Source organism: Undibacterium sp. KW1, from assembly GCF_009937955.1.
In the GTDB taxonomy this organism is placed as follows: Bacteria; Pseudomonadota; Gammaproteobacteria; order Burkholderiales; family Burkholderiaceae_D; genus Undibacterium.
Genome location: NZ_AP018439.1, coordinates 2,535,966 through 2,766,651 on the forward strand (window position 1 = coordinate 2,535,966; position 230,686 = coordinate 2,766,651).

Annotated in this window: 213 protein-coding genes and 5 pseudogenes (2 of these 218 only partly in view); 124 read left to right on the forward strand and 94 right to left on the reverse strand. The window is 49.3% G+C overall.

Annotation, left to right across the window (positions count from 1 at the left end):
- The 4 genes from UNDKW_RS11430 to UNDKW_RS11445 all read left to right on the forward strand — a co-directional run.
- Nucleotides 1-193: the final stretch of a carboxypeptidase-like regulatory domain-containing protein gene (locus UNDKW_RS11430; RefSeq protein WP_162058781.1), read on the forward strand. The gene continues 6,440 nt to the left of window position 1, outside the view; 193 of the gene's 6,633 nt are visible here — the last part of the coding sequence; the start codon falls outside the window, past its left edge; it ends in the stop codon at nucleotides 191-193.
- A 36-nt stretch (nucleotides 194-229) separates the two neighbouring features.
- A complete protein-coding gene (locus UNDKW_RS11435) occupies nucleotides 230-1,084 on the forward strand; it encodes a choice-of-anchor A family protein (RefSeq protein ID WP_162058782.1) in 855 nt (284 codons plus the stop codon).
- A gap of 112 nt (nucleotides 1,085-1,196) precedes the next feature.
- Nucleotides 1,197-4,514 carry a transglutaminase domain-containing protein gene (locus UNDKW_RS11440; protein WP_162058783.1) on the forward strand — a complete coding sequence of 1,106 codons (3,318 nt, stop codon included), beginning with the start codon at nucleotides 1,197-1,199 and terminating at the stop codon, nucleotides 4,512-4,514.
- A gap of 12 nt (nucleotides 4,515-4,526) precedes the next feature.
- Nucleotides 4,527-5,120, forward strand: coding sequence for a hypothetical protein (locus UNDKW_RS11445; RefSeq protein WP_162058784.1), 594 nt, complete (start codon nucleotides 4,527-4,529; stop codon nucleotides 5,118-5,120).
- A 505-nt stretch (nucleotides 5,121-5,625) separates the two neighbouring features.
- Here UNDKW_RS11445 and UNDKW_RS11450 read toward each other — a convergent pair.
- Nucleotides 5,626-6,585 carry an integrase core domain-containing protein gene (locus UNDKW_RS11450; protein WP_162058785.1) on the reverse strand — a complete coding sequence of 320 codons (960 nt, stop codon included), beginning with the start codon at nucleotides 6,583-6,585 and terminating at the stop codon, nucleotides 5,626-5,628.
- Between the two features lie 375 nt (nucleotides 6,586-6,960).
- Between UNDKW_RS11450 and dksA the strand changes: the two genes are divergently transcribed.
- Both dksA and UNDKW_RS11460 read left to right on the forward strand, forming a co-directional pair.
- Nucleotides 6,961-7,428 carry an RNA polymerase-binding protein DksA gene (gene dksA, locus UNDKW_RS11455; protein WP_162061895.1) on the forward strand — a complete coding sequence of 156 codons (468 nt, stop codon included), beginning with the start codon at nucleotides 6,961-6,963 and terminating at the stop codon, nucleotides 7,426-7,428.
- Nucleotides 7,429-7,525: 97 nt separating this feature from the next.
- Nucleotides 7,526-7,792, forward strand: coding sequence for a GlsB/YeaQ/YmgE family stress response membrane protein (locus UNDKW_RS11460; RefSeq protein WP_162058786.1), 267 nt, complete (start codon nucleotides 7,526-7,528; stop codon nucleotides 7,790-7,792).
- A gap of 91 nt (nucleotides 7,793-7,883) precedes the next feature.
- Here the strand turns inward: UNDKW_RS11460 and UNDKW_RS11465 are convergent, their stop codons facing one another.
- Together UNDKW_RS11465 and UNDKW_RS11470 are read right to left on the reverse strand one after the other, a co-directional pair.
- Entirely contained in the window at nucleotides 7,884-8,603 is a 720-nt protein-coding gene (locus UNDKW_RS11465) for a lipase family protein (RefSeq protein WP_162058787.1), read from the reverse strand.
- An 18-nt stretch (nucleotides 8,604-8,621) separates the two neighbouring features.
- Entirely contained in the window at nucleotides 8,622-8,870 is a 249-nt protein-coding gene (locus tag UNDKW_RS11470; protein WP_162058788.1) for a hypothetical protein, read from the reverse strand.
- Between the two features lie 626 nt (nucleotides 8,871-9,496).
- On the opposite strand from UNDKW_RS11470, the gene UNDKW_RS11475 reads away from it, so the two are divergent.
- Nucleotides 9,497-10,960 (forward strand): patatin-like phospholipase family protein, encoded by a 1,464-nt coding sequence (locus UNDKW_RS11475; RefSeq protein ID WP_162058789.1) that lies wholly within the window; start codon nucleotides 9,497-9,499, stop codon nucleotides 10,958-10,960.
- 85 nt (nucleotides 10,961-11,045) lie between these two features.
- On the opposite strand, the gene UNDKW_RS11480 is transcribed toward UNDKW_RS11475, so the two are convergent.
- Both UNDKW_RS11480 and UNDKW_RS11485 read right to left on the reverse strand, forming a co-directional pair.
- The gene (locus UNDKW_RS11480; RefSeq protein WP_232063347.1) at nucleotides 11,046-11,279 is read right to left on the reverse strand and encodes a hypothetical protein; all 234 of its coding nucleotides are present in this window, start codon (nucleotides 11,277-11,279) and stop codon (nucleotides 11,046-11,048) included.
- Nucleotides 11,280-11,580: 301 nt separating this feature from the next.
- Entirely contained in the window at nucleotides 11,581-11,874 is a 294-nt protein-coding gene (locus tag UNDKW_RS11485; protein ID WP_162058790.1) for a hypothetical protein, read from the reverse strand.
- 221 nt (nucleotides 11,875-12,095) lie between these two features.
- Here UNDKW_RS11485 and UNDKW_RS11490 point away from each other — a divergent pair, with 221 nt between their 5' ends.
- The gene (locus tag UNDKW_RS11490) at nucleotides 12,096-12,416 is read left to right on the forward strand and encodes a helix-turn-helix transcriptional regulator (protein ID WP_162058791.1); all 321 of its coding nucleotides are present in this window, start codon (nucleotides 12,096-12,098) and stop codon (nucleotides 12,414-12,416) included.
- Nucleotides 12,417-12,616: 200 nt separating this feature from the next.
- On the opposite strand, the gene UNDKW_RS11495 is transcribed toward UNDKW_RS11490, so the two are convergent.
- Entirely contained in the window at nucleotides 12,617-13,672 is a 1,056-nt protein-coding gene (locus tag UNDKW_RS11495) for an AraC family transcriptional regulator (protein ID WP_162058792.1), read from the reverse strand.
- Nucleotides 13,673-13,784: 112 nt separating this feature from the next.
- On the opposite strand from UNDKW_RS11495, the gene UNDKW_RS11500 reads away from it, so the two are divergent.
- Genes UNDKW_RS11500 through UNDKW_RS11520 form a run of 5 tightly spaced genes read left to right on the forward strand, consistent with a single transcriptional unit; the run spans nucleotide 13,785 to nucleotide 20,299 of the window.
- On the forward strand, nucleotides 13,785-15,395 hold the full coding sequence (locus UNDKW_RS11500) for an FAD-binding oxidoreductase (RefSeq protein ID WP_162058793.1): 1,611 nt from the start codon (nucleotides 13,785-13,787) through the stop codon (nucleotides 15,393-15,395).
- Nucleotides 15,392-17,014: a glycerol-3-phosphate dehydrogenase/oxidase gene (locus tag UNDKW_RS11505; protein ID WP_162058794.1), complete on the forward strand. Its 1,623-nt coding sequence runs from the start codon at nucleotides 15,392-15,394 to the stop codon at nucleotides 17,012-17,014. The genes UNDKW_RS11500 and UNDKW_RS11505 overlap by 4 nt, the downstream gene beginning before the upstream one ends.
- A gap of 11 nt (nucleotides 17,015-17,025) precedes the next feature.
- Nucleotides 17,026-18,588 carry an FGGY-family carbohydrate kinase gene (locus UNDKW_RS11510; protein WP_162058795.1) on the forward strand — a complete coding sequence of 521 codons (1,563 nt, stop codon included), beginning with the start codon at nucleotides 17,026-17,028 and terminating at the stop codon, nucleotides 18,586-18,588.
- Nucleotides 18,589-18,626: 38 nt separating this feature from the next.
- Nucleotides 18,627-19,331, forward strand: a complete 705-nt coding sequence (locus UNDKW_RS11515; protein ID WP_162058796.1) for an alpha/beta fold hydrolase — start codon at nucleotides 18,627-18,629, stop codon at nucleotides 19,329-19,331.
- A gap of 2 nt (nucleotides 19,332-19,333) precedes the next feature.
- Complete coding sequence (locus UNDKW_RS11520; RefSeq protein WP_370529112.1) at nucleotides 19,334-20,299, forward strand: GyrI-like domain-containing protein; 966 nt, start codon at nucleotides 19,334-19,336, stop codon at nucleotides 20,297-20,299.
- 54 nt (nucleotides 20,300-20,353) lie between these two features.
- Here the strand turns inward: UNDKW_RS11520 and UNDKW_RS11525 are convergent, their stop codons facing one another.
- The 5 genes from UNDKW_RS11525 to UNDKW_RS11545 all read right to left on the reverse strand — a co-directional run bounded on the left by UNDKW_RS11525 (nucleotide 20,354) and on the right by UNDKW_RS11545 (nucleotide 25,649).
- Nucleotides 20,354-20,884 carry a response regulator gene (locus UNDKW_RS11525; protein WP_162058797.1) on the reverse strand — a complete coding sequence of 177 codons (531 nt, stop codon included), beginning with the start codon at nucleotides 20,882-20,884 and terminating at the stop codon, nucleotides 20,354-20,356.
- The gene (locus UNDKW_RS11530; protein ID WP_162058798.1) at nucleotides 20,884-22,197 is read right to left on the reverse strand and encodes an HD domain-containing phosphohydrolase; all 1,314 of its coding nucleotides are present in this window, start codon (nucleotides 22,195-22,197) and stop codon (nucleotides 20,884-20,886) included. Before UNDKW_RS11530 ends, UNDKW_RS11525 begins: the two co-directional genes overlap by 1 nt.
- Nucleotides 22,194-22,445 carry a hypothetical protein gene (locus UNDKW_RS11535; RefSeq protein WP_162058799.1) on the reverse strand — a complete coding sequence of 84 codons (252 nt, stop codon included), beginning with the start codon at nucleotides 22,443-22,445 and terminating at the stop codon, nucleotides 22,194-22,196. The genes UNDKW_RS11530 and UNDKW_RS11535 overlap by 4 nt, the downstream gene beginning before the upstream one ends.
- A gap of 191 nt (nucleotides 22,446-22,636) precedes the next feature.
- A complete protein-coding gene (locus tag UNDKW_RS11540; RefSeq protein WP_162058800.1) occupies nucleotides 22,637-24,262 on the reverse strand; it encodes an EAL domain-containing protein in 1,626 nt (541 codons plus the stop codon).
- 61 nt (nucleotides 24,263-24,323) lie between these two features.
- Complete coding sequence (locus tag UNDKW_RS11545) at nucleotides 24,324-25,649, reverse strand: ATP-binding protein (RefSeq protein ID WP_162058801.1); 1,326 nt, start codon at nucleotides 25,647-25,649, stop codon at nucleotides 24,324-24,326.
- Between the two features lie 858 nt (nucleotides 25,650-26,507).
- On the opposite strand from UNDKW_RS11545, the gene urtA reads away from it, so the two are divergent.
- The 6 genes from urtA (at nucleotide 26,508) to UNDKW_RS11575 (ending at nucleotide 33,049) form a co-directional block, all read left to right on the forward strand.
- Nucleotides 26,508-27,761: an urea ABC transporter substrate-binding protein gene (gene urtA, locus UNDKW_RS11550; RefSeq protein WP_162058802.1), complete on the forward strand. Its 1,254-nt coding sequence runs from the start codon at nucleotides 26,508-26,510 to the stop codon at nucleotides 27,759-27,761.
- A gap of 99 nt (nucleotides 27,762-27,860) precedes the next feature.
- Nucleotides 27,861-29,459 carry an urea ABC transporter permease subunit UrtB gene (gene urtB / locus UNDKW_RS11555; RefSeq protein WP_162058803.1) on the forward strand — a complete coding sequence of 533 codons (1,599 nt, stop codon included), beginning with the start codon at nucleotides 27,861-27,863 and terminating at the stop codon, nucleotides 29,457-29,459.
- 8 nt (nucleotides 29,460-29,467) lie between these two features.
- Nucleotides 29,468-30,577: an urea ABC transporter permease subunit UrtC gene (gene urtC / locus UNDKW_RS11560; RefSeq protein ID WP_162058804.1), complete on the forward strand. Its 1,110-nt coding sequence runs from the start codon at nucleotides 29,468-29,470 to the stop codon at nucleotides 30,575-30,577.
- Nucleotides 30,578-30,588: 11 nt separating this feature from the next.
- Nucleotides 30,589-31,431, forward strand: a complete 843-nt coding sequence (urtD, locus tag UNDKW_RS11565) for an urea ABC transporter ATP-binding protein UrtD (RefSeq protein WP_162061898.1) — start codon at nucleotides 30,589-30,591, stop codon at nucleotides 31,429-31,431.
- Between the two features lie 12 nt (nucleotides 31,432-31,443).
- Nucleotides 31,444-32,142 carry an urea ABC transporter ATP-binding subunit UrtE gene (urtE, locus tag UNDKW_RS11570; RefSeq protein WP_162058805.1) on the forward strand — a complete coding sequence of 233 codons (699 nt, stop codon included), beginning with the start codon at nucleotides 31,444-31,446 and terminating at the stop codon, nucleotides 32,140-32,142.
- A 28-nt stretch (nucleotides 32,143-32,170) separates the two neighbouring features.
- A complete protein-coding gene (locus UNDKW_RS11575) occupies nucleotides 32,171-33,049 on the forward strand; it encodes an urease accessory protein UreD (protein WP_162058806.1) in 879 nt (292 codons plus the stop codon).
- Here the strand turns inward: UNDKW_RS11575 and UNDKW_RS11580 are convergent.
- Nucleotides 32,993-34,057, reverse strand: coding sequence for an NAD(P)H-binding protein (locus UNDKW_RS11580; RefSeq protein ID WP_162058807.1), 1,065 nt, complete (start codon nucleotides 34,055-34,057; stop codon nucleotides 32,993-32,995). The genes UNDKW_RS11575 and UNDKW_RS11580 overlap by 57 nt on opposite strands.
- Nucleotides 34,058-34,154: 97 nt before the next feature.
- Here UNDKW_RS11580 and UNDKW_RS11585 point away from each other — a divergent pair, with 97 nt between their 5' ends.
- Nucleotides 34,155-35,051: a LysR family transcriptional regulator gene (locus UNDKW_RS11585; RefSeq protein WP_162058808.1), complete on the forward strand. Its 897-nt coding sequence runs from the start codon at nucleotides 34,155-34,157 to the stop codon at nucleotides 35,049-35,051.
- A gap of 5 nt (nucleotides 35,052-35,056) precedes the next feature.
- On the opposite strand, the gene UNDKW_RS11590 is transcribed toward UNDKW_RS11585, so the two are convergent.
- The 7 genes from UNDKW_RS11590 to UNDKW_RS11620 form a co-directional block, all read right to left on the reverse strand.
- Nucleotides 35,057-36,001 carry a VTT domain-containing protein gene (locus UNDKW_RS11590; protein WP_162058809.1) on the reverse strand — a complete coding sequence of 315 codons (945 nt, stop codon included), beginning with the start codon at nucleotides 35,999-36,001 and terminating at the stop codon, nucleotides 35,057-35,059.
- A gap of 188 nt (nucleotides 36,002-36,189) precedes the next feature.
- Nucleotides 36,190-37,263 (reverse strand): threonine/serine dehydratase, encoded by a 1,074-nt coding sequence (locus tag UNDKW_RS11595; protein ID WP_162058810.1) that lies wholly within the window; start codon nucleotides 37,261-37,263, stop codon nucleotides 36,190-36,192.
- Nucleotides 37,264-37,613: 350 nt separating this feature from the next.
- Complete coding sequence (locus UNDKW_RS11600) at nucleotides 37,614-37,982, reverse strand: hypothetical protein (protein WP_162058811.1); 369 nt, start codon at nucleotides 37,980-37,982, stop codon at nucleotides 37,614-37,616.
- A gap of 103 nt (nucleotides 37,983-38,085) precedes the next feature.
- On the reverse strand, nucleotides 38,086-39,303 hold the full coding sequence (locus UNDKW_RS11605; protein ID WP_162058812.1) for a hypothetical protein: 1,218 nt from the start codon (nucleotides 39,301-39,303) through the stop codon (nucleotides 38,086-38,088).
- A 66-nt stretch (nucleotides 39,304-39,369) separates the two neighbouring features.
- Nucleotides 39,370-39,876, reverse strand: coding sequence for a hypothetical protein (locus UNDKW_RS11610; protein WP_162058813.1), 507 nt, complete (start codon nucleotides 39,874-39,876; stop codon nucleotides 39,370-39,372).
- A complete protein-coding gene (locus UNDKW_RS31130; RefSeq protein WP_162058814.1) occupies nucleotides 39,873-40,049 on the reverse strand; it encodes a sigma factor-like helix-turn-helix DNA-binding protein in 177 nt (58 codons plus the stop codon). The genes UNDKW_RS11610 and UNDKW_RS31130 overlap by 4 nt, the downstream gene beginning before the upstream one ends.
- Nucleotides 40,046-40,486, reverse strand: coding sequence for an RNA polymerase sigma factor (locus tag UNDKW_RS11620; RefSeq protein WP_162058815.1), 441 nt, complete (start codon nucleotides 40,484-40,486; stop codon nucleotides 40,046-40,048). Before UNDKW_RS11620 ends, UNDKW_RS31130 begins: the two co-directional genes overlap by 4 nt.
- 289 nt (nucleotides 40,487-40,775) lie before the next feature.
- On the opposite strand from UNDKW_RS11620, the gene UNDKW_RS11625 reads away from it, so the two are divergent.
- The 14 genes from UNDKW_RS11625 to UNDKW_RS11690 all read left to right on the forward strand — a co-directional run bounded on the left by UNDKW_RS11625 (nucleotide 40,776) and on the right by UNDKW_RS11690 (nucleotide 52,643).
- Nucleotides 40,776-41,078, forward strand: coding sequence for an urease subunit gamma (locus tag UNDKW_RS11625; protein WP_162058816.1), 303 nt, complete (start codon nucleotides 40,776-40,778; stop codon nucleotides 41,076-41,078).
- Between the two features lie 9 nt (nucleotides 41,079-41,087).
- Nucleotides 41,088-41,393, forward strand: a complete 306-nt coding sequence (locus UNDKW_RS11630) for an urease subunit beta (RefSeq protein ID WP_162058817.1) — start codon at nucleotides 41,088-41,090, stop codon at nucleotides 41,391-41,393.
- Complete coding sequence (ureC, locus tag UNDKW_RS11635) at nucleotides 41,390-43,087, forward strand: urease subunit alpha (protein ID WP_162058818.1); 1,698 nt, start codon at nucleotides 41,390-41,392, stop codon at nucleotides 43,085-43,087. The genes UNDKW_RS11630 and ureC overlap by 4 nt, the downstream gene beginning before the upstream one ends.
- Before the next feature lie 3 nt (nucleotides 43,088-43,090).
- Entirely contained in the window at nucleotides 43,091-43,609 is a 519-nt protein-coding gene (ureE, locus tag UNDKW_RS11640; protein WP_162058819.1) for an urease accessory protein UreE, read from the forward strand.
- A gap of 2 nt (nucleotides 43,610-43,611) precedes the next feature.
- Nucleotides 43,612-44,292 (forward strand): urease accessory protein UreF, encoded by a 681-nt coding sequence (locus UNDKW_RS11645; protein ID WP_162058820.1) that lies wholly within the window; start codon nucleotides 43,612-43,614, stop codon nucleotides 44,290-44,292.
- Nucleotides 44,293-44,316: 24 nt separating this feature from the next.
- On the forward strand, nucleotides 44,317-44,961 hold the full coding sequence (ureG, locus tag UNDKW_RS11650; RefSeq protein ID WP_162058821.1) for an urease accessory protein UreG: 645 nt from the start codon (nucleotides 44,317-44,319) through the stop codon (nucleotides 44,959-44,961).
- 27 nt (nucleotides 44,962-44,988) lie between these two features.
- Entirely contained in the window at nucleotides 44,989-45,591 is a 603-nt protein-coding gene (locus UNDKW_RS11655) for a HupE/UreJ family protein (RefSeq protein ID WP_162058822.1), read from the forward strand.
- 310 nt (nucleotides 45,592-45,901) lie between these two features.
- Complete coding sequence (locus tag UNDKW_RS11660) at nucleotides 45,902-46,798, forward strand: dihydrodipicolinate synthase family protein (protein ID WP_162058823.1); 897 nt, start codon at nucleotides 45,902-45,904, stop codon at nucleotides 46,796-46,798.
- A gap of 41 nt (nucleotides 46,799-46,839) precedes the next feature.
- Nucleotides 46,840-47,967, forward strand: coding sequence for an FAD-binding oxidoreductase (locus UNDKW_RS11665; RefSeq protein ID WP_162058824.1), 1,128 nt, complete (start codon nucleotides 46,840-46,842; stop codon nucleotides 47,965-47,967).
- Nucleotides 47,960-48,244 carry a 2Fe-2S iron-sulfur cluster-binding protein gene (locus tag UNDKW_RS11670; RefSeq protein ID WP_162058825.1) on the forward strand — a complete coding sequence of 95 codons (285 nt, stop codon included), beginning with the start codon at nucleotides 47,960-47,962 and terminating at the stop codon, nucleotides 48,242-48,244. Before UNDKW_RS11665 ends, UNDKW_RS11670 begins: the two co-directional genes overlap by 8 nt.
- Before the next feature lie 2 nt (nucleotides 48,245-48,246).
- A complete protein-coding gene (locus UNDKW_RS11675; protein ID WP_162058826.1) occupies nucleotides 48,247-49,539 on the forward strand; it encodes an FAD/NAD(P)-binding oxidoreductase in 1,293 nt (430 codons plus the stop codon).
- A gap of 38 nt (nucleotides 49,540-49,577) precedes the next feature.
- The gene (locus UNDKW_RS11680; RefSeq protein ID WP_162058827.1) at nucleotides 49,578-51,008 is read left to right on the forward strand and encodes an aldehyde dehydrogenase family protein; all 1,431 of its coding nucleotides are present in this window, start codon (nucleotides 49,578-49,580) and stop codon (nucleotides 51,006-51,008) included.
- A gap of 236 nt (nucleotides 51,009-51,244) precedes the next feature.
- On the forward strand, nucleotides 51,245-51,610 hold the full coding sequence (locus UNDKW_RS11685; RefSeq protein WP_162058828.1) for a hypothetical protein: 366 nt from the start codon (nucleotides 51,245-51,247) through the stop codon (nucleotides 51,608-51,610).
- Between the two features lie 40 nt (nucleotides 51,611-51,650).
- Complete coding sequence (locus tag UNDKW_RS11690) at nucleotides 51,651-52,643, forward strand: hypothetical protein (protein WP_162058829.1); 993 nt, start codon at nucleotides 51,651-51,653, stop codon at nucleotides 52,641-52,643.
- A 15-nt stretch (nucleotides 52,644-52,658) separates the two neighbouring features.
- Here UNDKW_RS11690 and UNDKW_RS11695 read toward each other — a convergent pair whose 3' ends face one another.
- Nucleotides 52,659-53,315, reverse strand: a complete 657-nt coding sequence (locus tag UNDKW_RS11695; RefSeq protein WP_162058830.1) for a TetR/AcrR family transcriptional regulator — start codon at nucleotides 53,313-53,315, stop codon at nucleotides 52,659-52,661.
- 163 nt (nucleotides 53,316-53,478) lie between these two features.
- Between UNDKW_RS11695 and UNDKW_RS11700 the strand changes: the two are divergent.
- Together UNDKW_RS11700 and UNDKW_RS11705 are read left to right on the forward strand one after the other, a co-directional pair.
- Nucleotides 53,479-54,598 (forward strand): annotated as a pseudogene (locus UNDKW_RS11700) (acyl-CoA dehydrogenase family protein).
- 25 nt (nucleotides 54,599-54,623) lie between these two features.
- On the forward strand, nucleotides 54,624-55,775 hold the full coding sequence (locus UNDKW_RS11705) for a CaiB/BaiF CoA-transferase family protein (RefSeq protein ID WP_162058831.1): 1,152 nt from the start codon (nucleotides 54,624-54,626) through the stop codon (nucleotides 55,773-55,775).
- Between the two features lie 24 nt (nucleotides 55,776-55,799).
- Here UNDKW_RS11705 and UNDKW_RS11710 read toward each other — a convergent pair whose 3' ends face one another.
- Entirely contained in the window at nucleotides 55,800-59,696 is a 3,897-nt protein-coding gene (locus tag UNDKW_RS11710; protein WP_162058832.1) for an ATP-binding protein, read from the reverse strand.
- A gap of 253 nt (nucleotides 59,697-59,949) precedes the next feature.
- On the opposite strand from UNDKW_RS11710, the gene UNDKW_RS11715 reads away from it, so the two are divergent.
- The 5 genes from UNDKW_RS11715 (at nucleotide 59,950) to UNDKW_RS11735 (ending at nucleotide 66,209) form a co-directional block, all read left to right on the forward strand.
- Nucleotides 59,950-63,222, forward strand: coding sequence for an amidohydrolase family protein (locus UNDKW_RS11715; protein WP_197893143.1), 3,273 nt, complete (start codon nucleotides 59,950-59,952; stop codon nucleotides 63,220-63,222).
- 255 nt (nucleotides 63,223-63,477) lie between these two features.
- Entirely contained in the window at nucleotides 63,478-64,671 is a 1,194-nt protein-coding gene (locus UNDKW_RS11720) for an amino acid aminotransferase (protein WP_162058833.1), read from the forward strand.
- A 59-nt stretch (nucleotides 64,672-64,730) separates the two neighbouring features.
- The gene (locus tag UNDKW_RS11725; RefSeq protein ID WP_162058834.1) at nucleotides 64,731-65,207 is read left to right on the forward strand and encodes a hypothetical protein; all 477 of its coding nucleotides are present in this window, start codon (nucleotides 64,731-64,733) and stop codon (nucleotides 65,205-65,207) included.
- A 124-nt stretch (nucleotides 65,208-65,331) separates the two neighbouring features.
- A complete protein-coding gene (locus tag UNDKW_RS11730) occupies nucleotides 65,332-65,847 on the forward strand; it encodes a hypothetical protein (protein ID WP_162058835.1) in 516 nt (171 codons plus the stop codon).
- A gap of 14 nt (nucleotides 65,848-65,861) precedes the next feature.
- A complete protein-coding gene (locus UNDKW_RS11735; protein ID WP_162058836.1) occupies nucleotides 65,862-66,209 on the forward strand; it encodes a hypothetical protein in 348 nt (115 codons plus the stop codon).
- Between the two features lie 32 nt (nucleotides 66,210-66,241).
- Here the strand turns inward: UNDKW_RS11735 and UNDKW_RS11740 are convergent, their stop codons facing one another.
- From UNDKW_RS11740 to UNDKW_RS11770, 7 genes are all read right to left on the reverse strand, one after another.
- Nucleotides 66,242-66,799, reverse strand: coding sequence for a redoxin domain-containing protein (locus UNDKW_RS11740; RefSeq protein WP_162061900.1), 558 nt, complete (start codon nucleotides 66,797-66,799; stop codon nucleotides 66,242-66,244).
- A gap of 70 nt (nucleotides 66,800-66,869) precedes the next feature.
- Nucleotides 66,870-67,421 (reverse strand): carboxymuconolactone decarboxylase family protein, encoded by a 552-nt coding sequence (locus UNDKW_RS11745; RefSeq protein WP_162058837.1) that lies wholly within the window; start codon nucleotides 67,419-67,421, stop codon nucleotides 66,870-66,872.
- Between the two features lie 30 nt (nucleotides 67,422-67,451).
- Nucleotides 67,452-68,222 carry a hypothetical protein gene (locus tag UNDKW_RS11750; protein WP_162058838.1) on the reverse strand — a complete coding sequence of 257 codons (771 nt, stop codon included), beginning with the start codon at nucleotides 68,220-68,222 and terminating at the stop codon, nucleotides 67,452-67,454.
- A 203-nt stretch (nucleotides 68,223-68,425) separates the two neighbouring features.
- Nucleotides 68,426-69,085 (reverse strand): MarR family winged helix-turn-helix transcriptional regulator, encoded by a 660-nt coding sequence (locus tag UNDKW_RS11755; RefSeq protein WP_162061901.1) that lies wholly within the window; start codon nucleotides 69,083-69,085, stop codon nucleotides 68,426-68,428.
- Between the two features lie 140 nt (nucleotides 69,086-69,225).
- Nucleotides 69,226-70,071: a glutamate racemase gene (murI, locus tag UNDKW_RS11760; RefSeq protein ID WP_162058839.1), complete on the reverse strand. Its 846-nt coding sequence runs from the start codon at nucleotides 70,069-70,071 to the stop codon at nucleotides 69,226-69,228.
- A gap of 55 nt (nucleotides 70,072-70,126) precedes the next feature.
- Nucleotides 70,127-71,650 carry a fumarate hydratase gene (locus UNDKW_RS11765; protein WP_162058840.1) on the reverse strand — a complete coding sequence of 508 codons (1,524 nt, stop codon included), beginning with the start codon at nucleotides 71,648-71,650 and terminating at the stop codon, nucleotides 70,127-70,129.
- Between the two features lie 54 nt (nucleotides 71,651-71,704).
- Nucleotides 71,705-72,304: a YqhA family protein gene (locus UNDKW_RS11770; RefSeq protein ID WP_162058841.1), complete on the reverse strand. Its 600-nt coding sequence runs from the start codon at nucleotides 72,302-72,304 to the stop codon at nucleotides 71,705-71,707.
- A 301-nt stretch (nucleotides 72,305-72,605) separates the two neighbouring features.
- Between UNDKW_RS11770 and acs the strand changes: the two genes are divergently transcribed.
- On the forward strand, nucleotides 72,606-74,600 hold the full coding sequence (gene acs, locus UNDKW_RS11775; protein WP_162058842.1) for an acetate--CoA ligase: 1,995 nt from the start codon (nucleotides 72,606-72,608) through the stop codon (nucleotides 74,598-74,600).
- 77 nt (nucleotides 74,601-74,677) lie between these two features.
- Here acs and UNDKW_RS11780 read toward each other — a convergent pair whose 3' ends face one another.
- Nucleotides 74,678-75,541, reverse strand: a complete 864-nt coding sequence (locus UNDKW_RS11780; protein ID WP_162058843.1) for a MoxR family ATPase — start codon at nucleotides 75,539-75,541, stop codon at nucleotides 74,678-74,680.
- Between the two features lie 271 nt (nucleotides 75,542-75,812).
- Here UNDKW_RS11780 and UNDKW_RS11785 point away from each other — a divergent pair, with 271 nt between their 5' ends.
- From UNDKW_RS11785 to UNDKW_RS11795, 3 genes are all read left to right on the forward strand, one after another.
- Nucleotides 75,813-76,136 (forward strand): cytochrome c, encoded by a 324-nt coding sequence (locus UNDKW_RS11785; RefSeq protein WP_162058844.1) that lies wholly within the window; start codon nucleotides 75,813-75,815, stop codon nucleotides 76,134-76,136.
- Between the two features lie 15 nt (nucleotides 76,137-76,151).
- Nucleotides 76,152-76,499, forward strand: a complete 348-nt coding sequence (locus UNDKW_RS11790; protein WP_162058845.1) for a cytochrome c — start codon at nucleotides 76,152-76,154, stop codon at nucleotides 76,497-76,499.
- A gap of 180 nt (nucleotides 76,500-76,679) precedes the next feature.
- A complete protein-coding gene (locus tag UNDKW_RS11795; RefSeq protein WP_162058846.1) occupies nucleotides 76,680-76,943 on the forward strand; it encodes a hypothetical protein in 264 nt (87 codons plus the stop codon).
- Between the two features lie 303 nt (nucleotides 76,944-77,246).
- Here UNDKW_RS11795 and UNDKW_RS11800 read toward each other — a convergent pair whose 3' ends face one another.
- Nucleotides 77,247-78,383, reverse strand: a complete 1,137-nt coding sequence (locus UNDKW_RS11800; RefSeq protein ID WP_162058847.1) for a cupin domain-containing protein — start codon at nucleotides 78,381-78,383, stop codon at nucleotides 77,247-77,249.
- A gap of 78 nt (nucleotides 78,384-78,461) precedes the next feature.
- On the opposite strand from UNDKW_RS11800, the gene UNDKW_RS11805 reads away from it, so the two are divergent.
- On the forward strand, nucleotides 78,462-79,013 hold the full coding sequence (locus UNDKW_RS11805; RefSeq protein WP_162058848.1) for a peptidylprolyl isomerase: 552 nt from the start codon (nucleotides 78,462-78,464) through the stop codon (nucleotides 79,011-79,013).
- A 60-nt stretch (nucleotides 79,014-79,073) separates the two neighbouring features.
- On the opposite strand, the gene mutS is transcribed toward UNDKW_RS11805, so the two are convergent.
- Nucleotides 79,074-81,704: a DNA mismatch repair protein MutS gene (gene mutS, locus UNDKW_RS11810; protein ID WP_162058849.1), complete on the reverse strand. Its 2,631-nt coding sequence runs from the start codon at nucleotides 81,702-81,704 to the stop codon at nucleotides 79,074-79,076.
- 258 nt (nucleotides 81,705-81,962) lie between these two features.
- Between mutS and UNDKW_RS11815 the strand changes: the two genes are divergently transcribed.
- Entirely contained in the window at nucleotides 81,963-82,757 is a 795-nt protein-coding gene (locus UNDKW_RS11815) for a hypothetical protein (protein WP_162058850.1), read from the forward strand.
- Between the two features lie 68 nt (nucleotides 82,758-82,825).
- Here the strand turns inward: UNDKW_RS11815 and UNDKW_RS11820 are convergent, their stop codons facing one another.
- Together UNDKW_RS11820 and UNDKW_RS11825 are read right to left on the reverse strand one after the other, a co-directional pair.
- The gene (locus tag UNDKW_RS11820; RefSeq protein WP_162058851.1) at nucleotides 82,826-84,196 is read right to left on the reverse strand and encodes a DEAD/DEAH box helicase; all 1,371 of its coding nucleotides are present in this window, start codon (nucleotides 84,194-84,196) and stop codon (nucleotides 82,826-82,828) included.
- A 90-nt stretch (nucleotides 84,197-84,286) separates the two neighbouring features.
- The gene (locus tag UNDKW_RS11825; RefSeq protein ID WP_174244988.1) at nucleotides 84,287-85,078 is read right to left on the reverse strand and encodes an inositol monophosphatase family protein; all 792 of its coding nucleotides are present in this window, start codon (nucleotides 85,076-85,078) and stop codon (nucleotides 84,287-84,289) included.
- A 200-nt stretch (nucleotides 85,079-85,278) separates the two neighbouring features.
- Between UNDKW_RS11825 and UNDKW_RS11830 the strand changes: the two genes are divergently transcribed.
- The 3 genes from UNDKW_RS11830 to UNDKW_RS11840 all read left to right on the forward strand — a co-directional run bounded on the left by UNDKW_RS11830 (nucleotide 85,279) and on the right by UNDKW_RS11840 (nucleotide 89,118).
- A complete protein-coding gene (locus UNDKW_RS11830) occupies nucleotides 85,279-86,055 on the forward strand; it encodes an RNA methyltransferase (RefSeq protein ID WP_162058852.1) in 777 nt (258 codons plus the stop codon).
- A gap of 496 nt (nucleotides 86,056-86,551) precedes the next feature.
- The gene (locus UNDKW_RS11835) at nucleotides 86,552-88,372 is read left to right on the forward strand and encodes a FimV family protein (RefSeq protein WP_162058853.1); all 1,821 of its coding nucleotides are present in this window, start codon (nucleotides 86,552-86,554) and stop codon (nucleotides 88,370-88,372) included.
- A 98-nt stretch (nucleotides 88,373-88,470) separates the two neighbouring features.
- Complete coding sequence (locus UNDKW_RS11840) at nucleotides 88,471-89,118, forward strand: glutathione S-transferase (protein ID WP_162058854.1); 648 nt, start codon at nucleotides 88,471-88,473, stop codon at nucleotides 89,116-89,118.
- Between the two features lie 46 nt (nucleotides 89,119-89,164).
- Here UNDKW_RS11840 and UNDKW_RS11845 read toward each other — a convergent pair whose 3' ends face one another.
- Nucleotides 89,165-89,965: a PP2C family serine/threonine-protein phosphatase gene (locus tag UNDKW_RS11845; protein ID WP_162058855.1), complete on the reverse strand. Its 801-nt coding sequence runs from the start codon at nucleotides 89,963-89,965 to the stop codon at nucleotides 89,165-89,167.
- An 84-nt stretch (nucleotides 89,966-90,049) separates the two neighbouring features.
- Here UNDKW_RS11845 and UNDKW_RS11850 point away from each other — a divergent pair, with 84 nt between their 5' ends.
- Entirely contained in the window at nucleotides 90,050-90,250 is a 201-nt protein-coding gene (locus UNDKW_RS11850) for a YdcH family protein (RefSeq protein WP_162041241.1), read from the forward strand.
- A 44-nt stretch (nucleotides 90,251-90,294) separates the two neighbouring features.
- Complete coding sequence (locus UNDKW_RS11855; protein WP_162061902.1) at nucleotides 90,295-92,286, forward strand: ATP-dependent DNA helicase; 1,992 nt, start codon at nucleotides 90,295-90,297, stop codon at nucleotides 92,284-92,286.
- A 95-nt stretch (nucleotides 92,287-92,381) separates the two neighbouring features.
- On the opposite strand, the gene UNDKW_RS11860 is transcribed toward UNDKW_RS11855, so the two are convergent.
- The 6 genes from UNDKW_RS11860 to UNDKW_RS11885 all read right to left on the reverse strand — a co-directional run bounded on the left by UNDKW_RS11860 (nucleotide 92,382) and on the right by UNDKW_RS11885 (nucleotide 100,364).
- Nucleotides 92,382-94,445 carry a M13 family metallopeptidase gene (locus tag UNDKW_RS11860; protein WP_232063348.1) on the reverse strand — a complete coding sequence of 688 codons (2,064 nt, stop codon included), beginning with the start codon at nucleotides 94,443-94,445 and terminating at the stop codon, nucleotides 92,382-92,384.
- Between the two features lie 157 nt (nucleotides 94,446-94,602).
- Nucleotides 94,603-95,589: a peptide ABC transporter ATP-binding protein gene (locus tag UNDKW_RS11865; protein ID WP_232063349.1), complete on the reverse strand. Its 987-nt coding sequence runs from the start codon at nucleotides 95,587-95,589 to the stop codon at nucleotides 94,603-94,605.
- Entirely contained in the window at nucleotides 95,589-96,605 is a 1,017-nt protein-coding gene (locus tag UNDKW_RS11870; RefSeq protein ID WP_162058857.1) for an oligopeptide/dipeptide ABC transporter ATP-binding protein, read from the reverse strand. The genes UNDKW_RS11865 and UNDKW_RS11870 overlap by 1 nt, the downstream gene beginning before the upstream one ends.
- 13 nt (nucleotides 96,606-96,618) lie before the next feature.
- A complete protein-coding gene (locus UNDKW_RS11875) occupies nucleotides 96,619-97,554 on the reverse strand; it encodes an ABC transporter permease subunit (RefSeq protein ID WP_162058858.1) in 936 nt (311 codons plus the stop codon).
- 48 nt (nucleotides 97,555-97,602) lie between these two features.
- Entirely contained in the window at nucleotides 97,603-98,607 is a 1,005-nt protein-coding gene (locus UNDKW_RS11880; protein ID WP_162058859.1) for an ABC transporter permease subunit, read from the reverse strand.
- A 137-nt stretch (nucleotides 98,608-98,744) separates the two neighbouring features.
- On the reverse strand, nucleotides 98,745-100,364 hold the full coding sequence (locus UNDKW_RS11885) for an ABC transporter substrate-binding protein (protein WP_162058860.1): 1,620 nt from the start codon (nucleotides 100,362-100,364) through the stop codon (nucleotides 98,745-98,747).
- Nucleotides 100,365-100,716: 352 nt separating this feature from the next.
- On the opposite strand from UNDKW_RS11885, the gene UNDKW_RS11890 reads away from it, so the two are divergent.
- Nucleotides 100,717-101,424 carry an alpha/beta hydrolase gene (locus tag UNDKW_RS11890; RefSeq protein ID WP_162058861.1) on the forward strand — a complete coding sequence of 236 codons (708 nt, stop codon included), beginning with the start codon at nucleotides 100,717-100,719 and terminating at the stop codon, nucleotides 101,422-101,424.
- Nucleotides 101,425-101,446: 22 nt separating this feature from the next.
- On the opposite strand, the gene recJ is transcribed toward UNDKW_RS11890, so the two are convergent.
- On the reverse strand, nucleotides 101,447-103,135 hold the full coding sequence (gene recJ / locus UNDKW_RS11895; protein ID WP_162058862.1) for a single-stranded-DNA-specific exonuclease RecJ: 1,689 nt from the start codon (nucleotides 103,133-103,135) through the stop codon (nucleotides 101,447-101,449).
- A complete protein-coding gene (locus UNDKW_RS11900) occupies nucleotides 103,132-104,046 on the reverse strand; it encodes a hypothetical protein (protein WP_232063350.1) in 915 nt (304 codons plus the stop codon). Before UNDKW_RS11900 ends, recJ begins: the two co-directional genes overlap by 4 nt.
- A gap of 137 nt (nucleotides 104,047-104,183) precedes the next feature.
- On the opposite strand from UNDKW_RS11900, the gene UNDKW_RS11905 reads away from it, so the two are divergent.
- The 5 genes from UNDKW_RS11905 to UNDKW_RS11925 all read left to right on the forward strand — a co-directional run bounded on the left by UNDKW_RS11905 (nucleotide 104,184) and on the right by UNDKW_RS11925 (nucleotide 110,285).
- Nucleotides 104,184-105,440 (forward strand): lipoprotein-releasing ABC transporter permease subunit, encoded by a 1,257-nt coding sequence (locus tag UNDKW_RS11905; protein WP_232063351.1) that lies wholly within the window; start codon nucleotides 104,184-104,186, stop codon nucleotides 105,438-105,440.
- Entirely contained in the window at nucleotides 105,433-106,146 is a 714-nt protein-coding gene (lolD, locus tag UNDKW_RS11910; protein WP_162058864.1) for a lipoprotein-releasing ABC transporter ATP-binding protein LolD, read from the forward strand. Before UNDKW_RS11905 ends, lolD begins: the two co-directional genes overlap by 8 nt.
- 7 nt (nucleotides 106,147-106,153) lie before the next feature.
- Nucleotides 106,154-107,575, forward strand: a complete 1,422-nt coding sequence (locus UNDKW_RS11915) for a hypothetical protein (protein WP_162058865.1) — start codon at nucleotides 106,154-106,156, stop codon at nucleotides 107,573-107,575.
- Nucleotides 107,576-107,577: 2 nt separating this feature from the next.
- Nucleotides 107,578-108,309 carry a polysaccharide deacetylase family protein gene (locus tag UNDKW_RS11920; protein ID WP_162058866.1) on the forward strand — a complete coding sequence of 244 codons (732 nt, stop codon included), beginning with the start codon at nucleotides 107,578-107,580 and terminating at the stop codon, nucleotides 108,307-108,309.
- A gap of 89 nt (nucleotides 108,310-108,398) precedes the next feature.
- A complete protein-coding gene (locus tag UNDKW_RS11925) occupies nucleotides 108,399-110,285 on the forward strand; it encodes an MFS transporter (RefSeq protein ID WP_162058867.1) in 1,887 nt (628 codons plus the stop codon).
- A gap of 116 nt (nucleotides 110,286-110,401) precedes the next feature.
- On the opposite strand, the gene UNDKW_RS11930 is transcribed toward UNDKW_RS11925, so the two are convergent.
- The 12 genes from UNDKW_RS11930 to bla all read right to left on the reverse strand — a co-directional run bounded on the left by UNDKW_RS11930 (nucleotide 110,402) and on the right by bla (nucleotide 121,361).
- Nucleotides 110,402-112,117: a PhoH family protein gene (locus tag UNDKW_RS11930; protein ID WP_162058868.1), complete on the reverse strand. Its 1,716-nt coding sequence runs from the start codon at nucleotides 112,115-112,117 to the stop codon at nucleotides 110,402-110,404.
- A 116-nt stretch (nucleotides 112,118-112,233) separates the two neighbouring features.
- The gene (locus tag UNDKW_RS11935) at nucleotides 112,234-112,716 is read right to left on the reverse strand and encodes a peroxiredoxin (RefSeq protein ID WP_162058869.1); all 483 of its coding nucleotides are present in this window, start codon (nucleotides 112,714-112,716) and stop codon (nucleotides 112,234-112,236) included.
- Between the two features lie 36 nt (nucleotides 112,717-112,752).
- A complete protein-coding gene (locus UNDKW_RS11940) occupies nucleotides 112,753-113,688 on the reverse strand; it encodes a polysaccharide deacetylase family protein (protein WP_162058870.1) in 936 nt (311 codons plus the stop codon).
- A 19-nt stretch (nucleotides 113,689-113,707) separates the two neighbouring features.
- A complete protein-coding gene (locus tag UNDKW_RS11945) occupies nucleotides 113,708-114,748 on the reverse strand; it encodes a bifunctional UDP-4-keto-pentose/UDP-xylose synthase (RefSeq protein ID WP_162041259.1) in 1,041 nt (346 codons plus the stop codon).
- A 57-nt stretch (nucleotides 114,749-114,805) separates the two neighbouring features.
- Nucleotides 114,806-115,735: a formyltransferase gene (locus tag UNDKW_RS11950; protein ID WP_162058871.1), complete on the reverse strand. Its 930-nt coding sequence runs from the start codon at nucleotides 115,733-115,735 to the stop codon at nucleotides 114,806-114,808.
- 10 nt (nucleotides 115,736-115,745) lie between these two features.
- The gene (locus tag UNDKW_RS11955) at nucleotides 115,746-116,711 is read right to left on the reverse strand and encodes a glycosyltransferase (protein WP_162058872.1); all 966 of its coding nucleotides are present in this window, start codon (nucleotides 116,709-116,711) and stop codon (nucleotides 115,746-115,748) included.
- Between the two features lie 19 nt (nucleotides 116,712-116,730).
- A complete protein-coding gene (locus UNDKW_RS11960; RefSeq protein WP_162058873.1) occupies nucleotides 116,731-117,858 on the reverse strand; it encodes a DegT/DnrJ/EryC1/StrS aminotransferase family protein in 1,128 nt (375 codons plus the stop codon).
- A 64-nt stretch (nucleotides 117,859-117,922) separates the two neighbouring features.
- Nucleotides 117,923-118,294, reverse strand: coding sequence for an EamA family transporter (locus UNDKW_RS11965; RefSeq protein WP_162041263.1), 372 nt, complete (start codon nucleotides 118,292-118,294; stop codon nucleotides 117,923-117,925).
- A 6-nt stretch (nucleotides 118,295-118,300) separates the two neighbouring features.
- A complete protein-coding gene (locus UNDKW_RS11970; RefSeq protein WP_370529113.1) occupies nucleotides 118,301-119,773 on the reverse strand; it encodes a glycosyltransferase family 39 protein in 1,473 nt (490 codons plus the stop codon).
- Complete coding sequence (locus tag UNDKW_RS31135; RefSeq protein WP_370529114.1) at nucleotides 119,770-119,991, reverse strand: ArnT family glycosyltransferase; 222 nt, start codon at nucleotides 119,989-119,991, stop codon at nucleotides 119,770-119,772. The genes UNDKW_RS11970 and UNDKW_RS31135 overlap by 4 nt, the downstream gene beginning before the upstream one ends.
- A complete protein-coding gene (locus tag UNDKW_RS11975; RefSeq protein WP_162058874.1) occupies nucleotides 119,988-120,365 on the reverse strand; it encodes an Mth938-like domain-containing protein in 378 nt (125 codons plus the stop codon). The genes UNDKW_RS31135 and UNDKW_RS11975 overlap by 4 nt, the downstream gene beginning before the upstream one ends.
- Before the next feature lie 84 nt (nucleotides 120,366-120,449).
- A complete protein-coding gene (gene bla / locus UNDKW_RS11980; RefSeq protein WP_162058875.1) occupies nucleotides 120,450-121,361 on the reverse strand; it encodes a class A beta-lactamase in 912 nt (303 codons plus the stop codon).
- Nucleotides 121,362-121,724: 363 nt separating this feature from the next.
- Between bla and UNDKW_RS11985 the strand changes: the two genes are divergently transcribed.
- From UNDKW_RS11985 to UNDKW_RS11995, 3 genes are all read left to right on the forward strand, one after another.
- A complete protein-coding gene (locus UNDKW_RS11985; RefSeq protein WP_162058876.1) occupies nucleotides 121,725-122,954 on the forward strand; it encodes a pyridoxal phosphate-dependent aminotransferase in 1,230 nt (409 codons plus the stop codon).
- A gap of 28 nt (nucleotides 122,955-122,982) precedes the next feature.
- Nucleotides 122,983-124,293: a homoserine dehydrogenase gene (locus tag UNDKW_RS11990; RefSeq protein WP_162058877.1), complete on the forward strand. Its 1,311-nt coding sequence runs from the start codon at nucleotides 122,983-122,985 to the stop codon at nucleotides 124,291-124,293.
- An 85-nt stretch (nucleotides 124,294-124,378) separates the two neighbouring features.
- On the forward strand, nucleotides 124,379-125,620 hold the full coding sequence (locus UNDKW_RS11995) for an MFS transporter (RefSeq protein WP_162058878.1): 1,242 nt from the start codon (nucleotides 124,379-124,381) through the stop codon (nucleotides 125,618-125,620).
- Nucleotides 125,621-125,654: 34 nt separating this feature from the next.
- Here the strand turns inward: UNDKW_RS11995 and UNDKW_RS12000 are convergent.
- The 3 genes and pseudogenes from UNDKW_RS12000 to UNDKW_RS12010 form a co-directional block, all read right to left on the reverse strand.
- A pseudogene (locus UNDKW_RS12000) lies at nucleotides 125,655-126,400 on the reverse strand (NRDE family protein).
- Nucleotides 126,391-126,678, reverse strand: coding sequence for a DUF4936 family protein (locus UNDKW_RS12005; protein WP_162058879.1), 288 nt, complete (start codon nucleotides 126,676-126,678; stop codon nucleotides 126,391-126,393). The pseudogene UNDKW_RS12000 and the gene UNDKW_RS12005 overlap by 10 nt, the downstream one beginning before the upstream one ends.
- 29 nt (nucleotides 126,679-126,707) lie before the next feature.
- Complete coding sequence (locus UNDKW_RS12010; RefSeq protein ID WP_162058880.1) at nucleotides 126,708-127,748, reverse strand: folate-binding protein YgfZ; 1,041 nt, start codon at nucleotides 127,746-127,748, stop codon at nucleotides 126,708-126,710.
- Nucleotides 127,749-127,888: 140 nt separating this feature from the next.
- Between UNDKW_RS12010 and mltG the strand changes: the two genes are divergently transcribed.
- The 12 genes and pseudogenes from mltG to UNDKW_RS12070 all read left to right on the forward strand — a co-directional run bounded on the left by mltG (nucleotide 127,889) and on the right by UNDKW_RS12070 (nucleotide 139,585).
- On the forward strand, nucleotides 127,889-128,875 hold the full coding sequence (gene mltG, locus UNDKW_RS12015; protein ID WP_174247585.1) for an endolytic transglycosylase MltG: 987 nt from the start codon (nucleotides 127,889-127,891) through the stop codon (nucleotides 128,873-128,875).
- 38 nt (nucleotides 128,876-128,913) lie between these two features.
- Nucleotides 128,914-129,559, forward strand: a pseudogene (gene tmk, locus UNDKW_RS12020) (dTMP kinase).
- The gene (holB, locus tag UNDKW_RS12025; protein WP_162058881.1) at nucleotides 129,556-130,596 is read left to right on the forward strand and encodes a DNA polymerase III subunit delta'; all 1,041 of its coding nucleotides are present in this window, start codon (nucleotides 129,556-129,558) and stop codon (nucleotides 130,594-130,596) included. The pseudogene tmk and the gene holB overlap by 4 nt, the downstream one beginning before the upstream one ends.
- 24 nt (nucleotides 130,597-130,620) lie before the next feature.
- Nucleotides 130,621-131,010: a PilZ domain-containing protein gene (locus tag UNDKW_RS12030; protein WP_162041274.1), complete on the forward strand. Its 390-nt coding sequence runs from the start codon at nucleotides 130,621-130,623 to the stop codon at nucleotides 131,008-131,010.
- A gap of 5 nt (nucleotides 131,011-131,015) precedes the next feature.
- Nucleotides 131,016-131,519, forward strand: a complete 504-nt coding sequence (locus UNDKW_RS12035) for a GNAT family N-acetyltransferase (RefSeq protein WP_162058882.1) — start codon at nucleotides 131,016-131,018, stop codon at nucleotides 131,517-131,519.
- A 107-nt stretch (nucleotides 131,520-131,626) separates the two neighbouring features.
- Nucleotides 131,627-132,532, forward strand: a complete 906-nt coding sequence (locus UNDKW_RS12040) for a 23S rRNA (adenine(2030)-N(6))-methyltransferase RlmJ (protein ID WP_162041276.1) — start codon at nucleotides 131,627-131,629, stop codon at nucleotides 132,530-132,532.
- Between the two features lie 265 nt (nucleotides 132,533-132,797).
- The gene (locus tag UNDKW_RS12045; protein ID WP_162058883.1) at nucleotides 132,798-134,450 is read left to right on the forward strand and encodes a 3-(methylthio)propionyl-CoA ligase; all 1,653 of its coding nucleotides are present in this window, start codon (nucleotides 132,798-132,800) and stop codon (nucleotides 134,448-134,450) included.
- A 98-nt stretch (nucleotides 134,451-134,548) separates the two neighbouring features.
- Nucleotides 134,549-135,784 carry a branched-chain amino acid ABC transporter substrate-binding protein gene (locus UNDKW_RS12050; RefSeq protein WP_162058884.1) on the forward strand — a complete coding sequence of 412 codons (1,236 nt, stop codon included), beginning with the start codon at nucleotides 134,549-134,551 and terminating at the stop codon, nucleotides 135,782-135,784.
- A 95-nt stretch (nucleotides 135,785-135,879) separates the two neighbouring features.
- On the forward strand, nucleotides 135,880-136,827 hold the full coding sequence (locus UNDKW_RS12055) for a branched-chain amino acid ABC transporter permease (RefSeq protein WP_174244937.1): 948 nt from the start codon (nucleotides 135,880-135,882) through the stop codon (nucleotides 136,825-136,827).
- Between the two features lie 3 nt (nucleotides 136,828-136,830).
- Nucleotides 136,831-138,117 carry a branched-chain amino acid ABC transporter permease gene (locus tag UNDKW_RS12060; protein ID WP_162058885.1) on the forward strand — a complete coding sequence of 429 codons (1,287 nt, stop codon included), beginning with the start codon at nucleotides 136,831-136,833 and terminating at the stop codon, nucleotides 138,115-138,117.
- Complete coding sequence (locus UNDKW_RS12065; protein ID WP_162058886.1) at nucleotides 138,114-138,878, forward strand: ABC transporter ATP-binding protein; 765 nt, start codon at nucleotides 138,114-138,116, stop codon at nucleotides 138,876-138,878. Before UNDKW_RS12060 ends, UNDKW_RS12065 begins: the two co-directional genes overlap by 4 nt.
- Nucleotides 138,875-139,585 (forward strand): ABC transporter ATP-binding protein, encoded by a 711-nt coding sequence (locus UNDKW_RS12070; RefSeq protein WP_162058887.1) that lies wholly within the window; start codon nucleotides 138,875-138,877, stop codon nucleotides 139,583-139,585. The genes UNDKW_RS12065 and UNDKW_RS12070 overlap by 4 nt, the downstream gene beginning before the upstream one ends.
- An 87-nt stretch (nucleotides 139,586-139,672) precedes the next feature.
- Here UNDKW_RS12070 and UNDKW_RS12075 read toward each other — a convergent pair whose 3' ends face one another.
- Together UNDKW_RS12075 and UNDKW_RS12080 are read right to left on the reverse strand one after the other, a co-directional pair.
- A complete protein-coding gene (locus UNDKW_RS12075) occupies nucleotides 139,673-140,713 on the reverse strand; it encodes a GGDEF domain-containing protein (RefSeq protein WP_162058888.1) in 1,041 nt (346 codons plus the stop codon).
- A 269-nt stretch (nucleotides 140,714-140,982) separates the two neighbouring features.
- On the reverse strand, nucleotides 140,983-141,123 hold the full coding sequence (locus UNDKW_RS12080; protein ID WP_162058889.1) for a hypothetical protein: 141 nt from the start codon (nucleotides 141,121-141,123) through the stop codon (nucleotides 140,983-140,985).
- Between the two features lie 321 nt (nucleotides 141,124-141,444).
- Here UNDKW_RS12080 and UNDKW_RS12085 point away from each other — a divergent pair, with 321 nt between their 5' ends.
- Nucleotides 141,445-143,523 (forward strand): 3-hydroxyacyl-CoA dehydrogenase NAD-binding domain-containing protein, encoded by a 2,079-nt coding sequence (locus UNDKW_RS12085; protein WP_162058890.1) that lies wholly within the window; start codon nucleotides 141,445-141,447, stop codon nucleotides 143,521-143,523.
- A 228-nt stretch (nucleotides 143,524-143,751) separates the two neighbouring features.
- Nucleotides 143,752-145,353, forward strand: coding sequence for an ABC-F family ATPase (locus UNDKW_RS12090; protein WP_162041284.1), 1,602 nt, complete (start codon nucleotides 143,752-143,754; stop codon nucleotides 145,351-145,353).
- A 56-nt stretch (nucleotides 145,354-145,409) separates the two neighbouring features.
- Here UNDKW_RS12090 and UNDKW_RS12095 read toward each other — a convergent pair whose 3' ends face one another.
- The 4 genes from UNDKW_RS12095 to UNDKW_RS12110 all read right to left on the reverse strand — a co-directional run bounded on the left by UNDKW_RS12095 (nucleotide 145,410) and on the right by UNDKW_RS12110 (nucleotide 148,534).
- The gene (locus UNDKW_RS12095; protein ID WP_162058891.1) at nucleotides 145,410-145,946 is read right to left on the reverse strand and encodes a hypothetical protein; all 537 of its coding nucleotides are present in this window, start codon (nucleotides 145,944-145,946) and stop codon (nucleotides 145,410-145,412) included.
- Nucleotides 145,947-146,061: 115 nt separating this feature from the next.
- A complete protein-coding gene (locus UNDKW_RS12100; protein WP_162058892.1) occupies nucleotides 146,062-146,325 on the reverse strand; it encodes a hypothetical protein in 264 nt (87 codons plus the stop codon).
- A 5-nt stretch (nucleotides 146,326-146,330) separates the two neighbouring features.
- Nucleotides 146,331-148,220, reverse strand: a complete 1,890-nt coding sequence (locus UNDKW_RS12105) for a ferrous iron transporter B (protein ID WP_232063352.1) — start codon at nucleotides 148,218-148,220, stop codon at nucleotides 146,331-146,333.
- Complete coding sequence (locus UNDKW_RS12110; protein WP_162041287.1) at nucleotides 148,220-148,534, reverse strand: FeoA family protein; 315 nt, start codon at nucleotides 148,532-148,534, stop codon at nucleotides 148,220-148,222. Before UNDKW_RS12110 ends, UNDKW_RS12105 begins: the two co-directional genes overlap by 1 nt.
- Before the next feature lie 265 nt (nucleotides 148,535-148,799).
- Here UNDKW_RS12110 and UNDKW_RS31140 point away from each other — a divergent pair, with 265 nt between their 5' ends.
- The 7 genes from UNDKW_RS31140 (at nucleotide 148,800) to hmpA (ending at nucleotide 154,621) form a co-directional block, all read left to right on the forward strand.
- Complete coding sequence (locus UNDKW_RS31140) at nucleotides 148,800-150,329, forward strand: GNAT family N-acetyltransferase (RefSeq protein WP_370529115.1); 1,530 nt, start codon at nucleotides 148,800-148,802, stop codon at nucleotides 150,327-150,329.
- Nucleotides 150,330-150,415: 86 nt separating this feature from the next.
- A complete protein-coding gene (locus tag UNDKW_RS30405) occupies nucleotides 150,416-150,640 on the forward strand; it encodes a YafY family protein (protein ID WP_232063353.1) in 225 nt (74 codons plus the stop codon).
- Nucleotides 150,613-151,371: a YafY family protein gene (locus UNDKW_RS12125; protein WP_232063354.1), complete on the forward strand. Its 759-nt coding sequence runs from the start codon at nucleotides 150,613-150,615 to the stop codon at nucleotides 151,369-151,371. The genes UNDKW_RS30405 and UNDKW_RS12125 overlap by 28 nt, the downstream gene beginning before the upstream one ends.
- A 135-nt stretch (nucleotides 151,372-151,506) precedes the next feature.
- Nucleotides 151,507-151,764: a hypothetical protein gene (locus tag UNDKW_RS12130; RefSeq protein ID WP_162058894.1), complete on the forward strand. Its 258-nt coding sequence runs from the start codon at nucleotides 151,507-151,509 to the stop codon at nucleotides 151,762-151,764.
- Nucleotides 151,765-152,226: 462 nt separating this feature from the next.
- Nucleotides 152,227-152,460 (forward strand): hypothetical protein, encoded by a 234-nt coding sequence (locus UNDKW_RS12135; protein ID WP_162058895.1) that lies wholly within the window; start codon nucleotides 152,227-152,229, stop codon nucleotides 152,458-152,460.
- A 150-nt stretch (nucleotides 152,461-152,610) separates the two neighbouring features.
- A complete protein-coding gene (locus tag UNDKW_RS12140; RefSeq protein WP_162058896.1) occupies nucleotides 152,611-153,171 on the forward strand; it encodes an HNH endonuclease in 561 nt (186 codons plus the stop codon).
- A 232-nt stretch (nucleotides 153,172-153,403) separates the two neighbouring features.
- Nucleotides 153,404-154,621: an NO-inducible flavohemoprotein gene (hmpA, locus tag UNDKW_RS12145; protein ID WP_162058897.1), complete on the forward strand. Its 1,218-nt coding sequence runs from the start codon at nucleotides 153,404-153,406 to the stop codon at nucleotides 154,619-154,621.
- A gap of 163 nt (nucleotides 154,622-154,784) precedes the next feature.
- On the opposite strand, the gene UNDKW_RS12150 is transcribed toward hmpA, so the two are convergent.
- From UNDKW_RS12150 to mfd, 4 genes are all read right to left on the reverse strand, one after another.
- Nucleotides 154,785-156,044, reverse strand: coding sequence for an acyl-CoA dehydrogenase family protein (locus UNDKW_RS12150; RefSeq protein ID WP_162058898.1), 1,260 nt, complete (start codon nucleotides 156,042-156,044; stop codon nucleotides 154,785-154,787).
- 69 nt (nucleotides 156,045-156,113) lie between these two features.
- On the reverse strand, nucleotides 156,114-157,181 hold the full coding sequence (locus UNDKW_RS12155; RefSeq protein ID WP_162058899.1) for a phosphotransferase family protein: 1,068 nt from the start codon (nucleotides 157,179-157,181) through the stop codon (nucleotides 156,114-156,116).
- A 167-nt stretch (nucleotides 157,182-157,348) separates the two neighbouring features.
- Complete coding sequence (gene serB, locus UNDKW_RS12160) at nucleotides 157,349-158,197, reverse strand: phosphoserine phosphatase SerB (protein WP_162058900.1); 849 nt, start codon at nucleotides 158,195-158,197, stop codon at nucleotides 157,349-157,351.
- Between the two features lie 50 nt (nucleotides 158,198-158,247).
- A complete protein-coding gene (gene mfd, locus UNDKW_RS12165; RefSeq protein WP_162058901.1) occupies nucleotides 158,248-161,679 on the reverse strand; it encodes a transcription-repair coupling factor in 3,432 nt (1,143 codons plus the stop codon).
- Between the two features lie 126 nt (nucleotides 161,680-161,805).
- On the opposite strand from mfd, the gene ispD reads away from it, so the two are divergent.
- From ispD to UNDKW_RS12205, 8 genes are all read left to right on the forward strand, one after another.
- The gene (ispD, locus tag UNDKW_RS12170) at nucleotides 161,806-162,534 is read left to right on the forward strand and encodes a 2-C-methyl-D-erythritol 4-phosphate cytidylyltransferase (RefSeq protein WP_162058902.1); all 729 of its coding nucleotides are present in this window, start codon (nucleotides 161,806-161,808) and stop codon (nucleotides 162,532-162,534) included.
- Between the two features lie 10 nt (nucleotides 162,535-162,544).
- Nucleotides 162,545-163,048, forward strand: a complete 504-nt coding sequence (gene ispF / locus UNDKW_RS12175) for a 2-C-methyl-D-erythritol 2,4-cyclodiphosphate synthase (protein WP_232063355.1) — start codon at nucleotides 162,545-162,547, stop codon at nucleotides 163,046-163,048.
- Nucleotides 163,049-163,099: 51 nt separating this feature from the next.
- Nucleotides 163,100-163,372: a DUF4404 family protein gene (locus UNDKW_RS12180; RefSeq protein WP_162058903.1), complete on the forward strand. Its 273-nt coding sequence runs from the start codon at nucleotides 163,100-163,102 to the stop codon at nucleotides 163,370-163,372.
- 314 nt (nucleotides 163,373-163,686) lie between these two features.
- Entirely contained in the window at nucleotides 163,687-164,166 is a 480-nt protein-coding gene (locus UNDKW_RS12185) for a peptidylprolyl isomerase (RefSeq protein ID WP_110253571.1), read from the forward strand.
- Between the two features lie 128 nt (nucleotides 164,167-164,294).
- The gene (locus UNDKW_RS12190) at nucleotides 164,295-164,573 is read left to right on the forward strand and encodes a DnaJ domain-containing protein (protein WP_110253570.1); all 279 of its coding nucleotides are present in this window, start codon (nucleotides 164,295-164,297) and stop codon (nucleotides 164,571-164,573) included.
- Nucleotides 164,570-165,172: a hypothetical protein gene (locus UNDKW_RS12195; protein WP_162058904.1), complete on the forward strand. Its 603-nt coding sequence runs from the start codon at nucleotides 164,570-164,572 to the stop codon at nucleotides 165,170-165,172. Before UNDKW_RS12190 ends, UNDKW_RS12195 begins: the two co-directional genes overlap by 4 nt.
- 9 nt (nucleotides 165,173-165,181) lie before the next feature.
- The gene (locus UNDKW_RS12200) at nucleotides 165,182-165,952 is read left to right on the forward strand and encodes a hypothetical protein (RefSeq protein ID WP_162058905.1); all 771 of its coding nucleotides are present in this window, start codon (nucleotides 165,182-165,184) and stop codon (nucleotides 165,950-165,952) included.
- Nucleotides 165,953-166,038: 86 nt separating this feature from the next.
- Nucleotides 166,039-167,262, forward strand: coding sequence for a hypothetical protein (locus tag UNDKW_RS12205; protein ID WP_162058906.1), 1,224 nt, complete (start codon nucleotides 166,039-166,041; stop codon nucleotides 167,260-167,262).
- Between the two features lie 115 nt (nucleotides 167,263-167,377).
- On the opposite strand, the gene UNDKW_RS12210 is transcribed toward UNDKW_RS12205, so the two are convergent.
- The 7 genes and pseudogenes from UNDKW_RS12210 to UNDKW_RS12240 form a co-directional block, all read right to left on the reverse strand.
- Nucleotides 167,378-167,971 (reverse strand): hypothetical protein, encoded by a 594-nt coding sequence (locus tag UNDKW_RS12210; protein WP_162058907.1) that lies wholly within the window; start codon nucleotides 167,969-167,971, stop codon nucleotides 167,378-167,380.
- A gap of 24 nt (nucleotides 167,972-167,995) precedes the next feature.
- Nucleotides 167,996-169,375, reverse strand: coding sequence for a peptidylprolyl isomerase (locus UNDKW_RS12215; protein WP_162058908.1), 1,380 nt, complete (start codon nucleotides 169,373-169,375; stop codon nucleotides 167,996-167,998).
- Nucleotides 169,376-169,382: 7 nt separating this feature from the next.
- Nucleotides 169,383-170,405, reverse strand: a complete 1,023-nt coding sequence (locus UNDKW_RS12220) for a phospholipase (RefSeq protein ID WP_162058909.1) — start codon at nucleotides 170,403-170,405, stop codon at nucleotides 169,383-169,385.
- 378 nt (nucleotides 170,406-170,783) lie between these two features.
- Nucleotides 170,784-171,311 (reverse strand): hypothetical protein, encoded by a 528-nt coding sequence (locus tag UNDKW_RS12225; RefSeq protein WP_162058910.1) that lies wholly within the window; start codon nucleotides 171,309-171,311, stop codon nucleotides 170,784-170,786.
- A gap of 50 nt (nucleotides 171,312-171,361) precedes the next feature.
- Nucleotides 171,362-172,522, reverse strand: coding sequence for an iron-containing alcohol dehydrogenase (locus UNDKW_RS12230; RefSeq protein WP_162058911.1), 1,161 nt, complete (start codon nucleotides 172,520-172,522; stop codon nucleotides 171,362-171,364).
- 64 nt (nucleotides 172,523-172,586) lie between these two features.
- The gene (locus UNDKW_RS12235) at nucleotides 172,587-173,339 is read right to left on the reverse strand and encodes an SAM-dependent methyltransferase (RefSeq protein ID WP_162058912.1); all 753 of its coding nucleotides are present in this window, start codon (nucleotides 173,337-173,339) and stop codon (nucleotides 172,587-172,589) included.
- Nucleotides 173,340-173,383: 44 nt separating this feature from the next.
- A pseudogene (locus tag UNDKW_RS12240) lies at nucleotides 173,384-173,994 on the reverse strand (Maf-like protein).
- A gap of 116 nt (nucleotides 173,995-174,110) precedes the next feature.
- Between UNDKW_RS12240 and UNDKW_RS12245 the strand changes: the two are divergent.
- The 16 genes and pseudogenes from UNDKW_RS12245 (at nucleotide 174,111) to UNDKW_RS12320 (ending at nucleotide 187,031) form a co-directional block, all read left to right on the forward strand.
- Nucleotides 174,111-174,635, forward strand: coding sequence for a DUF177 domain-containing protein (locus UNDKW_RS12245; protein WP_174247586.1), 525 nt, complete (start codon nucleotides 174,111-174,113; stop codon nucleotides 174,633-174,635).
- Between the two features lie 124 nt (nucleotides 174,636-174,759).
- The gene (gene rpmF / locus UNDKW_RS12250) at nucleotides 174,760-174,942 is read left to right on the forward strand and encodes a 50S ribosomal protein L32 (RefSeq protein WP_008449924.1); all 183 of its coding nucleotides are present in this window, start codon (nucleotides 174,760-174,762) and stop codon (nucleotides 174,940-174,942) included.
- Nucleotides 174,943-175,197: 255 nt separating this feature from the next.
- A complete protein-coding gene (gene plsX / locus UNDKW_RS12255; protein ID WP_162058913.1) occupies nucleotides 175,198-176,292 on the forward strand; it encodes a phosphate acyltransferase PlsX in 1,095 nt (364 codons plus the stop codon).
- Nucleotides 176,289-177,274 (forward strand): annotated as a pseudogene (locus tag UNDKW_RS12260) (beta-ketoacyl-ACP synthase III). The gene plsX and the pseudogene UNDKW_RS12260 overlap by 4 nt, the downstream one beginning before the upstream one ends.
- A 51-nt stretch (nucleotides 177,275-177,325) precedes the next feature.
- Complete coding sequence (gene fabD / locus UNDKW_RS12265; RefSeq protein WP_162058914.1) at nucleotides 177,326-178,267, forward strand: ACP S-malonyltransferase; 942 nt, start codon at nucleotides 177,326-177,328, stop codon at nucleotides 178,265-178,267.
- On the forward strand, nucleotides 178,264-179,016 hold the full coding sequence (fabG, locus tag UNDKW_RS12270; RefSeq protein ID WP_162058915.1) for a 3-oxoacyl-ACP reductase FabG: 753 nt from the start codon (nucleotides 178,264-178,266) through the stop codon (nucleotides 179,014-179,016). The genes fabD and fabG overlap by 4 nt, the downstream gene beginning before the upstream one ends.
- A gap of 151 nt (nucleotides 179,017-179,167) precedes the next feature.
- Nucleotides 179,168-179,407 carry an acyl carrier protein gene (acpP, locus tag UNDKW_RS12275; protein WP_110253556.1) on the forward strand — a complete coding sequence of 80 codons (240 nt, stop codon included), beginning with the start codon at nucleotides 179,168-179,170 and terminating at the stop codon, nucleotides 179,405-179,407.
- Nucleotides 179,408-179,439: 32 nt separating this feature from the next.
- Nucleotides 179,440-180,681, forward strand: coding sequence for a beta-ketoacyl-ACP synthase II (gene fabF, locus UNDKW_RS12280; protein ID WP_162041314.1), 1,242 nt, complete (start codon nucleotides 179,440-179,442; stop codon nucleotides 180,679-180,681).
- Between the two features lie 60 nt (nucleotides 180,682-180,741).
- The gene (locus UNDKW_RS12285) at nucleotides 180,742-181,230 is read left to right on the forward strand and encodes a protein YgfX (protein WP_162058916.1); all 489 of its coding nucleotides are present in this window, start codon (nucleotides 180,742-180,744) and stop codon (nucleotides 181,228-181,230) included.
- A gap of 135 nt (nucleotides 181,231-181,365) precedes the next feature.
- The gene (gene rpoE, locus UNDKW_RS12290) at nucleotides 181,366-181,968 is read left to right on the forward strand and encodes an RNA polymerase sigma factor RpoE (RefSeq protein ID WP_162041316.1); all 603 of its coding nucleotides are present in this window, start codon (nucleotides 181,366-181,368) and stop codon (nucleotides 181,966-181,968) included.
- Nucleotides 181,969-182,043: 75 nt separating this feature from the next.
- Nucleotides 182,044-182,712, forward strand: coding sequence for a sigma-E factor negative regulatory protein (locus tag UNDKW_RS12295; protein ID WP_162058917.1), 669 nt, complete (start codon nucleotides 182,044-182,046; stop codon nucleotides 182,710-182,712).
- 2 nt (nucleotides 182,713-182,714) lie between these two features.
- Nucleotides 182,715-183,731 carry a MucB/RseB C-terminal domain-containing protein gene (locus UNDKW_RS12300; RefSeq protein ID WP_162058918.1) on the forward strand — a complete coding sequence of 339 codons (1,017 nt, stop codon included), beginning with the start codon at nucleotides 182,715-182,717 and terminating at the stop codon, nucleotides 183,729-183,731.
- 12 nt (nucleotides 183,732-183,743) lie between these two features.
- Complete coding sequence (locus UNDKW_RS12305) at nucleotides 183,744-185,225, forward strand: DegQ family serine endoprotease (RefSeq protein ID WP_162058919.1); 1,482 nt, start codon at nucleotides 183,744-183,746, stop codon at nucleotides 185,223-185,225.
- Between the two features lie 143 nt (nucleotides 185,226-185,368).
- Nucleotides 185,369-185,620 (forward strand): glutaredoxin family protein, encoded by a 252-nt coding sequence (locus tag UNDKW_RS12310; protein WP_162058920.1) that lies wholly within the window; start codon nucleotides 185,369-185,371, stop codon nucleotides 185,618-185,620.
- Nucleotides 185,613-186,218, forward strand: coding sequence for a ribonuclease HII (gene rnhB / locus UNDKW_RS12315; protein WP_162058921.1), 606 nt, complete (start codon nucleotides 185,613-185,615; stop codon nucleotides 186,216-186,218). The genes UNDKW_RS12310 and rnhB overlap by 8 nt, the downstream gene beginning before the upstream one ends.
- Nucleotides 186,219-187,031: an RNA methyltransferase gene (locus UNDKW_RS12320; RefSeq protein ID WP_162058922.1), complete on the forward strand. Its 813-nt coding sequence runs from the start codon at nucleotides 186,219-186,221 to the stop codon at nucleotides 187,029-187,031.
- Between the two features lie 83 nt (nucleotides 187,032-187,114).
- Here UNDKW_RS12320 and UNDKW_RS12325 read toward each other — a convergent pair whose 3' ends face one another.
- Nucleotides 187,115-187,963 carry a pyruvate, water dikinase regulatory protein gene (locus tag UNDKW_RS12325; RefSeq protein ID WP_162058923.1) on the reverse strand — a complete coding sequence of 283 codons (849 nt, stop codon included), beginning with the start codon at nucleotides 187,961-187,963 and terminating at the stop codon, nucleotides 187,115-187,117.
- Nucleotides 187,964-188,195: 232 nt separating this feature from the next.
- Between UNDKW_RS12325 and ppsA the strand changes: the two genes are divergently transcribed.
- The 4 genes from ppsA (at nucleotide 188,196) to UNDKW_RS12345 (ending at nucleotide 194,465) form a co-directional block, all read left to right on the forward strand.
- The gene (gene ppsA, locus UNDKW_RS12330) at nucleotides 188,196-190,613 is read left to right on the forward strand and encodes a phosphoenolpyruvate synthase (RefSeq protein WP_162058924.1); all 2,418 of its coding nucleotides are present in this window, start codon (nucleotides 188,196-188,198) and stop codon (nucleotides 190,611-190,613) included.
- A 344-nt stretch (nucleotides 190,614-190,957) separates the two neighbouring features.
- Nucleotides 190,958-191,371 carry an NfeD family protein gene (locus UNDKW_RS12335; RefSeq protein WP_370529116.1) on the forward strand — a complete coding sequence of 138 codons (414 nt, stop codon included), beginning with the start codon at nucleotides 190,958-190,960 and terminating at the stop codon, nucleotides 191,369-191,371.
- Between the two features lie 59 nt (nucleotides 191,372-191,430).
- Entirely contained in the window at nucleotides 191,431-192,381 is a 951-nt protein-coding gene (locus tag UNDKW_RS12340) for an SPFH domain-containing protein (protein WP_162058925.1), read from the forward strand.
- A 140-nt stretch (nucleotides 192,382-192,521) separates the two neighbouring features.
- Complete coding sequence (locus UNDKW_RS12345; protein ID WP_162058926.1) at nucleotides 192,522-194,465, forward strand: SPFH domain-containing protein; 1,944 nt, start codon at nucleotides 192,522-192,524, stop codon at nucleotides 194,463-194,465.
- A gap of 25 nt (nucleotides 194,466-194,490) precedes the next feature.
- Here the strand turns inward: UNDKW_RS12345 and UNDKW_RS12350 are convergent, their stop codons facing one another.
- From UNDKW_RS12350 to UNDKW_RS12375, 6 genes are read right to left on the reverse strand one after another with little or no spacing between them, the layout of a single operon-like run.
- Nucleotides 194,491-195,069, reverse strand: coding sequence for a hypothetical protein (locus tag UNDKW_RS12350; RefSeq protein WP_162058927.1), 579 nt, complete (start codon nucleotides 195,067-195,069; stop codon nucleotides 194,491-194,493).
- Nucleotides 195,057-195,380 carry a putative DNA-binding domain-containing protein gene (locus UNDKW_RS12355; protein ID WP_162058928.1) on the reverse strand — a complete coding sequence of 108 codons (324 nt, stop codon included), beginning with the start codon at nucleotides 195,378-195,380 and terminating at the stop codon, nucleotides 195,057-195,059. Before UNDKW_RS12355 ends, UNDKW_RS12350 begins: the two co-directional genes overlap by 13 nt.
- Nucleotides 195,377-196,291, reverse strand: coding sequence for a DUF692 domain-containing protein (locus UNDKW_RS12360; RefSeq protein WP_162061909.1), 915 nt, complete (start codon nucleotides 196,289-196,291; stop codon nucleotides 195,377-195,379). Before UNDKW_RS12360 ends, UNDKW_RS12355 begins: the two co-directional genes overlap by 4 nt.
- 32 nt (nucleotides 196,292-196,323) lie before the next feature.
- A complete protein-coding gene (locus tag UNDKW_RS12365) occupies nucleotides 196,324-197,103 on the reverse strand; it encodes a hypothetical protein (protein WP_162058929.1) in 780 nt (259 codons plus the stop codon).
- Nucleotides 197,096-198,010 carry a ferritin-like domain-containing protein gene (locus tag UNDKW_RS12370; protein ID WP_162061910.1) on the reverse strand — a complete coding sequence of 305 codons (915 nt, stop codon included), beginning with the start codon at nucleotides 198,008-198,010 and terminating at the stop codon, nucleotides 197,096-197,098. The genes UNDKW_RS12365 and UNDKW_RS12370 overlap by 8 nt, the downstream gene beginning before the upstream one ends.
- Entirely contained in the window at nucleotides 198,011-198,277 is a 267-nt protein-coding gene (locus UNDKW_RS12375) for a hypothetical protein (protein ID WP_162058930.1), read from the reverse strand.
- Nucleotides 198,278-198,450: 173 nt separating this feature from the next.
- Here UNDKW_RS12375 and UNDKW_RS12380 point away from each other — a divergent pair, with 173 nt between their 5' ends.
- The 3 genes from UNDKW_RS12380 to UNDKW_RS12390 all read left to right on the forward strand — a co-directional run bounded on the left by UNDKW_RS12380 (nucleotide 198,451) and on the right by UNDKW_RS12390 (nucleotide 202,441).
- Nucleotides 198,451-199,143, forward strand: coding sequence for a DNA alkylation repair protein (locus UNDKW_RS12380; protein ID WP_162058931.1), 693 nt, complete (start codon nucleotides 198,451-198,453; stop codon nucleotides 199,141-199,143).
- A gap of 112 nt (nucleotides 199,144-199,255) precedes the next feature.
- Nucleotides 199,256-201,925, forward strand: coding sequence for a polysaccharide deacetylase family protein (locus UNDKW_RS12385; protein WP_162058932.1), 2,670 nt, complete (start codon nucleotides 199,256-199,258; stop codon nucleotides 201,923-201,925).
- A 45-nt stretch (nucleotides 201,926-201,970) separates the two neighbouring features.
- Complete coding sequence (locus UNDKW_RS12390; RefSeq protein ID WP_162058933.1) at nucleotides 201,971-202,441, forward strand: DUF1870 family protein; 471 nt, start codon at nucleotides 201,971-201,973, stop codon at nucleotides 202,439-202,441.
- Nucleotides 202,442-202,495: 54 nt separating this feature from the next.
- On the opposite strand, the gene UNDKW_RS12395 is transcribed toward UNDKW_RS12390, so the two are convergent.
- From UNDKW_RS12395 to UNDKW_RS12405, 3 genes are all read right to left on the reverse strand, one after another.
- Nucleotides 202,496-203,611: an NADH:flavin oxidoreductase/NADH oxidase gene (locus UNDKW_RS12395; protein WP_162058934.1), complete on the reverse strand. Its 1,116-nt coding sequence runs from the start codon at nucleotides 203,609-203,611 to the stop codon at nucleotides 202,496-202,498.
- 87 nt (nucleotides 203,612-203,698) lie between these two features.
- A complete protein-coding gene (locus tag UNDKW_RS12400) occupies nucleotides 203,699-203,923 on the reverse strand; it encodes a DUF6500 family protein (RefSeq protein WP_162058935.1) in 225 nt (74 codons plus the stop codon).
- Nucleotides 203,923-204,474, reverse strand: a complete 552-nt coding sequence (locus UNDKW_RS12405) for an NUDIX hydrolase (protein ID WP_162058936.1) — start codon at nucleotides 204,472-204,474, stop codon at nucleotides 203,923-203,925. Before UNDKW_RS12405 ends, UNDKW_RS12400 begins: the two co-directional genes overlap by 1 nt.
- A 220-nt stretch (nucleotides 204,475-204,694) precedes the next feature.
- Between UNDKW_RS12405 and UNDKW_RS12410 the strand changes: the two genes are divergently transcribed.
- Nucleotides 204,695-205,501, forward strand: a complete 807-nt coding sequence (locus UNDKW_RS12410; RefSeq protein ID WP_162058937.1) for a zinc-dependent peptidase — start codon at nucleotides 204,695-204,697, stop codon at nucleotides 205,499-205,501.
- A 44-nt stretch (nucleotides 205,502-205,545) separates the two neighbouring features.
- Here UNDKW_RS12410 and UNDKW_RS12415 read toward each other — a convergent pair whose 3' ends face one another.
- The 7 genes from UNDKW_RS12415 to dapC form a co-directional block, all read right to left on the reverse strand.
- Nucleotides 205,546-207,531, reverse strand: coding sequence for an ATP-binding cassette domain-containing protein (locus UNDKW_RS12415; protein ID WP_162058938.1), 1,986 nt, complete (start codon nucleotides 207,529-207,531; stop codon nucleotides 205,546-205,548).
- Nucleotides 207,532-207,639: 108 nt separating this feature from the next.
- Nucleotides 207,640-208,542: a 50S ribosomal protein L3 N(5)-glutamine methyltransferase gene (prmB, locus tag UNDKW_RS12420; protein ID WP_162058939.1), complete on the reverse strand. Its 903-nt coding sequence runs from the start codon at nucleotides 208,540-208,542 to the stop codon at nucleotides 207,640-207,642.
- Nucleotides 208,543-208,581: 39 nt separating this feature from the next.
- Nucleotides 208,582-209,709 carry a succinyl-diaminopimelate desuccinylase gene (gene dapE, locus UNDKW_RS12425; RefSeq protein ID WP_162058940.1) on the reverse strand — a complete coding sequence of 376 codons (1,128 nt, stop codon included), beginning with the start codon at nucleotides 209,707-209,709 and terminating at the stop codon, nucleotides 208,582-208,584.
- Between the two features lie 2 nt (nucleotides 209,710-209,711).
- Nucleotides 209,712-210,083: an ArsC family reductase gene (locus UNDKW_RS12430; RefSeq protein ID WP_162058941.1), complete on the reverse strand. Its 372-nt coding sequence runs from the start codon at nucleotides 210,081-210,083 to the stop codon at nucleotides 209,712-209,714.
- 6 nt (nucleotides 210,084-210,089) lie between these two features.
- Entirely contained in the window at nucleotides 210,090-211,232 is a 1,143-nt protein-coding gene (locus tag UNDKW_RS12435) for a PilT/PilU family type 4a pilus ATPase (protein WP_232063357.1), read from the reverse strand.
- A gap of 66 nt (nucleotides 211,233-211,298) precedes the next feature.
- Nucleotides 211,299-212,126 (reverse strand): 2,3,4,5-tetrahydropyridine-2,6-dicarboxylate N-succinyltransferase, encoded by an 828-nt coding sequence (gene dapD, locus UNDKW_RS12440; RefSeq protein WP_162041341.1) that lies wholly within the window; start codon nucleotides 212,124-212,126, stop codon nucleotides 211,299-211,301.
- Nucleotides 212,127-212,208: 82 nt separating this feature from the next.
- Nucleotides 212,209-213,441, reverse strand: coding sequence for a succinyldiaminopimelate transaminase (gene dapC / locus UNDKW_RS12445; RefSeq protein WP_162058942.1), 1,233 nt, complete (start codon nucleotides 213,439-213,441; stop codon nucleotides 212,209-212,211).
- A 334-nt stretch (nucleotides 213,442-213,775) separates the two neighbouring features.
- Between dapC and smc the strand changes: the two genes are divergently transcribed.
- The 5 genes from smc to def all read left to right on the forward strand — a co-directional run bounded on the left by smc (nucleotide 213,776) and on the right by def (nucleotide 221,936).
- Nucleotides 213,776-217,300 (forward strand): chromosome segregation protein SMC, encoded by a 3,525-nt coding sequence (gene smc, locus UNDKW_RS12450; protein ID WP_162058943.1) that lies wholly within the window; start codon nucleotides 213,776-213,778, stop codon nucleotides 217,298-217,300.
- Nucleotides 217,297-218,379, forward strand: coding sequence for a cell division protein ZipA C-terminal FtsZ-binding domain-containing protein (locus UNDKW_RS12455; protein ID WP_162058944.1), 1,083 nt, complete (start codon nucleotides 217,297-217,299; stop codon nucleotides 218,377-218,379). The genes smc and UNDKW_RS12455 overlap by 4 nt, the downstream gene beginning before the upstream one ends.
- A gap of 12 nt (nucleotides 218,380-218,391) precedes the next feature.
- Nucleotides 218,392-220,449 carry an NAD-dependent DNA ligase LigA gene (gene ligA / locus UNDKW_RS12460; RefSeq protein ID WP_162058945.1) on the forward strand — a complete coding sequence of 686 codons (2,058 nt, stop codon included), beginning with the start codon at nucleotides 218,392-218,394 and terminating at the stop codon, nucleotides 220,447-220,449.
- Nucleotide 220,450: 1 nt separating this feature from the next.
- Nucleotides 220,451-221,329, forward strand: a complete 879-nt coding sequence (gene galU / locus UNDKW_RS12465; protein WP_162041346.1) for a UTP--glucose-1-phosphate uridylyltransferase GalU — start codon at nucleotides 220,451-220,453, stop codon at nucleotides 221,327-221,329.
- A gap of 73 nt (nucleotides 221,330-221,402) precedes the next feature.
- Nucleotides 221,403-221,936, forward strand: a complete 534-nt coding sequence (gene def, locus UNDKW_RS12470; protein ID WP_162058946.1) for a peptide deformylase — start codon at nucleotides 221,403-221,405, stop codon at nucleotides 221,934-221,936.
- Between the two features lie 69 nt (nucleotides 221,937-222,005).
- Here def and UNDKW_RS12475 read toward each other — a convergent pair whose 3' ends face one another.
- From UNDKW_RS12475 to map, 3 genes are all read right to left on the reverse strand, one after another.
- Nucleotides 222,006-222,752, reverse strand: a complete 747-nt coding sequence (locus UNDKW_RS12475; RefSeq protein WP_162058947.1) for a pseudouridine synthase — start codon at nucleotides 222,750-222,752, stop codon at nucleotides 222,006-222,008.
- An 87-nt stretch (nucleotides 222,753-222,839) separates the two neighbouring features.
- A complete protein-coding gene (locus tag UNDKW_RS12480) occupies nucleotides 222,840-225,392 on the reverse strand; it encodes a [protein-PII] uridylyltransferase (protein WP_162058948.1) in 2,553 nt (850 codons plus the stop codon).
- Nucleotides 225,393-225,419: 27 nt separating this feature from the next.
- A complete protein-coding gene (gene map, locus UNDKW_RS12485) occupies nucleotides 225,420-226,229 on the reverse strand; it encodes a type I methionyl aminopeptidase (RefSeq protein WP_162058949.1) in 810 nt (269 codons plus the stop codon).
- A gap of 395 nt (nucleotides 226,230-226,624) precedes the next feature.
- Between map and rpsB the strand changes: the two genes are divergently transcribed.
- From rpsB to UNDKW_RS12510, 5 genes are all read left to right on the forward strand, one after another.
- Nucleotides 226,625-227,371, forward strand: coding sequence for a 30S ribosomal protein S2 (rpsB, locus tag UNDKW_RS12490; RefSeq protein ID WP_110253518.1), 747 nt, complete (start codon nucleotides 226,625-226,627; stop codon nucleotides 227,369-227,371).
- 137 nt (nucleotides 227,372-227,508) lie between these two features.
- Entirely contained in the window at nucleotides 227,509-228,390 is an 882-nt protein-coding gene (gene tsf / locus UNDKW_RS12495; RefSeq protein WP_162041351.1) for a translation elongation factor Ts, read from the forward strand.
- 257 nt (nucleotides 228,391-228,647) lie between these two features.
- Nucleotides 228,648-229,364 (forward strand): UMP kinase, encoded by a 717-nt coding sequence (pyrH, locus tag UNDKW_RS12500; protein WP_162041352.1) that lies wholly within the window; start codon nucleotides 228,648-228,650, stop codon nucleotides 229,362-229,364.
- An 85-nt stretch (nucleotides 229,365-229,449) separates the two neighbouring features.
- On the forward strand, nucleotides 229,450-230,010 hold the full coding sequence (gene frr, locus UNDKW_RS12505; protein WP_110253515.1) for a ribosome recycling factor: 561 nt from the start codon (nucleotides 229,450-229,452) through the stop codon (nucleotides 230,008-230,010).
- Between the two features lie 35 nt (nucleotides 230,011-230,045).
- Nucleotides 230,046-230,686, forward strand: partial view of an isoprenyl transferase gene (locus UNDKW_RS12510; RefSeq protein ID WP_162058950.1) — the 5' portion only. 139 nt of this gene lie beyond the right edge of the window; 641 of the gene's 780 nt are visible here — the first part of the coding sequence; its start codon is at nucleotides 230,046-230,048; the stop codon falls past the right edge of the window.

Genomic DNA, 230,686 nt, shown 5'->3' on the forward strand with positions numbered 1-230,686 from the left:
TGCACAACGTACCGCCATTATTGATTTGCTCAACCAGGTCAATACTGCCATGAGCAGCAACAGCATGGACAAAGCCCTGCGCTTGCTGATCACCGTACAGGCCAAGCTCAAAAACATAGAAACCGGCGTCGGCCCGGCCAGCAAATCGCTGGCCAACTTGATTGCGGTGGTTGAACGGCAAATGGCGCGTTAAGCGCAACGATGCACAAAACAGAATAATTGAATGATCATGAAACTAAATTTAAAACGTTCTTTAAACATCGGCGCTCGCTTGCTGATAGGGTTGATCTTGTCGCCCGCCTTAAGCCAGGCACAACAGATTGATCTGGGTGTGGCCGGACAATATTCAGCCTTTGTCTTTGGCAATGTCAGCAACATCACCAACGTCGATGGCCGCCTCGCAGTGGGCGGCATACTCAATACGCCGGGTGGCACGGTCGGTGGCAGCGTCAACTACAACGACACCAACCCCGTCATGGTAGTTGCCGGTAACCTGACTTCTTATGGTGGCAGCCTCGGTAATAACAAAAACAATGCTTACGCCGTGTATGCAGGCACGCTGGGTTCCAAGGCCGCGACTTATCTTGATTTCCGCAAAGTGGCCTTTAGCCCCATCGACTTCGAGGCCGAACGCACTTACCTGAGTGTCTTGTCGCAGCAGATACGCAGCATGCCAGCAACGGGTACCGTCAGCCAGCTCTATGCCAAGGTCACCCTGACAGGCAGCAACCGCGATGTAGAAATCTTTAACGTGACGGCAGACCATGTCGCCAGCACCCATGACTTTGCATTGGCGAACATCAAACAAAGTGCCTACATCATCCTGAATGTGGCAAGTAATGCCCAACGCACCCTCAAGTTTGGCATCACCATGACAGAACTGATTAACCGTAACAGCAAAGTGCTCGTCAATATGTACGATACCGAATTACTCAATCTGAATAATTCCGGTTTCTTCGGTAGCGTCCTGGCTCCCTATGCCTGCATCAAGAATTCGGGCGGTAAAGTTGAAGGCACTGTCATTGCAGCCAGTTGGGATACCAATCTGGCTGTCGGGTCAACTCTGTTTGTGCCGACCAATTAAGACTGCAGGCTTTAAGCAAAAACAAGACCGTCTCAACAGACAGTCTCAGAAAATATCAAGCACTAAAAAAGCGACCTGGTTCGCCTGAATGACCCATTAAGAAGAGCACACTATGTTCCGCAACATCACTGTACAACGCGCCATCTCTAGCCTGGTTTTAGTCACCTTCAGCAGCCTGACGCTCTATCCATGTACTGTATCAGCCCAGACACGCGCTGCGGCCGAGCGAAAAAGCAGCTTGCTCAAAGTGGGGCAGGTTACTCCTCTAGCCAGAGCTGCAACATTGCCGCTCTTGGCAAGCAGCACCAGTGCAGCCACCAAACCAACAAATTCAGAAGAGCGCCTGAGCCAGCTACTCAATCAAATCCAGGATGACGTCAAAGCTACCTCATCTACCGCAACAACGACCAGCAATACACCCGCCAAAGCGGGCCTGCTCGCGTTAGCCGCCACGACCAACAGCAATACCACATTGCTCAACCAGCGCGTCAGCAGCATACGCAGTGCCAACACCCAAATCAACGCGATATACAGCGACATAGACCAAAGCTTCAAAGATACTGAACAACGTCTCAAAGATGCGAAGCTACCCGCAGAAATATTGACACGCCATCGCAAGGCCGTTGCCGACTACCAAAGCCGCCAGACGGAATTCAACCAGATCATGGACAGAGTAGTCCAGGCCGATGACAAAGGGCAGACCAGTAACCGCCAGACAGCCTTGGCTGACCTCAGCGGCTTCATGGACAAATACCCCAATGCCAAGCCGCATCAATATACTGACCCTAACAAACTGCCGTTTCGCAGCCCCAGCAACAACGTCAGAAAACCGAATGAAAGCAAGGCCCAATACCAGGCTAACCTGTTCAAGCCAAAAACTGAGAAACTCATGCCCGCTGGCCCGCCAGTGAATGCGCAAGGCTCAGCACAGCCATCTTTACCCGCAATCCCGACTGCACAAGACATCGCAGAGACAGAAGATGTGCAACTGACGCCTGCCATCAAGGCACAGGCTGCCGCCTTGAACAACAACCCTGTGCAAATCTATAACTGGGTCAGGAACAACATCAGCTTCATCCCCAGCTACGGCAGCATACAAGGCAGTGAACTGACATTACAAAACAAACGTGGTAATGCCTTTGATACAGCCAGTTTGCTGATCGCTCTGTACAGGTCAGCAGGCATACCTGCGCGCTATGTGTACGGCACCATTGACGTACCAGCAGACAAGGTCATGAACTGGGTAGGTGGTGTCACCAAGATAGAAGCTGCACAGAGTTTATTGGGGCAGGGCGGTATTCCTAATACTGGACTGATCAATGGCGGCACGATCGCAGCGATCCGTATGGAGCATGTGTGGGTTGAGGCCTTTGTGGACTACTCACCTAGCCGGGGTGCGATCAATAAAAACCCGAGTACCTGGGTGCCGATGGATGCGAGCTTTAAGCAGTATGAGTTTACGCCACAAGTTGATTTGTTAAAGACCGTAAAATTCGATCCAGTTGCTTTTAAGCAGACATTCCAGAAAACGGCAGTAGTTGACGCTAACGGAAGCAGGTTCTCTGGAGGAGATAGCAGTGCTATTGCAAATGAAATAGAAGAATTTCAAAGCAAGGTAACAGCATGGAGGCAATCTGTTGGGGATGTTGAAGCATTGGATAAATTGCAGGGCAAGAAGACAATCAGGTCAATTTCTTCACCCATTTTGTATGGGGCGTTGCCTTACAAGATTGTAGTGCAGGCAAGTGAGTTCCAAAATTTACCTGCAAACTTAAGGTGGGGAATTACCCTCGAGTATTTTGCAGGTGAAAACGATGGTTTGCAAAGCGCAGTATTCTCGAAATCGATTTCATTGCCTCAGCTTGGAAATAAAAAACTCGGTTTGACATTCGATGCAGCAACCAATGCTGATGCAGCATTACTCCAGAGTTTGCGAGCAGAAAATGCTGCGAGTCTGCCAGCCTACCTTGTAAGCGGAATACCTAAATTAACCCTAGATGGCGCATCCATTGCTTCTGGCCAGGCTGTTCAATTTGGTACTAGGCAAACCGTAGTATTGACGATGACAGATCCAATTGGTGCTCATGGTCAAGCTATAAATTATGAAATCACAACTGGTGATGAGACCGTATTTGCAATCAATTCATCTGGAGTTTCTCAGGCCATGTTGGATGACAGATTAGCCAAATTTGCTTCAAATAATGCATCTGAAAATTTGCAGACAGTCAGTTTGATGTTTTGGTATTTGCATGACACGAATGATCAAATTATCGCAGCGACGCAAAAGGTCACTGCTTTCAGATTGCCTTCTGTAGGCGCATTTGGTTCACCGCTTACAACAAGTTATTTTTTTGGGATCCCGCGATCGGCAGCATATAAAGGTCGATATGCCGATGTTAAAAGAGTTTTGATTGCTGCTACAACAAACGATGGAAAAGTCCCAGTCTCTTTCATGGCGCAAAGTGGACTACAAGGCTCAGATTTTGAGGGGCTTGCATTTGATGCTACCTTCAATCGGCCTGTTGGTTCAGGTGGCTCAGCAACACGTTTAATCAACCGTGCAAGAGAGAGTGGTTTAGCCATTCTAAGGATTACATCGAATAATCAGGCTGATTTGCAAGCATTGGCAATACCTGCAGAAGTAAAAGCGGATATTCAAAATGCAATCGCAACAGGAAAAGAAGCAATCGTCCCAGAGGGTGTGATGAGCGGTAGTTGGCACGGGATTGGATACATCTTGACTGACCCTACTACAGGTGCTGGTGCATACATGATCAATGGAGGCTATAACGGAGGTGTAGATGAGCCTGGCTGTGATGACGATGGAACAGCGACTGCCCCAGTAACCACACCGGTTGCTGAACCGCATTATGGTATTTATATGCTTATCGCATTTGCAGCCATTGCCATTTTAGCAGCGCCATTTGTTGTTGGAGCAGCTGTTGAAGTGGCAATAGGTCGAGCACTTTTTGGTGTAACAATGCTAGTTGTTGCAAGCGTTTCAAATTCAGCACCTCCTCCAAATATTCAACTTACACCAGGTGGAACTAAAGTCTGGGAAAGCACCTTTGGTCGGATATATGGAAAATTACCAAGCGGTATGCCTGAAACTAGTTATCCTGGTTATGGTCTCTCACGTGAGCTAGACAATTTTACTTGTACAACAAATCTACTTGATAAATTAAGAGAAATACAAACAAGAGCCTGTGAAAAGCCAAGCAAATGTAAAGGAAATGAGTGTAATGTGAGTGTTCTTCAAGGGAACGTTGCAAATGGAAATGAATGTATTCAAGCGCGGATTGATGTCATGCAGCAGTGTTTTAAAGGCGGAAATAAATCACACTGGGATGAAGTGATAACAAGGATAAATAGTTTGGCGAATTGTGCAGATTGCATCGCTAATATATCTGCTCGGCAATGTATAAAATAAATAGGGGCAAATATGAATTTTAATAAATCCCTTCGTATCACAAGTTATTTTGAGGAAGCCGTATATGAGATTTTTCCAATGCAGCCAATTCCTGTTATTCCTGAAAATACGGAATCGGATTTTAAAGCTCAAGCATGGGTTTTGTTGAATGGCAGGACATGGAGTGAAGTAATTGGGTTGCGTTTATATGATGGTGGGTTAAACCTTCATTTCATTGCTTGGTTAAGGGATTTACCCTTAGATGTCGTCAGATATTACTTGCCAAGCCACTTAATTGTGGCTTCAATATTGATTTACTATAATGTTGAATCGAATCATCCAATTGATTTGGTTGAGGCTTTGATTTTGCCACCATCCAAGGACGAAAAATTACTTGCTGACATGGATTCTGAGCTTTCACTTGTTTCTCGTTTGGAATATGAATGGGAAAGTCGATTGGATTTATACAAAATCATGAATCCAAAAGAGCGCGCCTGTATCGCTTATTTTCTTGATATTTATGGAGAATATAAAGAATCGGAATTTACACCGCCTGGCTTTGAGCTTTTCAAGAAAAATACTGAATACTGGAGAAATTCGTCATTGCCTTGTTCAGTATTTGATTAAGGAATCTCTGATTAAGTAAACGCAACCCGATTCAGAAACGTTAATAGAAGCATGTTCCACCGTCAATCATTAAAGCCATGAGACAGACTACATTTGCCCAAGGAAGCTTTGCACAAAGAAGGGGTCACCCATTAGCCCCCGGTAGTCAAGTAGCCGAACAACATACTCGCAACACACCGCGATAATATTTACTGCGCCACCACACGCTTGTTTCAAAATGCCGTCGTGCCTTTTTGCCCTGTTCAGTGTTCAGTTAAACAAAATCCCTTCGTGCCCTGTTCAGTGTTCAGTTAAACCAAGTCCTTTCGCCAGATCAGCATTTTTTGCAAAATCTGGCAAAGGTTTTGATTCAGTTGAACACTGAACTGATCATTTTTTGCTCATCGCGAGTAGTAAAAATTGTTCACCTGATTAAAATACAGGCAAATTATTTACTTGAGACGAGCACCACCCTGAACACCTAAAAATGTTCAAGATCGACAGCTATTTTGTTTTATTGGGGTGGCTAACGCTGTAAATAGTAACCGGTCAGCAAACCATCCCAAGCACTAAAATACTGAACGGCTTTTGGTGCTGACCTGTAAGGATTTACACCGTTCCACACCTCCGCAGGTGTATACCCATGCAAATGTTGATGCGGCCTGACTAAGTTATACCAGGTAGTAAAATCGCCCAGCAAACAATCGAGCATCAAGCCATTAAGAGGAGTAATCAAATTCAACTTCTCTTTAAGCGTTAAAAAGAAACGCTCAATCCTCCCGTTTTGCCACGGCTTGCCAGGTTCACTGAATTCCTGACGAATACCCAGTTCCTTCAAAGCCCGCCTAAATTTTTTACTGCGAAACACTGAAGCATTGTCCGTGCGGATAATTGCAGGCTGACCAAATAACTGTATTGCTTCTTTGATGCATTCCAGTATCGTTGCTGACGTCGCCAGCTCCAGACGCCGTAACAATAAGTTCATCCGAGTGCCATGATCCACAATACCCAGGATAAAATGGCTCACGCCATCTGCTGTCACTTTACCCGTACCATCGATACACCACCGCAAATTCGCAGGACTAGGTTCCGGAAAACGATTCCGTGTTTCCTTACGTATCACCGCCATCTCTGAACGGTATTTCTGTACCCAGTTATACACCGTCCCCAGACTGATCGTCATGCCCTTGTGTGCATAGAGCCGGTTAAACTCCATCATGATCTGCCGATAGCTTTTGCGCTCTGCAAATCTCTCCAACACAAATTGCAGAGCCCAGCGTGGTTTGGGACTGCCAGTCCGCCTTCTGTGCTTCTTCGCATAAAACTGCTTCGCTGGCGGGAGGAGGGCAGAAGCATATTCCTGCCTGTGCCAGTTGAAGCTGTAAAACCAGCACTGAACATGTTTTAGAAAATCTGAAATCCGGTTTAAAAGTACATCCAGAATCCGGTAATCAATCACCCCAAAATATGCAATCGCTATCAACATAAAACAAATAATACTTCTTAAAAATGGTCAGCGACTCAGCCTGAAATAACAGAGCTTTATCCATATTGCATTTCTCTACCAATCCATAAACCTGTCACGCAAGCTCTATTGATTCTTCCTGGCGCAATGTAGTCTATGTATCCATGAAAAACGACTTTGGGCCCAGCGTAGGAACTCGCTGACAAGTTTTGTGGCCTTGGTCTTGTAGATGTGGCGTGCATTGATTGGTATCTTGCCTTAGGTTTTAAATATTTCTTCAGCAGCAAAGAAAAAACCAATGCAGTGGATCTGCTGGTTTGTTGCGATGTTCTTTTGGGAAATATTTAAATGGACAATCGACTCACTACTTGATTCAGGAGTATCACGATGACTACCATGCAAAGCAATACTGCATCTAAAAAAACGGCGATCAAATCCCGTGCACTTGGTTCAAAGCCGAGGCTGACAGAAGAAAAAATTCTGCGCATGGGGGAGATGGATTATATGAATGATGCTCAACTGGCGTTTTTTAAATCTCGCTTGCAGGAAATTGAATCAACCCTGGTTCAGAATGCCAATGAGACTACGGCCCATCTGCAGGAAAACGACATCATTGCAGACCCTTTTGACCGTGCCACGATAGAAGAAGAGCATGCGCTGGAGTTGCGTGCGCGTGACCGTGAGAACAAGTTGCTCAGGAAGGTGAGGGCTGCCTTGGTGCGCATAGAGGAAGGGGATTATGGCTGGTGCGAAGACTCTGGCGAGCCTATCGGCATAGAGCGTTTGTTGGCACGACCTACCGCAACGTTGTCGCTGGAGGCACAGCAACGTCATGAGCAAAGGCAAAAATTATTTGGTCACTGATTTTTCAAGGTGATAGTCCACTGGAACGCATCTCATCTTATTTATGAAATGAGTTCTAGATAGCAGGACAGGGATCGCTAAGCAATACGGAGGGCATATGGATTTGATTTTTTGGATTTTTGTCGGTGGCATAGTCGGATGGATCATTTTGATGACCTCTACGGGTGACCACCAGAATATTTATCTGAATGTGCTGGTTGGCATAGCGGGTAGTTTGATCATAGGCTGCCTGATGCCCTCGTATTTGAGTATTGATGCACCCAACGATGGAGGTTTTGATTTTCAGGCCCTGGGCAGTCTCATCGTTGGCGCAATGGCGATACTGAGCATTGCCAGCCTTTTTATGTCGCGGGATACGCGCTAGGGCGGGCATCGTCACGGGATTTATTTATGAAAACAAGCCCTTGCTGGACAAGGGCTTGTTTGTTTTTGTTGATCCGGTGTGTACCGTTTGTTCAGGAAATCGTGCAACTGACTGGTGGCAAGCCGAAGAAGGATAAATAATTCCCCTGTTCATGCTGGGCGGCGACCTGGTCAAACCATTGTTCTATCAGAGGCTTGCTGGTATCCACCGGGTGAAGTGATTTTGAGGTATTCAGCGCGACACTGCCGCTTGCCTGATTGGTCTGGGTGTAATACGAGCCGTAACCAAATTCGGCAGTGTCGATCGCAATTGCGATGAGGTCAATTGCTTCCTTGAGTGTGACGGTGACGTTGTCGTAGGTGGTTTCTATGCTGCTGGCTTCCGGTGCAGGTGAATACAGCAGCCCTCCAGAACTCAAATCGTCCGATGCCATGGGGACAAGGTCTATCTCATTATAGTAGCGCCATGAATTGGGGAAGCTTTTGTCATAGGCGTCTGCAAATGCCTGGTTGCCAGCGGTGGGGGCGGCAAAGGTCAGTATGGGAAGAAGTGCGGGAGGCGTTATTTTGTTTTGCTGGAATTGATACAGCAGCCAGGGGGCAAAAACCGTCGTCAGGTTACCGCCCAGGCTGTGCCCAACCACGCCGATGGAGATGTCACTGCCGATAGCATTTGCGGCAAGGTACTGGTATATCGTTTGGCCAGACGCATTGACCAACTGTGTCAGGTCATTCAGGCCATCTGACGAGCCCTGCGAGATCATAGGATTTGCGTCGCTGGCTGGATAAGTCCAGGCAGTTTGTTCAAACACATTCAAATCCTGATAAAATCAATTGTCAAAAGCCTGCCAGCTAAAGTTGAGCAGAGAGCCGCGTATGCCCACCACGTATTGCGAGCTGCCATTGTAGGCAACGAAGGCAATATTGCCGTTGATATCGTTTTGCGCCACCCAGACGGCACTCCAGCCATTGTTCATGTTCTTTAGCGTTGAAGCCGGATCGGGGCAATACGCTACTGCAGCCAGCGTCATTGCTAATCCTGGATTGGGGTCGGATGCATTGCCTATCGATGTACTCATGGTATTTTCCTGGTAGATGTGGGTTGACATGCGTGCAGATTTGTCCGGGATGTGCCAATGCGTGTGTCGGGCAAATCAGTTTTTAAATTCCGATTTGACAATGTAGTTGATGGTGGTTAAAAAGACAAGTTCATTTTATGAATACCTGGCCAGTTGCGCAGATACAGCACCGGTTTTTTGCCGCAACTTGCTAGGAGGGGCGGGGCAGCTTCGTAGCGTCTTTGTGAGATATTCTGGAACCTGTGCAATAATTAATAGTCTATCAAGTTTGCATTTGAGTTCTGGCCGTCAATTTCTTTCTGTTGACTGTGGAATTCAAGGTTTCAAGGGAATCATGGAGTTTGAATTGTTGAATATTTCCCCGATAAAAAATGCCATTATTGGCTCTTCGATCTGGGCGACGATGCTTTTATCAGGCTGTGCTTCTTTGCACCTGGATGAAAGAAATCCACATATAAATGTCAAGGCTGTTGGTGGTGACACCAGTGTTCCACGGGCGCATTACGCGTCCAGGCTAGGATGTGCAACAAGTACTGTGGCTGAGAGCGATCCTTGTCCTCATCCCATGTTTGTGGGGTAGCGATTTCTGGTGGTGGATTGCGGGCGGCAAATTTTGGCCTGGGGTGATGTCGCAGTTGCGCCATTTTGGTTTGTTTGATGAGGTCACGGCGTTGTCATCAGTCTCTGGCGGTTCACTTGCGGCTGCGGCTGTGAGCTTGAAGCCATTGACCAGTGAGGCGGATTTTGATGTGATGGCGTCCCAATTACGCAGGGACTATTTGTCATCATGGGTATACCGTTCGGCTAACCCTATCAATTTTGTACCTACGCTGACATCCGGTAAAAATGCCACCCGTATCCTGGCAGATGTGTTTGATACGGGGATATACAAAGGTGCGGTGTATGGCGATTTGGGTGAACGTAAGCCGGGCAAGCCCTCGCTGTATATCAACAGCTCGCATGCACACCGTTTTGTCGGTGCCGACAGCTTGACGACCAGGGGGCTTAATTCTTCAGATGCGAGCTTGCAGGGTTTTACTTTTACAGATGCTGCATTCAAGGAAATTGGTTCAGATTTAAATCAGTTGCGCCTGGCAGACGCAGTGGCAGCATCTGCTGCCTATCCGGGCTTGTTCGTGCCTCTGGCATTAAAAAACTTTAACGCTGACAGTGATATTTATCATCAGGCCAGCCCGAAATTTTTGCATTTATATGATGCGGGTTCGTCTGATAATCTGGGCGTCGATGCCTTGATCCGTGCCTATTCAGAAATTTTGGTGGGCACTCAGGATTTGTCATGCCTGCTGATACTGGTAGATGCGCACGTCAATGACAGGGGAGACTTGAGCGGTTCATTGGCAGATACCAGGAGCAGTATGATAGATTATGTCATCAGCCCGTCTATCTATCGCGCTTTCGATTCCTTGCTTGAGCAACGCAGGGAATGGCAACTGGAGATGCTGGGCGTGCCGTTGGCGTCTGATCAGTCATTCAGGTTCAATCCTAACGTCAATATCCCTTTAAAGAATTATGCATTTTCTGGAAAAGGGAATTCGGTAGGACGTGGGCGTCATTTCGCTGTGGACGAATCTCCCGCCCTGACGCCGGGTCGCTCCATCAATCATGCAAATTGCGCGGTTTGGCATATAGGTCTGGATCGTTTGCTTGAGCTGACCAAGAAGGGAAATCCGCGCAAGCGCAATGCATTTTTTCAGCAAGCTGCGGCGGATGAATACAGGGATGATTCCTATCGGGATAACCAGCTCATCAGACTTGACCGCTTTGTCAATTCCATACAAACGAATTACAAGCTTGCCTTGAACGGGCCCGGGCGTTGCGATGAGATCCCGATACAAAATTCTCTTTTTGAAGCGGCAAGGGTGTTGATGACTACGGATACTGACTCCAGCACCAAGCTGGTGACATGGCTGAAAGAAAATCATCGCGGAAACCTGTCGCAGAACATCAGTGATTTGCTGGCTTCGAAAGCGATGCAGGACCAAAAGGAGCTGGTCCAGGTGCCACGTTATTTAGTGCAAGAACCAAATTCTTCACATCCTTTGGCGTCCTGGATCAATTGTATGAAGTAAGTCGTGCCAATAAAAAGACCTGAGCGAGCTCAGGTCTTTGCATTTGCTGGTGTCATATTGATAGTGGCATTGATATGTTTTTGTATCATGCCGCGATCTTGTGGTCGGCCCAGTGATAATCTATTGCCGCACTTGGCACGCCGACAGAATTGGTATTTTCTGAAGACATGCTGATGTGGCGTATATATTCTCCTGCGGCCTGTCTTTGTCTCAGATTGTCAGCAAATTTGAGGGCGGCAATCATGTCGCCGGTATCAAATTCCCTGCAGTGAGACATCTTAATTTGCTTGTGGATTTCTATCCAGAATACTGCAAACATGTTTACCTCCCTTCCTTAGAAATAACGTCAGGCTGGCGGGGTTTTCCCTTTAAGCCCGGGCTTGTCCTTGCGATTCAGGTAAGCAAGGAAAAGCTTGATTAAATGAATATTGTTACTTGCGGGCCTGTGATCAGTACCGGTGTTTCCGTGGCCAGACTGCTAACTACTGGCCACGACCGCTTGCGCGGGTTTTACTGCTGGGTCTGTGTTTTTTTGATAAAAACAGCAGATGATTAAACAAAAAGCCCGGAGCTTTTAAGGGCATCCGGGCTTTTCAGCTTTAAGTAGGGCAGAGCGGGTTTTAATTTGCTCCTGCTACCTGAAGGGCTGGCCTTCGGATGCGGTGATACGGGTTAGGGTTAAACGTAAAATTAACTGACTTGAACTGCTCGCTGTGGGTACTCACATGTTTGGCGATGGTGCGAATAATGCTGTTGCTATCATCGCGTTTGGACGTAGTGCCAGACGCCGCCAGAGTTGTTCGTGCATCACGATAATTCAGTCCCGCCACTGCCTTGGCCGACAATGCTGACAGCAAGCCTTGTGCGGTTAAGCACATGTCTTGTTGCAGTTGTGGGAGCCAGGTAGATTTCACGTATCGTTCCTAAAAAAAATGTTTAACAAGTCTTGCTGAATTCGATGAATTGATCTTGCCACAGCTTTTGGAAAAAATCCAGCATGGCGTGGAGAAAATTGAATGTTTCATGTTGTTTTTATGCGGTGACCGCAAAAATTGCCTATATCCTGTATCATCGCAGCCGTTGATTGAGGTTCAATCACGCTTATGACAAACCCAGTAACAATACTCTTTTCCCCATGTCCGGACACAAAATAAAAGCCGAGCTCAGAATCCGTGAGTTGATGGTTGAGCACAAGATTCGTTCGGTTTCTGCCTTGCACCGCCTGCTGATAGCAAGGCGGGTGACCGTCTCGCATTCCCAATTATTACGTATCGTCGATAACAAGGCAGAACACTGGAAAGTGGAGTTCATTGAAGCTTTTGCCGAGCTTTTTAATTGCTCGGTACAAGACTTGTTCCGATTTGAAAAACTCGCCACCATTGAGGCTTCTGCTGATGCGGCTGCGCAGGATAAAGACTCAGGTGTCAGCGCTGAAAATAAAAGTGCAGGGGTTTGATGTAGCACAAAAGACGATTCATGCAGCCGTCATAATTTTGCGCTATAGTATGTCCAGCTGCTGTACATACAACCGATATGTATGACGGTAGTGAGGTGCGCTTGGTTTGCGTTCAAGCAGACAAGCCACCGTCCAGAATTCAAAAAATGCGGGAGTCGTGTAAGCGGCTTCCGTTTTTTTATTTTCAGCTTACTCCAGATTTATTTCCGGCGCTGGTGTTTTTCTCTGTACGCGCCTGGGCTCACTCCCGTCCATTCCTTGAAGGCATGATTGAAGGCGCTTTGCTCCTGGTAGCCCAGCAGGAAGGCGATATCAGCCAGGCTGAAACCTGTTTGCTGCAAATAATCGATGGCCATGTCTTTCCGGGTTCGATCCAGAATTTGCTGGAAGCTGATGCCTGCTTCGCTCAATTTACGCTGTAGCGTGCGCTGGCTCAGCAATAGTTCTTGCGCGATCAGCGGCAATCTGGCCTGGTCTTGTGCGAGATTATTGCTGATAGCTGCCCTGACCTGGGCAACGATGCCACCATCCTGCTGTGCCTGCTGTTTTTGTTTGAGCAATAGTTCGGCATGATGTTGCAAGACCGGGTACATGCTGACATCGGCATTGGGCACAGGCCAGCCAAGCAGGGCTGTGGGAAAACGTGCGCAATTGATGATGGCCTCAAAGTGTACTTCCTGGCCAAACAGACGATGATGCTCGCTCAAATCATCTGGAGCCGCATGCCTGAAATACACCGGTGCATCAGGCAGTATAGTGCCGGCGAACCAGTTGCCAAACACGCGTATGCCGGCAAATACACTTTCTACCAGGTGCCTGCTGGCCTGCGGATAGTGGCTATGCCACTGATATTCGGTCATCGCATCATCGACGACCAGTGCCGAGCGGCCAAGGTCATGCGCCAGACCTTCATAGCGCATGGTTTGCTGGAAGGCTTGTTCAAAGTCCTTGCAGCTCATCAGTATCATGCCATACACATTGTAGGTGCCAAGCTTGACCCTCTCGCCTACATGCAAGCCAAAGTGCGGATCTATGCTCAGTTCTGCGCCAGCATCAAGCAGGCGTATATAGTCTGCAGCAGCTATGCTTTCCTGCCATCTGCTCAGGGCATCTTCAGCCATGCCAGCCATGGTCGCCAGTGTTCGCAAATTCAAACTACGTTCGTTCACCAGTTCAAGCAAAGGTTGCAGGTAGGCAGCAGCAACCCGTCCATTGGTATGGTGGCCAGCGATTGCTCCTGTATGTGAATTTGGCATATTAAAACAAGAACCCTGTCATGAAAGCGCAATACCTGAAGGTGACACTTGATTAAGCTACAAGTTAATTATTGAGTATACCAAGCTCGGGCTTAATTCAGGGATAGAAAAAATGCGACGTTGGAATGGTTGGGGGGATGACAGTATTCATTATGCGATCAATGCAGATGCCCTGAGTTTTTTGCAGGCACGCATAGGGCATGGCGTGCCGCAGACAGATGCAGAACTGGATCAGGTATGCCAGCAAGTGCCAGAAAGCCGTTTGCCACCACATCCACTGACAGATACAGACGCGCTTGGGCGTGTCAGGCATACTCTGGGACAAAGCCTGCCAGACTGGCTCAAAATGCGCTTTGGCAAGATCAGCCATTTCCCTGATGGTGTGGCTTACCCAGAAAGTGCTGCGGATGTGCGCAGCTTGCTGGATTACGCCATATTACACAACATCGCCTTGATACCTTATGGCGGCGGCACCAGCGTGGTTGGGCATCTGGCCATCACAGAGAATATGCAGCCGGTCTTGTCTGTCGATATGTCACGCATGTCGCAATTGCTGAATCTGGACAAGGAAGCGCAACTGGCGACCTTTGGTGCAGGTGTCTTTGGTCCTGATCTGGAAGCGCAATTGCGTGCCCATGGCTATACGCTGGGGCATTTTCCGCAGTCTTTTGAATATTCAACGCTGGGCGGCTGGGTGGTTACCCGTTCATCTGGTCAGCAGTCGTTACGCTATGGGCGTATAGAACAATTACTGGCAGGTGCCAGGGTGGAGACCCCTGCGGGGAGGCTGGATATCCAGACCTTTCCTGCATCCGCTGCCGGGCTGGATTTGCGGGAAATGTTGATGGGATCAGAAGGGCGCATGGGCATATTGACGGAAGTGACCGTACGCATTACGCCTTTACCTGCATGTGAAGAATTTCACGCGGTGTTCTTTCCTGACTGGGATACAGCACAAACTGCTGTGAGGACTATCGCCCAGGGCAAGCTCGGTTTATCGATGTTGCGGCTGTCAAATGCCACTGAAACCCTGACCAGCCTGACACTGGCAGGCCACAAGAAGTTGATAGGCTTGCTGGAATCTTATTTGCGCCTGCGTGGCTGTGATGAGGGTAAATGCGTTTTGCTCATCGGTGCTAGCGGCGAAAAATCTCAGGTGCGCCATGCCATCAAATCTGCATTGAAGATGACAAGCCAGCATCAAGGCGTGCATGTAGGTAAAACCATGGGTAAAAAATGGAAGCAGGGGCGTTTCAGGAATGTGTATCTGCGTAATAGCGCCTGGCAGCAGGGTTATGCGATAGATACCGTAGAGACAGCCTGCGACTGGCCCAAAGTGAAAACTATGATGCTGAGCATGGAGCAGGCGGGTCGTGATGCCATGGCAACAGAAAATGAACAAGTGCATGCTTATACGCATTTGTCCCATTTATATGCTCAGGGTGCCAGCGTGTACTCGACTTTTGTGTATCGCCTGACTGGCGATTATGAACAAGACCTTGCGCGCTGGCGCAGGCTTAAATCTGCAGTCTCTGCCGCTATCGTTGACAATGGCGGCACCATAAGCCACCAGCATGGCGTGGGCAGTGACCATGCTCCTTATCTGGAAGCTGAAAAAGGCAGTCTGGGAATATCTGGGCTGCGTCATCTGTTCAAACACTTCGACCCGCAGGGCATCATGAATCCTGGCAAGTTATTGCCTGCAGAAGACGTAAAGCAATGAAAATAGCCAAATCACGTGCCGACTTACTCAGGACGATTGCCAACCAAGAGCAAGACTGGGACATCATCGTCATTGGTGGTGGGATTACTGGTGCAGGTATATTGCTGGAAGCTGCACGACGCGGCTTAAGGGTTTTGCTGGTCGAGCAAAAAGACTTCGCCTGGGGTACATCCAGCCGCTCCTCCAAACTGGTGCATGGTGGTTTGCGCTACATTAAAGAAGGCAAGTTCTTCCTGACACGGGATTCTGTACGTGAAAGGCAGGGACTGATGCAAGCTGCGGCAGGTCTGGTTGAGCCACAGAGTTTTGCATTTGCTGACTATCAGGGACGGAAGCCTGGGCGCTGGATGTTTGCGCTCGGTTTGGTCATCTATGATTTTCTGGCTGGTTTGCGTGGCAAACATTATTTCTCGGCGCAAGACTTCCAGATGCTGGCACCGCATATACCTGCGGCTGATTTAAAAGGCGGCTCTTGCTATCTGGATGCCAAGACTGATGATGCCCGTCTGGTGCTCAGGGTCTTGCAGGAGGCGCGTGCTGCCGGAGCTATCGCCTTGAACTATCTTGCAGTAAAAAGTGTCATGTATGACAACGGGCATGCCACTGGCGTGGTTTTGCAAGATGCATTGAGCATGCAGGAATACCAGATCAACGCCAAAGTCACCATCAATGCAACTGGCGCTTGGGCTGACGACCTGCGTCAGCAGCAAGGGGCAAGTGCAAGATTGCGCCCTCTGCGCGGCAGCCATTTGCTAATACCTGCCTGGCGCTTGCCGGTGGCGCAGGCAGTAAGTTTGATGCACCCGCGTGATGGCCGGCCAGTCTTTGTTTATCCCTGGGAAGGTGTCAGCCTGGTGGGGACGACAGATGTGGATCACAGCGATGATGTGCAGCAAGAAACTGCCATCACCGCACATGAAGTCGCTTATTTGATGGAAGCGATGGACTTCCAGTTCCCGCAATTGCAACTGAAGCTGGATGACATTATCGCCAGCTATGCAGGTATCCGACCTGTGATTGATACCGGCAAGGCCGACCCATCGAAGGAAGGGCGTGATCATGCCATCTGGCTGGAAAAAGGCTTATTGACAGTCACAGGCGGCAAGTTGACGACTTTCAGGCTGATTGCGCAAGATGCGCTAAAGCACATTGCTCATTTATTTCCTGGCCATCAGTCTGATCAAAAGGTGAGCAATTTATTTGCCCGCCCATCAGATTTAGCTAATGAAAAACAATTAAACCATACACAAAAATCACGGTTGCAAGGCCATTATGGTCAATCCGCTGCTGAGATTGTACAAATTGCTCAAGATGGTGAACTGGATTTCATACCAGGGACACTGACCATGTGGGTGGAATTGCGCTGGGCAGCGCGGCATGAAGCGGTAGAGCACTTGCAAGACCTGATGTTGCGCAGAACTAGGCTGGGTTTATTGGTACGCCAGGGTGGCCTGGCATTGTTGCCGCGCATCAGGGCAATTTGTCAGCCTGAACTAAAGTGGAATGACGAGCGATGGGAAAATGAACAGTCTGCCTATCTGCAACTGTGGAACAAGTATTATGCTTTGCCAGACAAGAGTAGTATCCCTGAATGGCGAAATCTGCGGCAGTCTATATAAAATAAAAAATCATGTCCAAGCAATATATTCTTTCCATAGACAACGGCACCCAAAGCGTCAGGGCTATCCTGTTTGATTTGCGGGGCAATATTGTCGCCAAATCCCAGGTGCATCTCGAAGCTTATTTTTCAGATCAACCTGGCTGGGCAGAACATCATCCTGAAGATTATTGGCAGGCAGTATGTACAGCCTGCCAGCGTCTGTGGAATGAACATGGCATTTCTCCATCGACGGTACAAGGTGTTGCCGTGACCACCCAGCGCGGCACCATGATCAACCTGGACAAGCAAGGCCAGCCTTTGCGACCCGCGATTACCTGGTTGGATCAAAGGCGTACCGACATAGTCCCACCGGTTAACCCCTTGTGGATGACGGCCTTCAAGCTGGCGGGCGTTGCCAGCACTATTAATTTCTTTCGCGGTGAGGCCGAAGCCAACTGGATCAAGGCGCATCAACCAGACATCTGGGACAAGACGGATAAATACCTGATGTTGTCCGGTTACCTGAATTATCGCCTGTGCGGCAATTTCATTGATTCCATAGGTTCGCAAGTCGGTTATTTGCCATTTGATTATAAAGGCTTGAAATGGGCTGGGAAATTGGACTGGAAATGGCAAGCATTGGCGGTAAAGGCCGAAAGCTTGCCTGAGCTGGTGCCACCCGGTACAGTCATGGGACACATCAACCACGCGGCTGAGGCAGCAACCGGCATACTGGCTGGCACACCTTTACTGGCTGCAGCGGCGGACAAGGCATGTGAAGTGATAGGAGCTGGCTGCCAGCAACCTAATATCGGCTGCCTCAGTTATGGCACGACTGCGACCATCAATACCACCAGCAAGAAATACCTGGAAGTGACACCATTCATACCACCTTATCCAGCAGCAATCCCCGGTTCTTACAGTACCGAGGTGCAGATATTCCGTGGTTACTGGATGGTGAACTGGTTCAAGGAACAATTTGGTCATCATGAAAAACTGCAAGCGGCAGAGCAGGGCGTTTTGCCAGAGGCCTTATTTGATGAGCTGGTGAATGCTGTGCCGCCGGGTTCCATGGGACTGATGCTGCAACCCTACTGGACGCCCGGTATCAAAGTGCCGGGTGCAGAAGCCAAGGGCGCCATCATCGGGTTTGGCGATGTGCATACTCGTGCACACATGTACCGCGCTATCCTTGAGGGACTGGCTTATGCCTTGCGAGAAGGCAAAGAGCGTATAGAAAAGCGTAGCGGTGTGGCGATCACTGAATTGCGAATCTCAGGCGGCGGCTCTCAGAGCGACGCTGCCATGCAATTGACGGCAGATATCTTTGCCTTGCCGACATCGCGCCCGCATATCTATGAAACCTCAGGTTTGGGTGCTGCTATCGATGTAGCGGTAGGCTTGGGCCTGCATCCCAGTTTTGACGTCGCGATCAAGGAGATGACGCGCATAGGCAAAACCTTTGAACCTATCGCCCATCATCACCAGATCTACAATGAGCTGTATCACCGGGTTTATCAAAAGATGTATGCCCGTTTGCAGCCTTTGTATAAAGAGATACAGCAAATCACCGGATATCCGAAAATGCATTGACGTAACTTGATAGTGCTCGGCCTGCTATCATTATTCGCATGACGACAATAGTACTCTTGCCTGGCATGGATGGTACAGGCACACTCTATGAGCCTTTGCATAAGGCATTGAATGGTAGATGTAAACTACTGGTATTGACATATCCGCCAGATCAAGCGCTGGGCTACGCAGAACTGGAGATCTTGGTTCAGACGCAACTACCGCAGGATGAAGATTATATTTTGCTGGGCGAATCGTTCTCAGGCCCGATTGCCATTTCCATCGCTGCCACAAAGCCAGTGCGGCTGAAGGCCTTGATACTTTGTGTGACTTTTGCATGTAATCCTTATCCCTGGATGGCAGGTTTCAGATTTGTGCTGCCTTATTTACCGACCAGACTGGCACCGTTGCGGGTCCTCAGCCATATGTTACTGGGGCGATTTTCCAGCAAAGAATTGTGCATGCAGTTGGCAGATGCTTTGGCAGGTGTCAGGCCCGCCAGTTTAAAGGCCCGTTTGCATTCGGTGTTGAGTTGCGATGTCAGAGAAAAACTCCAGGGCATCAAAGTGCCTGTACTCTATCTACAAGCCAACAGGGACAGACTGATACCAGTCTCTGCCCATGCAGATATCAAAACGCAATTGCATGAAATGGAAATATGCCGATACGATGCACCTCATTTTTTATTGCAGACGAAAGCGGATGCAGTTGCCAAAGATGTTCAGCAGTTGATGTCGAAAGTCGAAGTTGATAGGGAGAGTTAGTGTTGAGTAATTATGATAAAGTTGAATATGCCAGGCGCCTGAACCGTGTTCTTGACTATGTAGACCAGCATTTGGATACGTCGTTGGAATTGGATAAATTGGCTGAAGTGGCACATTTTTCACGTTTTCATTTTCATCGTATATTTGCTGCCTGGATGGGTGAAACACTGGGAGATTATGCGCGGCGGCGACGTCTGGAAACCGCAGCCTGGCGTTTATCCTGCGATCGACAAGCATCGGTACTGGACATTGCGCTCGCATGCGGTTTCGCTTCTGGCGAAGCGTTTGCCCGCGCATTCAAGCTCCGGTTTGACTGCACCCCAAGCCAATGGCGGGCTGGTAGCGATGAGCGCAGATTGGCTCAGGTGCGGGCAGGTTATGAAAACCGTGCAAGACATGACAGCAATCTGAGTCAGGTACTCAGCAATTCTGATCAGGTAAACGTGAACGGTATTTGCGAAGATAGTGGCTCTTATCAGCCACGTCGAAAGTATCTTATGGAAGTAAATATTGTTCAATTGCCGGCAGTACGCGTTGCTTACCAACGTTATATAGGCCCGTATGGCCCAGGCGTTACTGAGTTCTGGCGCAGTAAAGTTACGCCATGGATGCAAGTCCATGGCTTACAAGATCAAGTCTGTTATGGAATAGGGTATGACGATCCCAGCGTCACGGTTGCGGACAAATGTCGTTATGATGCATGCGTCACTATCACTGAGGGCTTCGCGCCAGGTGCTCATGCAAATGTCAAAACATTGCCAGGCGGTGCTTATGCTGTTGCCCAATTCAATGGGCCAGTGACGGCTGTGAATGATGCATGGATGGAGTTGATGCGCGAATACTTGCCAGCCAGCGGCATGCAATGTGATGACAGGCCCTGTTTTGAGCAGTTTTCGGCAAATTCTGCTTTGGATCCTCAGACAGGAATATTTTCTTGTCTGTTATGCATACCTGTCAAGGCGCTATAAAAAATCCTGCAATAAAAGTGACATACTCACTTGTGATGACTGATTCAGCTTGAGTTAATCAAGCAATACCGAGCCATCGGGGCCCCATTTCACTTTGGTGATCCCTGGCTCGGTTTCTTCCAGCCGTTTCATCTCATGTTCCTGTGGCGTTATCATGCCACGTTGCAGGCGCAATTCATCTGCCAGTTTTTGGTCTTCCATGATTTGCTGACGACGCGCTGCTGCCAGTTGTATGGTTTCCAGCAATTCTTCCTGGTTCCAGGGTTTAGCGATGTAGCGAAACACCTCGGCATCATTGATGGCACCCAGTATGGTCTTGAATTCGGCAGATGCGCTCAGCATCAGGCGTATTGCATGGGGCTGCATTTCCTTGGCAATGGACAAGAACTGTATGCCGTTCATGCCAGGCATATGGTAGTCAGAGATGATAAAGTCGAAAGCTGTATTACTCAGGCGATTGATCGCTTCCTGAGGAGAATTAAGCAATTCCATTGTCATTTCCATCTCTTTTGCGACGCTTTTCAGGCTCCTTTGCAGTGCCAGCAGAACATTTGGTTCGTCATCGAGCAATAATATCCTGTACATTATTTTCTCCTGTTGCTGTGTACACGTATGACTAGTTTGGAGCCTGCGGGGTGCTCGAACAATCGCAATTTGTCGATGACGTGCTGGTCCAGTACGTAATCGGTAGGCAGAAGCAGCATACCTTCTTTGGAAATCACATCAGCAGAAAGTATCATTCCTGGCTGTATTTGCGCTGTTGATATTTCTTGATCGTCAATCTCGTCAGTCTTGTTGCTAATAATTTGCTTGAAAGCTGCAACAACTTTTTCATCATAACGATTTCCGGCACCGCGAATAATTAATGCCTGCGCATCTTCCGCGTGCATTCTTTTTTGAAGCAAGCTGCCATTCTGTAGATTGTCATAATCGCTTGATAGCGACAAAATACGTGCGCCTATTGGGATATTTTCTCCTTCCAGGCCGTCAGGAAAGCCTCTGCCATCAAATCGTTCATGCTGCGCACGTATAATCTTTGAACTACCTTGCAAGTCTTGGAGTGGCATCAATAATTGCTCTGCACGTAGGGTATGTTTATGAAATTGTCCTAGCTGCTCACCATTCATTTGACTGACAGGGGTTGCCAATAACTCATCTGAAAAACCGATCTTGCCAATATCCGCTAATAGGGATGCGACAAAAATTTCTTGAGTCTCCTTAGAATCAAGGTTGAGTTTTTTTGCAATTTTTCTTGATAAATCGGCTACCCGCCTCGAGTGTCCAACAAGTTTGCCACCGCGCATTTCTATAACATTAGAAAAAACTTTGATAGACGTGAGAAAGTTGGTCTTCAATTTGTCGTTGACGCTTAAAAGCGACGCATGAGCCTTCCTAAGATCTATGGTTCGCTCATCTACCTTGATTTCCAGACTGGCATTAAGGGATTTAAGTTCTTCGTTTTGGCGCAGAGTTAGTGCTTCTAGCCTTTTTTTCTCTGCTTCTAATGCCTTGCGCTCCAGCGCTTGTTTAACTACTAGAACAATATCATTATCGTTCCAAGGTTTTGTTATATAACGAAAGATTTCTCCTCTGTTGATGGCATCTATGGTGGACTGCATGTCAGCATAACCAGTTAGTAACAATCGTATAGTGTCTGGCCAACGCGCTCTTACGTGTGCCAAAAATACTGCACCATCCATGACTGGCATACGCATATCGGAAATAGCCAGATCTACTGCTTCCTTTTCAAGTAAGTCTAAGGCTTCTTGACCGCTATTGGCCAATAGTATTTTATAAGGGTAGGGTCTGAACAAGCGACGTAGTGCAGAAAGAATATTTGGCTCATCATCGACAAAGAGAAGAACCGACGGTGCGTCAGAGCATATGCCATCGCTCATTGTATGCCTCCTTGCAATATGACTTTACTGTTGACATACCTGAAGAGGTGCGGGGTTCGGCCTAGTTGAAATGATCCAGTTTCGCGTTTGAAAATGAGTTCCTCGGCCTGCTTTTGAAGTATCCCAGAGGAAAGTGAACGACCCTCCCCGGCATCTCTATCTTTCGTTTTAATAGCAGAAAACGGATAAAAAATGCGATTTTTATCTACTTTAGGAATCTCGACTTCATCAATTCTAATGTTTGACATGATGTGTTATTTTCCCTGAATAGTGTGAATCCGTAGACGCAACATCTCTCAAAAAGGAGAGTTTTTTCTTCTATTGCAACAGCCTCTAATTCTGCCAATATGTTATATGTGCTTCAAAGTTACGTAACCGTCGATGCCTATTCTCAATCGTTGGGGGCAAAGTCTTGGTAATTGATCTCTTCTTTTTGGAGTCAATGACATTTTCTGTCGTCAATTAACATGACGATCTTCCCACTTGGTTGACTTCTCCTCCCCATATTCTTCCATTGGGCCTTAAATGATTTTTGGTATACATAAACAGGGAACCACAAGCCTTCTGTGTGCTCCTTGATTCCGCTGTCCACTCCTGGAATCAGGTGTTCAATTTGGCAGCCTAATTCAATTTTTGATTCAGGTAGAACCTCTTCGGCAGTGTTGTTGAGGAAGACCACCATATTTTCATCATCTACTGCAATAATTGGGAATGGCACATATTGCAACACCTCACGAACAATGCTTAAGCTCATTTCATTTATTGTGATCTGCCTTTGTTTTTGCCTGACAATCTCAGATAACCGACGATTGGCGGCAATCAGTTCCTGATTCTTTGTCTTTATTTGCAGATTAAGAGACTGATTTTCATCAGCCATTTCTTTGTACTGAAAAGCTTCTGCAATATGGGCGCGTATTAATTCGTCATCCCAAGGCTTCGTTAAAAATTTGTAGATGGCACCCTCATTAATGGCATCCGTGATGTATTGCAATTCGGTATATCCAGATAAAACCATGCGGATAGTATTGGGATAGAGTTCTTTCGCATTACGCAAAAACTCGACACCGGTCATCGAGGGCATGCGCTGATCAGAGATAATAACGTCGACAGCAATATTTTTCAGAATTTCTAGTCCTTCGCTTCCGCTTCCCGCCGTCAGTATTTGATATCCATCACGGCGTAAAAGTCGCTTCAACGAGCTCAGTATATTTGGCTCATCGTCGACAAGCAGTAAGGTGCGATCTGGCCTTGCAATGCGCAATAAATGTTTCTCCAGTGCGGGACAATTGTTCAGTAAGGCTGTCATCTGCGTAAAGGAGAGAGGTGGAGAAAAAAAGTAGCCTTGTATCTGGTCGCACATATTTTCACTCAGAAACTTACATTGGGCCTCGGTCTCAACGCCTTCCGCTATTACTTTTAATCCCATACTATGCGCCATTGCGATAATGGCTTTGGAAATTGAAATGTCGTCAGAGTTATCTGGCAAATCGCGAACGAAGGATTGATCTATCTTTACAAAGTCAAATGGAAAATGTTTCAGATAGCTGAGTGCCGAATATCCTGTGCCAAAGTCATCGAGTGAAAGTCTATAACCTTGCTGTTTAAAATTATCTAGTAGCTGTTTCATGCCAGAGTCGTGATCAATCAGTATTCCTTCTGTAATCTCGATCGAAATTTGTTCAGGTCTTACCTGCATGGTTTGTAAAATAGAGGACATTCGACCAATAAAGTCAGGGTCCTGCAACTGTATAGGGGAGATATTGATTGCTACGCATGGTGTAACGAGATTGGCTTCGGACCAGCTAATAATGTCCAGACATGCTTGTCTAATTACCCAGTCACCCAGTTGAATGATAAGTTCATTCTTTTCCGCCACAGGGATGAATAAGGAAGGAGAAACTGCACCCCATTTGGCATGATTCCAGCGAAGTAACGCTTCCATTCCTACAAGTAAGCCGGTTTGCAAATCAGCCTTTGGCTGATAGTGCAGTTGTAATTGATTCGTGTTGATAGCTAATTGCAGTTCGTTCGCGATATCAATCTGGTTGACTGTTGCCGTATCCATTTGATTTGATCTCACTCTGTGCTTACGCTGCCTTATAGCACTGCGTCAGGCATTGAAGCGGTTAATGCGCCATATTATTTTCCTGACGCAAAGGGAGCCACACCGTGAAGCATGTGCCTTTTCCTGGAACACTATTGACATCAATCTTACCCCCATGTTTTTTTATGATTCCGTATGAGAGTGAAAGGCCCAAGCCTGTACCACTTCCTATTGGCTTGGTAGTAAAAAATGGTTCAAATATGCGATTAAGATTTTCGGGTGATATACCGCTTCCAGTATCGAGTACTTTGATCCATATCAGGTCTTTTTCGCAACCTGTACTGACCTTGATAATCCCTTTCTCTTTAATCGCATGAGAGGCGTTAACCAGTAAATTCATAATGACCTGATTGACCTGTGAAATGATGCACTTTACAGGTGGTAATTGTCCATACTCTTTGACGACATTCGCTTTATATTTGATTTCGTTCTTGACTATATTCAAGGTACTGTCTATGCCATGATGAATGTCTGCCTCCTGCCAATCTGTTTCGCCAACGTGGGAGAAATCTTTTAATGACTGAACAATATCCTTGACACGCTTGAGTCCATCCATCGATTCTTGTACAAGATCTTGTATATCGTCTTTTAAAAAATCAAGATCAGCCCTTTCTCTGATTTCGTTCATCTTGCAGTGTGCCTGGCTCTCGCTTAAAGATTGGGGAATTAAGTCTTCATACCCACCAATAACTTCAAGCAATTTCTCTACGTAGTTATGCAGGCTCCCAATATTCGAATTGATAAATCCTATAGGGTTATTGATCTCGTGTGCTATTCCAGCCGCGAGCTGGCCAACGGAGGCCATTTTTTCTGATTGCAACAATTGCTCGTGCGCTTCTTGCAATTTTTTGATGAGTAATTGTTGCTCTTGCCCTTTTTTGAACAAGGTTTCTTCCATCTCTTTGCGTTTTGTGATGTCGGTTAAAGATCCGATCACTTCCACCGGATTGCCATCCTCATCGCGAATTAACCTGAGCATGTCATGCATCCAAACATATTGTCCAGCACGACTCATGAAACGGTATTCGTAAACGCGCTCACCTTCAGTAAATAGTTTTGCAATACTTGAGAAGATTTGGGGTACATCTGCTGGATGAATGTGATTGAACCAGAAATTTGGATCGGCTAGCATTTCTTCAGGGTGATAGCCGAGAACATTGAGTGCGTTGTTACTGACGAAAGTCATTTTAAAATCTCCAGTAGGGACACTACTGTAGATAATGGCAGGCGTGTTATCGATCAAATATTGCAATCTGGCAACATCAGAAACACCTTTGACTGTCTCGGGAACCTTGTCGCTCGCCTCGGCTGACGGCGAAGCGCTGAATTCATCAAATTGATTGATCATGATTACCACACCTGAAGAATGTTAATGGAATCAATTTCTATTGCCCTACGTCTAAATAGTAGAACAATCGTTTGATAAATGCGAAGTTTGGAGTTGCGTATGTTGCACTGAAAAAAGTAATTGTGCGTTCTAAAAAACAATGTTTATCAGAGTGGTATAAAACGCCATAATGGCGATAAGTCCTAGCGGTCAAGAAAATATTCAATAAAATCAAACGCTTATAAGTTTATTTTTTCGTCTCGAATTCCAGGTTCCAGATTTGTAGAAGCCTGTGTCGAATTTTCCGTGTGGAAATAAATTTTGTTAACAATCATTAAGGCTACACAAAAACGCTGAAAAATTATGCTTTTGCACGGTTTGGGTGCGTTTGTGCACTTAAAAATGAAGTTTCCCGCGCATTTCTAATGAGCGGAAATTGTTTGCGCACTTAAATATTATGATCGGTCACCATATGCGCCCATCGAAAATGTCGAATCAAGAATGAATCACTGCTATTTCCAATGAATGAGTGAGTTGCTTATGCTTCTGCGCGAATATCAGTCGAGATCTAACGTCGTGGCTAAAATGCAATCTTGCTTGCATAGTTTCAGTTGTCGATACTAGGTATTTGGGTGAGGGATAGTCCCAATTTTGCTATTCCTACATTGCGTCTGAGTATTGCATTTATGTCCTTTCTGGACGGAATTCTGAATGAAATGTTTCAAATTTTTTTGGTCTAAATTTACTAAATATCTTTGAACAACTCAATGGCCTATCAGCCAATAACTAGTGTAATTCGTTGGTTGGCACGTTATCTGCTAACAGTGGTGAGAAACTTGCTTTATTTGTTCCATGACCTCACCACTATCAGGAGAAAACATGTCACGTCGTACTGTTTTGAAAGCAACTGCTGTCGCCGCAATGACCCTGGCCGCTTCTGGCTGGCTTACACAGGCGCAAGCCGCCGATACTATCAAGGTCGGCATTCTGCATTCCCTGTCTGGCACTATGGCAATCTCGGAGACATCTCTCAAAGATGTGGCCCTGATGACGATAGATGAAATCAATGCCAAGGGCGGTGTCATGGGTAAAAAGCTGGAAGCGGTGATCGTTGATCCAGCCTCCAACTGGCCGCTGTTTGCTGAGAAGGCCCGCCAACTGATATCGCAAGACAAAGTATCCGTCGTGTTTGGTTGCTGGACTTCGGTATCACGTAAATCCGTCCTGCCCGTTTTCAAGGAACTCAATAGCCTGCTGTTTTACCCGGTGCAGTATGAAGGTGAAGAGCTTGAGAAAAACGTTTTTTACACAGGTGCCGCACCTAACCAGCAAGCTATTCCTGCGACTGAATACCTGATGTCGAAAGAGGGAGGCGGTGCCAAGCGTTTTGTCTTGCTGGGTACTGACTATGTGTATCCACGCACCACCAACAAAATCCTGCGCGCCTTCTTGCATAGTAAGGGAGTCAAGGATACTGACATCGATGAAGTGTATACCCCATTCGGCCACTCTGATTACCAGACCATCGTTGCCAATATCAAGAAATTTGCTGCGGGTGGTAAGACAGCAGTTATCTCCACCATCAATGGTGACTCCAATGTCCCATTCTATAAAGAACTCGGTAACGCTGGCCTGAAGGCTACGGATGTACCTGTCGTCGCATTCTCTGTCGGTGAAGAAGAATTGCGCGGTGTAGATACCAAGCCATTGGTGGGGCATCTGGCCGCCTGGAATTACTTCCAGTCTGTAAAAAATCCGGTGAATACCGAATTCATCAAAAAATGGAAAGACTATGCAGTCGCCAAAAAACTGCCTAATGCAGCAACAGTGGTGACCAATGATCCTATGGAAGCGACTTATGTAGGCATGTATATGTGGAAGCAGGCTGTTGAAAAAGCCAAATCTACAGATACCGACAAAGTCATTGCTGCCATGGGCGGGCAGACTTTCAAGGCACCTTCCGGTTTTGAATTGACGATGGATAAAACCAATCATCACCTGCACAAGCCAGTCATGATAGGTGAGATCAAGGCTGATGGTCAGTTCAGCGTCGTCTATAAAACCAAGACACCTATCCGTGCGCAACCATGGAGCCCTTACATTCCGGGTAATGAAGGTAAACAAAAACTGTAATTCAAGGACTGATATTTAAAGAGTGATGCAGACACTCAGGACTTCTATCACGACGTCCTGAGTGCTGCTCCGGATTTCCCATCCCTGACCTGGTTGCCTATGATATTTCGTAAAATCTGCGCGAGCATAGTCTTGTTCGTGTTCAGTCTGACAGCGCATGCGGCTATCGATGGCAGGCTCTTGCAGGCGCTGGCAGGTGATGATCCTGACGCGCGTATTACTGCTGTCAATTCCATCGCGGCCATGGGCAATGAAGAGGCTGTGGAAGTATTGACTGCGCTCAAAAATGAGCAATTGTTTGCCAGGGGCGTAGCTGTTTACCTGGTCGATGGTGAACAGGCAAAAGACCTTAGCACAGGGAAAATGCAAAAGCTGCCGGATGATGCCGAGGCAATCACCATCAATAACCGACTGCGTGCTGCGCTCGACAGCGCGCTGTCAGGCCTGAGATTATTTTCAGCAGACAAAAATACCCGCCTTGTCGCTGCAACTGCGCTGGAAAAAGAAGCAACGCCAGAACAATTGCCCTTGCTGAACAAAGCCTATCTGAAAGAAAACGATAGCGAAATCAAATCCCGTCTGCAAATGCTGATTGCCACCGCTAATTTGCAGGCCAGTGATCCGGTAGTGCGCAAGGCTGCCATCAAGGCATTGCTGGATAGCCCCAATCCCAATTTAAAACCTGTGCTGCAAAAAATGCTGGCACAAAATCCCGATGGTAGTTACAACGAAGCCGACGCCAGCATACGCCTCGAGGCTGCCAATACCCTGAATGCTATCGATGGCCGCCTGGCGCGCATGGAATTTGTCGGCAATCTGTTTTATGGCGTCTCGCTGGGTAGTGTGCTATTGCTGGCTGCTCTGGGTCTGGCAATCACCTTTGGCCTGATGGGCATCATCAATATGGCGCATGGCGAATTGCTGATGATAGGCGCTTACACTACCTATGTCTGCCAGATGTTGTTCCGCAAATTCATGCCTGGCGCTGTAGATGCTTATTTGTTGCTGGCTCTGCCCGCGGCTTTCCTGGTTTCTGCCGCCGTTGGTATTTTGCTGGAAAGAACGGTCATACGCTGGTTATATGGCCGCCCGTTGGAAACTTTGTTATGCACCTGGGGTATCAGCCTGATACTGATGCAGGCGGTGCGTTCGATTTTTGGCGCGCAAAATGTCGAAGTTGCCAATCCTTCGTGGATGTCGGGCGGTATCACGGTGCTGGGTTCATTGGTGCTGTCCTATAACCGCATCATCATTATTTTCTTTGCGCTGTTTGTCGTGCTGGTAGTCTGGCTGATCCTGAACAGGACACGCCTGGGTCTGTTCGTGCGTGCCGTGACACAGAATCGCCGCATGGCTGATTGCGTAGGTGTCGCAACCGGCAAGATAGACATGCTGACTTTTGGTCTTGGTTCGGGCATTGCAGGTCTGGGTGGTGTGGCCTTGTCGCAGTTAGGTAATGTTGGCCCTGACCTGGGACAAAACTATATCGTCGATTCCTTCATGGTCGTGGTGTTGGGCGGGGTAGGGCAGTTGGCTGGCACTGTGATTGCGGCTTTTGGCCTGGGCGAAGTGAATAAATTCCTGGAGCCGGTGGCTGGTGCTGTCATGGCCAAGATCGTCATCCTGGTATTTATCATCATTTTCATACAACGCAGACCGCAAGGCTTGTTTGCGCTCAAAGGCAGGAGTGTGGAATGAGTGCGACTATGACTACAACTACAGCGTTTGCAACTGCAAAGGGGCTGTTTTCCAAGCCTGCATGGACAGGCATATTGGTGTGTGCTGTGATCGCAGTATTGCTGCCTATCCTTAACCTGAGTTTCCCCGCTGGCCATGCCCTGCATATTTCCAGCTACACGATAGCCCTGGTTGGCAAGTTCATGTGCTATGCCCTGGCTGCGCTGGCACTTGATCTGGTATGGGGTTATACCGGGATTTTGTCTCTGGGGCATGGCGTATTTTTTGCGCTGGGCGCCTATGCACATGGCATGTATCTGATGCGTGCGATTGGCCGTGATGGTGTCTATCAAAGCAATCTGCCAGACTTCATGGTTTTCCTGGATTGGAAAACCTATCCCTGGTACTGGGCCATGACCGACAGCTTTTGGTATTGCATGGCGCTGGTGATACTGGTGCCTGGTGTGCTGGCCTTTATTTTTGGTTTTTTTGCTTTTCGCTCACGCATCAAGGGTGTGTATTTCTCCATCATCACCCAGGCGATGACATTTGCCTTCATGCTGCTGTTCTTCCGTAATAACACCGGCTTTGGCGGTAATAATGGCTTTACTGACTTCAAGCGTATTCTGGGTTTTACCATCACTGCTCCTGGTACCAAGGCCGCGCTGTACCTTATCACCTTGGTGATTTTGCTGTCGGCTTTGTTCCTGTGCCGCTGGATAGTCACTTCCAAGTTGGGGCGCGTGCTGCAAGCTGTGCGTGATTCAGAATCGCGACTGATGTTCATCGGCTACAACCCCTTGTGGTTCAAGCTGTTTGTCTGGACCTTGTCCGCCATAATTTGCGGTATTGCCGGTGCCCTGTATGTGCCACAGGTGGGCATCATCAACCCCTCTGAAATGTCGCCAGCCAATTCCATAGAAATGGTGATCTGGGCCGCAGTTGGCGGGCGCGGTACTTTGCTCGGGCCTATTATTGGTGCCTTTACCGTGAATGGCCTGAAGAGCTGGTTCACTGCCGCTTTCCCGGATTTGTGGCTGTATGCCCTGGGTTTGCTGTTCATACTGGTGACCTTGTTCATGCAACAGGGTGTCCTGGGTCTGGTGAGTAAATTCAAAAAACAGCGGGAGCCAGCATGACCTCTTACATGATGAGTGGCGTCTTGCGACCAGGGCAGCAATACGAGAGTGCTACTGGTGACCAGGGTGTGTCTTATGGCCGTATCAAACAGGAAGGAGTGGATACCACCCACGGCGCTATCCTTTATCTGGAAGACATCGTCGTTTCCTTTGACGGTTTCAAGGCCATTAATAATCTGAACCTGGATATATCGGTGGGGGAACTACGTTGCATTATCGGCCCCAATGGCGCGGGTAAAACTACGATGATGGATGTGATCACCGGTAAAACCCGACCCACATCCGGCACCGCATTCTTCGGGCAGACCATGGACCTGACGCGCATGAGCGAAGTCGATATCGCCTATGCTGGCATAGGCCGCAAGTTCCAACGCCCGACAGTGTTTGAGCAGCACAGCGTATTTGAGAATCTTGAACTGGCCATGAAAATGGACAAGCGCGTCAAGACCACCCTGTTTGCCCGCTTGAACAGTGAACAAAAAGACAAGATAGCCGCCATCCTGCAATTGATACGCCTGAATGGGCAAGAACAAAGGCAGGCTGGCTTGTTATCGCATGGCCAAAAGCAGTGGCTGGAGATAGGCATGCTGCTGATACAGGAACCGCAATTGATTTTGCTCGATGAGCCAGTGGCTGGCATGTCAGATGCAGAGACTGCACGCACTGCTGAATTACTCAATGAACTGCGTGGCAAACATTCCATCATGGTGGTCGAACACGATATGGGTTTCGTCACTGAAATTGCGCAGCAGGGCAAAGTCACGGTATTGCATGAGGGATCTGTACTTGCCGAAGGCACAATGGCGCAGGTGCAAGCCGATGAACGCGTGATTGAAGTCTATCTGGGACGTTAATGAAAGCCAAGCATGCTTGAAGTCAAACAACTACATCAGCATTATGGATCCAGCCACACCTTGCGTGGTATTTCACTGTCACTCAAAAAAGGCGAGTGTATGGCTTTGCTGGGCCGTAATGGCGTCGGCAAGACCAGCTTGCTGAAATGCCTGATGGGTGTTTTGCCAGTTACCGAAGGTACGGTCAGCTTTGAGGGCCGCGACATCAACAAACTCTCGCCGCATGACAGAGCCAGGGCAGGGATCGCTTATGTGCCACAAGGGCGTGAGATTTTTGCCCGTCTTACCGTAGAAGAAAACCTGCTCATGGGCATGGCCAGCCTGCCTGCACGCAAGGCTGGCAAAATCAAGGATGAGGTATATCAGCTTTTTCCGGTATTGAAAGAAATGCTGCACAGGCGTGGCGGTGATTTATCTGGCGGCCAGCAGCAACAGCTCGCCATTGCCCGCGCCTTGCTGGCAGAACCCAAGCTCATCATCCTCGATGAACCTACTGAAGGCATACAACCGTCCATTATCAAGGATATAGGCCGCGTCATCCGCCTGCTGCGTGAGCGAGGCGACATAGGCATCTTGCTATGCGAGCAGTATTTCGATTTCGCCCGTGAACTGGCAGATCATTTTGTCGTGCTGTCGCGCGGTGAAGTGGTGGCCTATGGCGGCCAAGAATTGATGGATGGGGATGACGTCAAGCGGCATCTGGCGGTATAGTGCAGTCTTTACCTATCGCTAGCTGAATATGGATGTCTGCAGTCCGGCATTACCCCCAAGCGCTACAAAATCACACTGGCAAGCCAGCCTGCAACTGGGCTTTAGCAAGGATGGCGATGTCACGCGCCTGACGGAACGTAAGCACAATGGCCCCCTGCGTGTACAAAAGCCTTTGTATCCTGAAGGGGATGAGGTTTGCCATGCCATCATCATTCATCCCCCAGGTGGAGTAGTCGGTGGCGACCAGTTAAAGATAGATGTGAAGCTGGCGGCTGACACGCATGCACTGGTGACGACACCAGGTGCGGCGAAATGGTATCGCAGTAATGGATATGTATCAGCACAACATATCAATCTCAAACTCGATGCAGGTGCCAGGCTGGAATGGCTGCCGCAAGAAACCATTTTTTTTGACGATGCTTGTGTCGATTTGCACCAGACCATACACCTTGCCGCAGATGCTAGATTGATTGCGGCTGATATTTTTTGCTTTGGCCGCACTGCCTCTAGCGAAACCTATAACAGTGGCCGGATCAAACAGCATTGCAGCATCTATCGTGAAGATAAGATGATCTGGCATGAACAGGGCAGTTTGCAAGGTGGCAGCCCTGCCATGCAAAGTCCGCTGGGTTTGAATGGCAAATCAGTGTCGGCGATGGTGCTGGCTTCAGGTGCCATGCTGTCTGGCGATCAATTGCAGGCATTGCGTGAACAAACATCGGCCTTTTTGTCTGACCGTGAAGCGGACGCCTTGCGTGGCGTCACGCAAATGAAGTCTGTCATTGTCGCGCGCTACCTGGGCAACTCCAGTGAAGTTGCCCGGCTTTGGATGCAGTTGGTGTGGCAGCATTTACGCCCTGTCGTGATTGGGCGTGATGCCAAAATTCCGCGCATCTGGAACACCTGATTCGTAACCTGCGTTACGTTTGATGCAGCCCAGGCCTGCCAGGCTGGAACGAACAGCCACATCCAGAGGTGTACGTGGTTCTTCACCCAAAAAGTCTACCAAAGCCTGGTTCGACATTTTGACTTCAGTGCGCCACAGGTAACGCATTTCCAACATTTCCTTCAAAGTTTGCTTGAAAGGTGACAGCAGAGTGAACACAGGCCATGGGAACCAGCTAGCCTTCAATGCAGGCTGTGCAGTCACGCGACCAATTGAGGCAACCATTTGCTTACCATCATGATCCCAATGGCCTTCCATATGGAAGCGGGCAAAATTACCCAGTTCATTTTCACGTTCCAGCAGACGCACCATGGTTTCTGCTACATCCGGTAAGTAAGCCCATTGATGGCCAACGCCAGCACTGCCAGGGTAACGCACTACACTCACTGGCTGGCCTGGTGTTACCAGCCCTTGTGAAAACCAGTTGTTGGCTGCCTTGGGACCAAAGAAATCACCAGCCCTGACGATGAGAGATTTGACGCCTTTGCTGGCAGCCAGACGCAGACGGTGTTCCATCTCTACCCGGATTTTACCTTTCTTGGTGATAGGGAACTGTGACGCATTTTCTGCAATCAGCGGGAAGGCATCCGGACCAAAATTATATACAGTACCTGGCAGCAGTATGCGTGCGCCGCTGGCCTGGGCTGCTGCGACCGTGTTGTCTATCATGGGCAGCACGAGTTTTTCCCAGTCACGATAGCCAGGCGGGTTGACAGCGTGGACGATGACAGACTTTCCTGCTGCAGCTTGCACCACGTCATCCTGCACCATGACATCACCTTTCATCCAGATATGGGCTGCTGTTTTATCTTTCACCTGATCAGGATTGCGATGCAAGGTAGTGACCTGCCAGCCGCGTTGCATCAGCAAGCGTGCCACTTCACCACCTACGCCGCCAGTTGCGCCCAATACCAGGGCTTGCTTATTGATTTGTGCATTTACTTTATTGCTGAATGTTTGCTGATTCATTTTGTTATTCCTTAATGTTTGGTTGATGTAGCCATTGTGTATCTTTGCCAGGCTATATACAATTCTCTAAAACTGCATAGGTGATATACATTTCTGTATGGATGACAAAAATATTCACTGGGACTACTACCGCACTGCGCTGGCAGTGCTGGAAGAAGGTTCGTTATCAGGCGCTGCCCGTGCGCTGGGTTTGACGCAGCCGACAGTAGGGCGGCATATCGAGGCACTGGAACAGGCCTTGGGTACGAGTCTGTTTGTCCGCAATCAGTCCGGCCTGTCGCCTACCATTGCCGCGCTGGCTATGAAACCTTATGCAGAAAGCTTGCGGGCCACCGAAAGCGCCTTGTTGCGCAGTGTCTCTGCGGAAGCAAATGAGGTAAGGGGTAAAGTGCGCATTACCGCATCAGAAGTCATGGGGGTAGAGATATTGCCGGGTATGCTGGCAGGTTTGCGGCAAAATTGTCCGGAGTTGAGCATCGAACTACAAATATCCAACCACACCCAGGATTTGCTTAAACGCGATGCGGACATTGCCATTCGCATGACTGAGCCTTTGCAAGATGCATTGATCGCGCGCCGCACGGGCAATGTAACGCTAGGATTCTTCGCACATGTCGATTATCTGTCACGCCACGGCGTACCATCCGACATGTCGGCGTTGAAACAGCATAGCGTGATCGGCTTTGACCGCGAATTTCCCTATATCAGGGCTTTGCAAAAACGTTACCCGCAGTTGCAAGGTGCTGACTTTGCCTTAGGTGCCGATAGTGATCTGGTGCAGTTTGCTGCCATACGTAAAGGCTATGGAATAGGAATTTGTCAGGTCGGGCTCGCTCAGCAGCATTCCTATCTGCAGCGTGTATTGGCTGATGAACTCCAAATCGATTTGCCTGTCTGGGTAGTCATGCATGAAGACTTGCGGTCCAGCCAGCGATACCGGACTACCTTTGATCATTTGGTTAAAGAACTACAAGCCTTGCTACAACAGGTGTGAAGTGCTCAAGTTTTGATCAACAAGTGTGGGTGTACGGTGGATAATTCCTGCCAAGCATCAAAACCGCCCGCAAAAGGCCGGACATCTTTAAACCCCAATTGCCTGAGGGTGTGAGCTGCATGCACGGCACCAGCATCGCCAGGACAGGCACATATCGTGATGATCATTTCATGCTGCGGCCAATGTTGGGCCGCATTGCCAACTTGCTTCACCTCGCTGACCATGGCATGGGGTATGGTACCTGTTTCTGCAATCAGTGCCGGGCTGCGCAAGTCGATAATATGGGGCAGGGCGCTGGTCCTCAGTGTGTCTGACATCTCAGTTGCACTGAAATGAGGAATGGACGCGAGCTTTTCAAAGCGTTTCTTTTGCCAGAATTTCCAGGCCAGCCAGCTCAATACCAGGGCAATGAAGATAGCCGCAATACGTATACCCTGCGCCGACAAAAACACCAGGCCTGCTTCAATTTGCGCCTGCAAGGCAAAGCCCGCCAACAGGGCCAGTCCAGCCCATAAAGCAGCACCTGCGGCAGAAGCCAACATAAAAGAAGTACGTGGCATACCCAAAGCACCAGCTACCGGCGGTGCCACGGTAGAAAAGCCGGGGATGAATTTACCCACGACCAGCGACCATACGCCCCAGCGCAGGAAACGTGCTTCGGTCTGGTTCACGCAAGACCCAGGGTTAATCGACATCTTGCATAAAAACTTCAGTACGCTATAGCCAAATTTCTTGCCTGCCTGATACCAGATCAGGTCGGCAATCAGCGAAGCGGCTACTGCTGCCATCAACAAAACAAGCAATTGCCCGGACTGTGTGGCCTGGCTGGCATTGAACATCATGGTCGGTACTGCTGGCACAGGCAAGCCCAGTTGCTGCAACAGGACATTGACAAACACCATCAAACTATCGTTTTGGCGAAAAAAATCTGCCAGCCAGCCTTGTTGCATATGTAATTCCGTTAGTAATCATGAGTAATCATGCAGTGAACAGGCATGGAACGGTAAAAGTAAAATCCGTATATGTTTATGCCTGATTTAACCCCTATTGTAGGGCATTGCAAGGCTTTGCATATCATACGTGTGAAGCCTGTTGCAAACTGAGCAGTTACTTTCCAACTGTAGTCCAGATTCTCAGATCAGGCAGCCAGCCCATGCGCTGACGATACTGCCCTGGCAAGTAATTCAGCATATCTGGCAGGATCGACATTGGAGCCACAAACGATCACAGCGACCCGTTTGCCAGCAAGTCTTTGGCGCAAGGGGCCAAACAAGCCTGCCGTGGCAACCGCGGCAGCAGGTTCAGCCACCAGCTTGACGTCGTGATACAAGTCCGACATGGCTGTACAGATTTCATCGTCACTGACCCTGACAATCTCGTCCACAAAGCGCTGGCATACCCTGAAACTATATTCCATCGCATAAGGCGCGCACAGGCTGTCGGCTATGCTGTCGACTTCCTTTAACTTCTCTGGCTGACCAGACTGGAAACTGCGGTACATGGCATCTGCGCCATAGGGTTCAACTCCATAGACGGCACAATGCGGTGCCAGTTGTTTGACGGCAGAAGCAATGCCGCCACATAGACCACCACCACCGATAGGCACGATCACGGCATCCAGTTGCACCACTTGCTGCATCAACTCCAAACCTACGGTTGCTGTACCCAATGCGGTCAGTGGTCCATCATAAGGGTGTATCATGGTGCGCTGCTCTTCTTCAACGATGCGTTGTCCAAGTGCGAATGCCTTATGCATATCTGCTTCCAGTTTTACTTCTGCTCCATCCTGTCGGCAGGCCTTGATGCGGGTAGGGCTGGCATGACGTGGCAACACCACTTTGCAAGACACTCCCGCCAGCTTGGCCGCATAAGCAACCGCCATTGCATGATTGCCTGCACTGACAGCTACCACACCACGCTCTCGCGCAGCTTCATCCAGCGCAGAAATGCAATTCAAAGCGCCTCGCAATTTGAATGTACCGGTTTTTTGAAACAGCTCCAGCTTCAGCCAGACCTCGGTATCTGGTTCCAGCTTGTCCAGCGCAGACCCGGTTTGCCAATGCCAGACAGGGGTATGTAAAACCTGTTGCGACAACTCGGCTGCAGTCTTGCGGATATCTGCCAGCGAAGGATAAGGAAAACCTGCACTCAATAAGGTGGACGATAAGGACGCAGGGGAGTGCACAGGTCTGTCTGTGGCGACATGGGACATAAAAACTCCAGAATAAAAATCAGCAGAAAAAATCAAAGAAGGCTTGGGCGCAATAGTTACAACAATAGCGCTCAGGACATCAGAATAGGATGAGCTGAAGGGCCGCCAGGCACCGGCATACGCCGTAGCTTAACGACCCCGGATAATTCGAATAATGGAAATGTCGCAGATGGAGGCAGCAGGCAGCGCAATCGCGTGCACGACAGCAGATGCGGCATTAATTGCGCATAAGTTCGTGTTCAGCAGGGGACGGGTAATTGCGTGCATGGGAAAACTGTAACCGATCTTGCTAGCGATGGCAAGAGGGTATTTTTACAAATTCATCTCGCAAGGATTTGCAAGACGACGATTCACAGAGGTATCCAATTTAAAATTTCATCGTCAGCATCAGTTCTGATAACTGCGTTCATGGCCTTAGCGACGCCAATAATTTTAATTCGAACTTCATTCAATGGGTCCTCGAAGTTCTCTTGATATTTGGTGATTAGCTTTCCTCTATTGTGTCGGAAAAAAGGAAGCCACCTGTCCTTGACCAGAATTTCAACTTCTCCATCGCCAGCAAAAACACTTATTTTTGATGCATTTATTGGATTGACTCCGATGTGCGCCTCAGTTCGGAATCTAAGGTCTGCTTGTGTTGCAACGAACTGCAACCATTCTTCGATGGAGATCGGTGCTGTCAATCTATCCCGTCTTTCGATAATTAGCTCTATGCTCATATTTTCTGTCTGTTGGTTTTATATATATAAGCAAATGTGATCTGACGATGCCAGAATTTAACTTCGGTCATCGTCAAATTATATGAAAAACCAATTATTCAATTCAAGGTTTCTTTTCCTCACGCCTCTCAACAACAATTTTTGGTGTTGCAGGCATCTCTTTCACAGTATAGCCCTCTGGTACCGCAAATAAATTCGCCGGCGGTTCAGTGCGTTTCAAATTATTCAGCTTGTAATTCCATTCACCTGTACGTGGGTCCGTCTGTTTTGCGTAGACGGTCATTTGCAGTTCTGGTGAATACCAGCTTTCTGAGCTGACGGTAATCGGGTTTTTATTGCCGACTTCGCCAGCCGGGATCTGGTAGGAGCGCATTTTGCCTTCTGCGCGTACCCCATCAATGTCACGGCTACCCAGGTCTTTGGTATTGCCTTTTGCTGTCCAGCGATTATCCAGGAATGCCATGGACATGGGACTCAAGGCCATGAGACTGGTGAAATTGCCTGATGTTGTGCTCAGGCTGGTATGCAGGGCAGGCATGTCGCTGGCGTTACCTGCACGGATGACCCTGACCTGGACTTCTTCGCGCACGTCTTTGCTGCCTTCTGCCTTGTCGCCGCTGGTTTTGCGTTCTATACGTTTGACGATGACTTCGTCACCGTTGCGCTGGGTTTCTACGCTGACTGTTTTGCCTTCCTGTTTCAGCTTGTCCAGCTTTTCTTTGGCGGCATCAAGCTTCTCTCTGGCACTCGCCATTTTTTCATCCAGGTCTTTACCCATATGCATTTTTGTTGCCGTCTTTTTTTCTGGCATGAGTATGTAGCGCAGGTTTTCAACCGGATCAACGATGACGATGTGCTGGACATTGCCCTTGCTGTCGCGGATCTCTTGACGGGTGCGGCCAGCTGCATCCCTGTAGTTCAAGCTAGTGGTTTTGTTGCTGATCTGGTTGCCATCAGCCAGGGTCTGGGTTTTTTCTGTGACGATTTCTGCGCTGTACGGCGCATTTTTTATTGGCCGGATACTGTGCATGCCTTGCATGCTGACAAATGCCTGGCTCATGGCGTCGGAGACTATCCTGCTGAGGTTTTTTGTATCGGGTATGTCTGCCAGTGCCAGCAGAGGTGGCACGGGTGGCATAGGTGAGATCGCGGGCATGGGTGGAATGGGCGGCAGCGGTGGAATCGCAGGCACTTGTATGATTTCCACGTGGCGACGCACAGGTTTTTCTTCGGCTGGATTTGCAGTGTCACTGTCTGTATTGGCATGTGCCATTGCCCAGGCAGAGCTTAACAATATGAAGAGTGGCAGTTTGGTTTTCATGATGCGTCCTTTTCTGTGTGTCAATTTTGTTTTTCGATGCTGCTTAGTTATTGAGTAGCTAATTGCTTATTTCAGGAGTCGCATGGCTAATGGCTCGCCATCTGCAGCGACCAGCATTTGCGCTTGCACCATGTCACCGGCTATTTCTGGCGAGACTGGCATACCCAGGCTGGCGAGCCAGGCTGCCGGGACTTCTGCTTCCAGCAAGCTTGGCGTTTCATTATTCAGGCGCTCCAGCGGTACCAGAGCGACGAAAGGGGGAAGCTCTGTACCTGAAACAGTGGTGCTATCCGGCGTCAATGGATGCTGCGATGCAGGGAACAAGACCGTCAGCATGACCAGGCCAAAGCTGCCACTCAGCGTCAGCAAACCTGCCAGCCACGGACGCAAGCGTCTGCGGCGTGCCTGCTTTTTCTCCTTGGCCTGTTGCTTGGCGAAAGCTTGCAATAAAGTCTGCTCAATCGCCGCTGGCGTATCCAGCTCCTGCAAATCTTTGCGCAAGAGGCTGAACTGCTGGTCCAGCAAGGCATCTGCATTGCTGGCATCCTGTGGGGTATTCATAGGGTCTTTCATCTCTGTGTTCCGGTTTTTGCTGCTGCATCGGGTCGCCAGCCCAGTCTTTCGCTGTACTGTAATATCGCGGCCCGCGCCCGTGACAGGCGTGAGCGAACTGTTCCTATGTCAATGTCGCAAATCACGGCTATCTCTGCGTATGACAGTTCCTGCAATTCATACAAAATAATCACGTCACGATAATGGGGCGCAGTACCGCGACGGCTTGTCGCACATGCTCAGTCATTTGCTGGTGGAAGATGACGTCCGCCGGTTCTGTTGTTTCACTCATCAAGACTTCTTCTCCATCTTCTTCACCAAATTCCTTGCCAAACGCTGGCAGAGGCTGGTGGCGGCGTTCTGCCTGGTCTTGTTTCAACAATAAATTCCTGGCTACACCAAACAAAAAATTCTGCAAGCTGCCCAAGCCTGCGTCATAACGGTAAGACTTGCTCAGCAAACCCATGAAAACATCCTGCACCACATCAGCCGCCAGCGCGCTCTGGCCACATCGCATCAGGGCGTAGCGATAAATAGACCCTTGATGGCGCTGGTACAGACGTTGAAATGCGGCAACATCACCGTCGCGCATTTGTGTCAGCAAGCTGGAATCTGTCTCTTGGTTATCCACGTTTATTTGTAGGTTGTTTTAAGGTATTACCTTGAGATGCTTTGAAAGTTCCTATTATTTTCGCGCTATCTGCATTTATATGAAATGCACTAACTTGGTGAATTTGCGCCTTTGTTTGGTGCGTATTCCGGTAATTCAGGCTATTTGCCCTTGGTTCAAAACTTGCTGTGTTGCTTTTTATAATGTTTTTAGAGGACTGGCCTGTCGCCTTAGTGGACTTGCTTGTTATTTTGCAAATGTCGATAAATAATAAGTTTGGTGATAGCACAGACAATAAGCGAAAGAAGATATGGATCTGACACCCAGAGAAAAAGATAAGTTGCTGATATTCACCGCCGCCCTGTTGGCAGAAAGACGCAAGGCGCGTGGCCTGAAGCTGAATTATCCTGAAGCAGTTGCCCTGATCACCGCAGCCATCATGGAAGGCGCGCGCGATGGCAAGACGGTGGCTGAACTGATGTCGGAAGGCACGCAAATACTCAGCCGTGCCGATGTCATGGAGGGCGTGCCGGAAATGATACCGGACATACAGGTTGAAGCAACTTTCCCGGATGGTAGCAAGCTGGTTACCGTCCATCACCCCATTCCTTAGGAGAAAACCATGATACCAGGCGAAACCCTGATAGAAGATGGGGATATCGAATTGAACGTGGGCCGCCCCGTGGTCAGCATTACTGTGGCCAATAGCGGTGACAGGCCGATACAGGTGGGCTCACATTTTCATTTTTATGAAACTAATCCGTCCTTGCAATTTGACCGCCAACAGGCGTATGGCATGCGGCTCAACATTGCTGCTGGCACTGCCATCCGTTTTGAGCCGGGGCAGCAACGCAGCATAGAACTGGTGGCCCTGGCGGGTGACCGGAAAGTATATGGCTTTAGCGGTAAAGTCATGGGGGCGCTATGAAAATTACACGTCATGCCTATGCTGAAATGTTTGGGCCAACTACGGGTGACCGCATCCGACTGGCAGATACCAATCTATTCATAGAAATCGAGAAAGACTTTGCCATTTATGGTGAAGAGGTAAAGTTTGGCGGTGGCAAGGTGATACGCGATGGCATGGGCCAGTCGCAAAGACCACATGCAGAAGTCATGGATACTGTCATCACCAATGCCGTCATCATTGATCACTGGGGTATCGTCAAAGCAGACATTGGCATTAAAAATGGTTTGATTGCCTGTATAGGCAAGGCAGGTAACCCAGACATACAGTCTGGCGTTGACATGGCCATTGGTGGCGCGACCGAGATCATTGCAGGTGAAGGCAAGATTGTGACCGCTGGTGGCATCGATTCACATATCCATTTTATTTGTCCGCAGCAGATTGAAGAAGCGTTGATGAGCGGCGTCACCACCATGCTGGGTGGCGGCACTGGCCCGGCAACCGGGACGGCAGCCACCACTTGTACACCTGGCCCCTGGCATTTGCATTCGATGTTGATGGCGGCAGATGCGTTTCCCATGAACCTGGGTTTCATGGGCAAGGGCAATGTCAGCCTGCCTTTACCGCTGGAAGAGCAGGTAAGGGCCGGTGCCATCGGCCTGAAACTGCATGAGGACTGGGGCACGACGCCGCAAGCCATCGACAATTGCCTGACTGTGGCAGACGCTATGGATGTGCAGGTTGCCATCCACAGTGATACGCTGAATGAAGGCGGCTTCCTGGAGCACACCCTGGCCGCATTCAAGGACAGGACTATCCACACCTTCCATACCGAAGGTGCTGGCGGTGGCCATGCGCCAGATATTATTGCGGCAGTGGGTGAGGCGAATGTACTGCCATCATCCACCAATCCTACCCGTCCTTACACCGTCAATACCCTGGATGAGCATCTCGACATGCTTATGGTCTGTCATCACCTGGACCCGGCTATTGCCGAAGACATCGCCTTTGCCGAATCACGCATACGACGCGAAACCATAGCGGCTGAAGATATTTTGCATGATATCGGTGCCATCTCCATGATGTCGTCCGATTCCCAGGCCATGGGCCGTGTCGGCGAAGTCATCATGCGTACCTGGCAAACGGCAGACAAGATGAAGCAACAGCGCGGCTCGCTGGCGGAAGACAATGCGCGTAACGACAACTTCCGTGTCAAACGTTATATCGCCAAATACACCATCAACCCGGCGCTGACTCATGGCATTGCCCATGCTGTCGGTTCACTCGAAGTGGGCAAGATTGCCGATATCGTCTTGTGGAAGCCAGCATTCTTTGGCGTGAAACCATCGATGATTATCAAGGGTGGCATGATCGCCGCTGCCCAGATGGGTGACCCGAATGCATCGATACCAACACCACAGCCTGTGCATTACCGCATGATGTTTGGTGCCTTTGGTGGCGGGCTGAAAAAGTCGTTCACCTTTGTATCGCAGGCGGGGCTGGATGCGGGGCTGGCAGAACAACTGAAGCTGAACAAGACCCTGATTGCCGTCAAGAACACGCGCCATATCCGCAAAAAGGACATGATACACAATAGCCTGACACCAAAAATGGAAGTCGATTCAGAAACCTATGAAGTCCGTGCCAATGGTGAATTGCTGGTGTGTGAACCGGCAAAAATCCTGCCTATGGCCCAACGTTATTTCTTATTTTAAACAATGCTGACATTACAAACAAAAATCGAGACTGCCGACAGCATCGCCGGGCAACTGGTCTTGCCGTATGAATTACGTGAAAAAAGCCGCCTGCGCGCCACGCTTGTCAGTGGTGAAGATGTGGCCGTGTTTACCGTGCGCGGCACGGTCATGCGCCATGGTGACCTGATGCTGGGTAATGATGGCCGCGTGATAGAAGTCGTTGCGGCTGCTGAACCAACCTACAAAGTGGAATGTGATACCGCCTTTAATTTATTGCGCTGTGCCTTTCATCTGGGTAACCGGCATACTCAGGCACAGGTCGGCGATGGTTTCTTGCGCATACGCAAAGACCCCGTGTTGAAGGAAATGTTGCAGGGGCTAGGGGCAGTCGTCACCGAAGAACAGGCCAGTTTTGAGCCGGAATCAGGCGCTTATGGTGGTGGACATCATCATGACGGTGATGAAGGACATCCGCATAATCCACTGGCACCAATACCTTTGCGCCAGCGCATACACCGTCCTTCAGACAGCAAGGCTTGAGCATGCAGTCTGCAGCCTTACTCCATCTCTTGCAACTGGCCAGCCCATCTTTGCCTATTGGTGCCTATAGCTATTCGCAAGGGATGGAAGCGGCGATAGAAAAGGACCTGGTACGCAACGAAGCCACAGCAAAGGAATGGATCATCAATTGCCTGCACGAAGTGGTGGCGCGTTTTGAAGCTCCAGTTCTATGGCGTTTGTTGCAGGCTTTTGAGGGCAGGGACTTGGCTGCAGTATCCCACTGGACAGGTTTGTTCATTGCTGCCAGGGACACTGCAGAATTTAGGGCAGAGAGCATACAGATGGGTTATTCGCTGGGCAAGCTGGTGAATGACTTGAAGATTGCAGATGCTGAGCTACTGGCGATATTGCTGGCACAGCATGAATTACCTTTGCCCACGGCCATGGCAGCCGCAGCAGTTGCATTGCAGGTGCCGCCAGAATCGGTCTTGCTGGGCATGCTGTTTTCATGGACAGAAAACCAGGTGTTGGTGGGCGTGAAATCCATCCCCCTGGGCCAGGTTTCAGGACAACGTTTGCTGTTATCGCTGCGACCCGAGCTGGAAAAAGCAGCGAGGCTGGCGCAAGAACTGGAAGATGACCAGTTATCGAACTGGGCACCAGGCTTGTCTTTGCTGTCCATGCAGCATGAGGTGCAGTACAGCCGTCTGTACAGATCATAAAAATTAAAAACAGGAAACGAAAAGATGAACACCCAAAATTTAAGCTCGCCAGAACCAAATCCCTTACGCGTAGGCATAGGTGGCCCGGTTGGCTCCGGTAAAACGGCACTCTGTGAAATGCTGTGCAAAAGCATGCGTGATCATTATGAAATGGCCGTCATCACCAATGACATCTACACCAAGGAAGACATGGAAATCCTTTTGCGTGCCGATGCCTTGCCCGCAGAACGTTTGATGGGGGTGGAAACAGGTGGCTGTCCGCACACCGCCATACGCGAAGATGCCTCCATCAACCTGGAAGCGATAGCCCGCATGAGTGCAGACTTTCCTGACCTTGATTTGATTTTGGTAGAGTCTGGCGGTGACAACCTGGCGGCGACCTTCAGTCCCGAGCTGTCAGACCTGACCATCTACGTCATCGATGTTGCCGGTGGCGAGAAAATCCCGCGCAAGGGTGGGCCTGGCATTACACGCTCTGATCTGCTGATCATCAATAAAACCGACCTGGCTCCGCATGTGGGGGCCAATCTCGACATCATGGCGCAAGACGCCAAGCGTATGCGTGGCGAACGCCCCTTTGTATTTACTAATCTGCGTACTGGTGACGGGCTGGAAGCAGTAGTCAGTTTCATTCGCCAGCAAGGCATGCTGGATGAAGTCAACAACTAATTTTCAATCTGGAATCTGGAGATCAATATGAAACTTAATAAATTGCGCTGCCTGTGTACGGTCGCGGCACTTGGTAGTGCCATGATTTCATTACCAGCCTTGGCGCATGACAGTGTGCTGCATTCCATGAATGCTTTGCAGGATGGTTTTTTCCATCCCTTCACCGGACTTGACCATTTGCTGGCCATGCTGGCAATAGGCATCTGGGCGGCGCAACAAAAACATGCGCGTGCCTTGTTGATACCAGCCAGTTTTCCCTTGATGATGGTCTTTGGCGGCGCATTGGCTCTTGCAGGCATAGTCTTGCCGGGCGTGGAGCATGGTATCGCCGCCTCAGTGCTTATCCTTGGTTTGTTGATCAGTTTTGCGGTCAAGCTGCCTGTTAGTGTGGGAGTGGCTGTGGTGTCTGTATTTGCCATGGCGCATGGCTATGCACATGGGCAAGAGATGCCAGCGAATGAATCTGCAGTATTGTATGGTGCCGGTTTTGTGCTGGCGACAGCACTGATTCATGCTGCTGGCTGGTTTGCCAGCAATGCGGCTCAAAAGATGCTGACCAGTACATTGCCACGGTATGCAGGAGTGATGATCACTTTGGCAGGTGCTTTTTTCCTTTCAGCAGTTGCTTGATATTTAATAATGGTTAATTAAATTTTATCTGCCATGCAAGGAGAGACGTTTCTCCTTGCTGGCTCCGGTTTCCCCTTGTCGCACAGTAATAATCGACTGTGCCGATTTCGTCTTTCAAAATGCATACAAACATCAAGACTAGGCCTCTTTGCAGGCTTACACTTTGTCATGCTCAATCTGGCAACGCGTGAAATAAGTTTGCAAAAGGCTTATATTTACTGTGATCGATTTCTTCGCGATTTGTCAGCATCAGGTTCTTTGATTGATTTTCAAAAATTGACCGGTTTGATCCGGAGACAAGGCAAATATCATGTGGCAAGGCGTCATTCCCGCAGTTACGACAAAATTCAACCAGGACGATACGCTGGACTTCAAGGAAATGGAACGCTGCTTCCGTTATTTGATGGATGCCGGTTGCGATGGCCTGATCGCTTGCGGCTCTCTGGGTGAAGGCCCTTTGTTATCCCATGCCGAGCGTATCGATGTGCTGAAATTGACGAAAGAAGTGACAGGCAACAAGCCTGCCATCCTGACTGTCGCCGAGGCGGCAACACGGGACGCCTGTGCCTTGGCTGAAAAAGCCGCCAAAGCTGGTGCCGATGGCTTGATGGTTGTGCCTAGCACCATCTATCACACTAATCATCGTGAGACGGTAGCAACCCTGCGCAGCATAGCCGCTGCCGGTGATTTGCCCATCATGATTTACTCCAACCGTCTGGCTTATCGCGTTGATGTGACGACAGACATGCTGGAAGAACTGGCTGATGATGCCCGTTTTGTGGCAGTAAAAGAATCTTCTGATGATATCCGCCGCACTACGGAAATCATCAACCGCCTGGGGCGCCGTTATGACTTGTTCACTGGCGTAGATAATCTGGCTTTTGAAGCCTTGACTGCTGGTGCAACTGGCTGGGTAGCTGGCTTGGTGGTAGCTTTCCCGCATGAGACGGTGGCCATTTACCGCCTCATCAAGGCTGGCCGTTATAACGAAGCCCTGGATATTTATCGCTGGTTCCGTCCTTTGCTGGACCTGGATGTTTCTACTTATCTGGTACAGAACATCAAACTGGTAGAAGCATTGGTCATCGATTCGAATGACCGCGTGCGTGCACCGCGCCTGCCACTGGAAGGTGCTTTGCGTACCCGTGTAGAACAAGTGGTCAGCGCTTCTCTTGCCAATCGTCCGGTTTTGCCAACGTTGAACTGATAGTTTGTTTTAGTGAATGTGATGGCGCAGGAAGCATACCTATGAAGACAACAGTGTGTGTCATTGGTGCTGGCATAGTCGGCACCTCCTGCGCCTTAAAAATGCAGGAAGAGGGCTATCAGGTCAATTTGATTGATGCTGCATCCCCAGGTTGCGGAGTCACCGCTATAGGTATGGGGCATCTGGTTGCTCTGGATGAAAGCGAGCAGGAGCTGGACTTGTGTCTGCTTTCTTTGCGCATGTGGAAAGACTTCTTTACTGAATTTCCTGGTATAGGAGAAGTCAGCCAGTGTGGCACCTTATGGGTGGCAGAGAACGAAGACCAGCTTTCTGAGGCGCATCATCGCGCGCAAGCAATGAATGCGAGGCTATGGCGTGCTGAAACGCTGACTGGCGAACAGGTACAAAAACTGGAACCGGCATTGCGACCTGGCCTTGCCGGTGGTGTCAGGGTATTTGGCGATAGCGTGGTCTATCCACCCAAACTGGCGCATTTCATGGCTCAGCTTCTGGTCAAGCGCGGTGGTAATCTGATCTTGGGCAAACGTGTTGCACAGCTAACAGCAAACCAGTTGGTTTTTGCTGATGGCAGCAAACTTGATGCCGATATCATCATCGTCGCTGCTGGCCTCGAAGTAGCCAAGCTCTTGCCTGAAATTGCCGTGTTTGGCCGCAAAGGCCATCTTGCTATTACTGACCGCTATCCCGGTCGTCTTTCACATCAGATTGTCAGCATGAATTATGGACAAGCCGCAGTCTCTGCTGATGCACTGGCCGTGGCTGCCAATGTACAACCACGTAGTAACGGACAATGGCTGATTGGTTCTTGCAGGCAGGATGGGCAGACAGATAATAGCCTGGATTCCAAGGCGCTCGGGGCGGTCTTGCAGTCCGCCATGACCTTATTACCTTGCCTGGCCGACATGCAAATCATACGTGCCTGGGCAGGCATGCGTCCGGCATCACCCGATGGTCATCCCATTATCGGGCCTCATCCGGGGTTGGCTGGTGTGTGGCTGGCAGCAGGGCATGAAGGCCTGGGTGTGACGATGGCCATGGCGACAGCAAAAATGCTGGCAGACCAGATTGCCGGGCGAGCAGGAGAAATAGATTATCAGCATTATTCACCTGAACGTTTTTTCCCTGTGCAGGAGTTGAAATATGCGTGAGCAAGGCCCAGGCCCAGAAAAAATTGCAAAAATCTGGATTAATGGCTCTCCGTTTGAGGCGACGACGGACATGAGTGTAGCTGCGGCCCTGATGCGGCATGACAATATGCAGACGCGCCAGTCGGTTTCTGGCCAGCCGCGTTTTGCCGTTTGTGGCATGGGCGTATGCCAGGAATGTAGGGTGCGCATTAATGGTCACCCACATAAGCTGGCTTGCCAGGAATACTGTCGCTCAGGCATGGTGATCAATACCGAAACCACCGGTCTGGGAGTGTGACGATGGTGTCGGCGATTTCACCGTTTTCGACGGAAATTCTTATCATAGGTGCCGGTCCTGCGGGCCTGGCAGCGGCACTGGCCGCAGCTGAATTGTCATCCACCGTCACTGTGATCGATGAAAATCCCGCGCCTGGCGGGCAAATCTGGCGCGGTAGTCCAAGAACATGGCGCGACCGGCGGGCACATGAGCTTTGGCAGGCTCTGGCAAATTGCCTGAATGTACGCATGATGTATGGCGTGCGCATTGTTGCTGCTATTTCTGACAAGGAGTTTTTGCTGGAGACAGCAGATGGTGCGCAGAAATTAAGCTGGAATAAGTTGATTATCTGTAGCGGAGCCCGTGAGTTGCTCTTGCCTTTCCCTGGCTGGACTTTGCCCGGCGTCACTGGTGCAGGTGGCTTGCAAGCCTTGATCAAGGGCGGCATGCCAGTGGAAGGCAAGCGTATAGCCGTTGCCGGTAGCGGGCCCTTGTTGCTGGCAGTAGCGGAGACAGTCATACGTGCTGGCGGTCAGGTCGTCAGTATCATAGAAACAAAAAGCAGTAAAAATTTACGTCAATTTTTCTGGGCCTTGCTCAAATCGCATCGCGGCAAGCTGCTACAGTCACTGAAACTGTTCTGGCAGCTTAAGCGCGTACGCTACCGACATGATGCCAGGGTAGTCAAGGCGCATGGTGAGCAGCACTTGCTGGGTATCAGCGTACAACATGGTGACAAGAAAATTGACCTGAGCTGCGATTTACTTGCCTGTGGATTTGGTTTATTACCCAATCTTGAAATTGGCACCTTGTTGGGATGTCAGATCAGGGATGGCAGTATCGTTGTTGATACCAATCAGGCGAGTACACGTGCCGATGTCTGGGTGGCAGGAGAAGCTTGCGGCATAGGTGGTGTTGACAAGGCTTTGGCAGAAGGGCACATTGCCGGTATGGCTGCGATTGGGCAGGTGGCTGAACAAGATGATATGACGCGCCGCGCCCATGCCAGGCAATTTGCTGATTTGCTCAAGCAGAGTTTTGCCACAGATGACAGTCTGCGCAAGTTATGCAAGTCAGATACTTTGGTGTGCCGCTGCGAGGACGTCAGTGCCAGGCAATTGCGTGAACATGACGACTGGCGCACAGCAAAGCTGATGACCAGGGCAGGTATGGGGGCATGTCAGGGGCGTATTTGTGGTGCAGCCTGCCAGTTCATGTTTGGTTGGGAGGCGCCGGGGCTGAGACAACCGGTTTTCCCGACAAAAACATCAACTCTTGCCGCTCTGGGTGGTACGGCGGGGAATGTTGAAGAATAAGGTTGAACAACAAGATTGAAAAACAAGGAAAAATAAAAATGAAACAACTGTATATCAATGGTAGCTGGCATGACGGTGCGAACGTAACTGTCACACACAGTCCCTCTGATTTGAGTGAGGTGGTTGGCGAATACGCCAGTGCGGGTAATGAGCAGGTAGAACTGGCAATTGCTGCTGCGCGCGATGCCGCAGAAGGCTGGCGCAATTCTGGTGTGCAGCAAAGGGCAGATGCGCTTGACAAGATAGGCACAGAAATCAATGAACGCAAAGCCGAACTCGGTAGCCTGCTGGCACGGGAAGAAGGCAAGACCCTGCCAGAGGCCATAGGTGAAGTAGGGCGTGCCGCCGCCATTTTCAAATTCTTTGCCCAGGAAGCCTTGCGCATACGCGGCGACAAACTGGCGTCGGTGCGCCCGGGTGTGGACGTTGATGTCACCCGCGAACCGGTAGGCGTGGTCGGTATCATCGCACCCTGGAATTTCCCTATCGCAATTCCAGCCTGGAAAGTCGCACCTGCGCTGGCTTATGGCAACACCGTGATCCTGAAACCGGCAGAGCTGGTGCCAGGCTGCTCATGGGCCATGGCAGAAATCATCAGCCGTTCTGGTTTGCCAGCAGGCGTATTCAATCTCTTGTCTGGCCCTGGCCGTATTGTTGGTGAAGCCTTGAGCAAAGACAGCAGGGTAGATGCCATCAGCTTTACCGGTTCAGTCGGTACTGGCAGCAGGGTGCTGGCAGCTTGCGCCGCACGCCGCGCCAAGGTGCAACTGGAAATGGGTGGCAAGAACCCGCTGGTGATTTTGGCAGATGCTGACCTGGATGTGGCAGTCAATGCAGCAATTCAGGGCTCCTATTTTTCTACTGGCCAGCGTTGCACGGCATCTTCGCGCCTGATTGTTGAAGAGAAAATCTACCCGGCATTTGTGGCCGCGATGATCGATAAATTGAAGAGCCTGAAAGTAGGGCACGCCTTGCAGGCAGGCATAGATATAGGCCCGGTAGTCGACAAGTCTCAACTGGACCAGGACTTGCGCTATATACAGATAGCCAAAGATGAAGGCGCCAAACCGGTCTTTGGTGGTGAGCGCCTGTCTCGTGATACCGATGGTTATTTCCTGAACCCGGCCCTGTTTGTTGATTGCGATCCTGCCATGCAGCATGCGAGGGAAGAGATTTTTGGCCCGGTAGCGTCCGTCATTCCCGCAAAAAATTATGAGCACGCACTGCAATTGGCAAATGATACTGAATTTGGCCTGACAGCTGGTATTTGCACGACATCATTGAAATACGCGACTCACTTCAAGCGCCATGCCCGTGCAGGCATGGTCATGGTCAACCTGCCTACGGCCGGGGTCGATTACCATGTCCCATTTGGCGGCAGCAAGGCATCTAGCTATGGTGCCCGTGAACAGGGTAGTGCTGCTGTGGAATTCTTTACTACGATGAAGACCAGCTATATCGGTAGCTGATCTTGTAGTCGCTCTATAGCAGGCAAAAAAGCAGCTAACGGCTGCTTTTTTGCTTTTAGCGCCTGTTTTTGTCTGTTTTTGTCGCATTCCTCCTTCCTTATCACTGTTCAAGCCGTGATTTGCGCATTCTGTCGCAAGCCCATGGAAGCCCCTGATGTTCTTTTATAAGATGCTTACATCGAATCACAGAACACAAGAAATCATCAAATTTACAATTGAGCTAAAGGGAGCCCATCATGACATCTAATACCACCTCAAATATTACATCCAACAAGCGCATCGCCATCATCCTCTTGTCCATCCTGGTTTTTGCCATGATAGTCATGTCATTCTTTCACGGCATGGATGTGCAGATGGACGGTGACGACATTGATGGCGTAGGTGGATTTTTTGGTGTCTTGTTCGGTTGCGGTATTGCTGTAGTGGCGGTGGTGTTTGCCCTTGGCCTGACTGGCATGGTACTAGCGGGCGTGGCAATATTGTTATGCGTGATCTTTGCTGTAGTACTGAGTTCGCTGGCGCTGGCAATGTTGCCTTTGCTTTTCCCTGTATTACTGGTAGTGGGGTTGGTTGCTCTGTTCTCTCGCCGCAAAACTACTTGAACCTGATTTTGGATATATGCATAGTTTGTGGAGTCGATAAATGTACATGCTTGACACTGTCAGCACCGTCAAGCCAGGCAAATACAGGAAGTGGCTTGCTTCCTTTTTGCTTTTGAGCCTGGCCTTGTTCCTCTCAGCCTGCGCAACTGGCTACAAGCTCTCGCCTGCGCAAGTGGAGTTGTCGGGCGACGGTGGAGATGTGAATATACTGTGGAGTGCCATACCGCGCCCGGCACCTTTGCCGCCACTGGATCATGCAGCCTTGCTTTTGCCAGTGCATTTTGGTGGCAGCGAGGAAAAAATATTCTATATGCAGTTTGATCTGGGGCATCCTTCCACCGTCTTTTATTCCCATAAATGGAAGGCGATTGCCGAGAAATATCAATTTGTAAATTCTGGTGACAAGCTGGCCGCTGTTAATTTCAAACTTGGGGACATGCAAGTGCTAGCCAAAGATGTTTCCATCATGCAGCGCGAAGGAACAGGTGTTGACTGGAGCAAGGACAGCGTAGAAGTAATCGGCACCATAGGTTCAGATTTGATTGACGGCAGGGTAGTGGTGCTGGACTTCAAAAAAGATATAGTGCAATTCGCCCGTGAACGCAAAGGCTTGCATTTGGCAAGCAGCAAATTCCAGCCTTTCAGTTTTTCTGGCCGCAGGATAGTCATGCCTGTTACTTTTGATGGTGAAGAGAAAACGGTGATGTATGACAGCGGTTCCAGCGCTTTTTCCTGGCTAAGCAATGAAAAAACTTTCCAGCGACTGGCAAAGCAGGATGCCAGACCTGTGGTTTATCCTATTCGTTCATGGGACAAGGTATTAACTGCACATACGGTAGAAACCAGTGCAGAGGCAACAGTAGCAGGCATCAAGTTGCCTGTGAAAGAGATCAGTTACATCCAGGATATGGGTTTCTTGCAAGAACTGGCAATCAGCAGCCTGGGTGCAGGTGGGATGGTTGGGAATAAGCTTTTCCTGGGCAAAAAGCTCATTATTGATACCCGCAAGCTGGAGATTGCCCTGGAAGAATAAGCCTCGTGCTGCCTGTCATTTAGATTTGGTGCGCAAGATGAATTGCAGCGCCTGTTCTGTCAGTTCATCTATGCTGATGCCTGAACCGCGTCTATACCATTGCGCTGTCCAGTTCAGCGTGCCAAACATCAACAACTTGTCTATGCGCGTTGGCATGGCCCAATCCCCTGACGCATGCAGGTCCAGGATGACTTTTTCCCATGCAGCTTCATACCTGTCTTTGAGGGCAATGATACGTGTGCGTGCGGGTTTGTCGAGTGCTCGCCATTCATACAACAGTACCGCAATAAAATCATGCTCTGGGGCCAGCAAGGTATTCAGATGGACTTTGACCAGGTGTTGAAAGGCCAGTCGCGGTGGCAAATCTGCCAAAGCCAGCTTCTCTATTTCTTCCAGTGATTTTTTCATGCCTTGTTCCATCACTGCGACCAGGATGTCCTGCTTGGTCTTGAAGTGATAAAACCAGCTGCCTGACTGTATCCCTACCGCCGCAGCGATGTCGCGCACGGTGGTATTGTCATAACCCTTTTTCCTGAATAGTTGTGCTGATTTCCTGATCAAATCCTGGCGTATGCTCTCCGATTCGTCCAGCACTGGGCGGCCGCGTTTCTTTGCAATTTGTGTACCTGGCAATGCCCTCCCTGCCGTGTCTGTGGTAATTTCTTTAGGCATTGCTATTGGGGATAGTCTTCTAAAAAATAGGATGGCGTGCTTTTCTGATAGCTCTTGATGGTAACCTGAAACAAAGCTGCTATCAATCAGAGCAATAAAAATCAGGCACAAACGCCTGAGTTCATTACATAGGAGACACAGTATGCAAATCAAACCACGCTGGATGACACCTGAGCTGGAGACTTTTCGCGATGCTGTGTCGCTTTGTCGATGCTGAAGTCACTCCGCATCAGGAACATTGGAAAAAACAGCAACATGTAGACCGCGATGTCTGGGACAAGGGCGGTGCCATGGGCATCTTGCTGGCTGACATACCTGAAGAATATGGTGGTTCTGGCGGCAGCTTTGCCCATCAATCCATTGTGTTTGAAGAACTGACTTATGCGGGTGACATGGCCTTTGGTATCCATGTACATGCCATCGTTGCGCACTATATCTTGAACCAGGGGACAGAAGAGCAGAAACTAAAGTATCTGCCCAAACTGGCCTCAGGTGAAATGATCGCTGCCATCGCCATGTCTGAGCCAGGTGCCGGGTCTGACCTCAAAGGCATACGGACCATCGCCAGACGCGATGGCGACAGCTATGTCATCAACGGTTCCAAAACTTTTATCTCCAATGGTTATATGGCCGACCTGGTAGTGGTCGTCACCAAGACCGATCCTGAAGCTGGTGCCAAGGGCGTGTCACTGATCATGGTGGAAACCAAAGACTGCCCAGGTTACCGGGTGGGGCGCATATTGGAAAAGATAGGGCAAAAGGGCCAGGATACTTGCGAGCTGTTCTTTGATGATGTGCGCGTGCCGCTGGACAGGGTACTCGGTGGCGTCGAAGGCAAGGGTTTTACCCAGTTGATGACTGAACTGCCTTATGAGCGTACGATACTGGGCGTATCCGGCGTCGCTGCGATAGAGCGCGCATTGGATCTGACTATCACGCGTACTCGTGAACGCAAGGCCTTTGGTCAGGCCCTGATAGAAATGCAAAATACCCGCTTTGTACTGGCGGAGATCAAGACCGAGGCAACGATAGCCCGTACCTTCATCGACCGCTGTATAGTCGATATGATGGAAGGGCGCATGGATACCGAGCTCGCATCAATGGCCAAATACTGGATATCTGATTTGCAGTGTAAGGTCATCGACCAATGCCTGCAGTTATTTGGCGGTTATGGTTATATGCTGGAATACCCAATAGCGCAAATGTACGTCGATGCACGGGTACAGCGCATCTATGGCGGCGCCAATGAAATCATGAAAGAAATCATTTCTCGTAATTTATAAACCAGAAAAAAGCGGAGAGCGAAACATGGCTGGACCTTTACAGGGTATACGTGTCATAGAAATGGTGGGCCTGGGGCCATGCCCTTTTGCCGCCATGATGCTGGCTGACATGGGGGCAGAAGTCATACGCATAGACCGCAAGCTGGCTCCGGGTGCGAATAATCCTTTTCCCATGCTGGGCACCAAATATGATGTCATGGCCAGAGGCCGTCGCTCGCTGGCGCTAGACTTGAAACAGGCAGAAGCGAAAGCCGTCTTGCTGGATCTCGTAGCGAGTGCTGATATCCTGCTGGAAGGCTTCCGCCCTGGCGTTATGGAAAGACTGGGCCTGGGGCCGGACGTCTGCCAGCAACGCAATCCACGTCTGGTATATGGACGTATAACCGGCTGGGGCCAGGATGGTCCGCTGGCACAGGCGGCGGGGCATGACCTGAATTACATCGCCCTCAGCGGCATGTTGCATGCGATGGGGCGGGCAGATACGCCACCAGCACCACCTTTGAACCTGGTTGGCGATTTTGGTGGCGGTGCCATGATGCTGGCTTTTGGTGTGGTCTGTGCTGCGTTGGAGGCACGTAGTTCTGGCAAAGGGCAGGTGGTGGATGCGGCCATGGTTGATGGTTCGGCCTTGTTGGGCGCGATGATTTACGGTTTCCGTGCCTTTGGTGCCTGGTCAGACCAGCGCGGAGCGAATATGCTGGATGGTGGTGCGCATTTTTATGACACTTACGCCTGCGCTGACGGCAAATTCATTTCCATAGGCGCGATAGAGCCGCAGTTTTATGCCTTGTTGCTGGAGCGTGCCGGCATTACCGATACCGCTTTCAATGCGCAAATGAATAGCCGCAAATGGACAGAGTTGAAAGAAAAATGTGCGGTGTTGTTCAAGACCAAAACTCGCCAGCAATGGTGTGACTTGATGGAAGGGACGGATATCTGTTTTGCCCCGGTACTGGATATGGCAGAAGCCCCCAAGCATCCACATAATCAGGCCAGGGCTAATTTTACTGATATCGAAGGCATATTGCAGCCAGCACCTGCGCCACGATTCAGCAGGACCGCGCCAGAAGTCAGCAGACCGCCGGCAGCACCTGGCCAGCATAGTGCTGAGATTTTGCATGACTGGGGAATCAGCGCAGACCGCATATCCAGCCTGAAAGAAAATCAGGTGATTTAAATTCGTGTTTGCTGTCTATTTTATTTATTGCTGTTCTATCAGTTTTGCCGCTGACTCAAATTCAAACTGATGCATATAATGCCTGAGTTGTATCATGGCATCCGGGTTGAATTGAGTAGCAATTGCGGTTTCGTTTTCTTCAAACAGGCTCTGCGCATCAGCGTCTGATGCAGCCAGCAAGCTCCGCAGCTCTGTCACGATGTTTTTTGCCTCGGCTTCGTCGACGATGATTTCTTCGTGCTGGGGCAAAATTCCTGGTAATACCGTTTTTAACTCATCCAGTACTGCATTAAGTGACTGAGTAAGTGGCTCCAGGGTTTCCAGGATGAATTCCCTGTCTTCTTCTTTGCTTAGCTTGTATTCCAGTTCGGCCGCTATTTTTTGCAGTTTTGTGGCACCTATGCTACCAGCAAGACCCTTTAGGGTATGACTTAACCTCTCTGCATTACCATACTCCCCAATTTGTATGAGTCTGTTCAATTCATGTAAGGTATCAGCCTGACTTTGTTCAAACCGGTGCAGCATGTTGATATAAAACTCATGACGCCCACCCATGTAATGCAGGCCCAGGCTGGTGTCGAGCTCGTTGAATTGAGGGAATCCGGCATCCTCATCATCAAACACGGTGCTGGTGATGAGGCTGCCGGGTACCGGTAGTTCATGTTCGGTATCCATCCAGTGCGAGACTATGCTGAACAAAGCATCCGGTTGTATAGGCTTGGTCAGATAATCCTGCATGCCTTCACGCATGCAGCGCTCGCGAATGTCACCCACTGCATGCGCAGTCAGGGCGATGATGGGCGTGTCATCCAGACGGGCATCTAATCTGATTTTTGCAGCAGCTTCATGACCATCCATGATAGGCATTTGCAAATCCATGAATATCATGGCGTAATATCCAGGCTCATTTGCCATGATCAGGCGCACTGCCTCTTCACCATTGTCGGCAACGTCAGCAGTAATTCCTATCATGCTCAGCAGCTCTATGGCAATTTGCTGATTGACTGGATTATCTTCAGCCAGCAAGACCCGACGGCCAGCATGGTTTTGTATTGCAAAATTACTGTTATGACTATGGTGTGATTCTGCATGTGTGTCAGATGCAGTATGCAGGGTAAAATCTATTTCCAGTGGTAAGGTAAAACTGAATGTAGAACCTTGGTTCTCTTGACTACTGACTTCAATCTGCCCACCCATCAGTTCCACCAGGCGGCGTGAGATGGATAATCCCAGGCCGGTTCCCCCATATTTACGGGTTGTCGAACCATCTGCCTGGGTAAAGGGCTGGAACAGGCTTTGCTGCTGCGCCACAGACATTCCTATGCCGGTATCCCGTACCGAGAATGTCAGGTCCGTCGTTGCAGATGTGGTTGGCGGTCGGCTGACACTGAGTTCAATTTCTCCGCCTGCAGGGGTGAATTTGACGGCATTATTGACTAGGTTGGTCAACACCTGCCCCAATCGCAGCGGGTCTCCACGCAGGTGTGCAGGTACTTCTTCAGCGATGCTGACGATATAGGCTATCTGTTTTTCTATGGCTTTCTGGCTGGTCAGGGTGGATACACTATTGAGCACATCCTTGATGGAAAATGGAATTTTTTCCACATCCAGCATGCCCGCTTCTATCTTGGAAAAATCCAGTATGTCATTGATGATGCCCAGCAGCGATTCGCCAGCATGATGGATCTTGCTGACGTAGTCATATTGTTTGGGTGTTAGCCTGGTTTGCAGGGCAAGGTGGGCCAGGCCTATGACCGCGTTCATGGGCGTGCGGATTTCATGGCTCATATTGGCCAGAAATTCACTCTTTAATCTCGTAGCATCTTCAGCCTTCCTGCGCGCCTGTCTCTCTGTCATGCTGGCAGATTCCAGCTGTTGCTGGGTCAGGCGCAGTTCGCGATAGGCGTTGGCATTGTCAAGTGCAATCGCGCCGTAAGAGCACAGCGTGCGAAAAATCAGGCACTCCCTCTCGCCATAAGCATATTCGCGCGGTGTCTGTATGCTCATGACACCGAGGATACGGTCACCGATGCTGAGTGGGGCAAACAACAGGCTCAGGGTTTCCAGTGTATCTGGTACGACAGGGAAATCATTATCCGGCCGTAATTCCAGCTTGATTTCACGTCGTTCGCGAACACAACGAGCACTCGAGGCACGTTCATCTGTCAACGCGACTTCATGGTAGGGGTGGGGCAGGTTTTCTTCTACGCCAAATGCCTGGGTCAGCATTTGTCCATCTGGTGACAGCATGTAAATGATGAAGGTGGTCGCATCCAGCAAATCCTTGAGATGGAAGTGGATTGCTTCAAAAACTGCTTCGGGCTCCAGGTTGGAGGTGATTTGCTGACCTATCCTGCCCAGACGTTCCAGCGTAGCACCGGCTTCCTGTAAGGTAGCTGCCCGGCGTGCTTCGGATACGGCAACCAGCCTGTGCTGTTCAGCCTCGGCACGTATCAATTCTGTTTCATGTCTTACCTGGGCCATGGCTGTGCGGTTATTTGCCTGCTTCTTGCTCTCACGCTGTTCTGCTGCAACGGCTTTTCGCGCATACAACAAGGCTTTATTGCTGTCACCTACATCGGCCCAGGCATCACTGAGGGCCATCAGTAATTCTGTACTGGCTTGCCAGCCTTCGGTCAGTTCACCTGTCTGCAGGGATTCTTCCAGGTAGTGGATGATGGCATTGGGAGCATCCATTTTCTCCGGCATGGTGATGATATGCCGCGCATGTATTTCGGCCAGCGTCTGGTTCAGGTTGACGCCAAGGGCGGTGAACTGGTGCTGGTGTATCAGGGATCTGGCTTCGTCTATGGCTGCCAGGGCAGCATCGGCCTGGCCTGATACTGACAATGCCCGCGCATAGCGTATCAAGGCCTGAGGCAAGTCGTCCATGGAATGAGCTGCGCGGAACAGCGCAATTGCTTCACCGAAGGCCGCGATTGCCCCGGCGGTTTTTCCCTGCATCAGCAGACATTCCGCTAGTTCCGCATGAACGATGGCCTTGTTGATACCACCTGGCGTCCTGGAAAAACCATTCAGCGCCTCTTCCAGGGTTTTCTGGCTGCGTTCATACTGGCCCAACTGTCGCAGCAGGCTGCCAAGATGGGACATGGCATAGCCTATCAGGGCTGGCCATTCCGTTTCATGTGCGCGCTCGGCAGCCCAGTCAAAGACACCGGCAGCACCTTCGAGGTCACCCACAGTTTGCATGGATTCACCAGAATTACCTGCCGAAATGATGGCCAGCCTGATCAAGCCTGCCTGGCGGGCCAGTTCACTCGACTGTAGATAATACACAGATGCCCGCGCAGGTTCCCGCCTGCCTTGAATGACTCCTGACGCTGCTGTCAAATGGGCAGCAACGGCTGGGTGCTCACGATGTTGGTATTGCTTGTCAAACGCCATGTGCCTGACCGAGGCAGCGAGTGGATCATAAAATGCCAGCTCATAGATGACCCAGGACTCTGCAATGGCGAGCCTGAGTTTGTCATTTGCCCTGGTGTACCAGCCCATCGCTGCTGCGCATGCCCGTGCTTCTCTGGCAGGGTCTCCTTGCTCCAGCGCCAGCAGGGCTTCGGTCAGACTGGCGTCCCCCAGGCCTGTATTGTCATTCAAGTCAGTGAAGACCGTGACAGCTTCACTGAACAGGAGTTCGGCATTTTTTTTGTCGCAGAATAAGGCAGCGATTTCTGCACGTATCAGGCAGAGGCGGGCATGGAACTGTCTTCTCAGGGTTTCCGGGGCATCGAGGTCTGCAAGATCGGCCAAAACCGACATCGCCAGTGTATTGGCCTGCTGGCTATTCCTTTGCCTTAAATACCAGGCCAGTGTCAATTGACTGATGAATTTATCCAGCCCCTGTGCTGAAGTCAGCCTGTTGGCAAGCTGGTTTACTTCTTCGTCAGTAGCAAATAGATTCATGGTCGCAAGCGAAATAGAATTGCTCAAATCATACCTTATGCGAGTCTGCTTGGCGGATTAAGAGTCCCACTGTGTTGCAATCTTCACAGATATGCATGCAGAACAGGTTTGTACCAGGAACTTTTCAAGCCCGGATTCATCTGATCCCACTGATTGATATTCTATTGATATATTATCGCCTGCATCTTGAGACGCTATAGTCCAGAATCGATCAATAATTGAAATTTAAATAATAATCAAAGAGGGGAAATCTATGCGTGTGTCAAAACTGTTGCCTCTGGCCTGGGCTGTCGTACTGTGTTTGCCAGCATTGGCGGCAGAGCCAGTCACCAAGCCGGATATAGAAAAAAAGAAATGGGATGTCAATCATCCACCCGGCGAAAGCAAAACAGTCAATATTGACACCCGCACCGGCACGTGGATGAGCGTGGATGTCAGCCCCGACGGCAAACAACTGGTGTTTGATTTGCTCGGCGACTTATATACGCTACCCATTGCCGGTGGTGAAGCCAAGGCTCTGACACACTCTATCGCCTGGGAAATGCAGGCGCGCTTTTCGCCAGATGGCAAACAGATCGCCTATATGTCTGATGCGGGTGGTGGTGACAATGTCTGGGTCATGAATGTCGATGGCAGCAACGCACATGCAGTCAGCAAAGAGGATTTTCGGTTATTGAATAATCCTGTCTGGCACCCGAATGGCCAGTACATTGCCGCACGCAAGCACTATACCGGCACCCGTTCACTGGGTTCTGGTGAAATCTGGCTGTATCATCAGAGCGGTGGCACAGGCGTGCAATTGAATGAAAAACCCAACTGGCAAAAAGACCTGGGTGAACCGGCATTTTCACCTGATGGCTGCTATGTCTATTATTCGCAAGACACAACACCAGGTACGTCCTTTGAATACAATAAAAATTCTAACGGCCAGATTTATCAGATTTTCCGCCGTGACCTGCAAGATGGCAAGGTCAAAGCGCTCGTCAGCGGCCCTGGCGGAGCAGTGCGCCCCGTACCTTCTCCAGACGGCAAATACCTGGCTTTCGTGCGCCGCATCCGCAATCAGTCTGCCTTGTTCCTGAAAAATTTGCAGACAGGCGAGGAAACAGCAGCTTGGCCAGAGCTGGAACGTGACATGCAAGAAGCCTGGGCCATACAAGGTGTATATCCAGCCTTTGCCTGGATGCCGGGTAGCAAGGAGATTGTAGTCTGGGCCAAGGGTAAACTCTGGCGTCTAGACCCATTCAGCCACAAGGCAGTCGAAATTCCTTTTCATGTGAAAGATACCCGGGAAGTGCGCAGTGCCTTGCGCTTCCCGCAAGAAGTTGCGCCTGATCAGTTCGATGTGCATCAATTGCGCTGGGTGAATGTCGCGCCGCAGGGGGATAAAGTTGTTTACTCGGCGCTGGGACATATCTATGTCAAGGACCTGCCAAATGGCACACCACGCCGCTTGACTACGCAAAGCACGCATTTTGAATTCTTCCCCAGCTTTTCGCGTGACGGAAAGTCGGTCGTATTCAGTAGCTGGAATGATGAAAAGCTCGGTGCAGTCAGAACGGTTGAGCTTGCCAGCGGCAAGGAAACCATAGTGACCAAGGCCCCGGGTAAATATCTGCAGGCGCGTTTTTCACCTGATGGCAAACAAGTTGCTTACGTCAAAGCCAAGGGTGGCTACCTGACTACGCCCTGGCATGGCATGGAAACGGGCGTGTTCCTGGCGAATACAGACGGTAAATCCGAACCTCGCCTGTTGACGGAGGAGGGTGGTTCACCGCAATTTGGCAAAGATGGGCAGGCAGTGTATGTCACACGCACACAATATACTGGTGAAGTCGATTGGACTACTTCACTGGTACGCGTGCCTCTGGATGGCAAACCTGAACAGCCAGTCGCAAAAAGTGAATTTGCCGGTGAATTTGCGATTTCGCCAGATGGTGAATGGCTGGCTTTCGGCGAGCGTTACCATGCTTATGTAACGCCGTTCCCTCTGGCTGGCAAGGCGGTCACCATAGGGCAGAAAATGGATGCACTGCCCGTCAAGCAACTGGACGTGAATGCCGGTCAATACCTGCACTGGTCTGGCGACAGCAAGCGTATCAATTTCTCACTCGGCGATGAATTATTCAGCCGTGAATTGAAAGATGCTTTTGCTTTCGTGCCGGGCGCACCTGCCGAGTTGCCTAAGCCAGCAGAGCAGGGGCAAAAGATAGGCTTCCGCCAGACGTCTGACAAACCGAGTGGTTACACAGTCATATCCGGCGCCAGAATCGTCACCATGAAAGGCGAAGAAGTCATAGAAGATGGCCGTATCGTCGTCAAGGATAATCGCATCGTCAGTGTCGGTAAATCTGTTGATGTCGCCATACCCGCAGGCGCAACCCAGATCGATGCTAAGGGCAAAACCATCTTGCCGGGCCTGGTTGATGTGCACTGGCATGGCAGCATGGGTGAGAGCGGTATTATCCCGCAGCAAAGCTGGGTCAATTATGCTTCGCTTGCTTTTGGTGTGACGACCATCCATGATCCATCGAACGATACTGGCGAAATATTCACGCAAAGTGAATTGCAAAGAGCCGGACAAGTACTGGGGCCACGTATTTACTCTACCGGCACTATCCTCTATGGTGCCAAGGGCAATTTCGCCGCCATCGTCAATAATCTCGATGACGCCATGACACATTTGAAGCGTCTCAAAGCAGCGGGCGCGATTTCAGTCAAGAGCTACAACCAGCCAAGACGTGAGCAACGCCAGCAAGTGCTGGAGGCTGCCCGCCTGACGCAAATGATGGTTGTGCCTGAAGGAGGTTCGCTGTTCCAGACCAATATGAGCATGGTAGTTGATGGTCACACTGGTGTTGAACATGCCTTGCCAGTTGAAAAAGTCTATGACGACGTCAAACAACTGTGGTCGCAGACGCAGGTAGGCTATACCCCGACGCTGGGAGTTGCCTACGGTGGCCTCGATGGCGAGCACTACTGGTATGCCCATACCGATGTCTGGAAACATCCTCTGCTGAGTAAATATGTTCCGCGTTCAGTACTGGAGCCACGTAGCGTCAGGCGTGAGACTGCACCGGAAGAAGACTTCAATGTCATCAAGGTGGCGCAGACTGCAACCGCCTTGCAACGTGCCGGTGTTCCCGTCAATCTGGGAGCACATGGTCAGCGTGAAGGCCTCGCAGCACACTGGGAATTATGGACCCTGGTCAAAGGCGGTATGACACCGATGGAGGCCATACGCAGCGGTACCATCAATGGCGCACGTTATCTGGGCATGGATAAGGACATAGGCTCTCTGGAAGTCGGCAAGCTGGCAGACTTAATGATTATTGATGGCGATGTCCTCAAAGACATACAGCAATCAGACAAACTCAGCCATGTCATGCTGAATGGACGTTTGTATGAATCTGCTACCTTGAATGAAGTTGGTAAAAACAAAAAAGCACGCAAGCCGTTCTTTTTTGAGGGTAAGAGTGCTGGCGAAATGCCCATAGAAGCCGATGGACATGCGCACGGTCACTGATATTGATAAAAATCACTGACCTCATCAGGAATGAAGAATGCAGCTATTGAAAAATAGCTGCATTTTTTATGTCTTTCGTCAGGCAAACATACAGTTTGATCTGGCTATTCAAACAGCCTGTATCCTAAGTTGCTGGTGGCATGTGTCACAATAGAGGCTTGACGCATTAGTCTGGTGCATTTTATATTGCTTTAATGATATTAAATTGCCGGCTTTGCAGCCTTGATTCTATGTCCAACCATCTGGAGTTCTATCATGTTTCAGCACGTCGAAGCCTATCCTGGCGATCCTATCTTGTCTTTGAACGAGGCCTTTGGTAAAGACCCTCGCACCAACAAGATCAATTTGTCTATCGGTATTTATTTTGACGATGCTGGCAAGATTCCCATGCTGCCATCTGTGCGTGCAGCAGAACACAAGGTCGTGGCAGATGCTGGTGCCCGTCCTTATCTGCCTATGGAAGGTGCAGCAAATTTCCGCACGGCTGTGCAGGAACTTTTGTTTGGCGCAGACAGCGCAGCAGTCAAAGCTGGCCGTGTCGTGACCATACAGGCTGTCGGTTCCAGTGGTGGCCTCAAGGTGGGCGGTGATTTCATCAAACGTTATTTCCCGACATCGATCATGCTGGTCAGCGATCCTACCTGGGATAATCACAAAGCTGTGTTCGAAGGTTGCGGTCTGACTGTCAAAACCTATCCTTACTATGATGCAGCAACTGGTGGCTTGCGTTTTGATGCCATGATAGAAGCATTGAAAGCCGCAGAAAAGAAAAGCATCGTCCTGCTGCATGCCTGCTGCCACAACCCTACAGGTGTGGATCTGACGCAAGAGCAGTGGCAACAACTGGTGCCGGTATTGAAAGAGCGTGAACTGATTGCTTTCCTTGATCTGGCTTACCAGGGTTATGGCGATGGTATCGTAGAAGATGCCTATGCCGTGCGTTTGCTGGCTGACCGGGGCTTGAGCTTCTTCGTTGCGAATTCCTTCTCCAAGAGCATGAGCCTGTATGGCGAACGTTGCGGTGCCCTGAGTGTCGTTTGCCCGGATGCGGCACAGGCAGTCAATGTACTGGGTCAGATGAAGGCAACGATACGACGCAACTATTCCAACCCACCGCTGCATGGCGGCCAGTTGGTTGCCCGTGTATTGAGCGACCCTGAGCTGCGTCCTATGTGGGAAGCAGAAGTTGTCGCTATGCGTGACCGTATCCAGCTCATGCGCCGTAAATTGCATGATGTGCTGAGTGCGAAATTGCCAGGCCGTGACTTTAGTTACTTCCTGACGCAGCGCGGCATGTTCAGCTACACAGGTTTGACTGCTGAGCAATGTGATCGCCTGAAAGAAGAGTTCGGTGTTTATCTGGTCCGTTCTGGCCGTATGTGTATTGCGGGTTTGAATACTGGCAATGTTGAAGCGACTGCGAATGCAATCGCGGCTGTTTTAGGCTGATTGTCATTGTCCCTGTCCGCACGTCTTGCGGGCAGGGACTTTCATCGTTGTGGCTTTATATGAAAAATACTTACCTGTTGTCTTTACTGGTGTTTTTGACCGCAAATGCTTCTTCTGCTGAGCTGGTTTATAAAACCTATGTGAATGGTCGATATGGTTTTTCGATAGATTATCCAGACTACCTTATCCCGCAAGGTGAAGCTGCCAATGGTGACGGCCAGGTGTTTTTATCCAAAGATGGTGAGGCTGAGTTGCGTGTTTATGCCAGGGCCTGCATAGAGGAATGGGATACGACTCCGGCAGAATTCCTTAAAAAGGCAGAAACAGAAAAAGTGAAAGAAGGCAGGGTCATTTCTTATCGCGCCAAAGGAAAAGGTTTTGCCGTTGTCTCTGGCACCAAGGGCAAGCAGATTTATTACGATAAATTACTGACGACTGGTAACTGGTGTACTTTCTTCCAATGGAATTACGCCGTCAGTAACAAAGAAAAATATGATGAGGCAACCAGACTCATCGCCAACTCTTTCAAGCCCTGATCTTTCTATCCTGAAATAAAAAAATCATCAAAAAAATATCAAAAAAGATAATTCTTGCGATGATAAATTCAACTCAAAATGTTAATATGGCATTTCTGTCATTTTCATTCCATGCGGAGTAGTCATGAAGCCAGCTGTGCAATTATTGTGGTGGATGCGTGTATACCTGCTGGGGCTTTGTATTGCTCTCTCAGGGTGCGCGACCCAACTTGCACCCGCTTATGACAAAACGGTGGTTGATGGTTTGGCCGCCGTCAATACTGACACCATGATTTTGCTCGCCAGCGTGTCTAACGGCAGCGATAAAAACAGCTTCTCCTCCCGCGTTGATAATTACAATTCACTGATTGGACGGCTGGACGCACTGAGTTTGCAGGCTGGTGCCCGGCCCATGCCAAAAAACAAGGTGACCGATACCATTAATCAATTACTTGATAAACGTGGCAGCCCAGCCATGTCTGGTGACGACAGCACACCGCCTAGCGCGTATGCCATCAAAAAAGTATCAGAAACCTTGAGTAAAATGCGTGATGTTGACCGTCTGCAAGGCGTGACTGCTTATGAGGCGCAGGCTTTCAAGGGGCAGGCCGTGATCTATCTCGATCAGGCAATTACGTATGAAAATTTCTTGCAGCGTTAATTTGGGGAATAAATATGGCACTTGATCTTGATCAACTCGTCGCTGACATGCAGGCCGCAGCTTCTGGTGTTTTACAGGCTGATGTAACAACCTTGCGCGGATTTACGCAACAACAATTAAAAGCCATAGCACAACAGGCTGGGCTGGTCAGTACCGGCATATTGACCAAGCAGATTACGCCTGAAACCCAGCAGTTTTTCCTGGATGGGCTGGAGGATATGGCCTTAAGCTTCGCTAAAACCTTACGGGGTTTGCTGATGGTCACCATAGAAAAAGTCTGGAATGCAGTTGTAGGCGTACTCTGGTCTGCAATTTCCAAGGCGACCAATCTGGTATTGTCTGTACCGGTCATGAATTCTTGAAGCTTACTTGGCATATTCCGAAGCCGATTTTTTTAAGACAAACTGCACGAGTCTTCATTGCATCCCACGGCCTGCTTGGGTTTGCCTTGATTCGCGCTGACAAGCTCTTCTGTAGCATCTGTCTCTGCCACCAACTGACCCAGCATACTGCCTAATTTGAGATCATCAATGTGACCAAAGTGGTGAAATCTGATGCGCCCCTGCCGGTCTATGAGCAAGATGCTTGGCGTGCCGCGCAAGCCATATTTCTGCATGCTCAAAGGTATTCCACTGAAAGGATCTGACATGTCGATGGCAATCGGGAAGCGCAATCGGTATTCATGGATAAAGGCCTTTAAGGCTTCTTTACCCATCGCATTGTGATGCTCAAATACTGTGTGCAATCCTATAACAGCAAGTTCTTGCTGCGAAAATGCATTCCTTACCGCACTTGCCTGTGGCAAGCCATGTGTGACACAGGCGGGGCATAGCATTTGAAAACTATGCAGGAGTACAACCTTGCCGCGTAAAGACTGCAGGCTGATAGCAGTATCCGTGTTAAGCCAATCCGATGTGATAAGTTCAGCTGCTATGCTATTGATCATAGACATTTTTATTCTTTCCGTTTTATTTGAATTTATCTGAGCAAGGTGCGGAGTTATCCGCACCTTTAAAAACTGATTAATTTTTGCTGGCTGCGTTCAGCTTGACTTTGGGAAAATCAACCGGTACGTCCAGCGCCACATTGATATAGTTGGTGTACAGATTGAGAGCGACGTGCGCCATAATTTCAACGATATGTTCATCGTTATAACCATTTGACCGTAAAGCTTCCACATCGTCTCTATTGATTTGGGCTCGCTTGCTGACTACCTTCAGTGCAAATTTCAGTACGGCGTCGGTTTTCGCGTCATGTGAATTGCCTGACTGGGCTGCCGCCATTTCTGCGGCACTGGCACCTGCTTTTTGTCCCAATACGGTATGTGCTGCCAGGCAGTATTCGCACTGATTCTGATTTGCTATGGCAACTGCAATTTGCTCTCCCAGTTTTGCCGGGATGACGCCATTGCCCAGGGCCGCAAACGCAGACCACATGCTATTAAGGGCTGCAGTAGAGTTGGCGACAGCGCGGAACATATTTGGCGTAGCACCAAAGGCAGTATTGATGTCATTCAAAATGGCATGACGAGTACCAGAAGTTTCTTTGAGATTGATGAGTTGAATATGAGACATGGTGATTCCTTTTGGGTTTGCGATGTTGGCTTACTGATTGAATTTACCTGGCAGGCTGAGATTGCCTGAGGCGACTTTGAAAACATTGCTGACGCAAAGTAGTGGTGCATGGACGCTGGCATTGACGCGCAGAGCAGTGGTAACACCATCAAAGCCAGCAGACTGAATGCTGGCTATATCATCAAAAGGCACGCGTACTTCCAGCGTTTTGCCTTTGAATATAGGGTTCCAGCCCGGGCTGTCTATGAGTATTGGCAAGCCCGGCCAGGTTTTGGGCAGGCGGGGTTTGCTACCCTCAGGAATATCAACAACTTTCAGCGCATCTTTGCCGCAAGCCTGATCGGGCTGCAAGACTACCCAGTGTGAGTGCCAGACATTGCCATCATTGTTGGGATTGCCATCGCCGTTTTCATCAAACAGCGGGGTGTCATCAAAGTCAGGGTGAGAAGTTACGGCAAAAGCCAGGATGCCACTTTTAGGCTCGAAACCTACTATGGATGGATCCAGAGTGGTTGGCCAAACATAAGAGAAAACAGAGCTGCCCGCGAGCTTGCCTGATTTAGAAGGCTTGGTTTTGCCAGCCTTGCCGGAGACGGCAATATGAAAAATTGCCACATTGCCTTCAGTCGTAATCTTGGTATGGAAAATATCAAAGTCAGGTTTGATTTTGCTGCTGGCTTCAGTTTGTATGCCACCCTGATGTGCGTGATCATGAGCCGCGGCCCAGTGCGTTGTACTGGCGATGGTCAGGTTGAGACCTAAACCAAGACTGAGGCAGAGTTTTTTGTATCTGTGTTCCATGTTTATCTTTCAAATGTCATGTGACGGTTCTGTTTATCGACACGCATTGCCAGGCTAATTTCTGACGCGCGTACTGCTCACATCCGATGCAAGAACCACAGCATCAAATATTATAAATAGGAGTCCTAATTTATTGGGTCAAAAAATAGGCGATCTGCCTTGGTTAACTCATTTTCAGCTATTCCATTCTTGCTTATCCATTTTTATTTCATTTCTATTTTCTTCCAGTTATTGCGAATGATGTTGTTTGCTGTTTGTTGATGTTCAGGACAATCCAGGCGCAATTGCTCTTTGCGTAAAGGTGCATCCACCAGGGCACAATGGTGGGGGGCGAGCACATCTTCGTGTCTGTCCGGCATGAAGTGTGCACAAGTGACACAGGCGCGGATGTCTGGAAAATGTTCGGCTTGCTGCAATTTGCCTATCAGGTTTAACAGACTGGTAAAAGTTTGCTCTTGTGCTGCCAGTGATAATTGCGCTATGGCCTCGCTGGCAAAACCGGTTGCACTAGCTATTTTTTTTACCAGCGCATGACCATCGGTAGTAAGCTTCAGGGCTATAGCACGACCATCGTCTGGCGCGCGGGCTTTTTCTACCAGACCTTTGGCAGTCAATGAACTCACTGAGTCGCTGGCACTGGCCGTGCTGACGCCCAATTGCTCGGCTATCCATGATAGCCTGACAGCATCTTTGCGCGCCGCAAGCATGTCTATGATGTCGACTTGGGTAGGGTTCAAACCTTCAGACGTGGCAAACTGCCAAGTGCCCGAGCGCAATACTCCGGCAATTCTGGCAATCGCATCCAGTATGCGTTCACTGGTTGCTGGCGTTTCGTCCCAAGGATGGCTGGCTGTCTTTTTCATTTGAGTATTATGGCGCAATAAAATGGACATGTAAAGGAGTCCTAATTAAATTGTTTGTGCTTGGCTTTATTGTGGATTTACCTGCTTCTATGATTGGGTTTTATTAGTGCAGTCGAAGCCGGATGCATCTGGTGCTGAAATCAGGTACTGAAGGTGGAAACACTTAACTGATCTTCTGGTATGTTAATCCACTGGGTGCAAGCGTGTTTCAGCTTTTCTGGGCTTCCATTGGTGTAAGCGTTAATGTGGGGAATATCGCTGCTGGTATTTGTCAAATCACGCTCAGTTAGCAAACGCTGTATTTGGGATGCAACGGCTTTTCCAGTATCAATGAGTGTGATGGGTACGCTGTCAGGAATATACGCAGACGTGAGTTCCTGTATGAGTCTGGCTACAAAGGGATAATGGGTGCAACCGAGGACCAGGGTATCGACTTTTGCATCAAGCAAAGGGTTCAGATATTTTTCCAGCAAAAGCCGGGTTCGATCTGCATTTGCTTCGCCTTTCTCTATTTGATCGACCAGGCCTACGCAAGCTTGGGGGATGAATTCCACTCCTGTCTCTGCACTTAACTTTGTGTTCAAGTGCTGATATTTTTCGCTTTGTATGGTGGACAGAGTAGCCAGTACGCCGACTTTTTTTGTCTTGCTGAGCAGACTGGCCGGTTTTAAACCGGGCTCCATGCCAACAATGATGAGGTCTGGGTAATGCAATCGCAGATGCTTGATGGCCGCAGCAGTAGCTGTATTGCAGGCAACTACCAATGCCTTGATTTTCTTGCTCAGCAAAAAATCTGTGACGGCGATGCTACGCTTCAGAATTTCTGCACTGGTCTTGTCACCATAGGGTGCAAAACTTGAATCTGCCACATACAGCAATGCTTCATGTGGCAGGGTCTGGCGTATGTGCTGCAATACTGACAAGCCACCAAGGCCAGAATCAAATACTCCAATCGGAGCAGAGCGTGCAAATTCCTCTGATGCCATAAGGAGTATTTATTCTTGCTTCAGCCAGTAATAGTCAGTGATAGTCGGGGTGCGATCAGGATGCGCTGACAGGGATGATGCCTATCTTCGCTTGCCATTCTTTCGGGCCGGTATTGTGTACGGATGTGCCGCTGGAATCAACCGCAACCGTGACTGGCATATCGACGACATCAAATTCATAGATCGCTTCCATGCCCAGGTCAGCAAAACCAACTACCGTAGCTGATTTGATCGCCTTGGAAACCAGGTAAGCCGCACCGCCAACAGCCATCAAATAAGCTGACTGGTGTTTGCGTATGGATTCGATGGCGACCGGGCCGCGTTCTGCCTTGCCTATCATTGAGATCAGGCCGGTTTTTTCCAACATCATGTCGGTAAATTTATCCATACGGGTGGCAGTAGTCGGGCCAGCCGGGCCAACTGCTTCATCACGTACGGGATCAACCGGGCCTACGTAGTAAATCACGCGGTTGGTGAAATCGACAGGCAATGACTCGCCCTTGGCCAGCATGTCCTGAATACGCTTGTGGGCTGCATCGCGGCCAGTCAGCATTTTACCGTTCAGAAGCAAGGTCTGGCCTGGTTTCCAGGAAGCGACTTCTTCTTTTGTCAGAGTATTCAGATCGACGCGCTTGGATTTTTCTGTATCAGGTGCCCAGCTTACATCTGGCCAGTCAGACAGTTTTGGTGGTTCTATATAGCTGGGACCAGAACCATCGAGTACAAAATGCGCATGACGTGTCGCCGCGCAGTTAGGGATCATGGCAACCGGCTTGGATGCCGCATGGGTAGGGTACATATTGATCTTGACGTCGAGTACTGTCGTCAAGCCACCCAGGCCTTGTGCGCCTATGCCCAGTGCATTGATCTTGTCGCACAGTTCTATACGCAATTCCTCAGTCTTGTTTTGTGGGCCGCGTTGCTTGAGCTCATACATGTCGATGTCATCCATCAAGGATTCTTTCGCCATCAGCATGGCTTTTTCTGCAGTGCCACCTATGCCTATACCGAGCATCCCTGGTGGGCACCAGCCTGCACCCATGGTAGGCACGGTTTTCATGACCCAGTCAATCAGGGAATCAGAAGGGTTCAGCATGACGAATTTGGTTTTATTCTCAGAACCGCCGCCCTTGGCAGCGACTTTGACATCTACTGTATCGCCAGGAACCAGCTCCATATGTACTACGGCAGGCGTATTGTCCTTGGTGTTTTTGCGTTCAAAGTGCGGGTCAGCAACGATGGAGGCGCGCAGTTTATTGTTGGGGTCGTTATAACCACGACGCACACCTTCATTGACTGCATCAATGATGGAACCGCTGAAACCTTCAAAGCGCACGCTCATGCCGATTTTCAGGAATACATTCACGATACCTGTGTCCTGGCAGATAGGACGGCGGCCTTCCGCGCACATGCGCGAGTTGGTCAGGATTTGTGCAATCGCATCTTTTGCTGCCGGGCTTTGCTCGGCTTCATAGGCGCGAGCCAGATGGGCGATATAGTCGGCTGGATGATAGTAACTGATGTATTGCAGCGCTGCGGCTACGGATTCGATCAGATCGTCTTGCTTGATGACTGTCATGATTTGGCTCTTGGCTAGGTAATAAAACTAAGTAGTAAAAATTAAATGGTGAAGTTAATGATCGTTGCTGGCTTGGGCAGTCTTGGTCATGATTTGATCGCAATAGGCAATGGCTAGAGCGGACATCAAAAATACGATATGAATACAAGTCTGCGCAATGATGGCAGGTGGTTCGTAGTTAGCTGCGTTGATGAAGGTCTTTAGCAAGTGTATCGATGAAATGCCGATGATCGCCATGGCCAGTTTAACCTTCAGCACAGAGGCATTGACATGAGATAACCATTCAGGTTGGTCCGGGTGCCCATCGAGCCCCAGGCGTGAGACAAAGGTTTCATAGCCGCCTATGATAACCATGATGAGCAGGTTAGAAATCATGACCACGTCTATCAGGCCCAGCACAACCAGCATGATGGTCGTTTCAGTCAGTTTTGTCGGTCTGACGCTGCCAGTAGAAACAGCATCAATGATGTGTTTTAGCGCAGTTTCATTGCCCATTGCAGCCCCGATCAAATCCACAAGTTCAACCCAGAAGTGGAATACATAAACGCATTGCGCAAGTATTAATCCGAGATAAAGTGGTAGCTGCAGCCAGCGGCTAAAGAATATCAGGCTGGCAAGGGGGGATAGTTTGGCTGGAGAAACTGGTTTGGTCATGTCGGCAATCGGTGGTGGAAAGGGCAGTTTTTAACGCAAGCCCGTATTTTACATGTGCACGGCCTGCTCGTGTAGCGCGGCAGATATAGCTATTTCAATATCAGGTATGTAGTGGAGATGTAATGGTATCTTTGTGGTATCATTTTTCAAAAGTGCAAGCGTAAGGCTTGAGTAAGTCTCCAAGTTTAAGGTTTGCCCTGTGTTTAAGGATGATAATTATTGCCACGATCTGGTGCAATGCCAGCTTGGGGTAAAGCTGTAGTGAAGATTTTAATCTAACGATAACAAGCTGGAGATAACAATGTCTGACATCAACGCTGCGCAAGCTGAAACTAAAACAGAATCCCGCGTTTTTTACCCACCTGCCGCATTTGTTGCCAATGCAGCTATCCCAAGCATGGAAGCGTACAACGCCCTATGCAAAGAAGCTGAGCAAGATTATGAGGGCTTCTGGGCACGTCTGGCACGCGAAAATTTGCACTGGCATAAAGATTTCAATACCGTGCTGGATGAATCCACAGCACCCTTGTACAAATGGTTTGAAGATGGTTTGCTGAATGTGTCTTACAACTGTCTGGATGTGAATCTGCAAAAGGGTAATGGCGATAAAGTAGCGCTGATTTTTGAGGCGGATAGTGGTGAAGTCACCAAAGTGACGTACAAGGAGCTGCATTCAAAAGTCTGCCAGTTTGCCAATGGCCTGAAGTCTCTGGGTATCAGCAAGGGTGACCGTGTTGTGATCTACATGCCCATGTCTGTTGAGGGCGTGGTTGCCATGCAAGCCTGTGCACGCATAGGTGCAACACACTCTGTGGTGTTTGGTGGCTTTTCGGCAAAATCTTTGCAAGAGCGCATTGTGGATGTGGGGGCCGTCGCTGTTATCACGGCTGATGAACAAGTCCGTGGTGGCAAGCATTTGCCTTTAAAAGCGATTGTGGATGAAGCGCTCGCTCTGGGTGATTGCGAGAAAGTGAAAAACGTTGTCATCTACAAACGCACTGGTGGAAACATCAATGTTGCGGAAGGACGTGATGTATGGATGCATGAACTGGTAGTCGCCCAGGCGGCAGTGTGTGAGCCTGAATGGGTCAGCGCAGAACATCCTCTTTTCATACTGTATACGTCAGGCTCTACCGGTAAACCAAAAGGTGTGCAGCATTCATCGGGTGGTTATTTGTTGTGGGCTATCCTGACAATGAAATGGACCTTCGATGTCAAGCCCTCAGATGTGTTCTGGTGTACTGCTGATATAGGCTGGGTAACAGGTCACACCTATATTACCTATGGCCCGCTGGCAGCAGGCGCCACTGAAATCGTGTTTGAAGGCGTACCTACTTTCCCCAATGCCGGGCGTTTCTGGAGCATGATAGAAAAACACAAGGCCACCATTTTCTATACTGCGCCAACAGCGATACGTTCGCTGATCAAGGCTGCGGATGCTGACGCCAATATTCATCCCAATAAATTTGATTTATCATCCTTGCGCTTGCTGGGCTCTGTCGGCGAGCCTATCAACCCCGAAGCCTGGATGTGGTACTACAATAATATAGGTCGCACCAATTGCCCGATTGTTGATACCTTCTGGCAGACAGAAACAGGTGGTCATATGATAACGCCTTTGCCAGGTGCCACGCCTATGGTACCGGGTTCCTGTACTTTGCCTTTGCCAGGCATCATGTCTGCTATTGTTGATGAGACAGGCCATGATTTACCGAACGGGCAGGGTGGTATCCTGGTTGTCAAGCGTCCATGGCCGTCAATGATACGCACGATCTGGGGCGATCCTGAGCGCTTCAAGAAAAGCTATTTCCCGGAAGAGTTCGGTGGCAAAGTCTATCTGGCTGGTGACGGTGCGATACGCAATAAAGATACCGGTTATTTCACTATCACTGGCCGCATTGATGATGTGCTGAATGTATCCGGTCACCGCATGGGCACCATGGAAATCGAATCTGCCCTGGTGGCGAACCCACTGGTGGCTGAAGCTGCTGTAGTAGGCAAGCCTGATGAAACAACAGGGGAGGCGATTTGCGCCTTCGTGGTATTGAAGCGTGCACGCCCAACTGGTGATGAAGCCAAGCAAATTGCGACCGAATTGCGCAACTGGGTAGCGAAAGAAATTGGCCCTATCGCCAAGCCCAAGGAAATCCGCTTTGGTGATAATTTGCCCAAGACACGTTCTGGCAAGATTATGCGTCGCTTGCTGCGGGTATTGGCAAAAGGTGAAGAGATCACCCAGGATATTTCTACACTGGAAAATCCAGCTATTCTGGAGCAACTGAAGCAAGCGCAATAAGCAAGCAGCAAATGCATTAGTTGAGGAGTAAAAAAAATGGCGCTGCAGTGCTGCGCCATTTTTGTCATTGCATCTTGTTAGCGATTGGTGCGTGACATGTATACCAGGCGCTCAAACAAATGCACGTCCTGTTCATTTTTCAGCAAGGCACCATGCAGGGGAGGGACGATGGCTTTATTGTCCTTGCTGCGCATGGCTTCTGCGGGTATATCTTCAGCCAGTAAGAGCTTCAACCAGTCTATGAACTCTGAAGTGGAAGGTTTTTTCTTGAGGCCGGCAACGTCGCGGATTTCATAAAAGGTTTGCAGTGCCTGCGCCAGCAAGTCTGACTTTAATTTGGGGAAGTGGACATCGACGATCTTTTGCATCGTTTCCTTGTCAGGGAATTTGATGTAATGGAAGAAGCAGCGGCGCAAGAAGGCGTCTGGTAGTTCTTTTTCATTGTTGGACGTAATGATGACCAGCGGGCGATGCTTGGCGCGCACCATCTCACGGGTTTCATAGACATAAAACTCCATACGGTCCAGCTCACGCAACAAGTCATTCGGGAATTCTATATCGGCTTTATCGATTTCATCGATAAGCAAAACTACAGGCTCGTCAGCAGTAAAAGCCTGCCACAGTACGCCTTTGATGATGTAGTTGTGGATGTCCTTGACGCGTTCGTCACCTAGTTGGGAATCACGCAGGCGTGAGACCGCATCGTATTCATACAAACCCTGCTGCGCCTTGGTAGTGGATTTGATATGCCACTGCATCAGGGGCATGTTCAGGGCAGCAGCGACTTCTTCGGCGAGCATGGTCTTCCCTGTGCCTGGTTCACCCTTGATCAATAGTGGGCGTTGCAGACTCAGGGCGGCATTGACTGCCAGTTTCAAATCATCGGTAGCGACATAATTGTCGGCACCGTCAAAGCGTAAAGTAGTTGGCGCTTGTGTCATGGATATAAACTCGACGTGTAGGGTTGCTTGAGAGTGTAAAGAGTATAAGCGAGAATTTGCACTCTTGTGAACGGCTGTTCTTTTTTCTGTGCAGGCAACGCAGAAAGGCAATAATTTTTTTGCCTGGAGTTGCGTAAGTGCAGCTTTTTTACCCTTTGGAGAGGCGTGTGTACTAGGTTTTTTACGCAAATTTGATTGTAATCAGCTAAAATGCTGAGTTATATCAAAACACTGAATTTATTGATCTGCCTGCTAATTAATAATCGCTAATATGAAAAAATTGTTTGCACTCCTCGCTATAGCGAGCCTCGCTCAAGCTGCTACTGCGGCAGATCCGGTTGGCAATCCTAAAGATGCTGCTGATAAAAAAATCGCGATGTGTATTGGTTGCCATGGTATTCCTGGCTACAAAGCGAGCTTCCCTGAGGTGTATCAGGTGCCTATGATAGGCGGACAATCCGCCAAATACATAGAGAGTGCTTTGAAAGCCTATCAAAAAGGCGATCGCAAGCATCCATCCATGCGCGGTATTGCTGGCAGCCTGACTGAACAGGACATCGCAGATCTGGCGGCATATTACTCTCAACAAAAATAAGAATAGGACAGGATCATGAAGAAAACTCTGTTGATGGCAACTTTGTTGTCCACCTTGTCTTTCGCAGCTTATGCGGGTGGCAATATAGAAGCTGGTAAAGAAGCGGCAAAAAAATTCAATTGCGCTTCTTGCCATGGCGACAATTACTCAAAGCCTATCGATCCAAGCTATCCTAAGTTAGCTGGTCAGCACGCTGATTACATTGCCCAGGCTTTGCACGCTTATCAGCGTGGAGGTGATGCAGCAAATGGCCGTTCCAATCCAACCATGGCTACACAGGCCAAGGCATTGTCAAATCAGGATATACAAAATATCGCCGCGTACCTGCATAGCTTGCCAAGCGAGCTGGTGTTGAAGAAATAAGTTCTTGCAAATGCAGTTTTTTGCTTGATACAAAAAAAGCCACGATGATTCGTGGCTTTTTTTGTATCTTTGCGCTTTAGGACGCCTGCTTCTTTGTCATGGCTGTTTGCCTATTTCAAGACGAAAAAAACCGGCTTAAAGCCGGTTTTTCTTAAGTAATTAAAAATTACTTGGAAGCAGATGCAGAAGCTGCTGCTGGAGCGGAAGCTGCTGCAGATGCTGCAGGAGCTGCGCCAGATGCTGCAGCTGCGTCAGATGCTGCTGCTGGAGCTGGAGCTGCTGCTGGGGCTTCTGCTGGAGCAGATGCTGGTGCAGGAGCTGCTGCAGATGCGGATGCTGCTGGAGCGGATGCTTCAGGAGCTTTTTTCTCGCCGCAAGCAGCCAGAGTCAATGCCAACAGGGAAACGAGCAAGAGTGATTTTTTCATGTTTGTACTTTCAATAAATAGATCAAAAAAGAAGATCAAAACTTTGCGATGAATAATTACCGGTAATTATCGCTCTATAGGTTAATTCGCGAGCTTCTCGCCAAAACGACATTCGGCCCCTACGAAAGTTTCCTAACCCGGAATTATAATGATTTTTCCATTAATGGAATAGGCATAGATGCATTTTTGCACTCAAATCAATCATTATTTCTAGACAAGACGCTATTTTTAGTAGGAAATTTCAGGTTTTCCATGAAAATAAACTACTTTTCGGAAGAAAATTTTCTTTCATATTTCAAAATAATGACGCGTTGCAGCAATCATTGACGTAGATCCAGCCAGCCGTCTTCATACCAAAGGCAGAAAGTTTCTATCGCATCTGCGGAAATATTCGCCAGATCTGCGCCATCCAGCTCTCTTTGATTTGCCAATTTGCTCAGGCAAATCTTGTCTTCCTTGCCAACCGCGAATGATTCGCCATTGATGAAAATATGTTTTCCTTTATATAACATCAGCGACTTGCGTGACAGCTTCAGGCCATTTTTCAGGGCTGACTGATGGAAACGTTTAGGCGTCAGTGGTTTTTCCGGTCCAGTGAAGAAAACACTGGGTTTGGGTTCGGTCAGGTGCTCACCCAGGAAAATGAGTACGTCATCGTCAGTAAATTGAATCTTGGCAATTTCTTCAGCAACCTGTTCCAGCATTTCATTGCTGATTTCTGCCGGTTTGGTGCTGACTTTCAAATCAGGGTCTGCATATCTTCCTGGCAAGTCTATCGAGTCAGACATGAAGTGCAGGAAGGACTCCCCCAGTTCCTGGTAAGACGGCGCACGGAAGCCAATGGAGTAAGTCATGCATTCACCGATGGCGATGCCATCATGCGCATATTTTGGCGGTAGATACAGCATGTCGCCCGGCTCAAGCACGAATTCCTGCTCAGCCTTGAAGTTGCGCAAAATCTTGAGAGGCATGCCATCAATCAGCGTCAGGTCTTTTTGCGCGCCGATGCGCCATTTGCGTTGACCATGCGCCTGTAGCAGGAATACATCATAAGAATCAAAATGCGGTCCAACACCGCCGCCATCTGCCGCAAAGCTGATCATCAGGTCATCAAGACGGCTGTCAGGGATGAAGCGGAATTGCCTGAGCAGGGAATCAGCCTTGTCATCATGCAAATTAACGCCTTGTACCAACAGCGTCCAGTCTTTCTTTTCCTTGACAGGTATGTCGGCTTGCGGGCCAGACTTCATTTCCCAGTGTTTGTTGAAGAAGCTGATGAGCCTGGACTCAACATCGTCACGGCCAGCCATGTCAAACAGGTCAGCTTTTGGGATCAGAGGCTGAAAGTCAGGGATAGCCTGGCGTATCAGCAAGGGCTTCTTGTGCCAGTATTCGCTGAGAAACTCTTCTGCTGTAATGCCGCCCAGCAGGGGCAGGGGGATGGTATTTTTTTTCATGCCCGCATTATAGGCTGAGGCAAAGGACTCGACTAGACGGGTATAATCTCAGGGCAAATAAATTTTTAAGGAATTGCTATGAAGATAGGCAAAAATTCAGTTGTTACTGCAGTCTATACCTTGAAAGACGCACAAGACAATCTGATAGAAGAAGGTCAGGAGCCTATGGTTTACCTGCATGGCGGGTATGACAATGTGTTTCCCAAGATAGAAGAAGCCCTGGAAGGCAAGGAAAAGGGCTTCAGCACCATTATCCAGTTAAACCCTGAAGATGCCTTTGGTGACTATGATGCCGCCCTGGTGAAAGTGGAACCGCGTGATCGCTTTCCTTCACCATTGGAAGTTGGCATGCAGTTTGAAGGCATGCCGGAAGAGTCGGATGATGCTGCCGATGAAGACAATGCCCATATTTTTACCGTCACGGATATCGCGGATGATAAGGTCGTACTGGATGGCAATCACCCGCTGGCAGGCATAGCCTTGCGCTTTAGTTTGACGGTAGAAGACGTGCGTGCTGCTTCTGAAGAAGAAGTCGCTCACGGTCACGTGCATGGCGCTCATGGCCATCATCATGACGATGATGAGGATGATGGTGCAGGCGACGAATATCGTAGTCACCAGTTGCACTGACAAGTAGCCATAAAAAATGCCGTTGACTTCAACGGCATTTTTTAGCTGGATATGTTTTGGTCAGGCCTTGTTTGCCAGGCTCTTCAATTCATACAAGGCTGCCAGTGCCTCCCTTGGGGTCATACTATCCGGGTCCATGGTGTCAAGAGTCTCCATCAGCTCAGTATTAACGGGTGCTGACTCCACAACTTCCACTTCAGGTGCGCCAGCCGAGGAAGAGAATAAATCAAACTGAGGCGTTGATTGCAGCGACTGAGCTTCCAGATCAGCCAGATGCTTGCGTGCAGAGCGGATAACTGGCTGAGGTATGCCCGCCAGTTGCGCCACCTGCAAGCCATAGCTTTGTGAGGCAGGGCCAGCCTGTACAGCATGCAGGAAAACGATGTTTTCCTTATGCTCAACCGCAGATAAATGCACATTTTCTGCCGATGGGTGCACTTCAGGCAATTGCGTCAGCTCAAAATAATGCGTGGCAAACAAGGTATAGCTCTTGGATACCTGTATCAGATGCTTGGCAATTGCCCAGGCCAAAGCCAAGCCGTCAAATGTCGATGTACCGCGACCCACTTCGTCCATCAATACCAGAGAATGGTCAGTAGCACCATTCAGGATGGCTGCTGATTCTGTCATTTCCACCATGAAGGTAGAGCGGCCACCTGCCAGGTCATCCGCTGCGCCTATGCGAGTGAAAATGCGGTCTATCGGACCTATCGTCACTTCGGCGGCAGGCACATAACTGCCAACGTAGGCTAGCAGGGTGATCAGGGCAACCTGACGCATAAAGGTCGATTTACCACCCATGTTAGGGCCGGTGATCAACAATAATTTACGCTCGGCAGAAAAATCACAATCATTGGCGATAAAGCGTTCTATCTGGTTTTCAACTACAGGATGGCGACCCTGGACGATATGCAGGTTAGGTTCATCCACCAATTGCGGTGCGCACCAGTTATTCTTGGTCGCATGCTCGGCCAAGCTGACCAGAGTGTCGAGTTGGGCAATCGCATTTGCCACTCTTTGCAACAAAGGCACTTGCGGCACCAGATCTTGTAGCAGACGCTCATACAACATCTTTTCACGTACCAGGGCACGTTCTTGTGCCGATAATGCCTTGTCTTCAAAGGCTTTCAATTCTGGTGTGATGTAGCGCTCAGCATTTTTCAGGGTCTGGCGACGGCGGTAATTATCCGGCACTTTATCGCTTTGTCCGTTCGTGACTTCAATATAAAAGCCATGCACACGGTTATATTCAACACGCAGATTGGCAATGCCTGTGCGTTCACGTTCAGACACTTCGAGGTCTATCAGGAATTGCCCGGCATTCTCTGACAGTGCACGCAATTCATCGAGCTCTGCATCAAAGCCGGTGGCTATCACGCCACCATCGCGTACCATGGTGGCGGGTTGCAGCATCAAGCCACGTTCCAGCAGGTCCAAGCATTCTGTCGGTGTGTCCAGATCAGACAAAACCTTGGTCAGCAAACTGGTTTGGTTATCGGCGATACACAAGCTCACATAATTGCGCAGGCCGGGCAGGTTTTGCAGGCCATCTCGCAGTGCAGATAAATCACGTGGTCGCGCAGATTGCAGGGCTATGCGTGTGGTGATGCGCTCTATGTCGGGGATAGCCTTTAAAGTGGTAGCCAGGCCATCAGTGGAGTCTGCCTGTATCAGTGCCTTGATGGCGTCATGACGTGCCCTGGCGACGGCTTGATCGCGCCGTGCATGGTGTAACCAGTGACGCAGCAGACGCGAGCCCATGGCGGTGCGGCAATGATCAAGCAAGGAAAACAGGGTGGGCGATTCTTGGCCACGCAAGGTCTCTGTCAACTCCAGATTGCGACGTGTCGCGGTATCCAGCCCTATGAATTCATGCTCGCTCTCAACATTGAGCGTATTGACATGCTTCAGGCCACGGCCTTGCGTGCTTTCCGCATAGCGCAGCAATGCACCAGCGGCGCCCAGTGCCGCACTCAGGTTCTCTACCCCAAAACCGGTCAATGAGGCAGTGCCCAATTGATCCTGCAAGGCTTTTTGCCCTTGCTTGACATCGAAATGCCAGTCAGGCAATTCAGAGAATTTGCCCGGGAGTTGAGCATAATGCTCATCCAGCAATAGCGTGCCAGCAGACAGCAATACTTCGGCTGGGCTGATGCGTTCCAGTTCTTGTTGTAGCCGTTGTGGCAGGGATTTTTCGTCAGTCGATACTTCCATCAACTTCAAGGCACCACTGGCTAGCGACAACCATGCCAGGCCTATGCTGACGGTCTTTCTTTGTTGCAGCATGCACAGCGACAGTAGCGGGCGGTCAGATTTTTCTGGCAGCAAATCAGTGTCAGTCAGTGTGCCCGGGGTGATTACGCGCATGACTTTGCGCTCTACCGGCCCCTTGCTGGTCGCCGGATCACCTATCTGTTCGCAGATTGCCGCTGATTCACCTATCTTGACCAGCTTGGCCAGATAAGGCTCCAGGGAATGGAAGGGCACGCCCGCCATCTTGATCGGTTCGCCGCCAGAACTGCCGCGCTGGGTCAGGGTGATGCCCAGCAAACGCGAAACTTTTTCGGCATCGCCAAAAAACAGTTCATAAAAATCGCCCATCCGGTAAAACACAAGGGTTTCTGGATAGTCTGCCTTGATGCGGAGATATTGCTGCATCATGGGGGTGTGTTGTGTTTCTTTTGCGGTCATAAGACTTTGATTTTATTCGTTTTGTTTTCTTGTTTTCGCCTGCTGAAGCACTGGAATTTATACCCAGTCAGTTCAAATTTGGTGCGCACCATATCATAGACGATTGCCTTGGTCTACGGTTGCCTAGCTTTATTGTGAATATCAATAACTTATAGGCTGCAGAATTGTCAGGTAAAAGCAAAAACTATCCAGGATATTGTTAAAATCAAAAATCTGATTGTAGCAATATCCTTTTTTGTGTCGAAAGGGCGCTGACCGATGACAAATGAATTTATGTATGGACAAAGCACTGCCCTGATCGTTTTCCTTCTTCTTGCCTGTATGCTGATTGCCACCGAGCTTGCATATAGAAATGGCCTGCGCAAACAAATGGTAGCAAATGATGCGGCCAAATCACAGATCAATACCCTGCAGGCTTCTATGCTGGGCTTGCTCGCCTTATTGTTGAGTTTTGCTTTTTCTCTGGCGCTGCAAAGGTTTGATGAGCGCAATCAATCGGTAGTCAATGAAGCGAATGCAATTGGCACCACGTATTTGCGCACCCAGCTGCTACCCTTGAGCGTGCGCGAGCATACGCAGACCATGTTGAAGCAGTATATAGACCTAAGAGTAGAAGAAGGGCAGGTCAGTCTCGCAGATGTGGAAAAACGTGATGTCTTAATAAAAAAAACCAGCCAAATCTCGGATCAGTTGTGGGCGCTCGCCATGAAGTCTGTCGAGTTGGATAAGAGTGCTGTGACCACTGGCATGTTTGTACAGTCGTTGAATGATACTATCGATGCATTTGGTAAAAGGGATGCTGGCTTGCAAAGGCATGTGCCTGAGACAGTTGTGTTGCTCTTGTTGATCACCATCATCATGACAGCTGCGACCATAGGTTATGCTTCTGGCCTGACTGGGCAAAGGGCGGTCTTTGCAACTTTGGCTTTGCAGATTTTGATCAGTATGGCGGTATTTTTAACCATAGACCTGGATCGCCCACGACGTGGTTTTATACAAGTGAGTCAGTTGAGCATGCTGAATTTACAGCAGTCAGTACATGCAAAGCAGTAATTGAATTTGTATAAAGCACAAAGGGCCAAAAAATTGCCCTTTGTGCTTTTAATCCTGCCAGCTAAGGATCAGCCGTTACCACGGCTACCAGACCTGCGTGGAGCGGACTGCTTTACCGTCGGTCTTGGGCCTGCTGGGCGAGGTTTGGCTGCCTGTGGCGCAGATGCCTTACCTGGTGTGCGGGCTGGCTGTCCGCGGCCGTTACCTGCAGGACGTTGACCTCTGCCACCTCCGCCACCACCACGATGATCAAAGCTGCGCAATTGTATAGGTTCAGCCTTGGCATGCGGGTCAGGAATGAAACCATCAATGATTTCTTGTGGTATCTGACGCTTGATGAGTTTTTCTATGTCTGCAAGCAGCTTGAATTCATCGACGCAAACCAGAGATACGGCCTCGCCAGTCGCACCGGCGCGACCAGTGCGGCCTATGCGATGCACATAATCTTCTGGCACATTCGGCAAATCGTAATTGACGACGTGAGGCAACTGGTCAATGTCAATACCACGTGCCGCGATGTCAGTCGCTACCAGTACGGTCAGACTGCCATCCTTGAATTCGGCCAGAGCCTTGGTGCGCGCAGACTGACTCTTGTTGCCGTGGATGGCCATGGCGGCAATGCCATCTTTGCCCAATTGCTCTACCAGCTTGTTGGCACCATGTTTGGTGCGGGTGAACACCAGCACTTGTGACCATTGATGGGTCTTGATCAGGTGTGCCAGCATCGGGTGTTTTTTATCGCGATCAACCGGGTGCACTTTTTGTGCTATGACTTCAACCGTGGAATTGCGACGCGCGACTTCTATCATCGCCGGGTTGTCCAGCAAGCGGTCTGCCAGTGCCTTGATGTCGTCGGAGAAAGTGGCAGAGAACAGCAAATTCTGCCGCTTGGCAGGCAAGATCGCCAATACTTTTTTGATGTCATGGATAAAGCCCATGTCCAGCATGCGGTCTGCTTCATCCAATACCAGGATTTCTATATGGCGCAGGTCTATCGTGCCTTGCTGGTGATGATCAAGCAGGCGGCCTGGCGTTGCCACCAATATGTCGACCCCTTGCTTTAACAGTTTGATTTGCGGGTTAATGCCAACGCCACCAAAAATCACGCCGGAATTCAGTGGTACATATTTGCCGTAGGTATTGACGCTTTCTTCTACCTGAGCTGCCAGTTCGCGCGTAGGTGTCAGTACCAGGGCGCGGATAGGGCGTCTGCTGGTTTTGTCTTTTGGAGCATTGGCTGAGGTAGACAGGCGCTGCAAGATAGGCAGGGTAAAACCCGCTGTTTTGCCAGTACCGGTTTGCGCGCCAGCCAGCAAGTCGCCGCCTTTGATGACAGCAGGAATTGCCTGCTGTTGTATCGGGGTTGGAGAGGTATAGCCTTGTTCGCTGACTGCGCGGACAATGTTCTCGGATAAGCCGAGTTCGTTGAATGATGCCATGTGGTTTTACTGTGTTTCTTTATGACCGGACTGGTTTTCATCAGTCCAGAGAGAGGGGCGTCCCGCCAAATGCCAGCGGGACGTGAGAAATTACTTTTTAGCTGAAAACGCTTGCAATGCATTGACCATCTGGGCAAATACTTTCGGTGTTCCAGCTAATACATCACCTTTGTGCAGATAGTCGGAATCACCAGAGAAGTTGCCGACGATACCGCCAGCTTCGGTGATGATGAGTGAGCCTGCCGCGATATCCCAGGGGGCCAGGCCTTTTTCAAAGAAGCCATCAAGACGGCCGGTTGCGACATAAGCGAGGTCAAGCGCGGCAGAACCTGGTCTTCTCAGACCCTGGCATTTGCTGGTCATGACTTTGAACATGGCCAGGTACTCATCCAGGCCCGACAAGTCGCGGGATGGGAAGCCTGTACCTATCAATGCATCAGCCAGTTTGTCGCAACGGGTAACGCGGATACGTTTATCGTTGAGGAAAGCGCCGGCACCTTTGCTGGCCGTGAACATTTCATTGCGCGTAGGGTCGTAAATAACGGCTTGTGTAATCACGCCGCGTTGTTGAAGCGCGATAGAAACGCAATATTGTGGGAAGCCGTGGATGAAGTTGGTCGTGCCATCGAGTGGATCAATGATCCAGACATTATCATTTTCGTCGTGCAAATTAGCGGATGCACCTGATTCTTCAGCCAGGATGGCATGGTCAGGGTAGGCAGAAGTCAGCACCTCAATGATGGCAGCTTCAGCAGCCTGATCGACTTCAGTCACGAAATCATTGAATTGTTTCTCTGTGACCTGGACACGATCGAGGTCAAAAGATGCGCGATTGATAATAGTCGCGCCACGACGAGCGGCTTTAACTGCCGTATTCAGCATTGGGTGCATAAGGTTTCCGATAAAATGGCAGCATGCAAACGACTATCCCTCAAAAAAGAGTAAGGATGTCATTAAGATGCTAGACAAAAATGATAAAGAGCGTGCGTAATTCTTGTCCGACTGCCATCCGTCTGATCAATAAGACGCACAACAAGACGCACAACCGAATAAAAAATTAACGCGGGATACCGCTATTTTAAATGAACTTGCCCAAAACTGACACATCTCTTTTTCAACGCCTGTGCTTTATCCTGGTTGAAACCAGTCATCCGGGTAATATAGGTTCGGCCGCGAGAGCCATTAAAACCATGGGGTTTAACGAGTTGATCCTGGTAAAGCCACGCTTTGCCGATGCTCTGCAGCATACGGAAGCGATAGCCCTTGCCAGCGGTGCGCAAGACATATTGGACAGTGCCCGTATCGTCGAACATATCGATGAAGCCCTGGATGGATGTGAATATGTGGCCGCCGTCAGTGCCAGATTGCGGGAGTTTTCCCCGCCTATCCTTAGTCCAAGAATATTCGCTGAATCCATGGTGCAAAGTCAGCACGCTAAAATAGGGCTGATATTTGGTAACGAGCGATTTGGTTTGCCTAACGAGATCGTCATGAATTGCCATGCACTGATCAATATTCCCGCCAATCCGGCCTATTCTTCATTGAATCTGGCGCAGGCAATACAACTGCTATCTTATGAATGCCGCATGGCTGCTGATACCGGTGTGCCAGTTGCCGGTAATGTCGGTTTTCAGGGGCAATTGGCAACCGTGAATGAAATAGATGGAATGTATACGCATCTGGAGCAGGCACTTGTCGCGATAGAGTTTTTGAACCCGGATAAGCCCAAGAAGCTGATGCCCCGCCTGAAACGCATGTTGTCACGTACGCAATTGGAAGTTGAAGAGGTGAATATCTTGCGTGGAATTGCAAATAAAATATTGGATGTCAGCAAAAAACAGGCAATGCCTGAAAAATAATAAAATTTCTGCTTTAATACTTTAATTAATAAGATGCAAAGCAAGCTGGGATAAGACATAAATAATTTCGATTTTTATTTTTTGTGTCTTTTTGGCAAATTAAATTGTACATTCCATCATCAATATTACAATGATGTTGACTCGTAGTTTTCCTTCAAATGTATCGAAAATACATTAAGAGTTTGATGTATGCTGAGGGAAACAGCAGGAGGTATTGTTGTTGCAATTGATAAATATGTTGAAATCAACAAACATTGTTACCTTTGTTTGCGTTTTACATTTGGTAACGACTTCAAGGATTGTTATAAAGCCAGTAAGATTGCAGTTAATATACATTCAGGAATAACAATTGATTTTCTGAAGTAATTACTTTCATTCTGAGGTCATTATTATTTTTGTTCCATTTCGCCGATCAACGTCATATCTGCTTTGCCTTGGTGCCCTGGCATTCGGCGCAACAGGCAATGCGTATGCACTGGGGTTTAGCAATCTGACTGTGCAGTCAGCACTGGGGCAGCAATTGCGGGCTCAGTTGGAGTTGACGGGAAATGATGCGGCAGAAATCGATCAGTCCTGCTTCAAGGCAAAAGTCGAGAGTCCAGATGGTTACGCCATCGCATCAGTGAATGTCACTTTGGTGCAAAAGGGAGGCGCACGTTTCCTGACTCTGGTAACCAGAAGCACCATCGCCGAGCCCGCAGTCAAGATACTGGTGAACATGGGTTGCGAAATTCAGTTGCATAGAGAATTTCTGATCCTGTTAGACCCACCTCTGTCTGCGCCAACTTTGACAGCACCTACTGTTAGTTCTACCAGAGGGACAGCAAGTCCTGCACCAGCTTTAATTGGTAAAGATATCGCTGGCAAAGACATCGCGACAAGCGATCAAACTCCTCAGGTAAAAATCAGGCCACGCACCAGGAAAGACAAGCCCGCCAGTGAGTTGACAGAAATTGTCGCTAATCCGGGTAATGCATCTGCAACAAAAAAAAAGCCTGCCAAATCGACTGACAAACCAATCAGCAAGCCCAGAGATACTCTGAAACTATCGGATGACTTGCCGGTGCTGGAACAAACGCAAGGTTTGCGTCTCAGTGATAGCTTGTCTATCGGCACACCGCAGTCCAATATTGAAGAGTTGCGCGCAGCGCAGGCACAGCTTGCTGCAATGTTGCGGGATGAAAAACCAGCGCAGCCTGCGGTTGATAAACTCAAGAATGAGCAACAGAAAATTCTGAGTCTGCAACAAGAGGCGCAGCAACTCAAGCGCCAGAGCCAACTGGATAAGGCAGCCCTGGAAGAGGCCCGTGAAAACAGTTTTTCACGCAACTGGGTGATGGGTCTGAGCGTATTCATCGCTGCAGGCTTGGCCATCATTGCTTTGCTCCTGCTCTACGTCAGTCGCATGCGTAAGAGATTGCATGAGAGTTGGTGGCAGCAAAAAGAACCTGCTTCTGAGCCTGAATCCAAAAAAAATATAGAAGAAATTGTTGATAGTATCCAGGCTTCTTATGGACCTACAACGACCAGTTCACTGTATCAGGTTCATGATGACGACGAGCCTGGCTCCAGTCGCCCGGTAACAAAGCCATCCAGAAAAGTTGCGGCAGATAGCAGTCTTGGCAAGCTCGATACCCCTTCCATATTCAGTAAAGCCTATGTCCCGACGCTGGAGGACAGTAATAGCAGTACCTTTAATTTCTTTTCTACCAAAGGCCAGTCGGTCAAGGTAGAAGAAATTTCTGACGTGACTCAGGAAGCTGAATTCTGGATTTCTGTCAACGACCCGCAAAGGGCGATTGAAATTCTTGAACCCCTGGCTGACGTTGATCACCCCGAGTCGCCCGTGCCGTGGCTATACCTGATCGATTTATACAGGGTCACTGCGAATAAAGAAAAATACGAAACGCTAAGAGACAAGTTCATTGTATTTTTTAATGCAAATGTCCCTGAATTTGAAGTCGATCCGGCGACCTTGCCTAGCAGACATCTTGATGACTTTGAGCACTTGATGAACCGCATCTGCACTATGTGGAATTCAAATGACATTTTGCCTTTCCTTGAAAGTCTTCTGGTTGATGACAGGGATGGTAAGCGCATGGGGTTCGAATTGCCGGTTTATCGCGATATCCTGTTGTTGATCTCGGTTGCAAATGAGCTTGAGAAGTCGAATTCTTTTGGTGCACCTGAAAGAAATCGCGCCTGGGCAAATGTGCCAGGTTTGCCGCCAGACGAGCCTTTCAGTCAGGAGCAGCAAGCGGAGCCAGAGTCGAATGTCATCGATTTTGAGCTGATAGACTTCCCAAAAGAAAAATAACACCTGGTGATCCGGGTAAGTCCGAATGTAGCAGGCCAGTTTCTACTGGCATGACTGCAAATTTTTGTTGTGCAAATAAAAATAAAGAATGGAGATATATGATCAAGCTTTGCGGTTTTGCAGTCAGTAATTATTACAATAAAGTTAAATTGGCGCTTTTGGAGAAAGCTATTCCCTTTGAGGAGCAATTAGTCTGGACTGGAAAAGCGCCTGAATTATTGCAGCATTCACCTTTAGGAAAAATTCCCTATATAGAAACTGAGCACGGCTCGCTGTTTGAATCTCAAGTGATCGTTGAATACCTGGAAAATCGCTTTCCTGATCATCCCCTGATGCCAGCAGACCCGTTCGCAGCCGCTAAATTACGCGAATTGATTACCTTTATTGAGCTGCACATGGAGTTGCCTGCGCGCGAGCTTTATGCCGAAGCTTTTTTCGGAGGCAAGGTCACTGATGAGGTCAAGGCAAAAGTAGAAAAGCAACTGAGCCGCAATATCCCCGCATTTGCAACACTGGCAAAGTTTGACCCATTTGTCGGTGGTAAGGAGTTTACATTGGCCGATTGCGCTGCCGTTGTGCATTTTCCACTGATATCCATGGCGACCAAGATTGTTTATGGCAAGGATTTTCTGGCGGAGTTGCCTACGCGCGACTATGTGAAGTTTATTTCAGAGCGGCCAACCATGCAAAAGATCAATGCTGATCGCAAGGCAAATCAGGAATTGATGGCAAACAAGGGTAAATGAATTTGATGGCGCTACAGAGCTAATTTGTAGCGCCATCAGCGCAAATCTAGACTGCTCTGCGCATTTTTTGTACTGTATATGTCTTGGCTTGTGCGGGTGGCTCTACCAGTTTGACAATCGCAAAGGTGCAATTGTCACCGCGGCCACTCGCCCTGTCCCTGGCTTTTCTGATCAGGAACTCTGAAGCCTGACGAGGGCTATTGGCCGCAACAGCTGCTGATAGCTCATGATCTTCAAAATAATGCCAGAGGCCATCTGAGCACAACAAGAAGCTGTCATGCGCCTTTAAAGGCGTATGCTCACCAAAGGTGATATAGGGGGCTGCGGTGCTTGAGCCAAGTACATTTACCAGGATATTTGATAGCCTGTGGGTCTTGGCTTCTTCTGAGGTAATCTTGCCTTCATCCACCAATTTTTCTACATAAGAGTGATCTTTGGTTTTTTCGGCATAATTCGGACCGTCGAACCGATACAGACGGGAATCGCCGACATAGGCCCAGATAGCTTCTTGCTGCGGGGTAATTACCAGTGCGACTACCGTGCTATGTGGTTCTTTTTCTGATGAAACACCAGACAATTTAATGACAGTGTGTGCTTCATTGACGATATTTTCTAAAAGACTGCGGACATCATTTCCTGGGTAAAATTCATCAAATAATTGTTTTGCCGTGCGCACGACCTGCTCAGCGGCAAGTGCGCCACCGCTTTTGCCGCCCATGCCATCGGCAACCACGGCCATGACATAACCTGGCGCATGTGGTGCCGCAAAAAGTGCAGTGCGGTCTTGTTGTTCCTGCCTGTCGCCGATATGTTGTCCGGTTCCAGCTTCGATCTTATATTGGCTCATACGTCTTGGTAGATTAAACTAACGGGATAAACCCAAAAATGGTCTTTCCTTAATTAAACTTTATTTTACTGCAACCAGAAGACTATGAGCCACCCTGAACAAATACAACAACGCATTATCGAGCTCGAGGTTGAACATAGAGACCTGGATGTGGTAATCGAGACCCTGATTAAAGATCCCTCTCATGATGAGTTACAACTGCGGCGCCTTAAAAAACGCAAATTGCAGCTGAAAGACCATATTACATTACTAAGAATGCAATTGACACCTGATGTCCCTGCATAATTATCCACTTTTCCTTAGCTTTATAGTTAGTTTCTGATTGCCTCATTTTGACTGAACCACTCGCCACACCGAATGCAAACGGCATTCACGATACAGAAGTAGAACATATTTTTGGCTTGACCGGACCATTAAGTGCGTCTATTAATGGTTATCGCCCGCGCCAAGCGCAGACAGAGATGGCAAAAGCCATCGCCGACGCCATTGCAGGGCAAAAAACCTTGTTGGCAGAGGCGGGGACCGGAACCGGGAAAACTTATGCATACCTGACTCCGGCATTATTGTGGGGTGGCAAGGTTATTGTCTCTACGGGGACAAAAAACCTGCAGGATCAGTTATTTTTACGAGATATTCCTACGATACGCAAAGTGTTGAAGGCACCAGTATCGGTTGCCTTGCTGAAGGGCAGGGCAAACTATCTATGTCATTACCATCTTGAGAGAACTATACAAAATGGCCGTTTGAGCTCGCGTGAAGATGTTGGTTATCTGCGTGACATAAGCCGTTTCATTAAAACCACAATGACGGGGGACAAGGCTGAACTGGCCCGGGTGCCGGAAAATGCCTCGGTCTGGAGTCTGGTGACCTCGACCAAAGATACCTGCATGGGATCAGAGTGCCAGTATTATCAGGACTGCTTCGTCATGAAGGCGCGCAAAGAGGCGCAACAGGCGGATGTGGTCGTGGTGAATCATCATCTGTTCTTTGCCGACGTGGCCTTGAAAGATACTGGAATTGCAGAGCTATTACCCTCTGCCAATACAGTCATCTTCGATGAGGCACATCAATTGCCGGAAACTGCCACCCTGTTTTTTGGCGATACCGTCTCAACTTCGCAAGTGCTGGAGCTTTGCCGCGATGTACAGGCAGAAGGTTTGTCGCATGCCCGCGATGGAGCAGAGTGGTCCAAGCTGGTTGCCCCAGTTGAGAGGGCTGCACGCGATTTACGTCTGGCCTTCCCGCAAGATATCGTGCGCTATTCCATAGACCAGATTGCGCCATCCAGCCCTTTCTTTGAAGCCCTGGAAGCCTTGAAATCCAGTATGGATGCCATGATTGCCGTGTTGGAGAAGCAGGCCGAGCGTGCGGAGACACTTGAGCAGTGCCGTGCACGCGCCATTACTTTGGCTGAGCAATATGAAAAATGGAATGCCGCAGATGACGGTAAATCAGGTGATTATGTATTGTGGGTAGAAGCGTTCTCTACTTCCTTGCAATTGCATCGCACCCCTTTGTCAATCGCCCCGATTTTTAACAAGCAGCGCGAAGGAGTACCTCGTGCCTGGATATTTACGTCCGCTACCATGGCAGTCAAGAATGACTTTAGCCATTATGTGTCGCAAATGGGGCTGTGGGACCAACCGGCGTGCACCTGGCCCAGTCCTTTTAATTACCAGGAGCAGGGTTATTTGTATGTGCCTAACGGCATGCCACAGCCCAATTCCTTTGGCTACATGGATGCAGTCATTGATGCTGCGTTACCAGTCATAGAAGCGGCTGGTGGCAAGACTTTCCTGCTATGTACTACCTTGAAAGCAGTGAAGTACAGCGCAGAACGTTTGCGCGAAGAATTCCAGAAGCGCGGCCTGGATTTTCCTTTGTTTGTACATGGCGATGCTGGCAGAACCGAATTACTTGACCGCTTCAGGGCCGCAGGCAATGGCGTGCTGATAGGTAGTCAAAGTTTCTGGGAGGGAGTAGATGTACGTGGCGATGCCTTGTCCCTGGTGATTATCGATAAGCTGCCTTTCGCGCCACCTGATGATCCGGTATTGTCCGCCCGCATCGCTGCGATGGAGAAAAAGGGCTTGAACGGTTTTGTTCATCATCAATTACCAGAAGCGATTATCAATTTAAAGCAGGGCGCCGGTCGCCTGATTCGGGATGAAGGTGATAAAGGCGTATTGATGATTTGTGATCCACGTCTGATCTCAAAACCCTATGGCAAACGTATCTGGCAAAGCTTGCCGAGTTTCGCGCGCACCAGGGAGCTGGCAGATGTACAGGCTTTTTTCAAGAAGATCAACAGTCCCGCGTAAACTGCAATGCTAGGGAAAACTAAATAGCCTGTAATAACCAAATGAAAAAGCAGCGCTGAAAACAGCGCTGCTTTTCTGCTCAGTTACTGTCTGGATTACCAGATACTGACACGCTCAGCAGGTGCCAGGAACATCTTGTCACCTTCCTTGAGTTTGTAGGCATCATAGAAACCCTGCATGTTGCGCAGGCTGCCATTTGCGCGGATTTCTCCCGGGGAGTGTGGATCTGTTTTCAAGCGCGCAATCATGGTTGCTTCACGCATCTTCCCGCGCCACACCTGTGCAAAACCCATGAAGAAACGCTGATCGCCAGTCAGGCCACCAATGACTGGTGCTGGTTTGCCACCCAGTGACAGTTTGTAGGCTTTGTAGGCAATTGCCAGGCCGGAATTGTCTGCAATATTTTCACCCAAAGTCAACTCGCCGTTGACGTTGTAACCGGGGATAGGACTGAAGGCACCATACTGCTTGACTAGGACAGCGGTTTTGGCCGCGAACTTGTCATGATCTTCTTTGGTCCACCAGTCACGCAAATTGCCAACGCCGTCATATTGCGCACCCTGATCATCAAAGCCATGGCTGATTTCATGACCAATGACGGCACCTATGCCACCATAGTTGACTGCATCGTCAGCTTTGGCATTGAAGAATGGCGGTTGCAGTATCGCCGCCGGGAAGACGATCTCATTGAGTTCAGGATTGTAATAGGCATTGACAGTTTGTGGTGTCATACCCCATTCGTCACGATCTACTGGTTTGCCAAGCTTATTCAATTCAAATTGTGCGGCATACATGCGGGCGTTGCGCAAGTTGCCGACTGCATCGCCTTTAGTAATGTTTAAGCCAGAATAGTCGCGCCATTTGTTTGGATAGCCAATCTTGGGCGTGAAAGTAGCCAGTTTTGCCTGTGCTTCTTTCTTGGTTTCTGGACTCATCCAGTCCAGCGTGTCTATACTTTGTTTATAGGCCAGCAGCAAATTGCCAACCAGCTTCTCCATTCTTGCTTTGCTTTCAGCTGGAAAATGCTTGGCTACATAAAGTTTTCCCAAGCTTTCGCCGAGTGCGGAATCCGCCAGTCGCACGCCACGTTTCCAGCGCGGCTCCTGTTTTGGAACGCCAGCCAGGACGGTGGAGTTAAACGCAAAACTTTCGTCGCTGAATTTTGCTGGAAGTTGAGCCGCAGCAGAACGCAGGATATGCCATTTGAAATAGACTTTGAGATTGTCCAGGGCCGTATCTTGCAAAACCTTGTTCAGGCCAGTCAGGTAGCTAGGCTGGCTGACGATGATGTAATCTACCTTGCCTTTGACGCCCATTTCTGCAAGATAAGCATTCCAGTCGTAGCCTGGTGTCAAGGCATCGAGCTTGTTGATCTCAATTTTATTGTAGGCCTTGACAGGGTCACGCAATTCAACCTTGGTCCATTGTATTTTTGCGAGCTCTGTTTCCAGGGTCAGTATGTCTGCAGCATGTTTGCCAGCCTCTTTGTCACCAGCGAGCGTCAGCATTTTTTCTATATGCGCCTGGTATTTGATACGGAAATCTTTTAATTTCGCATCGTCATTATTGAGGTAATAGTCACGATCAGGTAAACCCAATCCAGCCTGGGCTATGTCAAAAACATATTTGGTGGAATCCTTGTTGTCCTGATGAATCTGAAAATCATATGGCGCGCCTATGCTGGCTCGGTTTAGCCATGCCATCAAACCGGGGATCTGTTTTTTGTCGGTCATGCCATCTACTTTTGCAAATTCAGCTTGCAAAGGTTTCAGACCCAGGGATTCAATGTGTGCCGTATCCATGTAACTGGCATACATATCCGCAATTTTTTGCGCGTCTGTGCCAGGCTTATTTTTGGCTTTGGACAAAGCTTCGATGAGTGAATGCAAATGCGGGATAGTCGCTTCGCGTAAGTCCATGAAAGCACCCGCAGAGGACCTGTCTGAAGGAATTTCGGTATTTTTTAACCAATGACCGTTAACATGGCGAAAAAAATCATCCTGGGCACGCACTGCGGCATCATTATGCTTGGATTCTATGCCTGACAACAGAACTGGTGTCGCTGAAGCCGCTTTTGCTGGTTCTGCAGCAGTTGCGAGCTGACTGCCAACTGTGCCGGCGATCATCAGCGCGATAGCGCTAAGTACATGTGCTTTCACTTTGGGGTCTCCTGAGAGTGAAGGTAGGAATAAAAATATGACAGTCTTTTAGGCTGTCTTTGGTAATTATTGCAAAATAAATAAATCGTTTGCAACAATTCCTCGTCTGCTTAAGACTGCAAGAGTTTAACGAAGTTCGCGAGATTTAATAAAAGTTTCAGGTAATTTCTTCCACTCTGTGGCAGGCGACCAAGGTGTTGTCAAACGGACGCAGTACTGGGATTTCTTGACGGCATCTTTCATTGGCGTGTGGACAGCGATTATTAAAGGCACATCCGGGTGGTGGCGCCAGCGGGGACGGCAATTCGCCATCCAGCATCATCTTCTGCTGGCGTTGCGCGGGGTCAATACGAGGTGTTGATGCAAGCAATGCCCGGGTATAAGGGTGCAGAGGGCGTTTGAATATGTTTTGCTTGTCGCCATGCTCAACGGTTTTCCCAAGATACATGACCAGCACATCGTCAGCAATATGCTCAACCACTGACAGATTGTGGGAGATGAACAGATAGGCGACACCATTCTGCTGTTGTAAATCCATTAACAAGTTCAGGACCTGTGCCTGTATGGACACGTCGAGGGCAGAGACTGGCTCATCGGCGACGATGACTTCAGGATCGAGCATCAGTGCCCGGGCGATAGCGATCCGCTGCCTCTGTCCACCCGAAAACATATGGGGATAACGCCCATAATGTTCAGGCCGCAAACCTACTTTTGCCATCATGGCACGCGCTTTTTCTTCACGCTCGGCAGATGGCAGGTGAGTGTTGATGATCAAGGGTTCTTCCAGCATGGCCCCGACTTTTTTGCGCGGGTTCAGGCTGGCATAAGGATTCTGGAACACCATCTGCACCAGCGGGCGCACTTGCTTGAGTGTGAGCTTGTCAGCGTGGGCAATATTCTTTCCGCCCATCCACAACTCGCCGCTGCTAGGCGTTTCTATCATGGTGACCTGGCGGGCGAGGGTAGATTTGCCACAACCTGATTCGCCCACCACCGCCAGGGTTTTGCCAGCAGTCAGCTGGAATGAGACGCCATCCAGTGCTTTTGCCAGCGCTTTGGGTTTGAGAAAACCTTGCGACACAGCGTAATGCTTGGCCAGGTTCTTTGCTTCCAGTAAAACAGGGGTAGTCGTGGTATTTTGCATCATGCTGCCTGATCAATTTGTGGTGCTTGCCATCCATTACCCGGCACACCTTGCGCATCCAGAGGGAAATGGCAACGCACCCGGGCATTTGCCTGTCCTTGTAATTGTGGTCTATCAGTTTGGCAGCGCTCTGTCGCATAACTGCATCGCGGTGAGAGCAGGCAGCCTGTTGGCCTGTCATACAAACCTGGTACTACACCCGGTATGGTTTGCAGGCGTGCTTTACCCAGATTATGTTCGGGCAGGGCTGCCAGCAGAGCCTGGGTGTAAGGGTGTTTGGGGGCATCGAATATTTCTGGCACGGTACCAGTTTCCAGAACCTGGCCTGCATACATGACCACAACGCGTTTCGCAGTCTGGGCAACGACGGCCAGATCATGGGTGATGAGCATCAGGGCCATGCCACGTTCACGCTGCAATTGCAGTAATAATTCTAGCATTTGCGCTTGTACAGTAACGTCCAGCGCAGTGGTAGGTTCATCCGCTATCAGCAGGCGTGGGTTGCAGGCAATGGCGATAGCCACCATGACGCGCTGGCTCATGCCGCCCGATAGTTGGTGGGGATAGGCGTTCATGCGCCTTTCCGGGTCAGGGATATCAACCTGCTTCAATAAAGCCAGCGCCTTGGCGCGCAAGTCCTTTTCCTTGCCGCCCTGATGCAGACGCAAGGTTTCCATCAACTGAAAAGCCACGGTGTAGCAAGGATTCAGGCTGGTCATGGGGTCCTGGAAGATCATGGCAATATCCTTGCCAAGCAATTGCCGTCTTTCCTTGTCCTTCATCTTCAGCAGATCGCGGCCATCAAATTCCATCTGGTCTGCCCGCACACGTCCAGGGAAATCGATCAGCCCCATCAAGGCCAGTGAGGTGACACTCTTGCCTGAGCCTGATTCACCGACGATGCCAACCACTTCACCTTGTTCTATGAACAGATCAAGACCATCAACTGCCTTGAATGGCTGAGCTTCCGAGCCAAATTCAACGCGTAAATTTTTAATATCCAATAATGGTTTCATGTTGAATCTTTGCTCAGCGTTTTAACTTGGGATCCAGTGCATCGCGCAAGCCATCACCCATGAGGTTAAAGGCTAGTACGGAAATCAGAATAGCCAGACCAGGGAAGGTGACCACCCACCAGGCACTTTGTATAAATTCCATGGCACTGGCCAGCATAGAGCCCCATTCTGGTGTTGGCGGCTGCGCGCCAAGACCCAGGAAGCCTAGTGCTGCCGCATCCAGTATCGCCGTGGAAAATCCCAGCGTAGCCTGCACAATGATAGGAGCCGCGCAGTTGGGCAGCACGCAATTAAACATCAAACGCAAGTTGCCCGCTCCAGCTATGCGTGAGGCATTGACATAATCCTTGTTCAGCTCACCACTGACTGCTGCACGCGTTAACCTGGCATACGAAGGCATGAGGACGATGGCAATGGCATACATGGCATTCATCAGGCCGGGGCCGAGTATCGCGACGACTGCGATTGCCAGCAACAGACTGGGCAGGGCTTGCAGGATATCCATGAAGCGCACAATGATCGTTTCCAGCATGCGAGCAAAGCGCCCGGTCCAGCTACGTGAAAAACCGGCGATCAGACCCAGGGTCACACCCACGCCCATGGACAGGGTGACAGAGACCAGGCCTATAAACAGCGACAAGCGTGAGCCATGAATGAGGCGGGACAAGATATCGCGACCAACCGGATCAGTGCCAAGTATGAATTTACTACTGCCCGTTGCTGTCCATGCGGGCGGCACCAATGTGGATTCGCGAAACTGTTCTATGGCGGAATGTGGTGCTATCCATTCCGCGAACAGGGCGCATAAACTCATTATGCCAACCAGCACGAGGCCGATGACGGCACCGCGGTTTTGCTTGAAGTAATGCCAGAACTCAATCAAGGGATGTGGTGGCGACAAGCTTGCGGTAGCAGCTACGGTATTTGCAGGTAAATTGGTATTGCTCATAATTCTGCGATCAAGTCTTTTAAACGATGAGTGAAATTGGACATCACATTAATGGCGTATGCGCGGATTGATCACGCCATACAACACATCGACAATCAGGTTGACGGTGATGACGATGGTGGCGATCAGTAATATCCCACCCTGCACGGTCGGGTAATCACGCCTTTGTATCGCTTCGATCAACCACTTGCCTATACCTGGCCAGGAGAAGATGGTTTCAGTCAAAATGGCACCAGCCAGCAAGGTGCCGACTTGCATGCCGATGACCGTAATGACAGGGATAAGTGCATTACGCAAGGCATGCACCCAGACTACCCGCATCCATGACATGCCTTTGGCACGAGCAGTACGCACATAATCTTCCTTGAGTACTTCCAGCATGGCAGAGCGGGTCATGCGGGCAATCACGGCAAGTGGAATTGTGCCAAGTGCAATCGCCGGCAAGATCAGATGCATGACGGCTGATTTGAAAGCACCTTCTTCACCTGACAGCAGGCTATCGATCAGCATCAGGCCAGTCACATGCGGCAGGTCAAACAGAATATCGATACGGCCAGACACTGGCGTCCAGCCCAGGGTCACAGAAAACATCAGGATGAGCAAAAGCGCCCACCAGAAGATAGGCATGGAATAACCAGTCAGGGATGCTCCCATGACAGAGTAATCAAGAAAGCTATTGCGCTTCAGGGCGGCCAATATGCCCGCTGGCAATCCAAGCACAACCGCAAAAATAATCGCGCATAGCGATAATTCCAGCGTTGCCGGGAACAGGGTAAAAAATTCTTTGCTGACCAGTTCCTGGGTGATGATGGAACGACCCAGATCGCCTTGCAGAACTTTGCCCAGATAAGAAAAATACTGCTGGTACAAAGGTTGATCCAACCCATACAAATGCATGAGACTGGCATAGCGTTCTGCATCCATGCCGCGCTCACCTGTCATGGCTTCGACGACATTGCCGGGTATCAGATGTATCAAAGAAAAAACCAGCAGCGTGATGCCAAGGAAAGTAGGGATGACTACACCCAGGCGTCGGAGAATAAAACCCAGCATCGAAAAACCTTTTTTTAAGACAAGCCTACAAACAGCATCATAAAGACTGAAAAAGCAGCAAGCAGATACAACGATGGCACCAAATTGCAATTGTTCAGCAAAATTGGTGCCACGTGTTGTTCACCAGTAAGCAGTACTTATTTATCCAAATCTACTTTTTTAAAGTAATGATGGGCAGTTGAATCCATCTTGAAGCCAATTACATTTTTGCGTACCGGTGTATAACGCAAAGAATGTGCCAGCAGCAATAAAGGCGCTTCTTCCCTGACTATTTCTTGCGCTTTTTCGTAAAGCTTGGCCCTTTCAGACTGCTTAGGTGTCAATTTGGCTTTCTGGATCAGTTCTTCATAATCCTTATTGCACCATCTTGGAATATTGCCGCCACCTTTGACAGCTTCGCATCCCAAAATTGGCTCAAAGAAATTATCCGGGTCGCCATTGTCGCCGGACCAGCCAAACATCATGGCATGTTGCTCGCCAGTCTTGCTGCGCTTTTTATACTCTGTCCATTCGTAAGTTGTCAGCTTGGTTTTGACGCCAATTTTTGCCCAGTCTGCCTGTATCAACTCAGCCATACGTTTGCCGTCCGGGTTGTAGGGGCGGGATACAGGCAAATACCAGAGTTCAACTTCCAGGCCATTTGCATAACCAGCTTTTGCCAGCAAATCTTTTGCCTGGGCGATGTCGTAAGGATATTCCTTTATCTTATCGTTATACGACCACATCGTAGGCGGGATAACGTTTTTGGCGATTTGACCCGTACCCGCATAGACGGATTTCAATATCGATGCACGATCTACAGCCAGATTCAAAGCCTGGCGCACCAGCTTGTTATCGAAGGGTTTTTTCTCGACGTTGAAGCCGACGTAACCAATATTCAAACCTTGTTGTGACAACAGTTTGATATTTGGGTCGCTCTTCATCAATTCCACATCTGCCGGTTTTGGCAAGGCCATGACATGGCATTCGCCTGCTTTGAGTTTGGCGTAACGCACCGACGCATCCGGCGTGATTGCGTAAATCAGATTATCGATTTTCGGACGTCCATCCCAATAACCATCATGTGCCTTGTAGCGGATGATGGCATCTTTTTGATAGGAGACGAACTGGAAGGCACCTGTGCCTATGATTTCCTTATCGATCAGTTCTGGTGTTCCTGCTGCCTTCATTTTCTGCGCATATTCAGCTGAATGAACAGACATGAAATCCATCGTCAGCGTGGCGAGAAAAGGCGCTTCCTGACGCTTGAGTTTAAAACGTACGGTCAGGTCATCGACTTTTTCGAGTTTATCAACTATTTTGTTAATACCCAGATCCTGGAAGTAGGCATAGGTTTGACCTGGCGTGTTCTTATGGAAGGGATGATTTTCATCTGCCATGCGATAGAAGCTGAAAAGTATATCGTCGGCATTGAGGTCGCGGCTGGGTTTGAACTTGGCATTGCTGTGGAACTTGACACCTTTGCGCAGCTTGAAGGTATAGGTCAGTCCATCTGCAGAAATATCCCAGGATTCTGCCAGTGCAGGAGTGATATTGGTGGTGCCGGTTTCCATTTCCACCAAACGGTTATACATGGGCACTGAGCCAGCATCCGCCGTGGTGCCTGTGGTAAAGAACTGGGGATTAAAACCTTCTGGACTACCTTCAGAGCAAAAAACCAAAGTCTTGGCGGCCATTGCCGCGCCTGCATGCAAACCTGCAAAAGCGCCAATCACAACCAACGTGCCAGTCTTCAATAACCAATTACCTTTTTTCATCCAGACTCTCCACAGTGAATAAATACCAGTAAAAACGACAAAACGATTGTGCCATAGCAGACCCGCACAGATTTTTGTATTGTGCAGTAATTCGATAAGATTTGTATTTTTTTGTTACAAGGCCGAAGAAAATTTTGAAAACAAAATCGACAAATCACATAGCCACCATGGAATGCAATCTCTTACAAAGAAGATTTGCTCAGTGTTGCAAATATGATGCATAGTAGAGAATAAATTTTTTCACTTTTTTTGCGCGGAACCAAAAGATTGCTTGTGCCGTCAAAATCGATATGCGTTTCAGGTATAAGCAATTTACAAAAACAATGCACTTCACTATTCATCTCAGCGGTTCATGCATACTGACTTAGAAAAAATCAACTGGTCGGATGACATAATCCCCGATGTTATCGCAGAGTTTCCGGCAGGGTCTGGTCCGTTTCCTGCAGTGATATTGGCACCAGGTCTGCGCTATGACATGCACCGGCCAGTCATGGCACAAGTAGCCCATCACTTGCTGTTGCAAGGTTTTGCTGTATTCAGATTCAACTGGTCTTTTTATACTTCTGACGCGGCCCGTGGACAGCCTTTAGCAGATTTAATACCGGAGTTGCAGGACATGACATCAGTGTTGCGCCTGGCAACCAATGATGGGCGCATACAACAGCAGAATATTTCGATCGCAGGGAAATCTTTTGGCTCCATAGTCGCCTGGCGCTTTTTTCAGCAACAGCCTGCTGTGAAAAGCTGTGTGCTATTGACGCCCTTATGTGTGGCAGACAAATCTGGAGGGGATGAACTCAGCCTGGTGAAACAGAATTATCCCTGCGCTGAGCTAGAAAAAAGGCCAGTTCTTATGCTGGCCGGGAATGCAGATCCTTATTGCGAACTCGATACTCTGCGGGAGTTTGCCGGGCCCATGGCAGCACGATTCAAAATTGTCGTGCTGGAAGGTAATCACAGTATGGAGATACCTGATGAAGATACGACGGTGGCTACCAGCAAACTGGAGCGCAACCTGGCTTTGCTAGCCTGCCACATCCAGGGTTTCTTGCTTCAGTAAATTGAGTGCCACCAATACGGCGTTAATCTATGTGCTCCACCATTAACTGTACTCTGGTGACACCATTGTATTCATTGGCATCGAGCCTGAAGGCAACGTGGACGTTTTCAGGCAGGGTGTCGGTATGGCCAAACCAGATTGCATCATAGCGCAGCTTGTTTTTCTCCAGCACCAGTTTTAAATGGCGCTCTTTTAATATTCTCTGCGATATCAGTTTAAAGTCATCGCAAAATATGGGGGGAGGGAAACCTTGCCCCCATACTTGCGTATCCAGCAGGCGGATAAAGTCTGTCGTGTAATAGGCCTCTTCCAGTGGGCCATCAGTTTCTACCACCCGCTCAAGCTGGTGTGCCTGTAACCAGCTTTTTCCTACGGCTTCAAAAGCCTGCTGGAATGTCGGGAAGTCTTCAGACCGCAAGGTCAGACCTGCTGCCATTGCATGACCACCAAATTTTTGTATCAGGCTGGGTGCGTGCTTGGATACCAGATCAAGCGCATCACGCAAATGAAAGCCTGGTATGGAACGACCCGAACCTTTGATCAATCCCTCGCCTCCAGGTGCAAAGGTAATCGTGGGGCGATAAAACTTGTCTTTCAGGCGCGAGGCGACGATACCAATGACACCCTGATGCCAGCCTTCATCAAACACGGTAATGGTATTGCTATCTTGTGGCTGGAAGTCATCCAGGTGAAGCAGCGCCACATCCTGCATTTCACGTTCTATGTCTTTGCGGTCAGCATTGATGCTGTTTAATTCCTGCGCGATTTGCCAGGCGCGGCCTTCGTCATCCGTGGTCAGGCATTCTATGCCCAGGGCCATGTCAGCCAGACGACCAGCAGCGTTGAGTCTGGGGCCAAGAGCGAAGCCAAGATCAAAAGGGCTGGCATTGTGTGGTTCGCGACCAGCTACGCGGAATAGTGCAGCTATGCCCGCACACATCCGGCCAGCGCGCATGCGCTTCAGGCCTTGCGCCACCAGGATGCGGTTATTGGCATCCAGTTTAACCACGTCAGCAACCGTACCTAGCGCAACCAGATCCAGTAAAGTATCAAGCTTGGGTTGATTTTGCTGGTCGAACACGCCGCGCTGGCGTAGTTCTGCCCGCAAAGCCAGCAAGACATAAAACATGACGCCTACACCGGCCAGGTTCTTGCTGGGAAAGCCGCATTCAGGCTGATTTGGATTGACGATGACAGCAGCATCCGGCAAATGATCACCAGGCAAATGGTGATCGGTGACGACCACGGCTATGCCCTGGGCATTGGCCGCTGCCACACCATCCACACTGGCAATGCCGTTATCGACAGTGACGATGACGTCTGGCGACTTTTCTTTTTGTGTTAGCGCAACGATTTCTGGTGTCAGGCCATAACCATATTCAAAACGATTCGGGACGATGTAATCGACATTTGCCCCCAGCATGCGCAGGCCGCGCAAGCCTACCGCACAGGCAGTCGCACCATCGCAGTCGTAATCGGCGACGATGACGAGTTTTTTGTTTTGTGCAATTGCGTCGGCTAAAAACTTTGCAGCCTGGTCTATGTGCAAGAGCCCGGCAGGCGGCAACATGGCATTCAATTCTGTGCTGAGTTCTTTTTCACCTGTTGCACCGCGTGATGCGTATAGACGTGCCAGTACAGGGTGCAAGCCATTCTGGCGCAACATTTCAGATTCACGGAAAGGGCAGGGGCGTACTGTAATGCGTGTCATGAAATCGAAAATAAATGATGTAATGAGGGTTTGACCCAAAATTTACGCAAGGACCAGGGCGTCAGGTCAAAGCTGGCGATCTTGTGCGCATCGCTGAAATTGAGTTTCAGGCTGGTGATTTGCTTATTCCGCAGACCTGCTACCAGAGGGGAAAACCAGTTTTTATCCAGTTCGTGCATATTGTCCAGCCATAGAGCCCAGTCGCTATTGATGGCAGCTTCGCATAGATTGTTGAGCAATACTGGTACTTGTCCCTGCGACTGAGACAGATGCTGGGCGTACTCCTTAGCGGTACTGACTTGCTTTAGCGCTGGATCAAGATTCTGCGCACCGCCGGATATCCAAACAGAATTGATGACTTTGGCACCGCGCATTTCACGCTGAGCATTGATGTCATGGGTGAACCACTGCATCTGTATTTCATTTTGCAGTTTGCGCCAGGGACGCTCAAACTCGCCTTTTGGCATCCATATATCAATATTGTGACCGCAAGCGGCATCTACTGTGGCCGTTAGCAGACCTGCCCATTCATCAGCACGTAAAAACCAGGTTTGTGCATCGCCAAACAAGATTTGCAAGCCCATTTCTTCGCAACTTGCTTTAGCCATTTCAAATAATGGACGGGATTCGGTTTCGCTGATATTTAGTTGCCGCTGATCTGTCAGTACCAGATGATCACGGGCAATATGGATGTGGACAGGCTGCAAGACGTACCAGTTTCCGGCTTCAGGCCTCAGGCCATATGCTTGCATGCGGTTCCAGGCTATCGCCGGACTATTTGCTTTATCTGCGGGAGGAAATTGGCCTGCAAGCCAGTATTCATAGCTGAGTGCGCGCGAGAAATCGTCTGTCGTCTGCGTCCGGGCACTGCCTGCGCAAGCGATTAGCCTGGCTAAACCAGGGGTGTGCATTTCTTTTAACAGGTCTTTGGCAAGGCTTGCTGGCGGAATCCCGAAGGGGATTATCAATTCTAAATGGTTCATAGTGCTGTATTGTATGGCAAACGTGTGGCAAACTGCTGGCTGCCTTCACAACAAGTGTAAATGCAGTGAAAAATCTCTCTTTTGAATGGCTGGTTGGCTTGCGGTATACGCGTGCTGGCCGGCGTAGTGGTCGTAATGGTTTTATTTCCTTTATCTCGCTAATCTCGATGGCAGGTATCGGGCTGGGCGTGGCAGCCATGATTGTTGTCATTTCAGTCATGAACGGGTTCCAGAAAGAAGTACGGGACCGCATGTTGTCCGTACTGGCCCACGTCGAAGTCTTTGATGCCAGCGGTGCCTTGCCTGACTGGCGTTCAACAGCGCTGGAAGTGCAAAAAAATCCTGCTGTCACGGGAACCGCTCCCTATGTCGATGGTCAGGCCATGATCATCCGTGAAGATGTCATGCGCGGCGTTATTATCAGAGGCATCTTGCCTGAAGAAGAACCCAAGGTCTCGGATGTCGCTAGCAAAATCAAGTATGGCAAATGGGCAGACCTCAAGCCTGGCGAATTCAATATCGTACTGGGATCTGCACTGGCCAACAGTTTGCGGGTACGCATAGGCGAAAAAATTACCCTGGCTGCGCCCGAGGGGCAGATGACGCCTGCGGGCGTTGTTCCTCGCCTGAAAGCCTTTAATGTCGTCGGCATATTTGAGGCTGGGCACTACGAATATGATTCTGGCATGGCATTCATGCACATAGAAGATGCGCAAAAATTCTTCCGCCTTAATTCGCCATCCGGCCTGCGTCTGCGCATCAAGGAGATGCTCAAGGCACCACAGGTAGCGCTGGAGTTGTCGCGCACTTTGTCAGGCGATTTGCTGATCCGTGATTGGTCACAACAGAACAAGGTGTATTTCGCTGCCGTAAAAGCAGAAAAAACCATGATGTTTATCATCCTGACCCTGATCATCGCCGTGGCTGCGTTTAACCTGGTTTCTACTCTGGTCATGACGGTCACAGACAAGCAGGCTGATATTGCCATCTTGCGCACCCTGGGGGCGGCACCTTCATCGATCATGAAAATATTCGTGATACAAGGCACCATCGTTGGTTGCCTCGGTACGCTGTCTGGTGTGGGGCTTGGCCTGCTGATCTCTCTTAATATTGACGTCATCGTGCCTTTCATAGAAAGCATATTGGGTATACAACTGCTGTCCAAAGAAGTGTATGTCATCAGTAAACTGCCATCGGATGTGCAGTTGTTTGACGTGCTGACTATTGGTAGTGTCGCTTTAATTCTGGCCATGCTGGCCACTATCTATCCTAGCTGGCGTGCTTCGCGCGTGAAACCTGCGGAGGCATTGCGTTATGAATGATCAAGTATTGAATCAAGAAAAGAATAAACAAGAAATGATTTTATCCTGCAGCGGCCTGGGTAAGACGTTTTCGCAAGGGCTGGAATCTGTCAATGTCCTGAATGAAATCAATCTGAGCATCTACAAGGGTGAGCGAATCGCCATCGTCGGTGCATCTGGTTGCGGCAAATCTACTTTATTGCATTTGCTGGGCGGACTTGATACCCCAAGCAAAGGAACGGTTACCTTGCAGGGCAAGGATTTTGCCAGTCTGAATGAGACCGCGCGCGGAGAGTTGCGCAATCATGCGCTGGGCTTTGTCTATCAGTTTCACCATCTGTTGCCTGAGTTTTCTGCGCTGGACAATGTGGCCATGCCTCTTATCATCCGTCGCATGGCAAGAAGTGAAGCGCAAAAAGTAGCACAGGCAATTTTGGAAAAAGTGGGCCTTGGTCATAGACTCAAGCACGTTCCTGGTGAATTGTCTGGCGGTGAAAGACAGCGTGTGGCTTTGGCGCGCGCTCTGGTAACCCAGCCTGCCTGCGTGTTGGCAGATGAGCCTACAGGTAACCTCGACGGTAGTACAGCACAACAGGTGTTTGCCTTGATGCTGGAATTATCGCAAACTCTGGGTACGGCATTTGTGATTGTTACCCATGATGCGGAGTTGGCCGGTCGCTGTGACCGTGTTTTCCGTTTGACTGAACGCGGCTTGCAACAACAATAGAAATGGCATGCGAAAAACCAGCAAAATGAATTTCAGGAGACGTGATCCTGCGTTTTCCATAGCTCATTTTTCTACCGGACCAGGTGGCTGGGTCATGCTTGGTCTGTTATCTGTGCTCGCATTACCTACATCGGCTGTGTATGCGGCAGATACAGTAGAGCTGGTGTTGCAACTGGAAACTTCGCTGACCAGCGACAGTAATCCGTTTCGCTTTTACGAGCAGACAGCCAAGCCCACACAGCCTGATCAAGGTGACCAGGGGCAAGGTGAGCAGTCAGGTCAGCCTGGCGTTGCCGACGACAAAAAGTTTCGTAATCGCGATAGCATAACCGGCACCGATGTGCGGGCTGGCGCCATCATCACCATTCTATCGGACCGTACCCGCCTGATACTGACTGGCTCGCTAGGTAACCGGCATTATAAAAACTATAAAGAACTCGATCACCACCTGACTGCAGGCGATGCCACGCTCCAATGGGCAGCAGGACAGATTATTAATGGCCAAATCACTGCGGGTAAAGAAGACAGATTATTTCAATACATCAATGGCAGTCTCACAGATAAAGATATCTCGCACCAAAAACGTGCTTCTGCCAATGTTAATTTTAAACTGACTGATGAATGGTCCTTGAATGCCAGTCTGGACAGGGCTGGCCTGAATTATGATTTGCCCCTGAATCAGCTATATAACTTTGACGAGCGTGGCAGGCAATTGAGTGGGCGCTACTACTCTCCAACCGGATCAAGTGTTGAAATCGGGACACGTTTGTCGGAAACGAATTTCCCGGACCGTAATGAGCAGGATATTGCCGACCTGGATAAGGCATATAAAGAGTCAGAGGTCTTTCTCGATGCTGAATGGCGTTACAGCAGCAAGTCTGTTACCAGTGCGCATCTGGGGGTGATCAAACGCAAGTACGATGTGCTGACAGAACGCGACACCAATTTGTCGAATATTTTATTGCGTGGTACCTATCATTATTCACCAAAACTGCGCCTGGATTTGCAGTTGTGGGACCGGCCTTTTACCATTGTTGACCGCACTGTCGTCTATGTGCTGAGCAAGGCATTACGCTTTGATGCACAGTGGAAGTATTCAGACAAATCGCAGATGAATTTCTCTACGCTTTTTCAAAATAGCGACAATGTTTTGGTGCCACGCCTGGCGACACTGGCCGATGGCACATCGCGCAAGGAGAAATTGATACGCGTCGGTTTGGGTGGGGCTTATGAGTTTGAGAGGGGTTTCCGTATGGTGCTGGACAGTTTTTATGAAAAAGTCCAGCGTGAATCTGATGGTGTTAATCTGAAGCAGGCCGTGATTAAACTGGGTCTGGAATATACCTATGAAAATTTGCCGGGGAGTAATTCGCGTATGGGTTTGAAACGCTACCAGCATTCCCTTAGCGCCTCGGATAGTTTGCGCTGATCATGGGGCTGACACAAAAATTAAGCCGCTTCGCGGCGCGCCACGCAGCAAATCGCTGGTTGCCACTCAATAAGGGTAGGGGGGTGGTCAGTTTCAGTTTTGATGATGTACCAGCCAGTGCCTGCCATCAGGGTGCCATGTTGCTGGAGTTATACCAGGCACGCGGTACTTTCTATATATGTGGCAGCCTGACTGATGGTGTCGAGCAAAATCAGCCTTGTCATAGCGTCGAGGACTTGCAGCGTTTGTTGCAAAATGAGCATGAAATTGGTTGTCACACCTACTCGCACACCAATTGCGCCAATGCTACTTCCGATTTTTTAGTAGCTGACTGGGAACGCAATCAGGCTTTTTTTAAGCAGAACAATATCGCTAATCACGGTTTTGCTTTTCCTTTTGGTGCCTATGACCTGAGTAGCAAACTGGCAGCAACCAAACGCTTCTCATATAACCGCATTACCGGTGGTGGCACGCAGACTGGGCGTGCCGACTTGTCAGCATTGCGTGCGCAGGCCCTGTACTCAGCCAACAACAATCAGGATGAGATTGGTGCTTTGATCAAACACACTGCCTCAACAGGTGGCTGGTTGATCTTATACAGCCATGAAGTCAGTGAAACACCGGGGCCATGGGGGACAACACCCGCTTTGTTGGAGAGTGCCTTGCAGACAGCAGCACAAGAAAGTTGCCAGATATTACCAGTGCAAAAAGCAATTGATTTTTTTCTTTCCTGACGGTGCACATGGTTTTTACTCAATTCAGACTTGGGTAAGTTACAATTCTTGCGGTTTTAATCTTAATTTTCAGGTAGCAGACAACATCCATGAGCCAACATAGCCAGTTTACCTTGCTGTCACAGCGTCGTTTTGCCCCTTTCTTCTGGACGCAATTTCTTGGCGCATTCAATGACAATGTATTCAAGACGGCCTTGCTGACCATACTGACCTATGACGCATTGTCCTGGACGAATATGGATGTCGGCTTGCTGAATAACCTGATACCAGGCTTATTCATTTTACCCTTCGTGCTGTTCTCAGCAACCTCAGGTCAACTGGCCGACAAGTTTGAAAAAGGTCGTATGGCCCGCAATGTCAAGTTGCTCGAAATCGGCATCATGCTGGTTGCTGCAGTTGGCTGGCAAACACATAATTTATGGCTTTTGATTGCCGCTGTTTGCGGCATGGGCATACATTCCACCTTGTTTGGTCCTGTCAAATATGCCTACTTGCCCCAGCATCTGAAGACAGATGAGCTGGTAGGAGGCAATGGTCTGATAGAAATGGGTACCTTTGTCGGTATCTTGCTTGGTGAAATTTTGGGCGCCATGCTGGTCGTACACAAGCCATGGGGTACTGAGTTGGTAGCAGGGGGCGCGATAGTTGTTGCTATCGTGGGTTACCTGACTGCATTGCGTATCCCTGATTCGCCAGCCCCTGCGCCAGAATTGAAAATCAACTGGAACCCGGCGACTGAAACCATCAGGAACATCAGCTTTAGCAAACAGAACCGTCCTGTATTTTTATCCTTGCTGGGTAATTCCTGGTTCTGGTTCTATGGTGCCATCGTATTGGCACAATTCCCTTTGTATGCCAAAAATTACCTGCATGGCGACCATAGCGTCTTCGTGCTTTTGCTGACTATATTCTCTTTCGGTATAGGTGCTGGTTCTTTGTTATGTGAAAAACTGTCTGGTCATAAGGTGGAAATTGGTCTGGTGCCGTTTGGTGCCATAGGTTTGTCGGTATTTGGTTTTGATTTGTATTTATCCAGTCTGAGCTATACCAATGTGGCAACTGTTGGCGCAATGGATTTCATCAAGCAGGCTGGCAGTTTGCACATTCTGTTCGATATCACGATGATAGGTATTTTTGGCGGCTTATACATCGTGCCTTTGTTTGCCTTGATACAGACACGCTGCGATCCAAAGCATTTGTCACGCACAATAGCAGGCATGAACATCCTGAACGCTCTGTTCATGGTGGTAGCCTCCTTGTCGGCAGTAGCCATGCTGGAAAAAGGCTTCACGATACCGCAAATCTTCATGGCAACAGCCATCCTGAATGCCATCGTGGCGATCTATATCTTCAGCCTGGTGCCAGAATTCCTGATGCGCTTTATTGCCTGGCTGTTGATACACACTATCTACAAGGTCAAATCTATCAACACTGAGCGGATACCCGATGAAGGTGCGGGCATCCTCGTCTGTAATCATGTCAGCTACATGGATGCCATCGTCATCATGGCATCAAGCCCGAGGCCGGTACGCTTTGTCATGGATCACCGGATATTTAAAATACCTTTCCTGTCCTGGGTATTCCGTACTGCCAAGGCCATCCCGATTGCACCGGCTAAAGAAGACCCGTGGTTGATGGAGAAATCATTTATTGACGTAGCCCAGGCTTTGCATGAAGGTGATCTGGTCTGCATTTTCCCGGAGGGTAAATTGACCGCCACAGGTGAACTGAATGAATTCAAAGGCGGGATTATGAAAATACTGGAACGTAGCCCCGTTCCGGTTTATCCACTGGCTTTGCGTGGGCTATGGGGCAGTGTATTTTCAAGGGATAAAAGCAATTCATTCGGACGCGCATTCCGTCGCGGACCATTTTCCAAACTGGAACTGGTCGTGGGCGACGTTATGCAGCCTCAGGATGTGACGCCACAAACGCTACAGGAAAAAGTCAGCGAGTTGCGTGGTGAGTGGAAATAATATTCGGATGTCAGCTTGCTCTCTATTCTGATTCAAGCTGATTAAGATGAAAAAAGGCGCATTCAATATTGAATGCGCCTTTTTTATTTGTTGCGTTTTTTACTGCGCGAGTTCGATCACAAAATCTCGCTCGCGTGATCTGCCAGACGTGAACGTTCACCGCGAGCCAGTGTTACATGGCCGCTATGCGCCCAGCCTTTGAATCTGTCTACAACATAAGTCAGACCGCTGGAGCCTTCAGTCAGGTAAGGCGTATCGATCTGGGCAATATTACCCAGGCAGATGATCTTGGTGCCGGGGCCCGCGCGTGTTACCAAGGTCTTGACCTGTTTGGGTGTCAAGTTCTGCGCTTCGTCGATGATGAGGAATTTATTGACGAAAGTACGGCCACGCATGAAGTTCAGGGACTTGATCTTGATCTTCGAACGTATCAAATCCTGAGTGGCGGCACGACCCCAGTCACCGGCATCATTATCAGACTTGTTGAGCACTTCCAGATTGTCGTCAAAAGCGCCCATCCATGGCGACATTTTTTCTTCCTCTGTACCTGGCAGGAAACCTATGTCTTCACCTACAGGCACAGTAACGCGCGTGACGATGATTTCATTATAGGTTTTGGTTTCCAGCACTTGTGCCAGACCTGCAGCCAAAGCGAGCAAGGTCTTGCCTGTACCAGCCTGACCCAGCAGGGTAACGAAATCGCATTCCGGGTCCATCAAGAGATTCAATGCAAAGTTTTGCTCGCGGTTGCGTGAGGTGATGCCCCAGACACTATGCTTGACATGGCCATAGTCACGCAAGGTTTGCAGTACCGCAGTCTTGCCATTGATCTGCCTGACCTGGCCATAGAAAGATGCTTCACCATTCTTGGGCTCCAGATACACAAACTGATTCACCAGCAGGGATGGGATGACAGGGCCGGTAATGCGGTAAAAAGTTGTGCTCAGGCCATTGCGGTTTTCTTGCCAGGTTTCTATACCCTTGCCATGCTTGTTCCAGAAGTCATCAGGCAACTGCACGATGCCGGAATACAGCAGATCAGAATCTTCCAATACATGGTCATTGAAGTAATCTTCGGCAGGCAAGCCCATGGCGCGCGCCTTGATACGCATGTTGATGTCTTTTGACACCAGTACCACAGGGCGGCCCGGCATTTCTGTTTCCAGCGCACGGACTACACCAAGTATCTGGTTATCTGCCTTACCTTTAGGCAGACCAACCGGCAAGTCGGCGCTTTGCAGCTTGGTCTGGAAGTACAGATGACCCTTGGCATCCTTGTTGCCCAGCTTGGACAGCAAGATGCCTTTTTCTATATCGTGATGATCGATATCACCTACCAGGGCATCCAGCGAGCGTGATACCTGACGTGCATTGCGGGCGACCTCGGACATGCCTTTTTTATGATCATCCAATTCTTCCAGCGTGATCATAGGCAGGTAGACATCATGCTCTTCAAAACGGAATAGCGATGATGGATCATGCATCAGGACGTTGGTGTCCAGTACAAACAATTTGGTCGTGCCAGATTTATCCGCAGCACGGCTGGTACCTGACTTGACCCGGCTGTCATGGGTTTTGGCCTTGCTGGCAGCAACGACAGGCAAGCTTTTGGCGATGGCTGCCGGTACCGGTTTCCCTGCAACAGGTTTGCTCACAACAGCGGGAACCGTTGCGATTTTCTTTCTTTGTGGTGCCGGGGCGACATCAATAGCTTTGATTTTCTCTGGCGTTGCGGATTTTATTGTTTTGGCTGGTTTGCCTTTTTCTGCCTTCGGAAAATCCTTGGGTGAAAGCAGTGCTGCTGGTTTGGTCGGCATTTTTGGCAATGGCATGAAAACCTCAATCAAAAAGTGAGAGCTGAAAAGTTAAAAGCCGCTGAGGACATACCAACATTGCTGCTGGCACTGTCTTTCGCGGCTTTTATCAAGAGTAATTCTGGAGAGTTCAATTAAGTTTGGGCGCTCACAAATTCGAGTACTTCATCTACGTGTCCTGCTACTTTGACTCCACGCCATTCTTTCACTAATTTACCGTTGCCGTCAATCACAAATGTGCTGCGCTCGATGCCACGTACCTGTTTGCCATACATGTTCTTCATTTTCATCACGTTGAACAACAGACACAGGGTTTCATCAGGATCAGAAATCAACTCGAAAGGCAGACCTAACTTGCTCTTAAAGCCTTCGTGAGAGCGCAGACTGTCACGGCTGATACCAAAAACGACAGCATTGGCTAGCTGAAATTGTGGGTGGAGATCACGGAAGGCGATACTTTCCGTAGTACAGCCTGGGGTGTTGTCTTTTGGGTAAAAATAAATAATGATATTTTTACCAATGTAGTTACTTAATTTAAACGCTTTGTCGCCAGTCATTGCGGCGGAAAATTCAGGTACCTGGCATTGCAGTGCAGAAGGGGTCTCAGCCACTTTCATCTCCTTGGTTAGGGGTGGAGAAATGTTGCTGACTGACTAGATCAGGGCGACCAGCTCTCCGGAACGGCCTGGCAAGCCCGCCCATGATAATGGACGTGTCGGTAAATCCTCATTTTTGATGGATTCATAATAATCCGCCATGGAAATGCAACGATAACCTTGCTTGTGCCAGCCTGTCAGCAATTCCTCGAATATGGGGGCGAGTTTCTGTCCTTCAAGCTCTGCATGTAAGGTAAATACATGATCTTTTGGAATTGCTGTCAGTCCCAGTATATTCGCAGCGATATTTGACTCGCTAATGACATTGCCTGCAATGTCGCGTCCCAGCAACTCGTCGAGAGTAGGCAGGGTAGTTGGCATCTGTATACAGGACATAACATTGGCACCCACTTGCAGGCGGTAAGGGCCAGCCTTCGGATCGCTGAGACCGCCATCTTCATTGAGCATGGCGCGTCCGTCAGATGCGTATTGCATGCCGAACTGGTCAAGCTGGGCAAAAGCGTGATCATTCATTTGCCAGCCAGCCGCACCATGGGTTTTTGGTGTTGCGCCGAAAATCTGCTGGAAGCGTTGGTGAGCTTGCAGCATCTGCTTGCGCGTCCAATCCAGGTCCCGCACCCGCACATTATCTTGCCAGACTACGTGATCCCAGGTATGTATGCCACACTCAAAACCAGCATCACGTACTGCCTGCATTTCGGTCGTGCAACTACCTATATCCGGGGCAGGCAGGAACACGCCATACATCAGGGTCTTGAAACCGTAGTGTTCAAGAACCGAGGTGCGTGACACTTTTTGGAAAAAACCAGGGCGGAATGCCCTGCGCAAGGCCCAGCCAGTGTGGTCCTTGCCCAAGGAAAACAGGAAAGTTGCGCCTGCATTATGCTTCTTGAGAATGCGCACCAGATTAGGTACGCCTTCTTTAGTGCCGCGATAGGTATCGACGTCGATCTTGAGAACGATGGTAGGCATGTAATCCAGTATTAGTCCATCAATCCATCAAGGCGCGTGCTTCAGCTACCTGACTGCGATAAGCATCAAAAATATTACGCATGGTGTCTGGCATGGTGGTCACTGGCTTCCAGCCCAGTTCTTCACAAGTGTTGGTGATTTTTGGAACGCGGTTTTGCACGTCCTGATAACCTTTGCCATAGTAGGCTGCAGAAGTGGTTTCTGTCAGCTCTACTTTTTTGGCTGTCTCAGCATACTCTGGATATTCAGCAGCCAGATCCAGCATCATGTGTGCCAGCTCGCGGATGGAGAAATTATTGGATGGATTACCGATGTTATAGATCTTGCCGCTGGCTACGCCGTTTTTGTTATCAATAATACGCATCAAGGCGTCGATACCGTCGTCGATATAGGTGAATGCACGTTTCTGCGCGCCGCCATCGACCAGGGAAATATTTTCACCACGAACGATATGGCCAAAGAATTGCGTCACGACGCGTGAGCTGCCTTCTTTTGGTGTGTGGATGTTGTCCAGGCCAGCGCCGATCCAGTTAAATGGACGGAACAGGGTGAAGTTCAGGCCTTCCATACCATAACCCCAGATCACGCGGTCCATCAACTGCTTGGCGCAAGAATAAATCCAGCGTGGTTTATTGATAGGGCCGCAAATCAGTTCAGATTCTTCTGGATCAAACTCTTCATCATGGCACATGCCATACACTTCAGAAGTGGATGGGAATACCAGGTGCTTGCCGTATTTTGCAGCAGAACGGACGATAGGCAGATTGGCTTCAAAATCGAGCTCAAATACGCGCAAAGGTTGTTTTACGTATGTGGAAGGTGTAGCGATCGCCACCAGGGGCAGGATGACATCGCACTTCTTGACATGGTATTCCACCCATTCTTTATTGATGGTGATGTCGCCTTCAAAGAAATGCATGCGCGGGTGATTGAGCAAGTCGCCCAGACGCTCGGTTTGCATGTCCATGCCATACACTTCCCAGTCTGTGGTTTCGAGGATGCGCTTGGACAAATGGTGACCGATAAAACCGTTCACGCCAAGTATGAGGACTTTTTTCATAATGAATTCTTTTTAAAGTAAATGTTGATTGCTAGTTCAGATGTGCAAAACAAAGGCTTATGCTGCTTGCTTTAACAGGGCCGCCAATTCCTGCGCGCCCACGATTTTGCCATCCATTAACAATTCAATAATATGCAGTGCCCGGCCATCGCCGCACACGCCAAGGACGTTATTATCTACTACATGTAAGCCTGTCGGCAAATTTGCCGCGTTGCCTTTGAATAAACGTGCTTTTCCGATAATAAATCGATGGCCAGCCTGATCGGTAAATGCACCAGGATAGGGAGGGGCAACGGCCCTGTGCAGGTTATATACCTGTTGCGCAGTCTGTTCCCAGTTGATGCGGCCATCTTCAGGTTTGCGGCCGCCAAAGTAACTGCCGGCGGACAAATCATTAGGCAAACGCCTGGCTGTGCCTGCGATCAAGTTGGGCAGCGCAGTCCACAGACATTGTTCTGCTGCCACCGTCAACTTACCAAACACCTCATAGGCTGTGTCATCCGGCAAAATAGGTGCAGCTACCTGGGCCAGGATTTCACCAGCATCCGGCTTCAGGGCCATTTCGTGCAGGGTGGCGCCAGTTTCAGTTTCGCCATGCAAGACTGCCCAGTTAACTGGCACGCGGCCACGGTATTTAGGCAGCAAAGAACCATGCAGGTTGTAAGCACCGCGTTTGGCCAAAGCCAGCACATCCAGCGGCAACATGTGGCGATAATAAAAGCTGAAAATGAAATCTGGCGCTATGGCTGCTACCCACTCTTTCAATTCAGCTGATTTTGGGTCATCAGGTGTGATGCAGGTTATGCCTTGCTCACGGCAAAGATCGGCCACTGATTCAAACCAGATGGTTTCTGCCGGGTTATCAGTGTGGCTAACAACCAGTTTGACGTCTATACCGCGTGCCAGCAAAGTCTTGATGCAACGCACGCCTACGCTGTGATAGGCAAAAACCACCGCTGTTGCAGGGGAGGATGCTGATGTTGTCATCTCTGCTTTCTTAATTAACTTCAGGCAAATCCGGGGTGGATTGTTCCAAGATGGTCTGCACTACATAGCGCGGACGGCCACGCACCTGCTGGTAAATCCGGCCTACGTACTCACCGAGCAAACCTATGCCAAACAGGATCACACCCATCAGGAAGAAGGCGATCGCAAATAGCGTGAACAGACCTTCTGCTTCAGCGCCCAGCACAAAGCGGCGTATCAGCAACAGCAATACCAGGCCGCCAGACAAGACCGACAGCACCATGCCCAGCATGGAGAACCATTGCAGGGGCATGATGGAGAAGCCCGTCATCAAATCGAAATTCAGGCGTATCAGACTGTAAATCGAATACTTTGATTCACCGGCAGAACGTTCTTCGTGCTCAACGATGATTTCTGTGGGCTTGCGCGCAAAGGTATAAGCCAGGGCAGGGACGAAGGTATTCACTTCACTGCATTGATTAATCAGATTAATCACATTGCGGCCATAGGCGCGTAACATGTTGCCCTGGTCCGTGATTTTGATGCGCGTGATTTTTTCACGGAAGCGGTTCATCGCCTTGGACGCATAAGTACGCCAGGCAGAATCCTGGCGCTTGCGGCGTATGGAACCCACGTAATCATAGCCTTCACGCATTTTATCGACGAGGGCACCGATTTCTTCTGGTGGATTTTGCAAATCCGCATCCAAGGTGACGACGATTTCACCGCGTGTAGCTTCAAATCCAGCCAGAATAGCCATGTGCTGGCCATAATTGCCATTGAACAGCACGACACGCGTAACATCCGGGCGCAGGCGATACTGGTCAGCCAGCAAGGCAGGCGTGTTATCGCGGCTGCCATCGTTGACAAAGACTATTTCATAGCTGACACCGCGCGCGGCCAGCGTGTCAAGCGCAGGGTACAGGCGTTCAAACAGCTTGGCCAGGCCAGCTTCTTCGTTGTAGACGGGTATGACAACAGAGAGTTCGGGTTTCATTGGTATTGTTCTGCCGATTTCAGAGAAGGCAGGATTTTACCGCAGACACGACTCTTTCGACATCTTCTGTGTTCATGGCTGGGAATAATGGCAAAGTAACAATCTGCTTACCTATGCGTTCTGCAATCGGGAACATGCCATCGGTAAAACCGCGCTCGCGGTACATGCTGAACAAATGGATCGCGCGATAGTGATAACCCAGGCCAATTTGCTGGTCCAGCATTTGCTGCATGAAAGCTGCACGATTGACGCTTTCTGGCAAGACCAGGTGGAACATGTGCCAATTACTGTTTTCAAAGTCGGCAACGGGTAACTCTGCCCCTGTCTTTTGTTCAAAGTCAGCACCAAAGTTGGTGAAATAATGCTTTGCCAGGGCCGCGCGTTTGGCATTGAACTCTGCCAGATGCTTCATTTGCCCCAGACCTATGGCAGCGGCAATGTCGGTCATATTGTATTTGCCACCGAGTACATCAACGTCTATGCCGTCCAGACCACTGCGCGTTACACCTTGCAGTCTGTATTTTTCTGCCAGGCGCACTTCTTCTGCATTGTTCAACACCAGGCAACCACCTTCACCAGTCATGATGTTTTTATTGACCTGGAAGCTGAATGAGGCAAAGTCACCGAAAGAGCCTATGCGTTTGCCTTTCCAGCTGGAACCTATGGCTTGCGCTGCATCTTCTATGACACGCAATTTGTATTTGTCGGCGATGGTGTAAAGCTTGTCCATGTCGCAAGGCAGGCCGCACATGTGCACGGGGATAATCGCCTTCGTACGTGGTGTTATGGCAGCTTCAACTTTGTCGAGATCAATATTATGTGTTTTTGGATCAATGTCAGCAAACACCGGCGTCGCACCAGTTTCTATGATGACATTGGCGGTTGCCACCCATGAATTTGGTGTCGTGATGACTTCATCTCCTGCGCCTATGCCAGCGATACGCAGGGCAATTTCCATGGTGCAGGTGCCAGAATTGAAAGTCCGCACAGGGCGGCCACCAAAATATTCAGACAATTGCGCTTCTAAAGCTTGCACTTTGGGACCACTGGTCAGCCAGCCAGAACGCAAGACTTCCGTGACGGCAGCGATCGTCTCTTCATCGATAGTCGGTTTGGTGAATGGCAGGAATTTGGATGTGTCACTCATGGTGAACCTTTCAATAAAACAAAGCTATTCTTCTGGAATATGAGGGGCGTGCCAATGAAGCAATTCAACTTTTTACCAGCAAGGCCACGCCAATGATAATGACACCAATTGCCAGCATCCTTTGCATGGACATGACTTCACCCAGGAAATACCATGCACCGATGGCATTGACGATATAGCCCAAGGACAGCAAGGGATAGGCAATGCTGACATCAACACGCGACAAACCGATGATCCAGACCACGACAGAAATGACGTAGCAGGTCAGACCACCAATGATGGGTAACTGCGTTGCCAGTTGCAAGCCCGTCGAGAACCAGTTCTCGGCTGTCAGATGAATCGCGCCAACTGCGTTGGTGCCTTTCTTAAGCAAAAGCTGGGCGACAGCATTGAGCATGATGCCGGTGAAGATAAAGCCAAAGGTATTGATATTCATAATAATTTATTTGTTTTTATTGACCAGATTGGCGACGATGACCCGGCGTGGGTCCTTGGCGATTACGCGCATGGGGAAATCGGTTTTTTTCAGGTCTTCATAAATATCATTGCGCAGGATGGCAACTGCAGCTTTGCCCTTGTCCTGATGCATCTGCCATTGTTTGACGAAGTCTTCACGCTTGGGTATCCATAATTCAGGTTGATGCTCAAGACCAAACTGCATTTCATCGGGGAACTCAACCAGTGTTGTGGTGCGCTCCAGATAAAACGGCAAGGCCTGTTCATAGCGACCAACTGCATAGAAAGGTGTAGTTGGTGAGATTAGTTCCGTTTTGATTGCAGGTATGTATTCGCTGCCCGCAATATATTTTCCCCATGGATTATGTCCCAGAAAACCTATCTGGCCTACCAGATAACCGCTTGCAGCGAGGCAAATAATTGCCCAGTCTTTTCCTGTCGTGCCTTTACGTGCCAGTAGCCATGTAAGTGCCCCGCCGATGATCGCCAACACGGCTACGCAAATTATCCAGGGTTTGTATGCAATCGCCAAGGCTTGGTCGAATGCGTCTGCTTCATGTAATTTGCCCAGATAGATTGTGAGGCCGACCGCGATAGCTATGCCAAATATAATGAACAGAATGCCCGCTATTTTCACTGGGCGATTATCTGATTTCTCCAGATGGCAAGCGATAAGAAGGGCGAGCGCGGGGAAGATGGGCAGGATGTAGCCAGGCAATTTTGAGCCTGAAATACTAAAAAAGAAAAACAGGAAGGCTGCCCAAATGAGCAGCATTTTTTGCGGTTGAAAACCCGGTGTTTTATCTTTGACTCCAGACCATAAGCCTTGAAGTAAAACACCTATCCAGGGCACGATACCGACGATGAGCAAAGGAATGAAGTAATGCCATGGGCCACCACGCTTATGTACAGTACTGGTAAAACGCTGAAAATGTTCGTGGATAAAGAAAAAATGTGGATGCTCAGGGTTTTTTATCGCGATCAAGATAAACCAGGGCGCCGTGATAGCAAAAAACAGGATTAAACCCTTGCCCATATGCAGGCGTTTCCATAAGCCCCAGTCACACGTCACCAGGGTGTAAATAACCAATACACCTCCCGGCAATACAAATCCGATCAAGCCTTTCGACATCGTCGCCAGCGCCATGCCGGCCCAGCAAACCAGCATGGCATTGCGCTCCGTCTTGCTATTGGCACCAGCCATTTGCGCGACCAGCAAGCCACACAGAGCCAGAGTCATCATGCCAGACAGGCCCATGTCCAGTGAGTTGACATGGCCCATGCCCGCCCACCAGAAACTTGAACCGAGTACCAGAGCGGCAACGATGCCAACGCGCCGGCTGAATATCTTGTTGCCGGTATAAGCCACAGCGGCAACACCAAGCAAGCCATTCAGGCCAGTCCATAAACGAGCCTGCCAGTCGCCCAGACCGAAGATGGCAAAGGTCAGGGCATTCATCCAGTTTTGCAGGGGGGCTTTTCAAAATACTTGATACCGTTCAGGCGCAGGGTAATCCAGTCTCCTGATGCCAGCATTTCACGTGCCATTTCTGCATAACGGCCTTCATCGGTTGGAACCAACGTCCTGGCGCCCAGCATGTAAAACCAGACCAGCAAGAAGGCGATCGTCAATGCCCACAGCGTGCGTGGAGAGTCAAAAGGGGAGGTCTGTTTCATGCAGCTTCCATAATCAGTGCCAGCGCAACCTTACGGCCCTCGGCCATTAGAATATTATAGGTGCGGCAGGCAGCTTGATTGTCCATGCATTCAACGCCTATACGTTTGGCAGCCAGTGCAGCCGTCAGCTTGGGATGAGCAAAGCGCTGTTTATTGCCTGTGCCTAAAATGACAACATCGGGAATAGTGGCTTCAATTTGCGCAAAATCTTCAGCGCTCAACTGCTCGAAACCGGTGGCCGACCATTGCTGCGGCTTGGTCTCTGGCAACACGATCAGGCTGTAAGTGTAAGTAATTGCATTAATTTCTACACTGTCTTTTTCATAAGCAGTGATGGTCTGGTATTGCTGCGTAGGAGTAGAGTGCAACTTCATCGATATAGCTCAAGGTTAAGACTGTAAAGTGGCGCATTGTAACGTTTTTTGTACGCTGTCATGGGGCATTCAATTGCTGCGGGTCTATTTTTTTGACCATGCATCCCAGCCAACGCGGGTAATTTTGGCGATCGTTAAATCACGGGATGCATGGGGAGCCTTGCTATCCGTCAAAAATACAGCTACTGCCATGTGGTGACCATTTGGCAAGGTAACAATGCCTACATCATTATGCGCAGCAGTCAGACTGCCATGCGTAGGCGAGCTACCAGCTTTGTGAACTACGGCTGTGCCCGCAGGCAGTAAAGCCTTGATGCGGGCAGCATTGGGATTCGGGGAGGCGTTTGACGTGGATTTCAGGTCGACTTCAGTGTCTGTCATCCATTTCAGTAATAATTCACGGCTTTTGGGACTCAGGGCTTTGCCTTCCTGAACAGTTTGCAGCAATTTAATCATGGCTTTGGGGGTAGCTGTATTGCGGTATTGCATATTCCAGGATTTTGCCAGGTCCTTTTCTGTGTCCAGAACTTTGATATCTTTTATGTCGAGTTGCGCAAGATATTGCATGACAGCAGGTGGCCCGCCGAGCAAGCGTAGCAAAGCATCACTGGCAGTTCCATCGTTATCGACGATGGCATGGTGCATTAATTCCTTGGCGGTAATTTTGAAATTGCCCTCAGGGTGCTCATCACGCAATGCGCTGGGTAAGTCCGCAGGGATCAAATCTTCTTTGTTGATAGTGACTTTTTGATCCAGCTTCAGCTTGTTTTTATCGACTGCGGCCAATGCTGCCATGACGATAGGCAGCTTGCTGACACCTTGCATGGGGGCAGCCGTGTCAGGCAATATCCACAAACTCTGCCCCGTTTCCAGTACCAAAAGGCTGGCTCCCAGTCTGCCGCCACTGTCCATGGCAATGGATTCGATCACATTCTGTGCAAAAGCAGCATTCACGCTGACCATACTGAACAATAGGGATAAGAGCAGTTTTTTCATGTTGGTTTTTACTGAATTAAGTACACAGTCTATATATGTGTACTTGGGGCCGATACTCAATATTCAATATGTGATGCTCAGACCGACAAGTTTGGTTTTTGTTCTGACCGATATGTTTGTTCGGGCCAATTAGGTTGCAAAACCATCATTTACGATACATGATGCGACTCTATCGACGTAAATCTCTTCTGGAATTCAGCTTTTGCTAAGTTCTGATTGATAAAATTCGGCGCATTGTGCAGAATGGAACGTTTGGCAGTGCAGCATTTCTGTATTGCAGCTTATCATGCGCTTGCATTCAATTTCAGCTCAGCTTGGAAGCTGGATGCAGCCAACTCATGAATATTATCAAGGATTGTTGCGGTGCGCCCCATACAAAAATCACAAAAACTGGCAGACGTTTGTTATGACATCCGTGGTCCTGTCATGGAAAAAGCCAAGCAGATGGAGGATGAAGGTCACAAGATCATCAAGCTCAACATCGGTAATTTGGCAGTCTTCAATTTTGATCCGCCCGATGAAATCGTGCAGGATATGATACGCAATATGCAAAATGCCGCCGGTTATACCGACTCCAAAGGCATGTTTGCACCGCGCAAAGCCATCATGCATTACACCCAGGAAAAACATATCCGTGGTGTGACCATAGAAGATATTTATATCGGTAATGGCGCTTCTGAACTGATCGTCATGGGCATGAATGCCTTGCTCAACAGTGGTGATGAAGTATTGGTGCCAGCGCCTGATTATCCTTTGTGGACGGCAGCTGTCAGCCTGTCTGGCGGCAAGCCTGTGCATTATGTCTGCGATGAAAGTGCTAACTGGATGCCGGATATCGACGATATCAAGAGCAAGATCACGCCAAACACCAAGGCCATTGTCGTCATTAATCCAAATAACCCTACCGGTGCCTTGTACCCGGTTGAGGTCTTGCAGCAGATAGTTGAGGTGGCATGCCAACACCAGCTCATCGTTTTTGCGGATGAAATTTACGACAAGACTTTGTATGATGGCGAAGAGCATACCTCCATTGCCTCGCTGGCCGATGATGTGCTGTTCCTGACGCTGAACGGGCTTTCCAAGAATTACCGTTCTTGTGGATATCGCGCTGGCTGGATGGTCGTGTCAGGTGAAAAACGCCATGCCAAGGATTATATTGAAGGCTTGAATATGTTAGCCTCCATGCGTTTGTGTGCAAATGCACCGGGCCAGTTTGCCATTCAGACTGCGCTTGGCGGCTACCAGAGCATCAATGACCTGGTAGGGCCGGGAGGGCGATTGTTAAAGCAGCGCGATCTGGCGCACAAGCTGTTGACGGCAATTCCTGGTGTGACTTGCGTCAAACCCAAGGCTGCGCTGTATATGTTTCCCAAACTGGACCCCGTGATGTATCCCATCAAGGATGACCAGGAGTTTATCCATGAACTGCTGACCGAGCAGCGCGTGTTATTGGTACAGGGAACGGGATTTAACTGGATTAATCCCGACCATTTCCGTGTGGTGTTCTTGCCCAATACGGATGATTTGACTGATGCTTTTGGACGTATTGCCAGTTTTCTGGAAACATACCGAAAGCGTCACGGCACCAATTAATTAATTTAATTTACTGTTTAGAAAACTTATGAAACCCATCAAAGTAGGCCTGTTAGGCATAGGCACCGTCGGCTCCGGCACTTTCAACGTTTTGAAGCGCAATCAATTAGAGATTACGCGTCGCGCAGGTCGCTCGATTGAGATTGCCATGGTGGCGGACTTGAACGTTGAACGGGCACGTGAGTTGACCAATGGTGAATGTGAAGTTGTCAATGATGCCAATCTGGTGGTCAGCAATCCTGATATCGATATCGTCATCGAATTGATAGGTGGCTATGGCATTGCCAAGGACCTGGTCATGAAAGCCATCGCCAATGGCAAGCATGTTGTTACCGCCAATAAGGCTTTGCTGGCAACACATGGTAATGAAATCTTCAAGGCGGCAGAAGAAAAAGGCGTGATGGTTGCTTTTGAGGCAGCGGTTGCTGGTGGCATCCCTATCATCAAGGCTTTGCGTGAAGGTTTGACGGCCAATCGCATACAGTGGATTGCTGGCATCATCAATGGTACGACCAATTTCATCTTGTCTGAAATGCGTGACAAGGGTCTGGACTTCGCCGCTGTGCTAAAACAGGCGCAAGAACTGGGCTATGCAGAAGCAGACCCTACTTTCGATATCGAAGGCGTCGATGCTGCACACAAAGCGACCATCATGGCATCCATTGCCTATGGCATTCCCATGCAGTTTGATAAAGCCCACGTCGAAGGCATCACCAAGCTGCAAGCCAGCGATATCCGCTATGCAGAAGAACTGGGTTATCGCATCAAATTGCTGGGTATCAGCAAACGCACTGAAGACGGTATAGAGCTGCGCGTGCATCCAACCCTGATCCCAGAAAAACGCCTGATCGCCAACGTGGAAGGTGCCATGAATGCGGTTCTGGTGCACGGTGATGCTGTGGGGGCTACGCTTTACTATGGCAAGGGTGCAGGCTCTGAACCTACTGCTTCTGCCGTGATTGCCGATCTTGTTGATATCACGCGCCTGGCAACGGCTGATCCTGAGCATCGTGTGCCATACCTCGCTTTCCAGTCTAATTCCCTCAGTGATTTGCCAGTCTTGCCTATGGCTGAAATTGTCACCAGCTACTATCTGCGCATGCATGTAGCAGACAAGCCTGGTGTTCTGGCGGATGTCACGCGCATCCTGGCAGATTTGACGATCTCTATCGATGCCATGTTGCAAAAAGAACCGGCAGAAGGCGAGACGCAGACAGATATCATCATCCTGACGCATCAGACCAAGGAAAAAAATATCGTTGCGGCCATAGAAAAAATCGAAAAACTCGATTCCGTCTTTGGAGCAGTGACGAAGCTGCGCCTGGAAGAACTAAGCTAAATCATCATGCTTCAAACGAAAAAGCGCGGTCATGGAATAATGATCGCGCTTTTTTATTTTTTAAAGACAGCACGAACAGGATGATATGCAACGTCTCTCACTCTCGCAATTGCTGTCCTATGCCATGTTTGGCTTCCCACTGGCGATGGTGGCATTACCCATCTATGTCTATGTACCGCAGTTTTATGCAGACCGCCTGGGCATGTCTTTGTCTGCGATAGGCACAGCACTATTGCTGACCCGTATCATGGATGCCTTCATTGATCCTTTTATTGGTGCGGTGATAGACCGCAGGCCGCATAGCCGTAGTTACGCGCCGTATATCGCTCTGGCATTGCCATTATTGATTGCTGGCTTCATTGGTCTGTTTCACCCTCCTCAGTTATCAGGCAATCCTGCTTTTCTCTGGTTCTTTGGCACGCTGGTGGTTGTGTATGCAGGGTTCAGCCTGGCGAGTATTGCTTACCAGAGTTGGGGTGCGGCCCTGACGCAAGAGCCCGGGCAGAGAGTAAAACTGACCAGTGTACGTGAGGCATGTGGCTTGGCAGGTGTGATCTCAACAGCCATCATTATCCAGTTTGGCAATGTTACGATCTTGTCTGGCATGCTGAGTTTGAGTCTGCTGATAACAGCATCGTTGCTGATACGCCATACACCGCGAAAGTCCGGGGTGGCAGGTGTGGCTCATGTACCGCTATCTTTGCGTCATCTATTCGCCAACCGCAGTTTCCGGGCCTTGTTCCTAGTCTTTGTTGTCAATGGCATTGCCGTCGCAATACCAGCAACCTTGTTCCTGTTTTTTACCAAAGACCGTTTGCATCTGGCGCATTTGTCCGGGGTGCTATTGCTGATGTATTTTCTGGCGGCTGCTTTATCCATGCCTTTATGGACTCGCCTGGCACAAAGGAAAGGTGAAGTCAAAGCATGGTTGTTAGCAATGCTTTTGTCTGTACTCAGTTTTGTTGGCGTACTTGCATTGGGTGTTGGTGATGCGTGGGCTTTTTCCGTGATTTGTATTTTTTCAGGTATGAGCCTGGGAGCAGACCTCGCTTTGCCACCAGCCTTGCTGGCAGGAGTCATTCATGCAGCAGGACATAGTGACAAGAACGAAGCCAGTTATTTTGGCGTTTGGAACTGGGCCAGCAAGATGAATCTGGCGTTGGCCGCAGGTCTGGCATTGCCAGCGCTGGAGTATCTGGGCTATGTACCTGGAATTGCCAGCGAGAGTGGCATGCAGGCATTGACATTGGCTTACGCCGCTTTACCTTGCCTATTAAAGTTGCTGGCGGCTGCCTTGCTGTGGAAAGCCAGGCTGGAAAAAGTATAAGACTACAAATTGTGGGCTGACTACCCACACTTACTTAACGCAATAACTTTTCATTGAATTCTGACGGATAGTCTTTATGGACTTTGACTACCGTAGAAACCCGGGTGCCATAATTCGGCGAGACTATGCAGGGCGATGACAGCAAACGTTCCATTTCAAATGAAACGCCAGTGTCAGGCAAGCGGCAATCGGGGCAGGGGTGGTGTTGGCCAGTACTTCAAAATAAGCATCCACTGGCGCACGCTGGCATATCATGCTGGCAAATTCTGCCTTGGTTCTGACAACTTTTGGCCATGGCGTATCCAGTGATGCATTCGAAATACCATAAATACCCGGAGGCAGGGGCTGTCCGTTGCGCACATCATCCTGATTGCGATTCGAAAACCAGATCAGGTCTTCCTTGTCGCCGATCAGTAAATTGAAGCCGTTATAGTCAGCAACAGTGTCGCGAATACTGGCGATATACCCTTGCGCACTCAAATCACCCTTGAGGTAATTCGCAACCAATTCTCCGCGCGATCGGGCATCTTCACGCTTTTCAGAAGGTGCACGAATATTGGTAATGGCGGCAAATTTGCTGGTCAGGCTATCTGCGCCATCGATCGTAGTCATGCCCAACCACGTGCCGCCAGATTGCAGGTCACGCCCGCCGTATATGTTGGGGTAGTCTTGCCACCAATCAGCCGCAGCGGCCGGCCGGTCATAAAATTCGTCGCGGTTACCTGCGAACACGATAGGTGTGCAGGGTATCAGTTTCCAGGCAAAGACGATCAGGCACATAAGTCTACATCCAAAAAATATTCCATATGTCGCTCACCAGACTGTAATTGCTTCAATCCAGTTTGCGCGTAAGCCAACTCAAGCCGCTGTTCAAAATCGGACGTGACCTGATGATAAATTTCCATCCAGGTATGCATGCCATCCTGTTCTGTCGGGCGTCTCTGCAAGCCTGGGCTTTGCTGATAGGCCTGGCGCATCAGATTTTGCAACAGCCGTTCCTGCTGCAGTACTTCTGCTTCTTTGCTAGCGCTGGCTTTAAAATAGATATAGCAATTCATATGCCTGCTTTTGATTCTTTATTGCGCGATTATTGGGTAATATCTGTAATCTCGTACGGCAGCGCCTGCAGTTCTATCGTTGCGCCAGTTGCCGAGCCTAGGGTGAGCTGACCGCTCTCCTGATCGGCTAGCTTCATTTCTATCAAGGCCAGGGAACTGCCTTCCTGATGTTGTTCTGCATTAACGATCATGCCGCAAGGCTGGCTGACATCATCGCTATGAAATACTTCGGTTCCTGCTACTACATCTGTCGCATGCACCAAGGCTATTGCCATGCGGCGTTTGAGCTTGCCCAGATATTGGCTGCGAGCGACTATCTCCTGCCCTGGGTAACAGCCTTTTTTAAAGTTCACACCACCGATAAGTTCAAAATTGATCATCTGCGGGACAAACTTCTCTTGTGTGCTGGCGATGACGATGGCAATGCCAGCCTGAATCTCAGTCACGCGCCAGGCGCTGGTGTTTACCGCACGCAATTGGGTGCTTAATTTTGGCCACGCTTGCTTTGCAATCTCTACAGGTGCTATCCATTGATAACGCGGTGCATTGTTGGCGTCAGCAACGCGTAGCAAGCTGCCATACTCATTACTCAGCTTTTGGTCGGGTCTGGCTGGTAATTCAGGAAACCATTCTTGCAGTGCCGCCGGGGCAGCAGCACCGCCCAGCCCGAGAACGACGTATTCGGCATTGATATCGTGCAATTTGGCTTTTGCCCGTAAAACAAACATTTGCAAGCGTTTTTGTACAGTAGCTTGTATGCTTTTTGATAGCTGCAAGAAAATATCCTGGCCATCTTTCCAATATATAAAGCTGGCCAGCATGCGCCCTTTGGGGGTGCAGTAAGCAGCACGTCGCAGCTCGGCAGCACTCAGATGCTCTACATCATTGCTTAATTGATTATGCAAAAATGACGGGGCATCTTCACCGCTAACCCTGATCATGCCAAGGTCGGTTAAAGCGGCTATAAATCCTGTTTGCAGGGCATCTGACTGCCAATGTGGGGCAAAACCGGTTGTATTCAGATCTTCCACAGTGGCACCCTGGCTGGATAAAAAGTCTTCCCATGTCATATTGTTATACTCACTCTTCTTTGCTGATTCGCTTATTGTCAGCGCTGGCTTTACAATACCGCCTGCACCTGTTCAGGCGAATTATAGTAGCGTCTGTAAAATCTCGTCAGAACTCCCTCAATTTTGATTAAGCTGCCTACATGGGTTTCATAAAAAAACTATTTGTATTATTGATCCTGCTCGCGCTGACCGCAGGTGGCGGCTTCTATTACTGGATGCAGCAAGCCATTTTTACAGAGGGCGAGGTCAAGGAGTTCACCATCAAGCCAGGCAGTAGCGTGCGTGCGTCCGCCCGTCAGGTGTATGAAGCTGGCGTTCCCATTCAACCCTTGATGTTTGAAGCGCTGGCACGAGTGATGGGTAAGGAAAATCGCCTGAAAGCTGGTTCTTTCGAAATCGAGGCAGGTAAAACGCCAGTGGACTTGCTGAACAAGATCGTCAATGGCGATTTTTCCATGGCCAGCTTGGCGGTCATAGAAGGCTGGACATTCCAGCAAATGCGCAAACTGGTAGATGCGCATCCTGCCATCAAACATGAAACCCAGGGTTTGAGTGAAGCCGAGCTGATGCGCAAGATCACGCCTGATTTTCCGCAAGCTGAAGGCTTGTTTTTTCCTGATACCTATCGGTTTGCCAAGGGTAGTACAGACGTGCAGCTGTATCAGCAGGCGCATAGCCAATTATTGAAAAAACTTGATGAGGCCTGGAAAAAGCGGGTTGATGGCTTGCCTTACAAGAATCGCTACGAAGCCCTGATCATGGCTTCCATCATAGAAAAAGAGACCGGGCAAAAATCAGAACGCCCCATGATAGCCTCGGTTTTTGTGAATCGCTTGCGTACTGGCATGTTACTGCAAACCGATCCTACTGTCATTTATGGCATGGGCGAGCGCTATCAGGGCAAGATATATAAGCGTGACTTGTTGACTGATACCCCCTATAACACTTATACCCGGGTTGGTCTGCCACCCACACCGATTGCCTTGCCAGGCATGGAATCCATTTCTGCAGCTTTGGACCCTGCGCATAGTGATGCTTTATACTTCGTGGCGCGTGGAAATGGTACCAGTCAGTTTTCCGATAACCTGAATGACCATAATCGCGCAGTGAACAAGTACCAACGTTGATTGCGTCAAGGTGCATTAATAGAACATAGAATTAAATAATGAAGCACTCAGGAAAATTTATCAGTTTTGAGGGCATAGACGGTGCGGGTAAGTCCACCCATATCGCCTATGTGGCAGAGCGTTTGCAAAACAAGCTGCAAGCCGAAGATGTAAAAGTGATTTGCAGTCGTGAGCCCGGGGGACACCACTAGGTGAGACCTTGCGCGAATTGCTATTAAAGCAAAAAATGCATCTGGAGACAGAAGCCTTGCTGATGTTTGCTGTCAGGCGCGAACACATTGCCCAGGTCATAGAGCCAGCTTTGGCGCGCGGCGACTGGGTCATTTCTGACCGTTTCACTGATGCCAGCTTTGCCTATCAGGGGGCGGCAGGAATTTGTCACTGGATAAACTCAATGCCCTTGAACAATGGGTACACCCTGATTTACAGCCAGACCTGACTCTATTGTTCGACGTTCCTCTGGAAGTGGCGCGTGCACGCCTTGATGCAACCCGTGATCTGGATAAATTTGAACAGGAAAAAGCAGATTTTTTTGCTGCCACCCGCAATGAATATCTGCGCCGCGCCAAAGAGTTTCCTCAACGTTTCAGGATTATCGACTCCACGCAAAGCATAGAGATCATACGTTCGCAACTGGATATATTGATTGACGAGTTACTGGGCTCTGCTCAGCAAACAAGATGACGCAACATCCCCTATATAGCTGGCAAGAAGATGCCTGGCAGCAGATACAGGCTTTGGGACAACGCTTGCCCCATGCCTTTTTATTGCATGGGCCGCAAGGGATAGGTAAAACTGTGTTTGCCGAGCATCTGGCGCAGTCACTGCTTTGCGAAAACCCATGGCAGGGTGGGCACGCCTGCCAGCAATGTGGTTCTTGTGGCTGGTTTGCTCAATACAGCCATCCCGACTATCGCCGCGTCAGGCCAGAACTGCTGGACGAAGAAGATGCGCCAGCTGGTGAAGAGGCTGAAGCTCCTGCCAAAACCAGCAAGGCCAGCAAAGCGCCTTCCAAGGAAATCGTCATTAATCAAATCCGCGCGTTGTCGGATTTCATGAATATTTCTACCCACCGTAGCGGCCGGCGCGTCATCGTTCTGTATCCTGCCGAGGCGCTGAATGTGCCTGCGGCAAACGCTTTGTTGAAATCCCTGGAAGAACCCAATGCCAATACGGTATTCATTCTGGTCTCAAACAGCATAGACAGGTTGCTGCCAACCATCTTGTCGCGTTGTCACAAGTTTGGACTTGGCTTGCCGGATGCTGGTATTGCGCTGGAATGGCTGCATAAGCAGGGCATCAAGGATGCCGATGTCTGGTTGGCTCAACAGGGCGGAGCGCCTTTGGCAGCATTCGACATGGCACATTCAGACTTGCGTGCTGATCTGGATGAATTTATACGGTTTTTGAGTAAACCTGGTACTGAGTTGAGCCTTAAAACTGCCGACAAGATGCAGAAAATGGAAATGCCAGTCGTCGTCGGCTGGCTACAACGTTGGCTCTACGATATATTTTCCTATAAACAAAGCGGCAGAATCCGGTATCATCCTCGCTATGAGCAGGAGTTGAAGTCGTTGTCCATGCAGGTTGATGAGCCAGCCTTGCAACAATTCATTAAGAATTGCAATGAAAGACAGGCGATTGCCAGTCACCCTTTGTCGGCCAAATTATTTTTGGAAGATATGCTGCTTGAATATTCCGCATTATTCGGCACTATTTGATTAAAGAATTGCGAAAGCCAGAACATGTCAGATTTACCAGCAGATCCCGGTGCTCCGCTTAATATGCCTTCACCGAATCGTCCTTCGGTGTTGTCGCTGGCGATTAAAGAAAAAGCTGCTTTGTTTGCAGCCTATATGCCATTTTTAAAAAATGGCGGCATTTTCGTGCCTACCAATAAGACTTATCGCTTGGGTGAAGAGATTTACCTGATTTTGACTTTGTTGGATGACCCTAATAAATATCCTATCGCCGGCAAGGTTGCCTGGATTACACCTGCCGGTGCAGGCAATAACAAGTCACAGGGTATAGGCGTGCATTTTCCGGAAGATGAAAGTGGTAACCGCATACGCTTGCGTGTAGAAGAATTGCTAGGTGCGGCAGTACGTTCTTCCCGGGCTACTCATACAATTTAATGACGATGGCCGCAGAATTTACTCATAGACTGGCGCAGTTTGAAGATTTGCCGCAAATTGTTGCCATTTACAATTCCACAGTTGCTTCGCGCGTGGTTACCGCCGATACAGAGCCAATTACGGTAGAGTCGCGTCATGCATGGTTTCATGAGCACAAGCCTGAATCTCGTCCACTCTGGGTCTCTGAACAGAATGGTCAAATCATAGGCTGGTTATCATTCTCAAATTTTTATGGCAGGCCTGCTTATTCCGGCACTGCTGAATTATCCATCTACTTGCATGAGGTTGCACGTGGTCAGGGTCTGGGGCGTTATTTCCTGACGCAGGCTATTGCGCATGCCCCTGAAATCAAGGTTCACACTCTGCTGGGCTTCATTTTTGGTCACAATGTGCCTAGTTTGAAGTTATTTGCTGCATTTGACTTTGCAACCTGGGCAAATATGCCAAAGGTGGCAACGCTGGACGGCATAGAGCGCGATTTGATCATACTCGGCAAACGGGTAGGCTAAGCTAGCTGGCTAAATTAGCTGGCCCGCCACGACCTGTCACCGCTTGCTACCATTTTCGGGCGACTTGCCAGCGGCAGGTTGCCTATTCATTCTTGAAAGATTTTATTATGCTGAGCTACCGCCACGGCTTTCATGCCGGTAATCATGCCGACGTCCTGAAGCACTTTGTCTTGATTCAATTGTTGGAATATCTGGGGCAAAAAGACACTGCCTACACTTATATAGACACGCACTCCGGTGCTGGCCTGTACGCCCTTGACAGCGGTTATGCCAGTAAAAATGCTGAATTTGAGACTGGCATTGCTCCCTTGTGGGACAAAAAAGACATGCCCGAAGCTTTGGCATCGTATATGGATTTGATCAGAGGGCTTAATCCCAGTGGAAAGTTGCGCTATTACCCAGGATCACCCTATTGCGCCAATATAGTCATGCGCGAGCAAGACCGACTGCGCCTGTTTGAGTTGCACCCTAGCGAAATCAAGATACTCAGTGAAAATTTCCGCAAACTTGATGCCCATGCGGCTGAGCAGGGTAAGCGCCAGACGGTCAGAGGCAAGCGTGTGATTATCTCGGCTGGCGATGGCTTTGAAAGTCTGAAGGCATTGCTGCCACCACCTTCACGACGCGGCATGGTGTTGATAGATCCGCCGTATGAAGTCAAGGATGATTACCGACGCGTCAAGGTATCTCTGGAGGATGGCTTGAAACGTTTCCCTACCGGTACCTTTGCTGTTTGGTATCCGGTACTGCAACGCCAGGAGTCCCGTTCTTTGCCAGAAAAACTTAAACGACTGCAAGCGAATAGCTGGCTGAATGTTACCTTGTCCATCAGCGGCCCAACGCCAGATGGTTTTGGCTTGCATAGTAGCGGCATGTTCATCCTTAATCCGCCATGGACTTTGCTGGCTACTCTAAAAGAAGTCATGCCCTATCTGGTCAAGATATTGGGAAAAGATGCAAAAGCAGGTTTTGTGCTGGAGTCGGGGGAAGGTGGCCCACCAGGCAAGCGTTAAGAAGGCGGTAGGCTAGAGGTGTCGGACTCTTTTTTCGACACAAAGTAAATTTGTTGAATGGTGCGATGCGGGAGAGCTTATCTCCCGCATTTTTGTTTGTGGAGGTGCTAAAACGGAAAGGATGAAAAGAGACTACTTTGTGCATTGCAGAAAAAATACTGATTGACGGATTAGTACGGTCGTACAAAAATCGGTAAAGAATAATATTCAGCAATTTGCGCGATTGCCAAAGTAATCAATAACGCTGCACATTTCAGGAGAACAAATGTCGTCTTATGTGAAGAGTCCCTTGATGGGGCAAATGATGAGCAAGCCCATGCTTATTTCCAGCCTCATTGAACATGCTGACCGTTATTTTGGAAAGAATGAAATAGTTTCCCGCCGGGTAGAAGGGGACATCCATCGCTATAACTACAGCGAATGCCATAAACGTTCAAAAAAACTCGCGAATGCTTTTGCCAAACTGGGCGTTAAAATCGGTGACCGTATTGCCACGCTGGCCTGGAATGGCTATCGTCATCTGGAGGCTTACTATGCTGTCTCAGGTTCGGGCGCTGTTCTTCACACCATTAATCCCAGGTTGCATCCAGAGCAAATCGCCTATATAGCCAATCATGCAGAAGATCAGTACTTGCTGTTTGATATGACCTTCCTGCCTATCGTGCAGGCAATTGCTGCGCATTGCCCTGGTATCAAAGGCTATATCATGATGTGTGACCGGGATAAATTGCCTGCAGATGGCAAAATTCCGAATCTGATGGCCTATGAAGATTTAATCGAAGCCAATAGTGACGATTTTGTCTGGCCACTCTTCGACGAAAATTCTGCTTCCAGTCTGTGTTATACCTCAGGTACGACAGGCAACCCTAAAGGGGCTCTGTATTCTCATCGTTCAACCATCCTTCATTCTTATGGCTCATCCTTGCCAGATGGCTTGAACGTATCGGCACGCGATTCTGTTTTGCCGGTAGTACCGATGTTCCATGTAAATGCATGGGGCCTGCCTTATTCTGCACCATTGAACGGTGCCAAACTGGTTTTCCCGGGCCCGCATCTGGACGGCAAATCTCTCTATGAATTGTTTGAGCAGGAAAAAGTCACTTTCTCTGCAGGAGTACCTACCGTCTGGCTGGGTCTACTGACTTATGTGGCACAAAATAATCTGAAGTTTTCGACTTTCAAACGCACAGTGATTGGTGGTTCTGCCTGCCCGCCAGCCATGATGAAGACCTTGCGTCATACCTATGGTGTAGAGGTAGTCCATGCCTGGGGCATGACAGAAATGTCACCGCTTGGCACTGCTGGTACCTTGATGACCAAACATGCTGACCTGGCCGAAGAAGACAAGCAAGCGATACTCCAGAAACAAGGCCATGTCCTGTATGGCGTAGATATGAAGATCGTTGATGACGCTGGCCAGGAATTGCCATGGGACGGCAAAACCTATGGCAACCTGCTGGTCAAAGGCCCCTGGATTATCAATAGCTATTACAAGAATGAAGGCGGTGATGTTCTTGAAGATGGCTGGTTCCCGACTGGTGACGTGGCTACCATCGATGATGATGGTTATATGCAGATTACTGACCGCAGCAAGGATGTGGTCAAATCGGGTGGCGAGTGGATAGGTACGATAGACCTGGAAAATGTAGCGGTCTCACACCCGGCAATCCTGCAAGCGGCCTGTATCGGTGTATTCCATCCCAAATGGGATGAGCGCCCATTGCTGCTGGCGGTCAAGAAGCCTGGTGCGGAAGTCACTAAAGAGGAATTACTGCAATTTTTTGACGGAAAAGTTGCGAAATGGTGGCTGCCTGATGACGTGGTTTTCATAGAAAGCCTGCCATTAGGCGCAACAGGGAAAATTTTGAAAAATAAACTGAGGGAGCAATTCAAGGAATATAAACTACCAACTGCATAAGAAGTGCAGAACCTGACTATGTATAGTTCAGGTTCTGGAAGTAGCGATAAAACGAAAAAAATCTAGATTCCAACAATGAGAATACCGGAGAGAGACAAATGAAATTTCCTTTACGTGCCAGCCTTGCTGCAGTCGCTTTAACCTTCGCCGTACCCGCAGTGATGGCTGATACCATCAAGATCGCCTACATCGATCCACTGTCAGGTGCTTTTGCGCCAGTTGGGCAAAATATTCTGAACTCCTATCAATACATTGCTGATAAAGCCAATGCTGAAAAATGGGCGGGGGAACATAAATTTGAAGTTGTCGGTTTTGATAATAAGGGTAGTCCACAAGAGTCACTGAATGTATTGAAAACAGTCATTGATAAAGGTTTTCGCTATATCACACAGGGCAATGGCTCGGCGGTAGGCCTGGCTTTGCAGGATGCCGTCAACAAGCATAATGAGCGCAATCCCGGTAAGGAAATTGTTTATCTGAACCATGCTGCTGTTGATCCTGACATGACCAATAGCAAATGTAGCTTCTGGCATTTCCGTTTTGATTCCAACTCGGACATGAAAATGGAAGCGCTGACAACCTTCATGGCTGCTGATAAAAACATCAAGAAGGTATATATCATTGGCCAGAACTACTCGTTTGGACATCAGGTTACCCGCGCTGCCAAAGAGTACCTGGCACGCAAACGCCCAGATATACAAATTGTTGGCGATGATCTGCATCCTATTGGCCAGGTCAAGGATTTCTCTCCCTATGTGGCAAAAATCAAGGCTTCCGGCGCGGACACCGTTATTACCGGCAACTGGGGTGCCGACCTGGCCTTGCTGATCAAGTCCGCAAAGGATGCTGACCTGAAATCCAATTTCTACACCTACTACGCATCAACAACGGGTGTGCCTACGGCGATGGGTGCGGCGGGTATGGACAGGGTCAAGTATGTCGGTTACTGGAATGCGAATAACGAAACCTTTGCAGGTAAAGACATCGTTGAAGGGTTCAAGACCAAGTACAAGGATGATTACTATTCCATGGCGACTTATTCTGTCCTGGCTGCCATGGGGCAGGCTGTCAAGCAGGCCAAATCTGTTGATCCAGTCAAAGTTGCATTCGCACTGGAAGGCTTGAACTTCAAGAGCCTGAACGGTGACGCGAACATGCGTAAGGTTGATCACCAGATACAACAGCCATTGTACATAGCAACCTGGGTTAAAACCAATGGCAAGGATGTTAAATTTGACCAGGAAAATACCGGCATGGGTTGGAAAACCAATCAAAAGATCGATGCATTTGTCGCGTCACAGCCATCTTCTTGCCAGATGAAACGACCAGGCTAGTCCTTTAAAAAAAAGAGAGTCGCTTCATGCGCACTCTCTTTTTTTTCCTATAAATAGTACGATCGTTCAAGAATTTTCTGAAAAGGATCTTGGCTGTGGAATTCACACTGATCACTTTGCTGAACGGTGTCAGTTACGGATTGCTGTTGTTCATGCTTTCATCCGGACTGACGCTGATCTTCAGCATGATGGGCGTACTCAATTTCGCCCACGCCAGTTTTTACATGTTGGGCGCCTACTTTGCCTATACCATCAGTATCAAAATCGGCTTTTGGCCAGCTTTGTTTTTGGCTCCGTTATTGGTTGGTTTGCTAGGTGCAATGGTAGAGCGATATGGCCTGCGTTCCGTGCATAAATACGGGCATATCCCCGAATTACTATTTACCTTCGGGCTGTCTTATGTGATTGTCGAACTGGTGCAACTGATTTGGGGCAGATCTACTGTTCCTTATCCCATCCCTGCGTCTCTGGATGGCCCCTTGTTTACCCTTTACACGACGACATTCCCCATCTATCGCGGTTTCATGATGCTGGTTGCGCTGGTAATGCTGGCTTCGATTTACCTGTTGCTGACACGTACCCGCATAGGTCTGGTGATACAGGCTGCTCTCACTCATCCTGATACTGTGGAAGCGCTGGGACATAATGTCCCGCGCGTTTTCATGCTGGTATTTGGCGGCGGTTGCGCATTGGCCGGGCTTGCCGGCGTTGTGGGCGGTAATGCCTTTGTCACCGAGCCAGGAATGGCAGCGACTTTGGGAAGCATAATTTTCGTCGTCGTCGTGGTTGGCGGTATGGGGTCGCTGGCAGGTGCTTTTGTGGCATCGCTGCTGATAGGGGTATTGCAGACATTTGCCGTAGCGCTGGATTACTCCTTCGTCTCCGTGTTCGCAAAACTGGGCATGATCATCAGTGCCACAGCGCCTGGCTATGCCTTGCTGAGTCTGACGATTGCACAGGTAGCACCTATCTTGCCTTATCTCTTGTTGGTACTCATCCTGATTTTCAGGCCCAGAGGTTTACTCGGCACTCGTGAAGGATAAAAGATGAGCAAAGCTTTAGTATTCAAACCTATCAATCTGGCACGCTGGATTATCTGGGGCAGCTTTGCCATGCTGCTTATTCTGGCACCGATGATATTCAGTAGCGGTGGATCATTATCTCTGCTCTCGCAAATCGGTACACTGATGATCTTCGGCCTTTCTTACAATATGCTGTTGGGGCAGGGCGGTATGCTGTCATTTGGTCACGCGGTTTATTCTGGCCTGGGAGCTTTCTTCGCCATCCATGCGATGAATATGATCACTGCTGGCAGCCTGGTTTTCCCGGTCACCCTGATTCCTTTGATTGGTGGCGTTGCAGGCATGTTTTTTGGGGTGTTGTTTGGCTACGTTACGACCAAGAAGTCTGGTACGACTTTCTCCATGATTACTTTGGGTATGGTGGAGCTGGTGTTTGCCTGTTCCCTGATGTTCCCCAGTTTCTTTGGTGGCGAGGGTGGGATCTCGACCAATCGCGTCATAGGCCAGTCCTTCCTTGGTATTACTTACGGTCCGCAAATCCAGGTGTATTACCTGATTGCCATGTGGTTGTTTATCAGTACCGTAGGCATGTATGCGTTTACACAAACGCCTTTGGGGCGCATTGTCAATGCGGTTCGCGATAATCCTGAACGCGTTGAGTTCATAGGCTACGATACCCAATGGGTGCGTTACCTGACATTGATATTGTCAGCTTTTTTTGCAGGTATTGCTGGCGGCTTGTCTGCCATCAATTTTGAAATCGTCACTGCAGAAAATGTCAGCGCCATACGTTCAGGTGCTGTGTTGCTGTTCACTTTCATTGGTGGCGTGGGCTTCTTCTTTGGCCCAATGATAGGGGCAATCATAGGGGTGTTCCTGACCGTGATGCTGTCAGACCTGACCAAGGCATGGCAGTTGTACCTGGGTGTTTTCTTCATCCTCATCGTCATGTATGCGCCTGGCGGCATGGCCAGCATCATCATGATGAATTTGCGCGTGGCGAAGTTTGGCATGTTCAAGCGGGTATGGCCTAGTATGTGGAAACTGGTGCTGGCAGCGGCAGCGACCACGGCTGGAACCATTCTGGCAGTGGAAATGCTGTATCAACGCACACTGGAGGCCAGCCAGAGTGCTGTCATAGAGATGTTTGGCGTTTCCATTGACACGGCCAGTAGCGTTTCCTGGGGAGTGACAGCTGTCGTTATCGCCCTGGGTATTTTTGCCTGCGCGAAGTTGAAGAATGGTTTTGCCGAACATTGGGGCGAAGTCAATACTGAAATTGAAGAGCAAATGCGGAGGGCGCAAGCATGACAGGCTTTTCGCTTGAATTAAAAGACGTACGAAAATCCTTTGGCAGTGCGGAAATCATCAAGGGTGCCAATTTGCAGGTGCCAAAAGGCGAACGATTTGCCATTATCGGCCCTAATGGTGCAGGCAAATCCACGCTGTTTAATTTGATTTCTGGCCGCTTTCCTATTACTTCCGGAGATATCCTGCTCAATGGCGAGAGCATCACGCAATTGAAACCGTATGAAATCAACCGCCGTGGCCTGTCACGCAGTTTTCAGATTACGAATATTTTTCACCGTCTGTCCGTATATGAAAACCTGCGCTGCGCAGTATTGTGGTCATTGGGATATAAATACTCATTCTGGCACAGGCTGAATGGATTGAAGGATGCACATGAAAGGGCAGAAGCAGTATTGGAACAGATAGGCCTGAAACGCAGGCGTAATGTCACGGCCGGTTTGCTAACCTATGCAGAGCAGCGTGCGCTGGAAATTGGTATCACCATCGCTGGCGGTGCTGACGTGATTTTGCTCGATGAACCTACTGCCGGCATGAGCAGGTCAGAATCTGATGCAGCAGTTGAGCTCATACGCAAGGTCACGGTCGGCAAATCCCTGTTGATGGTGGAGCATGACATGAGCGTGGTCTTCGGCCTGGCCGATAAAATTGCCGTGGTCGTCTATGGTGAAGTCATTGCCTGCGACACGCCTGCCAATATCCGCAATAATCAAAAAGTCAAAGACGCCTATCTGGGTGGTCATGCGCCGGTGGAGGTTGAATGAGCTTACTGACGATAAAAAATCTGAATGCATACTATGGCAAGAGCCACGTCCTGCATGGTGTTGATATGCAGGTCAATGCGGGTGAAATTGTCAGCCTGTTGGGGCGCAATGGCGTAGGGCGCTCGACTACCGTCAAGGCAACCATGGGACAGGTCGATGCGACTGGTTCCATCTTGTTCAAGGGCGAGGAAATCATCGGTCTGAAAGCCTTCCAGATTGCCCATAAAGGCCTGGGCTATGTACCTGAAAACCGTGATATTTTTCCTGGTCTGACGGTGGAACAAAATCTGATGCTGGGTGAAAAATCTGGTCGCCCCAAGGGAAGCAAGCCGCGCTGGAGTATGGAAGACATGTATCAGATGTTTCCGCGTCTGCGTGAGCGCAGGAATACCCAGGCAGGGGTGATGTCCGGCGGTGAGCAGCAAATGCTGACGCTATGCCGCACCTTGATGGGTGATCCTGACCTGATCATGATTGATGAACCCACAGAAGGATTGGCACCAAAGATTGTTGAACTGGTAGCCGAATACTTGAAGGAGCTGAAAAATCGCGGTATCTCCGTTTTATTGGTAGAACAAAAATTGGCAATTGCGCTGGAAATTTCACAGCGCGTATATGTCATGGGACATGGCAGCATTGTGTTTGAAGGCACACCTGCAGATTTGCGTGCCAACGACAATATCCGTAAAGAATGGCTGGAGGTGTAAAAGCTTCCTGCCTCATGCTGATAAATGCTTGGGTACTTGCGTGCTTCTGCCTATGGTATGTCTTGATCAGTTTCTAACCTGGTTGCCTCAATTAGGTTGGAACCTGATCATTTTATTTTTTATATCATCAAGATCGTCCGTTTCTACTCGATTGCGCCCATTTTCCTTGGCGCGGTAGAGTGCTTTATCTGCGATTAACAATAGTGCTTCAATATCAGGCACGGCTTGGTGGATTAGGCTGATTCCTATGCTGACAGTGACCTTGATTTGCTGGTCATCACCAATGGCTATCGGAGTACTGGCAAGTTTGCTACGTATCCGCTCGGCTATCATTTCAGCATCCTTGCGGCTGCAGCCGGGCAATATGGCCGCAAATTCTTCACCACCGATACGACCCAGTGTATCGACTTCACGCAAGCCAGCGCTGGCTATGCGCGCAAACGCCACCAGCACACGGTCACCACCAGCATGGCCATACGTATCATTGACATCCTTGAATTTGTCGATGTCCAGCATCAGTACTGCTACCGGGCGCCTTTGTTCAGCCAAGGCGCACAATTTGCTGGAAGCCCGCTCATTAAATGCCCGCCGGTTCAAGAGGCTGGTCAGTTGGTCGTGCTCTGCAATGTACTTGAGTTGACGCAAGAGTTCTTCGCGCGCTGCCATGACGCAGGCTACAGTCAGTGGCGCCATTGTCAGCAAGCTTACTCCTGTGCGTATTGACAGCAGCATGGGGCGTGAATTCATGTTGACGATGGAGATGGGCAGGTAGCCCATGGACATGGAAATCAATACCCAGCCGCTGTAAAACAAGGTCAGTACGCTAGTGATGAAAATGTCATAGCTGAGTGCGCACCACAGTAAAGCAGGGATAGAGAAAACCGGGGCACCCGGGCCGCCTATGATGATGCCCAACACAAAGGACGCCAGAAGGGCGCAGACAGGTAGAATCTTGCCAGGCTGGATGCTGTAAGTCTTGAAAGCACGGCGACGGTTTAATCTGAATCCTGATAAATCTGGCAAGCTGAGCATGACAGGTAAAATTGCCATCAAATTGACCAATTCATTCACGAACCAGAATGCCCGGCCTTTGAGCGGGCCAGCATTTGACAGGCTAGTATCAGTCATGGTGCCAAAGACACCGGCCGCCGCGGCGGCGCAAGAAGCTACAAGCGCAAGATAAAAGACAGAAAGCGGGTGTTTTAAGCGTCTATGTTCTTCATCCAGCCATGAAAAGAGCAGTACGCCAGTGATGACGCAAACCAGATTTCCGCCAGTTAACAATAAACTGAATGACCAATTGTTGCCCATCATTTCGAAGGTTGCTATGTACGCCGATATCGCGGCTAGCCATCCGCAGGACTTGTTTAGCGATGGGAAGTGTACAAGCAGGCCTATTATGATGGCATTGGCTGGCCATAGTGCCGCAAGATGTCCCAAGGGGCGGCTGAGTATCCCAGTACACATGCAGCAAACACGATGAGGCCAGTGACGGCTGCTGCTTTGATTTGTTCAGTCCAGGTTGGAATAGGATGCATTATTAACTCCAAGACTCCGGTGCCCGTTGGCTTTACAAGGTATAAGCTGCTTCTTATCTCATCATAGTTTGAATCCGGCTTGCGCGACCAGATTTTCCAATGTGGGCATGCTTAATAGACTAAAGTACTGTTGCGGACAGTCGGTGCTGCATGCACTTTTTTTGGGGCTCAAGATTATTTTCTACCCATCAGCACAGGAACTAAAATAAAATAATACGCTCGTACTATTTTGCGGTATAGTAAGCAAAAATAAGCTTACACCAGATTTTTAAAAGCACTGAACTGGCAAATCCAAGCAGTATTTCACCTATAGGAAGAGACATGAGCGCCGAATATCAAGTGAATGGCAATATTGCCGTAATTACCCTGAACAATCCACCTGTGAATGGCCTGGGCCATGCCACCCGCACAGCAGCGGTGAACGGCATGAAACAAGCCTTGAATGATGATGCTATCAAAGCCATCGTCATCACTGGTGCCGGTAAGGCATTCTCCGGCGGTGCGGATATCAAGGAATTCAATTCTCCCAAAGCTTCTGCTGAGCCCAGCCTGCATACGCTGATCAATGTGGTGGAAGGATCTGACAAACCGGTCATCGCTGCCATTCACACAGTGTGCATGGGTGGTGGCCTGGAGCTGGCGCTGGGTTGTAATTACCGCGTCGCATCCAAAGGTGCGCAAATTGCCTTGCCTGAAGTTAAATTGGGTATCTTGCCGGGTGCTGGCGGCACGCAACGTCTGCCGCGCGTGCTGGGCCTGGAAATGGCATTAAACATGATCGTCTCGGGCACACCCGTACCCTCTGAAAAACTGGCCAAGACAGCGATCTTCAATGAAGTTGTGGAAGGCGATGTACTGGAAGCTGCACTTGCATTCGCTGCAAAAGTTGCTGATGTACGCCCATTACCAAGAGTACGTGATATCAAGATTGATTATCCGAACTATGAAGCCTATCTGCAATTCTCACGTAATACAGTACGCGCCATGGCCGGCCCTTTCCCAGCACCTTTGAAATGCGTGGAAGCAGTCGCAGCCGCAGTCACCAGGAAATTTGATGATGGCATCAAGTTTGAGCGTGAATTGTTTGTCGATCTGGTACAAACCACAGAATCCAAAGCCTTGCGCCATGCCTTCTTCGGAGAGCGTGCTGCCAGCAAATTGCCGGATGTGCCAGATGACACGCCAACTCGCCCCATTAAATCGGTTGCTGTTATCGGTGCCGGCACCATGGGTGGTGGTATTGCGATGAACTTTGCCAATGCGGGCATCCCTGTACAAATTCTGGAAATGAAACAGGAAGCACTGGACAAAGGTCTGGCGACTATCCGCAAGAATTATGAAAACACACTTAAAAAAGGCAAGCTGTCTCAGGAGAAGTTTGACCAGCGTGTGGGCTTGATCACAGGCACTTTGTCGTATGAAGATATTGCTCAGGCAGATATCGTCATTGAAGCCGTGTTTGAAGACATGGGCGTCAAGGAACAAGTCTTCAAAAAGCTTGATGAAGTCATGAAGCAGGGCGCCATTCTGGCATCGAATACCTCTACGCTGGATGTCGATAAGATTGCTGACTTCACCAAGCGGCCTGAAGATGTCATCGGCACCCATTTTTTCAGTCCTGCAAACGTCATGAAGTTGCTGGAAATCGTGCGCGGTAAAAAAACTGCCAAGGACGTGCTGGCAACGGTGTTGGGCCTGTCCAAGAAAATCAAGAAAACCGGTGTGGTATCTGGCGTCTGCGATGGTTTCATTGGCAACCGCATGATAGAGCAATACAGCCGTCAGGCAGGCTTCTTGCTGGAAGAAGGTTGCACACCTGAGCAGGTTGATAAAGCGGTAGAAAAAATGGGTTTTGCCATGGGGCCATTCCGTATGGGTGATCTGGCTGGCAACGACATCGGCTGGTATATCCGCAAACGCCGTTACGTAGAAAAACCACAAATCACTTATTCCAAAACAGCAGATTTGCTGTGCGAGTTGGGCCGCTTCGGGCAAAAGACCGGTGCAGGCTGGTATGACTATAAACCGGGTGACCGCAAAGCTTATCCGTCTTCCATTGTGAATGACATGATCATTCAGCACTCTGCTGACCTGGGTATTACACGCCGCAAGATTTCTGATCAGGAAATTGTCGAGCGCCTGATATTTGCTCTCGTCAATGAGGCAGCGTACATCCTGGAAGAGGGGATCGCGACACGCGCATCGGATATCGATATGGTGTATCTGACTGGCTATGGCTTCCCATTGCATACTGGCGGACCTATGTTCTATGCAGATACCGTGGGCTTGCCTAATGTAGTCATGGCCATGGAGAAATATGCGAAAGGCCGCCATGGCGATGCCTGGAAGCCGGCACCTTTGTTGGCAAAACTGGCTGCAGAAGGAAAAACTTTCAATTAAACAAAGTTAATTGAAATTAATAAGTGGCTTGCCTGAGGAATTAGCCTTCAGGCAAGCCATTTCCTATTGGTAAAGAAGTAATCTCGTCTGCAAAAAACTGGCGGGCTACCAATATCCACCTCCCAGATCCCATAATTTCTCTATAAATCATGGGCTTGTCTGGAAGTCACCAAAAGCACAATGCTATAATGTGCGGTTAATTCCCATCTTTATTGCAAAAGGTTTTCTGTGCTTTCTACCGCTAATATCACCATGCAGTTCGGCCCCAAGCCGCTGTTTGAAAATATCTCTGTCAAATTTGGCGAAGGTAACCGCTATGGCCTGATCGGTGCCAATGGCTGCGGCAAATCCACTTTCATGAAGATTCTCGGTGGCGACCTTGAGCAATCTTCAGGTACAGTCATGCTGGATCAGAATGAGCGCCTCGGTAAATTGCGCCAGGATCAGTTTGCCTTTGAAGATATGCGCGTACTGGATGTGGTCATGATGGGCCACACAGAAATGTGGGCAGCCATGTCGGAGCGGGACGCGATTTACGCGAATCCTGAAGCAACTGACGACGACTACATGAAAGCAGCTGATCTGGAGGCCAAGTTTGCTGAATATGATGGTTATACCGCAGAAGCACGTGCTGGTGAATTATTGTTGGGCGTTGGTATACCAACTGATCAGCATCAGGGCGTCATGAGTGCCGTTGCACCAGGCTGGAAACTGCGCGTCTTGCTGGCGCAGGCCCTGTTTTCCAACCCAGATATTTTGCTGCTTGATGAGCCAACCAATAACCTGGACATCAATACCATCCGCTGGCTGGAAGACATTCTGAATGAACGTAATTCCACCATGATCATTATTTCCCATGATCGCCATTTCCTGAATCAGGTATGTACACACATGGCGGATATGGATTATGGTACCCTCAAAGTGTATCCGGGCAATTACGACGACTATATGCTGGCATCGTCACAGGCGCGTGCACAGCAAATGGCGAACAATGCCAAGGCCAAGGAAAAGGTCGCAGAGCTGCAAGATTTTGTCCGTCGCTTTTCTGCGAATAAATCCAAAGCGCGCCAGGCAACTTCACGTGCCAAACAGATTGATAAGATCAAGATTGAAGAATTCAAACCATCAAGCCGCCAGAATCCTTTCGTGCGTTTTGATGGCGAGAAAAAATTGCACCGTCTTGCAGTGGAAGTGCAATCCCTGAGCAAAGCTTACGACAAGACCTTGTTCAAAAATATTGACCTGATGGTTGAGGCAGGCGAAAGAATCGCGATCATCGGTGCCAACGGCATTGGTAAAACGACTTTGCTGCGATGCATAGGTGGTGGCGATATCACTGGTTTGAATGCGGATTATGGCACTGTCAAATGGGCAGAAAACGCCAATGTCGGTTATATGCCGCAAGATCCTACCGAAGAATTTGCATCTGATAAAAACCTGACTGACTGGATAGGTCAATGGACGCAAGAGGGTGATGATGACCAGGCAGTTCGCTCCATTCTGGGTCGTTTGCTGTTCGGTGGTGATGATGTCAAAAAATCGGTCAAGGTATTGTCCGGTGGTGAAAAAGGCCGCATGATGTATGGCAAGCTGATGCTGGGTCGCCACAATGTCCTGTTGCTGGATGAGCCTACTAATCACATGGATATGGAATCTATCGAGTCACTGAATATCGCGCTTGAAAAATATGCTGGCACCCTGATTTTCGTTTCACATGACCGCGAGTTTGTTTCTTCTTTGGCGACACGTGTTCTGGAAATCAAGGAAAATGAAATCATCGACTTCCAGGGCAGTTATGAAGAGTACCTGAGCAGTCAGGGTATCGAGTAAAAGCAAAAAGCCAGGTTCACCTGGCTTTTTTATGGCCCTGATATCTGCTTATCGGCTCAGGGCTTTCCTAGCAACAAATCAAGTCTGTCACTCAGGCTGCGCGCCATTTCTGGTCCTTTGGCTTTTTGAACTGCTTCGATATAGGCCTGTCTTAGTGCGCGGAAATCGTCAATGTTTGCTGCACGTTCCACCTTGAGTTGCAACCCATAACCGCGCAAGCCTATGGCACTTTTAATGGTCTCATTGTAGAAGTTATATAGCGCCTGGAATCGCTCTGCATCTGTCATCGCAAGCGTTGCAGAACTATCGGCAACCGGAGACGTTGCTGCTGCAGTTGAGTGTGGTGGTGATTCTGCGGTGCCATCAGCAGACTCTGCTTGCTGTCCAATTTCAACAATGAACTCTTGCTCCAGAAGTTCTTGCAGGTTTTGTTCTGTCAAACCCAGTGCAGACACCTTTTTCATGATGTCTGCGGCGCTTTGTTTGCCGTCTATCATGACCAGTAAGGTGCGCAATCTGGATGCCAGTTGATGCTTCCTGGTTGTAATTTCTTCCCGGCCTTTTTCGGTCTTGTCGTAGATGCTTGCGTTCATATCCAGCTACGGCCTTTGCTTGTCTCAATATGTCAGAAATTATTCCTGCTTTTTTTGAGGATACATCAATTCAGCCGGACTGCCAATGAAATGAGGGTAAATACCGCTCCTATCTTTAGTTCGGTAGCTTGCGAACCAATTTGACAGTTTTTAATTCGGAGGAGCTGGTACATGTGTCGTTTGTTGAGGACGAACAACTGCTGCAACCTGTGCCGCATCCTGCGGTTTGTTCGACTGCTTTAGTCAACCGTGGGGCGAGGGCAGGAAAGTGGCGGGCACAAGTTGTCCTGATTTTTTCTCTGGCGGCTGCTGGCATCCATTTTAATAGCAGATAAGCAGCAGCTATAGCCAGCAATAAAGCGGCGATCAGGTTTTGCATAGGCCTTATCTCCCCAGAAAAAAGCTGGAAATATGGTAGGTCAGGAAAGACGCGCAATAGGCCAGACCAAATAAGTAAGCTGCCATGATGACCGGGTAGCGCAAGGTATTGGTCTCACGTTTGACCACACTCAAGGTCGCCACGCATTGTGGAGCAAAAACATACCAGGCCAGCAGGGACAAGGCCGTTGGGACGCTCCAGGAATGCGCTATCAATGGCTCCAGCGAGCGGCTCAGTTCTTCGCCTGATTGTGAGAGTGCATATACTGTACCCAAAGCCGCTACGGCAACTTCACGCGCTGCCAGTCCTGGTACCAGGGCAATGCAGATTTGCCAGTTAAAACCAATCGGCGCAAATATCACTTCCAGTGCACGGCCCAGGTAACCGGCAATGCTGTAATAAATTGGCGGCTGGGTTGCATTTTCTGGTGCGCCAGGAAAGCTGCTGAGGAACCACAATAAGATCATTAAAGACAGGATGATGGTGCCAACACGGGTCGTGAAAATCTTGATTCTTTCCCATAAGCCGAGGAGCAGGTTGCGGACGTTTGGCCATCGATAATCGGGCAATTCCAGCATCAGGGCCTGTTGATGTACTTCGCTACCCCATTTCTTCTTGAAGAAATAAGCCACCAGCATGGCAGATACTATGCCGCCGAGATACAGAAGAAATAATACCAGCCCCTGCAAATTCAACATGCCCAGAACGGTTTGGTCAGGAATGAAGGCGGCGATGATGAGCGCATACACAGGTAAGCGTGCGGAACAGGTCATCAGCGGGGCGATCATGATGGTCACCAGCCTGTCGCGCGGATTTTGTATGGTCCTGGTTGCCATGATGCCTGGAATCGCACAGGCAAAGCTGGACAGCAAGGGAATGAAGGCGCGTCCAGACAATCCAACTTTACCCATGATCCTGTCAAGCAGGAATGCTGCGCGTGGCAGATAGCCAGAGTCTTCCAGGACCAGGATAAAGAAAAACAGGATGACAATTTGCGGCAAAAATACCAGCACACTGCCAGCGCCTCCTATTACGCCTTTCACCAGCAAGCCTTGCAAGATGCCGGGCGCCAATGCTGATTCGACAGCCGTCCCGGTGGCATCGATAGTCGATTTGATCAAGTCCATCGGTGCCTGGGCCCAGGCAAACACTGCCTGGAATACCAAAAACATCAGGGTGGCGAAAATGACAGGGCCAACAGCAGGATGCAAAATCCAGCTATCGAGCCGATAACTCAGGCTGGCGGCACGGTCGCTGGCAGCATCGGCATCCTGGGTGACACAGGATGCCAGAACGGCATTGGCTTGTTGCTGCAAACTTTCCGGACTTTGTGCAGAAAGTGTGTGCGGCGTAATATTGCCTTTTGGTTGCAGGGTTTGCGCGAGCGTTTCCAGTTCAGTCAGCAACGCATCGACCCCTTTGGGATCAACTGCAATAGTCTCTACGACAGGGATATTCAGTGCTTGGCTTAATGCAGCGATGTCGATATGGATATGGCGTTTTTTTGCGATATCCATCATATTGACTGCGAGTATCAGTGGCTGACCAAGCGCCAGTAATTCAAAAACTACGCGCAAGCCACGCTTCAAATTGGTGGCATCAACCACACATACCACTGCATCCGGCATGGTTTCGTTTGTGTGTTGGCCGGTGACCACTTCCTGGGTGATTTTTTCATCAGGAGTGATGGCGTGCAGACTGTAAGTGCCAGGCAGATCCAAAACCTGCCACTGGCGCCCTGTTTCCGAGCGGAATTTTCCTTCTTTCCGTTCTATGGTCACGCCTGCATAGTTTGCTACTTTTTGTCGAGCACCTGTCAATCGATTGAAGAGTGCAGTTTTTCCGCAGTTAGGGTTACCGACAAGAGCGATGAGCGGAGAAAACAATTCGTTCACTATGTTCCTACTTTTTCTGAATGACTAACACCGAGATTGGTAACGCCTATGAGAGCTGCTTCAAAATTTCGCAACGCAAAGGTCGATTGGCCTATCCTGACGGCCAGTGGTTCTCCACCAAAATATCCTTTGTGTAATATTTTTACAGGCTCACCTTTGACAAAGCCTAATTCTTTCAGGCGACGGGTAATATTGAACAGGCTATCGTCTTTTGCATCGCCTTGCTCCTGCACATCGACAACGACGCCAGAATCGCCGACTTTCATCAGGTTCAATGTAGTAGAAACTGCTTGCTGTAATGGCGAACCGCTCATCGCTATTTTCCCGTGACCAAAAAATGCAACTCTAAATGATAATGAGAATATATATCAATACCAGTTATGTTTCAATCGTCATACAGCCTGTGAGCGTTCAGCTTTGCGTTTCCTCATGCGTAAAGTGAATTATTTTTCTTTATGTAACAAATCTGCAAATATATCCGCCCATTACTTTATTTTTCAGGCAAGCCTTCATATAAATTCTTGCGCAATTACCATCCCAGGAATATAGTTGCATTGTACAACTATAAGTGAGTGGGTAATGGAAGCTTCAATATCTTCGCTAACTGTTCAGGGAATTCGCGACGCATCGCGCAGGCTGGTTCGTGAATTGGGTTTCATGAAGCCCACTTTGGCTGGCACTATGCTTCCTGCGTCCGCTGTGCATGCATTAATTGAAATAGGGGACCACGGTGTCCATAGCGCGACTGCATTGTGCGAAATACTGGGTCTGGAAAAATCCAGCGTCAGCCGCATGGTTAGAAAACTTATAGAAGGTGGCGAACTGGCAGAGACTGGCAATTTGAAAGATGGCCGGGAAAAACAGCTTATATTAAGCCCGAAAGGCAGGCAGACCCTGCTTGCGATTAACCAGTTTGCCAGTTTACAGGTTGGCAAAGCTCTTGAACGTATTCCGGTTTCGGCGCATGGCAAAGTACAGACAGGTTTGAACATGTATGCAGAAGCGCTGGCGTCTGCGCGTAAAGGTGACTCAGCCGCTACCGCACATGATACCTACATCCAGTCAGGTTATCACCCTGGCATACTTGGCCGTGTAGTTGAAATGCACGCTCGTTACTATGCACGCTATGCTGGTTTCGGGCATTTTTTTGAGGCCAAAGTTGCCAGCGGCATAGCTGAATTTGCAGGGCGTCTGCAAAATCCAGGCAATCAACTATGGTTTGCAATCCGCGACAATATTATCCTTGGCAGCATCGCGATTGATGCCGAAGACCTGGGTGGCGATATTGCCCATCTTCGCTGGTTTATTGTTGATGACGAATTGCGTGGCAGTGGCATAGGGAGGCGCTTGCTTGCTGAAGCTATTTCTTTTTGTGACCGACAACAATTCAGCGAAATACATCTATGGACTTTTAAAGGGTTGAACGCGGCGCGGCGCTTGTATGAAGAAGCTGGGTTTGTATTGCTTGAAGAATTCAGGGGGCAGCAATGGGGGAAGAAGTCCTGGAACAAAAATTCTCCCGCCCACATCCTGCTATTCTCTGAGCCCAGGTATTGGTATGAAACAGGCGCTACTGGTGGCGAGTCTGCAAACTTATTCTGCCCTTTGAAAATTCATGATCCAATTGGTTTCCCAACTGATGCCGCCGTCCACAGAGAATGCCTGCTCCCAGCGTGGCTGATCGGGAGCGGGCATGCTCCAGATAAAACGCACACGTATCGGTTTTCCCGTAAAAGTATCGTCAGCATAAAACTTACCCGCGCCATTCTCAAAACGTCCCTGCATGGGAGTATCCAGATGCGTGGGGTAGCGACCATCCAGCCACCAGATGGACCAGATGCCTTTTTCTATATCGAACGAACGCAGAGTTGCTGCACGATATGTGCAGCCCGGCATGTCAAGCACATTGTCATCCATATTGCCAGCCCCTCCAAGGATAGCGATGACGGACGTGCTCCCATTAAACTCCAGCCACTCATCACAACTGGCAAGCCGCTCCTTGAGGCGGCGATGCCTTACCTGCCAGTTACCTATAAAAAAATCAAAATCCCTGGCTCCGTCTGCGACGCTGACAGTATTTATTGTTGTGTTCATGTGTTCTCCTTTTGATGATCACACTCCGGGCGAAGTGACAGAACGAAGGATAAAGTGTATATAGGACATAAGTTATCCTATTTAAAATATAAACTAGCCACATGTCTCAAAATTATCAGCCAACCACACGTGTTCTGGCCTTGCTGGAACTCTTGCAAAATCATGGGCAAGTCAGCGGAGCAGAACTGTCGCAGATGCTGGAGATAGACCGGCGCAGTTTACGTCGCTATATTGTGACCCTGGAGGAAATGGGCATACCCATCATGACTTCACGCGGACGCTTTGGGGTTATTCCATCATGCCGGGTTTTAAATTGCCACCCATGATGTTCAATGAAGAAGAGGGCTTTGCCATTTCCATTGCCTTGACTGCGGCGCGACAATTGAAATTGCTGGATGTCGCGCCATCCATAGAAAGTGCTCAGTCCAAACTGCAAAGAATTTTGCCAGACCAACTCAGGCAAAGACTGCGGGCGGCGGATACCGCAATAGAACTTAATCTCCAGCCTGCGACCATGCCGGCAGACAAGGAGGTATTGGCAAAAATAAGCCACGCAGTCGCGCACAAGCAAAGCATCAATTTGCAGTACAGGAGTGTCAGCGATATGGTAAGTGAGCGTAAGCTTGACGCCTATGGTCTGGCTTTTCATGCCACGCACTGGTATGTCGTCGGTTTTTGCCATTTACGGCAGGACATACGCAGCTTCAGACTAGACAGGGTGATGCGGGCCGAATTACTGAGCCAACAATTCACTTCTCCTCCTGATTTCAGCGTGATCAGTTATTTGCGCAGCGCTGTGGCGAGTATTCCTCGTGCCTATAGCGTAGAACTCCTGCTCAAAACAGATATGCAGTATGCACGCAGATATCTGTCAGATGCAATTGCCGTTCTCGAGCAAACGACCGGAGGGGTATTGCTATACAACCAGTCAGAGGATTTAAGCTGGTTTGCCAGGCAACTGGCGGCCTTGCCTTTCGATTTTGAAGTACGCAAACCAGCGCAGTTACAGGATGAGCTCAGGAAGGTGGCTGAGCGGCTGTTGAAAAATTGCTCATAAAACCTGTTTGAAATGCCACATTCAATTTAAATTCTTCTTTAAACGAAGAAATTATTCTTTAAATGGCTTGTTTGTTGAGCTAAACTGTGACAAGATGGCATGGTAAAAATAAAAATATTTGGAAATTGGCAAGAAATGTACACCCAGATTAATCATCAGTCGCTGAATCAGACCAACGCTGGTTACATGGCGCGGGCTGTAAGCCATTTGCGCATGTGGATACGCATTGGTGGAGGTACGGTTTCAGCTAATGACTTGACGACAGAGGAAGTCGCTGCGCAGCTGCCTGTTGGCAAGCCTGCCACAACCACAGATTTTTGCGCACAGGATGGCGGCTGGGAGCTGGCGCTGCGCAGGACTATCATGATGGACATTCGGGGGAGCAATCCTTGAAATCAGGGCAGCAGACAAGCTGCTTGCTGAATCAAAAGCTGAAAAGCCCGGTTGCCCTTAAAGCTCCGGGCTTTTTGCCTTTAATGGTTTTTAGAGATATTGCTTTGAGAAGCGAACCTTAAAAGCCGAGTAGTAGAACCCGCCGTTTGGCGGTCGTGCCGGGAAACGCCGGATAACACGGGATTCTTTAACAATTCGGGAAGATGTATCGAGAGGCCTTGCCACTGTGTGTTCAAAGCATGCAGCAGGGAAGGGATGTGCTGTGAATATCATGTGGTATTCACAGCATGTTAAAAGTGACCTGAGTCAGGTGATGCAGGTTACTTTTAACATGCTGCTGCACTTCATTTTGCGATGAAGCCTATACTTCGAGACATGGATAACTCTTCGTTAGAGAAAACTACCCATGCCGGAATACAGCAGCACTTTGTCATCCTATAAAAACAAGAAAAATAGAAAATTATGTTTATGATTTATTGGTCCATTTGCGTAGATGGAAAAGAGCTGGCATGCTCGCAGGAGTTTGGTGGTGAAAGTATGGCGGATGCATTGCGATTCACTGAGTCCTTGCGGGCAGAGCGGCGGCAGGGGGCAGCAATCCGCCATATCACCATGTCATGTGAAAATCCTGATTCCGTTGGTTATGCAGGTGTTGCTGACGCAGGACCTGAATACTCCTGGAAAAAGCGTCGTTAAATGCATTTGAAAGTTAATTCGGCTGAAATTTGATCATCATGCCTTACAGCATCAGCAAATCGTGGCTACAATGAAAGAGCATGTCGTTGGTGAACACCTATCAATCCGTCTTCTCAAATTGGAAAAACATCCCAAACAAACAGGTGATGTATGCAACAAATATTGGTTTTGGATATAGCAGGAGTACCCTATGACTGGATAAGTCAGAATGATGCTGCGACTCAGTACGCCGCAAAAAAAGTGGCATGGGATATTGGTGATCAGGTCATCATGCTGCGCGGTGGTTATAACAAGGATGGCGTGCAATCAAAGATCTTCATCAAGCCCATCATTTCAATACGTAATAGTGAACGCATGTCCAGGAACAGCCGTCACCAGATACCTTTGGGAGATGGAAATCGCCTGCTGTATGCAAGAGACAGACATATTTGTGCCTATTGTGGTGAGACTTTTCCTTATCAGGAATTGTCACGCGATCACATTCTGCCAACTTCTCGTGGTGGAAAAGATGTCTGGGAAAATTGCGTAACCGCCTGCAAGGAATGCAATCACGCCAAAGGTAACAAGTTCGTGCATGACTTCAAACCTTTGATTTATGTGCCGTATGCACCTTGCCGTTTCGAGCATTTCATCCTGAGCGGCAGGAATGTGATTGCTGATCAGCTGGAATATCTTTCAGCGAAATTACCCAAGCACAGTCGTCTGTTGTAGCGCGTGGGGGGGGGCATGAGTCCTTAATGTATGTCAGTGGATTCATGCCTGTTTAAATCCAGGATTTAATTCAAGGCGCATATTTGTCAATGCAATTTATAAAATGTATTTACAATACATGTTATGCCGAGTATGATGGCTGCACATTAACTTTGAATTTCACCGCTTGTTTAAAGTCTTCATTTTAATATAGCTTTAAACATGTATTTATAATGCACTTATATAATTGAATATGTTAAACATTAATACAAGAAATCTAGTAAAAGCCACGGTACCGGTATTGAAAGAACATGGAGTCGCCTTGACCCGCCATTTTTATGCGCGCATGTTTTCACATAACCCAGAATTGAAACCTGTCTTTAATCAGGGTAACCAGCAATCTGGCAGCCAGCAACAAGCTTTGGCAATGGCTGTATTGGCGTATGCCGAACACATTGATGACCCTTCGGTCCTGATGCCGGTTTTGACCCTGGTAGCCAACAAGCACGTTAGCGTTGGCATCAGGGCAGAGCATTATCCTGTTGTTGGCTTGCATCTATTGGCATCGATCAAAGAGGTATTGGGAGGCGCTGCCAATGATGAGTTATTGGCGGCCTGGGCCGCAGCTTATGGGCAACTGGCAGATATATTGATTGCGCAAGAGACCGCCATCTATACAAAAGCGGCAATGACCCCAGGTGGGTGGACAGGATGGCGTGGCTTCATCGTCAGCAAAAAAGTAGTGGAAAGTGAAGAAATAACGTCCTTCTATCTGCAACCTGCCGATGGTGGATCGGTGCCTGATTACAAGCCTGGTCAATACATCTCAGTCAAAGTATTTGTGCCTGAATTGGGCATGATGCAACCACGTCAATACAGCCTTTCATGTGCGCCTGGTCAAGCCTATTTGCGTATATCCGTCAAACGCGAGGCTGCAATGGCGACCAAACCTGCAGGCCTGGTTTCCAATGTATTGCACAGGGATTGTCATGAAGGTGCATTAATTGATGTGGCGCCACCTATGGGGGATTATGTCTTGCATGAGGACAGGGATACACCCGTGGTTCTGATCAGTGCCGGTGTAGGTGTAACCCCCAAACTTGCCATGCTGGAGCATTTACTCAAACAAAACACCAAGCGCAAAATACGTTTCGTGCATGCTTGCAGGCATGGTGGAGTGCATGCATTCAAACAACAAGTTCGCGAATTGAACGAGCAATACGAACAAATCAAATCATTGACATATTACGAGGCGCCGCGTGCAGAGGATCTGCAGTCCATAGATTATGATCAGCAAGGGCGACTGGATCTGCAGACTGTGGCGAGTGATTTTATTTTACCTGAAGCTGATTATTACATTTGTGGACCGCGTCCGTTCATGCAGGAACAAATCGCCAGTTTGCAGAGTCTGGGCATTGCATCTGCACGTATTCATAAAGAGGCTTTTGTGAGTGGCGGATTCGCACACTGATGAGCCACCGCAATGTCAGGCTTTGTGTGATTTGAAGCCTATGGTATTGCCTTGCTGTAGCTCTTGTATTAATGTGATTTTTCAGATCAAATAAAATCAGGTGAGGGTACAGTGCGCAACTCATGTTGCCAACGAATTGCGCACTGACTCAATCTGAATTTACTCAGGAACGTGTAATCGGCAATCCCATATCTTCAGTCAGGCTGATATGTTTGGCCAACTCCAGTTTGGCAATCGCATTTCTGTGCACTTCATCCGGGCCATCTGCCAGGCGTAAAGTACGGTTGCCAGCCCATTGCGCCGCCAGCGGGAAATCGCCAGAAACACCACCAGCACCATGGGCTTGTATTGCCCAATCCAGCACCTGCTGGGTGACATTCGGTGCCAATACCTTGATCATGGCGATTTCTGCCTGTGCATGTTTGTTACCGACGGTATCCATCATGTACGCCGCTTTCAAGGTTAGCAGACGTGCCGTGTCAATTTGTATGCGCGATTCGGCAATGCGTTCACGCCAGATGCTTTGTTCTGAAATTTTCTTGCCAAAGGCAGTGCGGCTGTTCAGGCGTTTGCACATCAATTCCAGTGCTCGTTCTGCGACACCTATGGCGCGCATGCAGTGATGGATGCGGCCAGGGCCAAGACGGCCCTGTGCGATTTCAAAACCACGGCCTTCGCCCAAAAGAATATTCGATGCGGGCACACGCACGTTTTCAAACAGGATTTCGCAATGGCCATGTGGTGCATCGTCGTAACCAAAAACGGGAAGAGGGCGGACTACCGTAATGCCCGGAGTTTTGGCATCTACCAGTATCATCGATTGTTGTGAGTGGCGCGCAGCGTTGAAATCGGTCTTGCCCATCAATATATACACGGCACAACGCGGATCACCTGCGCCAGATATCCACCACTTATGACCATTGATGACATAGTCATCACCGTCGCGGTCGATACGGGTTTCGATGTTGGTGGCATCTGATGAGGCAACCCCAGGTTCGGTCATCGCAAAGGCAGAGCGGATTTCACCACGCAAGAGTGGCTCCAGCCATTGCTTTTTGTGCTCTTCGCTGCCATAGCGCTCTATGGTTTCCATATTGCCAGTGTCAGGAGCCGAGCAGTTGAACACTTCTGGTGCCCAGCTTACGCGGCCCATGATTTCGCACAGCGGGGCGTAATCCAGATTTGACAAGCCTTCTGGCGCACGTACCGATTTTGGCAAGAATAAATTCCACAAACCTTGTGCACGTGCTTTGGGTTTTAAATCTTCAATGATTTGGGTGGCGATCCAGCGATTACCTTTTTCCAGGCCATTGCGGTCAATTTCTTCTTTATAGGCTTTTTCATTGGGATAGATATGTTCATCCATGAAACGCAAGAGCCTGGCTTGCAAGTCTTTACAGCGATCTGAGTATTCGAATTCCATGTTGTCTCCAATAATATTGCCGTTTTGCGCTGCTTTGGAACTGAGAGTATGTGCTGCCTGAATGGGTGACTATTTTTTAGCGTAGCTCCAGCCTAGTTCAGCCATGGGGCGTGCCGCTTCGCCTGATTTCTTGGCTTGCGCACTGGATGCCGTGCCATCGACATAACGTTTCATGATGCCTTGCAAAATACCTGCCATGCGGAACAGGTTGTAGGCCAGGTAGAAATTGAAATCTTCCTGGCGTATGGTTTTACCTGTGCGTTCGCAATATTTGGCAATGTATTCTTGCTCATTGGGGATGCCCAATGCCTTGTGATCAAGACCAGCGATGCCACGGAACTGGCCTGGGGTTACATGCCAGCTCATGCAGTGGTAAGAGAAGTCAGCCAGTGGATGACCGAGTGTTGACAGTTCCCAATCCAGTATCGCCATGATGCGTGGCTCGGTCGGGTGGAACATCATATTGTCGAGACGGTAATCACCGTGCACGATACTGGTGTCATCACCGGGCGGAATATTGTGCGGCAACCATTCAATAAGATTATCCATGGCTTCGATTTTTTCAGTTTCGGAAGCACGGTACTGCTTGGTCCAACGGTCTATCTGGCGGGCAAAATAATTGCCAGGCTTGCCATAGTCGGCCAAACCAATAGCGGCATAGTCGATGGTGTGCAACTGTGCGATGACGCGATTCATTTCGTCGTAGATTTCACCGCGCTGGGCTGGCGTCATGCCGGGCAGTGACTGATCCCACAACACGCGGCCATCGACAAATTCCATGACGTAGAAGGCGCGGCCTATGACATCTTCATCGGTACATAATGCATATTGGCGTGCTGCCGGAAAACCCGCCTTGTTCAAGGCATTCATGACCTTGAATTCACGTTCTATGGCATGGGCAGAAGGCAGCAATTTTGCGACTGGGCCAGGTTTGGCACGCAAGACGTAACGTTGATCACCTGCACTGAGTTTGAAAGTAGGGTTGGACTGCCCGCCCTTGAATTGTTCCACGACCAGCTTGTCTGCCAGCGCAGCGTCGAAACCTTCCACATGCTGACGCATATAGTCTGCCAGTGCCGCCACATCAAATTTCTGACGCTCGGCCACCGGCATGGTGCCCATGAATTCTTCAAACATCGGTGTCTCCCAATTGTTTCAGTTTTTGTATGATCTTACTCCTGGCACAGGTGGATGTGCTGGATGAGCTGAAACTATTCTAACCCAAATAATAGAACGTTCGTACTATTATTTGGGTTGTGAGGAAACCTGTTTGTATTATTGCCTGTTTTTGATTCAGGACCTGTCTACAGCAAATTCAATACTCCATCCAGGCCCACAAAATTCAACGCCACATCGGCCTGTGCACGCACCACAGGCTTGGCCCTGAATGCGACTGACAAGCCAGAAATTTTCATCATCTTCAAATCATTTGCGCCGTCACCCATGACAATAGCTTGGCTGGTTGAAATGCCCATGTCAGCACAGACACGTTCCACGGTTTTTTGTTTTTCGTCAGCATCAACGATGGTGCCTATGACTTTGCCAGTCAGTTTGCCATTCTCGATTTCGAGTACATTGGAGTGGGTATAGTCCAGATTCAGGCGGGACTTCATGCGGTCGGTGAAGAAAGTAAAACCACCGGATACCAGCAAGGTCTTGAGGCCAGCTTGCTGTATGGTCTTCAGCATTTGGTCTGCGCCCAGGGATAATTGCAGGCGTTCGTCATATACGCGTTGCAGGGCGCTGGCGTCCAGGCCTTTTAGCAGGGCGACGCGACGAATCAGACTTTCCTGGAATTCCAGCTCGCCACGCATGGCAGCTTCGGTGATTTCTGCCACTTGCGGTTTTAAACCCTGCATGTCGGCGATTTCATCGATGCACTCTATGGTGATCAGGGTTGAATCCATGTCCATGGCGACCAGCTTGAAATCTGCCATGGCAAGTTGCTGATCCAGAGCCGTGATATCCAGTTGAGCAGCAAAGCAGCTTTCACGTATCGCACTCAAGATATGTTCATCATATTCTGCATCATCAAGACGCACTGCCTGGGCATTCAATTGCACCAGTTTTGTCCTGGTCTGGCTGACGATATCCTTGATGAGTGCGGTGTTATTGCTGAGCGTGTTGTTCAAGCCTTGTATGGTCAAATGCATAGTAGTCTCTTTTTATTCACTTATTTTATTCACTTATTTTATTTAACTAATTAGTGCAGTGCCTTGATGGTGGCCTTGATCTGGGCTACGCGGCTGGCGAGGTCGGGCATGGCGGCAGTGATGCGCAGTTTGTCCTGACCATTGAGCTTGATGTTTTTGTTTTTTTGCACCAGTTCTATGATGCGCATGCCATCTATTGGCGGTTTGGGTTCAAACTGCAGGGTCGCAGCTTCGCTATGCGCATCAATCTTGATGATGCCCAGCGGCTTGGCGGCAACGCGCAGTCTGTGTGTTTCCAGCAGCGATTTTACAGGTTCTGGCAGTTTGCCAAAGCGGTCTATCATTTCTTCCTGCATGTCATCTATGCCATTGGCGCTACTGCAATTCGCCAGGCGCTTGTAGATGGACAGGCGCTCATGCACGTCACCACAGAATTCATTTGGCAGCAGAGCAGGGATGTGCAGGTTGATTTCTGTCGTCGTCGACAATGGTGCAGCCAGATCGGGTTCTTTGCCATTCTTCAGTGAGCGTACTGCTTCACTGAGCATGTCGGAATACATCTGGAAGCCTATCTCATGCATTTCGCCAGACTGGTTATCACCCAGCACTTCACCAGCACCGCGAATTTCCAGGTCATGCATGGCCAGGTAAAAGCCGCTACCCAGTTCTTCCATCTGCTGGATAGCTTCCAGACGACGATTTGCCTGCTTGGTCAGGCTTTGTACATCATGCACCAGCAAGTAGGCATAGGCCTGGTGATGCGAGCGACCGACGCGGCCACGCAATTGATGTAACTGTGCCAGGCCAAATTTATCGGCTCTGTGCATGATGATGGTATTGGCGGTTGGTACGTCGATGCCGGTTTCGATAATCGTGGTACACAGCAAAATATTATGGCGTTGGGCCACAAAGTCACGCATGACTTTTTCCAGGTCACGCTCATGCATTTGGCCATGTGCCACGACGACACGTGCCTCTGGCAGCAGGGCTTCCAGCATGGCCTTGCGGTTTTCAATAGTTTCCACTTCATTGTGCAGGAAATACACCTGACCACCACGCTTCAGTTCACGCAAGCAGGCTTCGCGGATGACAGAATCATCTTCGCCGCGTACAAATGTCTTGATTGCCAAACGCTTTTGCGGTGCAGTCGCGATGACAGAAAAGTCACGCAAGCCTTCCAGTGCCATGCCCAGGGTACGTGGTATCGGTGTTGCTGTCAGCGTCAATACATCGACCTCTGCACGCAAGGCCTTCAAGGCTTCTTTCTGGCGTACACCAAAGCGGTGTTCTTCATCAATAATCACCAGGCCAAGGCGCGAGAATTTGACGTCATCAGACAGTAATTTATGCGTGCCTATGACGATATCAACAGTGCCGTCGCCCATGCCTTTCATGGCGGTGCTGATTTCCTTGCCAGAACGGAAGCGTGATAGTTCAGCAATCTTCACCGGCCAGGCGGCAAAGCGGTCAGCAAAAGTCTGGGCATGTTGCTCTGCCAGCAGGGTGGTGGGCGCCAGGATGGCAACTTGCTTGCCACCCATGACTGCTACAAAGGCGGCACGCAGGGCGACCTCTGTCTTGCCAAAGCCAACGTCGCCGCAAATCAGCCTGTCCATGGGCTTGCCTGAGGTCATGTCTCCAATCACGGCGGTGATGGCGGCGGCCTGGTCTGGCGTTTCATCAAAGCCAAAGCTGTCTGCAAAGGCTTCGTAGTCACGCGCAGAATATTCAAAGGCATGACCCTGGCGCGCGGCGCGACGGGCATACAGGTTCAACAGCTCGGCGGCAGTATCGCGAATTTGTTGCGCGGCTTTTTTCTTGGCTTTTTCCCATTGGCCTGAACCCAGGCTGTGCAAAGGTGCATCATCTGGCGAAGCACCGGAGTAACGTGAAATAACATGCAATTGCGATACCGGTACATACAGCTTGGTATCTTTGGCATATTCCAGATGTAGAAATTCGGTTTCACCTTCGCCCAGATCCATGCTGATCAGGCCCATGTAGCGGCCTATGCCATGGTTGCTGTGCACGACGGGATCACCAATTTTGAGCTCTGACAGATCGCGCACCATGTGCTCGACCTGCGTAACAGCTTCCTGTTTTTTACGGCCTATGCGCTTGCCACTACCGGCATAAAGCTCGGCTTCGGTAATGAAGGCTAGTCCATCTGCCAGCACAAAGCCAGCGTGCAGAGGCGCAACCCCCAGCATCAGCTTGGCCTCTGCCGTGGCAAAGTCGGTATAACCTTCGCACAGGCTCAGGCGGATATCGTATTCAGTGAAATATTGCTGCAGGGTTTCGCGCCGGCCCAGCGTTTCGGCGCAAATCATGACGCGTTTATCTGTTTGCAGCAAGAAGGAGCGCAAGTTCGTCAGCGGGTCATCAGCGCGGCGATTGACGGCAATATCTGGTAGGAAACTCGATATTTCTGAGGCAGCAGCGGCTTTATCTGTAGCCGCAATAGTCCAGCGCGCGAGCGGTTTCATCGCCGCAAAGAAGTCTTCGTCGCGTAAAAATACGGTTTCTGGCGCCAGCACCGGGCGTTCGCGGTCAGACTTTAAAAACTGATAGCGTGATCTTGTATCGTTCCAAAAGCGTCGGATAGCATCATCGATATCGCCTATCAAGGCAAAATGCGGTCCTTCTGGCAGATAATCAAACAGGGTAGCGGTTTGTTCAAAGAACAGCGGCAGATAATATTCTATACCGGCTGAGGGTATGCCATTGCCTATGTCTTTATAGATGCTGGAACGCGAAGGATCACCCTCAAAAGTTTCGCGCCAGCGGCTACGGAAGGCCGCACGGGCTGGTTCATCCATAGGGAATTCACGCCCTGGCAGCAACCGTACTTCTGGCACAGGGTAGAGCGAACGCTGGGTATCAGCATCAAAGGTGCGTATGGTTTCTATGGTGTCGCCAAACAGGTCCAGACGATAAGGCAGGGCCGAACCCATGGGGAACAAGTCTATCAAACCACCGCGCACAGAATATTCGCCTGGAGACATAACCTGGTTGACATGACTATAACCTGCCAGTGTCAGCTGGGTTTTTAGCTTCGCCTCGTCAAGACGGTCACCTTTTTTAAAAAAGAAGGTGTAGGCTGCGAGGAAAGAGGGCGGCGCCATGCGTAGCAAAGCCGTAGTTGCCGGTGCCAGCAAGACATCGCAATTGCCATTCTGGATTTCATGCAAGCTGGCCAGGCGTTCAGACACCAGGTCTTGGTGCGGTGAAAAGGCGTCGTAAGGCAGGGTTTCCCAGTCTGGCAACAAATGGCAGCGCAGTTCTGCATTAAACCAGGGGATTTCATCCAGCAGACGCTGGGCATCTCCCGGGTTGGCGACAAAGATGGTCAGCATGCGCTTGTCAGCCTTGAGCGCCGTCGCTGCTTGCGCCAGGGCATAAGCATCGGAAGAACCATGCAAATTGGGGAGTGCCAGTTTATGGCCGGGTTTTGCTAAGGATTTGCTGAAATCAAATGACATTGCGGCTATACATGTGGGATGCCGTAAAAGCTGCTTACGGAACAAGATACGCGGTTAAAATGAGCGCCTAATTATAAACGAAGGGGCTCTTTCTTATCGGGGCAACCTCAAGAGCTTGTGATATTCATGGAAAAACAATTGCAAGAACATCATTTTGACGCTGAAAAGGTGGCAAATACGCCTCGCTATGTTGCGCTGATTCCTGCTGCGGGCGTGGGTTCGCGTATGGGGGCAACTACACCTAAGCAATATATGCGTATAGGTAGTAAATCAGTTTTGCAGCACACTGTCGATGCCTTCCTCAAGTTTTCCAAAATACAGCACACCTATGTCGTCGTCAGCCCGGATGATGCTTATGTTGATGAATATCTGCATAAGGCAGAAAACCTGAGCGTCTTGCGCTGTGGTGGTACCAGTCGCCGTGATACGGTCAGAAATGGCTTGAGCGAGCTAGCCAGTACTTTGGGTAATGCTGACTGGGTACTTGTGCACGATGCCGCCAGACCGGGTTTGACATCTGGCCTGCTGCAGCATTTAATTGATAGTGTTGCTGACGATACAGTCGGCGGCCTGCTGGCACAGCCTGTGGTTGATACCGTCAAACGGGTGGAAGACGGCAAAGTACAAACCATACCTCGTGATGGCTTGTGGTTGGCGCAAACCCCGCAAATGTTCCGTTTTCAGCTATTGTGCGACGCCCTGGATGCGGCGGATCAGGTCACAGATGAAGCCAGTGCCATTGAAGCTGCTGGTCATATCCCCATACTGGTTGAAGGTCATGTGAGAAACATGAAGCTAACTTTGCCCAGCGACATGGCATTAATCGCCCAGTATTTGAATAGCCCGCAAGAATAGAGGAAGCTTGATGCAAAATAAGATGTTACCGTTCAGAATAGGTCAAGGTTATGACTGTCATGCACTGGTGCCCGGGCGCAAAATGATTATTGGTGGGGTGACTATCCCGCACACCACAGGTTTGCTTGGGCATTCAGATGCGGATGTGTTATTGCATGCTATTACCGATGCGCTGTTTGGTTCAGTGGCTCTGGGTGATATAGGCAGGCACTTTCCGGATACCGATACCCGTTTTGCCGGTGCCGATTCGCGTGTTTTATTGCGTGAGGCTGTCAAACGTATTCATGCCGCAGGTTATGAGGTGGGCAATCTGGATGCCACCATCATTGCCCAGGCACCGAAGATGGCACCGCATATTGCAGGCATGGTTGCAAATATTGCAGAGGATATGCAGGTTGATATCGGCCAGGTCAATGTCAAGGCAAAAACCAATGAGCGTCTTGGTTACCTGGGTAGGGAAGAGGGTATAGCAGCCGAAGCAGTGGTACTGGTGTTTCCGCGAGTCAGCAACTAAACTGCAAGTAAGCTGCAAAAAGCTAAGAATGTTCCATCAAGGAGATAAGATATGAAACAAGAACAATTGAAACATTTGCTGGGCCTGTTGCATCAAGAACTGGCAAGTACTGAAGCGGTTGATGATGAATTGAAGTCCTTGCTGGAGAAATTGAATGAGGATATCCAACATGTCCTGGCGACTACGCAGAGTCATGATGACCCTGTGTTCGCGGCCTTGAGTGAACGCTCGCAGGCACTGTCCGCAAAATTTGCCGCACAGCACCCCAAGCTGGAACCAGCTTTGCGTGAACTGGGTACCATGCTTGAAAAAATTGGTGTTTGAGAGGCCTTCATCAATCCCGTTTCGCTTTTAAAACCGCCGCTGGCGGTTTTTTATTGCCTAATAGCAAATAAGATTGCGCGATAACCACGCGAAGCCAAACACTTAGCGTCTCCTGGAGAAAAAGTATCTCGAACGGAAGAGATAAAAGAACAAAGATCGCAAACGCAAACAATAGGGAGTAGCTCTGCTACAATACGCGGTTAGCCTATTGAAATGGGTGCTTATAGGCTATATATGGCTAGTTATCTGGGCCACTTATGGGTCTCTCATTTCAATCTTGTCGCAATAATGCGCAATTACTCTATTTATTTGTCATGCAAATCACACAAAATACCGCTGTCACTTTGAATTACACTATGTTCAGTGCTGAGGGCGAGGTTATAGACCAGAATCAGCAGCCCATCGTTTATTTGCATGGTGGATATGATAATATTTTGCCAGCAGTTGAAGCCGCGCTGGACGGCAAAGCCGTTGGCGACAAAGTCTCTGTAACTTTGGCGCCAGAAGAAGGCTTTGGCGAATTTGATCCAGAATTTGTGCGTGAAGAAGATATTAGCGCTTTCCCTCCTGATATCGAAGTTGGCATGATGTTTGAAACACGTGAGCCAGAAACTGGAGAAACCATGCAGTTCCGCGTTACTGCCATCGATGCAGGCGTGGTCACTGTCGATGGTAACCATCCCCTTGCTGGCATGACCATACGTTTCGATGCAGAGGTTCTGGAAGTTCGTGAAGCCACTGATGAAGAAGTTGTGCACGGTCACGTGCATGGTGAGCACGGTCATCACCATTAAGATGCATGCACAGGAATAGCTGAATTCTGGCTTGTTCCTGCAAAGGGAAATCATGTACATGGTTTCCCTTGTTCTTCGCTGCTGATCTGCAGTGTCAATTCAAGTCCAAGTGCAAGCCAAGGGTGTGTATGAAAGACTATTATTTTATTCTCGGTATTGCCACCAATGCGAGTCTGGCAGACGTCAAGAAGGCGTTTCGTCAAAAGGCTGCAGAGTTTCATCCAGACAGAAATGATTCTGAACTGGCGCCGGAAAAATTCCATGCGGTCAAAGAAGCTTACGATATTTTGTCGGATGAGGCGGCACGTACTGCCTATGATGAAAATCGCAGGCGCAATTTGCTGGACTCTCCTATCGAGACAGCGACTGAAATCTGGAAAAACTATTTATCAGGAGTATTGCAGTGAAATTGTCACGTTTTTTTGAAGATATTATTCCGCTCTATAAAGCTGAATTGGAGGATTTGAAATCCGATTCCGAGGGTAAAAACGTGCTCAAGGCCAGGTTGCGTGAAAAGGCTGAACAATTGCCCATGTTGCTGCCCATGATGGCCAGCAACCCTGAAATGTTGGCAGTGGCTTTCCATCAGGGCTTCATCTTCATGAATCCATTGACGATGGAATCATTGATTACCAAAGAAGCGGGCAAATTCCCATCCTGGAAAACTCTGTCTGCAGCAGTCAAGCTGGAACCTTGGGCTGAACCACTGAGCCGCATCGTCCTGAAAGACCCTGACGGCGAAGCTTTCCTGGTGACGGCGGCAGCACTGGAATATCTGAACCGTAGCAATACTACGCGTAAAGCTGGTGCCAGCGATGCTGCTGGTGCTGACGATGATGAGGATAAAGAAGCCAATGAGGAAAATGAAGGGCTGAAAGAACATGGCGATCTTGATGGCCAATATGGTAGGCATGGTCGCGATGACGGTGATGATGGTGATGATTATGATCTGGGCGAAGCCGGTGCAGACTGGTTGGCTGAGCAAGGTTTTGACCGTAAAGAATAAGGAGTACAGATGAATTATCCTGCATTAATCGAAGCCCAAAGCCTGGTCAAGGCGGGTGACATCGCCGGTGCTGAACATGCACTGGCCAATCTGGCCGAAACCGAAGGCGACAAAGCACTTGTCGCTGCCCTAGATGAATTCCCTGCCAAGGATTTGTTGGCGATTATCCGCGAATACGATGCATCGAAAGAGTCTTTGGTGAACTTGCTGGTCACGCCTGAACAATTTGCCCAGGCAGTGGTGCTGGAACGTCGCTATGGCGACCAGACCCATGAGCAATTGCGTGGCATGGTCAATTCCGTCATTTTCCGCGAAGGTGCTGACCCGGCAGAATTTTTGTATGAAATCGCCGAAGTGGAGGGCGGCTATGACGCTCTCGTCGATTACCTGCTCGACAGGGCGCAAATGGTAGAGCATTTTTACCGCTACGCGACTTTCGACTTGTATGAATACGGTGACGACAACAAAACCCAGGCACGTGATGATGATTTACTCAATTTGACGCGTGACACCGAGAGTCTGGCATCGCCTTTGGACATGGCAAATCTGGAAGATCATGACTGGATGCAGGTGACTTACATCCTGCGTTATGAATTGCCAGAAATCTTTCGCGAAGTGTTGATGAAATTGCGTGCGCGTTACAAAGCTTACCAAGCGAGCCTGGCGCAAGACGAATTATTGGAAGGCGGCGAGGGCGGCACTGAAGAAGAGCAGGAAGAACGCCCTAAAAACAATGATGATGGCGACGACAAGGATGATGACGAAGAGTCGGCATTGTAATTGTTGATGTTATTTTGATGCACGTGGCAGGCAGGATTTTTTCTGCCTGCCTTTCATTTCCATAGCCTGCTTCTATTCTGGTATTTATGCCTGAAAATACTTTTGAAATTGCCCTGCTTGATAATCGCCCCTATTTTGAATCGGCGCTGCGTTATGGCGTGCAAAAGGCGATTATTTCCACCACCAAGATTGCTGCGATTGAGGCAGAAGCCCCAAAAGGCATGGTGCAGATAGCGGATACTTTTGGCAGTAAATACCTGCGTCCTGAAATTGAAGCGGCACGCAAACGTATCGTCAACCTGGCTAGTTTGTATCTGATCGAGACCACAAAGGGTGACCTTGAGCTGGCTGCCAAGATGATACGCGATAACACCTTTCTGACTTTGTCACGCGGCGGATCAAGCTTGTTGAAAACCTTGTTCGCCATGCCGGAATATGCCTTATTGGGCCACGAGGCCAAGGGCAAGGTAGAAGATTTTCTGGAAGCTTGGTCACTCAAGGAAAAGCCGATTGAATACAGGAACACGCTCGAACACCGGCAAATGAATGCGCTGGAAATCGAGGCTGGCTACTGGTTTGGTGAAGAGCTGGGTTTATCTGCCAGTTATCTGAAAGAAGAAGATGTCGAGGCTGTCTCCGTAGTCCGCACTGCCTTGTTGTTGCAAATGTTTGGCAGGCCTGATGCGACACTGCAAAACCAGATAGAGTTCGCTAGCCTGATCGATGCTATTCGCACATTTACTGCGGCGAAGTTGAAGAAAGCTCAGTCAGCCATTGATCTGGCTGATATCCCTGAGAAATTTCATTCCATCGTCGAGCGCATAATGGGTGAGATCAAATCCCATGATTTGCCGCGTCTGCAGGATAAATCAGCATCTCTCGACAGGCTGGTATTTGAGCTCAAGGACCGCTACTATTTGCGCGACCATGAAGTCGAAGATACTTCTGAATACGATGCCCTGGTGTCCAAGGAGTGGACCAAACTGACCAAGGGTAAAACCGATATTGATTCACTCATTACCCTGTTCGTTTGCATTACTGGTGAAATACCACCTAAAACGACTTTACCAGAAAAGACCGCAAAAAGCCTGGTGAAGAAATTCCGTGATCAGGGCTTTAATCCTCAGCTGGCAACAGACTGGATTAAAACAGCAGCACCTCACGAAAAGCAGGAAGGTTTGCTGGAAGACTGGAATAATTTCGTCGAAGAAGCAGGTAATTATTTAATGGATGACTGGGATACCAATTACACCGGGGCCATGCGTTTCCTCGATGCGAATTGTCATATTCAAAAAACAGTCAAGAAATAAATCCCAACGCCGGATTGAGTTCTTGTTGCAATTTAATTCGGCATGCTTATGTGTCATTTCGGGCCCGACAAGACACCGTATCAAGTCGATATCTTTCGATTTGAATTTAAATACTTCATTTCTGACCGTCCTTTGCAGTTGCAGTATTTTGCAGCTCCGGGTGCTCGGCAAGCATTTGACCTTGCATGGCCGTGATGCGGCGTAGTTTTTCTTCGCCCTTGGCAATTTCTGCGGCAGGAATGCCCATATCGCGCGCCCGGACTATCGCTTCACGCAGGCGTGGTATTTCTTCATTCGCGGCTTTCACATAGGCAGCATACAGGCGGCTATTTTGTCTGGCTTCATATTGCTGGTAAGCCTTGGTATCAGCAAGTTCGGCCGCCGTGGGTGTTTCCTGCATCGCATCCTCATGCTGGATGGGCGGCGTGCGCGGATCGCCATCGCGGGTGGCTACCAGGCTCTGGGCCGCAGAAAGCTCGGGCCCAGTAGGTAGTAGTGGAACAAATTTTCTCTCCTCTATCGATTCAGGAAATGGTGGCGGCCAGGAAGATGTCCGCATCTGCTCAGGTTTGCCGGTTGAGGTGGTGCTTAATGTGGAAACTGCTTCTGGGTGACTGGCTTGGCCATCTTCAGCTTGTGGCCAAAGTTGCCAGATCATCAGTGTTGCAGTTGCAAGGATGGTCATTGCAATGAGTATGCCTTTGTTCATAAGTACATTACCTCACAATTTCAATTAATTTGTCAGTACGGTTTTATTAACGTCAATTCTTGCGTTTTTACGTAATTGCGTTTGCAGATCAGTCAGCTGACGAATCGCTTTTTCCTGCGCCAGTGCCCGGCTGGCTTGATAACGTACTTCTTCTGAGCTTGGGTCCTGGTAGCCTTCGTTGCGTTGTTCCACGAGCACGATTTCCCAATGGGCTTTCTCATCAGGTGCAACGGCGGCGCGAATAGGGGCGGACACTTTGCCTGGCTCCTGCATGTAAGCCAATTGCTCCAGCCAGGACAATTGCCCGTTGTGTGCAATCATGCCCATGTCACCGCCTTGCCGGGCATCCGCTGCAGTGGAAAATTGCTGTGCCAGACTGGCAAAATTGCTGCCCTGGCGCGCCAGTTCGGCAACCTGCCTTGCCTGTACTTCATTGTCGAGGCGGATATGGCGTGATCTGACAGAAACAATGCGTTTAAATTCTTCCTTGTGGTTACGGAAATAAACTGACACTTCTTTTGGTTTTACCTCGGCAGCGAGCTGGTTTAAAAGTCGGCTCTCTGAATCGGTATCAGCGCCTATGCCATGCAGACTCTTGATGGCTCTGACTGAATTTTGCTCTTCAACTGCCTGCCGCAAATCCTTGAGTGCCGCTTCGCCAAAACGCAGGCGCGCCCAGTCAAGCACATACCGGTTGGCCAGATAAAGCTGGGCTTGCTGGCGTATGAAGTCACGGTTGCGGTTAAAAAACTCTACTCGCCCTTGCACATTCTGGCGGCGGAACACGTCATAAAGGCTGATGCTGGTAGCGGCTGCAAAGTTGCAGCGCAGGACGGTCACTTGTGCGGCGGCAGCCTGTTGGGCTGTGCCCAGGGTGTAATCGAGTATCACTCTATTCCTAGTGCCGAAAACAGTGTTCAGTTCATCTTCTCCCAGCTTGCCCTGCTCCTGAATCAGTGCATCTAGCTTGCCGCCCGGAAGCTTGCTGATCGAAGCTTCCAGATCCTTGCGATAAACGGTGCGCAAATAACCGCTTAACTGATTATCCAGCACCACATCAGGTTCAAAGGCTACCCGCCGTGACGCTTGCAGTTCTTCATCAGAAAACTGGCTACGCATTTTGTCAGTGAGCAGACGATTATTGATGATGTTATCAAGGATGTCAGTGCTTCTGGTTTTGGGTTTCTCCAATTGCGCCATCTGGGTAAGCACGTCCAGTGTCAGCCTGTAAACCGGTGCGCCATTGAGATGTGCGGCCAGCTCTGGTTGCAGTGCTACTTGATTCAGTTTCGTTGCCGGGGCAATATCTACCGCCACGGCGGCAGATATTGTCAGGCACAGTACAGACAGGCAACAGCCTGTAATACGTATACTCCATTGCAGGCTATGACCTGGTCTGTACATGTTAACCTCAACTATTGAGACGGTTGGCAGCGCGGTTCAATACATGAACCATCATGGCAATGGCGTGCGGCACTACCAGGCGACCAACGCGGGCGCGGTCATTCTGGTCGGTGGAGGAGAGTACGATGCCACCGTTTTGGTATGAATATGTGCCACCCTGTGTCAGCAACTGACGTATGTCGGTCGCATTTGCAGCCAGGGGAGTGAAGTCAGCCATTGCTGCGGCAACCAGAGCTGGGTCATTCAGTTGTTGGCTATCGTAATAGCTGCTGACCCATTGCTCCCAGCCTGAATGATTGCGAGCTGATGTAGTCCAGGTGTGATGAGGTTGCAGCAAGTCGGTGGAATGCATGACAAACCCCAGACTTTGCAGGCTGGGGCTGCTCAAAAATTGCTGAAACCAGTATTGCGCCAGGTTGTCTATGGGCTGGAATGGGATTTTTTCAAAATCAGCATACTGACTGGGTGTGGAGTAGCCGCCCAGACGGTAATGCGCTTCGGTGACGCCGTAAGTGTTGTACTTGCTATTGTCGCCAAACCAGCCCTTCATGCCGCCAGGGCCATCATCAAGATAATCGCCGACCAGCCAGGACGCTGCCAGATTATCCACATCGCCAGCGACAGTGAGTTTGGCATAGTTATAGCCACCAAATGGATTGCCATGCACATCAGGGCCAGCGGTATGGTTTTGGAAATGCCAGTAAGAAGTATATTTGACGATACTTTGTGCTGCGCCCCAGATGGGTGCCAACTGGCAATCGCCGGTCACGGCACCGCAAATATAAGTATCCGCAAAATCATCAACATCATAGGCACCCTGGCCCATGGCCGTGGCGAACTGATCCACGGTAATACCTGCCCGCGCCAAGCCACTAGCCAGTGCTTTGTAGTTGGTTTTGTCGGGATTGTTTTTCATGAAGTTGACGGCATCAATAGCGATACGGCGATGAGTCTCTTGCAAGAAAGCATGTGCAGGGGTAAGGCAACAGAGCAGGGCAGTGACGGCAGCCAGTTTGAAAACGGATTTCATGGAACGTCCTTCAGGTTTGATTTGTAAAAAGGAGCGAAACTGAGACCGCTGAAATACATGTAGCCACCACTCCTATTCCCTGCAGAGCGAAAATTGGAGTGGTGGCAGGCATGTGCAACTAATGGAAATTAAATAATTTCAGCGCATTGACTTTTTAACATGGTAACAAAACAAAGTCTTAGCACTTTTTCTAGAATGTGACTTCTAGTCTGGAGTAATCAATATGTCACTTTTTTGTGCGTAGATATGTAAACCTCTTCTCTTCGCACGTGTAGGAATATCGTAAGTGACGGGTTGGGCAAGCGGGCTCGGACTTGGATTGGGCACTATGAGGCGAGATGAGGATGTGGTTAATACACATCGTAACTGGCGCAAATGTTATTTGCTTAATTCTCTTTCAAACTCTTTCAATTTATATAGCAGGCGAGCCCGGTTTTTTGTCAGTAGTGCCGCTTTTGGAATTCTGTTGACAAATCTTGCCAAATCGGGATTGCCTAAAAGCATGCGTCTGAGTTGGACTTTATCGCCGCCGATTCGTGCGCGGAGTGCAGACAACAGATCCTGGCTCCATGCCCAGACCATGCCGCCTGGTACCGTAACCTGAATATAGGCTGCTTGTGGCCAATGGATTAAATTGGTGATGTATCCACAATTGGTGCAGGCGCCGCGCCCCTTTATCGCGCCGCAGATATCGCCTTTGAGTAAGGTGTAACCTCCCGATTGCTCGTCGAAGACCATGCCCAGAATTTCATTTGGCCTGAACGAGATATGGTGTTCGCAGCGATTGCACCGGGCAATAATCATGTGCGGCCTTTTATAGGCGTGGTAAAGTCTTTCAACCGGAGAGTGGAAGCGTCGGGAGCCGCGGACGCGAAAGTTTGTCAGGTTCATATTGTTGATGGGCATTGCTCACACTGCATTACGCAGGGGCGTGAGCAATGCCATTTAGAGGGATATTACAGACTCAGTTCTAGAACCTGGCGGCTGATATCCAAAGTCACATCACGCTTTTCACCCAGACTGACCATGCGATGGGTTTCCAGTGCAGACAGAATAGGTGCAATATCGTCGCGGCCGAGTTGATAGTCGCTGAGGCGGGTTTTGACACCCATTTGCTCAAAGTAATCCTGCATTCGGCTGATGGCCGTTTCTATGCGGCTGTCTTCGTCTCCATCGCGCAATCCCCAGACGCGTTCGGTAAATTGCAGCAGCTTTGCCCGTTTACCTTCCTTGCGCACGCGCAGCATGCTAGGCAGCACGATGGCCAGGGTTTGAGCGTGATCAATGTTATGCAAGGCGGTCAGTTCGTGACCTATCATATGCGTGGCCCAGTCTTGCGGCACGCCGGTCGAGATCAGGCCATTAAGGGCCATGGTGGCGCACCACATCAGATTGGCGCGCACATCGTAATCTTCTGGATTCGCCAGGGCCTTCGGGCCTTCTTCTATCAGTGTCAGCAACAGGCCTTCAGCAAACCGGTCTTGCACTGGCGAATTCACCGGGTAGGTCAGGTACTGTTCCATTATGTGGACAAAGGCATCAACGGCACCATTGCCTATCTGGCGCACTGGCAAAGTGTAAGTTTTAGTCGGGTCCAGTACCGAGAATTGCGGGAAGCAATGACGGCTGGAGAAAGCCATTTTTGCCTTGATGGATTTACGGGTGACAACGCCGCCGTTATTCATTTCGGAGCCAGTGGCAGGCAAAGTCAGTACGCTGCCAAATGGCATGGCCTTGGTCACGTTATTGCCACGTTTTTCCATGATGATCCAGGGGTCATCACCCTCAAACAAGGCTGCAGCAGCGATGAATTTGGTGCCATCGATGACAGAACCGCCGCCAACTGCAAGCAAAAAGTCTATCTTGTTTTGCTTGATAAGTTCAACAGCCTTCATCAGGGTTTCATAGCTGGGATTTGGTTCTATGCCAGTAAATTCTGTCACTTGGCGTGTGCCAAGTGCAGCGATGACTTCATCATAGACGCCATTTTGTTTGATGCTGCCACCACCATACAGCATCAACACATGAGCTTCAGCCGGGATGGCTTTATTCAGGTCGGCTATGCGTCCTTTGCCAAACAGGATTTGTGTGGGGTTATAAAAATCAAAATTCAGCATGTGCATTCCTCCAGAAAAAAGACATCTTAGCGCAAATAGAAAAAATTGACCGGTCGTGCACTTTTTAATTGCTCAAGAATAAAAAAACTGTCGGTTTTTTATGAAAATCAGGACCTTGCTGCTTGTTTAAACTGCTTTTCCATTCAGCCGCGGTTTTTGTTTGCAGTGATTCTGTGTTCAGGCTCAAATCTGTTGCGACGCATATCAGGGTGCCTGGATTACAGTGATTGCTCAATGCTTCCAGCATGGCAGCATTGCGGTAAGGAGTTTCTATGAGTAGCTGTGTCTGCTTCTCTTTTTTTGATCTTTCTTCGAGTTCTTTAATGCGCTTTGCACGCGGCGCGGCATCTGTCGGCAAATAGCCATGAAAGGCAAAGCTCTGGCCGTTCAGTCCACTGCCCATCAAAGCCAGCAGTAGCGAGGAGGGACCAACCAGTGGGCGCACCTTGATATTGCGCTGATGAGCGAGCCTGACCAGGTTAGCGCCAGGATCAGCAACGGCAGGCACACCAGCTTCAGATATCAAGCCCACATCATGACCTTGTAGTAGGGGTTGTAACAGGCCTTCCAGTGCTTGCGCAGGGGTGTTGATATTCAACTCGCTGATCTGGATTTCCTGCATGGCTTTTTGAAGAGGGTGTGCCTGTGACAGGTATTTCAGATAAGCGCGCGTGGTTTTGGCATTTTCAGCGACAAAATGACTGAGTTCGGCCGTCATTTTTTGTACGGTGTCAGGGATGATGCCGGCAAGTAAATTAACTTGCTGATCTTCGTTCAGACCCAGGGTATTGGGGATTAGATAGAGCGTGCCTGTCATGGAGTTTTAATTTTTTATTTATTGCGATGAATGAAGTGATCAATTCAAAGATTGAAGAAGCTCAGACCAGTATTGCGCAACATGCTGGTCAGGGCAATAAGCGGCAGGCCAGTCAGCGCTGTCGGGTCATCACTATTGATGCTTTCTATGATGGCGATACCCAGGCCCTCATTCTTGGCGCTGCCTGCGCAATCATAAGGTTGTTCTATGCGTAAGTAGGCCTCGAGTTCAACATCGCTTAAGTCCCTGAACCTGACCATCGTGCAGACATCCCGAATTTGTAGGGGAAAGGCTGCCTGTTGACGGTTGTCCAGGACGCACAAGGCGGTATGAAATGCTACATCCCGCCCGCGCATGAGCTGTAACTGCGCTAAAGCGGCTTCATGATTGCCGGGCTTGCCAATTTGCAGGCCATCCAGTGTTGCGACCTGGTCTGAACCTATAATAATGGCCTCTGGCTGACTTTTGGCTATCACCTCAGCCTTTTGTTGCGCCAATCGCAGGGCTGTTTGCTCGGGCTTTCTCCGGCCGCAGGGCTTTCGTCGAGTTCAGGTGCTATACTTTCGAAATCGAATTGCAGTCTGGATAACAATTCACGGCGGTAAACAGAGCTGGATGCCAGTATCAGCCTGGCGGCTTGTATTTTTCTTTGCATTGTGAAAACATTTCCCATGATTTTCATCGTCATGGCATGAAAAAATCACGCCAATTCTTTGACTACTTAGGTGTAATCCTGTTATTATCGCAGGTTTTCTGGGTTCAAATAATCCTATGCAAGTATTTGTGATTGACGCTTTCACGTTCTCCCGGCTCGAAGAGCAGCGTTCGGGAAGCATTTTAGTCGCAGATTTGCCTCGCCTGTCAGAAGAAAGTGCAAACACCGAAGGTGCCTTGAACTGGTCTCTGCAAGGTGGTAAAGGCAAGCTGGGTCATGCACAGTTGGAGTTATCTGTGAATGGCACGGTACAGTTGATGTGTCAGCGCTGTTTGACGCCGTTTGCATTTGATATTGACTCTGAATCCATATTGATACTCGCCAAAAACGAAGAAAATGCTGATGAAATTGAAGCATTGCTCGAAGATGACGAGGTCGATGTTGTAGTGGGTAGTAAAACATTCAATGTCATGGAGTTGATAGAGGATGAGGTGCTACTGGCAATACCCCAATCGCCCAAACATGCAGTATGCCCGGATTTACCGTTGGCTTCAGCAGATACTACTGCAGCGATTGACGCGGAAGTCGGCAAAAAAGAATCACCTTTTGCCGTGCTGAAGAAAATTAATGGGCGTACCTAGTGGCATTATTCTGAAAAAACACTCAGGTCGAAGTATTGTTAGGGATTCTTGGTTGGCGATGTTCGCATTCTTCAACCAGGCGTGTTAAATTTTAGAAACATTTTTTGAAGTATTAGGAGTTATCATGGCAGTTCAACAAAACAAAAAGTCCCCATCCAAGCGTGGCATGCACCGTTCCCACGATTTCCTGGTTGCACCACAACTGGGTATCGAGCCAACAACTGGTGAAACACATCTGCGTCACCACATCAGCCCTAACGGCTTTTACCGTGGTCGTAAAGTATTGAAAACCAAGAACGACGAGTAATCCCTGTTCCTGGTGAAAAAGCGGCGTGACGAGTCCCTGACTTGCCGCCGCTTTTTTGCGTTAACTTTCCTGTGCTTTCTTGAGTAGAGCATACTTGCAGAATTAGACAGGCGTCTAATTTGCTTTTTGGTTGAATTGTTGGTGGTGAGTCTTTGGATTTTTGAGATAATCCTGCTTTTGCAAGAATTAATTCGGGGTGATGTCTGTCCCGGTTTGATACACTAGCTGTTTCGGATTGAAGTTTCGTATCACTACATGACAATTAAAATTTCCATAGACTGCATGGGCGGAGATCATGGCCCTGCGGTTACAGTGGCAGCAGCAGTTGCTTTTGCCAATCGCGAACCTGATGTCGAATTTCTCCTGGTGGGTTCTGAGCCCGTTATACAGGCCGAGCTGAAAAAGCTTCATGCCAGTGGGCATGCACGTTTGAAAATTATCAATGCCACAGAAGTGGTGGAGATGGATGATCCGATAGAGGTTGCCTTGCGCCGCAAGAAAGATTCCTCCATGCGTGTCGCCATCAGTCAGGTCAAAGAAGGGGCTGCGCAAGCTTGCGTTTCTGCCGGTAATACCGGGGCATTGATGGCCGTTTCCCGTTACGTGTTGAAAACCATGTCGGGCGTTGACCGCCCGGCAATTTGCAGCATTTTACCGAACCAAAAAAATCTTCCCACCTACATGCTTGACCTGGGGGCAAATGTCGATTGCGAACCTTTGCATCTGCACCAGTTTGCCATCATGGGTTCGGCCCTGGTATCTGCCCTGGAAGGTAAAGATAAACCGAGCATAGGCCTGTTGAATGTTGGGGAGGAAGATATCAAGGGCAATGATGTCGTCAAGAAAACGGCGCAATTATTGCGTGCAGATCATGAGCGCGGCCTGTTGAATTTTTATGGCAATGTCGAAGGTAATGACATTTTTGAAGGCACGACCGATATTGTCGTCTGCGACGGTTTTGTCGGCAATGTCACCCTGAAGGCGGCTGAGGGGATGGGGCGCTTTGTGAAGATCACCCTGACGGCTGCCTTCAAGAGTAATCCACTGAATATTCTGGGAGCCATCTTTGCGCGCGGCGCCTTGAAATCCATTTCGCGCACGATGAATCCATCCAACTACAATGGCGGCAGTTTGCTGGGCTTGCGTGGCCTGGTATTTAAGAGCCACGGTAGCGCAGACAAGTATAGTTATGAGTGGGCAATACAGCGCGCATTCGATGCTGCGAAAAATGATGTATTGTCACGCATTGCGACTTCAATGGCGAAACTGATGCCAATGGCAGATGCTGACGCAGTTGCTGAGGTAGTCGCTCCGGACAACAATGAACTCTTGGTACAGAAAACTGCATGACTTTCTATAGCAAAATTAAAGGGACTGGCAGTTATTTGCCCCCCAAAAAGTAAGCAATCAGGAATTAACGGATCAACTGGCGGCGAAGGGAATCGAAACCTCGGACGAATGGATATTTTCCCGCAGTGGGATTTCTTTCCGTCACTATGCTGAGCCTTCTGTTGCAACCAGTGATATGGCAGTGGAAGCTGCAAAGCGTGCGCTTGATGCTGCAAAGATGCAAGCCAACGATATTGACCTGATCGTGTTGGCTACTTCGACCCCTGATTTTCTCGGCGGCTTCCCTAGTACTGCATGCGTAGTGCAAAACAAGCTAGGTATCACGAATGGCGGCGCGGCTGTTGATGTGCAGGCGGTATGTAGTGGCTTCATGTATGCCATGTCTATCGCTGATAGCATGATCAAGGCGGGCAACCATAAAAATGTGCTGGTGATCGGTGCTGAGGTATTTTCCCGTATCCTGAATTTTGAAGATCGCACTACCTGTGTACTGTTTGGTGATGGCGCTGGTGCGATCATCATGTCCCGCTCAGAAGAGCCGGGGGTGCTCGCCACCAAATTGCATGCTGATGGCAGCTATGCCAATATTTTATGTGTGCCAGGCAATGTGCAGAGTGGTGTAGTTGAGGGTAGCGCATTTTTGTATATGGATGGTCAGGCTGTCTTCAAACTGGCGGTTAATTTGCTGGAAAAAGTCGCCAATGAAGCACTGGAAATCGCAGGCATGACGACAGACCAGATCGACTGGCTGATTCCGCACCAGGCGAACATACGCATCATGCAAAGCACCGCAAAAAAAATGCGCATGCCTATGGATAGGGTGGTGGTCACGGTTGATCAGCATGGTAATACCTCTGCCGCGTCGATACCGCTGGCACTGGATCTGGCGGTGCGTGATGGCCGGGTCAAGCCTGGTCATACAGTGATGCTGGAAGGTGTAGGTGGTGGTTTTACCTGGGGCGCGGCCATCGTAAAGATGTGAGTGTTCCCGAACGAGAGTTGGGCAATCAATAATAAACATTAGAGATAAGAAATGACGCAATTTGCATTTGTATTCCCAGGGCAGGGTTCGCAAGCGATAGGCATGTTGAATGGCTTTGCTGATAATCCTGTCGTGCAACAAACCGTTGCTGAAGCATCTGATGCACTGCAACTGGATTTGGGCAAGATGATTAATGAGGGTCCAAAAGAAGCGCTGGATCTGACCACTAATACCCAGCCTGTCATGTTGACAGCAGCCGTAGCTTGCTACCGTGCCTGGATCGCCGCAGGTGGAGCAGCGCCCAGGCTGGTGGCCGGGCATAGTCTGGGCGAGTATTCGGCGTTAGTCGCTGCCGGTGTTATCGCGTTCAGGGATGCGGTACCTATGGTGCGTTTCCGTGCGCAAGCCATGCAAGATGCTGTACCGGTGGGGCAGGGCGGCATGGCCGCTATTCTTGGCTTGTCGGATGAGGAGGTGCTGGCAGCTTGTGCAGAGGCAGTGGTTGCCATGCCAGGGGAAGTGGTTGAGGCCGTCAATTTTAATGCGCCAGCGCAAGTTGTCATTGCTGGCAGTAAAGCCGGTGTGGATCGCGCTTGTGAAATTGCCAAGGCAAAAGGGGCCAAGCGTGCCTTGCCTTTGTCGGTGTCTGCGCCGTTTCACTCATCCTTGCTCAAGCCTGCATCGGATAAGTTGAGTGAGTATCTGGCTGGCATTCCGTTTTCTGCACCGGCAATCCCATTGATTAATAATGTTGATGTTGCAATCGTGAATGATGTTGCAGCCATCAAGGATGCCTTGGTCAGGCAGGCGGCGCGTCCGGTGCGTTGGGTGGAAACTATTAACAAGATGCATGCTGATGGCATTAGCCATGTGATTGAGTGCGGTCCAGGCAAGGTCTTGACCGGCCTGACCAAGCGCATTCAGGGCGAATTGACAGGTGATACTGTATTTGATCAGGCAAGTTTGGAAAAAGTATTGGAACTCTTGAAATGACACAACAATTGGAAAATCAGGTGGCATTGGTCACTGGAGCATCCCGTGGTATTGGTAAGGCAATTGCCATTGGCCTTGCCAAGGCTGGCGCCAAAGTCATAGGTACGGCAACGACAGAATCAGGTGCCGCGGCAATTACCGCTTATCTGGAAGAATTGGCTCCAGGTGCTGGTAAGGGTGTTGCGTTCAATGTCAATGACGTAGAGCGCGCAAATGGCTTGGTAGATGAAATCCAGAAGGAATTTGGCAGCCTCTCCATCCTGGTTAATAACGCTGGCATTACCCAGGATCAATTGGCCATGCGCATGAAGGAAGAGGAGTGGGATAGTGTTATCTCTACCAACCTGACTTCTGTTGCGCGTTTGTCGCGTGCTGTATTGCGCGGCATGATGAAGGCCAAACATGGCCGTATCATCAATATTACCTCGGTGGTGGGCTCTTCTGGCAATCCTGGGCAAATGAACTATGCTGCTGCCAAAGCAGGAGTGGCTGGTATGAGTCGCGCTCTGGCAAGAGAAATCGGCAGCCGCAATATTACCGTTAACTGTATTGCTCCCGGCTTTATCGATACTGACATGACCCGGGCTTTGAATGACGACCAGAAAGCGGCAATTTTGCAGCAAATTCCACTCGCCAAACTCGGCCGGCCGGAAGATATTGCCGCAGCAACAGTGTTTTTGGCATCGCCAGATGCAGGTTATATCACTGGCACGACATTGCATGTGAATGGTGGGATGTACCTCGCCTAATCATTTTGTTGATTTTTATAGGCAACTTCGACGAAAATAGCAGGAGTTGTTGCCGAGGATCAGAGGCTTGCTTTTTTTGCTCACAAACCTGCTAAAATGCGCGCACTTTCTGTAGGCCCTTATTTTTTTGATTTTTTCACTGGAGACACACATGTCCGATATCGAACAACGCGTTAAGAAAATCGTCGCTGAACAACTGGGCGTCGCTGAAGCTGACATCAAAATCGAATCTTCTTTCGTAGATGATTTGGGTGCAGACTCTTTGGACACAGTTGAGCTGGTGATGGCACTCGAAGACGAATTCGAAATGGAAATCCCTGACGAACAAGCAGAGAAAATCACTACTGTTCAGCAAGCGATTGACTACGCTAAAGCCCATTTGAAGGCTTAATAGTCAAACTTTTTCAAATCCAGGAGAAACGCTTGAGTCGTTCGCTTAAACGTCGAGTCGTTGTAACCGGGCTCGGTTGTATTTCGCCAGTTGGCAATACCGTTGCAGATGCCTGGAGTGCCATCACTTCAGGTAAATCCGGCATCGCAACGATTACCAAATTTGATGCAACTCCTTTCACTACGCATTTTGCGGGCGAGGTGAAGGGCTTCAATGTCGAGGATTATATTCCGGCAAAAGAAGCGCGCAATATGGACACCTTTATCCACTACGGCATTGCCGCAGGGATGCAGGCGTTTCAAGACTCTGGTCTTGCTGTCACCGAAGAAAATGCAGAACGTATTGGTGTCATCGTAGGTTCCGGTATTGGCGGTTTGCCCTTGATCGAGGAAACCAAGGAAACACTGATGGCGCGTGGACCACGCCGCATCAGTCCTTTCTTTGTTCCAGCCTCGATCATCAATATGATTTCTGGCAATCTGTCGATCAAGTATGGCTTGAAGGGCCCAAATCTTTCCATAGTCACGGCTTGTACGACCGGCCTGCATTGCATAGGTTCTGCGGCGCGCATGATTGAGTACGGCGATGCTGATGTAATGATTGCCGGTGGTGCCGAATCAACGATTTCTCCTCTGGGTCTGGGTGGTTTTGCTTCGGCAAGAGCACTCTCTACCAGGAATGACGATCCTGCTACAGCATCTCGTCCATGGGATAAGGACCGTGACGGCTTTGTCCTGGGTGAGGGGGCTGGCGTCATGGTGCTCGAAGAATACGAGCATGCCAAGGCGCGCGGCGCCAGGATATATGCGGAAGTCATAGGATTTGGCATGAGCGGTGATGCTTATCACATCACGACGCCGACCATGGATGGTCCACGCCGCAGCATGATCAATGCCATGAAAGATGCCGAGATTAACCCTGAGCAAATCAGCTATCTGAATGCACACGGTACATCTACATCCATTGGTGATCAGAACGAAACGGACGCAATCAAGGCTACCTTTGCCGACCATGCATACAAAATGACCATCAATTCGACCAAGTCGATGACTGGGCATTTACTGGGTGGTGCTGGTGGTCTGGAATCCTTGTTCACGGTTCTCGCTCTGCACAACCAGGTTTCACCACCGACCATGAATATCATTAATCAGGATCCGGCTTGTGATCTCGATTATTGTGCAAATGTTGCACGTGATATGCGCATAGATTATGCGATGAAAAATTCGTTCGGCTTCGGTGGAACGAATGGCACGCTGATATTTGCAAAAGTCTGATTTTAAAAAATTAGCCTTGGCACTTCATTTCTGATGGAATGAAGTGCCATTTTTTTTGCCATGACGATAGCGCTACATATAATCACCCGCGCTTCACGCACGCTACTAACGGCATGTATTTGCATGCTGGCATTGGTGCATCTGAGTATCTGGCTTTTATTGAGCTACAAGGCAATGTCGTTCGTGTTTATTTGCATGATTGTCGCCAGTTCATTTTGCAGCAACTGCTATCTTGTTTTCAAATATTGGCAGCGCGTGCAACAAAGCCGGCAACTGAGTATTTCTGCGACGGGGGACATCGTATTGCATCTATTGCTCGAAAAAGAAGTGCACAAGGACTTACGGAGGAGGAAAGCTGGACCGCTGACGGGGTTGAATGTGCGTTTAAGTCACAAAACCCGTATTTGGCCATACTTTTTATCAATTTTTTTGCTTGATGAAGCTGGTAAGGAACATAAGTTGCTTATACTGCCAGATTCATTGAGCCCTGCTGCATTCCAGGCATTAAGAGTGAGCTTGATATGGATTAGTCAACATCAGGCGAGTTGACGTGAATTTTACTTCTGCTGAGGAACTTTTAGGAATCATGCGGACTCTGACAGTATATAAATCGCGTATGTTGACGGTAATAACATGCATTTGGGAAGGGCTTTTCTCTTCCCATGCAAATTTAGGAACGAATGAGTGACGACAGAACGCGAAATTGATCAGCTATTGGTTGAGCGCGTCCAGCGTGGTGACAAAAAAGCATTCGAGCTTCTGGTTTCCAAATATCAAAGGAAATTAATGCGGCTCGTGTCCCGGCTCGTCTATGACCACGCAGAAGCGGAAGATGTAGTACAGGAAGCATTTATCAAAGCGTACAGGGCATTACCGAATTTTCGTGGCGAATCAGCGTTTTATACCTGGTTGTACCGTATTGGGGTAAATACCGCGAAAAATCATCTGGTTACGCAAGGGCGCAGAGCCCCCACATCGACAGAATCTGATGTGGATGAAGCGGAGTCCTTTGTTGATGCAGATGGCTTGAGAGATATTAATACGCCAGAATCCTTGCTGGCGAGCAAGCAGATAGCTGAAACCGTGAATTCGGCCATGTCCACTCTGCCAGAAGAATTGCGTAATGCAATCACCCTGCGGGAGATAGAAGGCTTGAGCTACGATGAAATTGCAGAAGTCATGCTATGTCCGATAGGGACAGTCAGAAGCAGAATATTCAGGGCGCGAGAAGCGATAGCAGAGAAATTGCGACCCTTGTTGGGTACGACACTGGAACAACGCTGGTAAAGCATGGGTCAAAGTCTGTATCCAAATGAAAAGCAGTGCAAACGAATTTAAAAATAGTGGTAAAAGGTGAAAATGATGAACAAAAGCACAAATCAACACGAGAGCATTTCAGCCATGGCAGATGGCGAATTGAGTGATGCTCAACTGGATTCCCTGCTTGCGAGTTTAAATGAAGCAGAAAGCAAGGATGCCTGGGAAATTTATCACCAGATCGGCGATGTACTGCGTTCAGAAGAATTGGCGGTCACTTTTAGTGCTGATTTCTCTCAGCGGTTTTCTGCAAAATTGAATGCTGAACCGGTCATCCTGGCTCCAGCGGCCATGCAAAAAGCAGATGCTAAGGACAAGCAAAGAAAACACAAGTTCCTCGGCGCTTATGCAGCCGTGGCCAGTATGGCGGCCGCTGCTGTGTTTGCTTTTATCATGATCCCGCAATTGCAGTCTTTCCAGACTAAGCCTGATACTGCGAGTCAGATCAGCAGCCGAGCGGTAACCTCGGGTAATGTTCAGTTAGCCAATCATAGCGGCAATCAGAGCGCCAATACCCTGGCAGCAAATGAGCAGACCAGACAGCCTGCCCAACTTGTACAAGGCAGCGATAAAAAAGTCGCAGAACTGGATATGTTGCGGGACCCCAGAATTGACAGCTATCTGATGGCACATCAGCGTTTTTCTCCTGCCATCAATAACGGAGCGCAATACGTTACACACGCTAACGCTGTTTCATCTGCTTCGGAAAAATAAATATGATGTGCGTATGGCGTTTTAACATCGCATTGGCTGGGTCCGCGTGCCTGCTGGGTTTGTTGGCACCAGCCATGGCACAGGACACGATTGACGATAAGCGTGAAGTGCACAGTGTTTTGCGTAAAATGCAGGCCTCTGCGCAAAAAATGAATTATTCAGGTACTTTTGTTTATCAACAGGCCAATCAAATCCGAACCTCCAGAATCACGCACGTTCTTGATGGAAATAATGAACTGGAAAAACTGGAAATTCTGGATGGTCAGCCCCGTGAGTATTTGCGAAAAAACGAAGAAGTAACCTGCTATCTCCCCGACAGCAAAACCTTGCAGGTGGAGAAAAATGCAACACAAGAAGTATTCCCTGCCTTGCTGACCTCGAATGCGCAATCTCTCCCAGAATCTTACGCAATAAAAAAAGCCGATCTCAGCCGCGTGGCCGGTATTGACTGCCAGACATACTTGCTGGACCCTCGTGATGGCTTCCGCTATGGCTACCGGCTCTGTGTAGAAAAAAATTCTGGCTTGCTGCTGCGTGCGCAAACGGTCAATACCAAAAATGAAGTCATAGAGCAAATCGCGTTTACTCAGTTGACTATTGGCGACATCGATAAGCAGAGGGTAAGACCTACTTTTCAAAATACTGCACAGTGGCAGGTTGAAAATCTGACGGTGCAGTCCAATATTCACTCAGGTTGGATTGTTAAATCCCTGCCAGCCGGTTTCAAGAAAACCCGCGAGATGAAACGGTTGATCCCCGCTGCCGGGAATGCAAAAAACAGCGATGGAACAGCGATCAAATCGCATCAGGTAGTGCAAATGATTTTTTCTGATGGACTGGCAGCGATTTCTGTTTTTATTGAACCGGATAGCGAAAACCGTACTGAAGGCAGTTTGCAGCAAGGGGCGATGACCATCATGGGCAAGCGCCATGCTGAATACTGGGTCACAGTCGTGGGTGAAGTACCCGCCAGCGCGATCCGGCAAGTGATGAACTCAATTGAATTTAAACCTAAATAAGCGAATGACACCATGAAAGCGAATAAACTTTTTCCAATTGAAAAAATTGCTTCCACCCTGGTCCTGAGTGCCTGCGTGGGTTTTATTGCACCGACCGCAATCAATGCCACTCCTGTTGCAGAAGCCGCTGCCACAGTTGGCTTGCCTGACTTTACCGAACTGGTCGAGAAATCTGGCCCGGCTGTCGTAAATATCAGGACCACAGAAAAAGTTCAGTTAAACCAGAATGGCATGAGCGCTGAAGATGAGCAGATGCAGGAATTTTTCCGCCGCTTCTTTGGCACGCCTATGCCAACACCAAAACAACAGCCTACGCCCAAAGGCCGTAAAACACCTCAACAACAAGAGGAAGAAGTTCCGCGCGGCGTTGGCTCTGGCTTCATCATTTCCCAGGACGGCTATGTGTTGACCAATGCTCATGTCGTCGATGGAGCATCTGAAGTCTATGTCAAGCTGACAGATAAGCGCGAATTCAAGGCTAAAGTTATTGGTGCGGACCGTCGTACTGATGTGGCCGTCTTAAAAATTGACGGCAGCAAATTACCCCGCGTCACCATCGGTGACTCAGACAAGATCAAGGCTGGTGAATGGGTAATCGCCATAGGCTCCCCCTTTGATCTCGACAATACCGTGACCGCTGGCATTATTTCTGCCAAGGCGCGCGACACTGGTGATTACCTGCCTTTGATACAAACTGACGTGGCAGTCAATCCAGGTAACTCTGGCGGCCCATTGATCAATATGCGCGGCGAAGTGATAGGCGTGAATTCGCAAATCTATAGCCGCTCTGGCGGCTATATGGGTATTTCATTTGCGATTCCCATAGACGAGGCCATGCGTGTTGTTGAACAGCTTAAATCTGCCGGTAAAGTAGTGCGTGGTTATCTCGGTGTAGAACGTATTGATGTAACCAAAGAAATTGCGGATGGTTTGGGCCTGGCAAAAGCGCAGGGTGCACAGATACAACGTGTCATGCCTGGTTCTCCTGCTGAGAAGGCGGGTATTGAGCCAGGGGATGTGATTCAAAAAGTAAACGGTATTGTCATTGACAAGGCAGTGGACTTGAATCGTATCGTCGGCGACATCAAACCTGGTGGCAAGGCAACAGTGACGGTGTGGCGCAGAGGTGGCGTAAAAGATATAGTCGTCACTGTCGCCGAAGCAGATGCAGAAAAAGCACCGGTAAAAACTGGAAAGCAAAAGGCCGAACCTGCTTCCAATGTATTTGGATTGACAGTGACCGACCTGACTGAAGCCCAGAAGCGTGATGCGCATGTCAGTGGTGGCGTGATACTGGAAGGTGCCGAGGGCGGTGCAGCCCGTGCAGGCCTGCAAGCTGGTGATATCATCACACGTATCTTTAATGCAGATATCAAGGATGCCAAGGAATTCGCCGCTGTTATGGCAAAAGTTGATCAAAAGAAACCAGTATTGCTACTGGTCAAACGTGGCGACGTATCTAAATTCGTTGCGGTACGTCCGACCAATCAATAAGCTTTTCAAGTAAAGTGAGGGCCACCTGCATTGCGGGTGGCCTTTTTTCTTTTGTAGGTCTGATATTGGCGACTTATAATATAGACATGGAGAATGCATTACGCGCATGATGTTAGCAATCTCAACCACTTTAGGCAGGAATGATGATTCAATTTACCCTTTATTCACGCAGTTATTGTCATCTCTGCGATGACATGCTTGAGCAACTGCAAGCCTATAGCCCTGAATATGGCTTCACCGTCAAGGTGATCGATGTCGATCAGGATGATGAGGTACTGGCCTTGTATGACGAGCTGGTGCCCGTCCTGGTAGGCCAAAAAAATGGGCAGAGCCAGCAAAGAATTTGCCACTATTATCTAGACCCTGCGGCACTGAAAGCCTTTTTCCATGCATGACCTGACAACTGGTTTATCCCTGTTTGATTATGAAAATGAAGTGATTTGCGGTGTGGATGAAGCGGGCAGGGGGCCATTAGCCGGACCTGTCATGGCCGCAGCAGTGATCCTTGACCCGAATAGGCCCATTGCAGGCTTGCGTGACTCAAAAAAACTCAGCGAAGCAAAGCGCGAGTTGCTGGCGATAGAGATCAAGGAACACGCCCTGGCCTGGTGTATTGCCGAATGTTCTGAACAGGAAATTGATGAACTCAATATACTGCAGGCCACCATGCTGGCCATGCGCCGTGCAGTTGAAGGTTTGTCTGTCACACCGACACTGGCACTGATTGATGGCAATCGTTGCCCGGTAATGTCTATTGCTTCGGAAGCCATTGTCAAGGGCGATGACAAGGTAGCTGCAATATCGGCTGCATCCATACTCGCAAAAACTGCCCGTGACCATGTCTTGATGCAATTACATGAAACCTACCCACAATACGCGCTTGATCAGCACAAGGGCTATCCTACGGCCTTGCATCTTGAGCGTTTGCGCGAGCATGGTGTATCGCCGATACACAGAAAATCTTACGCGCCTGTCAAAGCTTTACTCAAATAAATGAAATCGATTACTTCCCGCGATAATCCTCTGTACAAGGAATTCAAACAGCTAGCCACCAGTTCTCAGGCAAGGCGCAAGGCCGGCCGCACCTTGCTCGATGGCGTGCATCTTTGCGAAGCTTATTTTCAACATCTTGGCGCACCAGAGTATTGCATCGTTGCAGAAAGCAGCCTGCATCATGCCGAGGTGGCAGCAGTGCTGGCGCAAAGCGAGCAACAGAGAACGCAATGCATTTGCCTGCCAGATGCCTTGTACAAGGCGCTAAGCCAGGTCGAGCACGGGGTGGGTGTGATGTTTATCATTACTACGCCTGCGCCTGAATTTCCAACCGCTTTGGCTTCATCTTCCGTGGTGCTGGACAATTTGCAGGACCCTGGCAACCTCGGTTCTATCCTGCGCAGCGCGGCGGCGGCAGGCATAAAAAATGTATTTTGCAGTCCGGGCACTGCATTTGCCTGGTCGCCCAAAGTCATGCGCGCAGGCATGGGTGCACATTTTTTACTGAATATTTTTGAACATGTTGACTTGCCAGCACTATTGAGAAATACCACTATCCAGGTGTTGGCGACCAGTTCGCACACCAGGCAAACCATTTATCAAAGCAACTTGAATCAGGAAGTGGTTTGGCTATTTGGTCACGAGGGACAGGGTGTTTCACCAGAATTGATGTCCATGGCCACCAGTACAGTGACCATACCCCAGCAAGCGGCGATAGAATCATTGAATGTGGCTGCCAGCGCTGCCATCTGTTTTTTTGAACAAGTACGGCAGCAACTGGATGCAAAAACTGAGAGGCTGCCGCAAAATTGACCTGGCGTTGTTGCGCCGTCTTGCCGTACTAAAGTACTGTCAGCGCCGGCGACGCCTAGCCATCTTAATTTTGCAGCAGCCTCCTAGTAAATCCGCACGTCAGATTTAATCTCCTGCAAAATCGTGGTCGATATCTCTTCTATCGATTTTGCAGTCGATGATAACCAGCGTATGCCTTCACGCTTCATCATCAGTTCCGCCTCGTTGACTTCATAGCGGCAGTTTTCCAGTGATGCATATTTGCTACCTGGGCGACGTTCATTGCGAATTTCTGACAGACGTTCAGGTGCAATGCTCAAGCCAAAAATCTTTCCTTTAAATTCAGGCAATGCAGATGGCAACTTACCGCGTTCAAAATCATCCGGGATCAAAGGATAATTTGCTGCCTTGATGCCATATTGCATGGCCAGATACAGGGTAGTTGGCGTTTTTCCTGAGCGCGAAACACCGACAAGTATCACATCTGCCGTTGATAAATTCTTGTTGGACTGACCATCGTCATGTGCCAAAGAGAAATTAATGGCTTCTATCCTGTTTTTATACTCTTCAGAATCTGTAATGTTATGGCTGCGCCCTATGGTGTGAGTGGACTTGACACCCAGTTCCTGCTCAAGTGGTGACACAAAGGTTTGTATCAAATCCATGTGCAAACCCTTGGATTTAAAAACAACCCCAGCCAGGTCAGTTTTAACCAGAGTAGAGAAGACGATGGGGCGATTGCCTTCAGCCGTATAGGCGTCATTGATTTTGCGCACGGCATCGTGGGCTTTTTCCAGAGTATCTATGAAGGGTAAGCGAACTTGTTTAAATTTCAAGTCAAATTGTGTCAATACCGAGTGACCAAAGGTTTCTGCAGTGATGCCGGTACCGTCCGAGACGAAAAAAACGGTACGGTTCGCTGCAGGCCGTGCTTGCTGGGGAGTATCTGACATAGTAATTTTATATAAATAATGGCAATAGACTGGACGAAATATATTTGTACTCTTAGAAACAAAAAAGACTGCAAATTCTTATTCCGTTTAGATAAATCTTGCAGGACACAATGTAAAATGCTGCAACAGCATGTCAAGCGTGGCTCGCCTCAAGAATAACAAAAAACCAGCGGGATACGAAGCAACACGGCATTAAACAGCAAAGATTTCTTACCATCAAAAAGAGGTTGTTATGTCCAACGCAGCAAATACCGAAGCAACTTATGTTGCCTCGTTTGAGCATTTACGCATGACGGATGTTGAATCCGTCGGCGGAAAAAATGCTTCTTTAGGCGAAATGATCAGCCAACTGGCAACTGCCGGTGTGCGGGTTCCTGGTGGTTTTGCCACCACGGCACAAGCTTTTCGTGATTTCCTGACACATAGTATCGATGGCGGTCTGCCATTGGAAAAGCGCATCGCTGACCGTCTTGAGGGGCTTGATATCGACGATGTCAAAGAGTTGGCAAGAGCCGGTGCCGATATCCGCCAATGGATCATAGACACACCATTCCAGCCGCGTTTGCTCAAGGAAATAGAAGAGTTCTACAACAAGCTGGTTTCTGACTCTACCGCTGAAATGTCGTTTGCCGTGCGTTCTTCGGCTACGGCAGAAGATTTACCTGATGCCTCGTTTGCAGGCCAGCAAGAAACTTTCTTGAATGTTGTCGGAATTGACAATATTCTGGAGGCAATGAAACACGTATTTGCCTCGCTGTATAACGACAGGGCAATTTCCTACCGTGTCCATAAAGGTTTTACACACGCTGAAGTAGCCTTGTCTGCCGGTGTACAGCGCATGGTGCGTTCAGACCTGGGTGCCGCTGGCGTGATGTTCACGATAGATACAGAATCTGGTTTCAAGGATGTGGTTTTCATCACTTCCAGCTATGGTCTGGGTGAAACCGTAGTACAGGGCGCGGTTAATCCTGACGAATTCTATGTCCATAAGCCTATGCTGGAACAGGGCAAATTGCCTGTCATACGCCGCAATATTGGCTCCAAGCTCATTAAAATGGAATTCACAGGAGAAGCCAAGGCTGGTCGTTCGGTTAAGACAGTCGATGTGCCGGTCGAATTGCGTAACCGTTATTCCCTGAATGATACAGAAGTAGTAGAGCTGGCTAAATACGCGACCATCATCGAGAAGCATTATGGCCGCCCTATGGACATCGAATGGGGTAAGGATGGCCGTGACGGCAAGCTGTACATCCTGCAAGCACGTCCGGAAACCGTCAAATCCCAGCAAAAACATACTGATGCACAGCAGCGCTTCAAGCTCAAAGGTAGTGGCACTGTGCTGGTGTCTGGCCGTGCGATTGGCCAGAAAATCGGTGCCGGCCGAGTGCGCGTCATTCATGATCCTTCCGAGATGGAAAGAGTGCAGCCAGGCGACGTTCTGGTAGCCGACATGACAGACCCTAACTGGGAACCTGTCATGAAGCGCGCTGCCGCTATCGTCACCAATCGTGGTGGTCGTACTTGTCACGCAGCGATTATTGCGCGTGAACTCGGTGTTCCAGCCGTAGTCGGTTGTGAAGATGCGACGGATGTGCTGAAAGATGGCACCCTGGTCACAGTGTCTTGTGCAGAAGGTGATGAAGGCAAGATTTACGATGGTTTGCTGGAAACCGAGGTCACAGAAGAAGTACGCGGTGAATTGCCCAAATTGCCTTTGAAGATCATGCTCAATGTCGGTAATCCACAACTGGCATTTGACTTCCAGTCTGTACCGAATGATGGCGTTGGTTTGGCGCGCCTGGAATTCATCATCAATAACAATATCGGCGTGCATCCAAAAGCGATACTGGAATACCCGAATATTGATGCCGATCTCAAAAAAGCCGTGGAATCTGTTGCACGTGGGCATGCCTCTCCAAGAGCCTTTTATGTAGATAAACTGGCAGAAGGCATCGCGACTATTGCGGCTGCATTCTGGCCCAAGAAAGTTATTGTTCGCTTGTCAGATTTTAAATCGAATGAATACAAAAAGCTCATAGGTGGATCGCGCTACGAACCGGATGAAGAAAATCCTATGCTGGGTTTCCGCGGTGCTGCGCGTTATCTTGCACCGGATTTTGCCGAGTCATTCGAAATGGAATGCCAGGCCATGAAACGTGTGCGTAATGAGATGGGGCTGACCAATGTAGAAATCATGGTTCCTTTCGTACGTACTCTGGGTCAGGCAGAAAAAGTCGTGAACCTGCTGGCAAAAAATGGACTCAAACGTGGTGAAAATGGCTTGCGCCTGATCATGATGTGCGAAGTGCCATCGAATGCAATCCTGGCAGAAGAATTCCTGCAATTCTTTGATGGCTTCTCTATTGGCTCCAATGATTTGACACAGTTGACGCTTGGTCTGGATCGCGATTCTGGCATGGAATTGCTGGCAGCGGATTTTGATGAACGTGACCCTGCTGTACGCGCCTTGTTGTCACGTGCGATCGCCGCCTGTCGCAAACTCGACAAGTATGTTGGTATCTGCGGCCAGGGACCATCTGATCATCCAGACTTTGCTGAATGGCTGATGAAGGAAGGGATAGAATCGATTTCCCTGAACCCTGATTCTGTTATTGATACCTGGCAGAAACTGGCTGCAGTCGGAAAATAAATAGATCTGCTCTGGAAGTAAAAAACGGGAATTTCTTGCAAAAGAATTCCCGTTTTTGTTGTTGGTGCGCCGCAACATAATTCAATTGAACCCCCTTGTATTTTTTAGAATTAAGACTAGACTACCGATGTCGAAACTTAAGAAAAAGAAAATCAATACTTCAACAAAATTCCTGAGAAAGCCCTCGTTACCACGCCAGGTAACGGGGGCTTTTTTGTGGGTAAATTTCTATGACGATTACCGATGAAAAATATAAGCCAGTCGTAGAAAATGCAAATGTCGCAAAGTAAATAAGTACAAAAACTGATAAGGAGAATAAGAATATGAACGGATGGATGATGTGGATGATACTGGCTGGTGTAGTTGTGATCTTTGAGTTGTTCACTGGCACGTTTTACTTGTTGATGATTTCAATTGGTTTGGTTGCCGGTGCTCTGGCTGCTGTTTTCCAATTGGGTTCAGCAGGACAAATGATAGTTGCTGCTGTTGTTGGATCGCTCGCAACCATAGCCTTGCACAAGAGTAAATATGGCTGGAAAGAAAATGCAAATGCGGCCAGAGACCCAAATGTGAACATGGATATAGGGCAAACCTTGCAAGTCAATGAATGGAAGGAATTAGGTAATGGCAAGTTTGCCGCGAGAACCATGTATCGCGGCGCGATGTGGGATGTCGAATTACAGCACTCGGCAGGCTATCCCGGTGCTTATATTATTGAAGAGGTACAAGGTAGCCGTTTGATCGTAAGACCGTCGTAGCAGTGCAAAGAATAATTGAAATCACATAAGACAATCTGAATAACAATAAAGGTAAAAAAATGGAAAACATAGGTACAGTCGCTCTGGTTTTACTGGTATTGGGCATAGTGTTTATATTCAAGACCATTAACGTCGTGCCGCAGCAGCACGCCTGGGTGGTCGAGCGTTTAGGTAAATACCATGCCACGCTGGGGCCAGGCTTGAATATCGTGGTGCCTTTTGTTGATCGCATCGCTTATAAACACATACTGAAAGAAATCCCGCTCGATGTTCCGCCGCAGGTCTGTATCACCAGGGACAATACGCAATTGCAGGTAGATGGTATTTTGTATTTCCAGATTACTGATGCCATGCGTGCGTCTTATGGTTCGTCCAACTACATCTCTGCCATCACGCAACTGGCGCAAACCACCTTGCGTTCTGTCATCGGTAAGATGGAGCTAGACAAAACTTTCGAAGAGCGTGATCACATCAATACCACCATCGTGAATGCGATTGATGAATCGGCAGCCAACTGGGGAGTCAAGGTCTTGCGTTATGAAATCAAGGATTTGACACCACCAAAAGAAATCTTGCATGCGATGCAGGCGCAAATTACTGCTGAGCGTGAAAAACGTGCCTTGATCGCTGCGTCAGAAGGCCGCAAGCAAGAGCAGATCAATATTGCGACTGGTGAGCGTGAAGCGTCGATTGCCAAGTCTGAAGGTGAGAAACAGGCATCGATTAACCGTGCACAAGGTCAGGCTGCAGCCATACTGGCGATCGCAGAGGCCAGTGCAGAAGCGATACGCAAGACAGCAGCGGCGATACAGTCACCTGGTGGTGCAGATGCGGTCAATCTGAAAGTCGCAGAACAATATGTCAGTGCATTTGGCAACCTGGCTAAAACCAATAACTCCATTATTGTTCCAGCTAACCTGGGTGATATGAGTGGCCTGATCGCTACTGCCATGCAAGTTGTCAAGTCTCAAAAACCTGCTGTCATCGAGTCGCCACGACGACCCGTCTGATCAAATGAGGAGCGTGAGAGGCTCCTCATGTCGTAACTCTACCCAAACAAATCCCGTTGTACTGCTGGCATCTACCAGATGCCAGCAGGGCTGCTGCATGTCCGGAACAAACCGGAACTTTTAAAAAGAAGAGGCTATGTATGTTTGAAATTATTTTGGCAAGCATCGTTGTTATTCTTATTTGGCTGTTGTATAGCAGCAATGTGCTCGTATATATCTCGAATGAAAAAATTGGTATCGTCGAAAAGAAATGGTCGGCCAGCGGTTCTGTCCAGCATGGATTCATTGCCCTAAATGGCGAAGCCGGTTTCCAGCCCGAAGTATTGCGCGGTGGCTTTCATATGTTCTTCCCATTTCAATATTCCATACACAGACATGACCTGGTAACCATACAACAGGGCACCCTGGCCTATGTATTTGCCCGAGATGGGCAGGCCATGGCACCAACCCAGAATCTGGCATGCAATAAGGAGGCAAATGACTTTACCGATGTCCGCAGCTTCCTGACCAATGCTGGCCAAAAAGGTTTGCAACGCAAGATACTGCGTGAAGGTACTTACGCGATCAACCTTGCACAATTTGTGGTGCTGACTGCTGAGCGCGTTTATGCCTTACCTTTGCCTGGTGATGGCAATATCAGTAACGATGGCATCGTGGTCGGACAACTGGCAGAAATGCTGGATGAACTGCGCACACGTAATGGTTTCCTGCCCTTGGTGATACGTGACGATAAGCTGGCAGTCATCACTACGCATGAAGGGCAGTCTTTACCCGAGGGCACTATCGTTGCACCTGTAGTGGGCGCTGATCCGCATGAGGGTAATAGTTATCACCATGACTTTCAAAACCCAGAAGTGTTTATAGAAGCAGGCGGTTACAAAGGACGGCAGTTGCAGGTGCTGGTGGAAGGCACCTATTATCTGAATGCCCGTTTCGCCAGTTATGAAATAGTGGAAAAACGTGTAGTGCCGGTTGGCTATGTAGGTGTAGTGGTGTCTTATACCGGTAAGGCTGGTAACGACGTAACAGGGGATGCTTATCGTCACGGCGAATTGGTCAGCAGTGATGAAAAAGGTGTACAGGTAAGCCCATTATTGCCTGGCAAATATGCCCTGAACCCCTATGCTAAACGTGTTATCGATGTGCCTACGACCAACTTCATTTTGAAATGGCAGTCAGGCCAGGTGGGTTCACATGAGCTGGACAAGCACCTTAGTGAAGTTTCACTGATTACCAAAGACGCATTTGAACCTGACCTGCCTTTATCCGTCGTTGTCAATATCGACTATAAAATGGCGCCGCTGGTCATACAAAGGTTTGGCGATATCCAGAAACTGGTAGAGCAAACCCTGGACCCTATGGTTGCCGCGTATTTCAAGAACATAGGCCAGGGCAAAACACTCATCGAGTTACTGCAAGAACGTTCAGACATACAGGAGCGAGCCAAAGCAGAAATGCGCAAGAATTTTGAAGGTTATAATCTGACTCTGAATGAAGTATTGATAGGCACGCCGCGTGCCAAGACTGGCGACACGCAGATTGAAGTGATTCTGAAGCAATTGCGTGAGCGCCAGGTCTCCAGGGAGCAACTGGAAACTTACAAAACCAAAGAAACCGCCGCTGTACAAGAGCGCATCCTGCGTGAGGCAGAGGCCAGGGCAAAGCAACAGACTTCCATCACCGAGTCGGAACTGGCCGTCAAGATCGCAGAAAATCAAGGTAGTGCAGCCGTGCAGAAAGCGATCAAGGCAGCTGAGGAAGCACGTCAGGTTGCCTCGGGTGCTGCTGATGCCAAACGTACCCTGGCCAATGCCGAGGCTTACCAAATCCAGCAGATAGGTGAAGCGCAGGCGAAAGCAACTGAATTGAACGTAGAAGCATATGGCGGTCCAGAACTGCAATTCCAGCAAACAGTCTTGCTGCGCTTTGCTGAAGCGATAGAAAAAGGTCACATCGCCATGGTGCCAAGCATACAGACTGGTGGCAGTGGTAGCAGCTCCGCCGTAGATGCTTTCCTCGCACTCGCTGCAAAAGACCTGTTGAATAAAGGGGAGGGGAAAACCGCAATGATTAATGCCGGTTAATCTCGTATTCGAGAAGTGGCTTTGATCAGGTCAAAGTCACTTCTTCTGTCTTCAGCAGGCCATGCGCCTGGGCTTGTGGCTGCCACAGACAAATATCTGCCAGCAGTACTTTCATATCCAGGCCGGTTTCTTGTGATGACTTTACGGCGCACTCATGCATATCTGGATTGGTGCAAGCAGCCTGTAAAAAATGATATTGCCATGCAAGCAGGGGGATCAGTTGCACTCGGTAATTCTGTCGGGTAAATGCAAGATAACTGGTTTCTGGTTGTGGCGGAGTTGGTAGATCCTGATCCGCAGGTGCATGTTTTGCCTGCTCCCAGTATGCCAGTAAAGGAAAACTGGTTTTCAGTAGCCGTACGCAAGCCGGGATATGGATGTCTGCATGGAGCCCCATGAGCAGGTCAAACGCATTGTGGGTTTTGATGTTACGGTTATTTTCCAGTCCGGGTGCCCGTATTACCTCGGTAAATGCCCGTTCCAGTTTTGCTATCTCGACCGGAAACTGCGATAGCGGGTCTGCTTCGCCAGCTTTTAATGCGTCTGTATTTTGGGGTTGACTCTGCAGCAGGAAGCTGCCAAAACCAGCACCTAAATCATACAAAGACGGCGCACGGGAAGGATGTCGCCAGATATAGTTAGGGGCAAAAAATTAAACAATTCATCGCCCATCAAACGATGTAGAACCGGGAAGTCAGCTTGCAGGCATTCCTGTAATCGCAGGATGTAGCCGCGTGCATAAATATGCATGCGCGATCGCTTGCCTGGCGTGATCTTGATTACGCTTGACTCTTCCAGTCCCAGATGTTCCTGCGCCAGCGACAAGCCTCTCGCCAGGCCGCCGGGCGCAGTCATCACCGTTAAAAACCAGTGCTGTAATTGCGATAGCGATGGATCAGGTGCAGGCTGGCTCATGAAGTGCTGAGTACTTCCAGTTGAAAATGCACGGGTGTGGAAATGCTTGAACCCGATGCAGCATTGATTTTCATCTCTGGAAAATGACCAGTCATGACCAAGCGTGCCTTGTCCAGTTCTGCCAGCAAGTCAGGATAAGCCGGGATATTGGCATCCCATTCCAGCAGTGTAGAAACACCGCCCGTCAAGGTTTGTGCCATTGCATATAAATGCCAGACCGGTGTTGGTACTGGCTGATCATGCGTATCTATCATATAGTCTCCATGATGACTTGGTCCCGCCAGATGAATTTGCACGATGCGGTCCGCAGGCAGGTTGCGTATATAACGTTCAGCATCAAAGCCGTGATTGTAGGCAGACACATAGACATTATTGACATCCAGTAGTAACCCACAACCGTTTTTTTCAGTTAAGCGACTTAGAAATTCATCCTCCACCATGCTGGACTGTTCAAATTCTACGTAGGTACTGGGGTTTTCTATAATCAATGGACGTTCCAGAAAATCCTGCACTATGCGTACACGTTCAATCACATGCGCTAGCGTGACCTCATTCAAGGGGAGTGGTAGCAAATCATGGGTATTCATGGCTGCAGCACCCGTCCAGCACAAATGATCTGATACCCAGGCAGGTTGCAATTCCTTCGCGAGTTGCCTGAGCTTCTTTAGATAATCGAAATTCAGCGCATCTGCACTGCCTATCGATAGCGAAACACCGTGCATGACGATAGCACAGCTTTGCGCTACGCGTTCCAGTACATGACGTGCATAACCATGGTTATCAATGAAATTTTCTGTAATCACTTCAAACCAGGCGACTCCGGCACCATGTTCAAGTATGTGCTCAAAATGGGTATTGCGCAGACCAACGCCCAGACCCAGATTGGGCAGGCCCAGACGTGGCTGCAAAATGTACATAGAGTGCTGCTCAAGCATGCTAATCATCAGGTTGATGGTGGCAAAGCCAGTCGCAAATCATTTGGCTTGGGCTTTTCCCCCAGGTTTTTATGGCGCGTGCTCATTACCGTGCTGTAGGCCGCCCAGGCCGTGTCAAACACACTGTCACCTTGCTTGAAATTGATGTTCTTGTTCAATAGATGCTCTGCATGTGATGGCGCATCATCAAAAGTATACAAAGTCATTGTGCCGCTTGCGGGAAACAGTTGCGACGCAGAGATGGGCATGGCACAGCCACCATAGGTCTTACAGCGGTTGTCGCTTGGTGCGCTATATAAGGTGCCTGTAGGCGGTGGTCCAGGAGGAGCGCAGCAATTACCATGCGAGCCACGGTCTGGAGTTGCGGCTACAAGTGCTTCTTTGTCCGCTTCTTTTTCCGGCTTAACAACTATATCTATCTGGGCAAAACCGCAGCCACCCTGTGCCTCGCAACCGTTTGAGCCACGGCAGCTATGATAAATCGCAATGGCAGTACATTGATTATTGGAGTCTTCTGACGCTATTACCTTGTTGGCGTTGAAATCCAGGCACTGGCAAGAGTGGTACAAAATATTCTTGTCTGGTAGTGGAACACTGACTGACAAATCTGGCGAGCAACCTGTGATCGCCCAGCAAATCGACATGCGGTCGCCTGACCCGACCATGGATGGATAAGGGAAGTTCGTTTCCTTGTTTGTCCAGTACTCGTCCAGTACCGAGGTAATGCCATAAATGGCACCTGCAGATACGCTGCTTAACATCTGCACAGTTTTTTTTTGCTCATTCACTTTTCAGGCGATTCAGTGCGCCGGCAACGTCATCAGGTGTAAGGATATCTTGCGGCGCTGACGCTGCATCATATTCCTCATTGATCAACATGGAGGCAGTCCACTGATTGCCTGCAACCGCATGCCATTGTTCCCACGTCAACAACTGCTCAGATGTAGCTACTTTAGGGTGCAGTATGTCTTTGCTGATTTCCTGGAAGTGCTCATAGTGATCAAATGCCGCGCTGTGGAAACGTGCTGCAGCATCTCTCGATGCCGCTAACTCGCCGTCACCGTCATACGCAGGATAATCAAGCTTCAAGGCTTCGTCGGACTCACGATAGTCAGGCTGTACGGCACGCAATAATTGAGTGCGACGGTAGTGCTTGATCCCTGCGGAATTACCTTCGCCCTGATCGGTAATGGCGCACATCATATCGATGGCCTTGTTTTGTGAACCTGCCATGCCGCCATCAAGATCTTCAGGGCCGAACAAGGTGTCAAATTGCGGGTATTCTTTTTGCGGATGACAGTCGTTCGGCTGTTTGGGTGTGCTGTGGACATTGAACATGTCTTTTTGCACTGCGTTGTTATCAAAGAGTTTTTCCCATAGTGTCTGACCATCTGTATATTCCATGCTGATGTATCTGGCATAGCATTCATACATATAGCCAATGGTGCCGAACAGCGGCAGGTCAGCAAATCCCTTGTCAGAGTTCCAGTCGGCCAGTGGTACATCAGGGAAGTACTTATCGGCATTGTGGCGCAATTCTTCGCGCGCCTGCTTCTCTGGCTGCTCGATTGCCAAAAACAGTTCTATCTGATTTTTGTTCAGGGACTCCAGATTGACCCTGACATCCTTATAGCTGTTGGTGTCCCTCAGATCAACAATGCAAGGTATGGTGTGCTTGTCTGGCCCGTAACAAATTCAGCCACGCTCATTGGCTGTGCTGGCGTCTGCCGTGGTCGCCATTCCTGGCCATTGGCGGCCTTTATAATAATTGTTACCCTTGGAATTAATTTGATGCGTGCCGTAGATCGAATACATGGAATTTATGTACAGCGGTATCGTAAGCAATTCCACGCTGACAGTCGCCTGAGCAATGGCCCTTACGGCGGCGGCATCGGTGTTGAATTCTGACAGGGGACGATTCTTGATGGCGTGCTGCGGTGTTTCAGGTATGGCCGCGAACATGAGACGACTGCTGCGCTGGGGGAAGTGCAGACGAAAAGCGGCGGTAAAAAATGAACAAAACGTGATGACTTTAACATAAAAGAATATGGGCTTGAAAGAATTTGAGCGCGCCTGATTCTTTTAAGACTGTTTTTTTTTTTTGCGGCATCTTCACAATTTTTGGAGCAATTGGTATGAAAGAAATTATCAGTCAATGTCAGCATAGCTTATCGTCGCTTGCCGATCCGGTAAGGGCACAAGCCATGCGTGCCTATATGAAAAACCGTTGTGAATTTCTGGGTATTCCCGCACCTGAAAGGCGCAAGGCGTGTATTGATATTATCCAGCAATTGAAAACGGCTGATGCGGATGAACTTTTACAGATCGCAAATGGCTTGTGGTCCTGTGAACAGCGCGAATATCAGTATCTGGCAGTGGATATCCTGGCCAAGCATTACCGGCGTTTACGTTTGGAAGATGTGCCAGCCTTGCTCACTTTGGTGCAGCAAAAATCCTGGTGGGATACTGTCGATGGTCTGGCTGGTGTTGTCGGCGACGTATTGCAGCAAAATTTGACGGCGAGCCGGGATATACAAGCTGGCATGGATAAAGCTCTTGGACATCCCGATTTTTGGGTAAGGCGCATCGCCTTATTACATCAGTTAGGTTGGCGCGAACAGACCGATGTGAACAGATTATTTAGCTATGCTCTGGCGCTGGCAGACGAAAAAGAGTTTTTCATCCGTAAAGCGATAGGCTGGGCCTTGCGTGACTATGCCTGGCATGATCCAGTTGTCGTAAGAAACTTTTTGCAAGAAAATCAGAGTCGGTTTTCTGGCCTGAGCTACCGTGAGGCCGCTAAAAACTTGGAGAAACTGGGTAAATAGTTACAAAAAAACTTTACAGTTCATTCTGCAGCAGCACATTAAGCCACCATGCAGCACGGCATTTGCAATATGATATCGCTTGTTTGTTAATTGCCAGTCTGCATTTCTCCTGATGAAACCTCAAAAACTTATCTTGTCTGCCGTTGCAGTAGTCGGCGTAGCTGTAGCTTCTTATTTTGTCGTTCAAAAAACTAGCCAGTCTCCAGAGAGCAAAGCAGTAAGCTCTCAGCTTGAGCAAAAAGACACATTTGATCCTGCCAAATTGCCAGAAGATTTGAATGGTTTATTGGTCGCGTATCGCAAGATTATCATCTTGTTGGCTGACGAGAAAAAGCTTACTACCAAAGAGCGCAATGAGGCAAACCGGGTAGGGCAGGCATTGTTCCATGAAAATCTGGTCAGGCTTAATGATCTGGATACTTTTTTCGGCAAGCTGAAGTCACTCAGCAATGCCAAACGCGAAGCCAGTTTTGACACTATCCTGACCTATATAGAATCTGGCGAAGATTTATACGATGCAGATCGTCTCGCATTCCGCGAAGTTTTGCTTAAAATGCAAACATTGATAGCTACAGAGCAGACCCTGCCAGCTATCAAGCTGCACAAGCGTGTTACCGATGACTTGAATGCACTCAGTGATATTGAAAAAGAATACGACAAAGAACTCAAAGAAATTTTCTCACGATTTGAATCCCGCTCCATAGAACTTAAGCGTGAACGCTGGGATGACTACATCGTCAAATTGCGCAAGTTGTATAACCGCGAACAAATCCTCAAGGATTACGGCTTCATCCTGCCTTACCCGGAAAAACCGGAAGCAGCCGACGAAAAAGACAAAGAAATTTTCGGTCAAGGCTTGCCACAAAAAACCGTGGTGTTGACTTTCGATGATGGCCCACATGCAACCTATACCGATGAAATTGCAGCGATACTCAAGCAATACAATGTGCCAGGCGTGTTTTTCCAGGTTGGCAAGAACGTCGGCAGTGTTGATGCACAGGGCAAAGAATCGCTGAATAAAAATGCGGCGACCAGCAAGAAACTGTTGAGCGCAGGCCATGTGCTGGCCAATCACAGTTTCAGCCACGCTTTGCTGTCCAAGCAAAGCGGCGATAATCTGAACGCAGAAATTGAGCAGACAGATAAACTGCTGAAGGCCATAGACCCGGCACGATCAGCTCTGTTCCGTTTCCCTTACGGTGCAAAGAATAAAGAAGGTATGCAAATCCTGCACAAGCTGGGCTTGCGCTCGGTCATGTGGAATATTGATTCCCTGGATTGGGCTGACCCTGTGCCTAATTCGATTGCAGGCCGTGTACTTGGCACTTTGGAAAAAGAGCAGCGCGGCATCATTCTTTTCCATGATATCCATGAACGCACGGTAAAGGCCTTGCCGCTGGTACTCGATAAACTGATTGCCGATGGTTATAGCTTTGCCTCTTGGGATGGCGTGGACTTCAAGATTGCCAAAGGTGGCAAGCCAACCCCAGAAAAAGTCAGTATCAGTACCGACTATCAAAATAGCTGGGCTATCGTCATTGGCATCAATGACTATGCAAAATGGCCCAAGCTGCAATATGCAGTGCAGGATGCCAATGCTATCCGCGATACACTGATTAATCGCATGGGCTTTGCCGGTGACAAAGTACTGACACTGACCAATGCAGATGCGACCCGCAATAATATCCTCGCCTTGTTCCATGAAAAACTGGGACATGGGCAATTGAAAAAAGATGACAGGGTCTTCGTCTTCTTTGCAGGCCATGGTGCAACCAGAAAGCTGAGTTCTGGACGTAACCTGGGTTATATCATTCCCGTTGATTCTGACCCTGAACAATTGTCTGTCGATGCCATCCCCATGACGGATTTGCAGAATATCGCAGAGAGTCTCAATGCTAAACATATTCTGTTTGTCATGGATGCCTGTTACAGCGGGCTGGGGCTGACGCGCGGTGGCGGAACTAGCGCATTCCTGCGTGAAAATAGCAAGCGACTGGGCCGTCAAATGCTGACGGCGGGTGGTGCCGATCAACTGGTTGCCGATGGCGGACCGAATGGTCACTCCGTCTTCACCTGGACTTTGCTGCAAGCCCTGAGTGGCAAGGCAGACATGAATGGCGATGGCATGATTACAGCGACAGAGTTGGCAGCCTATATTGCACCCGCTGTGTCCAGCGTGTCGCAGCAAACACCTGCATTTGGCAGCTTGCCAGGTTCTGAAGGTGGTGAATTTGTTTTTGAAACAAGAGGAGAGGGAGAGTTCCTGAATGCAAAAACCAATCAGTTATCTGCTGATGCCATTGCTCTCAATAACAAACTGGATGGCGCAGCCAAAGCAGGTGCAGATGCGCCGATAGTCATCAAAAACCTGACAGGTGGCGAACAGAAAATCGCTGCACCCAAAATGGTGGATGGCTCATCACGTCAACTCGCACAAAGAGCCAATGACCATGGGCTGCAATTATATAAAGAGAAGCAATATGCACAGGCAGAAGCTGCATTCACTGAAGCTTTGAAATACAGGCCTGACTTTGGGTTGGCGGCAAACAATCTGGGCTTTGTTTATTTTAAACAGCAAAAATATGCAGAGGCAGCGCGCTGGTTTGAAAATACTTTGCAGATTGATCCTTCCCGCTCAATTGCTTACTTGAACCTGGGTGATGCCCGGGCGTTATTGAATGAAAATGAGAAAGCCAAAAAAGCTTACATGAGCTTTCTGGAATTATCGCCAAATAGTTCGAATGCCAATTATGTCAAAGAAGCGCTAAAAAAATTGAACTAAGCTTTTATTCATTAGCAGCAATAAAATTTTGAGTAAAGAATAAATATGAATGGTGTAAGTTTGAAGGCTATGCGCAGTTTGCTGCATTTCAGCCAGCATGAAGCGGCAGAACTGATTGGCGGTGTCTCAGTACGCACCTGGAGTAACTGGGAAGCAGGAGCGCAAAAGATACCGCAAGATGTGATATCCATGATTAATTACCTCATGGTGTGCCGCAAGAAGGCAATTACAGATACGCAGACAGCGATAAAAACCTACTACCTGCAAATGCCGCCCGGGGTCAGCAAAAAACCAGTAGCACTAGTCTGGTACGACAGCTTTGAAGACTGGTGCACCTTGCCGTATCGTGAATCAATCATGTGGAGGCCACAGCAGTCTGTGGTTGCGCATCTGATCTCGGTAGAAAACTGCAACGTCGTACAGTTTGATGCAGGTGCTTATGAATCTTGGTTGGGCCGACGTCCGGATAGTGATTCCATGCGTAATCAATGGGCAGAAGAGCAGGTGACTGCCTGATCACGCGTCACAAAGCTGCAGTGCCGCAGCTTTGTGACGTTACCTACTTCTTGTTTATCTTTGCCCTATGCGGGTGTCACCAAACAGGTTTTTCTGATCACGCGGTTGAGAGCGCCAGTACTGCTTTGGCGCATCCACTGTCGCGCCTAATTGCGCCGCTGCATGCCAGGGCCAATGTGGGTCATACAATATGCCACGAGCGATGGCGATGGCATCAGCTTTGCCGGTAGTAATAATTTCTTCTGCCTGATGGGCATCCGTGATCAAGCCCACTGCAATTACAGGTATGCTGCATTGCTGCTTGATTTCTTCAGCCAAATGCACTTGATAACCAGGTCCCAGTGGGATTTTCTGATCAGGTGAAACCCCACCGCTGGAAACGTGGATAAAGTCACAGCCGCGTTCTTGCAATTGCTGGACAAAGAGTTTGCTTTGTGAGATATCCAGACCACCTTCCACCCAGTCGGTTGCCGACAAACGCAAGCCAACTGCCATGCTGTCTTTAGGAACCGCTGCCCGCACAGCATCAAATACTTCCAGGGGAAACCTTAAGCGGTTTTCCACTGAACCACCATATTGATCTGTGCGCTGGTTGGATATGGGAGATAAAAATTGATGCAGCAAATAACCATGCGCCGCATGTATCTCAATTGCATTGATACCCAAGCGGTGTGCGCGTACCGCCGCATCAACAAAAGCCTGTTTTACGCGTTGCAGGCCAGCCTCATCCAGTGCCAATGGTGCACGCTCAGCTTGCGCATGCGGCAGTGCAGAGGGTGCCACCATTTGCCAACCACCGTCTTCCAGTGCAATCAATTGACCGCCATGCCACGGAGCCTGGCTGGAAGCTTTGCGTCCGGCATGACCCAGCTGTATCGCAATGGGCATGGCAGAATGCTTGCGTATCGAAGTCAATACTTTCGCTAGCGCCGCTTCTGTTTCATCTGACCATAAACCCAGGTCACCAGGAGAGATACGGCCTATCGCTTCTACAGCAGTGGCTTCCAGTATCAATAAGCCGGCACCAGACAAGGCAAGCCCACCCAGATGAATAAGATGCCAGTCAGTCGCCTTGCCATCTTCTGCAGAGTACTGGCACATGGGGGCAATGATGATGCGGTTTTTTAAGCTTAGCGAACCAAGCTTAATGGGGGAGAAGAGTGCGCTCATGTCTTGGAGAAATGCCTGAATGAAGAAGTTGTTTGATTTCTTTATTATGCCTGCGCTTTTCTATTGTTGCAGGGCGCTTCTAATTGTTCAGCTTGCCTCCAGAGCTTCAACGATGGTTTTGATCTTGACTGCCTTTTCGAAGTGATCAAACTTGTTTTCCATGATCCACCATGTGGCAGCTTCCATCAGTAATTGCGGGTCATCGTTTTTGTTGGCAAAGAAGGCATAAAAGGATAGACCAACATTGCTGCCTTTTTGTTCTATTTTGTTATTGCATATTTCGATGATCTTTTTTTTGAGGCTGCTTCTCATTATTTATTTGTATTCAAGGTTAATGACTGCAACGCTCGGTAAAATGAGGCGATGTGCAGTGCTTGAGAGAACTCATTGGTTTCTATTTTTTGCTGTATTTGAGGAAGCGACAGAAAATTGAATTCTATATCTTCTGATGCATCCAGTTGTTGCCTGGCCTTTAATTTAAGCCCAGTGGCAAAAAATATATGGATGGTATTGGTCTGGCGGGCTGGGTTAGCGTACATTTTCCCCAGTGGCTGCCAATGAGTAGCGGTATAGCCGGTTTCTTCCAATAACTCCCTTTGTGCTGTACAGAGAGGTGTCTCACCGTTGTCGATGACGCCACCAGGTAATTCTATGCAGACCGTTTTGGCTGCATAGCGAAACTGTTTTACCGTCAATATGCGGCCATCATCTGCCTGGGCAAACACATGCACCCAGTCTGCTTCGTGAAGCACATAGTAAGGCGTGATTGTTTGCCCATTTGGGATCAGGAAGGTATCTGCTGTCAGTGTTAGCCACGCATCGTTGATCAATATTGTTGAGCTTATGGTTTCCCAATGTTTCATAATTATTGCTTCAAGCTGGTAAGAAAAAACAGTGTTTGTTGCATTTCATGAAATTGATTAATTCATATTATTTTATACCCTGTGATCTGATAAGCTGGTTTTCAAGAGGCGGGCACTTATATATTAATTGCTATTGAGTTTGCCTCCATTGCGCCCATTTGCATCTGATCAACGAATGTCAGATGCAAATCACATTCGCAATCCTCATGGGCTTGTCGATATGGAATGGTTACTCCTTATTCTTGTTTTACTCGTACTTGGCATCGTTGTCTTGCCCAAGCTGCGTTTGCGTCATGTGCTGTCGCAGGCTTTTCCGCTAAATTATTCAAAAATATTACGCAAAAACCTGCCTGGATACACGCGTATGCCAACCGATTTGCAAATGCAATTGAAGAAACGCATACGGCAGTTCCTCTATCAAAAAACCTTTGTCGGTTGCGGTGGTTTGATTATTACTGATGAAATCAGGGTAACGATTGCGGGTAAGGCCTGTTTGCTGCTGCTGAACCGTGAATCGGATGTGTATCCGCAGCTTACGCATGTGCTGGTATATCCATCAGCATTCGTGGCACCCCGGACACAAATGAATGCCGACGGTATCGTCACGCATACTAATCAGGGTCTCAGTGGCGAATCATGGAGTGATGGCAGGGTTATACTTGCATGGGATCAGGTTGCGCATAATTCCGATAATGAAGCGCGGGGACAAGATGTGGTTATTCATGAATTCGCCCACCAGCTTGATAGCGAAACGGGAACGACTAATGGCGCACCCGCTTTGAAGTCAGCCGCAGCTTACAAGGCATGGTCGGCGTTGATGGAAAGAGAGTATGCTCAACTGCATCAGGCGATAGCCAATAATCTTGCTACCATCATTGATCCTTACGGTGCGACTAATCCGGCAGAGTTTTTTGCTGTCGTGACGGAAGCCTTTTTCAAAAAAAGCCGCGACCTTGCTCAGTATCACCCCGCCTTGTATGAACAGTTGCGGGTGTATTACCAGGTTGATCCATGTGACTGGATTTAATCCTTGAATCAAAAAACAAGGGGCGCTAAATGCGCCCCTTTGCTTTATTCTACTGCTTCCAGAAATTCCTGCTGTTCCAGCCAGTCAGCTTCGATTTGCCCCAGTTCCTTGACGACATAAGCCTGATCAAGTAACAGTGCCTTCAGCTTTTCCTTATTGGCATCGTTATAGATTTCACCATCTTCCAACTGCGCATCGATGTCTTTCTTTTTGATGTTCAACTTGGCCATTTGCTCTTCAAGACGTTTGATGCGTGTTTCTATTGGCTTGCGCAGATTTGCAAGGCGCGTGCGTTCGTCAGCGTCGCGTTTACGCTGTTCCTTGTCATCGACTTTTGCAGCGGGAACAGGTTTCGCCTGAGGTAAAGCAGCTTCCTGAGCCTTGGTTTTTTCTGGCAGGGCGGGGTTGGCCTTTTCCAGTTTGTTTTTGAACAGCCAGTCTTTGTAATCGTCAAGATCGCCATCGAATGGCTGCAGCTTGCCATCAGCCACGATGATGAACTGGTCCGTCGTGGCGCGCAGCAAATGCCTGTCATGGGAGACGACGACCAGTGTGCCTTCAAACTGCGCCAGGGCATCAGTCAGGGCTTCGCGGGTTTCCAGGTCCAGATGGTTAGTTGGTTCATCGAGCAGCAATAGGTTGGGACGCTGCCAGACGATCATCGCCAGCGCCAGGCGGGCTTTTTCACCTCCTGAGAATGGCTTGATAGGGCTGGTCACCATGGTACCTGGGAAGTTGAAACCACCGAGGAAGTTACGCAACTCCTGCTCACGTACATCAGGCGCAATATGGGCCAAATGCCACAGTGGTGATTCGTCATGACGCAACATCTCTACCTGGTGCTGTGCAAAATAACCGATGGACAAGCCCTTGCCGGTTTGCATGACACCGTTCAAAGGTGCAATATCGCCGACGATGGTTTTGATCAGCGTTGATTTACCCGCACCATTCACACCGAGAAGGCCAATGCGCTGGCCAATTTGCAGTGTAAACTTGACATCGCCGACGATCTTTTTCTCAGTAAAACTATGATCAGTTTCTGATTCAATGCGATAGCCACAATCCACATCTTCCATCACCAGCATGGGGTTTGGTGCACTCAGAGGTTCACGGAACTCAAAAGAAAATTCAGCAGCGGCGCGCAAAGGCGCCATTTCTTCCATGCGTGCCAGTGCCTTGATGCGGCTCTGTGCCTGCTTGGCTTTGGATGCCTTGGCCTTGAAGCGGTCGATAAAGGATTGCAAATGGGCGCGCTTGCGATTTTGTTTCTCCAGCATGCCTTGCGCCAGCTCCAGCTGTGCTGCACGCTGGCGTTCAAAGCCGGAATAGTTGCCACCATAGCGCTTGAGCTTGCGTTCATCAATATGGACGATGACATTTACTACACCGTCAAGGAAGTCGCGGTCATGCGAGATGATGATCAGCGTGCCTTCATAACGTTTCAGCCAGTCTTCCAGCCAGATGATGGCATCGAGATCCAGGTGATTGGTTGGTTCATCAAGTAACAGCAGGTCGGATTTGCACATCAGTGCCTGTGCCAGGTTCAGACGCATGCGCCAGCCACCAGAAAAACTGGCGACTGGTTGTTCCAGTTCATTGATCTTGAAACCCAGGCCTAATAGCAATTGTTCGGCACGCGGGCGTACGGTATAGGCATCGGCATCGGCCAGTGCACCATACATATTGCCAATGGCAATACCGTTTTCATAGCTTTCTGGTTGGGCTTCGAGTTCGGCCAGTTGTGCTTCGAGTTTACGCAAGGCGACGTCGCCATCTATCGCGTAGTCAATGGCGCTGCGTTCCAGCGGTGGTGTTTCTTGCGCGACGTGCGCAAGCTGCCACTTGGCTGGGAAATCGATGCTACCCTGATCAGGATGCAATTCACCACGCAACATGGCAAACAGGCTGGACTTGCCTGCACCGTTGGAGCCGATCAAGCCTATCTTGTCGCCGGGATTGAGCGTCACATCGACGCTGTCAAATAAAGGTTTAATGCCGCGCGCCAGGACGACTTGTTGAAGACGTATCATATAAACTTAATTAATGGGTAATACTATTGTTGATGCGAAAAAATGGAAAAACGGGCAAAACTGGTTTTGCCCGTCTTCATGATGTTTATTACACGGCACTACACAGATTTATGCAGTGAAATTGCTCAACTGCTCAGCCTCTACCAAAAATACCATGTCGTCACCGGCACTGGTACTCAACCAGGTCAGGTTCAGTTCAGGGAAGGCAGCTTCGGCAAAGGTACGTTCATTGCCAATTTCCACCATCAGCAAACCATCTTCGGTCAGACGTTGTGCTGCCCCTGCGACTATCTTGCGTACCAGATCCATGCCATCATCACCACCGGCCAGTGCGATCTGTGGTTCGTGCAGGTACTCTTTGGGCAATTTTGCCATAGAGCCAGAATTCACATAGGGTGGGTTGGTAATAATCAGGTCATATTTCTTGTCGGGCACATTTGCATACAGATCAGACTCGATCAGGGTAATACGGTCCTGCAATTCATAGGTTGCGACATTACGTTTTGCCACTTCCAGCGCATCTTTGGAAATATCGACGGCATCGACATGCGCCTCAGAGAACATATCGGCCAGCATGATGGGCAGACAGCCAGAGCCAGTGCACAGTTCCAGGATGTTGGTGATGGCCTCAGGGTTCGACACCCAGGGTGAAAAATGTTCAGGTATCAGTTCAGCGATGAAAGAGCGCGGCACGATAACACGCTCATCTACGTAGAAAGTATAAGTGCCGAGCCAGGCTTCATTAGTAATGTAGGAAGCAGGCACACGGTCTACTGCACGTCTGTCAATCACGCGCAATACGGCATCTATTTCTGACGGCAATAAATGCGCATCCAGGAAGGGGTCTATCTTGTCCAGTGGCAGGTGCAGGGTATGCAGCAGCAAATAAGCAGCTTCATCCAGGGCATTGGCACTGCCATGACCAAAGAACAGTTTCTCTTTGTTGAAACGGGTGACGGCATAGCGCAATAAATCACGCAGGGTCAGGAAGGTGGTAGCGGGTGTAGTCATATTGTTTCCGTATCGGCCAGTGGTGAGCGGAACTAAAGCTTAGGTCAGCAGGTTTTCCAGAGTGCGGCGATAAATGTTCTTGAGCGGGTCTATGTACTGAAGCTCTATGTGTTCGTCAATTTTATGGATGCTGGCATTCGGCGGACCAAATTCCACAACCTGTGGACAGATCTTGGCGATGAAACGGCCATCAGATGTACCTCCAGTAGTGGAAAGTTCGGTTTCTATGCCAGTTTCAGCACGTATCGCATCACCCAGTGCATCGCTGAGACTGCCTTTGGGTGTCAGGAAGGGATGTCCACCGACTGTCCATTTCAACTCATATTCAAGACCGTGTTTGTCGAGTATTGCATGCACACGTTGTTGCAGACCCTCGGCTGTGCTGGCAGTGGAAAAACGGAAATTGAAATCGATAACCGCTTCGCCAGGGATAACATTGGAAGCACCGGTGCCGGCATGGATATTCGACATTTGCCAGGATGTGGGCAGATAATACTCATTGCCCTCATCCCAGACTTCAGCTACCAGTTCTGCCATTGCGGGTGCCGCAAGGTGGATAGGGTTTTTTGCCAGTTGCGGATAGGCGATATGGCCTTGCACACCTTTGACGATCAACTTGCCTGACATGGTACCGCGACGGCCATTCTTGGTGGTGTCACCCAGTTTATCTACGGATGTTGGTTCGCCAACGATGCAGTAATCAAGCAGTTCGCCACGAGCTTTGAGCTTTTCGCAAACGACCACTGTGCCGTCCGTCGCCGGGCCTTCTTCATCACTGGTGATAAGAAAACCGATAGAGCCTTTATGATCCGGGTGGTCAGCGATAAATTCTTCTGTTGCCACGACAAAGGCGGCGATGGAAGTTTTCATATCAGCAGCACCGCGGCCATACAGCTTGCCATCCCTGTGAGTAGGCGTAAATGGGGCTGACTGCCATTGTGTGACAGGGCCAGTAGGTACTACATCAGTATGGCCAGCAAACACCAGCAAGGGCTGGGTCTGACCACGTCTGGCCCACAGATTGGTTACGTCACCAGACTGTATGGTTTCGCACTGGAAGCCCAAGGGTTCCAGCAGGGCGATCAAAGTGTTTTGGCAGCCTTTGTCTTCAGGTGTGACAGAATCCAGCGCAATCAGCTGTTCGGTCAGGGCAAGTGTTTTGCTCATGTTTACTTATGGAAAATGGACTGGTATTGCGGCACAGAAAAACCGACATTCACTTGGGATTTGCCATCGTTATTGATCAGCAATACCGGGCGTTTGATGACAGATGGCTTATTCAGCATGAGTGCGATGGCCTGTTCTGCATCTTCAGCCGAAGCTTTTTCTGCATCGCTGAGCGCACGCCAGGTGGTACCTTTGCGGTTGATCAGCACATCCAGGCCTTGATGTTCCAGCCATGTTTCTATGGTGGCACGGTTCAAGCCTTGTTTTTTGAAATCGTGGAATTCAAAAGCAAGTTCCTGCTCTTGCAGCCAGGTATGGGCTTTTTTAACGGTGTCACAGTTTGGAATGCCAAACAGGGTAATGCTTCGCGTCATACTTTTTTATACGTTCAAGGTAAATTCTGTGAAAGAAGCTTCTTCTTTGGTTTCTGGCTCTGGTTCAGGCTTTGGAGCTACAGCAGTGGATGCTTCATTGTTCAACAGCCATAACAGATTATTGGCAGAATCAGAATTGGCCAAACCTTCTTCTTGCGTGATCAAACCTTCACGTATCAAATGCATGAGGGCGCGTTCAAAGGTTTGCGAACCAGGTGACAAGCTTTTCTCGATCGCTTCCTTGATCTGGAAGATGTCACCTTGTTCTATCAATTCAGCAACGTAGCGGGTATTGAGCATGATCTCGACTGCAGGGCAGCGGCCGCCATCTTTTGCACGTATCAGGCGTTGCGAGATAATCGCGCGTATGGAAGAAGACAAATCCAGCAGCAAGGCATTACGCGTTTCCATGGGGAAGAAACTGATGATACGGTTTAAGGCTTGGTAACTATTATTCGCATGCAGGGTCGCCAAGACCAGATGGCCGGATTGCGCATAGGCAATCGCTGCCATCATGGTTTCCAGATCGCGAATTTCGCCAATCAGGATGCAGTCTGGTGCCTGGCGCAGCGAATTCTTCAGTGCTGTTTTCAGACTTTCAGAATCACTCCCAATTTCACGCTGGTTGACGATGGATTTTTTACTGCGGAACAAGAATTCAATCGGGTCTTCCAGCGTCAGGATATGACCAGTCTTGACTTCATTCCTGTGATCCAGCATGGATGCTATCGTGGTCGACTTGCCTGAGCCGGTCGAGCCGACCAGCAAGATCAAACCACGTTTTTCCATAATCAGCTCAGACAATACCGGAGGCAAATGCAGGGTATCGAGTTTTGGGATGTCACCAGGCACGTAACGGAAGACAGCTGAGATGGAACCACGTTGGCGGAATGCCGACAGGCGGAAACGGCCTATGCCGGCAGCACCAATACCAACATTCAGTTCATTTTCTACTTCCAGCTGTTCCATGTGCTCAGGATCTACCACTTCACTGAGCAGCGACAGGATGTTTGCCTGATCCATCTTCTGCTGATTGATAGGGAGCAGATTGCCATTGATTTTCAAATGTATGGGCGAATTCATCGCGAAAAACATGTCAGATGCATGTTTTTCCTTCATCAGTTGAAATAACCTCTCCATCGCTGCCATGATGTGTCCCTAAACTGAGCTAATTATTAAAATAAAATGCAAAAAAAGGCGTCAATAAAAACTTAATCAAGCGCCACGCAACAATTCATTGATGCTGGTTTTGGAGCGTGTCTGTGCATCGACACGCTTCACAATCACCGCACAATACAGGCTATATTTGCCGTCAGCAGATGGCAGGTTGCCGGAAACAACCACTGAACCAGCAGGTACGCGACCGTAGCTGACTTCACCTGTGGCGCGGTCATAAATCTTGGTCGATTGGCCGATATATACACCCATGGAAATCACGGAATTTTCTTCAACGATCACGCCTTCAACGATTTCTGAACGAGCACCGATGAAGCAATTATCTTCAATGATGGTCGGGTTGGCTTGCATAGGTTCGAGTACGCCACCAATACCAACGCCGCCAGACAAATGCACGTTTTTACCGATTTGTGCGCAGGAACCGACAGTCGCCCAGGTATCAACCATCGCGCCTTCATCAACATAAGCGCCGATGTTGACATAAGAAGGCATCAACACCACGTTTTTTGCGATAAAGCTGCCACGGCGCGCCACTGCTGGTGGCACTACGCGGAAACCTCCTTTGACAAAGTCTTCGGCCGTGTAATTGGCGAACTTGGTCGGCACTTTGTCAAAGAATTGCATATGTTCACCAGAAGGCATGGTGATGTTGTCTTCCAGGCGGAAAGACAGTAATACAGCTTTTTTGATCCATTGGTTGACTTGCCAGCTACCCTCAATTTTTTGCGCTACGCGCAGAGTGCCTGCATCAAGTTCGCTCAAGACATGGGCAACCGCCTCGCGGATTTCTGCCGGCGCAGATTTAGGCGAGAAATTTGTGCGGTCTTCCCAGGCTTGATCAATGATTTGCTGTAATTGTTGAGTCATGTTGAGTGTCTTCAAATGAAAATGTAAAAATAAAAACCGAAATAATCTTGTGTCTGCGTTTGGTTGCTTTTTGGCTGCAGTATCAGACTGCTGCTGGAGTAAAATTCTTGCAAAAGCTGACTATCCTTTGTGCTGCTTCCAGGCATTCTTCAGGTTCAGCCACCAGGGCCATGCGTATGCGGTTTTGCCCAGGGTTGATGCCATGGGCCTCGCGCGCCAGATAACTGCCGGGTAGAACCGTTACATTATATTCCTCGTACAAGCGACGGGCGAACTCTGTATCTGATAAACCCATGGCATCAGGAATTCTTGCCCAAAGGTAAAAGGCAGCATCAGGCAGCTTCACATCCAGCACTTCTTGCAGTATGGGTGTGATCTGGGCAAATTTGCGTATGTATTTGTCACGATTTTCCTGTACATGCACCTCATCATTCCATGCTACGACTGAGGCGGCCTGTATGTTTGGGCTCATGGCACTACCATGATAAGTCCGGTACAGCAGGAATTTTTTGATGATTTCGGCATCTCCCGCCACAAAACCTGAACGCATGCCAGGCACATTTGAGCGTTTTGACAGGCTCGACAGGGTAATCAGACGCGGGTATTCATTTCTTCCCAGCGCACGTGCCGCCTGCAGGCTGCCCAGTGGCGCTTCTTCCTTGAAGTAAATCTCTGAATAGCATTCATCTGCGGCAATAACAAAGCCATAACGGTCCGACAGGGCAAATAACTCTTTCCAGTCGTCCAGATTCAGCACTGCACCTGTAGGGTTGCCAGGCGAGCAGATGTACAGCAGTTGTACACGTTGCCAGACTGATTCGGGGATGCTCTTGTAGTCAGGTGCAAAATTGCGTTCAGGATCAGCATTGGCAAAGTAGGGTTCAGCCCCGGCCAGGTATGCTGCTCCTTCATAAATCTGATAAAAAGGATTGGGACACACCACTAATGGCAAGCCATCTTTGCAGACACTGTGGTCTATGATGGTTTGTGCCAGGGCAAACAAGGCTTCACGTGAGCCTATCACCGGTAAAATCTGGTTTGCTGCATCTAGCGGTGGTATGCCGTAGCGACGTCCCAGCCAGGCAGAAATGGAGTTACGCAAGGCATCCGAGCCAGCGGTGGATGGGTAACTGGCCAAGCCTGCCATATTATCTACTATGGCATCCTTGATCAAAGCGGGAGTGGGGTGCTTGGGTTCGCCTATACCCAGACTGATGGCTGGAAACCCGGAATTTGGCACAACATCGGCAAACAGGCGTTTCAGTTTCTCGAACGGATACGGCTGCAACTTACTAAGGTAGGGATTGAATGTCATTTTTCGAATTGTTGTCGATGCCAAACAGGCTTTTTAGCTAATTTCTCTGGTCTGTTGGCCGTATTCCGGCATTTTATTTGGTCTGCTTGAGCTTGTTACTTCTTATTTGCAATCCGTATTATAGCGTCCTGAGGATTCTACAGAGAAAGGCTTTCATCTGTACTTGTGCGAAATACTGATTAATATGTAAATTGTGTCATAAGTTTGAAAACTGAAAATTTTGCTCTTACGATGGTATGATGCAGCGATACAGGAGCGTGGCTGGTAGTGATGGCCTTGGCATTAATACGATACGCGGTAGATTTGACTGCAAAAGATAATAAAATTATATAAAGTGCGATTAACTTCTATTAAATTATCGGGATTTAAATCTTTTGTAGATCCCACTCATTTTCAGGTTCCTGGCCAGCTGGTTGGTGTCGTCGGCCCTAATGGCTGCGGCAAATCCAATATTATTGATGCCGTGCGCTGGGTTTTGGGTGAATCCAAAGCCTCTGAGTTGCGTGGTGAGTCCATGCAGGACGTTATCTTTAACGGTTCTACCCATCGCAAACCCGCTGGACGTTCATCGGTCGAGCTGGTTTTTGACAATAGTATGGGGAAAGCTGCCGGTCAATGGAGTCAATATGCTGAAATCGCCGTCAAGCGCACATTGACGCGAGATGGCACTTCGACCTATTACATCAACGGGCAGCCTGTGCGCCGTCGTGATATCCAGGACATCTTCCTCGGTACAGGCCTGGGTCCGCGCGCTTATGCGATTATCGGCCAGGGCATGATTTCGCGCATCATTGAAGCCCGTCCAGAAGAATTAAGGATTTTCCTTGAGGAAGCTGCCGGTGTTTCCCGCTATAAAGAACGCCGCCGCGAGACAGAAAACCGCATTCACGACACCCATGAAAACCTGGTGCGCGTTGAGGATATCTTGCGTGAGCTGAATAACAACCTCGAAAGATTGGGGGCGCAGGCTGTTGTTGCCAATAAATTCCGAGAATTGCAGACTGATCAGGAAGAAAAACAAAAACTGCTGTGGTTGCTGCGCAAAAAAGAAGCAGAAAACGAACAGAAAAAGCATTTCGCCGAGATAGAAAAGACCCAGACCGACCTCGAAGAGCAAACCGCCAAGCTGCGCCATGTCGAGCTGGAGCTGGAGCAAATGCGCCAGGCGCACTATGCAGTCGGTGACCGCATGCATCAGGCGCAAGGTCATTTGTATCAGACCAACGCTGAGATTGGCAGCCTGGAAGCGCAAATCAAATTCGTCATTGAATCACGCAGCCGCTTACAATCACAATTGCAGTCGCTGACTGCACAGCGCGATCAATGGCAAAACCAGGGCAAGCAATTTCAGGATGATTTGTCTGAAGGCGAAATCCATGTAGAGGAACTGGCCATGCGCGCCGAGCAGGCGCTGGAAGTCAGCCAGCAACAGCAAGACAAACTGCCAGCGATGGAGCAAATATGGCGTGAGTCGCAACTGAAGACGACAGAATCACGCGCCAAAATCATGCAGATGCAACAGCAGATAGAGCTGGAATCTGCGCATCAGCGTAATGCCTCGAACATCCTGAATACCCTGGCATCCAGGCGTGAACGCCTGATGCAGGAAAAGCAAGGGTTGGTTTTGCCGGATACGACGCACCTGGACAATCTGTCCATGCAGCTGGAAGAGAAAAAGCAGGTGCTGGAAGAACTGACCATGCAGTTGGAAGAAGCGCAAGAGCGCCTGCCTTTGCTGGAGGATGAGCGGAAACAGGCGCAGCAGCAAGTGAACCAGGATAGTGCTGAATATGCGCAGCTGGAAGCACGTCTGCTGGCGCTGAAGCAATTGCAGGAAAAAGTGCAAAGTCAGGGCAAGGTTCAGCCTTGGCTGGAAAAACACGAATTGAGTGGTCTGCCAAAAATCTGGCAAAAACTTCATATTGAAGCTGGCTGGGAAACTGCGCTGGAATCCATCCTGCGCGAACGTACCGCAGCGCTGGAAATGTCGAATCTGGACTGGGCCAAGGCCTTTTTTGGTGATGCGCCCCCTGCCAAGCTGGCTGTTTGTGCGCCAACTATAGCAGCAGAAACTACAGTGCCTCTGGCTGGCTTCAAACCTTTCATTGATTTGCTGCAACTTAATGACGCTGGTTTGCGTGGTTTGATGCAGGATTGGTTGCATCAGGTGTATATCGCCGAAGATATTACTTCTGCCTTCATGGACAGGATTAAATTGCCAGCCGGTGCCTGTTTTATCACCAAACAAGGCCATGTCATTGCCCGCTCCAGTGTACGGTTTTACGCCTCCGATTCCGAGCAGGACGGCGTGTTGGGACGTCAGCAAGAGATTGAAAACATCACCAAGCAATGCCGCGCCAAGCACATGCTGGCAGATGAGTCCAAGACCCGCGCAGTGCGTGCTGAATCTGTCTATACCCAGGCAACCCAGCAATTGCAGGACTTACGCCAGCGTGTGGGCAGCCTGACGCAGACTACCCATAGCCTGCAAATTGAATTTATGAAACTGTCTGAAGTGCAGGAGCGCTTTAATCAGCGCAGCACACAGATAGGCAGTGACCTAGCGGAGATTGCTGCGCAAGAAGCCGAACAGCAACAAATTCGTGCTGAGTCTGAACAAAAGTTTGAACAGTTGGACATGGATTTGGCGGAGCTGCAGGAAACCCATGAAGAAGGGCAAACAGCTTATCTTGAAAAAGAACAGCAACTGAATGAAGCCAGGCAGCGTTTGCGCGATCTGGAACTGGCTGCGCAAGAAGCTGCTTTTGCAGAAAAATCCCATCGCAGCAAGTTGGAAGAATTACGCCGCAGTATTGCGACTGCTCTCGAACAATCTGCGCAATTATTTGCCAGCATGCAGCAAGGCCAGTTGGAACTGGAATCCATGGATGATCAGGCAGCACAAGCAGGTCTGCAAGATTTGCTGGACCGCCGCAGCTCTCAGGAAGTTGCCTTGGCAAACGCACGCCATGAACTCGATCAACTGACGCAGCAATTACGCCATCACGAAGAATCCAAAATGCAGGTGGAACGCAGCCTGCAACCACAGCGTGACCGTATCGTTGAATTGCAATTGAAAGAACAGGCCGCACGTCTGAGCCAGGAACAATACGCAGAGCAATTGCGCAATTTTGAAGTCGATGAAGAAGTCTTAGCGCAAAAACTGCATGATGATCTCAAGCCATCCTATCTGCAGGGTGAGGTTACCCGTCTGACCAATGCGATTGCCGCTTTGGGTGCTGTGAACATGGCTGCCCTTGATGAACTGGCGCAGGCAACCGAGCGCAAGACCTTCCTCGATGCCCAGCATGCTGATCTGACTGAGGCAATCACGACTTTGCAGGATGCCATTCACAAGATTGATATTGAAACACGCGACTTGTTGCAAGATACCTTTGACAAGGTGAACCATCATTTCGCTGAACTTTTCCCGATTTTATTTGGTGGTGGCCAGGCGAAACTGATCATGACAGGCGATGAAATCCTGGATTCTGGCGTGCAAGTCATGGCGCAACCACCTGGCAAAAAGAATGCCACCATTCATTTGCTGTCTGGCGGTGAAAAAGCCCTGACGGCAACAGCATTGGTATTCTCGATGTTCCAGTTGAATCCTGCACCTTTCTGTCTGTTGGATGAGGTTGATGCGCCGCTGGATGACTCAAACACCGAGCGTTTCTGTAATATGGTGAAACGCATGTCGTCAAACACACAATTTTTATTTATCTCCCATAACAAGATTGCGATGGAAATGGCCCAACAATTGATTGGTGTCACCATGCAAGAACAGGGGGTTTCACGAATCGTGGCGGTAGATATGGAATCTGCCGTCAATTTTGCTACTGAGGTTCAAGCAGCATGACAGATCTACAAATCAGCTTGTTAGCGATAGGTGGAACGCTGGTGGTTGGCGTCCTGATTTTTAATAAATGGCAAGAGTATAAAGCCAAGAAAACCGTTGAAAATGCGTTTGGCGATGGACATGATGATGTCCTCATGCATCCTGATACGCCTGTCGATTCCATCGTCAGACACGAACCCAGTCTTGATGGGGATGTTCAGCCTGTTGCAGATGTGCCGCAACACCATGCGCCCATGCATGCAAATGCTGACACTGAAATGGAAGCACCGGTAGCGATACAAAATAAAGAACTGCCAGTCGATGAGTTAATCGATTGCGTGATTCCGCTTGAGTTTGAAACACCAGTGCGCGGCGAAAAAATCCTGGCAGAAATTGCTGACCTTAAATACGTGGGTAAAAAACCTGTGCACTTTATTGGACAGAGTCATAGTGGTGAGCGTGACGTGATTGCCGTCGGTGGTGCTTACACTTGCCTGTTTGCCGGTGTGCAAATGGTCAGCCGCAATGGACCTTTGAACGAGCTGGAATATTCCGAGTTCATTATGAAGTTGCGGGCGATTGCTGATAATCTGAGTGCGCACCCTGATATCCCGGACATGAACAAGGTGATGGTCAATGCCCGTGAACTGCATCAATTTGTCGCTGAACACGATGCGCAATTGAGCGTGAATATCGCTGCCAATGGGGCACCATGGGCCTTGAATACTTTGCTCGCAGCATTGGAAAAAATGGGCTTTGATCAGCGTCCTGATGGCCGCCTGATGATGCCAGACGGTGATGGTGGTAGCCTGTTCACATTATCCACGAATGTCAGCGTCAGTGAGACCATGACTTCACGTCTGACCTTGCTGCTGGATGTGCCTTGCGTTGCTCCTGCTCGCGACGGTTTCGGCGCCATGGCGGCTTGTGCGCGCTCACTGGCAACTCGCCTGAGCGGTACGGTCGTAGATGATGGCAATCAACCCATTTCCAAATTGGCGTTGGATGAAATATCTGGTCAGGTTCATGAGTTTTATGCGGCAATGGCAGAGGCGCAGATTCCTGCGGGCTCTTTGCGTGCCCAGCGATTATTTAGTTAATTTATTCCAGACATGCAGAATGATCTTTTGGATGCTGCCGCCATGGCGGCAGATACTTCAACATTGGTAGCACAGGCAGAAAGTCTGCGCGCAGAGTTGAACAGGCATGCCCATGCCTATTATGTGCTGGATAACCCCAGTGTCCCCGATGCTGAGTACGACAGACTGTTTTCGGAACTTCAGCATCTCGAAGAAGCGCATCCTGAATTAAAGACCCTGGATTCACCGACGAATAGGGTAGGTGGAACACCTTTGCCTGAATTTGGTCAGGTACAACATGCCGTGCCCATGTTGTCCCTGAATAATGGCTTTGAAGATGAGGATGTCATTAATTTTGACCGCCGTGCCCGTGAGGGGCTTGATGCGCAAAATGATATTGTCTATGCGATAGATTTGAAGTTTGATGGCCTGGCCATCAACTTGCGGTATGTCGATGGCGTGTTCATGCAGGCAGCAACACGCGGTGACGGTTTTACTGGCGAGGATGTCACTGAAAATATTCGCACCATACGCAGCATCCCATTGCGCTTGCGGGTAGAAAATCCGCCAAAGATATTGGATGTGCGTGGTGAAGTATTGATGTTCAAACGCGATTTTGAAAAACTCAATCAGCGCCAGCGAGATGCCGGTGCCAAAGAGTTTGCCAACCCGCGTAATGCTGCTGCTGGCAGCCTGCGTCAGCTTGATTCAAAAATTACTGCCCAGCGTAGCCTGCGTTTCTTTGCCTATGGCATAGGCTTGTTGGAAGGCATGAATGTGCCTCCCTCACATCGCGCCTTGCTGGACTGGTATAAGCAGGCAGGCATCCCAGTCTGCGAAGAAAATGCCCTGGTCAGTGGTGCGTCTGGTTTGCTGGCGTTTTACAAGACAATTCAAGCCAGGCGCGACAACCTGGATTACGAGATTGATGGCGTAGTCTATAAGGTTAACGATTTTGCCAGTCAGCAGTCGCTAGGTTTTGTATCACGCGCGCCACGCTTTGCAATTGCTCACAAATTCCCGGCCCAGGAAGCTTTAACGACAGTACTGGATATAGAAGTGCAGGTTGGCAGAACTGGTGCCATTACACCAGTTGCCAGGTTGGCCCCGGTTTTTGTCGGTGGCGTCACGGTAACCAATGCGACCCTGCACAATGAAGAAGAAATACAGCGCAAGGATATACGCATAGGTGACACGGTTTCTGTGCGCCGTGCTGGTGATGTCATACCTGAGGTTGTCGCCAGCATATTGGAAAGACGTCCGGCAGACTCTCGCCAGTTTGTCATGCCAGTTGAATGCCCGATTTGTGGCTCACCCATACAAAAGCCGGAAGATGAGGCGATTGCCCGCTGCAGCGGTGGCTGGATAAAATGTTCGGCACAACGTAAAGGGGGGCTGTCTCATTTTGCCTCCCGCAAGGCCATGAATATTGATGGCGTTGGCGAGCAGCTCATTGATCAATTGGTTGACAAGAATGTGGTTACAACTGCCGCAGATTTATATAAGCTTGGGTTGCGCTCACTGGTAGAACTGGACCGCATGGCAGAGAAGTCTGCGCAAAATGTATTGAGTGCGCTGGAAACTTCCAAGCTGACCAGTTTCCCTCGCTTTATCTATGCGCTGGGCATACGCCATGTCGGTGAATCTACAGCAAAAGATCTGGCTGCGCATTTTGGCAATGCAGATGCATTGATGAAGGCGACGGAAGAACAATTGCTGGAAGTGTCCGATGTTGGGCCCGTCGTTGCAAAATCTATCTTGCGCTTCTTCTCTGACCCACTTAATGTGGAACTGGTGGAGCAATTACTGGCGTCCGGCATACACTGGCCCGCTATTGAGGTGCAGGAAAAAGGCGAGCAGGTATTGGCAGGCAAGACGCTGGTATTGACAGGTACACTGCCCACACTGAGTCGCGATCAGGCGACAGAGGTCATAGAGAAGGCTGGTGGAAAAGTGTCAGGCTCAGTATCAAAAAAAACCAGTTATCTGGTTGCCGGTGACGATGCGGGAAGCAAGCTGGTAAAAGCGCAAGAATTGGGTATTAGTATTTTGACAGAAGCAGAATTGCTTCAACTTTGTTCCGGGAGCTGAAATGAGAAAAATTAAAAAAGCCGTATTTCCAGTGGCAGGTTTGGGTAGCCGCTTCCTGCCAGCTACCAAGGCACAACCAAAAGAGATGTTGCCTATCGTTGATAAGCCACTCATACAATATGCGGTTGAAGAGGCAGTGGAAGCTGGCATTACTGAAATGGTGTTCATCACTGGTAGAAATAAACGGGCGATTGAAGATCATTTTGATAAAGCCTATGAGCTCGAAAGCGAACTGGAAGCAGCAGGTAAAGAAGCCTTGCTGGATCTGGTCAGGAATGTGATCCCCAAGAATATCAACTGCATCTACATACGCCAGACAGCTGCATTGGGTTTGGGTCATGCGGTATTGTGCGCACGTCCTGTCATTGGCGACGATCCTTTTGCTGTGCTGCTGGCAGATGACTTGATGGATGCCGACGCCGGCCAACCTTCTGTCATGGCGCAAATGGCACGCCAGTATGAGGCAGAGGGTGGAAGCATTATTGCCGTGCAAAACGTGCCACGTGAATTTACCCGTCAATATGGTATTGTCAGTGGCACCCCTTATACTGAAAGTCTGGAAAGAGTGCAGGGCATAGTCGAGAAACCTATGCCTGATGTTGCGCCATCCACCTTGGCAGTAGTTGGACGTTATATTTTGTCTGGTCGTATTTTCTCTTACCTGGAAACTTTGGGAAAAGGTTCGGGTGGCGAAATTCAATTGACCGATGGTATAGCTGCCATGCTGAAAGATTTTCCTGTCTATGCTTTCCGTCCGAATGCAACACGGTATGACTGCGGCTCCAAGCTTGGCTACCTGAAAGCCAGTGTTGCTCTCGGTTTGAAACACAAGGAAACCAGTGCAGAATTTACCGAATTCCTGCAATCTTTGAATAAATAATGCAATTCTGCGGCCAGCTACAAACTGGCCGTATTTGTATTAAGTCATTTACTCTTACTACATTTGGTGCGCCATGATTCATCCTATCCTGAAAATGGGCGATCCACGGCTGTTAAGGGTTGCGGAGCAAGTCACCGCCTTTGATACGGCAGAATTGCATGAACTTATCAAGGACATGTTTGAAACCATGATTGCTGCTAATGGCGCAGGGTTGGCAGCGCCTCAGATAGGTGTGAATCTGCAATTGGTGATTTTCGGTTTCAAGAATAACCCCCGTTATCCTGATGCACCTGTCGTGCCAGAAACTGTACTGATCAACCCTGTACTCACGCCTTTATCTGAAGAAACTGATGACGCATGGGAAGGTTGCCTCTCGGTACCAGGTATGCGCGGCCTTGTGCCACGCTGGAGCGCCCTTCGCTATGAAGGTTTCGATCAGTTTGGCAGGCGTATCTCTCGCGATGTTGATGGTTTTCATGCCCGTGTCGTACAGCATGAGTGCGATCACCTGAATGGCATACTGTATCCCATGCGCATACGAGACCTGACGCAGTTTGGTTTTACTGAAGTCCTGTTTCCTGAGCTTGATCCTAACGACGACGATTGAGTCAGTAACTTCAAAACACAAGGGCAAGAATTTCAATTCTTGCCCTTTGTTTATTTTGATGAACACAAATTAAAACTGCTCATCTTCACGCAGATAGCGCCACTGGCCTTCTGGCAATTTACCCAGTTTGATCTTGCCTATGCGCACACGTTTGAGGCCTATGACTTTCAGGCCTACCATGTCACACATGCGCCTGATCTGGCGTTTCTTGCCTTCGCGCAGGATGAAGTTTAACTGGTCTTCATTTTGCCAGGTGACTTTGGCAGGCAGCAGTTTCTTGCCATCGAGTGACAGACCATGATTCAGGCGGCGCAGGTCTGCATCGGGCAGGCGTCCGGGCTTGCTGTATTGCACACGCACCAGGTATTCCTTTTCCACCACCGTGGTTTCGCCTATCAGGTGCTTGGCGATGCGGCCATCCTGGGTCAATACCAGCAGGCCAACGGAATCAATATCCAGGCGGCCAGCGGGTACCAGGCTACGCAATTGGGTAGGGTGGAACTGGGTATCAACTTCATCTTCAACCCAGCGGTTTTCTGGCTTGATCAGGGCGATTGCAGGTGTGTAGCCATCTTCAGCCTGGCCGCTGACATAACCTACCGGTTTGTTGATGAGTACTGTGACACGTTTCGATTGCTCGGCGGCGGCTTGTCTTTCCACTGTTACTTTTTGATGCGGGAGTACCTTACTGCCCAGTTCAGAGATGACTTTGCCATCAACCCTGACCCAGCCGCGCGCTATCCATTCGTCGGCCTCGCGGCGGGAGCAAAGGCCAAGTTCGGACATGCGTTTGGAGAGTCTTACAAGTTCAGTCATGATGCTTTTAGAGTAGTCTCGCCTGAGTCTGGTTGTGGGTCAGGCGAGGGTGTTGATTATTCGGTTGTAATATTGCGTTGCCAGCGTTTAAATTCTGAGTGCATCCAGCAAGTCGGTTTCAAACTGTATCTGGCTACGCGCACCTTGCAAGGCCTGGCCATCGACGATGAAAACGTCTTCTACCCTTTCGCCCAGGGTCATGATTTTGGCCGTATGCAAATTGATTTTATACTTAGTCAGGATATTTGCCACTGCATAGAGCAAGCCATTTCTGTCATTCGCAGAGATCGACAGTAAATAATACTGGCCACGGTCATCTGGTCGTAAATCGACTGTGGGCACGATAGGGAAAGTGCGTGACATGCGTGACAAGCGCCCCCGGTTAGGTGGGGAAAGGGGAGTCTGGCGTGTCAGTATCTCTGTCAGCTCATGTTCGATCAAATTAATGATGTCACGATAATTATTGGCAAAAGCCGGTTCTATGACCAGGAAGGTATCAAGGGCATAGCCATTTTTGCTGGTATGAATTTTTGCATCGAGAATGCCAAAGTTCTTGCCGTCAAAATAATTGCAGATACGCGCAAACAGGTCGGGCTGGTCTTTGACATAGACTGTGATCTGCAAACCTTCGCCTATGGGTGAGAGGCGGCATTTCACCACGGGTGTCTGGCTGTCTATACGGTCATGCAGGGCGCGTGTTTGCCAGGCGATATCTGATGCATCATGGCGCAGGAAATAGGCGACATCCAGTTGTTGCCAGAATTTTTCATGTGCGTCAGGTGCCAGGCCGTACAGGCGCAAGGCTTTCAATGCATCTTCCTGGCGATTTTTTAATTCCCTGTCTTTGCTAGGCGCCTCTCCACCCAGTACCCGTAAAGCCATGCGGTACAGGTCTTCCAGTAGCTTGCCTTTCCACGCATTCCAGACCTTGGGGCTGGTGCCACGTATGTCGGACACCGTCAGCAAATACAGCGCCGTCAGGTGGCGTTCATCCTTGACGATGTTGGCAAAATTTTGTATCACGTCCGGGTCAGACAAGTCCTGCTTTTGCGCCACATGCGACATGGTCAGGTGATTCTGTACCAGGAAAATAATCAGCTCGGTATTGGCTTTGCTGAGTCCATGGTCATAACAGAATTTTTTTGCATCAGCCATGCCAAGGATGGAGTGATCGCCGCCACGGCCCTTGGCAATATCATGGAACAAGGCCGCGATATACAAAACCCAGGGTTGATTAAAATTCGCCATCAATTGGCTGCAGAAAGGGTATTCGTGCGCATGCTCAGGCATGGTGAATCGACGCAAATTGCGCACCACCATGAGAATATGCTGATCCACCGTGTACGCATGAAACAAGTCATGCTGCATCTGGCCTATGATGCGGCGAAAGTTGGGCAGATAGCGTCCCAGAATACTCATCTGGTTCATGCGCCGCAGGGCATGGGTAATCCCTTGCGGCGACTGCAGGATTTGCAGGAACAGTGAGCGATTGAAAATATCGTGGCGGAATTCGGCATCGATCAGCAAACGTGCATGCCACAATGCACGCAAGGTCCTGGCCGTCATGCCCTTGAGTTCACCATGCTTGGCCATCGCCAGAAATACTTCCAGTATGGTCGATGGATTTGCTTCAAACGTGTCATCCCTGGCGATATCAATGAAGCCATTCACTTCGTTGAAGTGCTCATTAATCGGGCGGGGCACAGAAGGCTGGGGGAACAATACTGCCTCTATGTTTTGCAGCAACACGGTATTGAGCTGCGTGACTGCCTTGGCGGCCCAGTAATAGCGCTGCATCAGGTATTCGCTGGCACGCCTCGATTCTGTGGTCTTGAAGCCAAAGGTTTCTGCTATTGGTGTCTGGACGTCGAAAATCAGACGATCTTCACGGCGTCCTGCATAAATATGTAGCCGTATGCGTATATCTTTGAAGGCGCGCTCATTGCGCTTTAACTGGCGGGCCTCAATATCGGTGATCAGGCCGCGCTCTGCTAGCTCACGCCAGGAGTTGCCCAGATTGGCTGCCTTGGCTACCCACAGTATGACTTGCAAGTCCCTGAGTCCACCCGGGCTCTCTTTACAATTGGGCTCCAGGCTATAGGGCGTATCTTCGTATTTGACATGGCGCTGTTGCAGTTCCAGCAGTTTTTCCTGAAAAAACTTCTGTGGATTCAAGGCCTCAGCATACCGTTGCTGCATTTCCTTGAATAATTTACGGCTGCCGGTAACCAGGCGTGCTTCCAGCAGGCTGGTTTGCACGGTGATGTCAGCTGCAGATTCCTGCAGACATTCATCAATGGTACGTATGCTGTGACCAATATCCAGGCCGATGTCCCAGAACAGCTGTACCAGTTTTTCCAGTTTGTCGCGCATGGCGGCGTCCGGCCTTTGCTGCAACAGTATCAACACATCAACGTCAGAGTAGGGGAAAAGCTCACCGCGTCCGTAACCACCTACAGCGACCAGCGCTGCCTCTTTCGGAAACTCAAAGTGACGCCAGATTTTACTGAGTTGCTGATCGACATTGCGGCACAAATCATGCAGCAGTTGCTCTGCCTTATGATTTTCCTTGAACGCATTGATGACGATCAGTTGCGCTGATTTCAGTTCTTCCTTGAAAGAGAGTGCCGGTGTCTGCATGTGACCAGGGTCTTAATCGAGTTTGATTTAAGCGAGTTTGATGAAGTCCGGAAGAGGCGGATAGCCTGCCGACAAGGTCAGCACTTCATAACCGGTTTCAGTTACCAGCACAGTATGCTCCCATTGCGCTGACAAACTGCGGTCCTTGGTCTTGATGGTCCAGCCGTCCGGCATTTCCTTGATGTCGCGTCGGCCGGCATTGACCATGGGTTCTACCGTAAAAATCATGCCTGGCAAGAGTTTTTCCATGGTGCCGGGCTTGCCGTAATGCATGACTTGCGGTGCTTCATGGAATATCTTGCCTATGCCATGACCACAGAATTCACGCACTATGCTATAGCCCGCACGCTCAGCATGCTGCTGTATGACATGGCCGATGTCGCCGAGATGCGCACCTGGTTTGATTTTATCTATGCCCAGCCACATGCATTCATAAGTAATGGCATTCAGGCGCTTGGACAGGATGGATGGTTCGCCCAGCAGGAACATGCGGCTGGTGTCGCCATGATAGCCATTTTTGATGACGGTAATATCCAGATTGACTGAGTCTCCGTCTTTCAAAACCTTGTCGCCGGGTATGCCGTGACAGATTACATCGTTGACCGATGTGCATATCGCTTTGGGATAAGGTGTATAACCTGGTGGGCAGTAATTCAGCGGGGCGGGGATGGTGCCTTGCACATTGGTCATGAATTCGTGGCACAAGCGGTCCAGTTCACCCGTTGTCACGCCAATTTTAACGAAAGGCGTGATGTAATCGAGAACTTCCGAAGCCAGTTTGCCAGCGATGCGCATGCCGGCGATATCTTCCGGCGTTTTGATAGTAATAGCTTCCATACGTTTTCTTGTCGTTTACCAAGACTTGTATAGCGCGCAAATGGAGTAATCCTGGCAATTCTGTGCCAGGCAAGTCCAGGCTTGCTTATCCGCTACAGTCTTGGTTTGAGTAAAATTGCGAAAGTGTTGCAGAACCGGAATTATAGTCCATGAAGGGCGCTGCCGTATCGGGCCGACATCCTTGCGATATTATGCGACCGAAGACAGCACTTGAGGGAAATGCGATTTTCATAGTAGAATAGATGGTTAGCTTGTAGATGTATAGAAATGCGGTACTTGCTAATTAATATTTTATCAATCGAATCCGGTCGAAAAGGGTGTCTCGCAGCGCTTAATTATTGAGCCTGGACTGCTGAGATCACTGGCTGGATTCAAGACCTAACCCTGGAGTTATTATGTCTGTAACAATGCGTGAAATGCTGGAAGCTGGTGTGCACTTTGGTCACCAAACCCGTTTTTGGAATCCAAAAATGGCACCGTACATCTTCGGTCATCGCAACAAGATTCATATCGTCAACCTGGAAAAAACACTGGCAATGTACCAGGACGCGATGAAGTACATCCGTCAATTGTCTTCCAATCGCGGCACAGTGTTGATGGTTGGCACCAAGCGTCAATCCCGTGACATCATCGCAGCAGAAGCACAACGTGCTGGCATGCCTTTCGTTGATCAACGCTGGTTGGGTGGTATGTTGACTAACTTCAAAACAGTCAAAACATCTATCAAGCGCCTGAAAGACATGGAAGCTTCCATCGAAGACGGCTCTGTTGAGAAGCTATCCAAAAAAGAAGCCCTGATGTTCCAGCGCGAAATGATCAAGCTGCAAAAATCCATCGGTGGTATCAAGGATATGGGCGGCGTTCCTGATGCAATTTTCGTGGTCGATGTTGGTTACCACAAAGGTGCAATTACTGAAGCAGCGAAACTGGGTATCCCGGTTATCGGCGTGGTTGATACTAACCACTCCCCAGAAGGTGTTGCATACATCATCCCTGGTAATGATGACTCCTCCAAAGCAATCGCTTTGTATGCTCGCGGTGTTGCCGATTCCATCCTGGAAGGCCGTGCAAACGCAGTGAACGAAGTTTTGGAAGCTGTTAAGCCAGGTTCTGATGAGTTTGTAGAAGTAGAACAAGCTTAATTGCCTGTTCTGGCACATGGTTTCAAGTCGCCGATGGTGGCTTGAAACAAAAAATGGGGCAACAGTCGTTCGCCCTTTTTTTTAAACAAAATTTGATATCGGTGTTTCTTTAAACACCTTTGAACTAGGAGAATGACATGGCGGCGATTACAGCAGCTTTGGTAGGTGCACTGCGCGCAAAAACAGATGCGCCAATGATGGAATGCAAAAAAGCGCTGACAGAAGCAGAAGGCGATATGGACCGTGCGGAAGAGATTCTGCGTGTAAAACTGGGTAGCAAAGCTTCCAAAGCATCCTCCCGTATTACTGCAGAAGGCGTTGTCGCATCCTATATCTCTGGTAATGTTGGTTCCCTGATCGAAGTTAACTGCGAAACAGACTTCGTGACCAAGAATGATGATTTCCTGGCGCTGGCTAATACTTGTGCAAAACTGATTGCTGAACACAATCCTGCTGATATTGCAGCTTTGGGTGCATTGCCACTGGATGGCAAAACAGTTGAAGAAGTGCGCGCAGCACTGGTTGGTAAAATCGGCGAAAACATGTCTTTCCGTCGTTTTGTCCGCTTTGACACAACTGCCAAACTGGTTTCTTACCTGCACGGCACACGTATCGGTGTGGTTGTCGAATTCGACGGCGCAGATGAGCAAGTTGGTAAAGACGTGGCAATGCATATCGCTGCGATGAAACCAGTATCCCTGTCTTCTGACCAGGTGCCTGCTGATCTGATCGAAAAAGAGCGCTCTGTAGCGGCTTTGAAAGCTGCAGAATCTGGCAAGCCAGCAGATATCGCTGAAAAAATGGTTGAAGGTTCCGTACAGAAATTCCTGAAAGAAGTTTCTTTGCTGAATCAGACATTCGTTAAGAATGACAAGCAAACAGTTGAACAGATGTTGAAATCTGTTAATACAACTGTTAAAGCATTCACCATGTTTGTTGTTGGTGAAGGCATTGAGAAGAAGCAAGATGACTTCGCCGCAGAAGTGGCTGCTCAAGTGGCTGCTGCAAAACAAGCGTAATTGGCGAAATAAAAAAACGGGCCGAAAGGCCCGTTTTTTTAAATCCAGCGATTGTAAGTATTTGTGTCTGAGCATCAAATTTGTGTATTCAGGTGTAAATATGAGTGTGTGATAAGTGAGTGGTGCTCCATTTGCTTTGTGTATTGCCTGACCGGGCTAGTTTGCAAATCAAATGGTCATTGAAGAGCCTTATCCAGGTGACTTCATCCAGTACGCATTTCATATCAATTATTTAAACTACCAGAAGGAGTCCTATCATGACAAAACCTGCTTACAAGCGTGTGCTCTTGAAGCTCTCTGGCGAAGCCCTGATGGGCGATGATCCGTTTGGCATTAACCGTGCGACGATAGAGCGCATGGTGGCTGATGTGGCCGAAGTATCAAGAATGGGCGTTGAGTTGGCCATCGTTATCGGTGGTGGCAATATCTTCCGTGGCGTGGCACCTGGTGCACAAGGTATGGACAGGGCTACTGCAGACTATATGGGCATGTTGGCGACAGTCATGAATGCTCTGGCATTGTCAGATGCCATGCGCCAGGTAGGTCTGACTTCGCGCGTCATGTCAGCTATTGCCATCGACCAGGTTGTTGAACCTTATGTTCGCCCTAAAGCCTTGCAATATCTGGAGGAGGGTAAGGTCATCGTCTTTGCTGCAGGTACCGGCAATCCTTTCTTTACTACCGATACAGCAGCAGCTTTGCGCGGCTCGGAAATAGGCGCCGAAATCGTTCTGAAGGCGACCAAGGTTGATGGCGTTTATACCGCCGATCCTAAAAAAGATGCCACAGCGACACGTTATACAACGATTTCGTTCGACGAAGCTATTGCCCGCCATCTGCAAGTCATGGATGCAACTGCGTTTGCTCTGTGCCGTGATCAAAAATTGCCTATCAAGGTATTTTCCATTATTAAACCGGGTGCATTGAAGAATGTCATTCTGGGGGCAGACGAAGGCACCTTAGTGCACGTATAATCCTGCACTTCGGATTGTTTCATATTAATTCGGCAAGGAGCGCGGCCAGAGCCGCCGCTCTTGCCCAGATGTACAGGAGAGCGCGATGAGCGTAGCAGATATCAAAAAAAGTTCTGACCAGCGTATGCAAAAGTCCATCGAGACTTTAAAGGCTGATTTGTCAAAAGTACGCACTGGCCGTGCCCACACCGGCATTCTTGATCATGTCCAGGTTGATTATTACGGCACACCTACCCACATCACCCAGGTTGCCAATGTTACTTTGATCGATGCGCGCACAATAGGTGTGCAGCCTTGGGAAAAGAAAATGTTGAATGCAATTGAAAAAGCGATTCGTGATGCCGATCTTGGCTTGAATCCATCTTCACAGGGTGAACTGATTCGTGTACCAACACCACCGCTGACTGAAGAGCGTCGCAAAGAAATGGTCAAGCTGGTCAAGACGGAAGGTGAGAGTGCCAAGATCGCTATCCGCAATATTCGCCGCGACTCCAATGAGTCCCTGAAGAAGTTACTTAAAGAAAAAGAATGCTCTGAAGATGATGAACGTCGTGCGCAAGACGACATCCAGAAGCTGACAGACAAGTTTGTTGCAGAAGTGGATAAACTCCTGGCTGACAAAGAAAAAGAAGTGTTGACAGTTTAAGCCGTCTCCCGCGTATCAACACATTCTGGATTTACATGACCCATACAAGTTCCACCAAGGAAATTCCGGCAGTTGGCGCAATTCCTAAACATATAGCAATTATTATGGATGGCAATGGACGCTGGGCAACCAAGCGTTTTTTGCCACGAGTCGCCGGGCATGTAAAGGGCGTTGAGGCGGTCAGGGGCATCGTAGAAGCCTGTGCCCGCCGCGGTGTTTCTTACCTGACATTTTTTGCCTTCAGTTCAGAAAACTGGCGCCGGCCCGCTGAAGAGGTTTCGCTACTGATGCGTTTGTTTGTCACCGCTCTTGAAAAAGAAGTGGCGAAAATGCACGCCAACAATATACGTCTCAAGGTCGTTGGTGATCTCGCCAGATTTGATCCCCAACTGCAAAACATGATTTTGGCAGCAGAGCAAAAAACTGCCAACAATCAAGGCTTGACTGTGACTGTTTGTGCTAATTACGGTGGGCGCTGGGATATCATGCAGGCCGTGAACCGCCTGCAAAAAGAGCGTGCCGCTGCTGGACTGGCCGATCAGGAAATCACAGAAGATCAGCTTTCCGCCTATCTTTCAATGGCCTATGCGCCTGAGCCGGATTTGTTTATCCGTACCGGCGGCGAGACGCGCATTTCCAATTTTCTGCTCTGGCAACTGGCGTATAGTGAGTTGTA

Coding starts and splice junctions, on each gene's coding strand:
- UNDKW_RS11435 (WP_162058782.1), top strand. CDS start 230: ATGAAACTAAATTTAAAACGTTCTTTAAACATCGGCGCTCGCTTGCTG.
- UNDKW_RS11440 (WP_162058783.1), top strand. CDS start 1,197: ATGTTCCGCAACATCACTGTACAACGCGCCATCTCTAGCCTGGTTTTA.
- UNDKW_RS11445 (WP_162058784.1), top strand. CDS start 4,527: ATGAATTTTAATAAATCCCTTCGTATCACAAGTTATTTTGAGGAAGCC.
- UNDKW_RS11450 (WP_162058785.1), bottom strand. CDS start 6,585: ATGTTGATAGCGATTGCATATTTTGGGGTGATTGATTACCGGATTCTG.
- dksA (WP_162061895.1), top strand. CDS start 6,961: ATGCAAAGCAATACTGCATCTAAAAAAACGGCGATCAAATCCCGTGCA.
- UNDKW_RS11460 (WP_162058786.1), top strand. CDS start 7,526: ATGGATTTGATTTTTTGGATTTTTGTCGGTGGCATAGTCGGATGGATC.
- UNDKW_RS11470 (WP_162058788.1), bottom strand. CDS start 8,870: ATGAGTACATCGATAGGCAATGCATCCGACCCCAATCCAGGATTAGCA.
- UNDKW_RS11475 (WP_162058789.1), top strand. CDS start 9,497: ATGTCGCAGTTGCGCCATTTTGGTTTGTTTGATGAGGTCACGGCGTTG.
- UNDKW_RS11480 (WP_232063347.1), bottom strand. CDS start 11,279: ATGTTTGCAGTATTCTGGATAGAAATCCACAAGCAAATTAAGATGTCT.
- UNDKW_RS11490 (WP_162058791.1), top strand. CDS start 12,096: ATGTCCGGACACAAAATAAAAGCCGAGCTCAGAATCCGTGAGTTGATG.
- UNDKW_RS11495 (WP_162058792.1), bottom strand. CDS start 13,672: ATGCCAAATTCACATACAGGAGCAATCGCTGGCCACCATACCAATGGA.
- UNDKW_RS11500 (WP_162058793.1), top strand. CDS start 13,785: ATGCGACGTTGGAATGGTTGGGGGGATGACAGTATTCATTATGCGATC.
- UNDKW_RS11505 (WP_162058794.1), top strand. CDS start 15,392: ATGAAAATAGCCAAATCACGTGCCGACTTACTCAGGACGATTGCCAAC.
- UNDKW_RS11510 (WP_162058795.1), top strand. CDS start 17,026: ATGTCCAAGCAATATATTCTTTCCATAGACAACGGCACCCAAAGCGTC.
- UNDKW_RS11515 (WP_162058796.1), top strand. CDS start 18,627: ATGACGACAATAGTACTCTTGCCTGGCATGGATGGTACAGGCACACTC.
- UNDKW_RS11525 (WP_162058797.1), bottom strand. CDS start 20,884: ATGTACAGGATATTATTGCTCGATGACGAACCAAATGTTCTGCTGGCA.
- UNDKW_RS11530 (WP_162058798.1), bottom strand. CDS start 22,197: ATGAGCGATGGCATATGCTCTGACGCACCGTCGGTTCTTCTCTTTGTC.
- UNDKW_RS11535 (WP_162058799.1), bottom strand. CDS start 22,445: ATGTCAAACATTAGAATTGATGAAGTCGAGATTCCTAAAGTAGATAAA.
- UNDKW_RS11540 (WP_162058800.1), bottom strand. CDS start 24,262: ATGGATACGGCAACAGTCAACCAGATTGATATCGCGAACGAACTGCAA.
- UNDKW_RS11545 (WP_162058801.1), bottom strand. CDS start 25,649: ATGATCAATCAATTTGATGAATTCAGCGCTTCGCCGTCAGCCGAGGCG.
- urtA (WP_162058802.1), top strand. CDS start 26,508: ATGTCACGTCGTACTGTTTTGAAAGCAACTGCTGTCGCCGCAATGACC.
- urtB (WP_162058803.1), top strand. CDS start 27,861: ATGATATTTCGTAAAATCTGCGCGAGCATAGTCTTGTTCGTGTTCAGT.
- urtC (WP_162058804.1), top strand. CDS start 29,468: ATGACTACAACTACAGCGTTTGCAACTGCAAAGGGGCTGTTTTCCAAG.
- urtD (WP_162061898.1), top strand. CDS start 30,589: ATGAGTGGCGTCTTGCGACCAGGGCAGCAATACGAGAGTGCTACTGGT.
- urtE (WP_162058805.1), top strand. CDS start 31,444: ATGCTTGAAGTCAAACAACTACATCAGCATTATGGATCCAGCCACACC.
- UNDKW_RS11575 (WP_162058806.1), top strand. CDS start 32,171: ATGGATGTCTGCAGTCCGGCATTACCCCCAAGCGCTACAAAATCACAC.
- UNDKW_RS11580 (WP_162058807.1), bottom strand. CDS start 34,057: ATGAATCAGCAAACATTCAGCAATAAAGTAAATGCACAAATCAATAAG.
- UNDKW_RS11585 (WP_162058808.1), top strand. CDS start 34,155: ATGGATGACAAAAATATTCACTGGGACTACTACCGCACTGCGCTGGCA.
- UNDKW_RS11590 (WP_162058809.1), bottom strand. CDS start 36,001: ATGCAACAAGGCTGGCTGGCAGATTTTTTTCGCCAAAACGATAGTTTG.
- UNDKW_RS11595 (WP_162058810.1), bottom strand. CDS start 37,263: ATGTCCCATGTCGCCACAGACAGACCTGTGCACTCCCCTGCGTCCTTA.
- UNDKW_RS11600 (WP_162058811.1), bottom strand. CDS start 37,982: ATGAGCATAGAGCTAATTATCGAAAGACGGGATAGATTGACAGCACCG.
- UNDKW_RS11605 (WP_162058812.1), bottom strand. CDS start 39,303: ATGAAAACCAAACTGCCACTCTTCATATTGTTAAGCTCTGCCTGGGCA.
- UNDKW_RS11610 (WP_162058813.1), bottom strand. CDS start 39,876: ATGAAAGACCCTATGAATACCCCACAGGATGCCAGCAATGCAGATGCC.
- UNDKW_RS11625 (WP_162058816.1), top strand. CDS start 40,776: ATGGATCTGACACCCAGAGAAAAAGATAAGTTGCTGATATTCACCGCC.
- UNDKW_RS11630 (WP_162058817.1), top strand. CDS start 41,088: ATGATACCAGGCGAAACCCTGATAGAAGATGGGGATATCGAATTGAAC.
- ureC (WP_162058818.1), top strand. CDS start 41,390: ATGAAAATTACACGTCATGCCTATGCTGAAATGTTTGGGCCAACTACG.
- ureE (WP_162058819.1), top strand. CDS start 43,091: ATGCTGACATTACAAACAAAAATCGAGACTGCCGACAGCATCGCCGGG.
- UNDKW_RS11645 (WP_162058820.1), top strand. CDS start 43,612: ATGCAGTCTGCAGCCTTACTCCATCTCTTGCAACTGGCCAGCCCATCT.
- ureG (WP_162058821.1), top strand. CDS start 44,317: ATGAACACCCAAAATTTAAGCTCGCCAGAACCAAATCCCTTACGCGTA.
- UNDKW_RS11655 (WP_162058822.1), top strand. CDS start 44,989: ATGAAACTTAATAAATTGCGCTGCCTGTGTACGGTCGCGGCACTTGGT.
- UNDKW_RS11660 (WP_162058823.1), top strand. CDS start 45,902: ATGTGGCAAGGCGTCATTCCCGCAGTTACGACAAAATTCAACCAGGAC.
- UNDKW_RS11665 (WP_162058824.1), top strand. CDS start 46,840: ATGAAGACAACAGTGTGTGTCATTGGTGCTGGCATAGTCGGCACCTCC.
- UNDKW_RS11670 (WP_162058825.1), top strand. CDS start 47,960: ATGCGTGAGCAAGGCCCAGGCCCAGAAAAAATTGCAAAAATCTGGATT.
- UNDKW_RS11675 (WP_162058826.1), top strand. CDS start 48,247: ATGGTGTCGGCGATTTCACCGTTTTCGACGGAAATTCTTATCATAGGT.
- UNDKW_RS11680 (WP_162058827.1), top strand. CDS start 49,578: ATGAAACAACTGTATATCAATGGTAGCTGGCATGACGGTGCGAACGTA.
- UNDKW_RS11685 (WP_162058828.1), top strand. CDS start 51,245: ATGACATCTAATACCACCTCAAATATTACATCCAACAAGCGCATCGCC.
- UNDKW_RS11690 (WP_162058829.1), top strand. CDS start 51,651: ATGTACATGCTTGACACTGTCAGCACCGTCAAGCCAGGCAAATACAGG.
- UNDKW_RS11695 (WP_162058830.1), bottom strand. CDS start 53,315: ATGCCTAAAGAAATTACCACAGACACGGCAGGGAGGGCATTGCCAGGT.
- UNDKW_RS11705 (WP_162058831.1), top strand. CDS start 54,624: ATGGCTGGACCTTTACAGGGTATACGTGTCATAGAAATGGTGGGCCTG.
- UNDKW_RS11710 (WP_162058832.1), bottom strand. CDS start 59,696: ATGAATCTATTTGCTACTGACGAAGAAGTAAACCAGCTTGCCAACAGG.
- UNDKW_RS11715 (WP_197893143.1), top strand. CDS start 59,950: ATGCGTGTGTCAAAACTGTTGCCTCTGGCCTGGGCTGTCGTACTGTGT.
- UNDKW_RS11720 (WP_162058833.1), top strand. CDS start 63,478: ATGTTTCAGCACGTCGAAGCCTATCCTGGCGATCCTATCTTGTCTTTG.
- UNDKW_RS11725 (WP_162058834.1), top strand. CDS start 64,731: ATGAAAAATACTTACCTGTTGTCTTTACTGGTGTTTTTGACCGCAAAT.
- UNDKW_RS11730 (WP_162058835.1), top strand. CDS start 65,332: ATGAAGCCAGCTGTGCAATTATTGTGGTGGATGCGTGTATACCTGCTG.
- UNDKW_RS11735 (WP_162058836.1), top strand. CDS start 65,862: ATGGCACTTGATCTTGATCAACTCGTCGCTGACATGCAGGCCGCAGCT.
- UNDKW_RS11740 (WP_162061900.1), bottom strand. CDS start 66,799: ATGTCTATGATCAATAGCATAGCAGCTGAACTTATCACATCGGATTGG.
- UNDKW_RS11745 (WP_162058837.1), bottom strand. CDS start 67,421: ATGTCTCATATTCAACTCATCAATCTCAAAGAAACTTCTGGTACTCGT.
- UNDKW_RS11750 (WP_162058838.1), bottom strand. CDS start 68,222: ATGGAACACAGATACAAAAAACTCTGCCTCAGTCTTGGTTTAGGTCTC.
- UNDKW_RS11755 (WP_162061901.1), bottom strand. CDS start 69,085: ATGAAAAAGACAGCCAGCCATCCTTGGGACGAAACGCCAGCAACCAGT.
- murI (WP_162058839.1), bottom strand. CDS start 70,071: ATGGCATCAGAGGAATTTGCACGCTCTGCTCCGATTGGAGTATTTGAT.
- UNDKW_RS11765 (WP_162058840.1), bottom strand. CDS start 71,650: ATGACAGTCATCAAGCAAGACGATCTGATCGAATCCGTAGCCGCAGCG.
- UNDKW_RS11770 (WP_162058841.1), bottom strand. CDS start 72,304: ATGACCAAACCAGTTTCTCCAGCCAAACTATCCCCCCTTGCCAGCCTG.
- acs (WP_162058842.1), top strand. CDS start 72,606: ATGTCTGACATCAACGCTGCGCAAGCTGAAACTAAAACAGAATCCCGC.
- UNDKW_RS11780 (WP_162058843.1), bottom strand. CDS start 75,541: ATGACACAAGCGCCAACTACTTTACGCTTTGACGGTGCCGACAATTAT.
- UNDKW_RS11785 (WP_162058844.1), top strand. CDS start 75,813: ATGAAAAAATTGTTTGCACTCCTCGCTATAGCGAGCCTCGCTCAAGCT.
- UNDKW_RS11790 (WP_162058845.1), top strand. CDS start 76,152: ATGAAGAAAACTCTGTTGATGGCAACTTTGTTGTCCACCTTGTCTTTC.
- UNDKW_RS11795 (WP_162058846.1), top strand. CDS start 76,680: ATGCAGAAGCTGCTGCTGGAGCGGAAGCTGCTGCAGATGCTGCAGGAG.
- UNDKW_RS11800 (WP_162058847.1), bottom strand. CDS start 78,383: ATGAAAAAAAATACCATCCCCCTGCCCCTGCTGGGCGGCATTACAGCA.
- UNDKW_RS11805 (WP_162058848.1), top strand. CDS start 78,462: ATGAAGATAGGCAAAAATTCAGTTGTTACTGCAGTCTATACCTTGAAA.
- mutS (WP_162058849.1), bottom strand. CDS start 81,704: ATGACCGCAAAAGAAACACAACACACCCCCATGATGCAGCAATATCTC.
- UNDKW_RS11815 (WP_162058850.1), top strand. CDS start 81,963: ATGACAAATGAATTTATGTATGGACAAAGCACTGCCCTGATCGTTTTC.
- UNDKW_RS11820 (WP_162058851.1), bottom strand. CDS start 84,196: ATGGCATCATTCAACGAACTCGGCTTATCCGAGAACATTGTCCGCGCA.
- UNDKW_RS11825 (WP_174244988.1), bottom strand. CDS start 85,078: ATGCTGAATACGGCAGTTAAAGCCGCTCGTCGTGGCGCGACTATTATC.
- UNDKW_RS11830 (WP_162058852.1), top strand. CDS start 85,279: ATGAACTTGCCCAAAACTGACACATCTCTTTTTCAACGCCTGTGCTTT.
- UNDKW_RS11840 (WP_162058854.1), top strand. CDS start 88,471: ATGATCAAGCTTTGCGGTTTTGCAGTCAGTAATTATTACAATAAAGTT.
- UNDKW_RS11845 (WP_162058855.1), bottom strand. CDS start 89,965: ATGAGCCAATATAAGATCGAAGCTGGAACCGGACAACATATCGGCGAC.
- UNDKW_RS11850 (WP_162041241.1), top strand. CDS start 90,050: ATGAGCCACCCTGAACAAATACAACAACGCATTATCGAGCTCGAGGTT.
- UNDKW_RS11865 (WP_232063349.1), bottom strand. CDS start 95,589: ATGCAAAATACCACGACTACCCCTGTTTTACTGGAAGCAAAGAACCTG.
- UNDKW_RS11870 (WP_162058857.1), bottom strand. CDS start 96,605: ATGAAACCATTATTGGATATTAAAAATTTACGCGTTGAATTTGGCTCG.
- UNDKW_RS11875 (WP_162058858.1), bottom strand. CDS start 97,554: ATGAGCAATACCAATTTACCTGCAAATACCGTAGCTGCTACCGCAAGC.
- UNDKW_RS11880 (WP_162058859.1), bottom strand. CDS start 98,607: ATGCTGGGTTTTATTCTCCGACGCCTGGGTGTAGTCATCCCTACTTTC.
- UNDKW_RS11885 (WP_162058860.1), bottom strand. CDS start 100,364: ATGAAAAAAGGTAATTGGTTATTGAAGACTGGCACGTTGGTTGTGATT.
- UNDKW_RS11890 (WP_162058861.1), top strand. CDS start 100,717: ATGCATACTGACTTAGAAAAAATCAACTGGTCGGATGACATAATCCCC.
- recJ (WP_162058862.1), bottom strand. CDS start 103,135: ATGACACGCATTACAGTACGCCCCTGCCCTTTCCGTGAATCTGAAATG.
- UNDKW_RS11900 (WP_232063350.1), bottom strand. CDS start 104,046: ATGCACACCCCTGGTTTAGCCAGGCTAATCGCTTGCGCAGGCAGTGCC.
- lolD (WP_162058864.1), top strand. CDS start 105,433: ATGAATGATCAAGTATTGAATCAAGAAAAGAATAAACAAGAAATGATT.
- UNDKW_RS11915 (WP_162058865.1), top strand. CDS start 106,154: ATGCGAAAAACCAGCAAAATGAATTTCAGGAGACGTGATCCTGCGTTT.
- UNDKW_RS11920 (WP_162058866.1), top strand. CDS start 107,578: ATGGGGCTGACACAAAAATTAAGCCGCTTCGCGGCGCGCCACGCAGCA.
- UNDKW_RS11925 (WP_162058867.1), top strand. CDS start 108,399: ATGAGCCAACATAGCCAGTTTACCTTGCTGTCACAGCGTCGTTTTGCC.
- UNDKW_RS11930 (WP_162058868.1), bottom strand. CDS start 112,117: ATGCCATTGCCAAAAATGCCGACCAAACCAGCAGCACTGCTTTCACCC.
- UNDKW_RS11935 (WP_162058869.1), bottom strand. CDS start 112,716: ATGAAAGTGGCTGAGACCCCTTCTGCACTGCAATGCCAGGTACCTGAA.
- UNDKW_RS11940 (WP_162058870.1), bottom strand. CDS start 113,688: ATGCCTACCATCGTTCTCAAGATCGACGTCGATACCTATCGCGGCACT.
- UNDKW_RS11945 (WP_162041259.1), bottom strand. CDS start 114,748: ATGAAAAAAGTCCTCATACTTGGCGTGAACGGTTTTATCGGTCACCAT.
- UNDKW_RS11950 (WP_162058871.1), bottom strand. CDS start 115,735: ATGACAACATCAGCATCCTCCCCTGCAACAGCGGTGGTTTTTGCCTAT.
- UNDKW_RS11955 (WP_162058872.1), bottom strand. CDS start 116,711: ATGAAACCCGAACTCTCTGTTGTCATACCCGTCTACAACGAAGAAGCT.
- UNDKW_RS11960 (WP_162058873.1), bottom strand. CDS start 117,858: ATGAGTGACACATCCAAATTCCTGCCATTCACCAAACCGACTATCGAT.
- UNDKW_RS11965 (WP_162041263.1), bottom strand. CDS start 118,294: ATGAATATCAATACCTTTGGCTTTATCTTCACCGGCATCATGCTCAAT.
- UNDKW_RS11970 (WP_370529113.1), bottom strand. CDS start 119,773: ATGAATGCCCTGACCTTTGCCATCTTCGGTCTGGGCGACTGGCAGGCT.
- UNDKW_RS31135 (WP_370529114.1), bottom strand. CDS start 119,991: ATGAAACAGACCTCCCCTTTTGACTCTCCACGCACGCTGTGGGCATTG.
- UNDKW_RS11975 (WP_162058874.1), bottom strand. CDS start 120,365: ATGAAGTTGCACTCTACTCCTACGCAGCAATACCAGACCATCACTGCT.
- bla (WP_162058875.1), bottom strand. CDS start 121,361: ATGAAAAAACTGCTCTTATCCCTATTGTTCAGTATGGTCAGCGTGAAT.
- UNDKW_RS11990 (WP_162058877.1), top strand. CDS start 122,983: ATGAAACCCATCAAAGTAGGCCTGTTAGGCATAGGCACCGTCGGCTCC.
- UNDKW_RS11995 (WP_162058878.1), top strand. CDS start 124,379: ATGCAACGTCTCTCACTCTCGCAATTGCTGTCCTATGCCATGTTTGGC.
- UNDKW_RS12005 (WP_162058879.1), bottom strand. CDS start 126,678: ATGAATTGCTATATCTATTTTAAAGCCAGCGCTAGCAAAGAAGCAGAA.
- UNDKW_RS12010 (WP_162058880.1), bottom strand. CDS start 127,748: ATGACATGGGAAGACTTTTTATCCAGCCAGGGTGCCACTGTGGAAGAT.
- mltG (WP_174247585.1), top strand. CDS start 127,889: ATGGGTTTCATAAAAAAACTATTTGTATTATTGATCCTGCTCGCGCTG.
- holB (WP_162058881.1), top strand. CDS start 129,556: ATGACGCAACATCCCCTATATAGCTGGCAAGAAGATGCCTGGCAGCAG.
- UNDKW_RS12030 (WP_162041274.1), top strand. CDS start 130,621: ATGTCAGATTTACCAGCAGATCCCGGTGCTCCGCTTAATATGCCTTCA.
- UNDKW_RS12035 (WP_162058882.1), top strand. CDS start 131,016: ATGGCCGCAGAATTTACTCATAGACTGGCGCAGTTTGAAGATTTGCCG.
- UNDKW_RS12040 (WP_162041276.1), top strand. CDS start 131,627: ATGCTGAGCTACCGCCACGGCTTTCATGCCGGTAATCATGCCGACGTC.
- UNDKW_RS12045 (WP_162058883.1), top strand. CDS start 132,798: ATGTCGTCTTATGTGAAGAGTCCCTTGATGGGGCAAATGATGAGCAAG.
- UNDKW_RS12050 (WP_162058884.1), top strand. CDS start 134,549: ATGAAATTTCCTTTACGTGCCAGCCTTGCTGCAGTCGCTTTAACCTTC.
- UNDKW_RS12060 (WP_162058885.1), top strand. CDS start 136,831: ATGAGCAAAGCTTTAGTATTCAAACCTATCAATCTGGCACGCTGGATT.
- UNDKW_RS12065 (WP_162058886.1), top strand. CDS start 138,114: ATGACAGGCTTTTCGCTTGAATTAAAAGACGTACGAAAATCCTTTGGC.
- UNDKW_RS12070 (WP_162058887.1), top strand. CDS start 138,875: ATGAGCTTACTGACGATAAAAAATCTGAATGCATACTATGGCAAGAGC.
- UNDKW_RS12075 (WP_162058888.1), bottom strand. CDS start 140,713: ATGACTGATACTAGCCTGTCAAATGCTGGCCCGCTCAAAGGCCGGGCA.
- UNDKW_RS12080 (WP_162058889.1), bottom strand. CDS start 141,123: ATGCATCCTATTCCAACCTGGACTGAACAAATCAAAGCAGCAGCCGTC.
- UNDKW_RS12085 (WP_162058890.1), top strand. CDS start 141,445: ATGAGCGCCGAATATCAAGTGAATGGCAATATTGCCGTAATTACCCTG.
- UNDKW_RS12095 (WP_162058891.1), bottom strand. CDS start 145,946: ATGAACGCAAGCATCTACGACAAGACCGAAAAAGGCCGGGAAGAAATT.
- UNDKW_RS12100 (WP_162058892.1), bottom strand. CDS start 146,325: ATGCAAAACCTGATCGCCGCTTTATTGCTGGCTATAGCTGCTGCTTAT.
- UNDKW_RS12110 (WP_162041287.1), bottom strand. CDS start 148,534: ATGAGCGGTTCGCCATTACAGCAAGCAGTTTCTACTACATTGAACCTG.
- UNDKW_RS31140 (WP_370529115.1), top strand. CDS start 148,800: ATGGAAGCTTCAATATCTTCGCTAACTGTTCAGGGAATTCGCGACGCA.
- UNDKW_RS30405 (WP_232063353.1), top strand. CDS start 150,416: ATGTCTCAAAATTATCAGCCAACCACACGTGTTCTGGCCTTGCTGGAA.
- UNDKW_RS12125 (WP_232063354.1), top strand. CDS start 150,613: ATGCCGGGTTTTAAATTGCCACCCATGATGTTCAATGAAGAAGAGGGC.
- UNDKW_RS12130 (WP_162058894.1), top strand. CDS start 151,507: ATGTACACCCAGATTAATCATCAGTCGCTGAATCAGACCAACGCTGGT.
- UNDKW_RS12135 (WP_162058895.1), top strand. CDS start 152,227: ATGTTTATGATTTATTGGTCCATTTGCGTAGATGGAAAAGAGCTGGCA.
- UNDKW_RS12140 (WP_162058896.1), top strand. CDS start 152,611: ATGCAACAAATATTGGTTTTGGATATAGCAGGAGTACCCTATGACTGG.
- hmpA (WP_162058897.1), top strand. CDS start 153,404: ATGTTAAACATTAATACAAGAAATCTAGTAAAAGCCACGGTACCGGTA.
- UNDKW_RS12150 (WP_162058898.1), bottom strand. CDS start 156,044: ATGGAATTCGAATACTCAGATCGCTGTAAAGACTTGCAAGCCAGGCTC.
- UNDKW_RS12155 (WP_162058899.1), bottom strand. CDS start 157,181: ATGTTTGAAGAATTCATGGGCACCATGCCGGTGGCCGAGCGTCAGAAA.
- serB (WP_162058900.1), bottom strand. CDS start 158,197: ATGCATTTGACCATACAAGGCTTGAACAACACGCTCAGCAATAACACC.
- mfd (WP_162058901.1), bottom strand. CDS start 161,679: ATGTCATTTGATTTCAGCAAATCCTTAGCAAAACCCGGCCATAAACTG.
- ispD (WP_162058902.1), top strand. CDS start 161,806: ATGGAAAAACAATTGCAAGAACATCATTTTGACGCTGAAAAGGTGGCA.
- ispF (WP_232063355.1), top strand. CDS start 162,545: ATGCAAAATAAGATGTTACCGTTCAGAATAGGTCAAGGTTATGACTGT.
- UNDKW_RS12180 (WP_162058903.1), top strand. CDS start 163,100: ATGAAACAAGAACAATTGAAACATTTGCTGGGCCTGTTGCATCAAGAA.
- UNDKW_RS12185 (WP_110253571.1), top strand. CDS start 163,687: ATGCAAATCACACAAAATACCGCTGTCACTTTGAATTACACTATGTTC.
- UNDKW_RS12190 (WP_110253570.1), top strand. CDS start 164,295: ATGAAAGACTATTATTTTATTCTCGGTATTGCCACCAATGCGAGTCTG.
- UNDKW_RS12200 (WP_162058905.1), top strand. CDS start 165,182: ATGAATTATCCTGCATTAATCGAAGCCCAAAGCCTGGTCAAGGCGGGT.
- UNDKW_RS12205 (WP_162058906.1), top strand. CDS start 166,039: ATGCCTGAAAATACTTTTGAAATTGCCCTGCTTGATAATCGCCCCTAT.
- UNDKW_RS12210 (WP_162058907.1), bottom strand. CDS start 167,971: ATGAACAAAGGCATACTCATTGCAATGACCATCCTTGCAACTGCAACA.
- UNDKW_RS12215 (WP_162058908.1), bottom strand. CDS start 169,375: ATGTACAGACCAGGTCATAGCCTGCAATGGAGTATACGTATTACAGGC.
- UNDKW_RS12220 (WP_162058909.1), bottom strand. CDS start 170,405: ATGAAATCCGTTTTCAAACTGGCTGCCGTCACTGCCCTGCTCTGTTGC.
- UNDKW_RS12225 (WP_162058910.1), bottom strand. CDS start 171,311: ATGCCCATCAACAATATGAACCTGACAAACTTTCGCGTCCGCGGCTCC.
- UNDKW_RS12230 (WP_162058911.1), bottom strand. CDS start 172,522: ATGCTGAATTTTGATTTTTATAACCCCACACAAATCCTGTTTGGCAAA.
- UNDKW_RS12235 (WP_162058912.1), bottom strand. CDS start 173,339: ATGACAGGCACGCTCTATCTAATCCCCAATACCCTGGGTCTGAACGAA.
- UNDKW_RS12245 (WP_174247586.1), top strand. CDS start 174,111: ATGCAAGTATTTGTGATTGACGCTTTCACGTTCTCCCGGCTCGAAGAG.
- rpmF (WP_008449924.1), top strand. CDS start 174,760: ATGGCAGTTCAACAAAACAAAAAGTCCCCATCCAAGCGTGGCATGCAC.
- plsX (WP_162058913.1), top strand. CDS start 175,198: ATGACAATTAAAATTTCCATAGACTGCATGGGCGGAGATCATGGCCCT.
- fabD (WP_162058914.1), top strand. CDS start 177,326: ATGACGCAATTTGCATTTGTATTCCCAGGGCAGGGTTCGCAAGCGATA.
- fabG (WP_162058915.1), top strand. CDS start 178,264: ATGACACAACAATTGGAAAATCAGGTGGCATTGGTCACTGGAGCATCC.
- acpP (WP_110253556.1), top strand. CDS start 179,168: ATGTCCGATATCGAACAACGCGTTAAGAAAATCGTCGCTGAACAACTG.
- UNDKW_RS12285 (WP_162058916.1), top strand. CDS start 180,742: ATGACGATAGCGCTACATATAATCACCCGCGCTTCACGCACGCTACTA.
- UNDKW_RS12295 (WP_162058917.1), top strand. CDS start 182,044: ATGAACAAAAGCACAAATCAACACGAGAGCATTTCAGCCATGGCAGAT.
- UNDKW_RS12300 (WP_162058918.1), top strand. CDS start 182,715: ATGATGTGCGTATGGCGTTTTAACATCGCATTGGCTGGGTCCGCGTGC.
- UNDKW_RS12305 (WP_162058919.1), top strand. CDS start 183,744: ATGAAAGCGAATAAACTTTTTCCAATTGAAAAAATTGCTTCCACCCTG.
- UNDKW_RS12310 (WP_162058920.1), top strand. CDS start 185,369: ATGATTCAATTTACCCTTTATTCACGCAGTTATTGTCATCTCTGCGAT.
- rnhB (WP_162058921.1), top strand. CDS start 185,613: ATGCATGACCTGACAACTGGTTTATCCCTGTTTGATTATGAAAATGAA.
- UNDKW_RS12320 (WP_162058922.1), top strand. CDS start 186,219: ATGAAATCGATTACTTCCCGCGATAATCCTCTGTACAAGGAATTCAAA.
- UNDKW_RS12325 (WP_162058923.1), bottom strand. CDS start 187,963: ATGTCAGATACTCCCCAGCAAGCACGGCCTGCAGCGAACCGTACCGTT.
- ppsA (WP_162058924.1), top strand. CDS start 188,196: ATGTCCAACGCAGCAAATACCGAAGCAACTTATGTTGCCTCGTTTGAG.
- UNDKW_RS12335 (WP_370529116.1), top strand. CDS start 190,958: ATGATACTGGCTGGTGTAGTTGTGATCTTTGAGTTGTTCACTGGCACG.
- UNDKW_RS12340 (WP_162058925.1), top strand. CDS start 191,431: ATGGAAAACATAGGTACAGTCGCTCTGGTTTTACTGGTATTGGGCATA.
- UNDKW_RS12345 (WP_162058926.1), top strand. CDS start 192,522: ATGTTTGAAATTATTTTGGCAAGCATCGTTGTTATTCTTATTTGGCTG.
- UNDKW_RS12355 (WP_162058928.1), bottom strand. CDS start 195,380: ATGAGCCAGCCTGCACCTGATCCATCGCTATCGCAATTACAGCACTGG.
- UNDKW_RS12375 (WP_162058930.1), bottom strand. CDS start 198,277: ATGTTCGCGGCCATACCTGAAACACCGCAGCACGCCATCAAGAATCGT.
- UNDKW_RS12380 (WP_162058931.1), top strand. CDS start 198,451: ATGAAAGAAATTATCAGTCAATGTCAGCATAGCTTATCGTCGCTTGCC.
- UNDKW_RS12385 (WP_162058932.1), top strand. CDS start 199,256: ATGAAACCTCAAAAACTTATCTTGTCTGCCGTTGCAGTAGTCGGCGTA.
- UNDKW_RS12390 (WP_162058933.1), top strand. CDS start 201,971: ATGAATGGTGTAAGTTTGAAGGCTATGCGCAGTTTGCTGCATTTCAGC.
- UNDKW_RS12395 (WP_162058934.1), bottom strand. CDS start 203,611: ATGAGCGCACTCTTCTCCCCCATTAAGCTTGGTTCGCTAAGCTTAAAA.
- UNDKW_RS12400 (WP_162058935.1), bottom strand. CDS start 203,923: ATGAGAAGCAGCCTCAAAAAAAAGATCATCGAAATATGCAATAACAAA.
- UNDKW_RS12405 (WP_162058936.1), bottom strand. CDS start 204,474: ATGAAACATTGGGAAACCATAAGCTCAACAATATTGATCAACGATGCG.
- UNDKW_RS12410 (WP_162058937.1), top strand. CDS start 204,695: ATGGAATGGTTACTCCTTATTCTTGTTTTACTCGTACTTGGCATCGTT.
- UNDKW_RS12415 (WP_162058938.1), bottom strand. CDS start 207,531: ATGATACGTCTTCAACAAGTCGTCCTGGCGCGCGGCATTAAACCTTTA.
- prmB (WP_162058939.1), bottom strand. CDS start 208,542: ATGACTACACCCGCTACCACCTTCCTGACCCTGCGTGATTTATTGCGC.
- dapE (WP_162058940.1), bottom strand. CDS start 209,709: ATGAGCAAAACACTTGCCCTGACCGAACAGCTGATTGCGCTGGATTCT.
- UNDKW_RS12430 (WP_162058941.1), bottom strand. CDS start 210,083: ATGACGCGAAGCATTACCCTGTTTGGCATTCCAAACTGTGACACCGTT.
- UNDKW_RS12435 (WP_232063357.1), bottom strand. CDS start 211,232: ATGGCAGCGATGGAGAGGTTATTTCAACTGATGAAGGAAAAACATGCA.
- dapD (WP_162041341.1), bottom strand. CDS start 212,126: ATGACTCAACAATTACAGCAAATCATTGATCAAGCCTGGGAAGACCGC.
- dapC (WP_162058942.1), bottom strand. CDS start 213,441: ATGACATTCAATCCCTACCTTAGTAAGTTGCAGCCGTATCCGTTCGAG.
- UNDKW_RS12455 (WP_162058944.1), top strand. CDS start 217,297: ATGACAGATCTACAAATCAGCTTGTTAGCGATAGGTGGAACGCTGGTG.
- ligA (WP_162058945.1), top strand. CDS start 218,392: ATGCAGAATGATCTTTTGGATGCTGCCGCCATGGCGGCAGATACTTCA.
- galU (WP_162041346.1), top strand. CDS start 220,451: ATGAGAAAAATTAAAAAAGCCGTATTTCCAGTGGCAGGTTTGGGTAGC.
- def (WP_162058946.1), top strand. CDS start 221,403: ATGATTCATCCTATCCTGAAAATGGGCGATCCACGGCTGTTAAGGGTT.
- UNDKW_RS12475 (WP_162058947.1), bottom strand. CDS start 222,752: ATGACTGAACTTGTAAGACTCTCCAAACGCATGTCCGAACTTGGCCTT.
- UNDKW_RS12480 (WP_162058948.1), bottom strand. CDS start 225,392: ATGCAGACACCGGCACTCTCTTTCAAGGAAGAACTGAAATCAGCGCAA.
- map (WP_162058949.1), bottom strand. CDS start 226,229: ATGGAAGCTATTACTATCAAAACGCCGGAAGATATCGCCGGCATGCGC.
- rpsB (WP_110253518.1), top strand. CDS start 226,625: ATGTCTGTAACAATGCGTGAAATGCTGGAAGCTGGTGTGCACTTTGGT.
- tsf (WP_162041351.1), top strand. CDS start 227,509: ATGGCGGCGATTACAGCAGCTTTGGTAGGTGCACTGCGCGCAAAAACA.
- pyrH (WP_162041352.1), top strand. CDS start 228,648: ATGACAAAACCTGCTTACAAGCGTGTGCTCTTGAAGCTCTCTGGCGAA.
- frr (WP_110253515.1), top strand. CDS start 229,450: ATGAGCGTAGCAGATATCAAAAAAAGTTCTGACCAGCGTATGCAAAAG.